The 225122-nt window shown below is 72.1% G+C and carries 213 protein-coding genes, 10 tRNA genes and 4 pseudogenes (1 of these 227 only partly in view); 75 read left to right on the forward strand and 152 right to left on the reverse strand.

What is annotated here, in order from left to right; genetic code table 11:
• The 12 genes from AB8735_RS08150 to rpsD all read right to left on the reverse strand — a co-directional run.
• Positions 1-654 carry the 5' portion of an AAA family ATPase gene (locus tag AB8735_RS08150; protein ID WP_372406364.1) on the reverse strand. The gene continues 66 nt to the left of window position 1, outside the view, so 654 of the gene's 720 nt are visible here — the first part of the coding sequence; its start codon is at positions 652-654; the stop codon falls past the left edge of the window.
• Positions 655-724: 70 nt separating this feature from the next.
• Entirely contained in the window at positions 725-1168 is a 444-nt protein-coding gene (aroQ, locus tag AB8735_RS08155; RefSeq protein WP_344029629.1) for a type II 3-dehydroquinate dehydratase, read from the reverse strand.
• Positions 1165-2256, reverse strand: coding sequence for a 3-dehydroquinate synthase (aroB, locus tag AB8735_RS08160; protein ID WP_344029626.1), 1092 nt, complete (start codon positions 2254-2256; stop codon positions 1165-1167). Before aroB ends, aroQ begins: the two co-directional genes overlap by 4 nt.
• A 7-nt stretch (positions 2257-2263) precedes the next feature.
• Positions 2264-2830: a shikimate kinase gene (locus tag AB8735_RS08165; RefSeq protein WP_372406366.1), complete on the reverse strand. Its 567-nt coding sequence runs from the start codon at positions 2828-2830 to the stop codon at positions 2264-2266.
• Positions 2827-4011 (reverse strand): chorismate synthase, encoded by a 1185-nt coding sequence (gene aroC / locus AB8735_RS08170; RefSeq protein WP_344029620.1) that lies wholly within the window; start codon positions 4009-4011, stop codon positions 2827-2829. Before aroC ends, AB8735_RS08165 begins: the two co-directional genes overlap by 4 nt.
• A 185-nt stretch (positions 4012-4196) precedes the next feature.
• Complete coding sequence (locus AB8735_RS08175) at positions 4197-5024, reverse strand: shikimate dehydrogenase (protein WP_372406368.1); 828 nt, start codon at positions 5022-5024, stop codon at positions 4197-4199.
• Positions 5021-6751, reverse strand: coding sequence for an endolytic transglycosylase MltG (gene mltG / locus AB8735_RS08180; protein WP_372406371.1), 1731 nt, complete (start codon positions 6749-6751; stop codon positions 5021-5023). Before mltG ends, AB8735_RS08175 begins: the two co-directional genes overlap by 4 nt.
• A gap of 124 nt (positions 6752-6875) precedes the next feature.
• Positions 6876-7340 carry a Holliday junction resolvase RuvX gene (ruvX, locus tag AB8735_RS08185; RefSeq protein WP_344029612.1) on the reverse strand — a complete coding sequence of 155 codons (465 nt, stop codon included), beginning with the start codon at positions 7338-7340 and terminating at the stop codon, positions 6876-6878.
• Between the two features lie 2 nt (positions 7341-7342).
• Complete coding sequence (gene alaS / locus AB8735_RS08190) at positions 7343-10012, reverse strand: alanine--tRNA ligase (RefSeq protein WP_344029609.1); 2670 nt, start codon at positions 10010-10012, stop codon at positions 7343-7345.
• On the reverse strand, positions 10012-10341 hold the full coding sequence (locus AB8735_RS08195) for a DUF6167 family protein (RefSeq protein WP_344029606.1): 330 nt from the start codon (positions 10339-10341) through the stop codon (positions 10012-10014). Before AB8735_RS08195 ends, alaS begins: the two co-directional genes overlap by 1 nt.
• Positions 10342-10348: 7 nt before the next feature.
• Entirely contained in the window at positions 10349-10795 is a 447-nt protein-coding gene (locus AB8735_RS08200; RefSeq protein ID WP_344029603.1) for a DUF948 domain-containing protein, read from the reverse strand.
• 204 nt (positions 10796-10999) lie between these two features.
• Positions 11000-11614: a 30S ribosomal protein S4 gene (rpsD, locus tag AB8735_RS08205; RefSeq protein ID WP_344029600.1), complete on the reverse strand. Its 615-nt coding sequence runs from the start codon at positions 11612-11614 to the stop codon at positions 11000-11002.
• A gap of 188 nt (positions 11615-11802) precedes the next feature.
• Here rpsD and AB8735_RS08210 point away from each other — a divergent pair, with 188 nt between their 5' ends.
• On the forward strand, positions 11803-12516 hold the full coding sequence (locus AB8735_RS08210; RefSeq protein ID WP_372406382.1) for a DUF2470 domain-containing protein: 714 nt from the start codon (positions 11803-11805) through the stop codon (positions 12514-12516).
• A gap of 100 nt (positions 12517-12616) precedes the next feature.
• Here the strand turns inward: AB8735_RS08210 and AB8735_RS08215 are convergent, their stop codons facing one another.
• The 4 genes from AB8735_RS08215 to AB8735_RS08230 form a co-directional block, all read right to left on the reverse strand.
• Complete coding sequence (locus AB8735_RS08215) at positions 12617-13966, reverse strand: replication-associated recombination protein A (RefSeq protein ID WP_344029594.1); 1350 nt, start codon at positions 13964-13966, stop codon at positions 12617-12619.
• Positions 13967-14033: 67 nt separating this feature from the next.
• Complete coding sequence (locus AB8735_RS08220) at positions 14034-14693, reverse strand: vitamin K epoxide reductase family protein (RefSeq protein WP_344029592.1); 660 nt, start codon at positions 14691-14693, stop codon at positions 14034-14036.
• Positions 14694-14753: 60 nt separating this feature from the next.
• A complete protein-coding gene (gene hisS / locus AB8735_RS08225; protein ID WP_344029589.1) occupies positions 14754-16016 on the reverse strand; it encodes a histidine--tRNA ligase in 1263 nt (420 codons plus the stop codon).
• An 11-nt stretch (positions 16017-16027) separates the two neighbouring features.
• Entirely contained in the window at positions 16028-16738 is a 711-nt protein-coding gene (locus tag AB8735_RS08230; protein WP_344029586.1) for an MBL fold metallo-hydrolase, read from the reverse strand.
• A 191-nt stretch (positions 16739-16929) separates the two neighbouring features.
• On the opposite strand from AB8735_RS08230, the gene AB8735_RS08235 reads away from it, so the two are divergent.
• Both AB8735_RS08235 and AB8735_RS08240 read left to right on the forward strand, forming a co-directional pair.
• Positions 16930-17793 carry a peptidylprolyl isomerase gene (locus AB8735_RS08235; protein WP_372406386.1) on the forward strand — a complete coding sequence of 288 codons (864 nt, stop codon included), beginning with the start codon at positions 16930-16932 and terminating at the stop codon, positions 17791-17793.
• Between the two features lie 254 nt (positions 17794-18047).
• Complete coding sequence (locus tag AB8735_RS08240; RefSeq protein ID WP_344029580.1) at positions 18048-19277, forward strand: DUF349 domain-containing protein; 1230 nt, start codon at positions 18048-18050, stop codon at positions 19275-19277.
• A gap of 59 nt (positions 19278-19336) precedes the next feature.
• On the opposite strand, the gene AB8735_RS08245 is transcribed toward AB8735_RS08240, so the two are convergent.
• From AB8735_RS08245 to AB8735_RS08300, 12 genes are all read right to left on the reverse strand, one after another.
• On the reverse strand, positions 19337-21832 hold the full coding sequence (locus AB8735_RS08245; protein WP_372406388.1) for a bifunctional (p)ppGpp synthetase/guanosine-3',5'-bis(diphosphate) 3'-pyrophosphohydrolase: 2496 nt from the start codon (positions 21830-21832) through the stop codon (positions 19337-19339).
• 157 nt (positions 21833-21989) lie between these two features.
• On the reverse strand, positions 21990-22556 hold the full coding sequence (locus AB8735_RS08250; protein WP_344029574.1) for an adenine phosphoribosyltransferase: 567 nt from the start codon (positions 22554-22556) through the stop codon (positions 21990-21992).
• Positions 22553-23644 (reverse strand): protein translocase subunit SecF, encoded by a 1092-nt coding sequence (gene secF, locus AB8735_RS08255; RefSeq protein ID WP_372406390.1) that lies wholly within the window; start codon positions 23642-23644, stop codon positions 22553-22555. Before secF ends, AB8735_RS08250 begins: the two co-directional genes overlap by 4 nt.
• Before the next feature lies 1 nt (position 23645).
• The gene (gene secD, locus AB8735_RS08260) at positions 23646-25382 is read right to left on the reverse strand and encodes a protein translocase subunit SecD (protein ID WP_372406392.1); all 1737 of its coding nucleotides are present in this window, start codon (positions 25380-25382) and stop codon (positions 23646-23648) included.
• Positions 25383-25531: 149 nt separating this feature from the next.
• Positions 25532-26017, reverse strand: coding sequence for a preprotein translocase subunit YajC (gene yajC, locus AB8735_RS08265; RefSeq protein WP_372406394.1), 486 nt, complete (start codon positions 26015-26017; stop codon positions 25532-25534).
• Between the two features lie 164 nt (positions 26018-26181).
• The gene (gene ruvB / locus AB8735_RS08270; RefSeq protein ID WP_344030071.1) at positions 26182-27249 is read right to left on the reverse strand and encodes a Holliday junction branch migration DNA helicase RuvB; all 1068 of its coding nucleotides are present in this window, start codon (positions 27247-27249) and stop codon (positions 26182-26184) included.
• A 77-nt stretch (positions 27250-27326) separates the two neighbouring features.
• Positions 27327-27953 carry a Holliday junction branch migration protein RuvA gene (gene ruvA, locus AB8735_RS08275; protein WP_344029562.1) on the reverse strand — a complete coding sequence of 209 codons (627 nt, stop codon included), beginning with the start codon at positions 27951-27953 and terminating at the stop codon, positions 27327-27329.
• The gene (ruvC, locus tag AB8735_RS08280) at positions 27950-28501 is read right to left on the reverse strand and encodes a crossover junction endodeoxyribonuclease RuvC (protein ID WP_372406396.1); all 552 of its coding nucleotides are present in this window, start codon (positions 28499-28501) and stop codon (positions 27950-27952) included. The genes ruvA and ruvC overlap by 4 nt, the downstream gene beginning before the upstream one ends.
• 129 nt (positions 28502-28630) lie before the next feature.
• Positions 28631-29383 (reverse strand): YebC/PmpR family DNA-binding transcriptional regulator, encoded by a 753-nt coding sequence (locus AB8735_RS08285; protein WP_344029557.1) that lies wholly within the window; start codon positions 29381-29383, stop codon positions 28631-28633.
• Positions 29384-29442: 59 nt separating this feature from the next.
• Positions 29443-30036 (reverse strand): pyridoxal 5'-phosphate synthase glutaminase subunit PdxT, encoded by a 594-nt coding sequence (gene pdxT / locus AB8735_RS08290; protein ID WP_372406399.1) that lies wholly within the window; start codon positions 30034-30036, stop codon positions 29443-29445.
• 103 nt (positions 30037-30139) lie between these two features.
• Entirely contained in the window at positions 30140-31051 is a 912-nt protein-coding gene (pdxS, locus tag AB8735_RS08295; protein WP_344030068.1) for a pyridoxal 5'-phosphate synthase lyase subunit PdxS, read from the reverse strand.
• A gap of 183 nt (positions 31052-31234) precedes the next feature.
• A complete protein-coding gene (locus AB8735_RS08300; RefSeq protein ID WP_344029551.1) occupies positions 31235-31789 on the reverse strand; it encodes a hypothetical protein in 555 nt (184 codons plus the stop codon).
• Between the two features lie 209 nt (positions 31790-31998).
• On the opposite strand from AB8735_RS08300, the gene AB8735_RS08305 reads away from it, so the two are divergent.
• Positions 31999-32721: a VC0807 family protein gene (locus AB8735_RS08305; RefSeq protein WP_372406401.1), complete on the forward strand. Its 723-nt coding sequence runs from the start codon at positions 31999-32001 to the stop codon at positions 32719-32721.
• Between the two features lie 95 nt (positions 32722-32816).
• On the opposite strand, the gene AB8735_RS08310 is transcribed toward AB8735_RS08305, so the two are convergent.
• Genes AB8735_RS08310 through pgsA form a run of 3 tightly spaced genes read right to left on the reverse strand, consistent with a single transcriptional unit; the run spans position 32817 to position 35697 of the window.
• Positions 32817-34019: a glycosyltransferase family 4 protein gene (locus tag AB8735_RS08310; RefSeq protein ID WP_372406403.1), complete on the reverse strand. Its 1203-nt coding sequence runs from the start codon at positions 34017-34019 to the stop codon at positions 32817-32819.
• The gene (locus tag AB8735_RS08315) at positions 34016-34978 is read right to left on the reverse strand and encodes a phosphatidylinositol mannoside acyltransferase (RefSeq protein WP_344029543.1); all 963 of its coding nucleotides are present in this window, start codon (positions 34976-34978) and stop codon (positions 34016-34018) included. The genes AB8735_RS08310 and AB8735_RS08315 overlap by 4 nt, the downstream gene beginning before the upstream one ends.
• Positions 34975-35697: a phosphatidylinositol phosphate synthase gene (gene pgsA, locus AB8735_RS08320; protein ID WP_344029541.1), complete on the reverse strand. Its 723-nt coding sequence runs from the start codon at positions 35695-35697 to the stop codon at positions 34975-34977. Before pgsA ends, AB8735_RS08315 begins: the two co-directional genes overlap by 4 nt.
• A gap of 255 nt (positions 35698-35952) precedes the next feature.
• Here pgsA and AB8735_RS08325 point away from each other — a divergent pair, with 255 nt between their 5' ends.
• Positions 35953-38160 (forward strand): elongation factor G-like protein EF-G2, encoded by a 2208-nt coding sequence (locus tag AB8735_RS08325; RefSeq protein WP_372406406.1) that lies wholly within the window; start codon positions 35953-35955, stop codon positions 38158-38160.
• 166 nt (positions 38161-38326) lie between these two features.
• On the forward strand, positions 38327-39976 hold the full coding sequence (locus AB8735_RS08330; RefSeq protein ID WP_344029536.1) for a hypothetical protein: 1650 nt from the start codon (positions 38327-38329) through the stop codon (positions 39974-39976).
• Positions 39977-39985: 9 nt separating this feature from the next.
• On the opposite strand, the gene AB8735_RS08335 is transcribed toward AB8735_RS08330, so the two are convergent.
• From AB8735_RS08335 to AB8735_RS08360, 6 genes are all read right to left on the reverse strand, one after another.
• Complete coding sequence (locus tag AB8735_RS08335) at positions 39986-41173, reverse strand: YncE family protein (protein ID WP_372406409.1); 1188 nt, start codon at positions 41171-41173, stop codon at positions 39986-39988.
• On the reverse strand, positions 41173-41943 hold the full coding sequence (locus tag AB8735_RS08340; protein WP_372406411.1) for a polysaccharide deacetylase family protein: 771 nt from the start codon (positions 41941-41943) through the stop codon (positions 41173-41175). Before AB8735_RS08340 ends, AB8735_RS08335 begins: the two co-directional genes overlap by 1 nt.
• An 86-nt stretch (positions 41944-42029) precedes the next feature.
• Positions 42030-42593, reverse strand: a complete 564-nt coding sequence (locus AB8735_RS08345; protein ID WP_372406413.1) for an HIT domain-containing protein — start codon at positions 42591-42593, stop codon at positions 42030-42032.
• Positions 42594-42732: 139 nt separating this feature from the next.
• A complete protein-coding gene (gene thrS, locus AB8735_RS08350) occupies positions 42733-44712 on the reverse strand; it encodes a threonine--tRNA ligase (RefSeq protein ID WP_372406415.1) in 1980 nt (659 codons plus the stop codon).
• Between the two features lie 83 nt (positions 44713-44795).
• Entirely contained in the window at positions 44796-45938 is a 1143-nt protein-coding gene (locus AB8735_RS08355; RefSeq protein WP_372406418.1) for a hypothetical protein, read from the reverse strand.
• Positions 45938-46516, reverse strand: a complete 579-nt coding sequence (locus AB8735_RS08360) for a DUF4365 domain-containing protein (RefSeq protein ID WP_372406420.1) — start codon at positions 46514-46516, stop codon at positions 45938-45940. The genes AB8735_RS08355 and AB8735_RS08360 overlap by 1 nt, the downstream gene beginning before the upstream one ends.
• Positions 46517-46683: 167 nt before the next feature.
• On the opposite strand from AB8735_RS08360, the gene AB8735_RS08365 reads away from it, so the two are divergent.
• A complete protein-coding gene (locus AB8735_RS08365) occupies positions 46684-47409 on the forward strand; it encodes a 3'-5' exonuclease (protein ID WP_344029514.1) in 726 nt (241 codons plus the stop codon).
• A 52-nt stretch (positions 47410-47461) separates the two neighbouring features.
• On the opposite strand, the gene AB8735_RS08370 is transcribed toward AB8735_RS08365, so the two are convergent.
• The 3 genes from AB8735_RS08370 to AB8735_RS08380 form a co-directional block, all read right to left on the reverse strand.
• Positions 47462-47533, reverse strand: a tRNA-Val gene (locus AB8735_RS08370).
• A 61-nt stretch (positions 47534-47594) separates the two neighbouring features.
• A complete protein-coding gene (locus tag AB8735_RS08375; RefSeq protein WP_372406423.1) occupies positions 47595-48056 on the reverse strand; it encodes an SRPBCC family protein in 462 nt (153 codons plus the stop codon).
• A gap of 62 nt (positions 48057-48118) precedes the next feature.
• Positions 48119-48193, reverse strand: a tRNA-Val gene (locus AB8735_RS08380).
• Between the two features lie 321 nt (positions 48194-48514).
• Between AB8735_RS08380 and AB8735_RS08385 the strand changes: the two genes are divergently transcribed.
• Both AB8735_RS08385 and AB8735_RS08390 read left to right on the forward strand, forming a co-directional pair.
• The gene (locus AB8735_RS08385; protein ID WP_004942301.1) at positions 48515-48928 is read left to right on the forward strand and encodes an SsgA family sporulation/cell division regulator; all 414 of its coding nucleotides are present in this window, start codon (positions 48515-48517) and stop codon (positions 48926-48928) included.
• Positions 48929-49156: 228 nt separating this feature from the next.
• Entirely contained in the window at positions 49157-49720 is a 564-nt protein-coding gene (locus AB8735_RS08390) for a CGNR zinc finger domain-containing protein (protein ID WP_372406425.1), read from the forward strand.
• A gap of 31 nt (positions 49721-49751) precedes the next feature.
• Here AB8735_RS08390 and AB8735_RS08395 read toward each other — a convergent pair whose 3' ends face one another.
• Both AB8735_RS08395 and AB8735_RS08400 read right to left on the reverse strand, forming a co-directional pair.
• Complete coding sequence (locus AB8735_RS08395; protein ID WP_199893931.1) at positions 49752-49907, reverse strand: hypothetical protein; 156 nt, start codon at positions 49905-49907, stop codon at positions 49752-49754.
• A gap of 59 nt (positions 49908-49966) precedes the next feature.
• On the reverse strand, positions 49967-50395 hold the full coding sequence (locus tag AB8735_RS08400; RefSeq protein ID WP_344029497.1) for a hypothetical protein: 429 nt from the start codon (positions 50393-50395) through the stop codon (positions 49967-49969).
• A gap of 177 nt (positions 50396-50572) precedes the next feature.
• Between AB8735_RS08400 and AB8735_RS08405 the strand changes: the two genes are divergently transcribed.
• Entirely contained in the window at positions 50573-51088 is a 516-nt protein-coding gene (locus tag AB8735_RS08405; RefSeq protein ID WP_344029494.1) for a DsbA family protein, read from the forward strand.
• A gap of 21 nt (positions 51089-51109) precedes the next feature.
• On the opposite strand, the gene AB8735_RS08410 is transcribed toward AB8735_RS08405, so the two are convergent.
• The 3 genes from AB8735_RS08410 to AB8735_RS08420 are packed head-to-tail and all read right to left on the reverse strand — an operon-like array spanning position 51110 to position 53852.
• Entirely contained in the window at positions 51110-51931 is an 822-nt protein-coding gene (locus AB8735_RS08410) for a GNAT family N-acetyltransferase (RefSeq protein WP_372406428.1), read from the reverse strand.
• A gap of 41 nt (positions 51932-51972) precedes the next feature.
• Positions 51973-52794, reverse strand: coding sequence for an aminotransferase class IV (locus AB8735_RS08415; RefSeq protein ID WP_372406429.1), 822 nt, complete (start codon positions 52792-52794; stop codon positions 51973-51975).
• Complete coding sequence (locus AB8735_RS08420) at positions 52791-53852, reverse strand: chorismate-binding protein (RefSeq protein ID WP_344029485.1); 1062 nt, start codon at positions 53850-53852, stop codon at positions 52791-52793. The genes AB8735_RS08415 and AB8735_RS08420 overlap by 4 nt, the downstream gene beginning before the upstream one ends.
• Positions 53853-54034: 182 nt before the next feature.
• Here AB8735_RS08420 and AB8735_RS08425 point away from each other — a divergent pair.
• From AB8735_RS08425 to AB8735_RS08450, 6 genes are all read left to right on the forward strand, one after another.
• Positions 54035-54107, forward strand: a tRNA-Gly gene (locus AB8735_RS08425).
• A gap of 34 nt (positions 54108-54141) precedes the next feature.
• Positions 54142-54215 (forward strand) — tRNA-Cys (locus AB8735_RS08430).
• A gap of 1 nt (position 54216) precedes the next feature.
• Positions 54217-54288 (forward strand) — tRNA-Val (locus tag AB8735_RS08435).
• Between the two features lie 25 nt (positions 54289-54313).
• A tRNA-Val gene (locus tag AB8735_RS08440) sits at positions 54314-54385 on the forward strand.
• Positions 54386-54405: 20 nt separating this feature from the next.
• Positions 54406-54477, forward strand: a tRNA-Val gene (locus tag AB8735_RS08445).
• A gap of 25 nt (positions 54478-54502) precedes the next feature.
• A tRNA-Val gene (locus AB8735_RS08450) sits at positions 54503-54574 on the forward strand.
• Positions 54575-54792: 218 nt separating this feature from the next.
• Here the strand turns inward: AB8735_RS08450 and AB8735_RS08455 are convergent.
• Entirely contained in the window at positions 54793-54996 is a 204-nt protein-coding gene (locus AB8735_RS08455) for a hypothetical protein (RefSeq protein ID WP_344029482.1), read from the reverse strand.
• 587 nt (positions 54997-55583) lie between these two features.
• On the opposite strand from AB8735_RS08455, the gene AB8735_RS08460 reads away from it, so the two are divergent.
• A complete protein-coding gene (locus AB8735_RS08460) occupies positions 55584-56804 on the forward strand; it encodes a serine/threonine-protein kinase (protein ID WP_372411796.1) in 1221 nt (406 codons plus the stop codon).
• On the opposite strand, the pseudogene AB8735_RS08465 reads toward AB8735_RS08460, so the two are convergent.
• The 8 genes and pseudogenes from AB8735_RS08465 to AB8735_RS08500 all read right to left on the reverse strand — a co-directional run bounded on the left by AB8735_RS08465 (position 56771) and on the right by AB8735_RS08500 (position 68184).
• Positions 56771-57591: pseudogene (locus tag AB8735_RS08465) on the reverse strand (TrmH family RNA methyltransferase). The gene AB8735_RS08460 and the pseudogene AB8735_RS08465 overlap by 34 nt on opposite strands.
• Before the next feature lie 34 nt (positions 57592-57625).
• Positions 57626-58852: a uroporphyrinogen-III C-methyltransferase gene (gene cobA, locus AB8735_RS08470; RefSeq protein WP_372406430.1), complete on the reverse strand. Its 1227-nt coding sequence runs from the start codon at positions 58850-58852 to the stop codon at positions 57626-57628.
• Positions 58853-59348: 496 nt separating this feature from the next.
• Positions 59349-62972 carry a nicotinate-nucleotide--dimethylbenzimidazole phosphoribosyltransferase gene (cobT, locus tag AB8735_RS08475; RefSeq protein WP_372406431.1) on the reverse strand — a complete coding sequence of 1208 codons (3624 nt, stop codon included), beginning with the start codon at positions 62970-62972 and terminating at the stop codon, positions 59349-59351.
• Between the two features lie 234 nt (positions 62973-63206).
• Positions 63207-64442 (reverse strand): precorrin-6y C5,15-methyltransferase (decarboxylating) subunit CbiE, encoded by a 1236-nt coding sequence (cbiE, locus tag AB8735_RS08480; protein WP_372406433.1) that lies wholly within the window; start codon positions 64440-64442, stop codon positions 63207-63209.
• A gap of 139 nt (positions 64443-64581) precedes the next feature.
• Positions 64582-65223, reverse strand: a complete 642-nt coding sequence (locus AB8735_RS08485; RefSeq protein ID WP_344029467.1) for a GNAT family N-acetyltransferase — start codon at positions 65221-65223, stop codon at positions 64582-64584.
• 176 nt (positions 65224-65399) lie between these two features.
• Complete coding sequence (locus AB8735_RS08490; protein ID WP_372406435.1) at positions 65400-66269, reverse strand: MetQ/NlpA family ABC transporter substrate-binding protein; 870 nt, start codon at positions 66267-66269, stop codon at positions 65400-65402.
• Positions 66270-66364: 95 nt separating this feature from the next.
• A complete protein-coding gene (locus AB8735_RS08495) occupies positions 66365-67132 on the reverse strand; it encodes a methionine ABC transporter permease (protein ID WP_344029462.1) in 768 nt (255 codons plus the stop codon).
• Complete coding sequence (locus tag AB8735_RS08500) at positions 67129-68184, reverse strand: methionine ABC transporter ATP-binding protein (protein ID WP_372406436.1); 1056 nt, start codon at positions 68182-68184, stop codon at positions 67129-67131. The genes AB8735_RS08495 and AB8735_RS08500 overlap by 4 nt, the downstream gene beginning before the upstream one ends.
• 471 nt (positions 68185-68655) lie before the next feature.
• Here AB8735_RS08500 and AB8735_RS08505 point away from each other — a divergent pair, with 471 nt between their 5' ends.
• Both AB8735_RS08505 and AB8735_RS08510 read left to right on the forward strand, forming a co-directional pair.
• Positions 68656-69015: a hypothetical protein gene (locus AB8735_RS08505; protein WP_372406438.1), complete on the forward strand. Its 360-nt coding sequence runs from the start codon at positions 68656-68658 to the stop codon at positions 69013-69015.
• 5 nt (positions 69016-69020) lie between these two features.
• Complete coding sequence (locus AB8735_RS08510) at positions 69021-69434, forward strand: hypothetical protein (protein WP_344029452.1); 414 nt, start codon at positions 69021-69023, stop codon at positions 69432-69434.
• Between the two features lie 215 nt (positions 69435-69649).
• Here the strand turns inward: AB8735_RS08510 and AB8735_RS08515 are convergent, their stop codons facing one another.
• The 3 genes from AB8735_RS08515 to AB8735_RS08525 form a co-directional block, all read right to left on the reverse strand.
• Positions 69650-70135, reverse strand: coding sequence for a GNAT family N-acetyltransferase (locus AB8735_RS08515; protein ID WP_372406440.1), 486 nt, complete (start codon positions 70133-70135; stop codon positions 69650-69652).
• A 59-nt stretch (positions 70136-70194) separates the two neighbouring features.
• Positions 70195-70731 carry a sigma-70 family RNA polymerase sigma factor gene (locus tag AB8735_RS08520; RefSeq protein WP_344029446.1) on the reverse strand — a complete coding sequence of 179 codons (537 nt, stop codon included), beginning with the start codon at positions 70729-70731 and terminating at the stop codon, positions 70195-70197.
• 89 nt (positions 70732-70820) lie between these two features.
• Positions 70821-72002 carry a glycerophosphodiester phosphodiesterase gene (locus AB8735_RS08525; RefSeq protein ID WP_372406442.1) on the reverse strand — a complete coding sequence of 394 codons (1182 nt, stop codon included), beginning with the start codon at positions 72000-72002 and terminating at the stop codon, positions 70821-70823.
• Between the two features lie 233 nt (positions 72003-72235).
• Between AB8735_RS08525 and AB8735_RS08530 the strand changes: the two genes are divergently transcribed.
• Positions 72236-72913, forward strand: coding sequence for a lysophospholipid acyltransferase family protein (locus tag AB8735_RS08530; RefSeq protein ID WP_344029439.1), 678 nt, complete (start codon positions 72236-72238; stop codon positions 72911-72913).
• A 29-nt stretch (positions 72914-72942) separates the two neighbouring features.
• On the opposite strand, the gene AB8735_RS08535 is transcribed toward AB8735_RS08530, so the two are convergent.
• The 5 genes from AB8735_RS08535 to AB8735_RS08555 all read right to left on the reverse strand — a co-directional run bounded on the left by AB8735_RS08535 (position 72943) and on the right by AB8735_RS08555 (position 78884).
• The gene (locus AB8735_RS08535) at positions 72943-73776 is read right to left on the reverse strand and encodes an alpha/beta fold hydrolase (protein WP_344029436.1); all 834 of its coding nucleotides are present in this window, start codon (positions 73774-73776) and stop codon (positions 72943-72945) included.
• 213 nt (positions 73777-73989) lie between these two features.
• A complete protein-coding gene (locus tag AB8735_RS08540) occupies positions 73990-75543 on the reverse strand; it encodes an MFS transporter (protein WP_372406443.1) in 1554 nt (517 codons plus the stop codon).
• The gene (locus AB8735_RS08545; protein WP_372406446.1) at positions 75540-76088 is read right to left on the reverse strand and encodes a TetR/AcrR family transcriptional regulator; all 549 of its coding nucleotides are present in this window, start codon (positions 76086-76088) and stop codon (positions 75540-75542) included. The genes AB8735_RS08540 and AB8735_RS08545 overlap by 4 nt, the downstream gene beginning before the upstream one ends.
• Before the next feature lie 95 nt (positions 76089-76183).
• Positions 76184-77617, reverse strand: coding sequence for an argininosuccinate lyase (gene argH / locus AB8735_RS08550; protein WP_372406448.1), 1434 nt, complete (start codon positions 77615-77617; stop codon positions 76184-76186).
• A 73-nt stretch (positions 77618-77690) separates the two neighbouring features.
• Positions 77691-78884 carry an argininosuccinate synthase gene (locus AB8735_RS08555; RefSeq protein WP_372406449.1) on the reverse strand — a complete coding sequence of 398 codons (1194 nt, stop codon included), beginning with the start codon at positions 78882-78884 and terminating at the stop codon, positions 77691-77693.
• A 192-nt stretch (positions 78885-79076) separates the two neighbouring features.
• Between AB8735_RS08555 and AB8735_RS08560 the strand changes: the two genes are divergently transcribed.
• Together AB8735_RS08560 and AB8735_RS08565 are read left to right on the forward strand one after the other, a co-directional pair.
• Positions 79077-80474 (forward strand): hypothetical protein, encoded by a 1398-nt coding sequence (locus AB8735_RS08560; RefSeq protein ID WP_372406451.1) that lies wholly within the window; start codon positions 79077-79079, stop codon positions 80472-80474.
• 139 nt (positions 80475-80613) lie between these two features.
• A tRNA-Pro gene (locus tag AB8735_RS08565) sits at positions 80614-80687 on the forward strand.
• 58 nt (positions 80688-80745) lie between these two features.
• Here AB8735_RS08565 and AB8735_RS08570 read toward each other — a convergent pair.
• Positions 80746-83340, reverse strand: a complete 2595-nt coding sequence (locus tag AB8735_RS08570) for a M4 family metallopeptidase (protein ID WP_372406453.1) — start codon at positions 83338-83340, stop codon at positions 80746-80748.
• 391 nt (positions 83341-83731) lie between these two features.
• Between AB8735_RS08570 and AB8735_RS08575 the strand changes: the two genes are divergently transcribed.
• Positions 83732-83926: a hypothetical protein gene (locus AB8735_RS08575; protein ID WP_372406454.1), complete on the forward strand. Its 195-nt coding sequence runs from the start codon at positions 83732-83734 to the stop codon at positions 83924-83926.
• Positions 83927-84047: 121 nt separating this feature from the next.
• Complete coding sequence (locus tag AB8735_RS08580; protein WP_344029415.1) at positions 84048-84836, forward strand: DUF5707 domain-containing protein; 789 nt, start codon at positions 84048-84050, stop codon at positions 84834-84836.
• Between the two features lie 259 nt (positions 84837-85095).
• Here the strand turns inward: AB8735_RS08580 and AB8735_RS08585 are convergent, their stop codons facing one another.
• On the reverse strand, positions 85096-85410 hold the full coding sequence (locus AB8735_RS08585; RefSeq protein WP_344029412.1) for a hypothetical protein: 315 nt from the start codon (positions 85408-85410) through the stop codon (positions 85096-85098).
• A 142-nt stretch (positions 85411-85552) separates the two neighbouring features.
• Here AB8735_RS08585 and AB8735_RS08590 point away from each other — a divergent pair, with 142 nt between their 5' ends.
• Entirely contained in the window at positions 85553-86374 is an 822-nt protein-coding gene (locus AB8735_RS08590) for a helix-turn-helix transcriptional regulator (RefSeq protein WP_344029408.1), read from the forward strand.
• On the forward strand, positions 86371-86556 hold the full coding sequence (locus AB8735_RS08595; RefSeq protein WP_344029405.1) for a DUF397 domain-containing protein: 186 nt from the start codon (positions 86371-86373) through the stop codon (positions 86554-86556). The genes AB8735_RS08590 and AB8735_RS08595 overlap by 4 nt, the downstream gene beginning before the upstream one ends.
• Positions 86557-86583: 27 nt before the next feature.
• Here the strand turns inward: AB8735_RS08595 and AB8735_RS08600 are convergent, their stop codons facing one another.
• From AB8735_RS08600 to AB8735_RS08615, 4 genes and pseudogenes are all read right to left on the reverse strand, one after another.
• Positions 86584-86802 carry a hypothetical protein gene (locus AB8735_RS08600; RefSeq protein ID WP_344029403.1) on the reverse strand — a complete coding sequence of 73 codons (219 nt, stop codon included), beginning with the start codon at positions 86800-86802 and terminating at the stop codon, positions 86584-86586.
• Position 86803: 1 nt separating this feature from the next.
• On the reverse strand, positions 86804-87064 hold the full coding sequence (locus AB8735_RS08605; RefSeq protein WP_344029400.1) for a hypothetical protein: 261 nt from the start codon (positions 87062-87064) through the stop codon (positions 86804-86806).
• Between the two features lie 146 nt (positions 87065-87210).
• Positions 87211-87405, reverse strand: a pseudogene (locus tag AB8735_RS08610) (arginine repressor); the annotation flags it as partial.
• A 121-nt stretch (positions 87406-87526) separates the two neighbouring features.
• Positions 87527-88924: a helix-turn-helix domain-containing protein gene (locus tag AB8735_RS08615; protein WP_372406455.1), complete on the reverse strand. Its 1398-nt coding sequence runs from the start codon at positions 88922-88924 to the stop codon at positions 87527-87529.
• 193 nt (positions 88925-89117) lie between these two features.
• Here AB8735_RS08615 and AB8735_RS08620 point away from each other — a divergent pair, with 193 nt between their 5' ends.
• On the forward strand, positions 89118-90221 hold the full coding sequence (locus tag AB8735_RS08620) for an NAD-dependent epimerase/dehydratase family protein (RefSeq protein ID WP_372406457.1): 1104 nt from the start codon (positions 89118-89120) through the stop codon (positions 90219-90221).
• Here the strand turns inward: AB8735_RS08620 and AB8735_RS08625 are convergent, their stop codons facing one another.
• Positions 90222-91097 carry a glycosyltransferase family 2 protein gene (locus AB8735_RS08625; RefSeq protein ID WP_372406459.1) on the reverse strand — a complete coding sequence of 292 codons (876 nt, stop codon included), beginning with the start codon at positions 91095-91097 and terminating at the stop codon, positions 90222-90224. It lies immediately after the preceding gene.
• Between the two features lie 85 nt (positions 91098-91182).
• Between AB8735_RS08625 and AB8735_RS08630 the strand changes: the two genes are divergently transcribed.
• Positions 91183-91962, forward strand: a complete 780-nt coding sequence (locus AB8735_RS08630) for a transferase (RefSeq protein WP_372406461.1) — start codon at positions 91183-91185, stop codon at positions 91960-91962.
• Here AB8735_RS08630 and AB8735_RS08635 read toward each other — a convergent pair.
• From AB8735_RS08635 to argC, 5 genes are read right to left on the reverse strand one after another with little or no spacing between them, the layout of a single operon-like run.
• A complete protein-coding gene (locus AB8735_RS08635) occupies positions 91892-92437 on the reverse strand; it encodes an arginine repressor (RefSeq protein WP_344030062.1) in 546 nt (181 codons plus the stop codon). The two genes, AB8735_RS08630 and AB8735_RS08635, sit on opposite strands and share 71 nt — an antisense overlap.
• Before the next feature lie 57 nt (positions 92438-92494).
• Positions 92495-93676: an acetylornithine transaminase gene (locus AB8735_RS08640; protein ID WP_372406463.1), complete on the reverse strand. Its 1182-nt coding sequence runs from the start codon at positions 93674-93676 to the stop codon at positions 92495-92497.
• The gene (gene argB, locus AB8735_RS08645) at positions 93673-94602 is read right to left on the reverse strand and encodes an acetylglutamate kinase (protein ID WP_372406464.1); all 930 of its coding nucleotides are present in this window, start codon (positions 94600-94602) and stop codon (positions 93673-93675) included. The genes AB8735_RS08640 and argB overlap by 4 nt, the downstream gene beginning before the upstream one ends.
• The gene (gene argJ / locus AB8735_RS08650; protein ID WP_372406466.1) at positions 94599-95750 is read right to left on the reverse strand and encodes a bifunctional glutamate N-acetyltransferase/amino-acid acetyltransferase ArgJ; all 1152 of its coding nucleotides are present in this window, start codon (positions 95748-95750) and stop codon (positions 94599-94601) included. The genes argB and argJ overlap by 4 nt, the downstream gene beginning before the upstream one ends.
• Positions 95747-96775 carry an N-acetyl-gamma-glutamyl-phosphate reductase gene (argC, locus tag AB8735_RS08655; protein ID WP_372406468.1) on the reverse strand — a complete coding sequence of 343 codons (1029 nt, stop codon included), beginning with the start codon at positions 96773-96775 and terminating at the stop codon, positions 95747-95749. Before argC ends, argJ begins: the two co-directional genes overlap by 4 nt.
• 220 nt (positions 96776-96995) lie before the next feature.
• Between argC and AB8735_RS08660 the strand changes: the two genes are divergently transcribed.
• On the forward strand, positions 96996-98384 hold the full coding sequence (locus AB8735_RS08660; RefSeq protein WP_372406469.1) for a DEAD/DEAH box helicase: 1389 nt from the start codon (positions 96996-96998) through the stop codon (positions 98382-98384).
• A gap of 24 nt (positions 98385-98408) precedes the next feature.
• Here the strand turns inward: AB8735_RS08660 and AB8735_RS08665 are convergent, their stop codons facing one another.
• Together AB8735_RS08665 and AB8735_RS08670 are read right to left on the reverse strand one after the other, a co-directional pair.
• Positions 98409-99443: a zinc-dependent alcohol dehydrogenase family protein gene (locus tag AB8735_RS08665; RefSeq protein WP_344027595.1), complete on the reverse strand. Its 1035-nt coding sequence runs from the start codon at positions 99441-99443 to the stop codon at positions 98409-98411.
• Entirely contained in the window at positions 99440-99844 is a 405-nt protein-coding gene (locus AB8735_RS08670; RefSeq protein WP_344027593.1) for a cupin domain-containing protein, read from the reverse strand. The genes AB8735_RS08665 and AB8735_RS08670 overlap by 4 nt, the downstream gene beginning before the upstream one ends.
• Positions 99845-99992: 148 nt before the next feature.
• Between AB8735_RS08670 and AB8735_RS08675 the strand changes: the two genes are divergently transcribed.
• The gene (locus AB8735_RS08675) at positions 99993-100394 is read left to right on the forward strand and encodes a hypothetical protein (RefSeq protein WP_344027591.1); all 402 of its coding nucleotides are present in this window, start codon (positions 99993-99995) and stop codon (positions 100392-100394) included.
• Here AB8735_RS08675 and AB8735_RS08680 read toward each other — a convergent pair.
• Entirely contained in the window at positions 100348-100962 is a 615-nt protein-coding gene (locus AB8735_RS08680) for a TetR/AcrR family transcriptional regulator (protein WP_344027589.1), read from the reverse strand. The two genes, AB8735_RS08675 and AB8735_RS08680, sit on opposite strands and share 47 nt — an antisense overlap.
• A gap of 83 nt (positions 100963-101045) precedes the next feature.
• On the opposite strand from AB8735_RS08680, the gene AB8735_RS08685 reads away from it, so the two are divergent.
• Complete coding sequence (locus tag AB8735_RS08685; RefSeq protein WP_372406471.1) at positions 101046-102269, forward strand: beta-ketoacyl synthase; 1224 nt, start codon at positions 101046-101048, stop codon at positions 102267-102269.
• 15 nt (positions 102270-102284) lie between these two features.
• On the opposite strand, the gene AB8735_RS08690 is transcribed toward AB8735_RS08685, so the two are convergent.
• The 3 genes from AB8735_RS08690 to AB8735_RS08700 all read right to left on the reverse strand — a co-directional run bounded on the left by AB8735_RS08690 (position 102285) and on the right by AB8735_RS08700 (position 104793).
• Complete coding sequence (locus AB8735_RS08690; protein ID WP_344027585.1) at positions 102285-102749, reverse strand: carboxymuconolactone decarboxylase family protein; 465 nt, start codon at positions 102747-102749, stop codon at positions 102285-102287.
• A 74-nt stretch (positions 102750-102823) separates the two neighbouring features.
• A complete protein-coding gene (locus tag AB8735_RS08695) occupies positions 102824-103537 on the reverse strand; it encodes a response regulator (protein WP_372411797.1) in 714 nt (237 codons plus the stop codon).
• Between the two features lie 98 nt (positions 103538-103635).
• On the reverse strand, positions 103636-104793 hold the full coding sequence (locus tag AB8735_RS08700; protein WP_344027581.1) for a histidine kinase: 1158 nt from the start codon (positions 104791-104793) through the stop codon (positions 103636-103638).
• Positions 104794-104950: 157 nt separating this feature from the next.
• Between AB8735_RS08700 and AB8735_RS08705 the strand changes: the two genes are divergently transcribed.
• From AB8735_RS08705 to AB8735_RS08715, 3 genes and pseudogenes are all read left to right on the forward strand, one after another.
• Entirely contained in the window at positions 104951-105151 is a 201-nt protein-coding gene (locus AB8735_RS08705) for a hypothetical protein (protein WP_344027579.1), read from the forward strand.
• Between the two features lie 33 nt (positions 105152-105184).
• A pseudogene (locus AB8735_RS08710) lies at positions 105185-105673 on the forward strand (N-acetyltransferase family protein); the annotation flags it as partial.
• Positions 105659-106150, forward strand: coding sequence for a GNAT family N-acetyltransferase (locus AB8735_RS08715; protein WP_372411798.1), 492 nt, complete (start codon positions 105659-105661; stop codon positions 106148-106150). The pseudogene AB8735_RS08710 and the gene AB8735_RS08715, both read left to right, overlap by 15 nt.
• 967 nt (positions 106151-107117) lie before the next feature.
• On the opposite strand, the gene AB8735_RS08720 is transcribed toward AB8735_RS08715, so the two are convergent.
• The 3 genes from AB8735_RS08720 to AB8735_RS08730 all read right to left on the reverse strand — a co-directional run bounded on the left by AB8735_RS08720 (position 107118) and on the right by AB8735_RS08730 (position 110694).
• Positions 107118-108428 carry an MFS transporter gene (locus AB8735_RS08720; RefSeq protein WP_372406472.1) on the reverse strand — a complete coding sequence of 437 codons (1311 nt, stop codon included), beginning with the start codon at positions 108426-108428 and terminating at the stop codon, positions 107118-107120.
• Between the two features lie 101 nt (positions 108429-108529).
• Positions 108530-109111, reverse strand: a complete 582-nt coding sequence (locus tag AB8735_RS08725) for a TetR family transcriptional regulator (RefSeq protein WP_372406473.1) — start codon at positions 109109-109111, stop codon at positions 108530-108532.
• A gap of 32 nt (positions 109112-109143) precedes the next feature.
• Complete coding sequence (locus tag AB8735_RS08730; RefSeq protein ID WP_372406474.1) at positions 109144-110694, reverse strand: FAD-dependent oxidoreductase; 1551 nt, start codon at positions 110692-110694, stop codon at positions 109144-109146.
• Between the two features lie 49 nt (positions 110695-110743).
• Between AB8735_RS08730 and AB8735_RS08735 the strand changes: the two genes are divergently transcribed.
• The gene (locus tag AB8735_RS08735; RefSeq protein ID WP_372406476.1) at positions 110744-111361 is read left to right on the forward strand and encodes a TetR/AcrR family transcriptional regulator; all 618 of its coding nucleotides are present in this window, start codon (positions 110744-110746) and stop codon (positions 111359-111361) included.
• 181 nt (positions 111362-111542) lie between these two features.
• On the opposite strand, the gene AB8735_RS08740 is transcribed toward AB8735_RS08735, so the two are convergent.
• Positions 111543-112991: a PLP-dependent aminotransferase family protein gene (locus AB8735_RS08740; protein ID WP_372406477.1), complete on the reverse strand. Its 1449-nt coding sequence runs from the start codon at positions 112989-112991 to the stop codon at positions 111543-111545.
• On the opposite strand from AB8735_RS08740, the gene AB8735_RS08745 reads away from it, so the two are divergent.
• A complete protein-coding gene (locus AB8735_RS08745) occupies positions 112990-113982 on the forward strand; it encodes a DMT family transporter (RefSeq protein WP_372406479.1) in 993 nt (330 codons plus the stop codon). The genes AB8735_RS08740 and AB8735_RS08745 overlap by 2 nt on opposite strands.
• Positions 113983-113996: 14 nt before the next feature.
• Positions 113997-114197, forward strand: a complete 201-nt coding sequence (locus AB8735_RS08750) for a DUF1918 domain-containing protein (RefSeq protein WP_344027567.1) — start codon at positions 113997-113999, stop codon at positions 114195-114197.
• A gap of 9 nt (positions 114198-114206) precedes the next feature.
• Here the strand turns inward: AB8735_RS08750 and AB8735_RS08755 are convergent, their stop codons facing one another.
• A complete protein-coding gene (locus AB8735_RS08755) occupies positions 114207-115436 on the reverse strand; it encodes a glycoside hydrolase family 10 protein (RefSeq protein WP_372406481.1) in 1230 nt (409 codons plus the stop codon).
• A gap of 148 nt (positions 115437-115584) precedes the next feature.
• Between AB8735_RS08755 and AB8735_RS08760 the strand changes: the two genes are divergently transcribed.
• Both AB8735_RS08760 and AB8735_RS08765 read left to right on the forward strand, forming a co-directional pair.
• Positions 115585-116442: a 3-hydroxybutyryl-CoA dehydrogenase gene (locus tag AB8735_RS08760; protein WP_344027565.1), complete on the forward strand. Its 858-nt coding sequence runs from the start codon at positions 115585-115587 to the stop codon at positions 116440-116442.
• A 233-nt stretch (positions 116443-116675) separates the two neighbouring features.
• A complete protein-coding gene (locus AB8735_RS08765) occupies positions 116676-116933 on the forward strand; it encodes a hypothetical protein (RefSeq protein WP_344027564.1) in 258 nt (85 codons plus the stop codon).
• A 36-nt stretch (positions 116934-116969) separates the two neighbouring features.
• Here AB8735_RS08765 and AB8735_RS08770 read toward each other — a convergent pair whose 3' ends face one another.
• From AB8735_RS08770 to infC, 10 genes are all read right to left on the reverse strand, one after another.
• On the reverse strand, positions 116970-117500 hold the full coding sequence (locus AB8735_RS08770; protein ID WP_344027563.1) for an NUDIX hydrolase: 531 nt from the start codon (positions 117498-117500) through the stop codon (positions 116970-116972).
• A 58-nt stretch (positions 117501-117558) separates the two neighbouring features.
• A complete protein-coding gene (locus tag AB8735_RS08775) occupies positions 117559-118896 on the reverse strand; it encodes a transcriptional regulator (protein ID WP_344027562.1) in 1338 nt (445 codons plus the stop codon).
• 191 nt (positions 118897-119087) lie between these two features.
• Positions 119088-120245 (reverse strand): PP2C family protein-serine/threonine phosphatase, encoded by a 1158-nt coding sequence (locus tag AB8735_RS08780; RefSeq protein ID WP_372406482.1) that lies wholly within the window; start codon positions 120243-120245, stop codon positions 119088-119090.
• A 201-nt stretch (positions 120246-120446) separates the two neighbouring features.
• Complete coding sequence (pheT, locus tag AB8735_RS08785; RefSeq protein ID WP_372406484.1) at positions 120447-122954, reverse strand: phenylalanine--tRNA ligase subunit beta; 2508 nt, start codon at positions 122952-122954, stop codon at positions 120447-120449.
• The gene (gene pheS / locus AB8735_RS08790; RefSeq protein ID WP_344027558.1) at positions 122954-124072 is read right to left on the reverse strand and encodes a phenylalanine--tRNA ligase subunit alpha; all 1119 of its coding nucleotides are present in this window, start codon (positions 124070-124072) and stop codon (positions 122954-122956) included. The genes pheT and pheS overlap by 1 nt, the downstream gene beginning before the upstream one ends.
• A gap of 146 nt (positions 124073-124218) precedes the next feature.
• Positions 124219-125319: an ATP-binding protein gene (locus tag AB8735_RS08795; RefSeq protein WP_372406486.1), complete on the reverse strand. Its 1101-nt coding sequence runs from the start codon at positions 125317-125319 to the stop codon at positions 124219-124221.
• 57 nt (positions 125320-125376) lie between these two features.
• Positions 125377-126231, reverse strand: a complete 855-nt coding sequence (locus AB8735_RS08800) for an RNA methyltransferase (RefSeq protein WP_344027554.1) — start codon at positions 126229-126231, stop codon at positions 125377-125379.
• A gap of 102 nt (positions 126232-126333) precedes the next feature.
• Positions 126334-126720: a 50S ribosomal protein L20 gene (rplT, locus tag AB8735_RS08805; RefSeq protein WP_004944290.1), complete on the reverse strand. Its 387-nt coding sequence runs from the start codon at positions 126718-126720 to the stop codon at positions 126334-126336.
• Positions 126721-126815: 95 nt separating this feature from the next.
• Positions 126816-127010: a 50S ribosomal protein L35 gene (gene rpmI, locus AB8735_RS08810; protein WP_016576627.1), complete on the reverse strand. Its 195-nt coding sequence runs from the start codon at positions 127008-127010 to the stop codon at positions 126816-126818.
• Between the two features lie 123 nt (positions 127011-127133).
• Positions 127134-127769, reverse strand: a complete 636-nt coding sequence (gene infC / locus AB8735_RS08815) for a translation initiation factor IF-3 (protein ID WP_199894294.1) — start codon at positions 127767-127769, stop codon at positions 127134-127136.
• A gap of 357 nt (positions 127770-128126) precedes the next feature.
• On the opposite strand from infC, the gene AB8735_RS08820 reads away from it, so the two are divergent.
• Entirely contained in the window at positions 128127-128510 is a 384-nt protein-coding gene (locus AB8735_RS08820) for a DUF1844 domain-containing protein (protein ID WP_344027548.1), read from the forward strand.
• Positions 128511-128513: 3 nt separating this feature from the next.
• On the opposite strand, the gene AB8735_RS08825 is transcribed toward AB8735_RS08820, so the two are convergent.
• The 4 genes from AB8735_RS08825 to AB8735_RS08840 all read right to left on the reverse strand — a co-directional run bounded on the left by AB8735_RS08825 (position 128514) and on the right by AB8735_RS08840 (position 132792).
• The gene (locus tag AB8735_RS08825; protein WP_372406491.1) at positions 128514-129329 is read right to left on the reverse strand and encodes an MIP family channel protein; all 816 of its coding nucleotides are present in this window, start codon (positions 129327-129329) and stop codon (positions 128514-128516) included.
• Positions 129330-129408: 79 nt separating this feature from the next.
• Positions 129409-130149 (reverse strand): SseB family protein, encoded by a 741-nt coding sequence (locus tag AB8735_RS08830; RefSeq protein WP_344027545.1) that lies wholly within the window; start codon positions 130147-130149, stop codon positions 129409-129411.
• A gap of 676 nt (positions 130150-130825) precedes the next feature.
• Entirely contained in the window at positions 130826-131983 is a 1158-nt protein-coding gene (gene mycP, locus AB8735_RS08835; RefSeq protein WP_372406493.1) for a type VII secretion-associated serine protease mycosin, read from the reverse strand.
• Positions 131980-132792, reverse strand: a complete 813-nt coding sequence (locus AB8735_RS08840) for a hypothetical protein (protein ID WP_372406495.1) — start codon at positions 132790-132792, stop codon at positions 131980-131982. The genes mycP and AB8735_RS08840 overlap by 4 nt, the downstream gene beginning before the upstream one ends.
• Positions 132793-132979: 187 nt before the next feature.
• On the opposite strand from AB8735_RS08840, the gene AB8735_RS08845 reads away from it, so the two are divergent.
• Positions 132980-134197: an alanine racemase gene (locus AB8735_RS08845; RefSeq protein ID WP_372406497.1), complete on the forward strand. Its 1218-nt coding sequence runs from the start codon at positions 132980-132982 to the stop codon at positions 134195-134197.
• Between the two features lie 7 nt (positions 134198-134204).
• Here AB8735_RS08845 and AB8735_RS08850 read toward each other — a convergent pair whose 3' ends face one another.
• The 3 genes from AB8735_RS08850 to AB8735_RS08860 form a co-directional block, all read right to left on the reverse strand.
• Complete coding sequence (locus AB8735_RS08850) at positions 134205-134639, reverse strand: chaplin (protein ID WP_372406498.1); 435 nt, start codon at positions 134637-134639, stop codon at positions 134205-134207.
• Positions 134640-134743: 104 nt separating this feature from the next.
• Entirely contained in the window at positions 134744-135049 is a 306-nt protein-coding gene (locus AB8735_RS08855) for an AzlD domain-containing protein (RefSeq protein ID WP_372406499.1), read from the reverse strand.
• A complete protein-coding gene (locus AB8735_RS08860; RefSeq protein ID WP_344027533.1) occupies positions 135046-135708 on the reverse strand; it encodes an AzlC family ABC transporter permease in 663 nt (220 codons plus the stop codon). The genes AB8735_RS08855 and AB8735_RS08860 overlap by 4 nt, the downstream gene beginning before the upstream one ends.
• 57 nt (positions 135709-135765) lie before the next feature.
• Here AB8735_RS08860 and AB8735_RS08865 point away from each other — a divergent pair, with 57 nt between their 5' ends.
• Positions 135766-136323 (forward strand): CGNR zinc finger domain-containing protein, encoded by a 558-nt coding sequence (locus AB8735_RS08865; protein WP_372406501.1) that lies wholly within the window; start codon positions 135766-135768, stop codon positions 136321-136323.
• On the opposite strand, the gene AB8735_RS08870 is transcribed toward AB8735_RS08865, so the two are convergent.
• The 5 genes from AB8735_RS08870 to AB8735_RS08890 form a co-directional block, all read right to left on the reverse strand.
• Positions 136296-137165 (reverse strand): ion transporter, encoded by an 870-nt coding sequence (locus AB8735_RS08870; RefSeq protein ID WP_344027529.1) that lies wholly within the window; start codon positions 137163-137165, stop codon positions 136296-136298. The genes AB8735_RS08865 and AB8735_RS08870 overlap by 28 nt on opposite strands.
• A 120-nt stretch (positions 137166-137285) precedes the next feature.
• Positions 137286-138566: a haloacid dehalogenase-like hydrolase gene (locus AB8735_RS08875; protein ID WP_372406503.1), complete on the reverse strand. Its 1281-nt coding sequence runs from the start codon at positions 138564-138566 to the stop codon at positions 137286-137288.
• 115 nt (positions 138567-138681) lie between these two features.
• The gene (locus AB8735_RS08880; RefSeq protein WP_372406504.1) at positions 138682-139482 is read right to left on the reverse strand and encodes a 3-oxoacyl-ACP reductase; all 801 of its coding nucleotides are present in this window, start codon (positions 139480-139482) and stop codon (positions 138682-138684) included.
• A gap of 401 nt (positions 139483-139883) precedes the next feature.
• On the reverse strand, positions 139884-141251 hold the full coding sequence (locus AB8735_RS08885) for an aldehyde dehydrogenase (protein WP_372406507.1): 1368 nt from the start codon (positions 141249-141251) through the stop codon (positions 139884-139886).
• Between the two features lie 11 nt (positions 141252-141262).
• Positions 141263-142660 (reverse strand): glutamine synthetase family protein, encoded by a 1398-nt coding sequence (locus AB8735_RS08890; protein ID WP_372406508.1) that lies wholly within the window; start codon positions 142658-142660, stop codon positions 141263-141265.
• An 86-nt stretch (positions 142661-142746) separates the two neighbouring features.
• On the opposite strand from AB8735_RS08890, the gene AB8735_RS08895 reads away from it, so the two are divergent.
• Positions 142747-143460: an FCD domain-containing protein gene (locus AB8735_RS08895; RefSeq protein WP_344027519.1), complete on the forward strand. Its 714-nt coding sequence runs from the start codon at positions 142747-142749 to the stop codon at positions 143458-143460.
• A gap of 107 nt (positions 143461-143567) precedes the next feature.
• The gene (locus tag AB8735_RS08900; protein ID WP_372406511.1) at positions 143568-144305 is read left to right on the forward strand and encodes a gamma-glutamyl-gamma-aminobutyrate hydrolase family protein; all 738 of its coding nucleotides are present in this window, start codon (positions 143568-143570) and stop codon (positions 144303-144305) included.
• A gap of 57 nt (positions 144306-144362) precedes the next feature.
• Here the strand turns inward: AB8735_RS08900 and AB8735_RS08905 are convergent, their stop codons facing one another.
• The 3 genes from AB8735_RS08905 to AB8735_RS08915 form a co-directional block, all read right to left on the reverse strand.
• A complete protein-coding gene (locus tag AB8735_RS08905; RefSeq protein WP_372406514.1) occupies positions 144363-145184 on the reverse strand; it encodes a GNAT family N-acetyltransferase in 822 nt (273 codons plus the stop codon).
• 100 nt (positions 145185-145284) lie between these two features.
• On the reverse strand, positions 145285-145797 hold the full coding sequence (locus AB8735_RS08910; protein ID WP_344027513.1) for an RICIN domain-containing protein: 513 nt from the start codon (positions 145795-145797) through the stop codon (positions 145285-145287).
• A 422-nt stretch (positions 145798-146219) separates the two neighbouring features.
• Positions 146220-147134, reverse strand: a complete 915-nt coding sequence (locus tag AB8735_RS08915) for a LysR family transcriptional regulator (protein WP_344027512.1) — start codon at positions 147132-147134, stop codon at positions 146220-146222.
• A 70-nt stretch (positions 147135-147204) separates the two neighbouring features.
• Between AB8735_RS08915 and AB8735_RS08920 the strand changes: the two genes are divergently transcribed.
• On the forward strand, positions 147205-148341 hold the full coding sequence (locus AB8735_RS08920; RefSeq protein WP_372406516.1) for a TDT family transporter: 1137 nt from the start codon (positions 147205-147207) through the stop codon (positions 148339-148341).
• Between the two features lie 72 nt (positions 148342-148413).
• Here AB8735_RS08920 and AB8735_RS08925 read toward each other — a convergent pair whose 3' ends face one another.
• From AB8735_RS08925 to AB8735_RS08935, 3 genes are read right to left on the reverse strand one after another with little or no spacing between them, the layout of a single operon-like run.
• Positions 148414-149154 carry a helical backbone metal receptor gene (locus AB8735_RS08925; RefSeq protein ID WP_372406517.1) on the reverse strand — a complete coding sequence of 247 codons (741 nt, stop codon included), beginning with the start codon at positions 149152-149154 and terminating at the stop codon, positions 148414-148416.
• A gap of 38 nt (positions 149155-149192) precedes the next feature.
• Positions 149193-150995, reverse strand: coding sequence for an ABC transporter permease/substrate binding protein (locus AB8735_RS08930; RefSeq protein ID WP_344027506.1), 1803 nt, complete (start codon positions 150993-150995; stop codon positions 149193-149195).
• Complete coding sequence (locus tag AB8735_RS08935) at positions 150988-152019, reverse strand: glycine betaine/L-proline ABC transporter ATP-binding protein (RefSeq protein WP_372406519.1); 1032 nt, start codon at positions 152017-152019, stop codon at positions 150988-150990. Before AB8735_RS08935 ends, AB8735_RS08930 begins: the two co-directional genes overlap by 8 nt.
• A 242-nt stretch (positions 152020-152261) precedes the next feature.
• On the opposite strand from AB8735_RS08935, the gene AB8735_RS08940 reads away from it, so the two are divergent.
• The 3 genes from AB8735_RS08940 (at position 152262) to AB8735_RS08950 (ending at position 155087) form a co-directional block, all read left to right on the forward strand.
• Complete coding sequence (locus tag AB8735_RS08940) at positions 152262-153173, forward strand: 5'-3' exonuclease H3TH domain-containing protein (RefSeq protein WP_372411799.1); 912 nt, start codon at positions 152262-152264, stop codon at positions 153171-153173.
• Positions 153174-153243: 70 nt separating this feature from the next.
• Positions 153244-154107: a siderophore-interacting protein gene (locus AB8735_RS08945; RefSeq protein ID WP_372406521.1), complete on the forward strand. Its 864-nt coding sequence runs from the start codon at positions 153244-153246 to the stop codon at positions 154105-154107.
• A gap of 14 nt (positions 154108-154121) precedes the next feature.
• On the forward strand, positions 154122-155087 hold the full coding sequence (locus tag AB8735_RS08950; RefSeq protein WP_372406523.1) for a hypothetical protein: 966 nt from the start codon (positions 154122-154124) through the stop codon (positions 155085-155087).
• 147 nt (positions 155088-155234) lie between these two features.
• On the opposite strand, the gene AB8735_RS08955 is transcribed toward AB8735_RS08950, so the two are convergent.
• From AB8735_RS08955 to AB8735_RS09010, 12 genes are all read right to left on the reverse strand, one after another.
• Positions 155235-158057, reverse strand: coding sequence for a DEAD/DEAH box helicase (locus tag AB8735_RS08955; RefSeq protein WP_344027498.1), 2823 nt, complete (start codon positions 158055-158057; stop codon positions 155235-155237).
• Positions 158058-158139: 82 nt separating this feature from the next.
• The gene (locus tag AB8735_RS08960; RefSeq protein ID WP_344027496.1) at positions 158140-159036 is read right to left on the reverse strand and encodes a diacylglycerol kinase; all 897 of its coding nucleotides are present in this window, start codon (positions 159034-159036) and stop codon (positions 158140-158142) included.
• A 45-nt stretch (positions 159037-159081) separates the two neighbouring features.
• Complete coding sequence (gene tatC, locus AB8735_RS08965; RefSeq protein WP_344027494.1) at positions 159082-160032, reverse strand: twin-arginine translocase subunit TatC; 951 nt, start codon at positions 160030-160032, stop codon at positions 159082-159084.
• Between the two features lie 49 nt (positions 160033-160081).
• Positions 160082-160369: a Sec-independent protein translocase subunit TatA gene (tatA, locus tag AB8735_RS08970; protein ID WP_344027603.1), complete on the reverse strand. Its 288-nt coding sequence runs from the start codon at positions 160367-160369 to the stop codon at positions 160082-160084.
• Between the two features lie 229 nt (positions 160370-160598).
• A complete protein-coding gene (locus AB8735_RS08975) occupies positions 160599-160817 on the reverse strand; it encodes a hypothetical protein (RefSeq protein WP_344027492.1) in 219 nt (72 codons plus the stop codon).
• A 30-nt stretch (positions 160818-160847) separates the two neighbouring features.
• Complete coding sequence (locus tag AB8735_RS08980) at positions 160848-161081, reverse strand: hypothetical protein (protein ID WP_372411800.1); 234 nt, start codon at positions 161079-161081, stop codon at positions 160848-160850.
• Positions 161082-161124: 43 nt separating this feature from the next.
• On the reverse strand, positions 161125-162087 hold the full coding sequence (locus AB8735_RS08985; RefSeq protein WP_372406526.1) for a helix-turn-helix transcriptional regulator: 963 nt from the start codon (positions 162085-162087) through the stop codon (positions 161125-161127).
• Positions 162088-162111: 24 nt separating this feature from the next.
• Positions 162112-163101, reverse strand: coding sequence for a WYL domain-containing protein (locus tag AB8735_RS08990; RefSeq protein WP_344027488.1), 990 nt, complete (start codon positions 163099-163101; stop codon positions 162112-162114).
• 121 nt (positions 163102-163222) lie between these two features.
• Positions 163223-163597 (reverse strand): FKBP-type peptidyl-prolyl cis-trans isomerase, encoded by a 375-nt coding sequence (locus AB8735_RS08995; protein WP_344027486.1) that lies wholly within the window; start codon positions 163595-163597, stop codon positions 163223-163225.
• Between the two features lie 58 nt (positions 163598-163655).
• Positions 163656-164696: an FKBP-type peptidyl-prolyl cis-trans isomerase gene (locus AB8735_RS09000; RefSeq protein ID WP_372406528.1), complete on the reverse strand. Its 1041-nt coding sequence runs from the start codon at positions 164694-164696 to the stop codon at positions 163656-163658.
• A gap of 130 nt (positions 164697-164826) precedes the next feature.
• Positions 164827-166188, reverse strand: coding sequence for a Pup--protein ligase (gene pafA, locus AB8735_RS09005; protein ID WP_344027482.1), 1362 nt, complete (start codon positions 166186-166188; stop codon positions 164827-164829).
• 9 nt (positions 166189-166197) lie between these two features.
• Positions 166198-167457 carry an MFS transporter gene (locus AB8735_RS09010; RefSeq protein WP_372406530.1) on the reverse strand — a complete coding sequence of 420 codons (1260 nt, stop codon included), beginning with the start codon at positions 167455-167457 and terminating at the stop codon, positions 166198-166200.
• Positions 167458-167652: 195 nt separating this feature from the next.
• Here AB8735_RS09010 and AB8735_RS09015 point away from each other — a divergent pair, with 195 nt between their 5' ends.
• A complete protein-coding gene (locus AB8735_RS09015) occupies positions 167653-168636 on the forward strand; it encodes a LacI family DNA-binding transcriptional regulator (RefSeq protein ID WP_372411801.1) in 984 nt (327 codons plus the stop codon).
• A gap of 204 nt (positions 168637-168840) precedes the next feature.
• Here the strand turns inward: AB8735_RS09015 and prcA are convergent, their stop codons facing one another.
• The 6 genes from prcA to arc form a co-directional block, all read right to left on the reverse strand.
• A complete protein-coding gene (gene prcA / locus AB8735_RS09020; RefSeq protein WP_372406531.1) occupies positions 168841-169584 on the reverse strand; it encodes a proteasome subunit alpha in 744 nt (247 codons plus the stop codon).
• A 38-nt stretch (positions 169585-169622) separates the two neighbouring features.
• The gene (prcB, locus tag AB8735_RS09025) at positions 169623-170468 is read right to left on the reverse strand and encodes a proteasome subunit beta (RefSeq protein ID WP_372406532.1); all 846 of its coding nucleotides are present in this window, start codon (positions 170466-170468) and stop codon (positions 169623-169625) included.
• Entirely contained in the window at positions 170420-170602 is a 183-nt protein-coding gene (locus AB8735_RS09030; protein ID WP_372406534.1) for an endonuclease domain-containing protein, read from the reverse strand. The genes prcB and AB8735_RS09030 overlap by 49 nt, the downstream gene beginning before the upstream one ends.
• Positions 170603-170773: 171 nt before the next feature.
• Positions 170774-170992: a ubiquitin-like protein Pup gene (locus AB8735_RS09035; protein WP_344025019.1), complete on the reverse strand. Its 219-nt coding sequence runs from the start codon at positions 170990-170992 to the stop codon at positions 170774-170776.
• Between the two features lie 142 nt (positions 170993-171134).
• Positions 171135-172646: a depupylase/deamidase Dop gene (gene dop, locus AB8735_RS09040; protein ID WP_344025017.1), complete on the reverse strand. Its 1512-nt coding sequence runs from the start codon at positions 172644-172646 to the stop codon at positions 171135-171137.
• 300 nt (positions 172647-172946) lie between these two features.
• Entirely contained in the window at positions 172947-174713 is a 1767-nt protein-coding gene (arc, locus tag AB8735_RS09045; RefSeq protein WP_344025015.1) for a proteasome ATPase, read from the reverse strand.
• Between the two features lie 242 nt (positions 174714-174955).
• Here arc and AB8735_RS09050 point away from each other — a divergent pair, with 242 nt between their 5' ends.
• Positions 174956-175291 carry a ferredoxin gene (locus AB8735_RS09050; RefSeq protein WP_344025013.1) on the forward strand — a complete coding sequence of 112 codons (336 nt, stop codon included), beginning with the start codon at positions 174956-174958 and terminating at the stop codon, positions 175289-175291.
• A gap of 4 nt (positions 175292-175295) precedes the next feature.
• Here AB8735_RS09050 and AB8735_RS09055 read toward each other — a convergent pair whose 3' ends face one another.
• From AB8735_RS09055 to AB8735_RS09065, 3 genes are all read right to left on the reverse strand, one after another.
• A complete protein-coding gene (locus AB8735_RS09055) occupies positions 175296-175835 on the reverse strand; it encodes a hypothetical protein (RefSeq protein WP_372406539.1) in 540 nt (179 codons plus the stop codon).
• A 181-nt stretch (positions 175836-176016) separates the two neighbouring features.
• Entirely contained in the window at positions 176017-176916 is a 900-nt protein-coding gene (locus AB8735_RS09060) for a tRNA (adenine-N1)-methyltransferase (protein ID WP_344025008.1), read from the reverse strand.
• 62 nt (positions 176917-176978) lie between these two features.
• Positions 176979-178211, reverse strand: coding sequence for a site-2 protease family protein (locus tag AB8735_RS09065; RefSeq protein ID WP_344025006.1), 1233 nt, complete (start codon positions 178209-178211; stop codon positions 176979-176981).
• 131 nt (positions 178212-178342) lie between these two features.
• On the opposite strand from AB8735_RS09065, the gene AB8735_RS09070 reads away from it, so the two are divergent.
• A complete protein-coding gene (locus tag AB8735_RS09070) occupies positions 178343-179299 on the forward strand; it encodes a RecB family exonuclease (protein WP_372406540.1) in 957 nt (318 codons plus the stop codon).
• A gap of 14 nt (positions 179300-179313) precedes the next feature.
• Positions 179314-179985: a response regulator gene (locus tag AB8735_RS09075; protein WP_372406541.1), complete on the forward strand. Its 672-nt coding sequence runs from the start codon at positions 179314-179316 to the stop codon at positions 179983-179985.
• Positions 179986-180046: 61 nt separating this feature from the next.
• On the opposite strand, the gene AB8735_RS09080 is transcribed toward AB8735_RS09075, so the two are convergent.
• The 4 genes from AB8735_RS09080 to metH all read right to left on the reverse strand — a co-directional run bounded on the left by AB8735_RS09080 (position 180047) and on the right by metH (position 188331).
• Positions 180047-181636 (reverse strand): ABC transporter substrate-binding protein, encoded by a 1590-nt coding sequence (locus AB8735_RS09080; protein ID WP_372406542.1) that lies wholly within the window; start codon positions 181634-181636, stop codon positions 180047-180049.
• 171 nt (positions 181637-181807) lie between these two features.
• The gene (locus AB8735_RS09085; protein ID WP_372406543.1) at positions 181808-183403 is read right to left on the reverse strand and encodes an ABC transporter substrate-binding protein; all 1596 of its coding nucleotides are present in this window, start codon (positions 183401-183403) and stop codon (positions 181808-181810) included.
• Between the two features lie 395 nt (positions 183404-183798).
• Entirely contained in the window at positions 183799-184494 is a 696-nt protein-coding gene (locus tag AB8735_RS09090; RefSeq protein WP_372406545.1) for an HAD family hydrolase, read from the reverse strand.
• 330 nt (positions 184495-184824) lie between these two features.
• Positions 184825-188331, reverse strand: coding sequence for a methionine synthase (metH, locus tag AB8735_RS09095; protein WP_372406547.1), 3507 nt, complete (start codon positions 188329-188331; stop codon positions 184825-184827).
• 297 nt (positions 188332-188628) lie between these two features.
• Between metH and AB8735_RS09100 the strand changes: the two genes are divergently transcribed.
• The 7 genes from AB8735_RS09100 (at position 188629) to AB8735_RS09130 (ending at position 197002) form a co-directional block, all read left to right on the forward strand.
• Positions 188629-189393: an IclR family transcriptional regulator gene (locus AB8735_RS09100; RefSeq protein ID WP_372406548.1), complete on the forward strand. Its 765-nt coding sequence runs from the start codon at positions 188629-188631 to the stop codon at positions 189391-189393.
• Between the two features lie 293 nt (positions 189394-189686).
• A complete protein-coding gene (locus AB8735_RS09105) occupies positions 189687-190463 on the forward strand; it encodes an MIP/aquaporin family protein (RefSeq protein WP_344024994.1) in 777 nt (258 codons plus the stop codon).
• Positions 190464-190510: 47 nt separating this feature from the next.
• Complete coding sequence (glpK, locus tag AB8735_RS09110; protein WP_372406550.1) at positions 190511-192037, forward strand: glycerol kinase GlpK; 1527 nt, start codon at positions 190511-190513, stop codon at positions 192035-192037.
• Between the two features lie 2 nt (positions 192038-192039).
• Positions 192040-193647, forward strand: coding sequence for a glycerol-3-phosphate dehydrogenase/oxidase (locus AB8735_RS09115; protein ID WP_344024990.1), 1608 nt, complete (start codon positions 192040-192042; stop codon positions 193645-193647).
• Positions 193648-193792: 145 nt separating this feature from the next.
• Entirely contained in the window at positions 193793-194851 is a 1059-nt protein-coding gene (locus tag AB8735_RS09120; protein WP_372406551.1) for a hypothetical protein, read from the forward strand.
• A 144-nt stretch (positions 194852-194995) separates the two neighbouring features.
• Complete coding sequence (locus AB8735_RS09125) at positions 194996-196063, forward strand: PAC2 family protein (RefSeq protein ID WP_344024986.1); 1068 nt, start codon at positions 194996-194998, stop codon at positions 196061-196063.
• A gap of 84 nt (positions 196064-196147) precedes the next feature.
• A complete protein-coding gene (locus AB8735_RS09130) occupies positions 196148-197002 on the forward strand; it encodes a hypothetical protein (RefSeq protein ID WP_372406553.1) in 855 nt (284 codons plus the stop codon).
• 81 nt (positions 197003-197083) lie between these two features.
• Here the strand turns inward: AB8735_RS09130 and AB8735_RS09135 are convergent, their stop codons facing one another.
• The gene (locus tag AB8735_RS09135) at positions 197084-197599 is read right to left on the reverse strand and encodes an SRPBCC family protein (RefSeq protein WP_372406554.1); all 516 of its coding nucleotides are present in this window, start codon (positions 197597-197599) and stop codon (positions 197084-197086) included.
• 37 nt (positions 197600-197636) lie between these two features.
• Positions 197637-199856, reverse strand: a pseudogene (locus AB8735_RS09140) (TIM-barrel domain-containing protein); the annotation flags it as partial.
• Positions 199857-199968: 112 nt separating this feature from the next.
• Here AB8735_RS09140 and AB8735_RS09145 point away from each other — a divergent pair.
• Together AB8735_RS09145 and AB8735_RS09150 are read left to right on the forward strand one after the other, a co-directional pair.
• Positions 199969-200988 carry an NADP-dependent oxidoreductase gene (locus tag AB8735_RS09145; protein WP_372406557.1) on the forward strand — a complete coding sequence of 340 codons (1020 nt, stop codon included), beginning with the start codon at positions 199969-199971 and terminating at the stop codon, positions 200986-200988.
• Between the two features lie 35 nt (positions 200989-201023).
• Positions 201024-201392, forward strand: coding sequence for a MerR family transcriptional regulator (locus AB8735_RS09150; protein ID WP_372406559.1), 369 nt, complete (start codon positions 201024-201026; stop codon positions 201390-201392).
• Here the strand turns inward: AB8735_RS09150 and AB8735_RS09155 are convergent.
• The 6 genes from AB8735_RS09155 to AB8735_RS09180 all read right to left on the reverse strand — a co-directional run bounded on the left by AB8735_RS09155 (position 201389) and on the right by AB8735_RS09180 (position 208836).
• The gene (locus tag AB8735_RS09155) at positions 201389-203974 is read right to left on the reverse strand and encodes a beta-glucosidase (RefSeq protein WP_372406560.1); all 2586 of its coding nucleotides are present in this window, start codon (positions 203972-203974) and stop codon (positions 201389-201391) included. The genes AB8735_RS09150 and AB8735_RS09155 overlap by 4 nt on opposite strands.
• A 166-nt stretch (positions 203975-204140) precedes the next feature.
• The gene (locus AB8735_RS09160) at positions 204141-205109 is read right to left on the reverse strand and encodes a superoxide dismutase (RefSeq protein ID WP_344024978.1); all 969 of its coding nucleotides are present in this window, start codon (positions 205107-205109) and stop codon (positions 204141-204143) included.
• Positions 205110-205338: 229 nt separating this feature from the next.
• Positions 205339-206568, reverse strand: a complete 1230-nt coding sequence (mshC, locus tag AB8735_RS09165; protein WP_372406562.1) for a cysteine--1-D-myo-inosityl 2-amino-2-deoxy-alpha-D-glucopyranoside ligase — start codon at positions 206566-206568, stop codon at positions 205339-205341.
• Between the two features lie 102 nt (positions 206569-206670).
• Positions 206671-207498 (reverse strand): SCO1664 family protein, encoded by an 828-nt coding sequence (locus AB8735_RS09170; protein ID WP_344024974.1) that lies wholly within the window; start codon positions 207496-207498, stop codon positions 206671-206673.
• On the reverse strand, positions 207462-208052 hold the full coding sequence (locus AB8735_RS09175; RefSeq protein ID WP_344024973.1) for a DUF3090 domain-containing protein: 591 nt from the start codon (positions 208050-208052) through the stop codon (positions 207462-207464). The genes AB8735_RS09170 and AB8735_RS09175 overlap by 37 nt, the downstream gene beginning before the upstream one ends.
• A gap of 94 nt (positions 208053-208146) precedes the next feature.
• Positions 208147-208836 carry a histidine phosphatase family protein gene (locus AB8735_RS09180; protein WP_372406564.1) on the reverse strand — a complete coding sequence of 230 codons (690 nt, stop codon included), beginning with the start codon at positions 208834-208836 and terminating at the stop codon, positions 208147-208149.
• A gap of 51 nt (positions 208837-208887) precedes the next feature.
• On the opposite strand from AB8735_RS09180, the gene AB8735_RS09185 reads away from it, so the two are divergent.
• Positions 208888-209871, forward strand: a complete 984-nt coding sequence (locus AB8735_RS09185) for a magnesium and cobalt transport protein CorA (protein ID WP_372406566.1) — start codon at positions 208888-208890, stop codon at positions 209869-209871.
• 16 nt (positions 209872-209887) lie between these two features.
• On the opposite strand, the gene AB8735_RS09190 is transcribed toward AB8735_RS09185, so the two are convergent.
• Together AB8735_RS09190 and AB8735_RS09195 are read right to left on the reverse strand one after the other, a co-directional pair.
• The gene (locus AB8735_RS09190; protein ID WP_372406568.1) at positions 209888-210673 is read right to left on the reverse strand and encodes a ferritin-like domain-containing protein; all 786 of its coding nucleotides are present in this window, start codon (positions 210671-210673) and stop codon (positions 209888-209890) included.
• Between the two features lie 245 nt (positions 210674-210918).
• Positions 210919-211968 (reverse strand): LLM class F420-dependent oxidoreductase, encoded by a 1050-nt coding sequence (locus tag AB8735_RS09195; protein ID WP_344024965.1) that lies wholly within the window; start codon positions 211966-211968, stop codon positions 210919-210921.
• Between the two features lie 121 nt (positions 211969-212089).
• Here AB8735_RS09195 and AB8735_RS09200 point away from each other — a divergent pair, with 121 nt between their 5' ends.
• Together AB8735_RS09200 and AB8735_RS09205 are read left to right on the forward strand one after the other, a co-directional pair.
• On the forward strand, positions 212090-213073 hold the full coding sequence (locus AB8735_RS09200) for an aldo/keto reductase (RefSeq protein WP_344024963.1): 984 nt from the start codon (positions 212090-212092) through the stop codon (positions 213071-213073).
• Entirely contained in the window at positions 213070-215346 is a 2277-nt protein-coding gene (locus tag AB8735_RS09205; RefSeq protein ID WP_372406571.1) for a helix-hairpin-helix domain-containing protein, read from the forward strand. Before AB8735_RS09200 ends, AB8735_RS09205 begins: the two co-directional genes overlap by 4 nt.
• A 12-nt stretch (positions 215347-215358) precedes the next feature.
• On the opposite strand, the gene AB8735_RS09210 is transcribed toward AB8735_RS09205, so the two are convergent.
• Positions 215359-216111 (reverse strand): hypothetical protein, encoded by a 753-nt coding sequence (locus AB8735_RS09210; protein WP_372406573.1) that lies wholly within the window; start codon positions 216109-216111, stop codon positions 215359-215361.
• Between the two features lie 47 nt (positions 216112-216158).
• Between AB8735_RS09210 and AB8735_RS09215 the strand changes: the two genes are divergently transcribed.
• The gene (locus AB8735_RS09215) at positions 216159-216347 is read left to right on the forward strand and encodes a DUF5703 family protein (RefSeq protein WP_344032000.1); all 189 of its coding nucleotides are present in this window, start codon (positions 216159-216161) and stop codon (positions 216345-216347) included.
• Between the two features lie 111 nt (positions 216348-216458).
• On the opposite strand, the gene AB8735_RS09220 is transcribed toward AB8735_RS09215, so the two are convergent.
• From AB8735_RS09220 to AB8735_RS09230, 3 genes are all read right to left on the reverse strand, one after another.
• Entirely contained in the window at positions 216459-217343 is an 885-nt protein-coding gene (locus tag AB8735_RS09220; RefSeq protein ID WP_372406574.1) for a chaplin, read from the reverse strand.
• 157 nt (positions 217344-217500) lie between these two features.
• On the reverse strand, positions 217501-217734 hold the full coding sequence (locus AB8735_RS09225; RefSeq protein ID WP_372406576.1) for a chaplin: 234 nt from the start codon (positions 217732-217734) through the stop codon (positions 217501-217503).
• A gap of 174 nt (positions 217735-217908) precedes the next feature.
• Positions 217909-219234, reverse strand: coding sequence for a M20/M25/M40 family metallo-hydrolase (locus AB8735_RS09230; protein ID WP_344032006.1), 1326 nt, complete (start codon positions 219232-219234; stop codon positions 217909-217911).
• 217 nt (positions 219235-219451) lie between these two features.
• Here AB8735_RS09230 and AB8735_RS09235 point away from each other — a divergent pair.
• From AB8735_RS09235 to AB8735_RS09280, 10 genes are all read left to right on the forward strand, one after another.
• Positions 219452-219539 (forward strand) — tRNA-Leu (locus AB8735_RS09235).
• 535 nt (positions 219540-220074) lie between these two features.
• The gene (locus AB8735_RS09240) at positions 220075-221268 is read left to right on the forward strand and encodes a helix-turn-helix domain-containing protein (protein WP_372406578.1); all 1194 of its coding nucleotides are present in this window, start codon (positions 220075-220077) and stop codon (positions 221266-221268) included.
• A gap of 111 nt (positions 221269-221379) precedes the next feature.
• Positions 221380-221769, forward strand: coding sequence for a hypothetical protein (locus AB8735_RS09245; RefSeq protein ID WP_372406579.1), 390 nt, complete (start codon positions 221380-221382; stop codon positions 221767-221769).
• The gene (locus AB8735_RS09250) at positions 221766-221951 is read left to right on the forward strand and encodes a hypothetical protein (RefSeq protein WP_372406580.1); all 186 of its coding nucleotides are present in this window, start codon (positions 221766-221768) and stop codon (positions 221949-221951) included. The genes AB8735_RS09245 and AB8735_RS09250 overlap by 4 nt, the downstream gene beginning before the upstream one ends.
• Positions 221948-222190, forward strand: coding sequence for a hypothetical protein (locus AB8735_RS09255; protein ID WP_372406582.1), 243 nt, complete (start codon positions 221948-221950; stop codon positions 222188-222190). The genes AB8735_RS09250 and AB8735_RS09255 overlap by 4 nt, the downstream gene beginning before the upstream one ends.
• A gap of 256 nt (positions 222191-222446) precedes the next feature.
• Complete coding sequence (locus tag AB8735_RS09260; RefSeq protein WP_372406584.1) at positions 222447-222584, forward strand: hypothetical protein; 138 nt, start codon at positions 222447-222449, stop codon at positions 222582-222584.
• Between the two features lie 48 nt (positions 222585-222632).
• Entirely contained in the window at positions 222633-222755 is a 123-nt protein-coding gene (locus AB8735_RS09265) for a hypothetical protein (RefSeq protein WP_372406585.1), read from the forward strand.
• Between the two features lie 15 nt (positions 222756-222770).
• On the forward strand, positions 222771-223019 hold the full coding sequence (locus AB8735_RS09270; RefSeq protein WP_372406586.1) for a hypothetical protein: 249 nt from the start codon (positions 222771-222773) through the stop codon (positions 223017-223019).
• 200 nt (positions 223020-223219) lie between these two features.
• Positions 223220-224137, forward strand: coding sequence for a radical SAM/SPASM domain-containing protein (locus AB8735_RS09275; RefSeq protein ID WP_372406587.1), 918 nt, complete (start codon positions 223220-223222; stop codon positions 224135-224137).
• Between the two features lie 21 nt (positions 224138-224158).
• Entirely contained in the window at positions 224159-224977 is an 819-nt protein-coding gene (locus AB8735_RS09280) for a protein kinase (protein ID WP_372406588.1), read from the forward strand.
• Positions 224978-225122 lie beyond the last annotated feature (145 nt).

Raw genomic sequence — 225122 nt, forward strand, 5'->3', positions numbered from 1 at the left:
CACGTCCTGCTGGGAGTTGTCGATGATGGGCAGCCCCGAGCCGTACCAGCCGGCCATCCGGCCGTGGATGCGGGCGACCTCCTCGTCGCCCAGGCGGCGGTTGCCGGTGCGCTCGGCGTTGCGCTCCAGGACCACCTGGAGACCCGGCAGCAGCACCACGGGCAGCAGGCCCGGGCCGATGTGCCGCTGCCAGCCGCCGAGGCCGACGGCGGGCAGATCGGGGAAGACCGCGTCGTCGATGATGCACGAGATGCCGTTGGCGACGAAGTTGCGCGCGGCGAAGCCGCAGGTGCGGCGGGCGAGGCGGTACTGGGCCTCGGAGTGGTCGTTCCAGCCCGACTGCGGGTCGGCGAAACCCGCGCGCACCCATTCGCGGACGTCGTCGAGGCTGATGTGGGCGGTCGGGGTGTGACGGCTGTCGGCCCAGTGACGGGCCACGGTGGTCTTTCCTGCACCGGCGGGGCCGATGAGAAGGACGGCGACGGGAGGCACGCCGATGACGGGGGCGCTGGGCGGAGGTGGCACGGCCGGCATCGGTGGGTGCTGCGGGTGCTGCATCCGGTGGTACTCCGTCTCGTGCGGGTGGGTGGCCGTCGGGGGCTTAGTTTGCCCCAGCCCCGCCCTTTCACCTCCCCCAGAGGGGGTGCCCCCCACCGGGGAGACCCGGACCCCGAAGAAACGATGAAAGGGCGGGACAGGGGCACAATCCCCCCAACGCCCAACCTCAGCCCGCCAGTTCCTCCGCCAGCGCCCGCAACGCCAACCGGTACGAACCGATGCCGAAACCCGCCACAGTCCCCGACGCAACCGGCGCGATGACCGACGTATGCCGGAACTCCTCCCGCGCATACGGGTTGGAGATATGCACCTCGATCAACGGAGCCGTCCGCTGCGCCGCCGCGTCCCGCATCCCGTACGAGTAGTGCGTGAACGCACCGGGGTTGATGACCACCGGAATCCGCCCGTCCGCCGCCTCGTGCAGCCAGCGGATGATCTCGCCCTCGTCGTTGGTCTCCCGGACCTCGACCGCGAAGCCGAGCCCGGCGCCCAGCTTCGTGCACTCCTCCACCAGCCCGGCGTAGGACGTGGCCCCGTAGACGTCGGGCTCGCGGGAGCCCAGCCGGCCGAGGTTGGGCCCGTTCAGGACGAGCACCTTCCGCGCGCTCACGCCGCGATCTCCGCATGCGCGGCCAGCAGCATCGCCGGGTCCGGAGCCTCCAGCACCACCGGCTTCGCCAGCCCGTCCAGCACGATGAAGCGCAGCCGGTCGCCCCGGGTCTTCTTGTCGATCCTCATCGTCTCCAGCAGCTTGGGCCACTGGTCGCCGCGGTAGGTCACCGGCAGGCCCACGGACTCCAGCACCGCACGGTGCCGGTCCGCCGTCGCGTCGTCCAACCGCCCCGCGATCCGGCCGAGTTCGGCGGCGAAGACCATGCCGACGGAGACCGCCGCACCGTGCCGCCAGTTGTAGCGCTCGTTCTTCTCGATGGCGTGGGCCAGCGTGTGGCCGTAGTTGAGGATCTCGCGCAGGCCCGACTCCTTGAGGTCCTGGGAGACGACCTCGGCCTTGACCCGGATCGCGCGCTCGATCAGCTCGGCCGTGTGCGGGCCGGCCGGGGTGCGGGCGGCCTCGGGGTCGGCCTCGATCAGGTCGAGGATCTCCGGGTCGGCGATGAAACCGGCCTTGATCACCTCGGCCAGGCCGCTGACGTAGTCGTGGACGGGCAGCGACTCCAGCGCGGCCAGGTCGCACAGCACCCCGGCCGGCGGGTGGAAGGCGCCGACGAGATTCTTGCCCTCGGCGGTGTTGATGCCGGTCTTGCCGCCGACCGCGGCGTCCACCATCGCCAGCACGGTGGTGGGCACGGCGATCCAGCGCACCCCGCGCAGCCAGGTGGCGGCCACGAAGCCGGCCAGGTCGGTGGTGGCCCCGCCGCCGACGCCGACGACGACGTCGGTGCGGGTGAAGCCGGACTGGCCGAGCGCCTTCCAGCAGTAGGCGGCGACCTCGGCGGTCTTGGCCTCCTCGGCGTTGGGCACCTGGATGGCGATGGCCTCGTAGCCCTCGGCCGCCAGGTCCGAGCGCAGCACCTCACCGGTCTCGGCGAGCGCCTCGGGGTGCAGCACGGCCACGCGCCGGGCGTCGCGGCCGATGAGGCCGGGCAGCTCGCCCAGCAGCCGGTGGCCGACCAGGACCTCGTACGGCGCGGTGCCCGCGCTGCCGGCGACCTGGATACGGGTGGGGGCGTCCGTCATGCGTTCCTCACTGCGTGGTGTCCGGAGTGTCCGGTACGGCGATGGTGCCGGTGGTGCGGGGCAGCCCCAGCGCCTCGAGCACGGCCTCGGCGACCTGGACGGGCGTCCGGTCCCCGGTGGCCACGACGGCGCGGGCGACCTCGTGGTAGAGCGGGCGGCGCGCCTCCATCAGCTCCCGCCACCGCTGGCGGGGGTTGACGGCGAGCAGCGGGCGCGGCCTGTCCAGGCCCACCCGGCGTACCGCGTCGGCCAGTTCGACGTCGAGGAAGACGACGGGCAGGCCCTTGAGCAGGGCCCGGGTGTCCGGGTCCATGATCGCCCCGCCGCCGAGGGCGAGCACTCCGGAGTGCTCGGCCACGGCGGTGCGGACGGCCTGTCGCTCCAGCGCGCGGAAGTGCGGCTCGCCCTCGTCGATGAAGATCTCCGGGATGGGCTTGCCGGCCGTCCGCTCGATGTCGGCGTCGGTGTCCCGGTAGCCGGTGCCCAGCCGTTCGGCGAGCAGGGCGCCGATGGTGGACTTGCCCGCGCCGGGCGGGCCGACCAGGACGGCGACGGGACCCTGGGGAACGGTCACTTGATCGCCAGGTTGTCGAGGTAGCCCCGCACGTTGCGGCGGGTCTCGGCGACGCTGTCGCCGCCGAACTTCTCCACGACGGCGTCGGCCAGGACGAGCGCCACCATGGCCTCGGCGACGATGCCGGCGGCCGGCACGGCGCACACGTCGGAGCGCTGGTGGTGCGCCTTGGCCGCCTCGCCGGTGGCGACGTCCACGGTGGCCAGCGCCCGGGGCACGGTGGCGATCGGCTTCATCGCGGCGCGCACGCGCAGCAGCTCACCGGTGGTCAGGCCGCCCTCGGTGCCGCCGGAGCGGCCCGTCGAGCGGCGGATGCCGTCCTCGGTGCCCACGATCTCGTCGTGCGCCTGCGAGCCCGGCACCCGGGCCAGCGCGAAGCCGTCGCCGAGCTCGACGCCCTTGATGGCCTGGATGCCCATGAGGGCCGCGGCCAGCCGCGCGTCCAGCCGGCGGTCCCAGTGCACGTGCGAGCCCAGGCCCACCGGGACGCCATGGGCGACGACCTCGACGACGCCGCCGAGGGTGTCACCGGTCTTCTGCGCCTGGTCGATCTCGGCGACCATCGCCTTGCTCGCGTCCGGGTCGAGGCAGCGCACCGGGTCCGCGTCCAGCCGCTCCACATCGGAGGGCTGGGGGACGAGGCCGTAGGGGGCCCTGGCCGAGGCCAGCTCCACCACGTGCGAGACGATCTCGATGCCGGCGGCCTCCTTGAGGAAGGAGCGGGCCACCGAGCCCAGGGCCACCCGCGCCGCGGTCTCGCGGGCGGAGGCGCGCTCCAGGATCGGCCGGGCCTCGTCGAAGCCGTACTTCTGCATGCCCGCCAGGTCGGCGTGGCCCGGACGGGGCCGGGTCAGCGGGGCGTTGCGGGCCATGCCGTCGAGCTCGGCCGGGTCCACCGGGTCGGCCGCCATGACCTTGTCCCACTTGGGCCACTCGGTGTTGCCCACCATGACCGCGACCGGGGAGCCCAGCGAGAGCCCGTGCCGGACGCCGCCGAGGAAGGTCACCTCGTCCTTCTCGAACTTCATCCGGGCGCCGCGGCCGTAGCCCAGCCGACGCCGGGCGAGCGCGTCCGCGACCATGTCGGTGGTGACCGGAACGCCTGCGGGCAGCCCCTCCAGCGTCGCCACCAGTGCCGGGCCATGCGACTCCCCGGCCGTCAGCCAGCGCAACCTGCTCAACGGAACTCCTCCTGCTCGCGCCTCGGTACGTGCGGCGGCACGACCGACCCGCGGTGCGGGCCGCCATCCCCGATCCTCCCATGTCCCGGGCGGATTCCCGGAGGCCGGTCCGGTTCTGGCCCTTTCCTGCCGATCTTCGGCGGGCGGGAATGCGACGGGACGGGACCGGTGGGAACCGCGGGACGTCAGCGGGCCGCCAGGGCCGCCTCTCCCGCCGCGCGCATCGCGGCCAGCGGCGCCCGGGCCGCCCCGGTCATCTGCTCGACCTGGAGCACCGCCTGGTGGACGAGCAGGTCGAGACCGCCGAGGACAGTGCCGCCGCGCCGGGCCCAGGCCGCGGCCAGCGGGGTCGGCCAGGGCTCGTAGAGCACGTCGAAGAGGGTGCCGGCGTGCTCGGGGACGGCATCGGCGAGGGCGTCCGTGGCCCCCGCGGGGGTAGTGGCGATCACCAGCGGCGCCTCGAACGCCTCGGCGGCGCGCGCCCAGTCGGCGACGCGCACGTCCACCCCGAGCCGCTCGCCCCACTGCCGCATCTCGGCGGCCCGCTCCGGGCTGCGGACGTAGGCGGTGACCTCGCCGGAGCAGATCCCGGCGAGGGCGGCCAGCGCCGAGGAGGCAGTGGCGCCGGCGCCCAGGACGGCGGCGGAGGGGATCTTCTCCACGCCGCGCTCGCGCAACGCCGCGACCAGGCCGGGGATGTCGGTGTTGTCGCCGACCCGGCGGCCGTCCTCGGTGAACACCACGGTGTTGACCGCCTCGACGGACCGCGCGGTGGCGCTGACCTCGTCCAGCAGCGGGATGATCGCGCGCTTGAGCGGCATCGTCAGCGAGAGCCCGGCCCACTCGGGGCCGAGCCCGGCCACGAAGCCGGGGAGCCCGGCCTCGTCGATCTCGAACCGTTCGTACGTCCACTCCCCCAGGCCCAGTTCGGCGTAGGCGGCCCGGTGCAGGACCGGGGAGAGCGAGTGGACGATGGGCGAGCCGAGTACGGCGGCACGCTGGCGTGTGATCATTGGCCGGCCTTCTTGTGCTCCTGGTTGTACCGCTCCCGGTTCTTGTTGTGCTCCGCGTTGGTCACCGCGAAGAGCGTCTCGTTCTCGTTGATCGAGACGAAGTAGTACCAGGGGCCGGAGGCGGGTTCGAGCGCCGATTTCAGGGCGTCCATGCCGGGGTTGCTGATTGGGCCCGGCGGCAGCCCCTTGATCTTGTAGGTGTTGTACGGGTCGTCGAACTTGCGCAGGTCGTTGACCGAGCCGGTGTCCAGGGTGCTCTGGCTCTTGGCGTAGTTGACCGTGGAGTCGAAGTCGAGGAGGCCGTAGGTCTCCTTGTTGTCCGGCTTCAGGCGGTTGTAGACGACCCGGGAGATCTTGTCGAAGTCGTGCTTGTACTTGCCCTCGACCTGGACGAGGCTGGCGACGGTGATCACCTGGAGCGGGGACTTCAGGCCCAGTTCCCTCGCCTTGCCCTCCAGGTCCTGCTCGCCGTAGTTCTTCACCGCGCGGGCGACCATCTGCCGCAGGATCTCCTCCGGCTTGGTGCCCTTGCCCGCGTTGTACTGCGACGGGAAGAGGAAGCCCTCCAGCGGATCCTTGACATCGGACGAGGCGGTGGCCCAGGCGGGCAGGCCCAGGTTCTTCGCCTGGCTGTGCGCGACCCCCTTGGTGGTGCCCGGGCTGAGCCCCAGCTTCTGGTCGATCGCGGTGTAGACGGCGGCGGCGCGGATGCCCTCGCGCAGCGTCAGCAGGTTCTTGGTGTCCGTCATCATCGTGACGGCGGAGGCGGCGGACATCTCCTTGTTCAGGGTGTACGTGCCCGGCTGGATGAGCTTGCCGTTGGCGGCCTCGGTGAAGGCGCGGGCGCTCTTGACGACGCCCTTCTTCTGGAGGGCGTCACCGATCTGGGTGAGGCCGCTGCCCTTGGCGACCTCGACCTGCACCTGGCCCGAGCCCTCGCCCTCGTAGTCGGGCGCGGGGCCGTAGTTGGTCTGCCAGTAGTCGTAGGCGAGGTAGCCCCCGCCGCCGACGACGCCGAGGAGCACGACGGCGACCACCAGACAGGCCGTTCCGCTGCGGCGCTTGGGCGCCTTCTTCCCCTTGCCGACGCGGCGGCCGCGACGGGGCTCGTCGTCCTCGTCGTCGCCCCCGCCGCCCGGCAGGAGGTCTATGGCCGGGGAGGACACCGGGGCGGCCTCCGTCTTGGAGAGGAGGGGCTGTGTGCCCGTGGAGGAGCCGTCCGCCCATTCCTCGTGCGGCTGTTCCCCGGCCGGGGCCGGCTGCTGCGGGAACTGCTGTCCCTGCGGGACGGGATGCTGGCCGGTGTCGTAGGTCTGCTGCCCCTGAACGTAGGGGTGCTGTCCCGTGTCGTACGGCTGCTGACCCTGCAGGTGCGGCTGCTGCCCCGTGTCGTAGGACTGCTGACCCTGGACGTGGGGGTGCTGGCCGGTGTCGTAGGGCTGCTGGCCCTGCGGGATGGGCTGCTGACCGGTGTCGTACGCCTGCGGATACCCGCCCCCGGCGCCGTAGTAGCCGCCCGGGGCGGCGTGGCCGCTTCCGTCCTGCGCCGCGTCCCAACCGTACTGCTGCTGTTCGGGGTGCTGCTGCTGCCCGTAGTAGGGCTGCTGCTGAGCGTGCTGAGAGGGGTGTTGCGGGGGGTACTGCCCGCCCTCGTATCCCTGGTCCCCGTAGTGGGGGTCGCCGGGATTCCACGGTTGGGAGCCGGAACCCCGGCCGTACTCAGTCATCTATCCCCTAGAGCCGCACAGCGGCAGCCGGGCGCCCCCGGAGGGGCGCGGGTCCGATCGTCTGGTCCGGAATGGATGGCGTTCGAACAGCTGCCATGTCGCGCGGAAGGTTACCGTATCGCGATTAGATGACCACTTCGACGGGTTCGCCCGGAGGGCGACCAGACACCCGTTCGGTCTCCAGCGCGTTCTGCAGGATGATCACGGCCGCCGCCTGGTCGACGACCGAACGGCCCTTCTTGGAGTTCACCCCGGAGGCGCGCAGCCCCTGGGCCGCGGTGACCGTGGTCATCCGCTCGTCCACCAGCCGGACCGGCACCGGGGCGACGCGCCGGGCCATCTCCTTGGCGAACGTGCGCACCTTGGCCGCCGCCGGCCCCTCTCCCCCCTTGAGGGAGCGGGGCAGGCCGACGACGACCTCGATGGGCTCGTACTCCGCGACGATCGCGGCCAGGCGCTTGTGCGCCTGCGGGATGTCCCGCCCCGGCACGGTCTCGACCGGGGTGGCGAGGATCCCGTCGGGGTCGCACGAGGCGACCCCGATCCGGGCGTCCCCGACGTCGACGGAGATGCGTCTGCCTCGTCGCACGCTCAGGCCGCTTCCCCGACGAGACGCTCCACGGCGGCCATGGCCTCGTCCACGGCCTCCGGGTTCTGGCCGCCGCCCTGGGCGACGTCCGGCTTGCCGCCGCCACCGCCGCCGAGCGTCTTGGCCGCGGTACGCACCAGGTCACCGGCCTTGAGGCCGCGGTCGCGCGCGGCGTCGTTGGTGGCGATCACGGTCAGCGGACGGCCGCCCGCAACGGTGAACAGGGCGACGACGGCCGGACGGCCGCCGTTGATCCGGCCACGCACGTCGAGCACCAGCTTGCGCAGGTCGTCGGCGCCCGTGCCGTCCGGCACCTTGCCGGTGACCAGGGCGACGCCGCGGACGTCCTTGGCGCCCTCGGCCAGCCCGGCGGCGGCCTGGAGCACCTTCTCGGCGCGGAAGCGCTCGATCTCCTTCTCGGCGTCCTTGAGCTTGGCGAGCATCCCGGAGATCTTCTCCGGCAGCTCCTCCGGACGGCCCTTGACCAGCTCGGTGAGCTGGGCGACGACCGTGTGCTCCTTGGCCAGGAAGTTGTACGCGTCGGCGCCGACGAGGGCCTCGACGCGGCGCACGCCGGAGCCGATCGAGGACTCGCCGAGGAGCTTGACCAGGCCCAGCTGGGCGGTGTTGGCGACGTGCGTACCGCCGCACAGCTCCTTGGAGAAGTCGCCGATGGTCACCACGCGGACCCGCTCGCCGTACTTCTCGCCGAACTCGGCGATGGCACCGGCCTTCTTGGCCTCGTCCAGGCTCATGATCTCGGCCTCGACCTCGAGCTCCCGGGAGAGGACCTCGTTGATCCGCTGCTCGACGTCGGTGAGGACGGCGCCGGGGACGGCGGCCGGGGAGCCGAAGTCGAAGCGGAAGCGGCCCGGGGCGTTCTCCGAACCGGCCTGGGCGGCGGTCGGGCCCAGGGCGTCGCGCAGCGCCTGGTGGGTGAGGTGGGTGGCGCTGTGGGCGCGGGCGATGGCGCGGCGGCGCTTGACGTCGATGACGGCGTAGGCGGAGGCGCCCACGGTCACCTCGCCGACCTGGACGACGCCCTTGTGCACATGCACGCCGGGGACCGGCTTCTGCACGTCGCGGACCTCGATCACGGCACCGGTGTCGAACTTGATCCGGCCCTGGTCGGCCTGCTGGCCGCCGCCCTCGGCGTAGAACGGGGTGCGGTCGAGGACGACCTCGACCTCGTCGCCCTCGGTCGCGGCGGGCGAGGGCACGCCGTCCACGAGCAGACCGACGACCGTGGACTCGCCCTCGGTGGTGGTGTAGCCGGTGAAGTCGGTGGCGCCGGAGGCGTCGGCGACCTCGCGGTAGGCGGACAGGTCGGCGTGGCCGGTCTTCTTGGCCTTGGCGTCGGCCTTGGCGCGGTCCCGCTGCTCCTTCATCAGGCGGCGGAAGCCGTCCTCGTCCACCGAGAGGCCCTGCTCGGCGGCCATCTCCAGGGTGAGGTCGATCGGGAAGCCCCAGGTGTCGTGGAGCAGGAACGCCTTCTCGCCGGCGAGGACCGTGCCGCCGGCGGCCTTGGTCTCGGTGACGGCGGTGTCGAGGATGTTGGTGCCGCCCTTGAGGGCCTTGAGGAAGGCGGCCTCCTCGGCGAGCGCGACGGTCTCGATGCGCTTGCGGTCGGAGACGAGCTCCGGGTACTGCTGGCCCATCGTGTTGATGATCACGTCGAGCAGGTCGGCGACGACCGGGCCGGTGGCGCCCAGCATCCGCATGTTGCGGATGGCACGGCGCATGATGCGGCGCAGGACGTAGCCGCGGCCCTCGTTGCCGGGGGTGACGCCGTCGCCGATGAGCATCACGGAGGTGCGCATGTGGTCGGCGACCACGCGCAGCGAGACGTCGGAGGCGTCGGCGGCGCCGTAGGCGACCCCGGTGAGCTCGGTGGCCTTGTCGATGACGACGCGCAGGGTGTCCGTCTCGTACATGTTGCGCACGCCCTGGAGGATCATGGCGAGGCGCTCGAGGCCGAGACCGGTGTCGATGTTCTTGGCGGGGAGGTCGCCGAGGATCGGGAAGTCCTCCTTGCCGTCACCGGCACCCCGCTCGTACTGCATGAAGACCAGGTTCCAGATCTCCACGTACCGCTCGTCGTTGACGGCCGGGCCGCCCTCGGGGCCGAACTCGGGGCCGCGGTCGTAGTTGATCTCGGAGCAGGGGCCGCAGGGGCCCGGGACGCCCATGGACCAGAAGTTGTCCTTCTTGCCCAGGCGCTGGATGCGCCCGGCGGGGACGCCGACCACATCGCGCCAGATCCGCTCGGCCTCGTCGTCGTCCTGGTAGACGGTGATCCAGAGCTTCTCCGGGTCCAGCCCGAAGCCGCCGTCGGCCACGGGGCTGGTCAGCAGCTCCCAGGAGAGCTTGATCGCGCCCTCCTTGAAGTAGTCACCGAAGGAGAAGTTGCCGCACATCTGGAAGAACGTGCCGTGCCGGGTGGTCTTGCCGACCTCCTCGATGTCCGGCGTGCGGACGCACTTCTGCACGCTGGTGGCACGGCTGAACGGCGGCTTGACCTCGCCGAGGAAGTACGGCTTGAAGGGCACCATGCCCGCGGGGACCAGGAGCAGCGTCGGGTCGTCCGCGATGAGCGACGCCGACGGCACGACGGTGTGTCCACGCTCTTCGAAGAAGCGCAACCAGCGGCGGCGGATTTCGGCGGACTCCATCAGTGGTCCTCTTTCCGGGTGAGCGAGTGGTGGGAGTTCTGTGGTTCGACGACCACGAGGTGCGGCCGCTGTCCGGGGAGCGCCCGGGGCTCGGGCTCCGGCGCGGCCGCCAGACCGAGCGCGTCCTTGAGCGCCGCCTCGCGGTGTGCCATGCCGTCGCGGATGTCGAGGGCGAAGAGCTTGACGCGACGGCCGGCGAGCACGGCACGATCGGCGGCCTGGAGCGCCAGGCTCTCGGGCGTGAGCTTGTCCAGGGTGCGGTTGACCTTGGTGGTGGCCCACACACCGGCGGCCACACCGGTGGTGAACCAAAAAGCACGGCGGAACATTTCTGGGTCAACCCTTCCCACGGGTACGGCGGCCGCCGCGCCGGGCGGACGGCAGTTTCTTGCCGACGGTCCTGCCGGTGAACACCCTCTGCTCGGTCTCCGCCGGGCCGCCCTTGCGGCCGATCGCCCGCCGCACCCCGTAGCCGAAGGCGGCGACCTTGACCAGCGGGCCGCCGAAGGCGGAGGAGACGGTCGAGGACAGCGCGGAGGCGTTGGCCGTGACCTCCTGGACGTCCGCGGCGATCGAGTCGACGCGGGCGAGCTGGGTGTGGGCGGAGCGGACGGTCGCGGAGGCGTCGGCGAGGAGCGGGACGGCCTGTTCGGTGACGTCGGCGACCAGCTTGGTGGCGGCCTTCAGCGTCTGGGCCAGACGGACCAGGACCAGGGCGATGAAGGACACCAGGATCGCCCAGAAGACGGCCACGAGGATCCCGGCCACCTCTCCACCGGACACTGCACCGCTCCCTGCTCGTCGTCGCTGGTCACACAGCTGGTCACATACGTAGAACGTCGGATACCGACCTTATCGCGCCGGGGGTGACCTCCCGTACTCGGTTTCGGCCCCGGCCGCACCGGAAAACAACGGCGGCCCGCCACCTCGCCCGCCAGAGGGCGGGGAGACGGCGGGCCGGCCGGAGAAGGAGGCGCTATGTCCGACTTAGCGGGCGTAGTACTCGACGACGAGCTGCTCGTCGCAGATCACCGGGATCTCCTTGCGGTTCGGCTCGCGGTCCAGGCGGAAGGCCAGCGCGGCCAGGTTGACCTGGAGGTAGCGCGGGGTCTCGCCGTCGGCGGCGAAGCCACCGGCGCGGGCCGTCTCGAAGAGGGTCTTGGAGCGGCTGCGCTCGCGGACCATCACGACGTCGTCGGGGCGGACGCGGAAGGACGGCTTGTCGACCTTGCCACCGTTGACCTCGATGTGGCCGTGGACGACCATCTGGCGGGCCTGGTAGATGGTGCGGGCGATGCCCGAACGCAGGACCAGGGCGTCGAGACGGCGCTCGAGCTCGACGACCAGCGCCTCGCCCGTCTTGCCCTCGGCCTTCTTGGCGCGGTCGTAGGCGCGCGCCATCTGGCGCTCGCTGATGTCGTACTGGGCGCGCAGACGCTGCTTCTCGAGCAGACGGACCTTGTAGTCCGAGTTCTGCTTGCGGCCACGGCCGTGCTCGCCCGGCGGGTAGGGGCGGGCCTCGAAGTACTTGACGGCCTTCGGCGTCAGCGCGATGCCGAGCGCACGAGACTTCTTGACCTTGGGACGCGACTGGTTAGGCACGTTCTCCAGACCTCCGAAATAGGTTAGGTTAGGCTCACCTTACTCAAGGAGATCGCATGTCTCGCCCGGGGAACACCAGTCACATCACGGACAACACGAAGAAGGCCGACGCTCTCGATGGCGCCGACGTGACGGAGGTCCGATCAGATCGTGGTCAGCCGCGTCCCAGCGGACTTGAATCCGCCCGGATGCCGTCAGCAGCCGAGCGCACACGAACTCTCGTACAGAGTACATGCTCCGCGGTGCTGCTCGTGCCCGGGCTGGAGAACACCCGCCCCGAGCAGATCTCCCCCGAGACCCGCAGCGTGGGCCGCGACGGCGACGTCCACCTCCTCTTCCCGGCCGACTCGCCGGCCGTACGGGCCGCGACGCACGCCCAGGACGGCGACCTCCCGGCGGTCCTGGAGCTCACCGACGTGGCCCCGGTCTCCGTCCCCAACCGCATCCGGGGACGCGCCTGGCTCTCCGGGTGGATCACCGTCGTCCCCGGCGTCGCCGAGCCCGGTCGCGTCATGGTCCGGCTGGAGCTGGGCGAGGTGTCCGTGGACGACCTCTGGGGCGCGGAGGGCGTCGACCCCGACGCCTTCGCGGCGGCCTCGCCGGACCCGCTCGTCGACTACGAGACGGAGCTGCTGCAGCATCTGCACTCCGGCCACGGGGACCAGGTGCACCGGCTGTGGCGGCTGCTGGGCGAACACCGCACGGCCGCCGGGCCGGACGACCGGGCCGTGCCGCTGGCCCTGGACCGCTTCGGCCTGCGGGTCCGCTTCACACGGAGCGGCGACGAGGGGTCCCGGACGGACCGCTCCTTCGACGCGCGCTTCGAATTCCCGGAGCCGGTGCGCGACGTGGCGGGCCTGCGGAGGGCGATGCACCGCCTCTTCGACGCGACGGAGGATTGACTCCCGCCCTGCCCTTTCGCCGGACGGGCTGATTCGTGCCCGAGCACGCGCTTCAGCCCGTCCGGCGCTTGAGGACGAACGCAGGGGGCGGGCCGACGGCTCACTCCCCCTTCAAACGCTGCCGCACCCGCTCCACCACATCCGCGTACCGCGCCTCCGCCCCGTACCGCGTCGGCTCGTAATACCGCTTCCCCTGCACCGCATCCGGCGCGTACTGCTGCGCGGCAACGCCCCCCGGCAGATCGTGCGGATACACATACCCCTGCGCATGCCCCAGCTTCTCCGCCCCCTTGTAATGCCCGTCCCGCAGGTGCGCCGGCACCGCTCCGGCCAGCCCCGCCCGCACATCGGCCAGCGCCGCGTCGATCGCCAGATACGCCGCGTTGGACTTGGGCGCGAGCGCCAGGGCGATGGCGACCTGGGAGAGGGTGATCCGCGCCTCGGGGAAGCCGATCATCGCGACCGCCTGTGCGCCCGCGACCGCGGTCTGGAGCGCCGTGGGATCCGCCAGCCCGATGTCCTCGCTCGCCGAGATCATCAGCCGCCGGGCGATGAACCTCGGGTCCTCGCCCGCCTCGATCATCCGGGCGAGATAGTGCAGCGTGGCATCCACGTCCGAGCCGCGGATCGATTTGATCAGCGCGCTGGCCACGTCGTAGTGCTGGTCCCCGTCGCGGTCGTACTTCACCGCCGCCCGGTCGACCGTCTCCTCCAGCGTCTGCAGGCCGATCTCCGCCTCGCCCTTGGCGATCGCCGCTCCGGCGCCCGCCTCCAGGGCGGTCAGCGCCCGCCGTGCGTCGCCGCCGGCGATCCGCAGCAGGTGCGCCTCCGCGTCCGCGGCGAGCGTGACGGCCCCGCCGAGGCCGCGCTCGTCCGTGAGCGCACGGCGCAGCAGCCCCCGCAGGTCGTCGTCGGTGAGCGCCTGGAGGGTGAGCAGGAGGGAGCGGGAGAGCAGGGGGGAGATCACCGAGAAGTAGGGGTTCTCCGTGGTCGCCGCGACGAGGGTGACCCAGCGGTTCTCGACGGCCGGGAGCAGGGAATCCTGCTGGGCCTTACTGAAGCGGTGGATCTCGTCGAGGAAGAGGACGGTCTCCTGGCCGTAGCCGCCGGAGGCGCGGCGGGCACCGTCGATGACGGCCCGCACCTCCTTGACCCCGGCCGTGATCGCGGAGAGCTCGACGAAGCGCTTCTTGGTGGCCTGGCTGACGACGTATGCCAGCGTCGTCTTGCCGATGCCGGGCGGGCCCCAGAGGATCACCGAGGAGGGCCCGGCCGGGCCGCCGCTGCCCTCCCCCACCAGCCTGCGCAGGGGCGAGCCCGGCTTGAGCAGGTGCTGCTGCCCCACGACCTCGTCGAGGGTACGGGGGCGCATGCGGACGGCCAGCGGACTGCTCGCCGGATCCTTCTCCTGGCGGTCCTCTGCGGCTGCGGTGAACAGGTCGGGCTCCACACCGAAACCCTAAGCCCTCCCACTGACAGCGCTTCGAACCGCCGATCGGATCAGGACCGGCCCGTGATCAGGACTGACCCGTCCAGAACGACCACCAGTTGGTGAGGATCAGCAGCCCGATGACGCCGATCCACAGCACCGGCAGCACCCAGTGGAACTCCAGCACCGCGCGCCGCGCACCGTCCGGCAGCGGGATGAAGCGGTGCCGGACGTTCTGCACCAGCACGTAGCAGAACATGACGATGGTCGCGACCCAGGCCAGGCAGCACCACAGGCAGAGCGAGCCGATGACGTAGAGCGACTGGTACTGGAGCCAGCTGCAGAACGCGACGCCGAAGAGCGTCCCGGCCTGCATGCCGAGCCAGTACCAGCGCGGGAGGCGGGCCCCGCCGAGCAGCGCCAGACCGATGGCGATGATCACGCCGTAACAGACCAGGCCCAGCCACGGGTTGGGGAACCCGAAGGCCTGTGCCTGCTTGCTCTCCATGATGTTGCCGCAGGAGACGATCGGGTTGAGGCTGCACCCGGGGGTGTAGGTCTTGCCGTCCGCCTTGGCCTCGAGGATCTTGTTCTTGTCGAGCGTGATGACCCAGGCGGCCAGCAGCCCCATCGCCCCGGTGACGACCAGCAGCAACGCGAACGCACGGCTTCCGCCCACCGTGCCCGGGGCGGGGCCGCCCCGCTCCGAGCCGTCGGTGTCGGAACGGTCAAGTGCCGAGGTCGTCATGTGGCGTAGTTCCCATCAGTCGGTCGCGGTGCCGCCCATTCTGCACCAGGGCGGGCGCAATCAGCCCTGCTTGGCCAGGAGTTCACTCACGACGGTGTCGAGCGCGACGGCGGTCTGCTCGCTGCTCTCCAGGTCCTTGAGCTGCACCACGCCCTCGGCCAGGTCCCGTTCGCCCGCGACCAGCGCGAAGCGGGCGCCCGAGCGGTTGGCCGACTTCATGGCGTTCTTCAGGCCCTTGCCGCCGAAGGCGAAGTCCGTGGCGACGCCGGCCCGGCGCAGCTCGGTGACCACGCCGAAGAGGACCCGGCGGGCCTCGTCGCCCAGCGGCACCGCGTACACCTGGGTGGGGGCGGGCAGTTCGAGCTCGATGCCCTCGGCCTTGAGCGCCAGCACCGTGCGGTCCACGCCGAGCGCCCAGCCGACGGACGGCAGCGCGGGGCCGCCGATCATCTCGGAGAGCCCGTCGTAGCGGCCGCCGCCGCCCACCGCGGACTGCGAGCCGAGGCCGTCGTGGACGAACTCGAAGGTGGTGCGCGTGTAGTAGTCGAGGCCGCGGACCAGCTTCTCGTCGTCCTCGAAGGCGACGCCCGCCGCGGTCAGCAGCTCGCGCACCCGCTCGTGGTACTCCTTGCACGCCTCGCAGAGGTGGTCGCGGAGCATCGGGGCGCCGACGAGCTGCTTCTGGACGGACTCGCGCTTGTCGTCGAGGACCCGCAGCGGGTTGATCTCGATGCGGCGGCGGGTGTCCTCGTCCAGATCGAGCCCGCGGAGGAACTCCTGGAGCGCGGCCCGGTAGGCGGGGCGGCACTCCTTGTCGCCGAGCGAGTTGAGCAGCAGCCGGAAGTTGCGCAGGCCCAGCGACTTGTACGCGTCGACGGCCAGGATGATCAGCTCGGCGTCCAGCGCCGGGTCCTCGGCACCGATGGCCTCGGCGCCGACCTGGGAGAAGTGGCGGTAACGGCCGGCCTGCGGGCGCTCGTAGCGGTAGTACGAGCCGGAGTACCAGAGCTTGACCGGCAGGTTGCCGGCCTTGTGCAGGTTGGCCTCCAGCGCGGCGCGCAGCACGGAGGCGGTGCCCTCGGGGCGCAGCGCGAGCTCGTCGCCGCCGCGCGTGGTGAGGGTGTACATCTCCTTGGTCACGATGTCGGTGGACTCGCCGACGCCGCGGGAGAACAGCTCGACCTGCTCGAAACCGGGGGTCTCGACATAGCCGTAACCGGCGCGCCGCAGCGGCGCGGAGATCGCCTCGCGCACGGCGAGGTAGGTCGCCGAGTCGGGGGGCAGGAGGTCGTAGGTGCCCTTGGGGGCCTTGAAGGTGCTCACGGAAGCTTTCGTCACATTCCTCGTCGCGGAGCCGGGGATCCGGCTCCCTGGCCGGCGGCCACCTCGCGGAGATACGGGTTGGCGGCGCGCTCTTGGCCGATGGTCGTCTGGGGGCCGTGGCCGGAGAGGACCACGGTCGAGTCGTCGAGCGGCAGGCACACGCGGGCCAGCGAATCGAGCATCTCGGCGTGGTCACCGCCCGGCAGGTCGGTGCGTCCGATGGAGCCGGCGAACAGCAGGTCGCCCGAGAAGAAGACCGAGGGGATCTCGGAGGTCTCGGGCATCCTGAAGGTCACCGACCCCTTGGTATGGCCGGGCGCGTGCGCGACGGAGAACTCCAGCCCCGCCAGATGGAGCGTGCTGCCATCGGAGAGCTCCTTGAGGTCGTCCGGCTCCCCCACCGTCAGCTCCCCCAGGAGCTGTGCCCCGATGGACCGGCCGAGCGCCTTCTCGGGGTCGCTCATCATGTAGCGGTCGGCGGGGTGGATCCAGGCGGGGACGTCATGGGCGCCGCACACCGGCACCACCGACGCGACGTGGTCGATGTGGCCATGGGTGAGGACGACGGCGACGGGCTTGAGCCGATGCTTCCTGAGCGTCTCCTCGACTCCCTGGGCGGCCTGGTGGCCCGGGTCGATGATCACGCACTCCTCACCGGCGGCGGGGGCGACCAGATAACAATTGGTCCCCCAGGCCCCGGCGGGGAACCCGGCAATCAGCACGTTCGTCCTTAAATGTCGGCCTGTATCGACGCGGCGGAGGCCCGGCGGGCGCGCCCGTTCCGTACCTCGGCCGGTTCAGAGCCTACCGGCGGCGGGTACGGAGCCGCGAACCCGTATACGGTACGGGCACACTCGCAACACGCAGCTCACCACGGACGAGCGACGGACGAGAAGCACGAGGAGACGACCCGGTGGTCAGTAACGAGCAGCGGCGGCGGCAGCTCGCCCGGGAGAAGTTCGAGCGGCAGCAGCAGCGCCGCGAGGAGATGCGCCGCAAGGCGCGGCGCCGCAACGCGGTGATCGCGGCGGGCCTCGCCGTGGTGATCGCCGCGGGGGCCACCGCCTACGCGAGCGGCGCCCTGGGCGGCGGGGACGACGGCAAGGAGACCTCGGCCGACGCGACGCCGAGCGATCTGCCCACTCCCACCAAGGGCCCGGACCCCTGCGCCAAGCCCGCCCCGGGCTCCCCCGCCACGAAGACGTGGAAGTCGGAGCCGGAGATGAGCGTCGACAAGTCGGCGTCCTACGCGATGAACCTCAAGACCACCTGCGGCACCATCGACATCACGATGGACGCGGCCAAGGCCCCGCACACGGTCAACTCCTTCAACTTCCTGGCGGCCCAGGGCTTCCTGGACCACACCAAGTGCCACCGGCTCACGGGCGCGGAGGCGGGGATCTCCGTCCTGCAGTGCGGCGACCCGAAGGGCACCGGCCAGGGCGGGCCCGGCTACACGCTGGCCGAGGAGAACCTCAAGGACCCGGCGCTGAAGGAGCCTTCGGACCCGGAGGCGAAGAAGGCGGGCATGAAGATCTACCCCGCCGGCATGGTCGCCATGGCGAAGACCCAGGCGCCCCACTCCACCGGCAGCCAGTTCTTCCTCGTCTACAAGGACAGCCCGTTGCCGCCGGACTACACCCCGCTCGGCACGATCGGCGCCGAGGGCATGAAGACCCTGAAGAAGATCGCGGACGCCGGTGTGCAGGGCGGCGGACCCGACGGTCCGCCCAACGCGACGACCGTCATCGACAAGGCGACGGTCGCCAAGTCCTGAGCCGGGCGCGGCGTTCCGCACCCTCGGCCGGAGGCGAAATTTCGGTCGCGGGATACGGACAGCCGGGCCACCGTTCGCCTATGTTGGCGTTGTGCAGGGTGCCTGGTCTCGGCGGCTGCGAGGCACCCGGACAGCACCGATCGGCAATCAATGGATCAAGCCGCCGGACCGGCGGGGCGCGGCCCTGCCGGGACAAACTGTGGACGATGCGCGAGGGCCGCGAACCGGCCCCGGCATCATGTGGAGGAGGCGCTGTGAGCAGCGACCCGTGGGGCCGCGTCGATGAGACGGGGACGGTGTACGTGCGTACCGCCGACGGCGAGAAGGTCGTCGGCTCGTGGCAGGCGGGGAGCCCCGAAGAGGCCCTTGCCTACTTCGAGCGCAAGTACGAGGGCCTGGTCGTGGAGATCGGCCTCCTCGAACGCCGTGTCAGGACCACGGACCTGTCGGCCAAGGACGCGATGACCGCCATCGAGCACCTGCGGACGCAGGTGGACGAGCACCACGCGGTCGGCGATCTGGCGGCGCTCGGAGAGCGGCTGGACAAGCTGGTCGCCACGGTCGACGCGCGCCGCGAGGAGCGCAAGGCGGCCAAGGCGAAGCAGTCCGAGGAGGCCCGCACGGCCAAGGAGGCGCTCGTCGCGGAGGCCGAGGAGCTGGCGGCCAGCGAGCAGTGGCGGTCGGCCGGCGAGCGGCTGCGGGCCCTGGTCGACACCTGGAAGGGCCTGCCCCGGCTGGACCGCAAGACGGACGACGAGCTGTGGCACCGCTTCTCGCACGCCCGCTCGGCGTTCTCCAAGCGGCGCAAGGCGCACTTCGCGTCGCTGGACGCGCAGCGCGAGGACGCCCGCAAGGTCAAGGAGAAGCTGGTCGCCGAGGCCGAGGCGCTGTCCGGGTCCACGGACTGGGGCGCGACCGCGGCGCGGTACCGGGACCTGATGACCGAGTGGAAGGCCGCGGGCCGTGCCCAGCGCGAGGCGGAGGACGAGCTGTGGGCCCGCTTCCGGGGCGCGCAGGACGTCTTCTTCCAGGCGCGCAGCGAGGTGTTCGCGGAGCGCGACGCCGAGCAGCAGGGCAACCTGACGCTGAAGGAGGAGCTGGTCGTCGAGGCGGAGAAGCTGCTTCCGGTCACTGACCTCAAGTCGGCCCGGGCGGCGTTCCGTTCGGTCAACGAGCGCTGGGAGGCCATCGGTCATGTGCCGCGGGACGCCCGGCCGAAGATCGAGGGGCGGATGCACGCGGTGGAGCGCGCCATCCAGGAGGCCGAGGAGGCCGAGTGGCGGCGGACGAACCCTGAGGCGCGGGCCCGTGCGGCCGGCCTGACCGGGCAGCTCCAGGACGCGGTGGACAAGCTCCAGGACCAGATCGCCAAGGCGCGGGCCGCGGGCAACGACTCCAAGGCCGACAAGCTCGCCAAGGAGCTGGAGGGCCGCAAGGCGCTGCTGGACCAGGCGCTGAAGGGCCTGGAGGAGTTCGGCGGCTGACCGTCCGTATGCGAGAAGGGCCCCCGGCGTGCTCGCCGGGGGCCCTTTCGTACGCCGTGCTACGGCCTGCGGGCCGAGGTCACACGGTAGACGTCGTAGACGCCCTCCACACCCCGGACGGCCTTGAGGACGTGGCCGAGGTGCTTGGGGTCGCCCATCTCGAAGGTGAACCGCGAGGTCGCGACCCGGTCGCGGGACGTCTGCACGGCCGCCGAGAGGATGTTGACGTGCTGGTCCGACAGGACCCGGGTGACGTCCGACAGGAGCCGCGAGCGGTCGAGCGCCTCCACCTGGATGGCGACGAGGAAGACCGACGACTGGGTGGGCGCCCACTCGACGTCGATGATCCGCTCCGGCTGCTGGGAGAGGGAGTCGACGTTGACACAGTCGGCCCGGTGGACCGAGATGCCGTTGCCGCGGGTGACGAAGCCGATGATGGGGTCGCCGGGAACGGGCGTACAGCAGCGGGCCAGTTTGACCCACACGTCGTCAACGCCCTTGACCACCACGCCCGGATCGGCACTGGACCGCCGCTTGGAGCGGCCGCGGATCGGCGCGGCCTCCTCGATGTCCTCGGTGGCCGCGTCCTCCCCGCCGAGCGCCTGGACGAGCTTCTGCACCACGCCCTGGGCCGCCACATGGCCCTCGCCGATGGCCGCGTAGAGGGAGGAGATGTCGGGGTAGCGCATCTCGTGCGCGAGGGTGACCAGCGAATCGCCGGTCAGGATGCGCTGGATGGGCAGGTTCTGCTTGCGCATCGCGCGGGCGATGGCGTCCTTGCCCTGCTCGATCGCCTCGTCCCGGCGCTCCTTGGAGAACCAGGCCCGGATCTTGTTGCGGGCGCGGGGGGACTTGACGAAGCCCAGCCAGTCGCGGGAGGGGCCGGCGCCGGGCGCCTTGGAGGTGAAGACCTCGACCAAGTCACCGTTGTCCAGGGTCGATTCGAGCGGCACCAGCCGTCCGTTGACCCGGGCGCCTATGGTGCGGTGGCCGACCTCGGTGTGCACGGCGTAGGCGAAGTCGACCGGGGTCGCCCCGGCCGGCAGCGCTATGACGTCGCCCTTCGGCGTGAAGACGAAGACCTCGTTGCGCGAGAGGTCGAAGCGCAGGGACTCCAGGAACTCGCCCGGGTCCTCCGTCTCCTTCTGCCAGTCGAGCAACTGCCGCAGCCAGGCCATGTCGTTGACGGTGTCCTGGTTCTTGCCGGCGTTCTTCGGCACATCCGTACGGATCTTGGAGGCGCCCGCGACGGCCTCCTGTTTGTACTTCCAGTGCGCGGCGATGCCGTACTCGGCGCGGCGGTGCATGTCGAAGGTGCGGATCTGCAGCTCGACGGGCTTGCCGCTGGGCCCTATGACCGTCGTGTGCAACGACTGGTACATGTTGAACTTGGGCATCGCGATGTAGTCCTTGAACCGGCCGGGGACCGGATTCCACCGCGCGTGCACCGTGCCGAGGGCCGCGTAGCAGTCGCGGACGGTGTCGACGAGGACGCGGATGCCCACCAGGTCGTAGATCTCCGCGAAGTCCCGGCCGCGGACGATCATCTTCTGGTAGACGCTGTAGTAGTGCTTCGGCCGGCCGGTGACGGTGGCCTTGATGCGGGCGGCGCGCAGATCGGCCTGGACCTCGTCGGTGACGATCGCCAGGTACTCGTCCCGCTTGGGGGCGCGCTCGGCCACCAGACGCACGATCTCGTCGTACATCTTGGGGTAGAGGATCGCGAACGCGAGGTCCTCCAGCTCCCACTTGATGGTGTTCATGCCCAGCCGGTGCGCCAGCGGGGCGTAGATCTCCAGCGTCTCGCGGGCCTTCTTCTCCTGCTTCTCCCGCTTGAGGTAGCGCATGGTGCGCATGTTGTGCAGGCGGTCGGCGAGCTTGATGACCAGGACGCGCGGGTCCTTGGCCATGGCGACGACCATCTTGCGGACCGTCTCCGCCTGGGCCGCCTCGCCGAACTTGACCTTGTCCAGCTTGGTGACGCCGTCGACGAGCAGGGCGACCTGGTCGCCGAAGTCGCGGCGGAGGGTGTCGAGCCCGTACTCGGTGTCCTCGACGGTGTCGTGCAGCAGTCCGGCCATCAGGGTGGCCGGGTCCATGCCGAGCTCGGCGAGGATGGTGGTGACGGCGAGCGGGTGGGTGATGTACGGGTCGCCGCTCTTGCGCTTCTGGCCGCGGTGCCAGCGCTCGGCGACCTGGTAGGCGCGCTCGATCTGGCGGAGCGTGCCCGCGTCGGCCTTCGGATCGTTTCCGCGGACGATGCGCAGCAGCGGCTCGAGGACCGGGTTGTACGGGCTCTGCCGCTGGACGCCGAGGCGGGCCAGGCGGGCCCTGACCCGGCTGGAGGAGGCGGAGCGCGCGGGGGCGCTCGGCGGGGGCGTGGGGCGGGGAGCCGCGGGCGCTTCCCGGACCGCGTCGCTCCCGGGGGTCGGCGCCTCGGGCGCCTTGGAGCCGGGCATGCCCGTGGCCGCCGCGGCCTCAGGTGTGTCGGGCTGTGCGGCTGGGGGTTCCCCCGGACGGAGTCTGGGGGAGAGCGGCTGGGCCTTGTCTGGCAAGAGCACTCCTCATGCGGGGTCCGGCCCCCCGATCAGGTCCGGACTGCCATGGTATCGATCCGGGCCGGGGAGGTGCCTCCCGCCCGGCGGCGTCAAGGACGCACGAAGCGGGCCCCGGGGTTCTCCCGGGGCCCGCTTCCTGTGGCTCGCTCTGGGGTCAGACGCGGATCAGGGCGTCCAGCGGGGCCCCGCCCAGGGCGTCCGCCAGGCGCGTCCGGCCGTCGAGGAAACCCAGCTCCATGAGGACCGCGACGCCCGCCACCTCGGCGCCGGCGCGGCGGATCAGCTGGAGGGACGCCTCGGCGGTGCCGCCGGTGGCCAGGACGTCGTCGATGACGAGGACCCGCTCGCCGCGGCCCAGGGCCTCGGCGTGGATCTCTATCTCGGCCGTGCCGTACTCCAGCTCGTACCCCTGGCGCAGCGTGGCGCCGGGCAGCTTGCCGGCCTTGCGGACGGGGACGAAGCCGATGCCGGCGCGGACGGCCACGGGGGCGGCGAGGATGAAGCCGCGCGCCTCCAGGCCGACGATCTTGTCCACGCGGTAGCGCTCGCACAGGGCGGCGAACGCGTCGGTGAGCGCGGTGAACGCCTCGGCGTCGGCGAGCAGCGGGGTGATGTCCTTGAACACCACGCCCGGCTTCGGGTAGTCCGGGACGTCGTGGATCCGGCTGAGCAGCAGCTCGCGCAGGGCCCCGTCGGCGCTCTCGGTGTACTGGACGGTCATCGGCGCTTCCCCTTGCGTCCCTCGGGCTGACGGCGCTGGCCCACGACGCCCGCCGGGGGCGCGTCCTGCGTCTCGTCCTCCGCGGTCTCCTGGTCGTCCTGCGCCGAGTCCGCCTTGGCGGACTGGGCGGCCCGCTTGGCCTTGATCCGCCGGGCCAGGGCCTTCATCTGCGGGTCGCGCTCCTTGAGGTCGGCGACCAGCGGAGTGGCGATGAAGATCGAGGAGTAGGCACCGGCCGCGAGGCCGACGAACAGGGCGAGCGAGATGTCGTTGAGCATGCCCGCGCCGAGGAAGCCGCCGCCGATGAACAGCAGGCCGGCGACCGGCAGCAGCGCGACGACCGTGGTGTTGATGGAGCGGACCAGGGTGCCGTTGAGGCTGCGGTTGGCGATCTCGCTGTAGGTGAAGCGGGTCTGCTTGGTGATGTCCTTCGCGCTCTCCTTCAGACCGTCGAAGACGACGACAGTGTCGTAGAGCGAGTAACCGAGGATCGTCAGCAGACCGATCACGGTGCCCGGGGTGACCTCGAAGCCCACCAGGGCGTAGATGCCCACGGTGATGGTGAGGTCGTGGATCAGCGCGACCAGGGCGGCGATCGCCATGCGCCACTCGAAGGCGATGGCGAGGTAGATCACCACGAGGAGCATGAAGATGGCGAGGCCGGTCCATGCCTTGTTGGCGATCTCGTCACCCCAGCTGGGGCCGACGATGTCGGTGTTGATCTTGTTGGTGGAGACGTCCAGCTTCTTGGCGAGGGCCTGCTGGGTGGTGCGGGACTGTTCCGGGGTCAGCTCGCTGACCTGGATGCGCAGCTTGCCGTCACCGGTCTTCTGGACCACTGCGGTGTGGCCCGAAGCCTGCTGCGCGGTCTCCTTCGCCGCATCGGCGGAGACCGACGTCTTCTCCGTGTTGAAGATCGCGCCGCCGGAGAACTCGATGCCCATGTTGAGGCCGCGCACCGCCAGGCCGACGATGGCCGTGATGGTGATGAGGATCGAGATGCCGTACCAGATCTTCCGTTTGGCGACGAAGTCGTAGCCGACCTCGCCTCGGTAGAGCCGGGCGCCGAGAGTGCCGAGTCGTGACATCTCAGGCCTCCTTCGGGTCGGCGCTGGCGGAGGGGCGGCGGCGGGAGGACCGAAGCGGCGGCTTGACGCCGAGCCGCTTGGGGTCCAGGCCGGACCAGGGGTGGCCGCTGGCGAAGAACTTGCGGCGGGCGAGGATCGTCATCAGCGGCTTGGTGAAGAGGAAGACCACGACGACGTCGAGCAGCGTGGTCAGGCCGAGGGTGAAGGCGAAGCCCTGGACCTTGCCGACGGTGACGATGAAGAGCACCGCGGCGGCCAGGAAGGAGACGAAGTCCGAGACGAGGATCGTACGGCGGGCACGCGGCCAGGCACGCTCCACGGCGGGACGCAGGGTGCGGCCGTCGCGGACCTCGTCACGGATGCGCTCGAAGTAGACGATGAACGAGTCGGCGGTGATGCCGATCGCGACGATGGCACCGCACACGGCCGGCAGGTTCAGCGCGAAGCCGATGGCCGGGCCCAGCAGGACCATGATCGTGTAGGTGAGGACCGCCGAGCACGCAAGGCTGGCGAGGGCGACGAGGGCGAGGCCCCGGTAGTAGGCCACCAGGTAGATGACCACGAGCGCCAGGCCGATGGCGCCGGCGATCAGACCGGCACGCAGCTGCTCACCACCGAGGGCGGCGGAGACGGTGGTCTCGGTGACGATGTCGAACGAGAGCGGCAGGGCGCCGTAGGACAGGATGTTGGCCAGGTCCTGGGCGCTGGACTGGGTGAAGTTGCCGCTGATCTCGGCGCTGCCGCCGGGGATCGCCGCGCTCAGCTGGGGCGCGGAGACCGACTCGCCGTCCATGACGATCGCGAAGCGGTTCTGCGGGGGCGCCTTCGCGGCCAGCTTGCCGGTGATGTCGGCGAACTTCTTGGCACCGCTGCCGTTGAACTTCAGCTGGACCTGCCAGCCGGTGGCGCGCTGGGTGTCCAGGGCGGCCTTGGCCTCGGTGACGTCCACGCCCTCGACGCCGACCGGGCCGAGGAGCATCTTCTCCTGGCCGTCCTTGTCGCAGACGACCACGTTGTCGGTGGCCTTGGCCCGGTCGGCGGCCTTCGCCGCGTCCGAGCGCGCCGCCGGGGTCGAGCAGTCCAGCGTCGCGAACTGCTTCTGCAGGTCGCCCGAGGAGCCGCCGGACGGAGTCGGGGTCGGGGTGGGCTTGGGTGCCTGCGGGGCCTTGAGGGCCTCGGTGACGGCACGGCCCTGGGTGTGCTTGCCGGACGGGGTGGCCGACGGGGTGGAGCCGGAGGACGCGCTGGGCGTGCCGGAGGGCTTGTCCTTCTTGTCCTTGTCCTTGCCGCCCGTCGAGGCGCTCGGCGTGGGCTCGGGGAGCTTGCCGCTGGGAGCCGCCATCAGCACCGGCCGGAAGGCGAGCTGGGCGGTGGTGCCGACCTGCTCCCGGGCCTGCTTCGCGTTCATCCCCTTGGGAATGTTCACGATGATGTGGTTCTTGCCCTGCGTCTGGACCTCGGACTCGGACACTCCGAGACCGTTGACACGACGCTCGATGATGCCGACAGCCGTGTTCATATTGGTCGTCGTGATCGCGTTGGGCTTGCCCGGCTGGTTCTTCGCCTGGAGCGTGAAGCTCGTACCGCCCGCGAGGTCGATGCCCAGTCGCGGTGTGGTGTGCCCGGAGGCGAACATCCCCCCGGTGAGCGCCACCATGGCGATCAGGATGAAGGCCAGGACTCTGCCCGGCCTGCCCTGGCCGCCCGGGGACCTGCGGCCCTTCTTCGGTGCTGCCACCTTGTCGTTTCTCCCTGTCCAACCGCCGGGCGTCAGGTGTTCGCCGGCGGCCACGAAGTTTGTGGGGACGTGCCCCCCCCGCCGGAGCCTAGACCGTCGGCGGACCGTGACGCACCGAGCGGTGGTGCGTCACGGTCCGCCGATTGGGGCTACTTCGCGTCGGAGCCGTCGTCCTTCTTGGCGTCCTTCGGCCCGTCCGCCGGCTTCTCGGCCTTGGCGTCCTTGGTCTCCGCGTCCTCGGGAGCGGTCTCCTTGCCGAGGTCGATCTTCTTCTCGCCGGCCGCGGCGGCCTCGCCGCCCTCGGTGAGCGAGGAGATGTCGTCCGGAACGGCCGGGGCCTCGTCGGAGCCCTCGATGCCGTGGATGATGCGGTTGTACTCCTCGTCCGGCAGAACGGCGCCGATGGAGTTCTTCGCATAGATCGCGTGGACGCCGGGGGCGACCTCGAGGAGGACCGAGTCCTCGCTGACCTCCTTGACGGTGGCGTACATGCCGCCGATCGTCCGCACACCGGTGCCCGGCTGCATCTGGTCGCGCATCTGGGCAGCCTGGCGCTGCTTGTTCTTGGCCGACCGGGTCATCAGGAACATGGCCCCGATGAGCACGATGAACGGCAGAAGAGTCACGAGATTCACGGGACGGGGTTTCCTTCACACGACCGCTTTGGGGGTGCGGCCTGGTCTACGGGGGTGGTATGCCGCCGGTAGGGACGGCATCGGCGGAGTCTAAGCGAGTCCGCGCCTATGGAACAACGCCCAGCATGGCACCCGGGTTCCTGACCCGACCAGTCCCCGCGCCGTCACTCCGTGAACAGGCCGCCCTGCCCTCCGCCTGCGCCCCCGGCGCGGCCCGCACCCCCGGTGACCTGCTGCGGCGGCACCATCCCCAGGTGATCCCAGGCCGCCGGGGTCGCGATCCGGCCCCGGGGCGTGCGGGCCAGCAGCCCCTCGCGCACCAGGAAGGGCTCGGCGACCTCCTCGACGGTCTCGCGCTCCTCGCCGACGGCCACGGCCAGCGTGGACAGCCCGACGGGGCCGCCGCCGAACAGCTTGAGCAGCGCGGTGAGCACGGCCCGGTCCAGCCGGTCGAGCCCGCGGCCGTCCACCTCGTAGACCTGGAGGGCCCGGGCGGCGATCTCGCGGGTGATCAGCCCGTCGGCCTTCACCTGGGCGTAGTCGCGGACGCGGCGCAGGAGGCGGTTGGCGATGCGGGGCGTGCCGCGGGAACGGCCGGCGATCTCGGCCGCGCCCTCCTCGTCTATGGCCACGTCGAGCAGGCCGGCGGAGCGGTGGATGACGCGCTGGAGCTCGGCGGGGGCGTAGAACTCCATGTGGCCGGTGAAGCCGAAGCGGTCGCGCAGCGGCGGCGGCAGCAGGCCGGCGCGGGTGGTGGCGCCGACCAGGGTGAAGGGCGGCAGCTCCAGGGGGATGGCGGTGGCGCCGGGGCCCTTGCCGACGACGACGTCGACCCGGAAGTCCTCCATCGCCATGTAGAGCATCTCCTCGGCGGGCCGGGACATGCGGTGGATCTCGTCGAGGAAGAGGACCTCGCCCTCGGTGAGGGAGGACAGGATCGCCGCCAGGTCGCCGGCGTGCTGGATGGCGGGACCGGAGGTGATGCGGATGGGGGCGCCCATCTCCGCGGCGATGATCATCGAGAGGGTGGTCTTACCGAGCCCGGGGGCGCCGGAGAGCAGGACGTGGTCGGCGGTGGCGCCCCGGGCACGGGCGGCGCGCAGCACCAGGTCGAGCTGCTCGCGGACGCGCTCCTGGCCGACGAACTCGCCCAGGTCCTTCGGCCGCAGGGCGGCTTCGACGGCGTGGTCGTCGCCGTCGGCGGTGCCGCTGACGACGCGGTCGGCGGCCATGGGTCCGGCGGCGGAATCCTCGTCCCAGTTCACGGGTGAGACCTCACGGTTGTTTCGGGAAGGGGACGGGCCGCCGGTCAGCGGGCCCGGTTCAGGGTCTGCAGGGCCGCCCGCAACAGCCGGCCCACCTGCGGGGTGCCGCCGTCGGCGACCACGGCCTCGGCCTGCGGCGCCACGGCCTCGACCGCGCCGTCCGCCTCGCGGGGCGCGTATCCCAGGCCGACGAGGGCGGCGTGCAGCTGCTCCTGCCAGCCGGAGGCGGCGGCCGGAGCGGCCGCCGGGGTCCTCGCGGCGGAGCCCGTGGGCGCGCCCAGCCGGTCCTTGAGCTCCAGCAGCAGCTTCTGGGCGCCCTTCTTGCCGATGCCCGGGACGGCGGTGAGCGCCTTCTCGTCACCGGTGGCGAAGGCGCGGCGCAGCGCGTCCGGCGCGTGGACGGCGAGCATCGCCTGGGCGAGGCGGGGGCCGACGCCGCTGGCGGTCTGGAGCAGCTCGAAGGTCTGCCGCTCGTCGTCGTCGGCGAAGCCGTAGAGGGTCAGCGAGTCCTCGCGGACGACGAGGGAGGTGGCGAGCCTGGCCGGCTCGCCGACCCTGAGCCGGGAGAGGGTGTCGGGGGTGCACTGGACGGCCATGCCGACGCCGCCGACCTCGACGACGGCGGTGTCGGGGGCGAGGGCCGCGACGGGACCGGAGACAAAGGCGATCATCGGGTGCCCTTCGGGAGGCGTACGGGGGCGGTGGCGCGGCGGTGGGCGGCGACGGCCTGCTGGAGGCGGCCGGTGGCCGGGGCGCGCCAGATGTGGCAGATGGCCAGGGCGAGCGCGTCGGCGGCGTCGGCCGGCTTCGGGGGCGCGTCCAGCCGCAGGATGCGGGTGACCATGGAGCCGACCTGGGCCTTGTCGGCCCGGCCGGAGCCGGTGACGGCGGCCTTGACCTCGCTGGGGGTGTGCAGGGCGACGGGCAGCCCGCGGCGGGCGGCGCACAGCATGGCGACGGCGCTGGCCTGGGCGGTGCCCATGACCGTACGGACGTTGTGCTGGCTGAACACCCGCTCCACGGCGACGTATTCGGGCCGGTGCTCGTCCAGCCACTGCTCGATGCCGCGCTCTATGAGGACCAGCCGCTCCGCGATCTCGGCCTCCGCCGGCGTCCGGACGACCCCGACCCCGGCCATCCGCAGCGGCCGCCCCGCCGTCCCCTCGACCACACCGACGCCGCACCGCGTCAGCCCCGGGTCCACGCCCAGCACGCGCATCGCGCCCCTCCCTTCGGTCAACTGTTCCGGCAGGCTATCGGCCGGCACTGACAACGCCCGGAACCGACAGCGCGACGGGCCGACGGGAAGCGTCCCGTCGGCCCGTCGCGATCGGCTCGATCCGCTTGATCAGGCGTCGACCTTGGCCATGACCTCGTCGGAGACGTCGAAGTTGGCGAAGACGTTCTGCACGTCGTCGCTGTCCTCCAGCGCGTCGATCAGCTTGAAGATCTTGCGGGCGCCCTCCTCGTCCAGCTCCACCTGCATGGTGGGGACGAAGTTGGCCTCGGCCGAGTCGTAGTCGATGCCGGCCTCCTGGAGGGCGGTGCGGACCGCGACCAGGTCGGTGGCCTCACTGAGGACCTCGAAGGACTCGCCGAGGTCGTTGACCTCTTCGGCACCGGCGTCCAGGACCGCGCCCAGCACGTCGTCCTCGGTCAGCTCGCCCTTGGGGACGATCACGACGCCCTTGCGGTTGAAGAGGTAGGACACCGAGCCCGGGTCGGCCATCGAGCCGCCGTTGCGGGTCATGGCCACGCGGACGTCACCGGCGGCGCGGTTGCGGTTGTCGGTGAGGCACTCGATGAGCACCGCGACACCGTTGGGGCCATAGCCCTCGTACATGATCGTCTCGTAGTCGGCGCCGCCGGCCTCGAGGCCGCCGCCGCGCTTGACCGCGGAGTCGATGTTCTTGTTCGGGACCGACTGCTTCTTCGCCTTCTGGATGGCGTCGTAGAGGGTCGGGTTGCCCTCGATGTCGACGCCGCCCATGCGGGCCGCGACCTCGATGTTCTTGATCAGCTTCGCGAAGAGCTTGCCGCGCTTGGCATCGATCACGGCCTTCTTGTGCTTCGTCGTAGCCCATTTAGAGTGGCCGGACATCCGCCTGTCTCCTTCGCGTAACCCATTCTTGGACGAACGACTGAGATCCTACCGGGATCTCACGAGCGCACCGCGCGCACCATCTCCACGAACAGACCGTGCACCCGGTGGTCCCCGGTCAGCTCCGGATGGAAGGACGTGGCCAGCACGTTGTCCTGGCGCACGGCGACGGTGTGGCCGTTGTGCACGGCCAGCACCTCGGCCCGGGCCCCGACGGACTCGACCCAGGGGGCCCGGATGAAGACGCCCTCCACGGGGCCGCCCCCGACCCCCGCCATCTCGACCGCCGCCTCGAAGGACTCGTTCTGCCGGCCGAAGGCGTTGCGGCGCACGATCATGTCGATGCCGCCCAGGGTCTCCTGGTCCTCCCGGCCGTCGAGGATCTTGTCGGCCAGCATGATCATGCCGGCACAGGTGCCGTAGACCGGCATCCCGGAGCGCACCCGCGCGCGCAGCGGCTCCAGCATCCCGAAGACCACGGCGAGCTTGGACATGGTGGTGGACTCGCCGCCGGGTATCACCAGGCCGTCGACCTCCGCGAGCTCCTCGGGCCGGCGGACGGGGCGGGCCACCGCGTCGGCGGCGGCGAGAGCCACGAGGTGCTCGCGGACGTCGCCCTGCAGGGCGAGGACACCGATGGTGGGGGTGGACACGGGGGTCACGGCCTCTCTGGTCGTACGGGGGCGTGCGAGGGGGGAACGGGCCGGTGGGCGGTCCGCGCCTGTGCCGCGGACCGCCCACCGGGGAACGGACGGATCACCAGCCGCGGTTGGCGTACCGCTCGGCCTCGGGGAGGGTGTCGCAGTTGATGCCGACCATGGCCTCGCCCAGGTTGCGGGAGGCATCCGCGATGATCTTGGGGTCGTCGTAGAAGGTGGTGGCCTTCACGATGGCCGCGGCCCGCTTGGCCGGGTCGCCCGACTTGAAGATGCCGGAGCCGACGAAGACGCCCTCGGCGCCGAGCTGGCGCATCAGCGCGGCGTCGGCCGGGGTAGCGACGCCGCCGGCGGAGAACAGCACCACCGGCAGCTTGCCGAGCTCGGCCACCTCCTTGACCAGCTCGTACGGGGCGCGGAGCTCCTTGGCCGCGGCGTAGAGCTCGTGGTTGTCGAAGCCGCGCAGCCTGGCGATCTCGTTCTTGATCTGGCGCAGGTGACGGACGGCCTCGACGACGTTGCCGGTGCCGGCCTCGCCCTTGGAGCGGATCATGGCCGCGCCCTCGGCGATGCGGCGCAGGGCCTCGCCGAGGTTGGTGGCACCGCAGACGAAGGGGGTGGTGAACGCCCACTTGTCGGAGTGGTTGACCTCGTCGGCCGGGGTGAGGACCTCGGACTCGTCGATGTAGTCGACGCCGAGGGACTGCAGGACCTGGGCCTCGACGAAGTGGCCGATGCGGGACTTGGCCATCACGGGGATGGAGACGGCGTCGATGATGCCCTCGATCATGTCCGGGTCGGACATGCGGGCCACGCCGCCGTCCTTGCGGATGTCGGCGGGCACCCGCTCCAGGGCCATCACCGCGACCGCGCCGGCGTCCTCGGCGATCTTGGCCTGCTCGGGGGTGACGACATCCATGATCACGCCGCCCTTGAGCTGCTCGGCCATGCCGCGCTTGACGCGCGCGGTGCCGGTCTCGGGGTTCGGGAGCGTGCTGGGGGTGGACACGATGCGACCTCACTATCCAGAGCGGTGATGCTGCGGCATCCAAGGCGGTGACGCCGCAGCGTCATCAAAGCCGCCCGGCCGGTGGGGGAAAAGGGCCAATTCGGGGCCGGTGGCCTGTCCGGTGGCCCGCCCGGCCGACTCCCCGCGATCCGCCCGCGACTCCCCCGCGATCCGCCCGGCCGACGCTCAGTGACCTGCCCGGTCGGCGAGTGCCGCCGGCTGCTCGTCGTCCATCTCGAAGGCCATGGGGAAAGGGGCGTGCCCGGCCAGCCGGAACCAGCGCACCACCCGGTGCCGGCGCACCGCGCGCGCCGCGCGCACCGCGTCGTTGTGGAACCGCCGCGCCATGGGCACCCGCCGCACCGCCTGGTCCAGTTCGCCCAGTGACTCCTCGCCGCCGGGCGCCTCCCGGACGGCCGCCGCCTGTGCGCTGTCCGCGAACACCGCGCGCAGCGCCTGGCTCAGCTCGCTCTCGGCGACCTCCCGCTGCTCCTCCTCGGCCTGCCGGGCGGCGTGCGCGGCCTGGTAGAGGACGATCGAGGCGGCCGGGTCGAGGACTCCGGCGGTGGCGAGCTCCTGGGCGACCGAGGCGCGGCGCAGCAGCTGGGCGTCGAGGGCGGCCCGCGCGGCGTCGATGCGGCTGTGCAGCCGGTCCAGCCGGCCGGCGGTCCAGCTGAGGTAGACGCCGACGAGGACCAGGGCGGCCACGATCCAGAAGGAGACCCACAGAGAACCTGTCACGCCGGGTCACAGTACCGGCCCGGACATCGCGCCTCCCGGCCCGTCCACCCGCGGGTGGAGGCCGGGTGGACGGCGGCCGGAAGATTCGACCCTGGCTCCGATCCGTCTCCACCCACCCCGTCCGTAGCGTCGTGGGTGGCAGGTCACGGGCCGTCCCCGAGGGGGGAAGGCGGCCGGTGGCCACCGGCGAGGCGAGGGGAAGTCCTACCGTGCAACCGACCGTGCAAGCCGATGCGTCGCGCGCCAGGCGCGCCACGCTGACCACCGTGCTCACCACGCTGTTCCCGACGCTGGGCATCGCCGTCGCACTGCCGCTGGCGCTGTACTACGTGCTGCGCTGGCAGGGCGTCGCCCAGTGGCAGGCACTGATGCTGAGCAGCATCCCGCCCGTCATACAGGCCCTCGTCGAGGCCGTCCGCCACCGGCGGGCCCGGTTCTTCGACCTCCTGGTGGTCGTCCTGCTCCTGGTGTCCGCCGTGACCTCACTGATCAGCGGGGACCCGAGGGTTCTGCTGCTCAAGGACGCGGCGCTCCCGGCGGTGCTGGGCCTGTGGATCGCGGGCACCCTGCTCGCGGCCCGGCCGTTCGCCTTCCAGTTCGGCCGGCAGTTGCGTACGGGGCCGGCGGAGGAGCTGGCCGAGCGGCGCTGGCGCCAGGACCCGGAGTTCCGGCGGGCGTTGCGCTCGCTGACCCTGTTGTGGGGAGCGGCGCAGCTGCTCGACGCGGCACTGAGCGTGGTGGAGGCCCTCGCCCTGCCGGTGGATGTGGTGCCGGTGATCGGCAGGTTCCAGTCGCTGGGAATCCTGGGGCTGGTGGTGATAGCCAGCGTCCGGCACAGCCGGCGCTTCCGGGAGCGTCACGGAGCCCCGTTGTTCGGCCTGACGGCGGCCGGGGAGCTGCCGGAGCAGGGGAAGGTGCCGGGCCCGGCGTGAGCGACGGGCCGACCGGCCGACGGGCACCTTCCGCGGGCACCGGTCCCGGTCCGAGGAGGGAAAGGCCGGGCGGGAAAGAAGGGCCGGGTGCGGGGTCAGTCCCGCGCCAGCCCCCACCGCGCCCACAGCCCCGTCCGCTCGTCCGTGGCGACGGACGCGGCCCCCGCGGTCACCGTCTCGTACACGGCCAGGATGTCCGACCCGACCGTGGTCCAGTCGAAGCGCCGCACATGGGAGCTGCCCCGTTCGCTCAGCTCGGCCCGCCGGGCCGGGTCGCCGAGCAGCCGCAGGGCCGCCGCGGCGAGCGCATCGGCGTCCTCGTTGGCGAACAGTTCACCGGCCGCGCCCCGGTCGAGGACCTGGGCGAAGGCATCCAGATCGCTGGCCAGGACGGGCGCCCCCGCCGACATGGCCTCGACCAGGATGATCCCGAAGGACTCGCCGCCGGTGTTGGGCGCCACATAGACGTCGACACTGCGCAGCAGACGGGCCTTGTCCTCGTCGCTGACCATGCCGAGGAATTCGACGGCGCCCCGTGCCTCGGGGGGCAGCGCGGCGACGGCCTCCTCCTCGTCGCCCCGGCCGGCCACCAGCAGCCGGGTCCCCGGGCGCTCGGCGAGGATCTTCGGCAGGGCACGCATCAGGACCGGCAGACCCTTGCGGGGCTCGTCGATCCGGCCGATGAAGCCGATGGTCGCCGGGCGTCCGGGGTCCGCGGGGGCACCGGGGCCAAGGCCATGGCCCGTCCACTCGGGCCGGGGTGTGGCCCGGGCGAAGAAGTCCACGTCGACGCCGTTGGGGATGACCACCGCGTCCCCGCCCAGGTGCTCGACCAGGGTCCGGCGGGCGTATTCGCTCACGGCGATCCGCGCGCTGATCTTCTCCAGGGCCGGCTGGAGGATCGGATAGGCCGCGATCATCGCCCGGGAGCGGGGATTGGAGGTGTGGAAGGTGGCGACGATGGGGCCCTGGGCGGCCCAGCAGGTGAGCAGGCCCAGCGACGGGGAGGTGGGTTCGTGGATGTGGATGACGTCGAAGTCGCCCTCGTGCAGCCAGCGGCGGACGCGCGCCGCCGACAGGAAGCCGAAGTTGAGCCGGGCCACCGAGCCGTTGTACGGCACGGGCACGGCCCGGCCCGCGGAGACGACGAACGGCGGGAGCGGCGTCTCGTCGTCCGCCGGGGCGAGCACCGACACCTCGTGCCCCAGCCGGATCAGGTGCTCGGCGAGGTCCCTGATGTGGAACTGGACGCCGCCCGGCACGTCCCAGGAGTACGGACAGACGATCCCGATCTTCACGGCGCCGTCCCCGTCCCGGCGCCCTGCCCGGCTTCCTCGCCCTGCCCCGCCCGTCCCACAGGACCCCGGCCCTGTGCCGGGAGGTCGGCGAGCCAGAGCCGCTGGAGCATGTGCCAGTCCTGGGGATGCTCGGCGATCCCCGAGGCGAAGGCGTCGGCCAGGGCCTGGGTCATCACCGCGGCCTTCTCCGGCCGGGTGCCCGTGTCCGGCACCTCCACCGGCGGGTGCACCCGCCCCTGCATCACCGACGAGTCGTCGTACCAGAGGGTCACCGGCAGCAGCAGGGCCCCGGTCTGCACCGCCAGCCGGGCCGGGCCACCGGGCATCTTGGCGGCCTCGCCGAAGAACTCCACCTCGATGCCGTGCGCCGACAGATCCCGGTCCGCCACCAGGCAGACCAGCCCGCCGGCCCGCAGCCGCCGCGAGAGCGTGCCGAACGCGGATCCCCCGGCGTGCGGCAGGACCTCCATGCCCAGCCCCTCGCGGTAGGCCACGAACCGGTCGTAGAGCGATTCCGGCTTCAGCCGCTCGGCGACCGTCGTGAACGGCACCCCCAGCCGGGAGGTGACCCAGGCACCCGCCATGTCGTAGTTGCCCATGTGGGGCAGCGCCAGCACCACCCCTCGGCCGCTGGCCAGCCCCTCCTCCAGATGGTGCAGGCCCTCGGGTTCGAAGCAGGTCCGCAGGCGCTCCCGGCTCCACGCCGGCAGCCGGAAGGACTCCATCCAGTAGCGCATGTACGAGCGCATGCCCAGCCGGGAGAGCCGGGCGAGCCGGGGCGGGGAGGCGTCCGGGACGACCCGGGCGAGGTTGGCCTCCAGACGCAGCACGCCCTTGCCCCGTCGCCGCCAGGCGATATCGGCGATCTCTCGCCCCAGCCGCGCCGCAGCCGGTTCGGGAAGCCGCTTGACCGCGCCCCACCCCAGCCCGTACAGCGCGTCGGTCAGCTCGTCCTTCACCGGCTGTCGCCCCCTCCCACCAGGGTTGCCGCGTCCGCCTCCGCCGCCTCACGGCGCACGGTGACCACACGCTGGATCAGAGTGATCAGGCTGCCGACCGCCACGATCCACAGGGCGATGGGCAGCAGCACCTGGATCCCGGGCACACCGAACGCATGCAGCCCGGAGAGACCGCAGGCCACCAGCGAGATCACCAGACGCTCGGCCCGCTCCACCAGACCATTGACCTTCACCGGGAGCCCGATGCTCTCGCCGCGCGCCTTGGTGTACGACACCACCTGCCCGCTGGCCAGGCAGAAGATCGCCACGGCGCAGAGCGCGATGTCGTGCCCCTCGTAGGAGGCGTACCACAGCGCCAGCCCGCCGAAGATCGCCGCATCGGCGACCCGGTCGAGCGTGGAGTCCAGGAACGCCCCCCAACGGCTGGACCGGCCCAGCTGCCGCGCCATGTTCCCGTCGACCAGGTCCGAGAAGACGAACAGCGTGATGGTGACGGTGCCCCAGAAGAACTCCCCCTGGGGATAGAAGACCAGCGCTCCCGCCATCACACCACCGGTGCCGATGAGGGTCACCGCGTCGGGGCTCACGCCCAGTCGGATGAGCAGGGCGGCGAACGGCGTGAGAACACGCGTGAAGAACGCACGCGCGTACTTGTTCAGCATGGCCTTCCCGGAGGGTCGTGTGCGGGCCGGGGGTCGATCAGCCACCGGCTGGCCCATCGTAGCCAGGCCGCGGGTGCCGCCCGCGCGCACACCGCACCCCCGCGCCCCCGGCACCGGCCGCACCCGCCCACCGGCCGCCCGCCGGGCACCGCCACCGGCGCCGCGCCACCCGGATGGACCTGCCCCGCGGGGGCGCCCGGCGGCCCTGCGCGCCGGGGCGGACGGTTGCGCCTGCGTGTGCGACGTATGGACGCAGCGTGACCGCGGTGGAAAGCTCGAAGGACCGCAGGTGTCAACCGGAAGGCGGGATACATGGGCGACAAGACGACCACCCATCCTGGAGCCGCCGGCAGAACAGTGGCGGCCGACCGGCCCGGCAGCATACGCAACGTGGTGCTGGTCGGCCACAGCGGCTCCGGCAAGACGACTCTCGTGGAGGCACTGGCCCTGGCCACCGGCGCGGTCACCCGCGCGGGGCGGGTCGAGGACGGCGGCGCGGTCTCCGACTACGACGAGATCGAGCACCGCCAGCAGCGTTCGGTCCAGCTCTCCGTGGTCCCCGTGGACTGGGCCGGCATCAAGATCAACCTGCTCGACACCCCGGGCTACGCCGACTTCGTCGGCGAGCTGCGGGCGGGACTGCGGGCGGCGGACGCCGCGCTCTTCGTCGTCTCCGCGGCGGAGGGCCCGGAGGGCGTCACCGGCGCCACCCGCACCCTGTGGGAGGAGTGCGCGGCCGTGGGCATGCCGCGCGCGATCGTGGTGACGCACCTGGAGGCGGCCCGGGCGGACTTCGGCACGATGACGGAGACCTGCCGCGCCGCCTTCGGCGGCGACTCCCCCGACAGCGTGCTGCCGCTCTACCTCCCCCTGCACGGCCCCGAGGGACCCGACGGGCACCGCCCCGTCACCGGCCTCATCGGCCTCCTCTCCCAGCGCCTCCTCGACTACTCCACCGGCGAGCGCGCCGAGACGGCGCCCGGCCCCGACCAGCAGCGGCTGATCGACCAGGCCCGCAACCGGCTCATCGAGGGGATCATCGCCGAGAGCGAGGACGAGACCCTGATGGACCGCTACCTCGCCGGGGAGGACATCGACGTCAAAACCCTCATCGAGGACCTCGAACGGGCCGTCGCCCGCGGCTCCTTCCACCCCGTGCTCGCCGCCGCCCCGGCCCCCGAGGGCTCCCGCCAGGGCCTGGGCACCGTCGAGCTGCTGGAGCTGATCACCGGCGGGTTCCCCACCCCTCCCGAACGCACCCCGCCCCCCGTCACCGCACTCGACGGCACCCCCCGCACCGCACTGGCCTGCGACCCGGCCGGTCCGCTCGCGGCCGAGGTCGTCAAGACCTCCTCCGACCCCTACGTCGGCCGGATCTCCCTCGTCCGCGTCTTCTCCGGCACCCTGCGCCCGGACGAGACCCTCCACGTCTCCGGCCACGGCCTGGCCGACCGCGGCCACGAGGACCACGAGGCGGACGAGCGGGTCGGCGCCCTCTCCTCCCCCTTCGGCAAGCACCAGCGCCAGGTCCCGCAGGCCGTCGCCGGCGACATCGTCTGCGTCGCCAAGCTCTCCCGCGCCGAGACCGGCGACACCCTCTCCTCCCCCGCCGACCCGCTGCGCATGGACCCCTGGTCCCTGCCCGACCCCCTGCTGCCGGTCGCCATCGCGGCCCACAGCAAGGCCGACGAGGACAAGCTCTCCCAGGGCCTCGCCCGGCTCGTCGCCGAGGACCCCACCATGCGCCTGGAGCACAGCCGGCACACCCACCAGGTCGTCCTCTGGTGCCTCGGCGAGGCGCACCGCGACGTGGCGCTGGAGCGGCTGCGCACCCGCTACGGCGTCCAGGTCGACGTCGTCCCGCACAAGGTCTCCCTGCGCGAGACCTTCGGCGGCCGGGCCGCCGGGCGCGGACGGCACGTCAAACAGTCCGGCGGACACGGCCAGTTCGCCATCTGCGAGATCGAGGTCGAGCCGCTCCCGGAGGGCTCCGGCATCGAGTTCGTCGACAAGGTGGTGGGCGGCGCCGTGCCACGGCAGTTCATCCCCTCCGTGGAGAAGGGCGTGCGCGCCCAGGCGGCCAAGGGCGTCACCGCCGGATACCCACTGGTCGACGTGCGGGTGACGCTCCTCGACGGCAAGGCGCACTCGGTGGACTCCTCGGACGCGGCCTTCCAGACCGCCGGAGCCCTCGCCCTGCGCGAGGCGGCCGCCGAGGTCCGCGTCCATCTCCTCGAACCGGTCGCCGAGGTCCGGGTGCTGGTGCCCGACGAGTACGTGGGCCCGGTGATGAGCGATCTGTCCGGGCGCCGCGGCCGGGTGGTGGGCACCGAGCAGTCCCCGGGCGGCCGCACCCTGGTCCGCGCCGAGGTGCCCGAGCTGGAGATCGGCCGGTACGCGGTGGACCTGCGCTCCCTGTCGCACGGCACCGGGCGGTTCAGCCGCTCGTACGCGCGGCACGAGCCCATGCCCCCGCAGCTCGCCGACCGCATCCGCGAACAGGCCGAGAACGGGGCATAGTTCACAAGCCGCCCGTCCCAACTCTCTTGGGACGGGCGGCTTTCGGATCTCCCGCCCCACGCGGCGGTCCGCACCGATACGCTGGACGGGCGGCCCCCGGCAACTGCCCCGGCAGACCACCGGAGTCGGGCCGCCGCAGCGGCAACACGCGGCCTGGGGGGCAGCAGTGACAGACGGGTTCGACTTCAGCCCGGGCGCCCAGATCCCCATCGCGGGCGGAGCCGGCCAGACCGCGGCGACCCAGGCCCTCGCCTCCGCCGCCTACCGCGACGGCCCCGTGGACGAGCTCCTCAAGGCCAACTCCGACTGGGCCACCTCCTCCGTCAAGGCCCCCCGCATCTCCCTCTTCGAGCCCAACCTCGGCGAGGCCTTCTCCCGCGCCGTCCAGCAGCGCATGCTCGGCGGCGGCCGCAAACCCCTCATCCAGGCCTTCGGCATGGAACCCCAGGTCATCGTCGAGCACTGCCTCGCCGCCAGCCGCATCCGCAAACAGCGCGACGCCCGGCTCACCGTCATCATGGCCGTCTTCGGCCTGCTCTTCCTCCCCGGCGTCCTGCTCTGGCTCGGCGTCTTCCAGCTCCGCCGCACCATCGCCGGCGCCCAGAACAAACGCGCAGGAGCCCTCGGCACCGCCCTCCTGCTCGCCCTCGGCGTGTTCGCCGTCATCTTCATGATCAAGCTGCCGTTCACCGGCCTCCTCGGCATCTACCTGCGCGCCATGCTCGTCGCCCCCGTCATCGGCTGGGCCTGGGCCAAGACCATCTGCGAGCGCACCGCCAAGGACCTCCGCAGCCGCTGGACCGGCCTCCTCGACGGCGGCGGCATCGGCGCCAAGATCCCCGAAGCCGTCCCCAAGAACCCCGGCGAGAGCGCCGCCGAACAGCTCCGGCGCAACCTGGAACGCCTCTCCGCCGAGCAGAAGAGCAACATCGTCTTCTACGCCGGCCCCAAGGGCATACTTGGCATGGGCACCCGCTGGGGCAGCTGGCAGCTCGCCGAGGACCTCGTCCCCGCCGACCCCGAGAAGGACATCGACCCCTTCCGCAGCTGGGACATCATGCGCGCCGTCCAGAACGAACTGCACCTGCTCGAGCGCACCCCCATCCACACCGGCGGCCTGCCCACCCCCTTCGTCGAGAACTGGGTCGTCTCCCCCATCGGCGAGGGCGCCGGAGCCGTCTCCCGCCCCGCCGGCAGCGAGGAGACCTTCCAGATAAGGGGCGCGGCGCTCCAGAAGATCTGCGACGAACAGCACTTCGGCAGCGGCAACCGCCACTACCTCGGCGTCCAATGGGTCCTGTGGGACGGCCAGTTGGTCATCACCCTCCTGGTCAACGTCACCGTCCTCCACAAGACCCTGCGCATCGAGGTCACCGGCCACGCGATGGGCCCCATCCACCCCGTCTTCAACGGCAAGCCGAAGAACCGCACCAAGACCTTCCGCAAGGGCCTCAAGTTCTGGGAGACCTGGGAACGCCAACTCCCCGTCGTCGAGGCCCGCGAGGTCGTCCGCCTCGCCGCCCGCGCCCCCCTGACCTACTACCCGCCCCTCCTGGAGTACTGGGGCGGCAAGCTCAACCTCCCCGAGCCCTTCGGCCTCCGTCACGCCTGGGCCGACAAGCCCTGGCGCCACCGCTTCATGGCCGACGACGCCCTACGGGCCGCCACCCCCGTCCTCCGCGCCGTCCACACCGCCGCCCTGCGCTTCCTCGCCGAGAAGAACGTCAACACCGAACGCTTCGCCGGCCGCGCCGGCAACCTCAGCGGAGCCGTCCAGGACCCCGCCCCCCGCCAGGCCGACGTCTACAACGCCTGAACCACCCGCCTAGCGGAAGATCCCCGTGTGGCCGAGCGAGTACCGCCCGGGCTGCGGATAGACCGCCAGCCCATGCGGCCCCGCCCCCACGGGGATCTTCGCGATCTGATGCCCGTCCGTCGTGTCGATCGCATACACCTCGCTGTTGTAACGCCCCGACAGCCACAGCACCTTGCCGTCCGCCGACACACCCCCCATGTCCGGACTGCCGCCCTCCGGCAGCTCCCACTTGTGCACCAGCTTCCGGCTCGCCAGATCCAGCACCGAAATCGACCCCTCGCCCCGGTTCGAGATGTACATCGACTTCGAATCCCGGCTCACATACAGCCCATGCGCCCCCTTGCCCGTCGGCATCAGCCACGGCTCGGTGAACTTGTCCCCGTTCAGCACCCACAGCCCGTCGGCCATCATGTCCGCGATGTACCAGGTCTTCCCGTCCGACGCGATCTTCACATCCTGGGGCATCGCCCCGTCGAACGGCAGCTTCTGCTGACCGATCACCCTCATCCGCGCCGTGTCCACCTTGAGCAACTCCCCCGAGAACTCACAGGAGACGATGAAGTACCGCCCGTCCGGCGAGAAGTCCGCGTGATTCACCCCCAGACAACTCACCGGCACCGTCTTCCTCCGCGCCATCGTGTGCGCGTCCCGGAAGACCAACTCCCGGTCCATCGACGCCATCACCACCGCGTACTTGCCGTCCGGCGTGAAGTAGAGGTTGTACGGATCGTGCACCGGCACCGTCCGCCCCGCCTTCCCCGTGGCCGGATCGATCGGCGTCAGCGTGTGCCCCCGGTCATTGTTCACCCACAGCGTCTTCAGATCCCACGACGGCACCACGTGCTGCGGCTGCGACCCCACCGGAATCGTCTCGACGACCTTGTACGTCCTCGGATCGATCACACTCACCGTGTCGGACTCCGTATTGGGCACATACACCCGCGACGGGAAGTCCTTCACCACCGGCGACAGCATGTTCGGCCGGTCCGCCGCATACACGTCGTTCGGATCCAGCAACGGCGGCATCCCCGGCAGCCCCTGCGGCACACCCCGGGCCGCCCCCTGCCGCTGCTTCTGCGCCTGCGGCCCGGCCGCCTCGTCACCACTGTCACCACCACAGCCGGACACCGCCAACAGCACACACCCGGCAGCCAGCAACGCGATACGGCGGAATCGTCTGTAAGGGAACCGAGTCATCAGGTCAGCAGCTCCGAAGTCGTCACCGCGCGCAGACCGCGGCGGTGCAGGCCGTCGAGGATCGCGGGCAGCGCGGCCACCGTGCCCGCGTGCCCGAAGTGCAGACTCACCACCGAACCCGGCCGCACCCCGTTGAGCACGGTGCTCCGCACCGCCGCCGCGCCCGGATCGGTGAAGTCGAGGGAGTCCACGTCGTACGACAGGACATGCGGGTACCCCGCCCTGCGCGCCAGCCGCACCACCCGCTCCGTGGCCAGCCGCGCCTTCGACGGACGGAACCAGCGCCCCGCCCCGCCGGTCAGCCTGCGCAGCCGGTCCGCGCACTGGACGATCTCCGCGTACGCGGCCTTCGCGTCCATCGCGCAGATGTCGAGGTGCCGCATGGTGTGGTTGCCCAGCTCGTGCCCGCCGTCGAGCACCCGGCGCGCCAGCTGAGGCTCCGCGTCCAGCCAGTCCCCCACCGCCAGCACGGTCACCCGGGCCCCTGCCCGCTCCACCTCCGCCAGACAGCCCGTCGCCGTCTCCGCGGCCCCGCGGCCGTGGAAGGTGAGCGCCACCGCCTTGCGGGCGCGCGGCCCGTGCTCGATCTGCACCGGCAGCCCGGCGGGCAGCGGGGGCAGGGCGGGGACGCGCCCGACGGGTGCGGGCCGGACCGACACCTTCGCCGTCGGCCGCCCCGAGGGCGACGCGGCCGGCCGCTCGTCGTCACAACCGACGAGCGGTGCCCCCGCCACTGTGGCAAGAGCACCGCTCGCGGCTGCACGCAGCACGGTTCGGCGGTGAAGAAAGGTCACCGCACCATTAGAGCCTTTTTGTCCGATTTAGGGGTGATTTCCCTGACTTTACGGTTCGCGTGTCACACGCTCTCGGGCCAGGCGTCGGCCAGCATCTTCCGGGTGTCGGCGAGGAGTTGGGGCAGGACCTTGGTGTGACCCACGACCGGCATGAAATTGGTGTCGCCACCCCAGCGGGGCACCACGTGCTGGTGCAGGTGGGCGGCGATACCCGCGCCCGCGGCATCCCCTTGGTTCATACCAATGTTGAACCCGTGCGCCCCGGAGGCCTTCCGCAGGGCGGTCATGGCCGCCTTGGTGAACCCGGCGAGCTCCAGCGTCTCCGCCTCGTCCAGCTGCGTGTAATCGGCGACGTGCCGGAACGGGACGACCATGAGGTGCCCGCCGTTGTAGGGGTACAGATTGAGCACCGCGTAGACACGCTCGCCCCGGGCGACAATCAGCCCGTCCTCGTCCGACTTCTCCGGAATCGAGCAGAACGGGCAGCCGTCGCCGGCACCGGGGCCGCTGGGCTTGTTCTCTCCCTGGATGTACGCCATCCGATGGGGCGTCCACAGCCGCTGGAAGGCGTCCGGGGACCCGACTCCGATCTGCTGCTCCGGCTCACTCGTCATGGTGAGCAGCATATTCCGTGGCGGGGATGCGGTGAGGGGCGGCCCTGTGGGACCGCCCCTCCGTCAACCCCGCTGATGCGGGGACCACGGCACCTTGGCCTTGTGGTGATTCCGCATCTTCGGATCACCCCCGCTCATGCGGGGACCAGAATCAAACCTGGACGCGGCGCTCTACCACGTCAACGAGCTCGGCGATGGCCTGGTCACGCGGAATCCCGTTCTTCTGCGAGCCGTCCCGGTAGCGGAACGACACCGTGCCCGCTTTCATGTCATCGTCACCAACGATGACCATGAAGGGCACCTTGGACTTCTGCGCGGTGCGGATCTTCTTCTGCATCCGGTCCGAGGACGAGTCCACCTCGACCCGCAGGCCCTTCTTCCGGGCCTCCGCCGCGAACTCCTCCAGGTACTCGACGTGCCCGTCACCGATCGGGATGCCGACCGCCTGCACCGGGGCAAGCCACGCCGGGAACGCACCCGCGTAGTGCTCCAGCAGTACGCCGAAGAACCGCTCGATCGAGCCGAAGAGCGCCCGGTGGATCATGACCGGCTGCTGGCGCGAGCCGTCCGCCGCCGTGTACTCCAGGCCGAACCGCCGGGGCTGGTTGAAGTCCACCTGCAACGTGCTCATCTGCCAGGAGCGGCCGATCGCGTCGCGCGCCTGCACCGAGATCTTCGGGCCGTAGAACGCGGCCCCGCCCGGGTCGGGCACCAGCGGCAGGCCCTGCTTCTCGGCCGCCAGGCGCAGCGCCTCGGTGGCCTCCTCCCACTCCTCGTCCGAGCCGATGAACTTGTCCGACTCGGGGTCGCGGGTCGAGAGCTCCAGCTCGAAGTCGGTCAGGCCGTAGTCGCGGAGCAGGTCGAGCACGAAGGTGAGGAGCGTGTCGAGCTCGTCCGGCATCTGCTCCTTGGTGCAGTAGATGTGCGAGTCGTCCTGGGTGAAGCCGCGGGAGCGGGTCAGGCCGTGGACGACGCCGGACTTCTCGTAACGGTAGACCGTGCCGAACTCAAACAACCTCAAAGGCAGTTCACGATACGACCGCCCGCGCGACTTGAAGATCAAGTTGTGCATCGGGCAGTTCATGGCCTTGAGGCGGTAGTTCTGCCCGTCGAACTCGATGGGCGGGAACATGCCCTCCGCGTAGTGCGGCAGGTGGCCCGACGTCTCGAAGAGGTGTTCCTTCGTGATGTGCGGGGTGTTCACGAACTCGTAGCCGGAGGCCTCGTGCACCTTGCGCGAGTAGTTCTCCATCTCCTTGCGGATGATGCCGCCCTTGGGGTGGAACACCGCGAGGCCGGGGCCCAGCTCGTCGGGGAAGGAGAACAGGTCCAGCTCGGCGCCGAGCTTGCGGTGGTCACGGCGCTCGGCCTCGGCGAGGAACTCCAGGTGCGCCTTGAGCTCGTCCTTGGTCGGCCAAGCGGTGCCGTAAATGCGCTGGAGCATCTTGTTCTGCTCGCTGCCGCGCCAGTACGCACCAGCGGGGCGCATGAGCTTGAACGCCGGGATGACCCGGGTCGTCGGCAGGTGCGGGCCGCGGCAGAGATCGCGCCAGCACAGCTCGCCGGTCTTGGCGTCGAGGTTGTCGTAGATGGTGAGCTCGCCGGCCCCCACCTCGACGCTCGCGCCCTCCTCCTGCGCCGCCGAGCCCTTGAGGCCGATCAGCTCCAGCTTGTACGGCTCGTCTGCGAGCTCCTCGCGGGCCGCCTCGTCGGTGATCACGCGGCGGGAGAACTTCTGGCCCCGCTTGATGATCTCCTGCATCTTCTTCTCGATGAGCTTGAGATCTTCGGGAGTGAACGGCTTCTCGACGTCGAAGTCGTAGTAGAAGCCGTCCTTGACCGGCGGGCCGATGCCCAGCTTGGCCTCGGGGAAGAGCTCCTGTACGGCCTGGGCCATGACGTGCGCGGTGGAGTGGCGCAGGATGTCGAGGCCGTCCTTGGAGGTGACCTCGACGGGCTCGACCTCGTCGCCCTCGGCGAGCTCGTACGCAAGGTCCTTCAGCTGGCCCGTGACACGGGCGGCGACGATGCTGCGCTCACCGGCGAAGAGGTCGGCGGCCGTAGTGCCCGTCGTCACCACGCGCTCTTCCCGCTCGGAATCGCGTTGGATGATCACACGGACGTCTGACACCGGACTCTCCTGACTCAGGGAACGCTGCAGCGGACGCTGCGCGTGTGAATCGTACCGAGCCGGGTGGCCTGGTCGCGAAACAGTTACCCGCCGGCCTCCCGGTCGCCGAAGATGTCGAGGGACTTGAGCAGCCGCTCCCGTTCGGCCTCGTCCACCCGTACGGGGAGGACGCCGCCGGCCCCGGTGAGCCTGCGGAAGCCGCCCCTGCTCTCCAGCCGCCCGCCGATCCGCACCGGCAGCCCCATCAGATGGGCGTGGCCGGCGACCCGGTAGTCGTCCTCGTCGACCTCGGCGCGCACCTCCGTCACGTCCGCCCCGTCGACCACTCTGAGCTGCACCGTTCCGGAGCCGCCGGGGGCGTCGCGCCACAGGTGGACGACGGTTCCGGTGAGCCGTACCGGAAGGGACGGCTCCTCACGCAGGTAGCGGGCGCCGGCCTCGCGCAGGACGGGGAGGTCGCCCGGGGAGAACTCCACGGGTTCCGGCCGTGCCCCGAATCCGGGCGGCGGGCCCGCGGCCGGGGCCCACTCCAGCCGGACGCGGATCCCCTCGGAGCCGCCGACGAGGGCGACGAGGGCCTCGGTGAGCTCGCGGCACACACCCGCCTCGACGGCGGCGGCGAACGCCTCGGGCCTGCCGGTGGCGCGCTCGTAGTCGGTGGCGTCCCGGGCCGCGTGCAGCGCCCTGAGCAGCGCGCCCACGGCCGGCCGTCCGTAGGGCTCGTCGGGGCCGACGGGGGCGAAGACGGTCAGGTCGCGGGCGCCGTGCTGGGGGCCGACGAGGAGGTGGTCGAGGGCGGCCTCGGCGGGACGGCGGTGCCGGGCGCCGTGGTAGCCGGCGGTGCCGCGGGTGGCGAGGGCGCCGGTGAGCAGCAGGGCGCGGGCGCCGGAGCGCAGTCGTTCCTGGGCGGCCCAGACGGCGGCGGGCGGGCCGGGTTCGGGGATGCGCCGGTGCCAGTGGATCTCGTCGCTGGGGGTGCGGAGGGCGATGAGGACATGGCAGGCGGAGGGGGCGGCACTGTGTTCGAGTGCGGCGAGGGCCTCGGCGAGGAGGTCGGCGCTGTCGGGGAAGGCGGCGGTCTCGGGTACGAGGAGGCTGGTGCCGGCGGTGTCGGGGGGTGTCCAGCGGCCGTAGCGGCCGCTCGCCCCGCCCTGCCGGCGCCAGCCGTGGCGGGCGAGCAGCACGCCGAGGACCGCGGGGTCGGGGGTGTCGGCCGGCGGTCGCATCAGGGTCTCCCTCCCGCCCCGACGCGGGTCATGATCTCGCAGAGGGCGTGGTCGTCGAAGACGTGCGAGGTGGGGATCCGCACGGTGGTTCTGCGCCGGCCGGTCACGGGGTGTCCGGCGAGGTTGGCCCAGTAGCAGCAGTGCCGTACCTCGAGCCGGTCGGGGCCGGCGCGCAGCCAGTCGGCCGGGGTCCGGGGCACGAGCATCACGACGAGGATCTTGTGCACCGCGGCGGGGGTGCGGGCGAGTTTGGCGAGGTGGTCGTTGTCGAGGGTGAAGGGGAAGGTCATCCCGGTGGGGCGGGGCCCGAGTTGGTAGGTGCATTTGAGCTGCACCTTGATGGTGACCTCGTCGTCGGTGGTGTGGCCGGGGGCGCTGTGGCTGATGTGCCAGTCGATGCCGTGGTCGGGGAAGGGCTGGGCCAGCGAGCAGCCGGCGGCTGCGGCGACGGCGTGGAGGTAGCCGATCTGGAGGGTTTCCATGCAGGCGGTGACGGCGAGGGCGCCGCGCCGTGGCGGGGGTCCTGCGGGCAGCTCCCCGGCCGGGGCGGCCGGTTCGGGCTGCGCGAGCGACGGCATGTCCGAAACACCTTCCGGGGGGCGCGTCGATTGGTCCCTACACCGGTGTTGTCTCCACCCGAACTCCTTCGCAAACAAGGGCGGTTCGGGCCGCTCGGGTAGGGGGTATCACTCGACGGAGGGAGGGGAATCACGCCATTTTCCGCGCAAGCGCGAGGAGTTGTGACATGCCGTGCTGGTTCGAGGGGCCGCTCGCGGCGTTCGACACGGAGACCACGGGGGTCGATGTCGAGCGCGACCGGATCGTATCCGCGGCCCTCGTGGTGCAGTCACAGGCGGGGGCCTCGCCGGTGGCCACCCGTTGGCTGGTCAATCCGGGGGTGCCGGTGCCCGAGGGCGCGACGGCGATACACGGCCTGACCGACGTTCACCTCCAGCGGTACGGGCGGTGGCCCGCGCCGGTGATGGAGGAGGTGGGGAGGGCGCTGGCGGAGCAGTCCGCGGCGGGCGTCCCGCTGGTGGTGATGAACGCGCCGTTCGACCTGACCCTGCTGGACCGGGAGTTGCGCCGGCACCGGGCGTCGTCGCTCTCGGCGTACCTGGGGACGTCATCGCTGTGCGTGCTGGATCCATGGGTGCTGGACAAGCATCTGGACCGGTACCGCAAGGGCCGGCGGACGCTCACGGACCTGTGCGCGCACTACGGGGTGGAGCTGACGGGGGCCCATGACGCGGCGGCGGACGCGGCGGCGTCGATGGAGGTGGTGCGGGCGATAGGCCAGCGGTTCGCGGTGCGGCTGGAGCGGTTGAGCGCGGCGGAGCTGCACGCGCGGCAGGCGGTGTGGCACGCGGCGCAGGCTCGTGGCCTCCAGGCGTGGTTCGCGCGCAACGGTTCGGAGGAGGTGTGCGATCCGGCATGGCCGGTGCGCACGGAGCTGCCGTCGGCGGCCTGAGGGGTCAACGCACAAGGCCGGTCCGTCTGTTGACGGACCGGCCTTGTCGATGTGGGCGATACTGGGATCGAACCAGTGACCCCTTCGGTGTGAACGAAGTGCTCTCCCGCTGAGCTAATCGCCCGGGATTCCCCGGGGTTTCCCCCGGCGACACACTGAACAATACAGGCCGCGGCGGTCCGCCATCAAATTCCGGCCGCAGGGCCCGCCAGCCGGCGCCGCAGACCCCGGCGGCCACGGCACAGGACCCAGTCGTGGGAGACGCGGAAGACGGGACGGCCGACGAGGGCCCACCGGCGCATCCGCGGATTGCGCAGCTCCACCTCCTGCTCGAAGCGGGCGCGGGCGCCGGGGCCGTGCGGCAGGACGGTCCAGCGGATCCAGCCGGCCAGGTCGCCGTCGACGGCGATCTCCAGGACGCGGGCGCCGGGATCGCGGCGGCGTTCCCGGGCGGCGAGGCGGAGCTCGTAGCGGAGGAAGGAACGGATGCCGAGGGTGCCGCTGTGCCGGTCGATGCGGGCGAAGGACAGCTGGGGCCACCAGGAGGGGTAGTCGTCCACGGCCTCGAGGGCCGCGTAGACGGCGTCGGGCGACGCGTCGAGGTCCCAGTGCTCGCGGAAGCGGTAGAGGTGGCGGCGGGAGGTCATACGGCCAGCGGACAGCAGAAAACCCTGGATCCGCAAGGTTTGCCTTGCGGATCCAGGGTCCGTGGTGGGCGATACTGGGATCGAACCAGTGACCTCTTCGGTGTGAACGAAGCGCTCTCCCGCTGAGCTAATCGCCCGGGCGCACCGCAAACATTACCGCATGTCAGAGGGTGCGCCGAACCGCGTTTCCGGCCGTCGGGCACGGAGAGCCGGGCGCGGGTCCCGGCGGGGCGCGCAGCGCGACCGCCCGTCACCCTCCGTGGTGACGGGCCGGGGGGCGGTCGAATTGACGGAACTCACCGGTACGGCCGTATTCACGCGGGAAGGAGTCGGCCGTACGAGGTATCCGAAGAGCCTCAAAACGGTCAGAGGGGTTTACAACGGCACCGTAGGTGGCATGTCGATTTCGCCGACGTGCGAATCCCCGAGCGCACACTGAGCGAAAGGCCCTGGCGCTTATGAACACCACGGTCAGCTGTGAGCTGCACCTGCGCCTCGTTGTGTCGAGCGAATCGTCACTGCCTGTACCCGCAGGTCTGCGGTACGACACTTCCGATCCTTATGCCGTACACGCCACCTTCCACACCGGAGCCGAAGAGACGGTCGAGTGGGTCTTCGCCCGGGATCTGCTCGCCGAGGGCCTGCACCGGCCCACCGGCACCGGCGACGTCCGTGTCTGGCCGTCCCGCAGCCACGGTCAGGGCGTCGTGTGCATCGCGCTCAGCTCCCCCGAGGGCGAGGCCCTCCTGGAAGCCCCGGCGCGAGCCCTGGAGTCGTTCCTCAAGCGGACCGACGCCGCCGTTCCGCCCGGCACCGAGCACCGGCACTTCGATCTGGATACCGAGCTCTCCCACATCCTGGCCGAGAGCTGAGGCCACGAGGTTCCGGCCCGGCGCGCCGCCCACTCGGGGAGGCGGCGCGCACCCCGTCCCGGCTCCACATTTCTCGCACATCTCGCACCGGGCGTTCCGGCAGCGCCGTCCTCGCGGATTCCACCGCGGTGACGGCGCTTTCGTACGTGCGGCACGCGGAGCCAGTAAGGTCGGGCCCGCAGTCGAACAATTGCCGCCCTACCGGCCGGGCCAGGGAGCGAACGAACCGTGCTGATCAACCACGACACCCGGTGCGCGCTCGACGCCGTCGTCGCCCTGCTCAACACCGCCGTGGACGCCCCCGCTCCGGCCGGGGACGCCCTGACGGACGTGGCGGCGCTCGGGGTGTTCGTCGAGCAGCACGCCATCAGCGGGGTCGGTGAGCTGGGCGAGGGCGATCTGGTGGCCGTGCGGGCGCTGCGGGAGCGCTTCGCCCGGGTCTTCGACGCGGGGGCCGTGGCGGAGGCGGCGGAGCTGCTCAACGCGCTGGTGGCGGAGGCGGGCACGACGCCGCGGCTGACGGATCACGACGGCTACGACTGGCATGTGCACTACTTCGCGCCGGGGGCCTCGCTGGCCGAGCACCTGGCGGCGGACGGGGGGATGGCGCTGGCTTTCCTGCTGGTGGCGGGCGAGCTGGAGCGGCTGCGGCGATGTGGTGCGCCGGACTGCGGGCGGGCGTTCGTCGATCTCTCCCGGAACCGGTCGCGGCGCTACTGCGACGGCCGCACGTGCGGGAACCGGCTGCACGTGGCCGCGTACCGGGCGCGCCGGCGCGGGGCCGGGGACTGAGCGGGCCGGACGGGCCGGGAGGCACCGCGGGTCACCACCGGTAGAGGTCGTGGACCGCGGTCCCGAGTATCAGGGTCGCCACGAAGGCGAGGAAGAGCATCAGGGGTGGCTGGGAGAGCGCGAAGAGACAGCCCCTCGGCTCGTCGGACAGGTCTGCGGTCAGGTCGGCCGGTTGTTCGTCGTTCATCTCCGGCAGATCATGGCGCAGCGCGCGGCCTCAACAGGCCGTCCGTGTGGAGGTGTTCGTCAGATCCCGTGCTTTTTGAGGATTGCCTCGATGTCGGAGAAGTCCTCCCCGCTATCCTTCCGCCCCTTCGGTGCGGCGGGCTTGGGGGTGCGGGCCGGGCCCAGGGAGGGGGCGGAGGCGGCGGGGGCGACGGCCTCGGGGCCGGTGGCGCTCCCGCGGTCCTTGCGGCCGGTGCCGCGGCGCTCGGCGGCGCGGACGACCAGGAAGAGCAGGGCGGAGAGCGCGAGGACGCCGAAGCCCGCCCAGACGGTGGGCTTGAAGACCAGGCCCACGACCCAGTCGATGATCCCGGTCATGACGAGCCCGATGGGGATCAGGGCGTAGGCGGCGATCCGTGCGGCGGCGAGGAAACGCTTGCGCCAGGCCGTCAGCAGGGCGATCCCCAGGCCGCCCGCGGACACCGCGGCACATACGGTCGAGGTCAGCATCCGGTCCTCCTGACGATGGGGTACTGCGTCCATCCTGCACCGGCCGTGTGCGCGGGTGCCACGGCCGGGCGGCGGATCCGGGAGAACTCCGGGTCGTCTCGGGGCGCCCCTCCTCCCCAGGTCAGAGATCCCCGGTCCGGGATCTCCTCCGCGGGGCGGGGCTGGGAGACTGGTCCCATGAGCGAGACCAACAGCCCTGCCACCCCGTCCGCGGTCCTCGACGTCTGGTGCGACCTGGCGTGCACCGACTGCCGCACCGCCCTGGAGGACCTGCGCGCGCTGCGCGCCCGTTACGGCGGCCGGATGGAGATCCGGCTGCGGCACTTCCCGCTGGCGAAGCACCCGCACGCCTACGCGGCGGCGCAGGCCGCCGAGGAGGCCGCGGTCCAGGGGCTGGGCTGGCCGTTCGCGGAGGCCGTGCTGGCCCGGGCCGAGGAGCTGGGGGCGCGCGGCGAGGACGTGCTGACCGCGGTGGCAAAGGAGCTGGGGGTGGACGCCGAGGAGGTGGACACCGCGCTGATCGACGGGCGGCACATGCTGATCGTGGACGCCGACCAGGCCGAGGGCAAGGCGATCGGGGTGACGGGCACGCCGACGTATGTGATCGGCGGGGAGCGGCTGGACGGCGGGGAGTCCCAGGAGGGGCTGCGGGAGCGGATCGAGGAGATCGCCGACCGGCTGCTGGCGGCCTGAGCCGGGCCCGGCGGACCGGGTCTAGAGCAGCGGTTTGGACAGGTTCAGGACGAAGGGCCGGTAGCCCAGCGAGGCGTAGAGCCGCCGGGCCGGGGTGTTGCCGGCGGCCACGGAGAGGTGGAGCCTGCTCAGCTTCATGGCGAGGGTCTCGCGCTCGGCGGTGAGCATCAGGGTGCGGCCGTGCCCGTTTCCGCGGTGGCCGGGGGCGACCCGTACGACGACGACGTAGCCGGACTCGCCGCGCTGTTCGAGCCAGAGGGTGCCGACGTCGGTGCCCTCGTGGGAGAGGACCCGCAGGACGGGGCCGGGGGTCGCGTGTCCCCGGGGGAAGGCCGTGGCGTGGGCCCGGGCGCTGCGGGCGGCGGCCTCGTCGGGGGTGAGCCCGCGGGCGGTCCAGGTCTCGGCGTACGCGGCCTCCTCGGCCGCCAGCCAGGCGGGGAAGGCGGCCTCCTCCAGCGGACGCACCGTGCTGCCCGCCGGCAGGGCGGGGGGCAGGGTCAGGCGCTTGGTCAGCACCCGGGCATGCTCGGTGTACCCGAGGGCCGTGGCCAGGCCGAGCGCGGTGCGGGCCTCGGCCGGGATCGCGGTCTCCACCCAGCGGCACCCCCAGCCGCGCAGCACCTCCTCGGCGGCGAGCGCGGCGACGGTGCCGCGCCCGCGGTGCCGGTCCCGCGGGTCGACCTCCAGCCGGTCTATGCGCCCGGCGGGGCCGTCGGCGTACGGGTCCGTGGTGAGGAGGACCCTGCCGACGGGCCGGCCGTTGACGCAGATGTCGTAGAGACGGGACCGGGCGCCGTCGTCGGTGCGCCGCTCCGGCGCGGTGGGCCGCAGGGTGGTGGTCACGGAGGTGTTCTACCCACCCTTTCCCCGGCATGTCCCGCGCTTTACGGGTCGTTGTCCGCGGCCGAGCGCTCGTCGAAGATCCGCATGGCCTTGGCGGTGACCGGGCCCGGGGCGCCCGGCAGGGTGCGGCCGTCGACGGAGCGGAGGGCCTGGACGTCGCGGAGGGTGGAGGTCAGGAAGACCTCCTCGGCCCGGTCGAGGGCGTCCAGGGGCAGCTCGGTCTCGTGGGCGCCGGTCCACTCGGCGACGAGGGCGCGGGTGATGCCGGCGAGGCAGCCGGAGGCGAGGGGCGGGGTGTGCAGCTCGCCGTCGAGGACGACGAAGACGTTGGAGCCGGTGCCCTCGCAGAGCGCGCCCGTCGTGTTGGCGAACAGGGCCTCGGTGGCGCCCTGTTCGCGGGCGCGGGCCAGGGCGACGACGTTCTCGGCGTACGAGGTGGTCTTGAGTCCGGCGAGGGCGCCGCGCTCGTTGCGGGTCCAGGGGACGGTGACGGCGGCCGTGGTGTCGGGCCGGCGCGAGGACTCGGCCAGGGCGACGACGAGGGTGGGGCGGCCGTCGCCGCGCGCGGAGCCGAGCGGGGCGATCCCTCCGGTGTAGGTGATCCGCAGCAGGGCGAGCGGTGCGGGCCCGGCAGCGAGGACGGCGGCGCAGGCGCGGCGGACCTCGTCGCGGTCCGGCTCGGGCAGTCCCAGGCCGCGGGCGGAGCCGGCGAGGCGGTCGAGGTGGCGGGTGAGGGCGAAGGGGCGGCCGTCCACCGCCTTGAGGGTCTCGAAGACGCCGTCGCCGACCGTGAGTCCGTGGTCGAACGCCGAGACGCGGGCGTCCGGGCCGGCGCGCAGGGATCCGTCGATCCAGATCGTCATCGTTGCCTCCCTGGGGACGAGCCGCTTTCCGACCGGGTTCCCGACGCTATCGCCAGGAGGCGGGCGGCCTTGAGTTCGGTCTCGGCCCACTCGTCCTCGGCGTCGGAGCCCCAGGTGATGCCGGCGCCGGTGCCGAACTTCAGGGCGGGGCCGCCGGGCTCGTCCCGGTCGATCCAGAACGTGCGGATGCCGACGGCGAGTTCGCCGGTGCCGCGGTCGGCGTCGACCCAGCCGATGCCGCCGCAGTAGGGCCCGCGCGGTGCCCGTTCCAGTTCGTCGATGATCCGCAGGGCGCTGCCCTTGGGGGCGCCGGTGACGGAGCCGGGCGGGAAGGTGGCGGCGAGCAGCTCGGGCCAGCCGGCGTCGGGGGCGAGTTCGCCGCGGACGGTGGAGACGAGGTGGACGAGGCCGGGGTGCTCCTCGGTGACGCAGAGGCCGGGGACGGTCACGGAGCCGGTGTCGCAGACGCGCCCCAGGTCGTTGCGGACCAGGTCCACGATCATCACGTTCTCGGCGTGGTCCTTCTCCGTGAGGTCGGCGGTGGTGCGGCCGGTGCCCTTGATGGGGCCGGACTCCACGGTGCGGCCGTTGCGGTGCAGGAAGAGCTCCGGGGAGGCGGTGGCCACCTCGATGCCATGGGCGGGCAGCCGGACGGTGCCGGCGTAGGGAGCCGGGTTGCCCTCGGCGAGGCGGGCGGTGAGGGCGTCGACGTCCGCGGCGTCCGGGTCGGGCAGCCGGGCGCTCAGCACGCGGCAGAGGTTGACCTGGTAGACCGTGCCGTCCGCGATGTGCTCGCGCACGCGGGCGACGCCCGCGAGGTAGGCGGCGCGGTCCAGGGAGGTCGTCCAGTCCTCGGGGGCGGGGCCGTGCCAGCGTGCGGGGGCCGGGGCGGGGGCGGGCCGTACGTCGCCGAAGCGGGCGCACCGGACGCCTCCCCCGAAGTCCGCGACCACCGCCCACCAGCCTCGGGAGTCCAGTGCCGCCGGGTCGCTCGTGACGTCGCGCAGATCAGTGGCGAGGAGGCCGCCGAAGCGGGCCATCGGGGGGAGGTGATGCACGTCAACGAGTCTATGGCGAGGTCGCCGCGGGGGCGCGGGGCCGAGTCGGAGCGGGGATCACGGCAGCACGCTGCGGAAACGGAATTTGAGCTGGCGCCGGAATCCGCTAGAGTTCAACACGTCGCCGGGACGCGGAAGCGAAACGGCGGGGCAGCTTCCGGATCAAGGTCCGGGGGATGCATGCGGACATAGCTCAGTTGGTAGAGCACCACCTTGCCAAGGTGGATGTCGCGAGTTCGAGTCTCGTTGTCCGCTCGAGTGGGGGATCTTCCCGAACCCCCGCACTCCTGGTGGAGTGGCCGAGAGGCGAGGCAACGGCCTGCAAAGCCGTCTACACGGGTTCAAATCCCGTCTCCACCTCCAAGGACGATTAGCTCAGCGGGAGAGCGCTTCCCTGACACGGAAGAGGTCACTGGTTCAATCCCAGTATCGTCCACTCGGGATCCACATGGATCTTGCCCGCGCGATTAGCTCAGCGGGAGAGCGCTTCCCTGACACGGAAGAGGTCACTGGTTCAATCCCAGTATCGCGCACGAGGTGTTCGCACCTTCCCGGACGATTAGCTCAGCGGGAGAGCGCTTCCCTGACACGGAAGAGGTCACTGGTTCAATCCCAGTATCGTCCACTCGGGATCCACATGGATCTTGCCCGCGCGATTAGCTCAGCGGGAGAGCGCTTCCCTGACACGGAAGAGGTCACTGGTTCAATCCCAGTATCGCGCACACAGTCGGCCGAGGGGCCGGGGCTTCGGCTCCGGCCCCTCGGCCGTTTTCCTGCCGCCTTCCTGCCGCTCTCCGACCGCCGTCGGGGCGCATACGTACGGCGGGCCGGGCACCTCCCCAGGTGCCCGGCCCGCCATGCCGTCCGCCGCACCCCCGTCCCCACGGGGCTGTTGACCGGCTCGTCCCCGACCCGGGCCGCTCTCCCGGGTCCGGGGCGCTCAGCGCCCCAGCATTCCGGCCACGGACGACGCTTGTGCGACGGCGGTGTCCCAACCGCCGAAGACGACGGCCAGCACGGCCGCCACGGGCAGCACCATGGCCAGGGCGACCAAAGGGTGCCGGGTACCGGAGGAGAGGTCGCCGAAGACGTCGGCGGTGGGGTGGCTCCGCTCCCGGACCGCCCGTCGTCCCGACTGCTCCATCGCCCTCTCCCTCCCGTCCCTGTCCGCCCGGCCGGTGCCGCGATGCCGACGGCGGCGGGCGTCCTGCCTCGGGGGACGAGTGATGCGCCCGCCGCTCGTCCTCCACGGTAGGCGGCGGGGCCGCTCGGGGGCGTCATGCCCGCGTACCCCTTGCACCGCCTTCCCGAGGAGGACGCCGGAGGGGGTGGGTACTCCCCTGGGTGGAGAAGGGCGCACCGGATCCCGGGGTCTTCCCCGAGGGGTCGCTCCGGGGTGACTTCGATCACTTCCGCCGCGCGACCGTGCGCCGTCCCCGTGCGCCCCCGGCGAGGTCCGCCGGACGCTGCGTCAGGTGTCCGGAGCCGGCGCCCGGGGTTCAAGATCGCCCCGGGAAGGCGGTCCGTCGCGCGGTCAATCCCCCTGTGGAACGGGCCTCTTGACGGTGCGGAGGAAACGGGGGCCTGGGCCGCCGCCCGGCCGGGACGGGCCGGCGCGGACCGTGTCCGGCGCCCGCAATCGTCCCGCCGACGCATGCGCGGCCTCGCAGCGCGGCCGCCCGTCTATCCGTAAGCTGTGGCTCGTCAGCAGGACCGGCAGCGGGGATGAAGATGACGATGATGCGGCTCCGGCGCGAGGACCCGCGTGTCGTCGGCTCGTTCCGGCTCCACCGCCGGCTGGGCGCGGGCGGCATGGGCGTGGTGTACCTGGGTTCGGACAAGCGCGGCCAGCGGGTGGCGCTGAAGGTGATCCGGCCGGATCTCGCCGAGGACGAGGAGTTCCGCTCGCGGTTCGCCCGCGAGGTGTCGGCGGCCCGGCGGATCCGCGGCGGCTGCACGGCCCGGCTGGTGGCCGCGGACCTGGACGCGGAGCGGCCGTGGTTCGCGACGCAGTATGTGCCGGGGCCCTCGCTGCACGACAAGGTGACCGAGGAGGGTCCCCTGTCGGCGGCTCAGACCGCCTCCATCGGGGCGGCGTTGGCCGAGGGGCTGCTGGCCGTGCACGACGCGGGGGTGGTCCACCGCGACCTGAAGCCCTCGAACATCCTGCTCTCCCCCAAGGGCCCCCGGATCATCGACTTCGGTATCGCCTGGGCGACCGGGGCGAGCACCCTGACGCACGTCGGGACGGCCGTCGGTTCCCCGGGGTTCCTCGCGCCGGAGCAGGTGCGGGGCGCGGCCGTGACGCCGGCCACGGACGTCTTCGCGCTGGGCGCGACCCTCTCCTACGCCTCGACCGCGGACTCCCCCTTCGGGCAGGGCAGTTCGGAGGTCATGCTCTACCGGGTGGTGCACGAGGAACCGCAGCTGACGGGCGTTCCGGATGCGCTGGCCCCGCTGATCCTGGCATGCCTGGCCAAGGACCCGGAGGAGCGGCCGAGCACGCTCCAGCTGTCGCTGCGGCTCAAGGAGATCGCGGCGCGTGAGGCCCATGGGGCGCCCGAGGCCCGCCGGGTGCCCTCGCGCCGGGAGCCGGAGCGGCCGTCGGCCCGCCGGCCCGCGGAGTACGCCCAGCAGTCCACCGAGCCCCGTCCGTCCGCCGGGGTCGCCCCGACGGCCCGTCAGCCCGCGCCCCCGCGCCCCGCGGGGCCCAGGCGCCGCCCGGGGCAGCAGAAGCCCGTGCGGCCGGGCGCGGGCGTACGGCGCCCGGACCCGCGGCTGCTGCGTCAGCGGCTGATCGTCTTCGTCGTGGTGACGCTGCTGGTCGCGCTGGGCATCGCGGCGGCGCAGGGCTGTGACGGGCCCAAGAAGTCCGCCGGGCTGGAGCGGCGGGCGTGCGCGACCGCCGCGGCGGACCCTCAGTCCTGCGGACGTCCCGACGCCACCGCGTAGAACGCGACGGCGGCCGCCGCGCCGACGTTGAGCGAGTCCACTCCGTGGGCCATGGGGATGCGCACCCATTCGTCCGCCGCCCGCAGGGCCTTGGCGGACAGTCCGGTGCCCTCCGCGCCGAGCATCAGGGCGACCCGTTCCATGCGGTGCGGCGCGGCCTCGTCCAGGGGGACGGCCTTCTCGTCCGGGGTCAGGGCCAGCACCCGGAAGCCCGCCGTCCGGAGCGTCTCCAGGTCCTGCGGCCAGCTCTCCAGGCGGGCGTAGGGGACGGAGAAGACGGCGCCCATGGACACCTTGACCGACCTCCGGTAGAGGGGGTCGGCGCAGTCCGGGGAGAGCAGGACGGCGTCCATGCCCAGGGCCGCGGCGCTGCGGAAGATGGCGCCGATGTTGGTGTGGTCGTTCACGGCCTCCATGACGGCGACGCGGCGCGCGGTGCGCAGCAGGTCGGCGGTGTCCGGCAGCGGGGAGCGGTGCATGGAGGCGAGGGCTCCGCGGTGCACGTGATAGCCCGTCACCCGCTCGGCGAGCTCGGGGGTGACGACGTAGACGGGCGCGCCGGAGGCGTCGATGACGTCGCGCATGACGTCCGCCCACTTGGGGGTGAGGAGCATCGAGCGCATCGCGTAGCCGGCCTGGAGGGCGCGGCGGACGACCTTCTCGCGCCCTCGGCGATGAACAGCCCCTCGGCGGGCTCGCGGCGGCGGCGCAGCTCGACGTCGGTCAGGCCGGTGTAGTCGGCCAGCCGCGGGTCGTCGGGGTCGTCGATGGCAATCGTTTCGGCCATGGGGTGAACTGCCTTGCTCGTGTGGGGTGTGGGGTCAGCGGCCGACGGCCACGACATCGCCTATGACGATGACGGCGGGCGGGCGTATGCCCTCTTCCTTTATCCGCTCCCCCACCGTGGCCAGCGTCGCGTCCACCCGGCGCTGGGCGGCGGTGGTGCCCTCCTGGATGACCGCGACGGGGGTTTCGGCGTCCCGCCCGTGGCGGACGAGGGTCTCGGCGATGGCGCCGATCTTCTCCACCGACATCAGCAGCACGAGGGTGCCGCGGAGCTTGGCGACGGCCGCCCAGTCGACCAGGGAGCGCGGGTCGTCGGGGGCGACGTGACCGCTGAGGACGGTGAACTCGTGGGCCACGCCGCGGTGGGTGACGGGGATTCCGGCCGCGCCCGGGACGCTGATGGAGCTGGAGATGCCGGGAACGACCGTGACGGGGATGCCGTGCTCGGCGAGCGCCTCGGCCTCCTCCTTGCCGCGGCCGAAGACGAACGGGTCGCCGCCCTTGAGGCGGACGACGGCCTTGCCGGCCTTGGCGTGCTCGATCAGCGCGGCGTTGATGGCCTCCTGGGCCATGAAGCGGCCGTACGGGATCTTCGCCGCGTCGATGACCTCGACGTGCGGCGGGAGTTCGTCGAGCAGGTCGCGCGGGCCGAGCCGGTCGGCGATGACGACGTCGGCCGCGGCGAGCAGCCGGCGGCCGCGGACCGTGATCAGGTCGGGGTCGCCGGGGCCGCCGCCGACGAGGGCGACACTGCCGGGGCGCACGGCGGGTTCGCGGTGGTGCGGGGCGGCGATCGTGCCGTCGCGCAGGCCCTCGACGACGGCGTCGCGCACGGCGGCGGAGCGGCGCGGGTCCTGGCCGGTGAGCACGGCGACGGTCACGCCCTCGCTGCGGCCGGTGGCCGGGGTCCACGCGGTGGCGGCCTCGGCGTCGTCGCTGCGGACCGCCCAGACGCGGCGGGCCTCGGCCTCGGCGGAGGCGGTGCGGTTGGCCTCGGGGTCGTCGGTGGAGATCAGGGCGTACCAGGCGCCGTCCAGGTCGCCCTCGCGGTAGCGGCGGCGCTCCCAGCGCAGTTCGCCGGCCTCGGCCATGGCCTCGACGGAGGGGGTGGCTGAGGGCGAGACGAGGAGGACGTCGGCGCCGGCCGCGATCAGCGACGGGAGGCGGCGCTGGGCGACCTGGCCGCCACCGAGGACGACGACGCGGCGGCCGGCGAGCCGCAATCCGACGGGGTAGGCGGCGAGGGCGGGTTGCTCGGCCATGGGGTGCGGCTCTCCTTGCTGGTCAGGGGGTTGGTCATACCCTACGCGGCGGGGGGTGCGGGTGGTTGGGGGGATTGTGCCCCTGACCCGCCCTTTCGCCGTTTCCGCAGGGGCTGCGCCCCTTCGCAACCCGCTTGCGCGCTGCCGCGCGCGGGGGCCCGCGCTCCGCGCGGTGGGGCCGGGCCCGCGCTCCGCGCGGGTGCGGGGCTTCGCCCCTGCGCCCCACCGGGGGCTGCGCCCCCTGGCCCCCGCTCGGGTTGCGCCTGCCGGGCCCCTGCTCGGTTGCGCCCGCTGAGCCCTGACCGGAGCTGCGCCCCTGGGCCCCGCTTGGGGGCTTCGCCCCTGGCCCCCGAAGCGCCCTTCGGGCTCCCCCAGAGGGGGCACCCCCAGTCCTCAAACGCCGGACGGGCTGAATTTCGCGCCCGGGCGCGGAAACCAGCCGCCCGGCGTTTGAGGACGAACGCGACCTGCGGCGTGCCGCAGACCCGCGGAGCGGCTACCCCTTCTCCGCCACGCCCGCGCTGTCGAACGTCGCCACCTCGTGCATCGCCCGTGCCGCGCTCTGCACCACCGGCAGGGCGAGCAGGGCGCCCGTGCCCTCGCCCAGGCGCAGGTCGAGGTCCACCAGCGGGCGGAGGCCCAGCTTGGTGAGGGCCGCGACGTGGCCGGGCTCGGCGCTGCGGTGGCCGGCGATGCAGGCCGCCAGGGCCTCGGGGGCGATGGCGCGGGCCACCAGGGCGGCGGCCCCGGCGCTCACGCCGTCGAGGATCACCGGGGTGCGCAGCGAGGCGCCGCCCAGGATCAGGCCGACCAGCGCGGCGTGTTCGAGACCGCCGACGGCGGCGAGCACGCCGATCGGGTCCTCGGGGTCGGGGCGGTGCAGCTCCAGCGCCCGGCGGACCACGTCCACCTTGCGGGCGTGCATCTCGTCGTTGATGCCGGTGCCGCGCCCGGTGACCTCGGCCGGGTCCGCGCCGGTGTAGACGGAGACGAGGGCGGCCGACACCGTGGTGTTGGCGATGCCCATCTCGCCCGTCAGCAGCGCCTTGTTGCCGGCGGTGATCAGGTCGCGGGCGGTCTCGATGCCCACCTCGACGGCGCGCAGCGCCTCCTCGCGGGTCATCGCCGGGCCGATGGTGAAGTCGGCCGTTCCCGGGCGGACCTTGCGCGGCAGCAGACCGGGACGGCTCGGCAGGTCGCCGGCCACACCCACGTCCACCACGCAGACCTCGGCGCCGACCTGGTTGGCGAAGGCGTTGCAGACCGCCCCGCCGCCCAGGAAGTTGGCGACCATCTGCGAGGTGACCTCCTGGGGCCACGCGGTGACGCCCTGGGCGTGCACGCCGTGGTCGCCCGCGAAGATCGCGACGGCGGCGGGCTCCGGGATCGGCGGCGGGCACTTGCGCGACAGGCCGCACAGCTGGGCGGAGATGATCTCCAGCATGCCGAGCGCGCCCGACGGCTTGGTCATCCGCTTCTGCCGCTCCCACGCCTCGCCGAGCGCCTTGGCGTCCAGCGGGCGGATGCCGCGCAGCGTCTCGGCGAGCAGGTCGTGCGGGTCCTCGCCGGGCAGCGCGCGGCGGCCGTACGTCTCCTCGTGCACCACCCAGGACAGCGGACGGCGCTTGGACCAGCCTGCCTGCATCAGCTCGGGCTCGTCCGGGAACTCGTCCACGTACCCGACGCACAGGTAGGCGACGACCTCCAGGTGCTCGGGGAGGCCGAGTTCGCGCACCATCTCGCGTTCGTCGAAGAAGCTGACCCAGCCGACGCCGAGGCCCTCGGCGCGGGCCGCGAGCCAGAGGTTCTCGACGGCGAGGGCCGACGAGTACGGGGCCATCTGCGGCTGGGTGTGCCGGCCCAGGGTGTGCCGGCCGCCACGAGTGGGGTCGGCGGTGACGACGATGTTGACGGGCGTGTCGAGGATGGCCTCGATCTTCATCTCCCTGAACTGCTTCGCCCGCGCCTTCGGCAGCGAGTCGGCGTACGCGACGCGCTGCCGCTCGGCCAGCTCGTGCATCGTCCGCCGGGTCTCGGCGGAGCGGATGACGACGAAGTCCCAGGGCTGGGAGTGCCCGACGCTCGGCGCCGTGTGCGCGGCCTCCAGGACGCGCAGCAGGACGTCGTGCGGGATGGGGTCGGGGCGGAAGCCGTTGCGGATGTCGCGGCGCTCGCGCATGACCCGGTGCACGGCCTCCCGCTCGGCGGCCGCGTAGCCGTCGGCGGGCGGGCCCAACGGGAGGGCGGGCTCGGCCTGTTCCACGGCGGCGGGCCCGTCCTGGTCGGCCTGATCGGCCTGATCGGCCTGGTCGGCCTCCGCGGCCGGGGGCTCGTCCTCGACGAGGGCGAGGAGCGGGGCCGCCTCGGCGGCGGGCCCCTCGGGCTCCTCGGGGGCCTCGGCGGTTGCCTGCGCCGGCTCCTCGGCGACGGGCTGCTGCGGGGCGGGCTCAGCGGCCTCGGCCGCTTCGGCCTGCGGCTCCGCCTCGGCGGGGGCGGCTGCCGGGGCCTGGGGCTCCGGCTCGACGACGGCGGGCACCGGGGCGGCGGGCACCTGCGGCGCGTCCGCCACGGGGGCCTGCTGCGGGGCGGGTTCGGCGGCGGGGGCCGGGGCCGGTTCGGCCACGGCGACGGGCTGCGGCTGAACGGGGGCCTCGGGTACGGCCGTCGGCGCCTCGGTGACCTGGGGCTGCGGCGGCGCGGGCTCGGAGACCTGGACCGCCTCCTGGACGGCCTCCGGTGCGGCGGCGGGCACCGCGGCGGTGACGGGGGCCTCGGCGGGCGCCGGAGCCTCGGCCGGGGCCGGAACCGGGGCCGCCTCGGCGGAAACCGGTGCGGCCGTCTCCGCCGGGGCCTCGGCGGGCGCAACGGCGGCGGCGACCGGGGCCGCGGGTTCCGCGGCCACGGACGGCTCGACGGGCGCGGACGGCTCGACGGGCGCGGACGGCTGCTCCTCCACCGCCGCGGGAGCGGCCGCAGGCGCGGGCTCCGGCTGTGCCACCGGTGCATGAGCCACCGGCTCGGCGGCGGCAACGGCCTCCGCGGCCACGGCGGCCTCGGCCACGACCACCTCGGCCACGACCGGGGCAGCGGGCTCGCCGACCATGGCGGCAGCCGGCTCGGCAGCAACCGGGACAGCCGGCTCGGCGACCACGGGAGCAGCGGGAGCAACAGGCTCGGGCGCAGCCGGAGTCATGGGCTCCGCGGCCACCGGGGCAGCGGGAGCAACCGGCTCCGGAGCGACGGCAGCCTGTTCGGCGGGCGCCGGTGCCGGGGTCTCCTCGGGCGCGGGCGTACGCGCCGGCGGCACCGTCTCCGGCTGCGGCCCGGCCTCCGGCTGGACGAGGTCCACGGGGGCGAGCTGCGCGGGCACGGACGGCACCGGCTCGGCGGCGGGGGCGACGTCCGACGGTGCGTCGGACGGGACCTCGGCCGGGCCTTCGGACGGGGCCGCCGCGACCGGCGGCGCGCCGGTGCTCTGCGGCGGGACGAAGGCCACGACGGGCTCGGCCACGGGCCCGTCCGCCGGTGCCGCGGGCGTCTCCGGCTGGGCGTCCCATATGCCCGGCTGCGCCACCGGCCCGTCGGGGCGCGGCACTTCCTCGGCGCGCGGCGCGTCGAGGTACTCGGGTCCGGGGGCGGCCGTCGGCGGCTGCGGGACCGGCGAGCCCACCGGCTGCTGGGGCGCGGCCGGGCCGCGGTCGGCCAGCGAGCGCACGAGGCCGTTGGAGGACGGGTCGGGCGGGCCCATGTGCAGGGGCCGGCGGGGCGCGGCGGGCGCCGCCGGCGGGGTGCGGACCTCCTCGAAGACGGCCGCGCCGGTGTCCCGGCCGCCCGTCTCGTGGGTGCCGCCCTGTGCGGAGGGCTGCTCCATCCAGGCGCCCTGGGCGCCCGGCATCAGCAGCAGGTCGTCCTCGTCGGTGCCGTCCCCGTCGGCGAGGAACGCGTAGGTGGAGGGTCCCGTCATCGGCGCCTGAGGTGCCTGAGGCGCCGGCGGGACGGTGGGGACTGTCGGGACTCCGGTGTCGGCAGGAGCCGCGGCGTCCGCGGTGAGCGGGTGCCCGGGTGTCGCGCCTGCGTTCTCCGGCTGTCCCTCTCCCGGGAACCGGCCGGTGTCGGTCATGCGTACCCCTCGCCCATCGGTAGTGCTCCTTCCAACCGCTCACGCCCATAGCAAGAACGAGCGTCCATGTCTCGCGGCACGTTGGCGTACCGTCCCGGTGCCACCCTGCCGTGCGCGCCGCCAAAAAGGTGGCGCGTCCGGGACATTGGTGCCTGTGGTGTTAGACACCGGGCCGCCGCACAACGATCCGCCAGCCTACCGCCCGCCCGGCCGGTCGGGATCACGGGTGCGGGATCAGAGGTGCGGACGACGGCCGCTCAACAGGAAGGTAACGGCCCGTTCGCGCTCCGCCCAGGCCTCGGTGTCGAGTTCCACGGCCTGGAGCAGGGTGCAGTCGACCGCGTATCCGCGCTCGGCGAGGACCCGGCCGACGGCCTCGGCCTCGTCGCGGGTCGCGGCGTGGGTGACGATCGCCTCGGGGCGGCGGTCGGCGCAGGCGGCGACGACGGGCGCGCCACCGCCGCCGACGCGGACGACATCGGGCTCGGGGAGGTCCTCCAGGACGACCGGGGCGGTGCCGTGGACGACCTGGAGCTGGACGCCGTAGTGACGGGCGACGGCGGTCGCGCGTCCGCAGGCGTCCGCGTCGCGGTCGACGGCGATGACGGCCGCGCCGAACCGCGCGGCCTCGACGGCGGCGGCGCCGTTGCCGGAGCCGATGTCCCAGACGAGGTCGCCGACGCGGGGCCCGAGCCGGGCGAGTTGGGCGGCGCGCAGCTCGGCGCCCTCGCCCTCGCCGGGGGCGCTCCCATAGGCGTCGGCGGGCAGCGCCCAGCCGCGCGGGCCGGGGAGCCGGCCGGGGTCGCGGCCGGCGATCCAGCCGCCCGTGGCGCGCCCGCCGGGTGCGCCGGCCGGGTCCTCCGTGCCCTGGCCGCCGATGACGATGACGACGTTGGGGTCGCGCCAGGCGTGGTCGGCGACCTTGTCGGAGGTGAGCACGGTGACCCGTTCGCGGGCGGTGCCGAGCTGTTCGCAGATGACGAAGGTGCGGTGCACGGGGCCGAGCAGCAGCGCCAGTTCGGCGGGGCCGGCGCCGGGCGAGGTGAGGACGCAGACCTTGGGGTGGGCGCGGCAGACGTTGACGGCGCGGCGCAGGTCGCGGCTGTGGGCGACGACGACCTGGGCGTCGTCCCAGGGCATGCCGGCGCGGGCGAAGGCGGTGGCGACGGAGGAGACGGCGGGCACCACCTCGACCTCCAGGCCGTGTTCGGGGGCGCGCAGGGTGCGGACGACGCCGAAGAAGCCGGGGTCCCCGTCGGCGAGGACGACGGCGGTGCCGCGGTGCCGGGCGATGCGCCGGGCGGCGAGGTCGACGCTGCCGAGGCGGACGCGCTCGGCGGCGGGCGGGATCTCGGGCAGCGCCAGGTGGTGCGCGGCTCCGGCGACGAGGGTGGCGGCGCCCACGGCGGAGCGGGCCGCGTCCGTCAGCGGTGAGCCGTCCCATCCGATCACCGTGACCCGGTCGGCCATCGTCGTCTGTCTCCTGGGCTCGTCTGGGTCTTCGGGGCCCGCCGGTCGGCGGGCATGGTGAGAGTACCCCGGCAGGTCCGGACCACCGTCCGGCCGCGGGGCGCACGGGCGCGCGCGGGGTCGTCCGCGCCGGCTGTCGTCAGCGCCAGCTGTGGAACGCGGCGGCGTATCCGGTGCTGCCGGTCTGCGGGGCGCGTACCTCGTCGAGGTCCTCGGGGAGCAGGCTCCAGACGATGAGGTCGCTGCGGATGTCCGTCCAGCCGCCGTCCTCCGTGCGGCTGCGGGCTATCCAGGCGTTGCGCAGGACGCCCTCGCTGATGCTGCCGATCTTCTGGGCGACCTGCTGGGAGGCGGTGTTGTCGGCGGCGGTGCGCAGTTCCAGGCGTTCGAACTTCTGGTCGCGGAACAGCCAGCGGGCGACGGCCAGGACGGATTCGCAGGCGTAGCCCTCGCCGCGGGCCCAGGGGGCGGTGACGTAGGCGACCTCGGTGGACAGGGTGCGCCAGTCGGTGTGGTGGAGGCGCACGGTGCCGACGAGGCGGTGGGTGAGGAACTCGGTGACCGCAAAGACGATTCCGCGTCCCGAGAGGCGTTCCGCGGGGGCGGTGCGCAGGGCCCAGTCGCGGGCGTCGGCGGTGGTGAAGGGGTGGGGGGCGGACGTCCACGCGGTGATGAGCTCGTCGTTCATCATCTCCGTGAGCGCGGGGACGTCCGTCGCGTCGAACGGGCGCAGCACCAGCCGGTCCGTACTGATGGAGATGTCCGGAAAGGTGGAAGTCATGCGCTGCTCCAACGCCGGGGGCGGGGTGGGCTCGGTGCCGTCCGGGCGACCGGGCCGGTCTCGGGGCACCCAGCATGCCGTATGACCTTATGGGTGCGCCGAGCGCGGCGGCCCCGCGCACGCAGCGTGGCGTGTGCGGGGCCTGCGGCCGCCGAGACGGCTGAGGTTACAAGGTGTCAGCTCTTGACGGCACCAAAGGCGGGGATGACGGCGCCGTTGCTGAACTTCTCCTCGATGAACTTCTTGACCTCGTCGGAGTTGAGCAGCTTGGCGAGCTTGACGATGCGCGGGTCCTGCTCGTTGCCCTTCTTCACGGCGAGGAAGTTGGCGTAGGGGTTGCCGTCGGCCTTCTCCAGGGCGAGGGAGTCCTTGGAGGGGTTGAGCTTGGCGCCGATGGCGAAGTTGCCGTTGATGATCGCGGCGTCCACGTCGCCGAGGCGGGGCGGGATCTGGGACGCCTCCAGCTCGGTGAACTTGACGCCCTTGGCGTCCTTGATGTCCTTGAGGGTGGCGGAGGAGCCGACGCCGTCCTTGAGCTCGATGATCTTGTGGTCGGCCAGCAGCTTGAGGGCGCGGCCCTCGTTGGTGGCGTCGTTGGGCACGGCGATGGTGGAGCCGTCACCGAGCTCGGAGAGGTTCTTGACCTTCTTCGAGTAGAGGCCGAGCGGCTCGATCTCGACGTTGACGACCGGGACGATGTCGGTCTTGTTCTTCTTGTTGAAGTCGTCGAGGTACGGCTTGTGCTGGAAGAAGTTGCCGTCGATCTCACCGCTCTGGACGGCGGTGTTGGGCACGTTGTAGTCGTTGTACTCCTTCACCTCCAGCTTCAGGCCGTTCTTCTCCGCGAGGTGGTCGCGGACGAAGTTGAGGATGTCGCCGTGCGGGGTGGGGCTGGCCGCGATGACGAGCTTGGCGGTGGGGTCGGCGTCCTTGCCCTTCTTGGTGGAGGACGCGGAGGTGTCGGAGGGGGCGCTGCAGGCGCTCAGGCCGAGGGTGAGCGCGGCGGCGGCCGCGAGGGCGGCGGAGAGCTTGACGGTGGTACGCACGAAGAGTGCCTTTCTTGTTCTCACGAGGTGTTGCCACCCGGCAAAGGGTCCGGGCTCGTGGTGTTTCCTCGGGGCCGGCGAAGGGCCCCGGCGGTTCAGGGGGTTTCGACGGCCGCCTTCGGCTCGTCGGCGCTCCGCTGCGCGGGCACGGCGGCCTGCTTCGCGGGGCGCAGGCGCCGCAGTCCGGCCGGTGCGGCCTGGCGGCCGGTGCGGCGGGCGAGGCGGCGTACGGTCAGGTCGCCGGCGAGCTGGACGATCGCGACGAGGACGACGAGCAGCACGATGGTGATGTTCATCAGCCCGTGCTCCTGGCGCTGGTAGCCGTAGTTGATGGCGACCTGGCCGAGCCCGCCGCCGCCGACGGCACCGGCCATCGCGGAGTAGCCGATGAGGGCGATGACGGTGGTGGTGAGGCCGGCGACCAGGGAGGCCAGGGCCTGCGGGAGCAGGACCTTGAAGATCACGGTCCAGGTGCCGCCGCCCATCGACTGCACGGCCTCGATCAGCCCGTGGTCGACCTCGCGCAGCGAGGTCTCCACCAGCCGGGCGAAGAACGGGATGGCGCCGATGGTCAGGGCCACCACGGCGGCGCTGGGGCCGATGGAGGTGCCGATCACCATCCGGCTGAAGGGGATCAGCCAGACGATCAGGATGATGAAGGGCACGGACCGGGCGATGTTGACGACGACGCCGACGACCTTGTTGACCACGACGTTCTGCAGCAGGGCGCCGCGGTCGGTGAGGTAGAGCAGGACGCCCAGCGGCAGGCCGCCGATGACGGTCCACACGGCCGACCACCACACCATGAAGAGGGTGTCGAGACAGGCGTCGCGCAGCAGTGGCTGCATCTCGTTCCAGGTCACTTGGCACCTTCCTTGAGGAGGGCGTCGGCGGTGGCCGCCTCGCCGGTGTGCACGGGCGCCACCTCGACCTGGAGGCCCTGCTCGCGCAGGAAGCCGATCGGGACGACGTTCTCCTCGAAGCGGCCGGGCAGCTCGATGCGCATCCGGCCGACCTGCTTGCCGCCGACGGTGTCCATGGCGGCGCCCAGGATCGAGATGTCGATGTTGTACGTGCGGGACAGCTGGGAGATGACCGGCTGGGTGGCCGCGTCGCCGTGGAAGGTGACGTCCACGACGGTGCGGTCGGGACCGGAGGGCTCGCCGCCCACGGGGAAGAGCTCGGCCGCCAGCTCGGAGCCGGGCTGCGCGAGGAGCTCGGCGACGGTGCCGTGCTCCACCACGCGGCCGCCCTTCATCAGCGCCGCGGAGTCGCAGATGGTCTTGACGACCTCCATCTGGTGCGTGATGAGGAGGACGGTCAGGCCGAGCTGCTGGTTGAGGTCGCGCAGCAGCTGGAGGATCGAGCGGGTGGTCTCCGGGTCGAGCGCGGACGTCGACTCGTCGGAGAGCAGCACCTTGGGGTCGCCGGCCAGGGCGCGGGCGATGCCGACGCGCTGCTTCTGGCCGCCGGAGAGCTGGCCCGGGTAGGCCTTGGCCTTGTCGGCGAGGCCGACGAGGTCGAGGAGCGCCAGGGCCTTGCGGGAGCGCTCCTTGCCGGAGAGGCCGAGGATCTCCAGCGGCAGCTCGACGTTGGACTGGACGGTCCGCGAGGACAGCAGGTTGAAGTGCTGGAAGATCATGCCGATGCTGCTGCGTGCCCGGCGGAGCTCGGCTCCGGCGCGTTGGCCCCGGCCGGCGAGCGCCGTGAGGTCCTGACCGGCGACGGTGACCGTGCCGGAGGTGGGACGCTCCAGGAGGTTGACGCAGCGGATGAGGGTCGATTTGCCGGCGCCGCTCTGTCCGACGACGCCGTACACCTCGCCTTCGCGCACGTGCAGATCGACGCCGTCGAGGGCGGTGACCTCGCGGCCGCGTGAGCGGTAGACCTTTGTCAGGCCCTTGGTGGTGATCACAGGGGATTCCGTCACTGTCGAGTGCGCGGCAGTGGGGTGCCGACGCACGGGAATTCATTGCGGAAACGCGGCATTGGGGATCCCCGGGGCGCCGATGGCGCGCGGCTCGGGGGTTCCGGTGTCGCGGAGGGAGGAGAGCGCGCCGTCCTTCGTCGGACGCGGGCTCTTCGGGTCTCGCTTCGGGGCGCGAGGCTCAGAACGGGGGCCCTCAGCGGTCACACATTCGACACATGCAACGAGCAGCACCGGGCGTCGTCATCGCCTCGGTCGCAAGAAAGCGGGTGCTCGTCGTGGTCATGCGGGCAAGTAAAACAGACACGTGAGCGAATGAGTAAAGGTTGTCCGAATGATGGACATGGATGGCTGAAATGTGGACGCCCGGGCCGGGGGCCGGACTGTCACAGGCGCGGTCTAAAGTCGTTCCATGCCTGTCTCGTCCGCACGTGCCGCACGTGCCGCCCGGGGGTCACGGTGATCGACGCCCTGACGCTCGTGGTCGGTCTGGCCGCCCTCGCGCTCGCCGCCTGGTGCGGCCACGCCTTCTACCGCGACCAGTCCACCAAGGACTGGCACTTCATCGGCATGGCCGTCGTCTCCGTGCTCGCCCTCGTGCAGCTGGTCATCGGTGTGGTGCAGCTGAGCCGCGGCGAGCAGCCCGCCAAGGGGACGGCCATCTTCGTCGCCTATCTGCTGGGCGCGGCGGCCTGCGTCCCGGGCGCCGGCTTCGTGTCGCTCACCGAGCGGACCCGCTGGGGTTCGGCCACGGTGGCGGCCGGCGCGGTGGTGCTCGGTGTGCTGCAGGTGCGGCTCTACGACATCTGGGGAGGGTGACGACTGTGACCGAGTCCGTCGAGAGCGGCGCGGGTCTGGGGAAGGGGCCCGGGCGGCTGCTGGTCTGGGTGTACGGGGTGTTCACGGTGGCCGCGGCGTCGCGGTCGATCGTGCAGATGGCGCTGCACTTCGGGCATGCGCCGTTGGCGTACTCGCTGTCGGCGGCGGCCGCCCTTGTGTACGCGTTCATCACGTACTCGCTCGTACGCGGGGGCGAAACGGCGCGGCGGGCGGCCTTGGTGTGCTGTGTGCTGGAGCTGCTCGGGGTACTGACCGTTGGCACGTGGACGCTGGTTTCGCCGTCGTCGTTCCCGGATGCGACGGTGTGGTCGGACTACGGCATGGGCTACCTGTTCATCCCCGTGATCCTGCCGGTGACGGCGATGGTGTGGTTGCGGAAGGCGGCTGCGGCCCGGTAGGGCCGCGTTGGGTTTTTGCCCCGGTCCCGCCCTTTCACCGTTTCTTCCGGGGAGACCCCGGACCCCAAGCGCCCTTCGGGCGCTGTCCTCAAGCGCCGGACGGGCTGAATTTCAGCCCGTCCGGCGCTTGAGGACACCCGCGCGGAGCGCGCAAGAAACGGTGAAATGGGGGTGCCCCCTCTGGGAGAGGGACCGGGGCACACTCCATACGGCGATCAGCCCGCGTACGCCGGGGCCTCCACCGCCTTCTCCAGCGTCACCAGGCCCTGCTCCGCGCCGGCCGTCGCGGCATACCCCCGCCCCCGGCACAACCGCAGCGCGACCTCGCTACGGCGGCCGACCGACACGCGGAAGTGCTGTGCGGAGTGCTCCGCGGCCAGGCGCTCCTCGACGGCGGCCAGCAGTCGGCCCCCAAGACCGTGCCGGCGCAGCCGCGGGTGCACGATGAGGGCGGCGAGCGTCGCGACCCCGGACGTGTCGACGGAGGCGCGGACCGAGCCGACGACCTCGTCCCCGAGCCGGGCCACCAGGACGCATCCGGCGGCCAGTTCGGCCCGGAGCGCGGCCAGGCTCTGGGTGAGCGGCGCGATGGAGTAGTCGCCGTAGAGCTCCGCCTCCCCTTGGTAGCAGAGGTACTGGAGCTTGAGGATCTGTTCGGCGTCGTCCTCGCCCGCCGTCGCGATGGTCACGCTCATGCCCATGTGCGCATGCCTCCCCTGGTCGCCTTCCGTGGCGCGTGTTGCCCAACGGCCCAACGGGCCTATCGCTCCTTTCCCCCGGGGTCAGGAACCGCAATCGCCGCCGTGAGCATTCTGCGCAGGCATCCCAGGCATCGGGAACGGATGGGCCCCAGAGATCCTTGTGAGATACCCAACTCCCCTGCGATTTCTCGGTAGGTCGGGTCGCCGGAGGAGAGCAGTGCCCGCATCAGGCCGGGGCAGCGGCCGGGCAGCCGGCGGACCGCGGCGCGCAGTTCGCGCCCCGACTCGGCGGCCAGGACGGCCCGTTCCACCCCGGACTCCGACGCCGCGGCCGGGCCGGCCGGTTCGTCGGCGGTCGGGTCGTAGGGCACCTCGCGCCGGGTGTGCCGGCGCGCGGCGCGGGCCTCGGCCCGTACCGCTGCGCGTAACCGCCGCCCCCGGTCCCGCTCCACCGGGGCGGCGCATCCCTCGCTCAGCAGCCGGACCCAGACGGCCTGTTCGAGGTCGGCCGCGTCCACGCCGGCCGCCGGGGCCTCCGCGGCGCATTCCGCGGCCAGCAGCGGGCGCAGCGAGGTGAGGAGGTCGTTCGGTGTCATGTCCGGCGGGACGTGGGCCCGTGATCCGCCGGTTGCCGACGCGGAGGGGCATCACCCTTCCGTGTCGGCAACCGTCGTGAGCTGACTCGTCAGCCCTTGCGTCCTGCCAGGAACGCGTCCCGCGCGAGCACCGCGGTGTCGCAGTTGTCGGAGAAGATGCCGTCGATGCCGGTGGCGAAGTACGTCTTGAAGGCGCCGAAGGCGTCGCCGTACGCGGCGGGGTCGGTGCCGCGCCGGAAGTCGGCGGGCAGGAAGTTGTTCTCGTTGCGCATGGTGTACGGGTGGAGGATCAGCCCGGCGGCGTGGGCGTCGCGCACCAGCGTGGTGGGCTTGGTGAGCCTGCCGTCCTTGTCCCGGGGGATGATCGTGTCGAGCCAGGGGCCGATGCCGTCGGCGAAGCCGGCGACCCACTTCAGGCCCTTGGGCGTGATCAGGTCGCGGGTCGTGCGCGGGTCCTTGGCCTCGACGAAGTCCCAGGGGCGGACGGGCAGGTCGTCCAGGAGAAGGATCTTGGGACCGTCGACGCCGAGGCGGCCCAGCCGCTGGAGGCTGCTCGGCTCGAAGGACTGGAGGAAGGTGTGGCCGTCGCGCCCGGCCCGCCCGTACCGGCGCAGCAGCTTGGCGAGCCGCTCCTCCAGGCCCAGGCCCAGCTTGCGGAAGTAGGTGGGGTGCTTGGTCTCGACGTGCAGCCAGATACGCCGGCCGCGCTTGCGGCCCTGCTGTTCGGCCCACTTGAGGACCTCTTCGAAGGTGGGCACGGACCAGCGGCCGTCGTACATGGTGTTGTGCTGGCGGAACTGCGGCAGACGCTCCTTGGCGCGCAGGGTCTTCAGCTCGGCGAGCGTGAAGTCCTCGGTGAACCAGCCGGTGTGGGCCTCGCCGTCCACGGTCTTGGTGGTCTTGCGGGAGGCGAACTCGGGGCGGGAGGAGACATCGGTGGTGCCGGTGATGTCGTTCTCGTGGCGGCAGACGAGGTGGCCGTCCTTGGTGGGGACGACGTCCTGCTCGATGACGTCCGCGCCGTTGTCCAGGGCGAACTGGTAGGAGCCGAGGGTGTGTTCGGGGCGGTAGCCGCTGGCGCCGCGGTGGCCGATGACGGTGGGGACCGGCAGGTCACGGAAGTGACCGCCGTGTCCGCGCCCGCGTGCGGCGGCCGGGGCCGCCGCGGCCGCCGCCGTGCCGGCGCCGCCGCCGAGGGCGACGGCTCCCGCGCCGAGAGCCGCCGCGGCCCCCAGTACCATCCGCCTGCCCGGCCGCTGCTCCTGCTGCATGTGATGTCGCTCCTCGTGATGCGGAGCCGGTAGTTCCGGCTCCTGTTCGGACGCGCAGATCGTAGGTGCGTCCGTCTTTCGTACAGAAGGCCTGTGCCGAAACGGAGTGAAAACTCACGTCAACACTGCGTATCGAGTCGGTTAACCCGGCGTGCGGCGCACTCGTACCCGCGAGTATCGTCCTCAAGCGCCACCCGGCCCGTCCGCCCGCACACACCGACCCGGAGGATCCGTTGTCCCGCATCCTGCTCAAGGCGTTCCTCGGACTGCTCATGCGCGTCCTGTACCGCCCCACGGTCGAGGGCATGGAGCGCATCCCCGGCAGCGGACCGGTCATCCTCGCCGGGAACCACGTCACGTTCATCGACTCGCTCTTCCTCGCGCTGGTGGTCAAGCGCCAGGTGTTCTTCATCGGCAAGGACGAGTACGTGACGGGCAAGGGCCTCAAGGGACGGCTGATGGCCTGGTTCTTCGGCGCCTCCGGGATGATCCCGGTGGACCGGGACGGCGGTCACGGCGGCGTCGCGGCCCTGATGACGGGCCGCCGGGTGCTGGACGAGGGCAAGATCTTCGCCATCTACCCCGAGGGCACCCGCTCCCCCGACGGCCGGCTGTACCGCGGCCGCACCGGCATCGCCCGGCTCGCGCTGATGACCGGCGCGCCGGTCGTCCCGTTCGCGATGGTCGGCACCGACAAGGTGCAGCCGAGCGGCAAGGGCCTGCCGCGCATCGCGCCGGTGACGGTGCGCTTCGGCGAGCAGCTGGACTTCTCCCGCTACGAGGGCATGGACCGCGACCGCTATGTGCTGCGCGCCGTCACCGACGAGGTGATGAGCCACGTGATGCGGCTGTCGGGCCAGGAGTACGTGGACGTCTACGCCACCAAGGCGCGGGCGTCGAAGGCCGCCTGACCCGACGGTTCGCGAGGGATCGCGAGGGATCACGCCCCGCCGAGGCACCGCGGCTGGAAGCCCGGGTCGGCGGGGCCCTTGTGCTCCAGGGCGTTCAGCACCCACTGGTGGACGACCGGGTCCTTGGTCGCCTGGTCGTGCATGAACGGGTCGAGCGGACACTTGTCCTGGAGCACGACGTTGGTCAGGTGCTCCTTCGGGCCGCTCAGCAGGGCGCTGGTGTAGGGGATGACGACCTCGTCGTGCCGGGTGGTGATGACGGTGTAGTCCGGCCCGGCCGGGGTCTCCTCGCCCTCGTTGAGCTTCTTCAGCAGGTCGGAGCCGACCCGCTGGTCGAGGCAGGACGGGCAGAAGGTGTAACCGGCCGGGATCGCCAGCGGGTTCTTGGTGCCGTGGTTGGAGGGGACGATGCCGATGAGGTCGTCCACCTTGTCGGCGCCGCCGAGGAACTTGACGTAGTAGCGGGGCATCATGCCGCCCTGGCTGTGGCCGACGATGTCGACCTTGGCCGCGCCGGTCGCGCCGCGCACCGCCTCCACGAAGTCGCGCAGCTCGGCCGCCGCCTGCGGGATGGGGTCGGTCTCCATGTGGCCGTAGTTGAAGGCGAAGACGCAGTAGCCCTTCTCCTTCAGCTTCGGGGAGAGCTTGGCCCAGTTCTCGGCCATCAGCTTGAAGGTGCCGTTGACCAGCACAACCGGCTGGGGGTGGGCCGAATCCGGCTTGCAGGACCAGTCGTTGGCACCCTTCGGCGGGATGTCGAGGATCGAGGCGGAGGCCGTCGGCGCGGCCGACATGCCCGTGAAGGTGAGGGCGGCGGTGGCCGCGGCGGCGAGCAGCAGCCTGACTCTGGCGCGCAGACGCATGAGGGGGTTCCTTCCGCACGAGGAATCTCAAGGATCTTGTCGAACCGCGTTCGGCAATACCGACCGGTAGCCGCGATATTTGCGCCCGCATAAGGATGCCGTCAAGAGAACTTGCTCTCGGCAAATGTCACAGGGGCCGGGGCTTGCCGCCCCGGCCCCTGTGGGGTTAGCTCATCTGAGCCCTGTGCCGCTCAGCGCTCGGTCAGTACTCGGTCAGTGCTCGACCGTGCCCTCTTCGAGCCGCTGCCCGCGCAGCAGGAACCACGCCGCCACCGCCGTGCTCAGCAGCACCGCCGCTCCCACGCCGGAGGCGATCCGCAGCCCGTCGACGAAGGCGTGCTGCGCCGAGGAGAGCAGTACCGAGCCCGTGTCCGCCGGCAGCGTCACCGCCGCCTTGACGGCGCCGCCCAGCGACTCGTGCGCCGCGGACGCCTGCTCCTCCGGGACGCCCGCGGGCACCGTGAAGCCGCGGTAGACGCCGGTGACGATCGAGCCGAGCAGGGCGATGCCCAGCGCGGCGCCCAGCTCGTACGCCGTCTCGGAGACCGCCGAGGCGGCGCCCGCCTGCTCCTTGGGCACGCTGGAGAGGATGACGTCGGCGGTGACGGTGAAGGAGAAGCCCGCGCCGACGCCGACGACCAGCAGCACCGCGCCCAGCAGCGGATAGGCGGTGCCGGTGGAGAGCCAGCAGAGCACCGCGAGCGCGGTGCCGATCGCCGCGAGGCCGCCGGACACCACGCCCCGCACCGACCAGCGGCGGGCGGCCTGCCCGGCGAGCAGACCCGCCGTGACCGCGCCGATGGCCGCCGGGAGTTCGGCCAGGCCCGCCTCCAACGGGTCGCGGTTCTGCACCAGTTGCAGGAACTGCGAGAGGAAGAAGACCAGCCCGGACAGGCCGAGGACGGTCAGCAGGTCGGCCAGCACCGCGCCGGAGAAGCCCCGGTTGCGGAAGAGGCGCATGTCCAACAGGGGTGCGGGCAGCCGCAGCTGGCGCCGGACGAACCAGGCCAGGGCCCCCACGCCGATCACCGCCGCGACGGCGACCTCCGGGCTCGCACCGGTCGTCGCCCCCTCCTTGATCGCATAGACGACGGCGATGATGCCGGCCATCGACAGCGCGACGCTCAGCAGGTCCCAGGGGCCGGGCGCCGGGTCGCGCGACTCGGGCAGCAGCTTGACGCCCACCAGCACCAGCACGGCCATCACCGGCAGATTGATCAGGAAGACCGAGCCCCACCAGAAGTTCTCCAGCAGGAACCCGCCGACCACCGGACCCACCGCCGCGCCGGCCGAGGCCATCGCGCCCCAGATGCCGATGGCGAGGCTGCGCTCGCGCGGATCGTGGAAGAGGTTGCGGATCAGCGCCAGCGTCGAGGGCATCAGCGTCGCGCCCGCCACGCCCAGCAGCGCCCGGGCCGCGATCATCATCTCCGGGCTGGAGGCGTAGGCGTTGAGCACCGAGACCGCGCCGAAGGCCACGGCACCGCTCAGCAGCAGCTTCTTCCGCCCGATGCGGTCGCCCAGGCTGCCCATGGAGACCAGCAGACCGGCGATGACGAAGGAGTAGACGTCACCGATCCACAGCAGCTGGGTGCCCGAGGGACGCAGGTCCTCGCTGAGGAACGGCGTCGCCAGGCCGAGGACGGTGGCGTCCACGGCCACCAGCAGTACGGCCAGGACCAGGACGGCGAGCGCGAGCCAGCGCCCCCGCCCCGGTGCGTCCGGCCCCTTGGCCCCGGGCTCCCGTGTGATCGTTTCGCTGCTCACCGCTCCATCCTCCGCCGCGCGCCGCCGAGCAGCAGCTCGGAGACCATCCGGGTGTGGTCCTTGGCGGCCACCCGGCCGTCCTGCACGGCCCAGGCCCCGGCACCGATCAGCCCGTAGAGCGCCTCGGTGAGCCAGGCGGGCGAGAGGTCGAGGCGGAAGACGCCCTCCTCCTGGCCGCGCCGGAAGAGTCCCTGGACGCGGACGTCGAGCCGGTTCCAGCCCTCGTTGATGCCGGCCTCGTAGAGCTGGTTCTCGGTGAAGAGGAAGGCGAGGAAACCGGCGACGGGCTCGGAGCGCGCGATCAGCCGGCGTACGGCCTCGTCGGCGTCGCCCTCCTCCGTGCGGGCCTCGTCGAGGGCCCGCTCGAACTCGGCGATGCCGTGGTCCTCCAGGGCGCGCACCAGGGTGTCGCGGCCGGAGAAGTGCCGGTGGAGGGTGGCCCGGCTGACCCCGGCGGCCTTGGCGATCTCGTCCATGGATGCCGTGGCCTTGCGGGTGAGCAGGGCCGCGGCGGCCCTCAGTACGTGTTCACGGTCGAGGCTCATGAGACGACGATAACCCGAATGAGACAGTGATGTCTCATTCGGGTTATCTGTGTCGCGTACGCGTCAGCCGCGTCGCGCGTCAGGACCGCTGTGCGTCAGGACCGCTGTGCGCCGGCCCACTCCCGCTGGACGGCCAGGTCCGCCTTGACCTCCGTGAGCTGCACCGCGACCGCCGAGGGGGCGGTGCCCCCGCGTCCGCTGCGGGAGGCGAGCGCCCCGGGCACGTCCAGGACGGTGCGGACCTCGGGGGTCAGGTGCGGGGAGATCGCGGCGAACTGCTCGTCGCTCAGCCCGTCGAGCTCGATGCCGTGCTTCTCGCACTCCTTGACGCACTCCCCCGCCACCTCGTGGGCGACGCGGAACGGCACGCCCCGCCGCACCAGCCACTCGGCGATGTCGGTGGCCAGCGAGAACCCGGCGGGGGCCAGCTCCTCCATCCGCTCGCGGTGGACGGTGAGGGTCGCCATCATCCCGGTGAAGGCCGGGAGCAGGACCTCCAGCTGGTCGCAGGAGTCGAAGACGGGCTCCTTGTCCTCCTGGAGGTCGCGGTTGTAGGCGAGCGGCAGGGCCTTGAGGGTGGCCATGAGGCCGGTGAGGTTGCCGATCAGCCGGCCGGACTTGCCGCGCGCCAGCTCGGCGATGTCGGGGTTCTTCTTCTGCGGCATGATCGACGAGCCGGTGGAGAAGGTGTCGTGGAGGGTGACGAAGGAGAACTCCTTCGTGTTCCAGATGATCACTTCCTCGGCGATCCTCGACAGGTCGACGCCGATCATCGCCGTGATGAAGGCGAACTCCGCGACGAAGTCCCGCGCGGCCGTGCCGTCGATGGAGTTGGCGGCCGAGCCACGCTCGAAGCCGAGGTCGGCGGCGACCGCCTCCGGGTCGAGGCCGAGGCTGCTGCCGGCCAGGGCGCCCGAACCGTACGGGGAGACCGCCGTCCGCCCGTCCCACTGCCGCAGCCGCTCCGCGTCCCGCGACAGCGCCTGGACGTGCGCCAGGACGTGGTGCGCGAAGAGCACCGGCTGGGCGTGCTGGAGGTGGGTGCGGCCGGGCATCGCCACGTCCGCGTGCGCCTCGGCGAGGCCGACGAGCGCCTCCTGGAGGTCGGTGATCAGCCCGCCGATGATCCGCGCGTGGTCGCGCAGGTACATCCGGAAGAGCGTGGCCACCTGGTCGTTGCGCGAGCGGCCGGCGCGCAGCTTGCCGCCGAGCTCGGGGCCGAGCCGCTCCAGCAGGCCGCGCTCCAGGGCGGTGTGCACGTCCTCGTCGGCGATCGTGCCGGTGAAGGTGCCGTCGGCGACGTCCTTCTCCAGCCGGTCGAGGCCGTCGAGCATCCGCTCCAGCTCGTCGGCGGTCAGCAGGCCCGCCTTGTGGAGCACGCGGGCGTGGGCGCGGGAACCGGCGATGTCGTAGGGGGCCAGGCGCCAGTCGAAGTGGACGGACGCGGACAGCTTGGCCAGTGCCTCGGCCGGGCCGTCGGCGAAGCGGCCGCCCCAGAGCCGGACGTCGTCGGTGGTGCCGTTGCTCACTTGCGTGCTCCTCGGGGGTGGTGGGGGAGGCGACCGACCGCCGTGGGCGGGCGCAGCGGCGGCCGGTCGCTCGTCAGGCCAGGTCGCGCTTGGCGGCGATCTTCGACGACAGGCCGAAGATGTCGATGAAGCCCTTCGCCGCCGACTGGTCGAACGAGTCACCCGTGTCATAGGTGGCGAGGTTGAAGTCGTAGAGCGAGCTGGCGGACTTCCGGCCGGTGACGACGGCCCGGCCGCCGTGCAGGGTCATCCGGATGTCGCCGTTGACGTGCTCGTTGGCCTCGGCGATGAAGCCGTCCAGGGCCCGCTTGAGCGGGGAGAACCACAGGCCGTCGTAGACCAGCTCGCTCCACCGCTGCTCCACCTGCCGCTTGTAGCGGGCCAGTTCGCGCTCGACGGTGACGTTCTCCAGCTCCTGGTGGGCGGTGATCAGCGCGATGGCGCCGGGCGCCTCGTAGATCTCCCGGGACTTGATGCCCACCAGCCGGTCCTCGACCATGTCGATCCGGCCGATGCCCTGGGCGCCGGCCCGCTCGTTGAGCTGCTGGATCGCCTGGAGGACGGTGACGGCCTGGCCGTCGATCGCGACCGGGACGCCCTTCTCGAAGGTGACGACCACCTCGTCGGGGTCCCGGGGGGTGGCCGGGTTGGCCGTGTAGTCGTAGACGTCCTCGATCGGGGCGTTCCAGATGTCCTCCAGGAAGCCGGTCTCGACGGCCCGGCCGAAGACGTTCTGGTCGATGGAGTACGGCGACTTCTTGGTCGTCGCGATCGGGAGGCCCTTGGCCTCGCAGAAGGCGATGGCCTTGTCCCGGGTCATCGCGTAGTCCCGGACGGGCGCGATGCACTTCAGGTCGGGCGCCAGCGAGGAGATCCCCGCCTCGAACCGCACCTGGTCGTTGCCCTTGCCGGTGCAGCCGTGGGCGACGGTGGTCGCGCCGTGCTTCTGCGCCGCGGCGACGAGGTGCTTGACGATCGTGGGCCGCGAGAGGGCGGAGACCAGCGGATACCGGTCCATGTACAGGGCGTTGGCCTTGATCGCCGGGAGGCAGTACTCCTCGGCGAACTCGTCCTTGGCGTCGGCGACCTCCGCCTCCACCGCACCGCAGGCGAGCGCGCGCTTGCGGATGACGTCCAGGTCCTCGCCGCCCTGGCCGACGTCCACGGCGACGGCGATGACCTCGGCGCCCGTCTCCTCGGCGATCCAGCCGATGGCGACGGAGGTGTCCAGGCCGCCCGAGTAGGCGAGTACGACGCGCTCGGTCACGGGATTCTCCTTACGTGCATTGCATGCGGTGATGGGTATAACTATGCAGTGCTCCGTATGTTTCGTCAATGACTCGGGAGAGTGAACCTCGCGGAACCCCGTGGGCGCCCCAAAACCGTTCGATTCCCGGACCGCCCCGGGCCTACGATCACCACACACGCGATCGAACCGACCGAAACGGGACGCACCTCCATGAGCCGCGAGCACGACCTGGCCCATACCGCCCTGCGAGCCGCACGATCGGGGTCCGGCCTTCCGCTCGACGTCGTCGATCCGCGCGATTGGGTCGCCCTCGACCACGGCGTGCGGGAGCACCTGATGTGGGAGGAGTTGCCCACGGCCTGGCTGCACGCGGGGGAACCGGCGCCCAACGACGCGGCCTTCGCGATCGCCCTCTGCCACCCCAGCGGCCACGTCCGCGAGACCGCGCTGCGGCACCCCGGGGCCGCCGCCCTCCTGCCGCTCGTCGTCCTGCGCTGCGCCGACTGGGCGGGACCCGTGCGCGAGCAGGCGCGGAAGGTGCTGGACGAGGCACTGCCGACGGCCTCGCCGGAGACCGTGGCGCTCGGCACGGCCGTGGCCCTGCGCGCGGCGGGGCGCAGGCACGGCGGGCACGCCCGCGCCCTGCTCGCGGAGACCGTCCGCGACCCCGCGCTGATCGACGCGCTGCTGGCGAGCCCGGACCGGGGCGCGCGCCGGTTCGGCCACCGGGCCGCCATCGAGCAGGACCACCTCTCCCCCACCCGTCTCGCCCGCATCGCCGCGACCGACCGGGACGCCGTCGTGCAGGACCTCTGCGCGGACGCGGCCCTCGCCCGGGTCCAGGACGCCGGGATCCTGCGGCCGCTGCTCGACTCCCGGAGCCCGAGGGTCCGGGCCGCCGGGGTGACCGCGCTCAAGCGGACCGGGGACACCGACGAGGCGGCCCGTTTCCTCGCCGACCGCTCCGGCCTCGTCCGCGCCTGCGCCCGCTGGGCGCTGCGGCAGCACGGCATCGACCCGCTGCCGCTGCACCGGGCCGCCTGCACCGCCCCCGTCGTCCTCCCCGGCGCCCCCGCCGGCCTGGGCGAGAGCGGGACGCGCGCGGACGCGGCGCTGCTGTGGCCGCTGCTGGACCACCCGCGCGCCGCCGTGCGCGCCCGGACCGTCGCCGCGCTGCGGACGCTGGGCACCGGCAAGCAGGAGCGCCTCGTCCCGCTGCTGGACGACCCGTCGGCCTCCGTCGTCCGCGAGGCCACCAGCGCGCTGGAGCCCGTGGCCGTCCGGCTCCTCCCCGAGGAGTGGCTGTACGAGCGGCTGGCGGACGACCGGCCCCGGCACGTGCGGGTCTCCGCCTTCCGCCTGCTGGTGGCCCACCGCCCGGAGGCCCGGCTCCGCTGCCTGCGCCGCCTCGTCGACGACCCCGACCCGAAGCTCCGCGTCCGGGCCCTGACCGCCCTCGCCGCCCACGGCCCCCTTCCGGAGGCGGCACCGGAGAACACCCCGGAGGCGGCCCGCGCCGAGCCGGTCGCCCTGCCGGAGCAGGCCGTGGAGCCTCCGGTCGCACCGCGCACGACGCTGCTGCGCCGGCTGTTCGGCACCTCCCGCTGACCCCGGACCGCCACCGGACCGGCCCCGCATGGACCCCGCATCAGCCCCGGATCGACCCCGGATTTGGATCACGGCCCGGAACAGGATATTTTCTTTCTGCACGCCCCACCGGGAAGAAAACCGGAGGGAACGGGCAAACCGGGACGTGGCGCAGCTTGGTAGCGCACTTGACTGGGGGTCAAGGGGTCGTGGGTTCAAATCCCGCCGTCCCGACGGTTGACGAAGGGCTCCTGCCGCAAGGCAGGGGCCCTTCGTCGTGAGCGCGGCGGGATCAGCCGCAACGGCCCGCCGGGCGGGCCCGGGTGACCAGGTCGTCGGATCCGGTGGTGGAGTCGACCCACACGACCTGCCGGCCGGTCGGCCCGGTCGCGGCGGGCGTGGACTGCTCGCCGCGGTTGCAGGACATCCGGCCGCGGTTCGCGCCGTCCGGCGAGAGCTGCCACAGCTTGGCCGGCGTCTCGTTGCGCACCCGTTCGTCCGGCGTGTGCGCGCTGAGGGTCACGGCGTCGTCGGAGGCGGTCAGGTCGACGCCCCGCAGCGCGTCCTTGCCCGTGTCCGGGCTGATGTCGACGACGCCGGTGCCGTCGAGGTCCGCCCGGCGCACCGCGGTCGTCCCGCTCTGCCAGTCGTTCCAGACCAGCCAGTAGACGTACCGGCCGGTGATGGCGGTGCGGCCGGTGCCCAGCGGCTTGCCGAGCTGTCCCATCACCGTCCGCCGACCGGTCGCGACGTCCAGCACCTCGGTCCGCGAGCCGCCGCGCTGGAAGCTGGTGAAGGCGATCCTGCCGTCTCGGAGCGACGGGTCGTTCGTGGAGTGGTACTGGCCGCCGCTGCCCGGCCGGATCTCGGTCGGGTCGGTCTCGCCCATCCGCAGGTACACCACGCGGGAGCCGCCGCGGTGCCGGTGGGCCTCGAAGGTCACGGTCTTCCCCTCGACGTGGAGCGAGGAGACGTGGGCCTGGTGGTACGAGTTGGAGTACAGCACCTTGATGGGTCCGCCGGCGAGCGGGCGTGCCAGGACCTCGGACTTGTAGCCCCGCCACGCCTCCCACACCACGGTCTTCCCGTCGGTGACGGCGTCGGTGTGGAAGCGGCCGTCGTTGGGGCTGATCAGCTTCTTCTCCCCGGTGCCGTCCAGCCGTCCGGCCCAGACCGAGTACGGCTCCGACCCGTCGTCATTGGACTTCGAGGTCACCCACCAGCCGCCGCCCGCCCCGGAGGAGGCGTCGCGCGTGTTGAGCGTGCCCAGCAGCAGGTCGGAGTCCACGCCCGTGGCCAGTTCCCAGCCGGGGACGATGCCGTGGGCGTTGAAGGCGCGTTCGACGGCGCGGAGTTGGGTGCCGGTCGCCTGGAGATCGCGGGCGGCGGCGAGGACGGCGTTGCGGGCCTCGGTGAAGCCGTCCAGCGGCGTCATGTACTCCGTGAGCGCCTTGTAGACGATCCGGTCGGCGAACCGGTGGTCCAGGTCCTTGCGGATGTCCCACAACGCGCCGGAGAAAATCGTGGAGTTGAGGTGGACGCCGCCGTTGTCGTTGAGGAACGGGACCCCGAGGAAGGACCCGGACGCCGTCCGGCCGTCGTTCATGTCACGGGCGGCGCATTCGCGCGGCCCCTTCGTCCGGCACAGCGTCTCGCCCAGCAGCCCGGAGTCGGGGCTGTCCATGGGCAGACCGAAGGTGTTGGTCTGGACGGCGTTGCCGAAGTAGTCGGCGACGGCCTCCCCCACGGCGCCGGGCTGGCCGGCGGGGACGAGCTCCGCCGAGCTCTGCACGACGCCGTGCGTCATCTCGTACCCGATGACGTCCAGCCCGGCGGAGAAGGGCAGGTGCTCCTTGTCCCCGCCGCCGTACACCATCTTGCCGCCGTCCCAGAAGACTCCGAGGAACGGCTCCCAGGTGCCCACGCCCACCAGGGAGTTGAGGGGCGCGCCCCGTCCGTTCCAGCCGTTCCGGCCGTGGACGTCCTTGTAGTAGTCGAGGACCTTGCCCGCGCCCCAGTGGGCGTCGATCGCGCCGAGGTCGGTCGGCTCCTTGCCGAAGGCGGGGGTCGGCGACCCGAACTCCCTGGCCTTGGACGGCCAGCCGCCGCCGAGCACCTCGACGAGGCTCACACCACGCGCGTCCCAGGTGGCGACGGTGCCTCCGGACGGCCGGGAGCGGTCGCGCAGGAGGTACTCCTTGCGCGTTCCGTCGTGCTCGACGCCGAGTTCGACGGTCTTCCCGTCGAGCCGGGTGCCGGACCCCTTGGTCCCGTCGTCGTCGGCAGCGGCGGTCCGAATGCGCGAAGTTCCGCTCCCGCCGGTGCCCTTGGGGGCGGTGAACGACTTGATGCCGCTGTACTGGAGGAGCGGATAGCCGGACTGCGCCTCGACGTAGACCTCGTACAGCGCGGGGGTCCCGTCGGCCGGATTGTCGCCCCGTACGGTGACGTGCCGGGTGAGCACACCGGCGCCCCGGGGCAGGACGACGAGCCCGTGATCGGTGCCGCTCAGCGTCTCCTTCTCCCGCTCCGGGCCGCGCAGGCGGAGCTGGTCCTCGACGGAGTCGACCGCCCGCGCGACGGCCGTCTCCGCGTCGATGCCGGGCTCGGTGCCGACCGTCAGCCCGGTGAAGTACCGCCCCGAGGTCCCGGTGACGACCCGTCCCCCGCCCTTCCCCCGCTCCATCCGCACCACGTACTGCCCGCCGAGGACGTCCACGCCGCGGTGCTTCTGCTGGAACCGCAGGACGCCTCCGCCGTCCGACACCACCCGCAGATCCCGGTCCGGCCGCGCGATCCGGTAACGGCCCGCCTTGTCCGCCAGGTACCGGACCGCCGCGTCGGCAGCGCTCCCCTTCCCGGTGACCCCCTCCCGAATCCCGCTCACCAGCGCGGGCGTCGCGGTCCGCTGTCCCGGTACGACCTCTCCCGGCCGCGAAGGCGGCGCGGCCGCCGACGCGTTGGCGGACGTACCCGAAACCATCGCCGGGACGACGAGCGCGGCGACGCCGATCAGCGCCGCCGCACTCGGAACCCTGCCGGATGTCCGCGATCTCCTGTGTCCAGTGCCGTGTCTGTGCACCTCTCCCCCTCTGCACGTGACCACAACTCGGCACTCATGCAAGCGGTGGCCTCGGCGGCGCGGCAACAGGAGGGAGGGAAGTGCAGGAGCGAGTTTCGGCCCGGCTCGGGAGCCGGCCCGGCCGTCACGGCCGGAACCTCTCTCGTCCCTCACGTCACCACCTCGGAATGATCAATTCCGTTCTTCTGGGAGCACCATGACCGATCGGAGTGGATCCATGCGCCGACGCCTGGCAGGCGGCCTGGTGGCCGGTCTCGCCCTCACCGGAGCCCTGGTCGCGAAGTCCTCGCCGTCCCAACTGTCGGTTCGTCATCGGGATGCCGCTCGACGATTCCACCAGTCAGCGCCGGAAGACGACGTGAGCCCCGCGCTCGTCCTGGCAGCCATGTGATCGTTGGGCAACCCTTCCCGCGACCTGATGGTCATGTCCGTGCCACCCGCGCACTGGGTGGGCATTGTCAGTCCTGCCTCGGGACGTTCCTGAGGCACTGGAACATGGAGGAAACGCCTTCATGCATCACCGCACCACCGTGGCAGGCTTCGCCGGAGCCCTCGCCCTGTCCGCGCTCACGATTCCGGCGGCCGCCCAGGCAGATGAGGGCTCGGGCGACATCAGGATCACGAAGGTGGTCGTCAACGGGGGGAAGGACATCGTCCTGGGGACCACGGACGTGAAGACGTTCACCATCGCGGTGACCGCCACGGACGACTCGGGCATCGAGGTCGGAAAGACCTTCCCGGTCATGTGGAACACGCCCCTCCCGAACGGCGACGCTTACGGAAGCGTGATGCCCGACGACATCGCGGGCAAGTGCGCGCGCCAGAGCTTCACCACGACCACCTGTACCTACACGCTGAAAATGAACCCGCGTATCCACCCCCAGGACAACACCACGGCCGGGACCTGGACCGTGAGCGCCTACGCCCTGGCCAACGACGGTGACTACATCACCAAGGATTCCGCAGCGAAGGCGAAGGTCCTGCGCAACTCCAGGCTGACGGTCAACGTCTCGCCGAAGCCGGTGAAGAAGAACAAGACGATCACCGTCACGGGAGCCCTGACCCGCGCCAGCTGGGAGACCTACAAGTACGGGGGGTACACCAAGCAGCCAGTGATGCTCCAGTTCAAGAAGAAGGGCACCAGCACCTACAAGACCCTCAAGGCCGTTACAACGGACAGCAAGGGCAGCCTGAGCACGACAACAAAGGCCACGGCTGACGGCTACTTCCGCTACTCCTTCGCAGGCACGTCCACCACCCCGGCGGTCGCCTCCGCAGCGGTCTACGTCAACGTGAAGTAACTCTCGCAGAGGGTCTTCCATCCTCCAGCAAGCGCAGAAGGCTCAGGCCGGAGATCCTTCGGTCTGAGCCTTCTTGAGCCCTGGCTGTTACCCGGCCAGCGGGCCGGTCGGCCGCTGCGTCCCTTCACGCTCTCCAGGCTGACCGGGCTTCACGATACGCTCACGCACCCGGGACATGCCCCAACTACCCTGACGTTCAGTCCTACTTGCCCTGACCTGGGCCGACATCCGGCACGACCGGAACACCTGCAGCTGCACATCATGTGTGCTCGTGACGCAGATGTACGCCCATGGCCTCGGTCAAGGCCACCGCCAGCCGCAGGTCTCCGCTCTGGAGCGCGGCAGAACGCTGCCAGCGGATCTCCTGACAGCGCTCACAGCGGAACGGCCAAGGAGTGGGGGTCGTGGGCTGTACGTCGCAGGGCAGCGCCTCCCAGGCTTCGGCTCCGGCGAGGGCGCGGAGGTGGAGCCGGCCGTTGTCCGTGGCGGTGACCTCGCCGATGCGGTCGCGTCGGGCGTCGTGGACCAACTCCCCTACGGCGGGGGTGCGGTGGGGCGGCGAGGGCATGGTCATGCGCTGTTCCTCTCGGTGGGGTCGATCGTTCCGGATCGCCTTCCAAGCATCTGTGCGCAGCGGTAGCGTGACCAGCAGTAACTGCTATAGAAGAGCCAGGCCGGTTGAAGGGTTCCCGGCTTCAGCGAAGGGGCGAACGAACGTGCCCGCACCAAAGCGGAACGAACCGACCAATCTGAACGAGTGGTTCGGGCGGAAGATTCGCGAGCTGCGCGAAGCGCTGGGGTGGACCCAGGCTCGACTGGGCGAGGAGGTGAACCTTTCCGGGGGCCGAATCGCCCAGTTCGAACGGGCGGAGGACGTACCTCCGAAGGACATCACCGAGCTGCTGGACAAAGCACTCGGTGCCGGGGGCCTGCTCATGGAGCTGCGCCCGCTCCTCACCCGAAGCTGGGAGGAGAAGTGGCCTGAAGATATTTGCGACATCGAGGAACAGGCAACGCGGATTCAGCAGTTCAACTACACCATCCCCGCGTTCTTCCAGACGCCGGAGTACGCGATGGCGCTGCTCGGCGCAGGCGTCCCCTTCGTCGGCGGCGACCTCGCCGAAAAGGTCAAGCTCCGCCTGAGCCGCCGGGATGTCGTCGACGGCCTGAGCCATCCATGGCTCCGGTGCGTAGTGGACGAGTCGGCCCTATACCGGGCTGTCTGCCCGCCGGACATCATGCGAGCCCAGCTTCTGCATCTGCTGAAGGAATGCGAGGAGCCGCGCGTCACAGTCCAGGTGCTGCCTTTCGCAAACAGCCGCATGGTCGTTCCAGGGATGGGACTGGCCACCATCTGGACACTCTCTGACGGACGCACCCTCGCGTACCAGGAAACGGTTGACAGCGGTTACTTCGTCACAAAGCCCAGCGTCGTCTCGCTCTACACCAGCCTCTTCGACCAGTTCCAGGCCGATGCTCTGCCCACCGATGCATCCTTGGCACTTATTCGCAGGGTACTTGAGGACAGATACTCATGATCTGGCGCAAGAGCTCTCACAGCACGACGTCCAACGATTGCGTAGAAGTCACTGCCCCCCTGCCCGGCCTGATACGCATACGCGACAGCAAGCGGTCCAGCGACCCGGGCCCGGTGGTGACCACCAACCCCGCCCCCTGGACCGCCTTCCTCACCGCCCTCCGCAGCGGCGCCCTCTACTGACCACCGGGCCCGGCCGGGATCCCCCCGTCACGCAAGCCCCTGCGCAGCCACATACCGGCCCACGCACTGCAGCAATTCACCCGCGCTGAGCGATTCGTTCGCCTCCGGAATGTCCACCTCGTGCACCTGCTGCCCCAGCTTGAGCTGGGGACCCGCGACGACGTCCCCTCCCCCTGCTTCGGAGAGGTGCCCGTGCACCACAGCGGCCACGGAGCCGTCCGCCGAAGTGATCACTGTGAGTTTCATGTCAGGACATCCCCCCGCCTTGCAGATTGTGGGATCCAGCCTCGTTTCCCACGTTCTGGATGCTGACGAAGTAGGTGACGAAGCCGTTGCCGTCCTTGCTCTTGCCGAAGTTGAACGCGACGTGCTGGGGACCGCTGCCCGACGGCTTGACGTCGGCGGTGGCGAGCTGCGTACCGTGGTCCTCGCCGTTGAATTGGAAGAACCAGTTGAACACCTGGCCCGGGCCCAGCGTGACGATCTGTCCCACGTTGTTGAAGGCCATGACGCACGCACCCCCTCCTGTGCGCTGAAGCTGAAACGACTGAAACGTTCGCGTTAGCGTCAATTCATCTTCAGCGCAGGCGACATCGACGGCTATCGCCCGAAGGAGTGACCGTCAGATGTCCGCAGTCGCAGCGCCGACGGGCCTCAACGTTCCTTCTGCGCCAGCCGTAGCAGATGGTCCGCCAGCGCCTGCCCGCCCACCGGGTCCCGGCTGATCAGCAGGACCGTATCGTCACCGGCGATCGTGCCGATGATCTCGTGCACGCCCGCCTGGTCGATCGCCGAGGCGAAGAACTGCGCAGCACCCGGTGCCGTGCGGAGCACTCCCCGATCGGCGGAGCGAGGACGAAGAGCCCTGGCGTTGGAGCCGGCTTGCTGGGCTTCGAGGAAGGGGCCGTCGTGGCCTCAAGGCTCCGTGGCTGACAGCGCCGATGATGCTTCACGAAGCAGCAACTTTCCTCTATACACGACCACTTGCTTCCACCCGGTGGACAAACGCCCGAACCCCAGGAAGCGCGCGATCGTGCCGCATCAGCCCAGCGGCCATGACGCGCACGGATCCTCGGCCGACTTCCTGCGGCGCGGCCTGCTCCGCGGCGAGGAGGGCGCGGTAGCAACGCTCCGGCTTGCCCCACTGGTCGAAGGCGCGGGCGACATCGATCCAGTACCGGGCCCGGCGTTCGGTGGTGGGCAGCGCGGCGGGGTCGATGCGACGTGCGTATGCGATCGCCTGGCCCGCGTCGCCGAGAAGGTGACTGATCGAGATGCGGTGGAGGAGAACCTGGCCGGGGCCGAACACGGCACCGCGCAACAGAGCGTCATGGCCGAGCTGTCCGGCCGTGGCCTCCGCCTCGGCGATCAACTCGCGGGCGGCATCCCGATCTCCCCGCTTGGCGGCGGTGTAGGCAGCCGTTGCGTACAGGTTCCCCAAGACGGACAGCCGTTCGCTCCTGGGGGTGTTGCGGTCGGCCGCAAGGCGCTGGGCAGCGGTGATGGCGACGTCCGTCGCACGAGCGAAGTGGCCCTGACGACGCCAGGCCGAGGAGACCATTCGATGGGCCTCCGCGACGGTGAGCCCGTCCGCACCGCCGAGGGCGGTGGTCAGCGCCCGGTCCGCAGTGATCGCGGCCAGACCGTCCTCACCGAGCTTGATGCACAGCCGGGTCGCCATGGTGTAGAGCTCGGCGACGGCGGTCGCCGCCTGCTCGGGATGGTCGTCCCGGAGCGCCTGCGCGAGCGCGATCCGGGACGGCAGGGCGCGCGCGAGGGCGTCGTAGCGGCAGGCCCCGAAGTCTCGGCGGGACGTGTCCACCGCTGCCGAGACCGTGACGGGATCGGGGTCCGGGCCTGGCACCGTACCGTGCTGCTGCCGGTGCAGCAGCAGATCCTCCAAGCCGGCCAGGCTCGGACGGGCCGGTTCCTGGGCATCGGCCGGGGACGCTCCGAGAACCGCATTGCTGGTGGCACCGGCCAGGATGGCCAGAAGTTCACGGCGTCGCACCGGGTCGTCCCCCTCCTCGCCGAACAGGGCCTGCGCGCCCACCCTAGTGGTGCTGAGGAGGCGCTGATCGGCGTACCGGCGGCCGGGGTCCTGCTCGTGTCGGAAGGAGAGACCCAGCAGGTGGGGCGGAATATCCAGGTAATCGGCAACCCGCCGCAGCAGCATGATGTCGCACATCGGTTGCTTGCCCCGCTCCATTCGGGAGAGCGAGGCGGCCGTGTAACCGACCGCCGCACCGAGTTCGGCAAGTGTGACACCGGCTGCGTGCCGGGCCAGCCGGACGATGGAGCCCACGTCGCGGCGGGCCGAGGCGTCGTGCAGGGCGGCCGGGCGCCGGATCGGATGAGTGCCGTCCACCTGTCACCTCCTGCCGTGCCGATTGTTCCGTCGAAACGCCTCACCATGCGAGGAGTTGCACATCGTTTACGGCTCGTGCAAACCATGTGCGCACAGATGGGAGGCACCTCCCGCCATAGGCGGGGGTCGGGTTTCCTTCATGGCAAGTGGTCTTGCCCGTCGTCCACTTCGGTCGGCTCATCGGGAGGAAACCATGAACGGCACTCTGCTGAAGGAACTCACCGGTCGGACCGTACTGGTCACCGGCGGAGCCGGCCTGGTCGGCAGCCGTATCGCCGCCCTCCTGCGGCGGCTCGGGGCGCGGCCGCTCTCGCTCTGCAGGCTGGACGCCTACCCTCGGCACGTCTACCGCGACCTGTTCGGCGTCGATGTCACGGCCGCGGATGTGGTCGTCGGAGACATCCAGAACCCGGACATCGTCCGGAAGGCGGTCGCGGAAAGCGACTACGTGATCCACGCCGCTGCCCTCGCGGACGTCGCGGCCTGCACGCATCGGCCCATGGCCGCCGTCCGGACCAACATCGTCGGCACTCAAATGCTTCTCGACGCAGTGGCCGCGTCCGAACGGATTCGTCGGTTCGTTTTCGTCTCCTCCGCGAGCGTCTACGGAAACGGTGACCCGGATGACTGGGCATGCCCGTGCGACGAACGCCGAACTGTGCGACAACTGCTGGAGTCCGTGTACGGCCGAGTACCGCCCCAATTTCATGAACACGCCACGCTGCGGCCGATGTCCGTGTACGCGAACACGAAGGCGTGGGGCGAGGCCCAGACCGCATTGGTCCTGGGCACCGTGAACACCTCGTACGCGGTCGTCCGTTACTTCTCGGTGTACGGCGAACCGCAAGTGGTCAAGGAGGGCAGCCACTCGTGGGTAGTGGCCTGGTTCGCCGCCCATGCGGCCCTCGGACTGCCACTGCGCCTGAACGGCGGGGGCGGACAGATCCGTGATCTCGTCCACGTCGAGGACATCGCGACGGCCACTGTGCAAGCACTCGTGGCGCCACGGGCCCACAACGAGACACTCAACATCGGAACAGGCACCCCCACCAGCATCCGCACAGTCGCGGAACTGATCGCGGAGCATTACCCGGCCACCCGGTTCGTGGAAATGCCGATGCCACCAGGTGATCCGCTCGGAGGCTTCGCGGCCACGCATCGCATGGAGACGGTGCTCGGCTGGCGACCGGCCATCACGGTCAAGGAGGGGGTGACCCGTTACACGAGGTGGCTGGAGCAGAATCCTGGCGCTCTACCGGCGTGGTTGCGGGCCAAAAGCACCACGAACACCGCCTGATCAGACGACCGGCGGGCGCCCCAGCCGGATCATCCTCCACACCGTGGCCCATCGCATCGGCCGGCGCGGAGGGCATGGTGTGCGCAGTCCTTCCATGAAACCGCCGAACCAGGCCCGGATGCCGGTAACCGAACGGGTGCGGGCCAGTGTCAGCAGAACCCAGGTACCCAAGTAGACAGGCACCAGAGGGGCAGGAAGGTGTCTCTTGGCGAGCCAGACCCGATTGCGCGCGACCATGCGGTGGAAGACCGCGTGTCTGGTCGGCGACGTCCGGGGGTGCCGCAGCACCAACTCCGGCTCATAGAGGACCTTCCAGCCCGCGTCCAGAGCCCGCCAGGCCAGGTCGGTCTCTTCATGCGCGTAGAAGAACGGCTCGGGCCAACCTCCGATCTCCCCCAACATCCGTACGGACAGCCCATGCCCGCCGCCCAGGAACGTGGTCACCAACCCACCCCGCATCGGGTCCGCGGCGCGCAGACGCGGAACGTGGCGCCGCTGGGTGTGTCCCCCCTCGTCAGCGATACGGAAGCCGACGATGCCCAATCGAGGATCCGCCTCGTACATCTCCACGAGCCGGGTGAACACATCCGAGCTGATCAGCAGCCCGTCGTCGTCCAGATCCACCACCACATCGACGTCCCCGAACGCCTGCAACCGGGCCAGGGCCGCGTTCCGCCCGCCGGAAACACCCAAGTTCTCCGGCAGTTCCAGTCCGGTCACCCAGTCGGGGAGCGACGGCAGCGGCGATCCGTTGCCGACCACCACGACCCGTGCCGCAGACGTGTCCTGTCCGGCGACCGACTCCAGCAGGCGGGCCAGTTCGGCGGGCCGCGTTCCCATCGTCAGGATGGCGACGCCAACACGTGAGTGACGCACGGATGAACTCCGTTCCTCGGGTGCGGTGCGGGTGATGCTAGCCGTCCCGAGGAGCAGCCACCGACCACACAACGGAAGGCATGCCATGCCCACCCTTCGCCTCGGCGACTTCCTGACCGCCCCTACCTGCGGGACGCTCGCCAACACCCCGTACGAGCACCTGGAAGAAGCGGAACTCACCGCATTCCTGCGGTCTTGGGAGAGCTGGCACCATCAGGCCCTCGCCCGGCTTCCCCAGCGGATCCATCCCACGGCCCGGATCCACCCGACCGCAATCATCGGTGACGACGTGATCGTCGGTCCGCATGTGCGCGTATGGGAATTCTCCACAGTCCGCGCGGGCTCGGTGCTCTGCGCCGGCGTCTCAGTCGGCTTCAACTGCGAGGTCACCCGTTCATTCCTCGGAGAGCGGGCGATCCTGGGCCACCGCATCGGGATCAGCCGCACCTTGGTCGGCGCCGACGCCCATCTGTCCGCGAATCTGACGGTCGCAGCCATCAGCATGTGGAGCCCACATATGAGCAGGCCGGAGCGGGAGATCGTGCTGCGTACCCCGAGCGGACTCTACCGATGCGGGACACCGCAGTTCGGCGCCGTGATCGGCGACCGGGTCCAGACGGGCAACAGCATCAGCCTCGGCCCCGGTCTCGCCGTCGGACGCGACTGCCGCATCGCCAGCGGCGTCACCCTTGCCGGACGCACCCTCCCCGACCACAGCATCGTCAGCGCCCCGCACACGGGCGACGTCCATGTACGACAACGCGCCCGCGCACAAAGGCAGATGCCCCCGCTGCTCAGCGTTCCTTCTGCGCCAGCCGCAGCAGATGGTCCGCCAGCGCCTGCCCGCCCACCGGATCCCGGCTGATCAGCAGGACCGTATCGTCACCGGCGATCGTGCCGATGATCTCGTGAACGCCCGCCTGGTCGATCGCCGAGGCGAAGAACTGCGCCGCACCCGGCGGGGTGCGCAGCACGACCAGGTTCGCGGATGCCTCCGCCGAGATCAGCAGTTCGCCGGCCAGGCGCGCCATGCGGGCCTCCGTCGCGGACTCGCCGAGCGGTGCGCGCGGGGTGCGGTCGCCGCCCTCCGACGGGACGGCGTAGATCAGTTCGCCGCCCGTGTTGCGGATCTTGACCGCGCCGAGTTCGTCGAGGTCCCGGGAGAGGGTGGCCTGGGTGACGGTCAGGCCGTCGTCCGCCAGCAGGCGGGCCAGCTGGCTCTGGGAGCGGACGGCCTGCCGGCCGAGGATGTCCACGATCCGGCGGTGGCGCGCGGTGCGGGTCTGCGGCACGGCCTGTCCGCTGTGAACGGGCTCGGTCTCCTGCGGCGCCTCGGTCATCGTCTCGTCAGTCTCCGGATCGTCGTTCTGCTGGGACGTCTTCGTCCCACGCACCCCTCAGGCGGCAGCGGCGGCGTCGAGGACGCCGGGCAGCGCCCGGAGGAACGCGTCCACCTCATCTTCCGTGATGATCAGCGGTGGAGCCAGCCGCACCACATCGGGTGCGACCGCGTTCACCAGGAGGCCGGCTTCCTGCGCTGCCCGCTGCACATCCGGTGCGAGGGGCTCGGAAAGGACAATACCCAGCAGCAGGCCCGCACCACGGATGTGGTCGACGAGGGGGTGGCCGAGCGCAGTGATTCCGTCACGGAGGAGCGTTCCCGTCCGGCGGACGCGGTCGAGGGCGTCGTCGGCGGCGAGAGTCTCGAGGACGGCGAGGGCGGCGGCGCAGGAGACGGGGTTGCCGCCGAAGGTGGAGCCGTGCTGACCGGGGGTCAGCAGGTCGGCGGCCTCGCCGAAGGCGAGGGTCGCACCGATGGGGAGGCCGCCGCCGAGGCCTTTGGCGAGGGTGAGGACGTCGGGCTCGACGCCCTGGGCGAGGTGCTCGAACCAGTGGCCGGTGCGGCCGATACCTGTCTGGATCTCGTCCAAGACGAGAAGCGTTCCCGTGGCGCGGGTGATGTCGCGGGCGGCGGCGAGGTAGCCGTCGGGCGGGACGACGACGCCGTTCTCGCCCTGGATGGGTTCGAGGACGACCAGGGCCGTGTCGGTCGTGACTGCTGCGCGCAGGGCGTCGGCGTCGCCGTACGGGACGTGGGTGACGTCGCCGGGGAGGGGGAGGAAGGGGGCTTGTTTGCCCGGCTGTCCGGTCAGGGCCAACGCGCCCATCGTGCGGCCGTGGAAGCCGCCCTGCGCGGCGACCATGTGCGTACGGCCGGTCAGGCGGCCGATCTTGAACGCGGCCTCGATCGCCTCGGCGCCGGAGTTGGAGAAGAAGACACGGCCGGGGCGACCGCCGGAGAGGGCGAGCAGGCGCTCGGCTAGAGCGACCGGCGGCTCGGCGGCGTACAGGTTCGAGACATGGCCGAGGGTCGCGATCTGGTCGGAGACGGCGCGGACGACGGCGGGGTGCGCGTGGCCGAGCGCGTTGACGGCGATGCCGCCGACGAAGTCGAGGTACGAGGCGCCGTCGGCGTCCCAGACCGTACTGCCCTCGCCGCGGACGAGGGGGATGCGCGGAGTGCCGTAGTTGTCCATCAGAGCGCCCTGCCAGCGCTTGGTGAGATCGGCGTTGTTCACCGGGACTCCCCCTCCGGGTCGGGGACGGGGTCGGGGACGACCATCGTCCCTATGCCTTCGTCCGTGAAGATCTCCAGCAGGATCGAGTGCTGGACGCGGCCGTCTATGACGCGGGCCGTGCCGACGCCGTTGCGGACGGCGTGCAGACAGCCCTCCATCTTGGGGACCATTCCGCTGGCCAGATCTGGCAGCAGGGCCTCCAACTCGCTCGCGGTGAGGCGGCTGATGACCTCGTCGCTCTCGGGCCAGTCCGCGTAGAGGCCCTCGACGTCGGTGAGGACCATCAGCGTCTCCGCGCCGAGGGCGGCGGCGAGCGCGGCGGCGGCGGTGTCGGCGTTGACGTTGTAGACGTGGCCGTCGTCGGAGCTGCGGGCGATGGACGAGACGACGGGGATGCGGCCGTCGTCGAGCAGCGCCTCGATCGCGCCGGTGTCGGTGGCGGTGATCTCGCCGACGCGGCCGATGTCCACCCGCTCGCCGTCGATGTGGGCGTAGCGCTTGCCGGCGCTCATGGTGTGGGCGTCCTCGCCGGTCATGCCGACGGCGAGGGGGCCGTGCCGGTTGAGCAGCCCGACCAGTTCGCGCTGTACCTGGCCCGCAAGCACCATGCGGACGACGTCCATCGCCTCGGGCGTGGTGACCCGCAGCCCGGCCTTGAACTCGGAGGGGATACCGAGCCGGTCGAGCTGGGCGCTGATCTGCGGGCCGCCGCCGTGGACCACGACCGGGCGCAGCCCGGCGTGCCGGAGGAAGACGACGTCCTGGGCGAAGGCGGCCTTGAGCTCGTCGTCGATCATCGCGTTGCCGCCGAACTTGATGACGACGGTCTTGCCGTGGTGCCGGGTGAGCCAGGGCAGCGCCTCGACGAGGGTCTGAGCCTTGGGGAGGGCGGTGTGTTTGCGGGCGGGGGTGCTGGGGGTGCTCATGAGGAGTAGGCGCTGTTCTCGTGGACGTAGTCGGCGGTGAGGTCGTTGGCCCAGATGACGGCGGACGCGTCGCCCTCGGCCAGGTCGGCGGTGATCCTTACCTCGCGGTAGCGCATGTCGACGAGGTCGCGGTCGTCGCCGACGGAGCCGTTGCGGCAGACCCAGACGTCGTTGATCGCGACGTTGAGCCGGTCCGGGTCGAAGGCGGCGGAGGTCGTGCCGATCGCGGACAGCACCCGGCCCCAGTTGGGGTCCTCGCCGTGGATGGCGCACTTGAGGAGGTTGTTGCGGGCGATGGAACGGCCGACCTCGACGGCGTCGTCCTCGCTCGCGGCATTGACCACCTCGATGCGGATGTCCTTGCTCGCACCCTCGGCGTCACCGATGAGCTGACGGGCCAGGTCGTCGCACACCGCCCGTACCGCCTCGGCGAATTCGGCCGAGTCCGGCACGACACCGGACGCGCCGGAGGCGAGGAGCAGGACGGTGTCGTTGGTGGACATGCAGCCGTCGGAGTCGACGCGGTCGAAGGTGGTGCGGGTCGCGCTCCGCAGTGCCTCGTCCAGCCCGGCCGTGTCCACGTCCGCGTCGGTGGTCAGGACGACGAGCATCGTCGCCAGCCCGGGCGCGAGCATGCCTGCACCCTTGGCCATGCCGCCGACCGTCCAGCCCTCGCCCTTGGCCACAGCCGTCTTGTGCACGGTGTCGGTGGTCTTGATGGCGATGGCGGCCTTCTCACCGCTGTGCGGGGAGAGTTCGGAGGCGGCCTTCTCGATGCCCGGCAGGAGGCGGTCCATCGGCAGGCGGACCCCGATGAGCCCGGTCGAGGCGACGGCGACCTCGCCCGCGCTCACGCCGAGCACCTCGCCGGCCTTCTCGGCGGTGGCATGGGTGTCCTGGAAGCCCTCGGGGCCGGTACAGGCGTTGGCACCGCCGGAGTTGAGGACGACGGCGGCCACCTGCCCGCCCCTGAGTACCTGTTGCGACCAGAGGACGGGGGCGGCCTTGACGCGGTTGGCGGTGAAGACACCCGCCGCTGCCAGGCGCGGTCCCTGGTTGACCACCAGGGCGAGGTCGGGGCTGCCGCTCTCCTTGATCCCGGCGGCGATCCCCGCCGCCGTGAACCCCTGTGCTGCCGTCACGCTCATGGCGCCACTCCCATGGTGGTAAGACCCAGGCCCTCGGGAAGACCGAGGGCGATGTTCATGCTCTGCACCGCGCCACCCGCGGTGCCCTTCGTCAGGTTGTCGATCGCACTCACGACCACGATCCGGCCCGCGGCCTCGTCCAGCACCGCCTGCACCTGCACCGCGTTCGACCCCACCACCGCACCCGTCGACGGCCACCGCCCCTCCGGCAGCAACCGCACGAACACCTCGTCGCCGTAGGCCCTCTCGAAGGCGTCCCGCACGGCTCCGGCCGTCACCCCGCCCCGCGCCTTCGCGCTGCACGTGGCGAGGATCCCGCGCGGCATGGGCGCGAGCACGGGCGTGAAGGAGACGCCCACCCGCTCCCCGGCGACGGCCGACAAGTTCTGCACGATCTCCGGGGTATGCCGATGTGCACCCCCGACACCGTACGGAGTCATCGACCCCATGACCTCGCTGCCGAGCAGATGGGGCTTGAGCCCCTTGCCCGCCCCCGAGGTCCCGGACGCCGCCACGACCACCGCCTCCGGCTCCGCCAGATCGGCCGCGTACACGGGCCACAGGGCCAGTGACACCGCCGTCGGATAGCACCCGGGAACGGCGATCCGCCGGGCCCCCTTCAACACCTCGCGCCCGCCGGGCAGTTCCGGCAGACCGTACGGCCACGTCCCCGCGTGCACGGACCCGTAGAAGCGCTCCCACTCCCCGGCGTCCGCCAGCCGGAAATCCGCCCCACAATCCACGACAAGGACGTCAGGACCGAGTTGCTCGGCTATCGCGGCGGACTCCCCGTGCGGCAGCGCGAGGAAGACGACATCGTGACCGGCGAGCGCCTCGGGCGTGGTGGGCCCGAGTATCCGGTCGGCGAGCGTCGGCAGGTGGGGCTGCAGCTCCCCCAGCGGCTTGCCGGCGCTGGAGTTCGCGGTCAGGGCCCCGATGGTGATCTCGGGGTGCCCGAGCAGCAGACGGAGGATCTCCCCGCCCGCGTACCCACTGGCTCCGGCTATTGCCGCTCGTATGGCCATCACGCCTCCTCGGTGATGGCATGACTATACGGAGTAGTGAAGTTTTATGCAATGCCCTCGTTTTATGCATCTCCTCGGTGAAGCGATCGGCACCACAGCACCGGGCCGGACTGTTACTCCGTGTTAGCCTCAAACGCTGTCCGGCCCGTTCCCCTCATTGCGTCGGCTGCCACTCCTGCCGGGCCTTCCTCGGTACGTTCCCCCTTGCGGAAGGCTCTCCATGAACCACCCGGACCCCACCCCGGACCCCACCCCGGCAACGGCCCCGGTCACCTCCTTCGCCGACCTGGAACTGCCGGCCGGGATACTGCGCACACTCGCCGACCTCGGCGTGCGCGAGCCCTTCCCCATCCAGGCGGCCACGCTGCCCAGCGCCCTCGCGGGACGCGACGTCCTGGGGCGTGGGCGCACCGGATCGGGCAAGACGCTCGCCTTCGGCCTGCCGCTGCTCGCCCGGACGGCCGGGCGGCGCGCGGAGCCGAAGCAGCCCCTCGCCCTGGTCCTGGTGCCCACCCGGGAGCTGGCCCAGCAGGTCACCGAGGCGCTCGCGCCGTACGCCGACGCGCTGCGGCTGCGGATGGCCACGGTCGTCGGCGGCATGTCGATCGGCCGGCAGACCGCCGCCCTGCGCGACGGGGCCGAGGTCGTCGTCGCCACCCCCGGCCGCCTGCACGACCTCGTCGAACGCGGGGCCTGCCGCCTGGGGCGGGTACGGATCACCGTCCTCGACGAGGCCGACCAGATGTGCGACATGGGCTTCCTGCCGCAGGTAACCGAGGCGCTCGACCAGGTGCGCCCCGACGGCCAGCGGATGCTGTTCTCGGCCACCCTGGACCGCGACGTCGACGACCTGGTCGGCCGCTACCTCCACGACCCCGTCGTCCACTCGGTGGACCCGTCCGCGGGCGCGGTCACGACGATGGAGCACCATGTGCTGGTCGTCCACGGCCCCGACCGGTACGCCGTCACCACGGAGATCGCCGCCCGCGACGGCCGCGTCCTGCTCTTCCTGGACACCAAGCACGCCGTCGACCAGCTCACCCGGCATCTGCGGGCCAGCGGGGTGCACGCCGCGGCCCTGCACAGCGGCAAGTCCCAGCCGCAGCGCACCCGGACCCTCGCGCAGTTCAAGGACGGTCGGATCACCGTTCTGGTGGCGACCAACGTCGCGGCCCGCGGTCTGCACGTCGACGACCTCGACCTCGCGGTCAACGTCGACCCGCCCACCGACCCCAAGGACTATCTGCACCGCGCGGGCCGCACCGCCCGGGCCGGTGAGTCCGGCAGCGTCGTCACGCTGGTGCTGTCGGGCCAGCGCCGCGAGCTGAGCCGGCTGATGGCCGAGGCCGGCATCGAGCCGACGGTCACCAAGGTGCGCTCGGGCGAGGCGGAGCTGAGCCGGATCACCGGGGCCAAGGCCCCGTCCGGCATCCCGCTCGACGGCGGGCCCGCCGCGCCCCGCCCCAAGAACACCAACACCCCTTTCCGCGGCCTGGGCACCAGCAAGGACGCCTCCCGCGGCACCGGCGGCAAGTCGTCCCGCAGGGCCACCGAGGCCCGCAAGCTCGCCGAGGCCCGCAAGGCGGCCCGGGTGCGCCGCGGCGGCTGAGGGGCGGCCCGCACCCGGCACCCCTCACGGCCTGACGAACACCTTCAGCGCCTCCCGCTCCGCCATTGCCCGGTAACCGTCCGGGACTTCGTCCAGGCCGACCGTGCGGTCGAAGACCCTGCCGGGTTCCACCGCACCGTCGAGGACGTCGGGGAGCAGCTCCTCGATGTAGGCGCGCGCGGGGGCCACGCCGCCGGTGAGGGTGACGTTGCGGAGGAACATGTCGCGTCCCACCGGGCCCTCCTCGTACTGGGGGACGCCGACGCGGCTCACCCTGCCGCCGTCGCGCACCGCGCCGAACGCCGTCTCCAGGGCCGGGCGCGTGCCGACGCACTCCAGCACCGTGTGGGTGCCCTCGCCGTCGGTCAACTCCCTTACGCGGGCGATGCCTTCCTCGCCGCGCTCGGGGATCACGTCCGTCGCACCGAAGTCGCGGCCGAGGTCGGTGCGGGAGGCGTGGCGGCCCATGAGGAGGATCCGTTTGGCGCCGAGCCGGCGGGCGGCCAGGACGGCGCAGAGGCCGACGGCGCCGTCCCCGACGACCGTCACCGTCGTGCCGGAGCCGACCCCGGCCGTGACGGCGCAGTGGTGGCCGGTGCAGAACACGTCGGCGAGGGTGAGGAGGGACGGGAGGAGGACGGAGTCCTCGGCGACGGGGAGTTTGACGAGGGTGCCGTCGGCCCAGGGGGCGCGTACGGCCTCGCCCTGGGCGCCGTCCACTCCGTCCGCGCCCCAGTAACCACCGCGCGGGCAGGAGGTGTGCAGGCCCTCGGTGCAGAACTGGCAGGTGTTGTCCGCGTAGGCGAACGGCGCGACGACGACGTCGCCGGGCTTCAGCCGGGACACGTCCGCGCCGGTCTCCTCGACCACGCCGAGGAATTCGTGCCCGATCCGCTCGCCCTCCCCGGTGGCGGGGCGGGATCCGTAGGGCCATAGGTCGCTGCCGCAGATGCAGGTGCGCAGGACGCGTACGACGGCGTCGGTGGGTTCCTGGACGCTCGGGTCGGGGACGTCCTCGACACGGATGTCGCCGGCCCCGTAGATCAGGGTGGCTTTCATGGGCTCGTCCGGTATTCGTCGTCGGTGACGTGGTCGCCCCATTCGGTCTCGGGGCCGTGGCCCTCCCCGGCGCCCTCCCACATCGCCAGGTGGGTCATGAAGTGCCCGGGGGCCGCGCCGTGCCAGTGCCATTCGCCCGGGGGCGTGTGGACGGTGTCCCCGGCGCGCATTTCGAGGACCTCGCCGCCGCGGGCCTGCACCCGCCCGACGCCCTCGGTGACGTGGAGCGTCTGCCCGACCGCGTGCCGGTGCCAGGCGGTCCTGGACCCGGGGGTGAAGCGGACCGCGTTGACGCGGATCCGCGACGGTCCGGTGCCCGCGGCGATGACGTCGAACCAGACCTCGCCGCTGAACCACCTGGCGGGCCCCTTGACGGTCGGTTCCTTCGGAAGCATCTCCATGCCGTCCTCCCGTCCGGGCAGAAGGGAAGCGCCCCGTCCTTTTCACCTTCGCACCACGGGTACGGGGCCGCCAGACGGGCCCCCGTCCACCTCCCTCTCCACCGGTCGCCCGACTGCGCGCGTCCCGTCGTTCGCCGACCCTGGACGTATGGGACGTATGGACAAGCACCACCACGAGCACTACGAGGTGACCGTCGCCAACCGGACCGGCCACCCCCTGGAACTGACCGCCCGGTCCGTCTCCGGCAGCTTCGACCGGGCGCCGGAGACCGGGCACGTGCTGGCGCCCGGGGAGACGGACACGTTCGACGTGGGGACGGACCGGCGGCCCGGGGAGACGGGCACGGCATCGCTCTCGTACCGGATGACCGACGCGCCGGTGGCGTTCAGCGCGGTGACCGGGCCGCCGGAGACGGCCCGGTCGCGCGGCACGATGCAGGGGGCGGGCGGCGAGGACTACGCGTGCACGGTCGACCGCGACGCCCGCCGCGGGCGGAGCTTCATCACCGTGGAGCGGATGCGGTCCCGGATTCCGCCGATGGGGATGTGACGGGTGCGCCGGAGGCGAGCAGCGCGGCGAAGCGGTCGACGGCGCGGTCCGCGCGCTCGCGGTCGCCGGTGACGGCGAGGTCGAGGAGCAGGCCCCGGACCAGGGCCATGACCATCGTCGGCGTGACGGTGTCGGCGGGCCCGTCGGCGAGGTCGCGAAAGGTGGCGCCGAGGGTACCGAACCACTCGGTGACCACGTCGCGCAGCTCCGGGTAGTTCTCCGGGTGGGCGACGGCGTCGGCGTGGACCTCGAAGAACAGCCGCACATACGGGGCGCGTTCGGGCGCGCTGATCCACGCCCAGATGCCGCGCAGCCGCTCCTGCGGGGTGGCCGTCCCCGGCAGCAGGTCCTCCGCGACCCGCGCCGCGCCGCGGCGGCGGGCCTCGGCGAGGACGGCGGCGACCAGCTCCTGCTTGCTGCCGAAGTCGTAGAGCAGCATGCGCGGGCTGGTGTCGAGCGCGGCCGCGAGCGGGCGCAGGCTCAGTCCGGCCAGGCCGTTGGCCAGGACGTAGTCGGCCGCGCGGGCGAGCGTGCGCTCGCGCCGGGCCGGGTCGGCGGGTCGCCCCATCCGGATCACCTCTCCATCGCCTCCGTCGTCGTACGGAGTTTATGGTACGACTGTTTCAACAACGACGAGGGAGGGAACCACCGGTGAACGCAGACACGAACGACGTGGTCGTCACGGGCCTGGGGGCCACGACACCGCTGGGCGGGGACACCGCGTCGACCTGGTCCGCGATGCTGGCCGGACGGTCGGGGATCGGCCGGATCGAGGAGGAGTGGGCGCGGTCCCTGCCGGTGCGGATCGCGGGCCGGCTGGCGGTCGAGCCGACGGACGTCCTGGACCGGGTGCAGGCCCGCCGCATGGACCGCTGCGAGCAGATCGCGCTGATCGCCGCGCGCGAGGCGTGGGCGGACGCGGGCCGGCCCGAGGTCGATCCGGAGCGGCTGGCCGTCGTCGTCGGCACGGGCACCGGGGGCGCCCTGACCCTGCTGGGACAGGACGACGTCCTGGAGGCGTCCGGGGTCCGCAAGGTCTCCCCGCACACCGTCCCGATGCTGATGGCGAACGGCCCGGCCGCCTGGGTCAGCATCGAACTCGGCGCCAAGGGCGGCGCCCACACGCCGGTCAGCGCCTGCGCCTCGGGGGCCGAGGCCATCGCGCAGGGCCTGGACCTGATCCGGCTGGGCCGGGCCGACGTGGTCGTGGCGGGCGGCACCGAGGCGTGCGTCTGCCCGCTGCCGATGGCCGGCTTCGCCCAGGCCCGCGCCCACTCGACGCGCAACGACGAACCCGCCCGCGCCTCCCGCCCGTTCGACCGCGACCGGGACGGGTTCGTCATCGGCGAGGGCGCGGCCGTGGTCGTGCTGGAGCGCGCCTCCTTCGCCGCCGCGCGGGCCGCCCGCGCGCACGCCGCGCTGGCCGGGGCCGCGGTCACCTCGGACGCGCACCACATCACCGCCGCCCATGCGGAGGGCCAAGTGCGGGCGATGCGCGGGGCGTTGGCCGCCGCCGGGCTGTCACCCCGGGACATCGACCACGTGCACGCGCACGCGACGTCGACGCCCCTGGGCGACCTGACCGAGGCCCGGTCGGTGGCCGAGGCCCTCGGCACCCACCCGGCGGTGACCGCCACCAAGTCGATGACCGGCCACCTCTTCGGCGCGGCGGGGGCGCTCGGGGCGATCGCCGCGATCCTGGCGTTGCGCGAAGGGGTCGTGCCGGCGACGGCGAACCTCGACTCCCCCGATCCCGAGGTGGCGCTCGACGTCGTGGCGGGCGGGCCGCGCAGGATGCCGCTGCGGGCGGCGGTGGCGAACGCGTTCGGCTTCGGCGGGCACAACGCGTCGCTGGTGTTCACCGCCGCGCAGTGAGCCCCGTAAGGGAGTTCACCAGCTCTGCGTGCCCGCGACCTGCCGGGTGCTGGCGTTGATCCGGTTGAAGAAGTTGCTCAGCGAGATCATCAGGACGAGGGAGGCGAGTTGCTTCTCGTCGAAGTGCTCCGCCACCGCGTCCCAGACCTCGTCCGGCACCGCGTCCGTCCGGTCCGCCAGCCGGGTCGTCGCCTCGGCGAGGGCCAGCGCCGCGCGCTCGGCGTCGTCGAAGTACGGCGCGTCCCACCAGGCCGAGACCGCGAAGAGGCGCTCGTCGGTGTCACCGCCGCGGCGCGCGGAGCGGACGCCCGTGCCGACGCAGAAGCTGCACCCGTTGATCTGGCTCACCCGCAGATGGACCAGCTCCAGCGTCTTCTGCGGGACTCCGCCCTGCTGGACGGCCTTGTAGAGCGCCATGATCGGGTCCAGGGCCTCGGGGAGGAGGCTCGCGGGGTTCTTGAGGCGGGGCTTGAGGTCCATGGCCGTTCTCCTTGCGTTCGTACGGTGCTTTCACCGGACTGACGGAGCACGGCGGCGATGTGTGACAGGAATCCTCAGATGTTTTCCGCGTCGTTGACCAGCAGCGCGATCTGCACCCGGTTGTTGAGCCCGAGCTTGGCGAGGACGCGGGAGACGTGTGTCTTCACCGTGGGCACGCTCATGTACAGCCCGGCCGCGATCTCCGCGTTGGACTCGCCGCGGCCGACCGCCCGGGCCACCTCGTGCTCCCGCTCGCCGAGCAGGGCGAGCCGCTCGCGGGCCCGGGCGGCGCGCTCGCGGCGGCCGTCGCCGCCGCCGTCCGACACCCGGTCGATGAGCTGCCGGGTCACGGCCGGGGAGAGCACGGGCTCACCGGCGGCGACCTTCCGGACGGCCTCGACGATCTGCGCCGGAGGCGTGTGCTTGAGCACGAATCCCGCGGCGCCCGCGCGCAGGGCGCGCAGCACGAGCTCGTCCGTGTGGAAGGTGGTCAGCACGATCACCTCCGGCGGACGGGGACGGGCGCGCAGCAGCTCGGTGGCGGCGAGCCCGTCCACGGCCGGCATCCGGATGTCCATGAGGACGACGTCGGGCGCGTGCGCGTCCACGAGGGCCGCCACCTCGCCGCCGTCGGACGCCTCCGCGACGATGTCGAGGCCGGGCGCGCCACCGAGCATCAGCCGGAGCCCGGCGCGCACCAAGGGGTCGTCGTCGACGAGGAGGACGCGGACGGGGGCGTGCTCGCCTATGCGCTCGGTCACCGGGGCCGCCTGGGAAGTCGGGCTGATCTGAAGGGTTTTCACCCTATACGGTGCTGTGCCAGGGCCACCCGGTGCTCTGCCGGGGCCACCGGTGCTGTGCCAGGGCTGCCGGTGCCATGCCGGGGCTACCGGGACCACGCCGGGGCGGGAACGTGCCGGGCAGGCGCCCACGGGAGGCGGGCGCGCAGGACGAAGTCGCCACCGGAGCGGCCGTGTTCGAGCCGGCCGTCGGCCAGCCGCACCCGTTCGGCCAGTCCGGCGAGCCCCTGCCCCGCGCCGGGGATGGCGGCGGCCGGGGCACCCTGGGGCAGGGCGTTGCGCACCTCGACGACGAGCCCCTCGGCGGGGCCGCCGCCGACGGTGACCGTGACCGCCGCGTCCGGCGCGTGCTTGCGGGCGTTGGTCAGGCCCTCCTGGACGATCCGGTAGACGGTGCGCCCGGTGGCCGCGGGCGCCTCCCCGTCGTCGTCCACCCGCAGGCCGAGGTCCACCCGCATCCCCGCGCCGCGCGACTCCTCGACGAGCCGGGGCAGGTCGCGCAGGGTCGGCTGGGGGCGCTCCGGGGCGTCCTCCCCGGTGGGCAGCCGCAGTACGCCGATGATCTCGCGGAGGTCCTCCAGGGCCTGGTGGGCGCTGGCCCGGATGACCTCGCCGGCCCTGCGGACGTCCTCCGGCGGGGCGTCCGGGCGGAATTCCAGGGCGCCCGCGTGCACGCTCAGCAGCGACAGCCGGTGGGCGAGCACGTCGTGCATCTCCCGCGCGATGTCCTCGCGCGCCTGCCGCCGCGCCTCGGTCCCCGCCCGCTCGGCGCGGTCGTGCAGCTCGGCGATGAGCCGGTGCCGGGAGCGGGTGTACAGGCCCCAGCCGAACGCGCAGGTGACCAGCGCGTAGTAGGTGATCCCGGAGGCGACGGCGGACTCGCTCAACTCCGGCTGCCGGAGCAGGAGGAGGGGGCCCGGGGCGGCGGCGAGGGCGGCGGTCCAGCGGGTGACGCGGGGCGGCCGGTGGGCGGCGACGGTGAAGATCGCGACCAGCGTCGGTCCCGTGACGAAGTGCGAGAAGCTGCCCGCGACCAGCAGTGCGGCGGCGAGCTGCACCGGCCACCGGCGCCGCAGGAACAGCGCGGCACAGGCGAGCCCGCCGGCGAGCTGGTCGGCGAACAGCGCCCCTTCGGACAGCTCCCGGCCGGCCAGCGCGTTGTCGGCGGTGAGCACCGAGAAGGCGCCGGCGAAGAGGAAGAAGCCGAGGTCGGCGGCGCGGTCGCGGGTGGTGGTGCGGGTCATGTCCGCAATGTACGTCGCGGGGGCGGACGCCAGGGGGTCCCGGGCGCGGGCCGATACCTTCGGACGACAGGCCGGGCCCCGTCCCGCGACTTCGGTCGGCGGACCGGCTGCCGTGGGCCGATGCCCGGGGAGGGCGCGGGTGCCTACCGTCGATCGCATGAAGAATGTGCTGGGGTTTGCGAGCTTCGTCCTGATCATCGGTGGGCTGGCCGGGCTGGTCCATGAATGGATCGGAGGATTCCGGCTCTTCGGATTCCTGCGATATGTGACGCCCGAGGGCTACGAGGTCTATGCGAACGTGGTGTTCGTGGTGCTGGGGGTCGCGGCGGGGGCGCTGGCGGAGGCGAAATCCCGGTGACGGGCGGGGTGTTCGCCCTGCATGATGCCCCGCATGACGATCCGAGAGGCAAACAGGGTGGACTGGCCCGCGATCTGGTCGTTCTTCCGCGAGATCGTCGCGGCCGGGGAGACCTTTCCGTACCCGCCGGACATCGGCCCGGACGAGGCGCGCGAGCTGTGGATGGCGCGGCCGCCGGGCCGAGTGACCGTGGCGGTGGACGAGGCGTCCGGAGCGGTCCTCGGCACGGCGAACATGGCCGCCAACCGGCCGGGAAACGGCTCCCACGTCGCGAGCGCCAGCTACATGGTCGATCCGGCGGTCGCGGGGCGGGGCGTGGGGCGGGCGCTGGTGGAGGACTCGCTGGGGTGGGCAAGGAACGCCGGGTTCCGGGGCATGCAGTTCAACGCGGTGGTGGAGAGCAACACGAGGGCGGTGGGCCTCTACCGGTCACTGGGCTTCGAGGTCGTGGGGACGGTCCCCGGGGCGTTCCGGCATCCCCGGCTGGGGTTCGTGGGGCTGCACGTGATGTACCGGGCGCTGGGGGGAGAACCGGAGGTCTCCGCGTCCGGCCCCACCCCCGGCCCGGCCCTGACCGTCGGCGACGCCGACCCCGCGCTGCTCGACCGGCTGACCGAGGAGCTGATCGCCCACAACTCGGCCGCCACGGGCGCGTCCGACCGTGGCGCGCTGACGGTCAAGGCCGTTGATCCGGGCGGGCAGTTGATCGGCGGGCTGACCGCACGGACCTGGGGAGGCCTGTGCACCGTGGACCTGCTCTGGGTACGGAAGGACAGCCGCAAGGACGGCTGGGGCGGCAGGATCCTGCGCGCCGCCGAGGCGGAGGCCCTGCGGCGGGGATGCGACCGGGCCGCCGTCTCCTCCTTCACCTTCCAGGCTCCCGGTTTCTACCGCCGTCACGGCTACGTCGAGACCGGCCGGTCCCCGGGGATCCCCGGAGGGCACACGGACGTGCACCTGTTCAAGTCGCTGACCGGCGGCCCGACGGCTCCGCACTGACCCATCGGACACCCCCAGGCCCCATTGACCGTCCCGCACCGCCTGCGGTTGGATCCCGTGGCCTACCTGGGGAGGACCGCATGCGAAGAACCGCAGGGGTCGCGCTCATCGCGGCCGTCATCACAGCGTTGACCACGCCCCGGGCCACCGCCCACCACCCGCCGGACATCACCCGCGTGAGCACGGCCGCCGACGGCACCCAGGCGGACCGGGCGTCGAACCGCGCGTCCATCACACCGGACGGCCGCTACGCGGCGTTCTCGTCCCACGCCACCAACCTCGTGCCCGGCGGCAGGCCGGGCCTCACCGAGACGTACGTCCGCGATCTGCGCACCGGCCGGGTGACGGCCGTCCCCGGCGGGCTGAACGCGCCCGTGCTCAGCGCGGACGGGCACTACGCGGCGTACATCTCCTGGGGCAGCCACACCATCAACGTGTTCCGCGCCGACCTGCGGACGGGGCGGCAGGAACGGGTGGACCCGGACGCGGGGTTCGACGGCGGCTCCAGCCCGTCCATCAGCGGCGACGGCCGGTACGTCGCCTATCTGGCCTCGCCCCGGCACCCGGAGGACCCGCGCTCGGTCAAGGTGCGGGACATGGTCACCGGGGCCGCCGAGACCGTCAGCGACAGCCGCCCCGGCAGCACCGCCCGGCACGTGGGCGACCCGTCCCTGAGCGCCGACGGCCGTTACGTCGCGTACGAGGACCAGGACCGCCACCGCGTGCTGGTGCGCGACCGCACCACCGGCACGCTCACCCCGTACGAGGACGGCTCCCCGTCGGAACTGGTGCAGTTGAGCGCCGACGGCCGCACGCTGGTGACGGCGTCCGGCGACGGCACCCGCGTACGCGACCTGCGCAGCGGGACGGCGCGGCGGCTGCCCGGCGTCCGGGGCGCGGCGGTCGCCCCGGACGGCCGGTATCTGCTGTACGCGGACGGCGCGTCCGTGCTCCGCGTGCGCGACCTTCACTCGGATACGGACCGCCCGGTGGCGGCGCAGGCGGCCACGGCCGGGCCGGGGTCGGTGACGGCGGGCGGGCGGGGCGTGGTGTTCACCTCCGAGGCGGCCGATGTGGTGCCGGGCGACACGAACGGCGTCGCGGACGTCTTCCTCGCGCGCCTGCGCTGAGCGCGGACGAGGTCGGGGACGAGGGTGAGGAGCCCCAGCGCGGCCAGCACGGCGCCGAGCCAGAGCGGGCCGCGCAGCCCGAAGCGGCCGACGGACAGACCGCCGACCGAGGAGCCGATCATCACGCCGAAGGTGATGAAGGAGGAGTGGACGGTGTTGACCAACGGCCGTGCGTTGGCGGTCCGTTGGACCCGGACGATCATCGCCGGGTTCATGGTGACGCCGGCCAGGCCGATGCCCAGCATGCACACCACGGCGGGGACGGCGAGATGGGCGAGCAGGGCGAAGCCGGTGAGGAAGGCCAGGTTGAGGGCGAGTCCGCAGAGCAGGACCGGCAGCGCGTACCGGTCGGCGAGGCGGGCGACGACGGTGTTGCCGACCACGGTGGCGGCGCCGTAGGCGATCAGCAGCGGCGCGACGGCGCCGGTACCGAAGCCGGTGACCTCGGTGAGGACGGGGTTGAGATAGCTGAACGCGGCGAAGGTGGCGCCGATGGTCAGGGCGCTGGTGGAGAGCACCAGCCACAGCCGCGAGTTGCGGAAGGCGGCCAGCTCCCGGCGGACGTCACCGCCGCCCTCGGACGGGCCGAGGCGGGGCACACCGGCGGCGGTGGCCAGGGCGGCGGCCCCGGTCAGCAGGGTGATCGCCCAGAACGCGGCGCGCCAGCCCAGGCGTTCGCCGACCAGGGTGGAGAGCGGCAGGCCGAGGAGCGTCCCGAGCATCAGGCCGTTCATGACCACCCCGATGGCGCGGCCGCGCACGGCCGGCGGGGTCAGCTGGGGCGCGAGGGAGAGCGCGATGCCGAAGAACGCCTGGGCGGCGACGCCGGTGATGACGCGGGCCGCCAGCATCACCCCGTAGCCGGAGGCGGTGGCGGCCAGCACGTTGCCGGCGAGGAAGACGGCGAACAGCGTGAAGAGCGCGCTTTTCTGACCCAGCCTCAGCAGGGCGACGGTGAGGAACGGGCCGCCGAGGGCCATGGCGGCGGCGTAGGCGGTGATGAGGTAGCCGATCTCGGGGACGGAGACGCCCAGCCCCTCGGCCATCTGCGGCATCAGCCCGGCGACCACGAACTCGCTGGTGACCATCGCGAAGATGCCCAGGGAGAGGACGTAGACGGGGCGGGGGACGGTTACTGCTCGGCTCATGACGGGATCACTCATTCCGAATATCTAACCGATCGTTCCAATATAAGGGCGAAAGAAAGCCCCCTGGAGCGATCCAGGGGGTACACCCGGGCGGGGCCGGGTCAGCGCAGCAGGCTCAGCGCCGACTCCACGGCATCCTCCAGGCGCCGGCGCGCGTCGGCGGTCTTGCCGATGACGCGCAGCCCCTGGAGGAAGGTGACGAGGAAGCGGGCCAGGGCGCGCGGGTCCGCGTCCTCGGCCAACTCGCCCTGGTTACGGGCCCGGACGAGCGCTCCCGTGAGCGCCGTCTCCAGCTCGGTCAGGGCGGTCTCGACGCGCCGCTCGGCCTGGGCGTCGCCGGGCAGCACCTCGACGGCGGCGTTGGTGACCAGGCAGCCCTTGCGGTGGGGGTCGTCCAGCGACTCGGCCGCGTACAGGAGCAGCAGGTCCCGCACGGCGGGCAGGGCGGGACCGGGCCGGCCCAGCACGCCCATGGCCACGTCGCTCTTGTCCTCGCAGTAGCGGTCGAGCGCCCGCAGGTACAGCGCGTGCTTGCTGCCGAAGGTGGCATAGATACTGCCCCGGTTGACGCCGAGGTGGTCCACCAGGTCCTGGAGGGACGTGGCTTCGTACCCCTTGCGCCAGAACAGCTCCAGCGCGGCACGGAGCGCCACGTCCGGATCGAATTCCTTGGTCCTGGCCATGTCGATGACGCTACCCGAACCAAACCGATCGTTCAAGAAAGAACGGGTTCCCCGAACCAGAGGCGGAGGGCGGCACCGAGCCCGGCCGCCGGGCCGGCGCCCGACGCCCAGGCGACGAAGCCGTCCGGGCGCACCAACAGCGCTCCGGTCTCCAGCCGTTCGGGGCAGCGGGCGGTGACGAGCTCCACCCGTCCCGCGTAGCCGTCGGCCGCCGCCCGCACCACCGGGTCGTCGTGGAGGTCGAGGAGCAGGGCACGGCCCCGGTGGAGATGGTCGCCGAGCCGGGTGCCGTCGGCGAGGGCCAGGTCGGGTGCGCTGCGGCCGGTCAGCGGGTGGTCGCCGGGCAGGTCGTAGCCCTGCCAGGAGCCGGAGATCTTCTTGACGAAGTAGGTCGTGCCCTCGACCGTCCCCATCAGGCCGGCCACGACGGCCCGCATCGCGCGGGCGTGCGGCCCCGGCCGCATGACGGCGATCTGCGCCCGCGTCCACTCCAGCACCCAGGCGCCGATGGGGTGCCGCTCGGCGGTGTAGGTGTCGAGCAGTCCCTCGGGGGCGTCGCCCCGGACGGTTGCGGCGAGCTTCCAGCCGAGGTTCATCGCGTCGCCGACACCGAGGTTGAGGCCCTGCCCGCCGAACGGCGAGTGGACGTGTGCCGCGTCGCCCGCGAGGAGGACGCGGCCCTTGCGGTAGGCCGTGGCCTGGCGGGCGTTGTCGGTGAAGCGGGTGGCGGAGTGCACGGCGGTGACGGTGACGTCCACTCCGGCGACGCGGCGCAGGCTGTCCTCCAACTCCGCCGCCGTGACCGGGGTTTCGCGGTCGGCGGGCGGTCCGTCGAACTCGACGGTGAGGATGCGGCCGGGCATCGGCCCGTGGACGTAGTGCCCGGTCTCCGTGGTCTGCCAGCCGACGCCGAGCGCCTCGGCGCCCTCCATAGAGACGAGCGCCTGCCTGCCGGTGATCTCCGGATCGGTGCCGGGGAAGTCGAAACCGGCCGTCTTGCGGACGGCGCTGCGGCCGCCGTCGCAGCCGACGAGCCAGCCGGTGCGGACGGTTCCGGCGTCGGTGTGGACGGTGACGCCCTCGTCGTCGGCCTCGAAGCCCTTGATCTCCGTACCGCGCCGGATCTCCGCGCCGAGCTCCGCCGCCCGCGCCTCCAGCAGCTCTTCGAGCCGCTGCTGCGGGACGAGTCCGACGGTCGCGGCCGGGCCGGGGTCGCCGAACTCCGGGTCGGAGACGTCGAGGAGGCTGCCGTCGAGCGGGAGCGCGGCGAAGTGCCCGGCGAAGCGCGGCGCGGGCTTCAGCTCCCCCGCGCCGGTCTCCCGCGCCCGGGCCACGAACGAGCTGAACCGGCCCATGGCCTCCTGCTGGATCTCCGCCAGGGCGGGCAGCAGTCCGCGCCGGTAGTACGCCTCCGCGCTGGGGGTGTTGATCGCCCCCGCCTTGATGGTGGTGTCCACGGCGGCGCGGCGCTCCAGGACCAGCACCCTCACGCCGGCGAGGGCGAGTTCGCAGGCGAGGGTGAGTCCGGTGGGGCCGGCTCCGGCGACGACGACGTCGGGACGGTCGGTGGTGAGGCTGTTCATGGCTTCACTGTAGTGACTAAAACTTTTTAGTCGATATAACCTTGGTCACATGACCGACGAACTCCCCCTCCGCGAACGCAAGAAGCTGCACACCCGGCAGCGCATCTCCGACGTCGCCACCCGGCTCTTCTTCGAGCGGGGCTTCGAGCAGGTGACGGTGGCCGAGGTGGCGAAGGCGGCCGAGGTGTCGGCGATGACGGTCTTCAACCACTTCCCGCGCAAGGAGGACCTCTTCCTGGACCGGATCCCGGAGGAGATCGCGCTGTGGACGGAGGCGGTACGGGAGCGGGACCCGGACGAGTCCCCGCTCGCCGCCCTGCACCGGCTGGCGCTGCGGCTCATCGACGGGAACCACCCCCTGTCGGCGGTCGGTTACGCGCCGTTCTGGCGGGTCGTGCTCGGCTCACCGGCCCTGCGGGCGCGGGCCCGGGAGGGGAGCGAGGAGCTGGAGACGGCGGTGGCGTCCGCGATCGCGGAGACGGACGCGGACGACGCGTCGCCGCGGATGACGGCGGCGCTGGCGGTGGCGGCGTGGCGGGGGGCGTGTGCGGCGTCGGTGGGGCGGGTGTTGGGGGGTGAACGGGTGGATGTGGTGATGCGGGAGCATCGGGAGCTGGTGGATCGGGCGTTCGGGGCGCTGGGGGGTGTGTTGCCGCTGGCGCGGTGAGTTTGCCCCTGGCCCGCCCTTTCACCGTTTCTTGCGCGCTCCGCGCGGGTGTCCTCAAACGCCGGACGGGCTGATTTTCAGCCCGTCCGGCGTTTGAGGACTTCACCCGAAGGGCGAATGGGGCCCGGGGTCTCCCCGGAAGAAACGGTGAAAGGGCGGGCCAGGGGCAAACTCCCCCGCGTCAGCCACCCCCCAACGCCACCCCCAACCTCCGCACCCCCTCCCCCAACTCCCCCACCCCGCCCACCCCCGCCATACACATCCGCACATACGGAGCTGGCGGCTCGGCCGCGTAGTACAGGCGGCCCGGTGCCACCGCCACCCCCGCCCGGAGCGCCGCCGCGACGAGGCCCGCCTCGTCCGTGCCCTCGGGCAGCCGTGCCCAGATATGGAAGCCGCCGGGCGGCACGAAGTCGACGGCGACGGAGGGGAGTTCGCGGCGCACGGCGGCGAGCAGCGCCTCCCGGCGGACACGCAACTCCCCCGCCACCGCCCGCCCGTGCCGCCCCCACGCCGGTGAGCCGACGAGTTCCAGCGCCGCCTCCTGCACCGGCCGGGGCACGAAGAAGCTGTCGACGATCTGGACGGCGCGCAGCCGGTCGAAGACGGGGCCGCGCGCGGCCAGCGCGCCCACCCGCAGGCTCGGCGAGGTGAACTTGGTCAGCGAGCAGAGGTGGACGACGACCCCGTCGGGGTCCTCGGACGCGAGCGACGGCGGCAGCGGCGGCGCGTCCTCGTGCGCGAGCCGCCGCGCGAAGTCGTCCTCGACGACGAACGCCCCCGCGGCCCGCGCCAGCCGCAGCACCTCGCGCCGCCGCGCAGCGGAGAGGACGGCCCCGGTCGGGTTCTGGAACAGCGGCTGGGTGAAGAACACCCGCGCCCCGGTGGCCCGGAAGGCCTCGGCGAGCAGATCCGTGCGGACCCCGTCGGCGTCGACGGGGACGGGCACCGGCCGCAGCCCGGAGGCCCGGGCGGCGGCGAGGACGCCGGGGTAGGTCGGCGACTCGACGAGCACCGGCGCCCCGGGCGGGGCGAGCGCGCGCAGGGCGGTGGTCAGGGCGCTCTGGCCGCCGGCGGTGATCAGCACATCGCCGGCGGCGACCGCCCCGCCCGGCCCGCCGATCTCGCGGGCGAACCAGGCGCGCAGCGCGCCGACGCCCTCCAGCGGCGGCCGCTCCCAGGCGCCGGGGCGGCGTCCGGCCCGGGCGAGCGCGGCGGCGAGGGCGCGTTCGGGCTGGAGGGCGGGGTGCAGATAGCCGCCGCAGAGGTCGATGACGCCGGGCGGGGTCGGGGTGAACGCGGCCAGCACCCGGCCGGCGTCCACGGAGCGGGGCACCGTCCGGTCGCCGGGTTCGGCGCTCAGCGCGACCTGCTGCCAGGAGGTGTCGCCACGTTCCGCCCGGGCGGCGGGCGCGGACGCCGGCTCCGCGCGGAAGGCGCCGGCCCCGGGCCGGGTGACGACGAGGCCCTCGGCGGTCAGGACGGCCAGGGCGCGGGAGACGGTGACGGGGCTGGCCCGGAAGCGGTCCACGAGGGACCGGCTCGACGGGAGCTTCTCACCGGGTGAGTAGCGGTCGAGCTCTCCGCGGAGGATCCCGGCGAGTTCGGCCACACTGCTACGCTCGTGCATGACAGCACAAGATAGCGCTACTCCACCGAGTGCGATAGCGGTGCGCAGCGGAAACAGCGGCAGCGGAAGCAGCGGCACCCTCCTCGCCCTCCTCGGCGTGGGCATGTTCTCGCTGACCTTCCCGGCGACCGTCTGGGCGCTGGACGGCCTCGGCCCATGGTCGGCGACGGCCTGCCGGGCCGTGCTCGGCACCCTGATCGCGGCCGGTTTCCTGACGGCCCGCCGGGCGCGGCTGCCGGACCGGCGCCACCTCGTACCGCTGGCCGTCGTCGCGGCCGGCGTCGTGGTGGGCTTCCCGCTGCTGACCACGCTCGCCCTGCGGTCCTCGACGACCTCGCACGCGGCGGCGGTGGTCGGCCTGCTGCCGGTGACCACGGCGGCGTACGCGGCCGTACGGGCCGGGACCCGGCACTCAAAGGCGTTCTGGGGCGCGGCGCTGACGGGCGCCGCGGTGGTCGTCGCCTTCGCGGTGCAGCAGAGCGGCGGCCGTCCCGGCACGGGCGATCTCTATCTGTTCGCCGCCCTGCTGATCTGCGCCGCGGGCTATGCGGAGGGCGGGATGCTGGCCCGGGAGCTGCCCGGGTGGCAGGTGATCGGCTGGGCGCTGGTGCTGAGCCTGCCCCTGACGCTGGCCGGTGCGGCGGTCGCGCTCGCCGTCGAGCCCGTCCACCTCACGGGCCGTGCGACGGCCGGCCTGCTCTGGCTGGGCGTCTCCCAGTTCGTGGGCCTGTGGGTGTGGTACCGGGCGATGGCTCTCACGGGGGTGGCCCGGGCCGGGCAGCTCCAGCTCGCCCAGCCGCTGCTGACCCTGGTGTGGTCGGTGACCCTGCTCGGGGAGCGGCTCGCCCCCGCTGCACCGCTGGCCGCCGTCGCCGTGCTGGTGTGCATCGCCGTGACACAGCGGGCGGGGTCGCCGACCCGGTCGGACCGTAGACCGCGCCCGGCCGGGTCGGCGAACCTAGACTTGGACGTATCCCGGTCATCCAGATGAGAGGGGCATCGCCGATGCATGCGAGCAAGGGCGACAAACTGGTCGTGCACGGCAGGATCGTCGGGCAGCAGGACCACACCGTGGAGATCGTCGAGGTGTTGGGCCGCGACGGGACCCCGCCGTACCGGGTCCGGGACGCGAAGGGCCACGAGACGATCATGTCCCCCGGCCCGGACTCGGTGGTCGACCACCGCAAGGCGACCGGTACCGCCTGACACCGACACTCAACGGGGCGGGCGCGCGCGGCGCGGGTAGTGGTCCTTCACCACGCGCGCCATCGCCCCGATCGGGTCGTCGGCCACCTGCCGGGCCGAGAAGTAGACATTGCCCCGCACCTCGGAGCGGCGCCGGGCGAGGGTGAGATGGCGGGAGAGCTCGGCCGGGTCCTGCCAGGGCGCGGGCTGTCCCGAGGCGCCCTGCCGGTAGAGGGCCTCGCCGATGTAGAGGTCGACCCCGGTGCCGTGCACCGTCTTCGCCCACCAGGGCACGAGCCGGGCGTAGTCGGCCGCGGAGTTGCCGATGTGCCAGTACACCTGGGGGACGATGTAGTCGATCCACTGCTCGCGGACCCACTTGCGGGTGTCCGCGTAGAGGTCGTCGTAGGTCTGCACCCCCGCCTTGGTGTCCGAACCCCGGGAATCGGTGGACTTGTTGCGCCAGACGGCGAACGGGCTGATGCCGAACCGCACATGCTTCTTGCGGCTCCTGATCCGCTCCCCCGTCTCGCGCACGAGCCGGTCGATGTTGTCCCGCCGCCAGGCGGCCCGGCTCGGGAAGCCCTTGCCGTGCTCGCGCCAGGCGGCGTCGTCGTCGAACTCCTTGCCCGCCGCGGGGTACGGGTAGAAGTAGTCGTCGAAGTGGACGCCGTCGAGCTCGTAGTGCCAGACCGCGTCGAGCATGGCGTCCTGGACGAAGCGGCGCACCTCCGGGAGCCCGGGGTTGTAGTAGAGCTTGCCTCCGTAGGGGACGGCCCAGCCCGGATGGACCCGGGCGGGATGGGAACGGACGAGGCGCCCGGGGTCGGTGTGGTTGGCGATGCGGTACGGGTTGAACCAGCCGTGCAGCTGGAGGTCCCGGTCGTGGGCCTCGCGGACGGCGAACCCCAGCGGGTCCCAGCCGGGGTCCCGGCCCTGATGGCCGGTCAGGAACTCCGACCACGGCTCGTACCGCGAGGGCCAGAACGCGTCGGCCGTGGGCCGGATCTGGAGGATGACGACGTTGAGCCGCCGGGAGAGGGCCGCGTCGTAGAGCGCGCGCAGCTCGCGCTTCTGCCGGTCCGGGGAGAGCCCCGGTTTCGACGGCCAGTCGAGGTTGGCCACGGTCGCGGCCCACATGCCACGGAACTCGGTGGTGTTGGCCGCGGCCACGGCCGAGGCCCGCGGCGCCCCGAGGGCGAGCCCGCCGGCCGCCAGGGTCGTGGCCGCTGTGAACCGTCTTCGCGTCATACGTCCCATTGCTGGTCACTCCTTGTCGGATGTGTCACACCCCGAGCGCCCAGCATGCCCTCCCCGGGGCCCCCTTTACGGCAGGACGCGGAGTAACGTCTGACCGAGGCAGGGCATCGGCGCCCGCCGGTCGGCAAGGATCAGAAGGGGCACGTCTGTGAGCGACATCGAACGCGTCGGGGTGGTCGGCTGCGGCCAGATGGGCGCGGGCATCGCGGAGGTCTGTGCCCGGTCCGGACTGGACGTCAAGGTCGCCGAGACCACCGGCGAGCGCCTGGAGCTGGGCCGCACCCGGCTCACCAACTCCCTGGCCAAGGCCGCCGAGCGCGGCAAGATCAGCGAGGAGGAGCGCGACGGGGCGCTCGCCCGGCTGAGCTTCACCACCGACCTCGGCGAGTTCGCCGACCGCGACCTGGTCATCGAGGCGGTCGTGGAGAACGAGCAGGTCAAGACCGAGATCTTCCAGGTCCTCGACCAGGTGGTGACCCGCAAGGACGCGATCCTGGCCTCCAACACCTCCTCCATCCCCCTGGTCAAGCTGGCCGTCGCCACCTCCCGGCCGGACCGGGTCATCGGCATCCACTTCTTCAACCCCGCGCCGGTGCAGAAGCTGGTCGAGCTCATCCCCGCGCTCACCACCTCGCAGGAGACCGTGGCGCGCGCCGAGGAGCTCGTCGGCAAGTCGCTGGGCAAGCACGCGATCCGCGCCCAGGACCGCTCCGGCTTCATCGTCAACGCCCTGCTCATCCCGTATCTGCTCTCCGCCATCCGGATGTTCGAGTCCGGCGCCGCCGGCCGCGAGGACATCGACAACGGCATGGAGATGGGCTGCGCCCACCCCATGGGCCCGCTCAAGCTCGCCGACCTCATCGGCCTGGACACCGTCGCGTCGGTGGCCGACAGCATGTACGCCGAGTACAAGGAGCCGCTGTACGCCGCTCCCCCGCTGCTCCAGCGGATGGTGGACGCGGGCCGGCTGGGCCGCAAGTCCGGGGCGGGCTTCTACACCTACTGAGCGCGTACGCCTGCTGAGCGCGTACACCTGCCGGGCCCGCCGGGAAGGTCCCCCCACCGGAGTGGGGGGACCTTCCCCGTTCCCGTCAACGACGGCTTCCCGTCCGCCCGTTCACACAGGGTGTGAGAAGCCTGCTCGTACTCACCCTCCGCACACGCTCCCCTTCCCCGCTTTCCCGCGGTTGACTCGTCGTGTCAGCCAGCACGGGGGAAGACCCGGAAGGAGCACGGACCGTGACCAGCCACCCCGAGCACGCCGCCAAGGCGGGTGAGCTCGCGGAACTCCGGCGCAGGGTCGATGTCGGCGTCGTCCGCATCGACGGGCACCTCGCCCTGCTCACCCAGCGCAACGATCAGACGGAGCGCGAGATCACCGAAGTCAACGAGCGCGTACGGGCGTTGGAGCACGACAAGTGGCCCCTTCCCTCGCTCGCCGCGCTCACCGGCCTGGCGGCCCTGGCGCTCGCCGTCTGGCAGGCCGCCGGCCGGTGAACGCGGTCCCCGAAGACACGGGAGAGGTCCCGTCCGTCAGCCGAGCCGGATGTGGTGCAGCAGGAGCAGGGCGGCCGCCATATTGGCGGCCGGCACCTCACCGCGGGCGATCAGGTCCGGAACGAGCTTGAGGGGCACCCATTCGCGGCGGTCCGACTCGAAGCCGTCCTCCGGGTCACCGATGTACTCCGCCTCGTCCGTCCAGTAGATGTGGTGCCGGGCGTCGGTGAGCCCGTTGGACGGCTCGACGGACATCAGGTGCTTGAGCGGGCCGGGCCGCCATCCGGTCTCCTCCTCCATCTCCCGGGCCGCGGCCCGGGCGGTGTCCTCGCCGTCCTCCACGACGCCGGCGGCCAGCTCCCAGCCCCAGTTGTCGGTGATGAACCGGTGCCGCCACAGCAGCAGGACCTCGTTGGCCGCGTTGACCACGGTGGCGGCCGCGACGGGGCGCAGCCGGATCAGGAAGTGGTCGAGATGCCGGCCGTCGGGGAGTTCGACGTCCGCGAGGTTGACCCGGAACCATCGGTTCTCATAGACGGTCAGTTCCTTGAGATTCTTCCAACGCACGTGTTGCCACCTTCCGCCGAGGTGGCCACCTACCCGGGCGTCGCCCTCACAAGGGTCCTCACAAGGGCACGCGCAGCGCCCCGTCGATCATTTCGGCGGCCTCGGCGGTGGCCGCGCACCCGCTTTCGATCAGGTGCTCGCGCACCGCCCGGAGCCGGTCGCGTAAGCGCTGCGATTCCATGCCCCTCGCCTGCTCGGTCATCTCCTGAGCGGTGGCCACCGCCTTGTCCGCGTCTCCCTGACGCAGCTCGATGTGCGTGAGCATGGCGAGCCGGTGGACACGGCCCCGGTCGTGGGCCGGGGTGTCGACGGCCCGGTCGGCGTGCTCACGGGCGGGTCCGAGGTCCCCCAGACTGAGCAGCGCCTCGGCCACCTGGACGTTGACCAGCCCCGGCTGGACGTAGCCGGTCTCGGCGGGCTCCTGGCCCCGGTGGATGCGCTCGGCGGCGGATTCCGCACGGCGGATGCAGGCCAGCGCCCCCGCGCCGTCCCCGAGCCGGGCGTACGCCTTGGCCTGCATCGCGAAGAGGTCGGCGGTGAGCGCCGGGGTCGGATGGGGCCCGCCGGAGCGCAGCGCCGACTCCGCGAAGGCGACGGCCTGCCGGTACTCCCCCAGGAACAGGGACTGGTTGACGAGCAGGGCGATCACATACGCGCCCAGGCCGCGGTCGCCGCTGGCCTTCGCCAGGCGCAGCGCCTGGTGGAAGTAGCGCTGGGCCAGGCCGTGCGCGTCGGAGTCGTAGGCGCAGATGCCGGCGACGGCCACCAACCCGCCGGTGGCGCGGTGGAGTTGGCGGCCGGTGGGGTCGGAGTAGCTGCCGCGCAGCAGCGGGGCGGCCTCCGCGTTGAGGAAGCCGACGACCCGGCCGCGGGTGGCGATGCCGCCGGCCTTCCGGTACATCTGCTCGTAATGGGTGCGGGCGGCGCGCAGCATGTCGATGTCGTCCATCGAGACCCTGGTGAGACCGCGCCGCGAGACGTCCGCGTCCTCCGGCGGATTCTCCCACTCCCAGACCGGGATGACGGCGTGGGTGCCGGTGACGGCCGGGGCGGTGACGACGTGCTCGCGCTGCTGCTCGTCGGAGCGCCACAGGGCGGTGGCCCGCTCGACGAAGCCGGACAGCGGGGTGCCGGTGACACGGGGGGTGCCCGGGGTGCCCAGCCCGATGTCGTCGAGCGTCAACGGCCGGTGCAGCCGCTCGCCGAGGACCTCGCAGAGGAGGTCGGGCACCTGGCCGCGCGGCCGCTGCCCCTTCAACCAGCGGGCCACGGCGGTGTGTTCGTAGCGCAACGCCAGACCCCGGGCACGGCCGGCCGCGTTGACATGGGCGGCCAGCCCGGCGTGGGATATCCCCGCCTCGTCCAGGACTGCGTCGAGCAGAGTGTTGGGCTCCATTGCCGCCCTCCGTGAGCGCTCGGTGGACTCAGCGTAACGGAAGCGGATTCGCACGGGGTGCGAACGTCTGCGACGGGGGGCGCACTTCAGCCCGTCCGGCGCTTGAGGACGAACGCGGCGCAGCCGCGTTGCCCCCGAGCGGGAGCGCTAAGAAACGGTGAAAGGGCGGGCCAGGGGCAGAACTCAACAGCTCAGCCACCGACCACCGGCACCGCCCCCGCAACCCCCGGAGGCAACGCCCCCACACACCGCGGCCGGTCATTCCGCAGCGCCAACAACGCACAGTCATCCGCGACGACACCCCTCGTATGCCGCAACAGCGCAGCCCGCACCCGCTCCACCAACACCGCCGGCCCGCCCACCCCCCTCCCCGCCTCCGCCAGCGCCCGGCTGAACGGGAAGAAGACGTCCGCCGTGTCCCGCGCGTCCTCGACGCCGTCCGTGTGCAGCACGAGGAACTCCCCCGGCAGCAACCGGGCCAGCACCCGGACCGGCGGCTCCGCGGGCAGCGGGAACAGGCCGAGCGGCGGCAGCGGTTCGTCGCAGGACAGGACGTCCGCGTGCGCACTCCCGTCGGCCGCGCGGACGACGCGATGCGGCCAGGGATGGCCGCAGTTGAGGGCGACGACCTCCGTGCCGGGGCGGATCTCCAGCAGCAGGACCGTCGCGAACTCCTCGTCGGACGACGGCTCTTCGGGCACCGGACGCCGGTGGAAGGCCCGCTCCAGGCGCCGCAGCACCCCGGGGAGTTCGGGCTCGTCGTAGGCGGCCTCGCGGAAGCTGCCGAGGAGCGCGGCGACGGTCGCCAGGGCGGGCAGGCCATGACCGCGGACGTCGCCCATGACGACGCGGACCCCGTGCCGGGTGGCCAGCGCCTCGTAGAGGTCGCCGCCGACGAGCGCGCCCTCGCTGGCGGAGAGGTGGCCGGCGGCCAGGGCCAGCCCGTCGAGCAACGAGGGCAGCGGACGCAGCAGGACGTGCTGGGTGGTGGCGGCGATCTCGCGGAAGCGCTCCACCTCGCGGGTGAGCCGGAGGCCGCGCCGGCTGGTGAGGTACGACGCGGCGATGACGACGAGGATGGCGCAGCAGGTGCCCAGGCGCACGTCCTGGTCGCCATGGCGCGACGGCCCCAGCGGGACGAGGGCGAACAGCGCGCAGCCGCCGCCGAGCAGAACGCACTGGCGGCGTCCGGTCCCGGCGCAGGCGATCGCCGGTGCGGCGGCCAGGAGTTGGACGAAGTGGGTGCCGAGCGGACTCAGCAACTCCCAGGTCACCACCGCGGCGACCCAGACGCCGGGCAGCACGAGGATCGCACCGTGCCGGTAGCGGGCCGCCCTGGTAGGGATCATGCCGTGGCTCCCCCTCGCGCAATGACCCTCGCGCAATGACGCGCTCGATTCTCGCGAGCGCGCCGCCCGCTGTAACGTTCCGCGCCCGCTTTTCCACCCCATTGAGTGACGGTCGGAGGTGGTGGGGGCCAAGGGGCCGGAGATACACGTGGGGCGCCCCGGAGATCCGGGGCGCCCCACGTCCGCGTACCGCGGCAGCGACTAGGCGCCGCGCAGCACCGCACCGGTGCGCTCGACGGCCGCGGCCACCGCGGCATCACGGGCGGCGGACGCCTCGTCGGCGGTCAGCGTCCGGTCGGCGGCGCGGAAGCGCAGCGCGTAGGCCAGCGACTTCTTTCCCCCGCCGAGCTGTTCGCCGGTGAAGACGTCGAACAGCCGCAGCGACTCGAGGAGTTCGCCGGCGCCGGAGCGCAGCGCGGCCTCGACGTCGCCGGCCGGCACCGACGCGTCGACGACGAGCGCGACGTCCTGGGTGGCCACCGGGAAGGTGGAGATGCGCGGGGCCTCCAGAGCACCGGCACCGGCCTTCTCCAGGCGGTCCAGCTCGATCTCCATGGCGCAGGTGCGCTCGGGCAGGCCGAACGCCTTGATGACGCGCGGGTGGAGCTCACCGGCGTTGCCCACAAGCACCTCCTCGCCGTCGACCACGGCGAGCAGCGCGGCACAGCGGCCCGGGTGGAAGGGCGCCTGCTGGTCCTGGCGGACGATCAGCTCGACGCCGGCCTCGCGGGCCACGGCACGGCCGGCCTCGACGGCGTCCGCCCAGGAGGCCGGACGGCCCTGGCCCCACCAGCCGGTGCGCTCGCGCGCCCCGGCCAGGACGACGGCGGCACGGCGCGGCTGGTGCGGCAGCGCCGCGTTCAGCCCGGCGATCTCCTCGTCGGTGGGCCGGCGGTCCACCGGGAGGCGGGTGGCCGGGAGCTCCTCGCCGGTGGGCCGGAAGACCAGGCCGGTCTCGAAGAGCGCCAGGTCGTGCTCGCCCCGGCTGTCGTTGCGGCGCAGCGCGGCGAACAGCCCCGGCAGCAGGGTGGTGCGCAGCGCGGGCTCGGCCTCGGAGAGGGGGTTGAGCAGGCGCACGGTCAGGCGGCGCGGGTCGTCGGCCTCCAGGCCGAGGTGGTCGAGGGCCCAGTCGCCGATGAACGGGTAGCTGGGGGCCTCGACATAGCCGGCACCGGCCAGCGCGCGGCCGACCCGGCGGTGCAGCCGCTGGCGGGCGGTCAGACCGCGGCCGGCGGGCGGCTTGGGCAGGGTGGAGGGCAGGTTCTCGTAGCCCTCCAGCCGGATGACCTCCTCGGCGAGGTCGTTGGGGTCGGTGAGGTCGGGGCGCCAGCTGGGCACGGTGACGATCAGCTCGTCCTGCCCGTAGACGTCGCAGCCGACCTCCTGGAGGCGGCGGACGACGGTCTCCCGGCCGTACTCCACACCGGCCACCTTGTCGGGGTGGTCGGCGCGCAGCGGGATGGAGCGCGGGGCGCCGGGCGCGGCGAACTCGGTGACGCCGGCCTCGGGGGTGCCCCCGGCGAGCAGCACCAGCAGGTCGACGGTGCGCTGCGCGGCGGCGGAGGCCGCCTGCGGGTCCACGCCGCGCTCGAAGCGCTTGGACGCCTCGGAGGACAGCTTGTGGCGGCGGGCGGTGCGGGCGATGGAGACGGCGTCGAAGTGCGCGGCCTCGATGACGACCTCGGTGCTGCCGCCCTCGGCGGCGTCCGCGATCTCGGTGGTCGCGCCGCCCATGACACCGGCGAGGCCGATGGGGCCGTTGTCGTCGGTGATGACCAGGTCCTCGGCGTCCAGGACGCGCTTGGTGCCGTCGAGGGTGGTCAGCTTCTCGCCGGCCTCGGCGCGGCGGACGCCGATGGTGCCGGCGACGCGGGAGCGGTCGTAGGCGTGCAGCGGCTGGCCCAGCTCGAGCATCACATAGTTGGTGACGTCGACGGTGAGGGAGACCGGGCGCATGCCGGCCTTCTGCAGCCGGCGCTGGAGCCAGATCGGGGAGCGCGCCTCGGGGTCGAGGCCGGTGACGGTGCGGGCGGTGAAGCGGTCGCAGCCGGCCGGGTCGGCGACGGAGACCGGGTAGCCGTACGAGTTGGGCGCGGGCACGTCCAGCAGGGCCGGGTCGCGCAGCGGGAGCCCGTAGGCGGTGGCGGTCTCGCGGGCGATGCCGCGCAGCGAGAGGCAGTAGCCGCGGTCGGGGGTGACGGCGATGTCGAGGACGTCGTCGCGCAGCTCCAGCAGCGCGATGGCGTCGCTGCCGACCTCGGCCTCCGGCGGCAGCACGATGATGCCGTGCGTGCCGTCGTCGCCCATGCCCAGCTCGTCGCCGGAGCAGATCATGCCGCGGGAGACCTTGCCGTAGGTCTTGCGCTCGGCGATGGCGAAGTCGCCGGGGAGGACGGCGCCGGGCAGGGCCACGACGACCTTGTCGCCGACGGCGAAGTTACGGGCGCCGCAGACGATCTCCTGCGGCTCGCCGGTGCCGTTGGCGGTGCCGACGTCGACGGTGCAGAAGCGGATCGGCTTGCGGAAGCCCTCCAGCTCCTCGATGGTGAGGACCTTGCCGACGGCCAGCGGGCCGGTGAGGTCGGCGCCGAGGTGCTCGACGCGCTCGACCTCCAGACCCGCGGAGACGAGCTTGGCCTGCACGTCGCGGCCGGTCTCACCCGCCGGCAGGTCGACGTATTCCCGCAGCCAGGAAAGCGGGGCGCGCATCAGATCTCCATCCCGAACGGCCGGGTGAAGCGCACGTCACCCTCGACCATGTCTCGCATGTCCTCGACGTTGTGGCGGAACATCAGCATCCGCTCGATGCCGAACCCGAAGGCGAATCCGCTGTACTTCTCCGGGTCGATGCCCGCGGCCACCAGCACCCGGGGGTTGACCATGCCGCAGCCGCCCAGCTCGATCCAGCCCTCGCTGGAGCAGGTGCGGCAGGGGCGCTCCGGGTTGCCGACGGACTCGCCGCGGCACACGTAGCACTGCATGTCCAGCTCGGCGGACGGCTCGGTGAACGGGAAGTAGTTCGGGCGCAGCCGGGTCGTGAGGCCCTCGCCGAACAGCGAGCGGACCATGTGCTCGATGGTGCCCTTGAGGTCCGCCATGGTCAGGCCCTCGTCGATGGCGAGGAGCTCGATCTGGTGGAAGACCGGGGTGTGGGTGGCGTCCAGCTCGTCCGTGCGGTAGACCCGGCCGGGGCACACCACGTAGACGGGCGGCTCGCGGTCGAGCATCGAGCGGACCTGCACCGGGGAGGTGTGGGTGCGCAGCACGACGCCGGACTCGTCCTTCTTGGGACCGGCCACGAAGAAGGTGTCCTGCATGGCGCGGGCCGGGTGGTCCGGCTCGAAGTTGAGGGCGTCGAAGTTGAACCACTCCGCCTCGACCTCGGGGCCCTCGGCGACCTCGTAGCCCATGGCCACGAAGACGTCCTCGACGCGCTCCATGAAGGTGGTCAGCGGGTGGCGGGCGCCGGCCGGCACGCGGTCGTACGGCAGCGTGACGTCCACCGCCTCCTCGACCAGCACGCGGGCGTCGCGCTCCGCCTCCAGCTCGGCCATGCGGGCGCCGAACGCCTTGTTCACGGCACCGCGGGCCATGCCCACGCGCTTGCCGGCGTCGGCCTTGGCCTGCGGCGGCAGGGCGCCGATCTCACGGTTGGCGAGGGCCAGCGGGGAACGGTCGCCGGTGTGGGCGGTCTTTGCCTCCCGAAGGGCATCCAGGTCGGCGGCCGCGGCGAAGGCGGCGAGCGCCTCGTCCCGCATGCGCTCGATCTCTTCCGGTTTCAGTGCCTCGACCTCGACAGGGTCGTACGACTTGTTGGGTGCCGACATCTCTTCCCGTGCTTCCGACTGGCTGGCATGGACCGGCGGCGGTGCTGCCACGCGGTTTTTTCGCCCGGACGACTTGGTGCCAAAAAGCCGCCAAAGGTCGAGTCTAAGGGGCGAGGGGGTCCTGATGGGCCCGAGGGGCCGGGGCCTCAGCTCTGCGAGAGGAAGGCCGGGGCACTCACGGGCAGGGTAAATCGGAACCGGGCGCCGCCGCGCTCGGCCCGTCCGACGGTGATCGTCCCGCCGTGGGCCTCGACGATGCCCTTGACGATGTACAGGCCCAGGCCGGTGCCACCGCGCTTGCTGCCCCGCCAGAAGCGGGTGAAGACGCGGGTCATCGCCCCCTCCGGGATGCCGGGACCCTCATCGCTCACGGTGACCGCCGTTCCTTGCGTACCGGCGCTCGTGATGGCCGGTGCCACCTCCATGGTGACCGTTCCGTCGCCGTGGCGCACCGCGTTTTCCAGGAGGTTGCCCAGCACCTGGTCGATCTTGTCCGGATCGGCCCACAGCGGCGGCAGCGGCTCCACCACCTTGATCACGAAACGGTCGGGCCGCTGCCCGCGCGCGGTCTGGGCGGCGACGTGCCGGCGCACCGCCCCGGTCATGTCGACCGGCTGACGGCGCACCTCCAGCCGGCCGGAGTCGATGCGGGAGATGTCCAGCAGCTCGGCGATGAGCCGGGTGACCCGGTCGGCGTCGGCGTCCACGGTCTCCAGCATCAGCCGCTTCTGATCGTCGGTGAACCGCTCCCACTTGGCCAGCAGGGTGGCCGTGAAGCCCTTGACGGAGGTCAGCGGCGAGCGCAGCTCGTGGGCGACGGTGGCGATCAGCTCGGCATGGCTGCGCTCGGTACGCCGGCGCGCCTCGGTGCCGCGCAGCTGGACGACGAGCCGCACCACCGGACCGCCGGGCCGCTCGCGCACATAGCGGGCGGAGACCAGCACCTCGCGGCCGCCGGGCAGCAGCAGATTGCGCTCCGGCTGGCCGGTGCGGGTGGAGAGCCCGCCGTAGGGATCGGTCAGCCGCCACCAGCGGCGCCCGTCCAGATCTTCCAGCGGCAGGGCGCTCTCCAGCGGGCGCCCGAGCGCCTCGCCGGCCGGCAGGGCGGTGATGCGGGCGGCCGCGGCGTTGAAGCAGACCACGCGGCCCGACGCGTCGGCGACGACGAGGCCGTCGGGCAGGTCGTCCGGGTGCAGCACCGCGCCCGCGCCGTCGACGGCGACGGCGGCCCCGGACCCGGAGTCCACGGCAGTTCTCCCACTCACACCCGACGCCCCCTCCCGAGCCCCAGGTGCGTCACCCTACTAGCTGGAGGTAACAGAGCGGCACCCTCCGGACGCGCGCTGCGCACGGGCCGAGGCGTACAGGCACACGGCGGCGGCCGTCGCGAGGTTGAGGCTCTCGGCCTTGCCGTGGATGGGGACGCGCACCACCTCGTCCGCCAGCGCGCGGGTCTCCTCCGGCAGCCCCCAGGCCTCGTTGCCGAAGACCCAGGCGGTGGGGCCGCCCATGGCGCCGCGGTCCAGCTCGGCGTCCAGGTCGCGCTCGCCCGCGCCGTCGGCCGCCAGGATCCGCACCCCGGCCTCCTGCAGGCCGCGCACGGCCTGCTCGACGGGGACGCCGACCGCGACCGGCAGATGGAACAGGGAACCCACCGAGGCCCGCACGGACTTGGGGTTGTAGAGGTCGACGGAGGCGTCGGTGAGCACGACCGCGTCCGCTCCGGCAGCGTCCGCGCAGCGCAGCACCGTGCCGGCGTTGCCGGGGTCGCGCACATGCGCGAGGACGGCGACCAGCCGCGGCCGGGCGGCGAGGATCTCCTCGAAGGGGCTGTCCAGGAAGCGGCAGACGCCGACCAGGCCCTGCGGGGTCACGGTCTGCGAGAGGTCGGCGACCACGGCGTCGGAGGCGAGGTGCACCGGGACCCGGGCCGCCAGCGCCGCACCGACGATCTCCGCGTGCCGCTCGGCGGCGTCCACGGTCGCGAAGAGCTCCAGCAGCGTGGGCTCACCGCCGCTGCGGTGCTCGATCGCCTCGCGCACGGCCTGCGGGCCCTCCGCGAGGAAGCGCCGCTCCTTGACCCGGAAGCTCCGCTTGGCCAGCCGGCGGGCGGCGACGACGCGGGGGGAACGGGGGGAGATCAGCTCGGGGGTGCCCATGTGGCGGTGGCTCGATTCGTTTCCTGGGACGGTCCGTACAGCAGCCGGACCCGCAGGCCGAGGGGCCTGCGGGTCCGGGCGGGAGCCTTACGGCTCAGTAGCTCAGGCGGCAGCCTTCGGCGCGTTGACGTCGGCCGGCAGCGCCTTCTGGGCGACCTCGACGAGCGCGGCGAACGCGTTCATGTCGTTGACCGCGAGCTCGGCCAGGATCTTGCGGTCCACCTCGATGTTGGCGGCCTTCAGACCCTGGATGAGGCGGTTGTAGGTCATGCCGTTCTGGCGGGCAGCGGCGTTGATGCGCTGGATCCACAGCTGACGGAAGTCGCCCTTGCGCTTCTTGCGGTCGTTGTAGTTGTAGACCAGCGAGTGGGTGACCTGCTCCTTGGCCTTGCGGTACAGACGCGACCGCTGGCCACGGTAACCGGAGGCCTGCTCCAGGATCGCCCGGCGCTTCTTGTGCGCGTTGACTGCGCGCTTGACGCGTGCCACTTGTTAACTCCTTGTAGCGGGGCCGTGGTTGATTCTCACACGACCCGGAAACGATTGGGTCCCGGTCGGGGAGTCGGGCGCTTGCGCGCCCCGACTCACTTGCCGAGAAGCTTCTTGATCTTCGCGGCGTCGCCCGGGGCCATCTCGGCGTTGCCGGTGAGGCGACGCGTCACACGGGACGACTTGTGCTCGAGCAGGTGGCGCTTGCCGGCGCGCTCGCGCAGGACCTTGCCGGAGCCGGTGACCTTGAAGCGCTTGCTGGCACCGCTGTGCGTCTTGTTCTTCGGCATGCGCCGTATCTCCTCGTCGGTGGCGCTCCCCGCCCGTGGTGCGGGCGCACTGGAGCGTCAGCTGTGTTCGTTTGGTGTCCGGGGCCGGAGCCCCGGGTGAACCGGGGCGCGAGCGCCCCGGGATCACGCCTCTGCGGGCTCCTCGGCGTCCGCGCCGGAAGTGCCCTGGCGCTCGGCCTTGCGCGCGGCCTGGGCCTCGCGGGCTTCGGCCATCGCCTCGGTCTTCTTCTTGTGCGGACCGAGGACCATGATCATGTTGCGGCCGTCCTGCTTGGGGTTCGACTCCACGAAACCCAGGTCCTGGACGTCTTCCGCGAGCCGCTGCAGCAGTCGGTAGCCCAGCTCGGGCCGGGACTGCTCGCGACCACGGAACATGATCGTGATCTTGACCTTGTCGCCCTGCTTGAGGAACCGGACGACGTGACCCTTCTTGGTGTCGTAGTCGTGCGGGTCGATCTTCGGCCGGAGCTTCATCTCCTTGATGACCGTGTGCGCCTGGTTCTTGCGCGCCTCACGGGCCTTCATGGCCGACTCGTACTTGAACTTCCCGTAGTCCATGAGCTTGCAGACCGGCGGGCGGGCGTTGGCCGCCACCTCGACCAGGTCGAGGTCGTACTCCTGCGCAAGCTCCAGGGCCTTGGCAAGCGGCACAATGCCGACCTGCTCGCCGCTGGGACCGACAAGTCGCACCTCGGGAACGCGAATCCGGTCGTTGATGCGGGGCTCGGCGCTGATGGATCCTCCTCGGTAGCACCACACGGCCGCCTGGCGGGCTGCCGCGTAACGTTTCGTAAAGACCAACCGCGCCGGCGTATTTTTCATGCACCGCATGAAAAATGCCCCGGACGGGACACAGGCGGGGCTCCAGACAACCGGAGCACCACCACGGTGAGCCGCGGGGCGCATCTCGGACGGCTCCATCGTCCGTACGGAACGATGGTGGCCGTCTGACCGGAGACCTGCCGGCCCGGAGCCGGCGAGGTGGGAGTGCGGAGCCTCCACTTGTGGGTCGGACACGTGAATGACCGACCGGTCGATCCCTCACTTTACCAGCCGGGGAGCAGGGGTGCGAACCCATGACAAACCGATTCTCCACCGGCACGTATCGTGTCGCCCATGAGTGACCCCAAGTCCCCCGATTCCCCTGCTCAGTCCACCGACCAGGCCCCCGACTTCGACACCATGACGCGCGACATCGCCGACGTCCCGGCGGTCGAGGTGATCACCACGGTGGCCGTGCACCTGATGAGCTCCGCCGCCGTCAACCTCGGCCTGGCCGAGGAAGGCGACCAGCACAAGGATCTGGACGAGGCGCGCAAGCTGATCACGGCCCTCGCCGGTCTGGTCACCGCGAGCGCCACCGAGATCAGCAACTTCCACGCGGGTCCGCTGCGCGACGGGCTCAAGTCGCTCCAGCTGGCCTTCCGCGAGGCGTCGGTCGTGCCGGACGAGCCGGGGCAGGGGCCGGGCGAGAAGTACACCGGCCCCGTCTTCGGCTGAGATCTACTGCTCCCCTGCCGGGGGCTGCGGCTCCCCCGGCGCCGGCGGCTGCTCCGCCGCCCGGTGGGCCCCCAGGGCGCGCTCGTCCGCGATCAGCACGGGCGCGCCGCGCGGCTGGACGACCTGGTGGGCGAAGGTCGCCAGCACGGCGCCGATCGCCGGCGCGACGAGGAACAGCCACCACTGGGACAGGGCCTTGCCGCCCGCGAAGACGGCCGGGCCCAGGCTCCGCGCCGGGTTCACCGAGGCGCCGGTCAGCGGGACGCCGACGAGGTGGATCAGCGCCAGGACGAAGCCGAGCGCCAGCGGTCCGAAGCCGACCACGGCGACCTTGTGCGTCACCGCGAGCCACACGAACACCAGCAGGAAGGTCAGGACGACCTCGGCGAGGAACGCGCCGCCGGTGTTGATGTGCACCGCGGAACGGTCGCCGTAGCCGTTGGTGCCGAAGGTGCCGTCGATGTTCAGCCCCGGCACCTGCTTGGCCAGCAGGAGCAGCAGCGCCGCGCCGACGATGGCGCCGACGAACTGCGCGATCCAGTACTCGATCGCCGTGCGCAGCGCGAGCCTGCCCTCCAGCAGCATCGCGAGGGTCACCGCGGGGTTGAGGTGGGACCCGGAGATCGGCCCCAGCGCGTAGGCGAGGGCCAGAAGGGTGAACCCGAAGGCCAGGGCGATGCCGAGGGCGCCGATGTAGTCCGCCGCGAGGACGGCGGACCCCACGGCGAAGAAGACCAGCAGCAGCGTGCCGATGAACTCGGCCGCCACCGTCCGCGTCTCCACGGGGTCAAGCTTCAGGGGGTCCAGCTTGGCGTCCATGGCGTCCTCCAGGGGATCTCGTGGACCTTCCTCGCATTGTCGGACGGTCCTCCCCGGGGCGCCTGTTCAGCGCGTGAACTCAGCGCGTGAACAGCGGCTCGCCGGGCACCTGCGCGCCGGGCTGCAGCAGGGCCAGGTCCAGCCCGCGCACCAGACGGGCCCGCAGCACCTCGTCCGCGGCGAGCGCGCCGGCGATCCGCTGCGCCACCTCGGCGGGGGCCGCGCCGTCGGCCAGCGCGAGCGCGAGCGTGCCGTCCGCGTCGTCCTGGCCGGGGACGAGGTGCGCCCGGACGACGCCCTCCTCGGCCTCCAGCACGCCGCGCAGCGCCTCGGCGACGGACGGGTCCGCGAGCGGGTCGGCGCTGGTGCGGCCCTCCGCGAGGGCGAGCAGGGCCGGGCCCGTCAGCGGATAGGTGACGGGACCCGCCAGGTCCAGCACGATCGTGTCCGCCTTCTCGTGGGCGGCGGCCTGGAGGGCCTGGTGCAGGGGGACGGCCACGGGCCGGGCGTCCGCGCGCCAGCGCGCGAGGGTCTCCAGCGAGGTGAAGGCGGGCAGCGCGCGGCGGCCGTCCGGGGCCTGCAGCGTCGGTACGGCCATGTCACTGGTCTTCTCGCGCTTGAGCCCGTCGGGGCCGGTCTCCACCTCGCCGAGCAGCGCGACGACGGGCACGAGCAGGCGGGCGCCGCCGAGCGCGGCCAGCACCCTCGCCTCGGCGTCCGGCTCCCCGGCCGACCAGGCGGCGAGCGCCTCGGCGAGTACGGGGTCGGCGGAGCCGTCGTCGTCGGAGAAACCGGGGTCCGGGATGTTCTTGAGGGCCACGGGGTGAGGGTATCGGGGGTGGTGGGGGGTGGGGGGTGGGGGGTGGGGGGGTCTGCCCCTGGCCCGCCCTTTCGCCGTTTCCCGCAGGGGCTGCGCCCCTGCGGGACCCCGCTGCGCGCTGCCGCGCGCGAAGGCCCGCGCTTCGCGCGGGTGGGCGGGGCTTCGCCCCTGCGCCCCACCGGGGGCTGCGCCCCCTGGCCCCCGCTCGGGTTGCGCCCGTCGGGCCCTGACCGGGGCTGCGCCCCTGGGCCCCTGCCCGGTTACGCCCGCTAGGCCCCGACCGGGGCTGCGCCCCTGGCCCCCGAAGCGCCCTCCGGGCGCTGTCCTCAAGCGCCGGACGGGCTGGTTTGTGCGCCCGGGCCGGATTTCCCACGTGAGGTTTTCAGGCGTGAGGATTTCAGGCGTGAGGATTTCAGGCGTGAGGATTTCAGGCGGGGGCGCGCACTCCAGCCCGTCCGGCGTTTGAGGACGAGCGGCGGAGCCGCGACAAACGGGGTCCGGGGCGGAGCCCCGAAAAAGGGGGCCAGGGGCGAAGCCCCGGAAGCAGGGGCGCAGGGGGCGCAGCCCCCGCCAGGGCGCAGGGGCGCAGCCCCGCCCACCGCGCGGCAGCGCGATGCCGGGCCGAGGGGGCGGAGCCCCCGGAAGAAACGGTGAAAGGGCGGGACCGGGGCAAACCTCACCCCACCCTCCGACCCGCCACCCACAACACCCCCGCCCCCACCAACAACACCCCACCCACCACACCCGCCCCCCACGCGATCACACCAGCCCCCCGCCCCCGGCCCGGCGCACCGGGCCGAGGCCGGGGCCCGTCCCCGAAGTAGCGGGGCGCGGCCACGGACCCCAGCGGCCCCGGGTCCGACGACGCCCGCCCGATCGCCGCCGCCGGATCCACCACGCCCGCCCCCAGTGCATCGTCCCGCCCGCCCGCCGGCCCGTTCCGTGCCGTCTCGACGAGCAGCCGTCGCACCCGCGACGGGCTCAGCCCGGGGTGCGCGGAGCGCAGCAGCGCCGCCGCCCCCGAGACGAAGGCGGCCGCGGCGCTCGTGCCCCAGCCCTCGTAGTAGCGCCGGTCGGGGTCGGCGATGACGACGTCGACGCCGGGCGCGGACACGGCCGCGTACCACCGCCGCGTGGAGAACGCGGCCCGCCCGCCGTAGCGGTCGACGGCGGTCACGGCGATGACGCCGGGGTACGCGGCGGGGTACGAGACACGGTCCCCGTGCTCGCCCCCGTTGCCGGCCGAGGCGACGACCACCGCACCGCGCGCCAGCGCGTAGCGCACGGCCGCGTCCTCCCCGGGATCCGGGTGCGCCGTCGCGCTGTCGTCGCCCAGCGACAGGTTGATGATGTCCGCGCCGTGGTCCGCGGCCCAGCGGATGCCCTCCGCGAGGGCGCTGCCGCGCGCGCCCCGGGCCCGGGAGCGGGCGGGGTCGCCCTCCTCCAGGATCACCCGCACCGGCAGGATCCTGGCCTCGGGCGCGACGCCGACGACCCCGTCGGCGTCGCCGGGCCCGTGTCCGCGCCCGGCGACGATCCCGGCCATGGCCGTGCCGTGTCGGGCCCAGGAGCGGTCCCCGCGCTCGGCCCCGAAGCCGACGAGGTCCTTGCCGGGCAGGACGCGGCCGCGCAGGTCGGGGTGGGTGGCGTCCACCCCGGTGTCGAGGACGGCGACGGTGACGCCCGCGCCCCGGGTGGTGCGCCACGCCTCCTGCGCGTGCACGGCGTCGAGCCCCCACTCCTGGGCGCGGATGACGTCGGCCGAGGCGGGCGGCGCGAGCCCGGCGGCGGTGAAGCCGAGGGCGAGCAGCAGCGCGGCCGGGACGCGCCTCATCGCCGCACCGCCGCGCGGAACGCGGACTCGATCCGCGCCGCCAACGCCCGCGCGTCGTGGCCGAGTCCGGCCTGGGCGACGTCCGACGCCGCGTCGGGCGCCACCGCCCGCGCGGCGGGCTGGAGCGGTGTGCCGGTGCGCCCGTCGGCGAAGCCGGTGACGGACCAGACGACGAGCGGGAGGTCGTCGCGCACCGCGAGCCACCAGCTCGCGCGCTGTGCGTCGCCGAAGCGGTCGGCGACGGTGCCGGGCGGGGCGTACGGGCGCGGCAGCATGTCGGTGCGCGTGTCGAGCCGCCCGGCGGCGACGCGGGAGCGCAGGGCGCGCATCCCCGCCCGGTCCGTCCCGGTGATCAGCAGGCCGACCGTGGTGACGGTGGTGGACGTGGCGTCCGCGTAGGTGGCGCGCAACAGCCGCCGGCAGCCGGCCGGCCGCAGGGCCGCGGCCAGCGCGGGGTCGAGGCCCGGCGCGCAGTCGCCGTCGGGGGCGACGCCCAGGCGCGTCCAGTCGCGGCTGGCGCCGCCCGGTCCGGCGTCGGGGGCGTGCACGGTGCGCGGGAACAGCTCGTCCACCGGTACGTCCGACCAGAGCGTGCCGCCGCGCTCGTAGGCGGCCTCCGCGGCCGTCCGCGACGGCGGGGCGGTGAGCCTGCCGCCCACCGCGGCACCGGCGACGAGCCCGAGGCCGAGGACGGCGCAGACGGCGGCGGCCGCCGCCGAACGCCGCGCCGGTGGGGCAGGGGGCGGGGACGGGGGATACGCGGGAGGCGGAGGCACGACCGTACGCACCCGTTCCGCTTCGGTGGTCAAACCTGCGCTCCCCCGCCCGGCCCGCTGCCCCGCCGGCCTCCGACTGCCTTGCGGGGCAGGCCGGTTCCGTCACGTCCGGGCACCCCCGTAGTGCCGCGCCCACTCTACGGGGGACCGCGCTCCGGGGGCCATTCGCGGCCGGTCGGACCTCTACCCCGCGGTAATCGCCTCTGGCAGGCTGCGCCCCATGACGCCCGCCTTCGCACATGCCACCGGTCCCTTCGCCGACCGGGCCCGCTACGACCGGGCCACCGCGCACCTGGACGCCCCGCTGGCCGTGGTCGACCTGCGGGCCTTCGACGCCAACGCGGCGGACCTGGTGCGGCGGGCGGGGGGCAAGCCGGTCCGGGTGGCCACCAAGTCGGTGCGTTCCCGCGCCCTGTTGGAGCGGGTGCTGGGGCACGGGGGCTTCGCGGGGGTGATGACGCACACGCTCGCCGAGTCGCTGTGGCTGGCCCGTTCGGGCTTCGACGACGTGCTACTGGCCTATCCGTCCGCCGACCGGGCCGGATTCGCCGAGCTCTCCTCGGACGCCCGGCTGGCGCGGGCGGTGACGGTGACGGTCGACGACCCGGTCCAGCTGTCCCTCATCGACCGTGCCCGCACCGGGCGACAACAGATCCGGATATGTCTGGAGTTGGACACCTCACTGAGACTTCTCGGCGGCCGGGTGCGCGTGGGGGCGCTCCGCTCCCCCGTCCACGACCCGGCCCGCCTCGCCGCACTGGCCCGGTCCGTCGTCCGCCGCCCGGGCTTCCGGCTGGTGGGACTGATGGCGTACGAGGCCCATGTGGCGGGCGTGGCCGACGCGGTGGCGGGGCGGCCGCTGTACTCCCGGGCCGTCCGCATCCTGCAGGGCGCGGCCCGGCGCGAACTGGCCACGCGCAGGGCGGAGGCGGTACGGGCCGTACGGGAAGTCGCGGAGCTGGAGTTCGTCAACGGCGGCGGTACGGGCAGTGTGCAGCACACCGCGGCGGAGGCGGCCGTCACGGAAGTGGCCGCCGGGTCGGGGCTGTTCGCGCCGCGCCTCTTCGACCACTACACATCCTTCCGGCCCCACCCCGCCGCCCTGTTCGCGCTGCCGGTCGTCCGCCGCCCCGGCGTGGGCGTGGTGACCGTCCTCGGCGGCGGCTACCCGGCGTCCGGCGCGGCCGGCCCCGACCGGCTGCCGGTCCCGTACCTCCCGGAGGGCCTCCGGCTGACGCGCCGGGAGGGAGCGGGCGAGGTGCAGACGCCGCTGCTGGGCCACGCGGCGGACGACCTGCTGGTCGGCGACAAGGTGTGGTTCCGGCACGCGAAGGCGGGCGAACTGTCCGAGCGCTTCGCGGCGTTGCATCTGATCGAGGGCGAGGAGGTGGTGGGCACCGCCCCGACGTACCGGGGCGAGGGCCGCACCTTCCTCTGACCTCCGGTCAGTGGACCTTGCAGACGTTCCCCATGCTCGGGTTGAGCGCCGCGAGGGCGTCGACGCTGTCCCCGCACACATTGACCGGGATGCGGACCGGCGTCTCGACGACGTTCCCCGACAGAACACCGGGCGAGTGCTCGGCCCACGCCCGCTCGCGCTCGCGCTCGTACCCGCCGCGCCCGTGCTCGTGCTCGTATCCGCCACGGCCGTGCTCGTGCTCGTATCCGCCACGGCCGTGCTCGTATCCGCCGCGTCCGTGCTCATGGCCGTAGTCACGGCCGTAGTCGTGGCTGTGCTCATAGCCGGACTCGTGGTGGCGCTCGTGGCAGTGCTCATGACCGCGGTCGTGCGGCCCGTCGGTGGCGGAGGCGACGCCTCCGGTGAGGAGGGCGACCGCGGCAGCGGCGATCAGGGGGAAGGCTGTGCGGGAGCGGGGCATGGGGTTCCTCCGAGGTGCGTGAGTTCAGCCGGAGATTTCCCCATTCATCAGATGAACTGACACCTTTTCACCCGTACGGGTCCTTGGCAGTGGACATAAAGGAATCACCCCGCGAGCCGCAGCACCGCCGTCACCACCACCGCCCCCACCATCGCCACCATCAGCGGCGCCCGCAGCAGCCGCAGGACGACCACGGCCAGCAGCCCGGCGACGACCGTGAGGTCGAGGGAGCCCCAGCCGGGCCCGGCGACGTCCACGACCACAAAGCCCGCCAGCAGCGCGGGGGCGACGAGGGCGATCACCGACCGTGCGCGGTCGGGAAGTTCGCGGTCACCCAGGACCGCGGGGCCGACGGCCTTGAAGGCGAAACTGATCAGCGCTATCGCGCCGATGGCGAACCAGAGGGTCATCGCGCGGGCCTCCGCAGGGATATGAGCGCGGCCGCCGCCGCGCCGATGAGCGCGGGCCCGGTCGGCAGGAAGAGGACCAGCGCTCCCGCGAGGGCCGCACCGAGCAGCGCCGGCAGCCGGTTGGCGCGCTCCCCGCGCACCTCGTCGAGGAGCAGGGCCGTGAACAACGCGGGGGTGAGGACGTCCAGCCCGAGCCGGTGCAGCAGCTCCGCGTCCGGGGCGAGGACGACGCCCAGCGCGGTGCCCGCGACCCACGCGGGCCACTGGATCACCGTCGCACCGAACAACAGCCACCGGTCGAAGCGCCCGCCACCGAGGTGCGCCGCGGCCCACGACGCGTCGACGACCGCCTGCCCCTCCAGCGCCCGGCGCAGCCTTCCACCGCGCAGGTCCCCGGCGACGGCGATCCCCATCGGCAGGAAGCGGCTGTTGATGAGCGCGGCGGCGGTGACGGCGGCGGCCACGCCTCCTCCGGCGCCCAGCGTCGCGAGCAGGGCGAACTGCGCCGAGCCGGAGAAGACGACCAAGGAACAGAGCACGGGCGCCAGTTGCCCCCAGCCCTGCCCCCGGGCGACCGCCCCGAAGGTGACGGCGAGCAGGAACGCGGCCGCGGCCAGCCCGGAGCCGACCTTGAGGCCGGCGCGGAAACTGCTGTTCATGATCGGAGGCTAACAGCCATGACGCTATTTGGGCATGAGAATATTTAGGATGGCCCGGTGACCGCGACAACCACCCCCGAAGCAGATGTACCCCTCATCGCCGGACATCCCGTGCTCGACTTCGCCAACACCGTGGCCTGGCGCACGGATCCGAAGCGCAGTACGGAGCGAGTGACCGGCCCGGTCGCCTGGCGGCGGTGGGCCGCGGCGGCCGGACTGCCCGCCGCCCCGGGCACCTTCGCCGGCCTCCCCGCGCTGCGCGCCACCCTGTGGCCGATCCTGGACGCGCTCGTGGACGACGAGCCGCCGCCGGAGGATGCCTGGCACGCCCTCATGGAGGCGATCCGCCGCGCCCGCGAACACGCCACGCCCCGGCCCGTGTTCCCCCTGACCCGGCGACCCTCGGGGCCCGTCGACGCCCTGGCCCTGCACGCGGAGGAGCTGCTCTCCGACCCCGCCCTGCTCCCCCGCGTCCGCCGCTGCGAAGGCCCCGGCTGCGGCTGGTTCTTCCTGGACCGCAGCCGCGGCGGCACCCGCCGCTGGTGCAGCTCGGGCGACTGCGGCAACCGGGCCCGCGCCCGCCGCCACTACGCGCGCACGCGGGGCCGTTCCTGACGGCCGCCGGCCGTCTCCCGCTCCAGCTCGGCCAGCCCTTCCTCCAGGTCGTCGAGGGCCGCGCGAGCGGTGGCTATGCGGTCGCGCAACCGCTCGGCGTCGGTGTCCGCGGCCGGGCGTTCCCGGCGGGCCTCCGCGCGGTGGGCCTCCTCCAGGGACTGGATGACCACCCCGATGAGGAGGTTGACGAGGACGAAGGAGGCGAGGAGGACGTACGAGGCGAAGTAGACGATGCTCCAGCGGGAGATCTCCAGCCCGCCGCGCACCGCGTCGCCCAGCCCGTCCAGCGTCATCAGCAGGAAGAGCGTCAGCGCCGCCCGGCCGATGGAGCCGTAGTGCTGCGGATCGTCGTCGGCGAAGAAGACCCAGCCGACCATCGCGTAGACGTACAGCAGCAACGTGCCGACCAGCAGGAAACTGACCGTCCCGGGCAGGCTCTTGCCGACGGCGACGATGATGACGCGCAGTTGCGGCAGGAAACGCGCGGCCCGGAGCACCCTGGCGAGGCGCAACAGCCGCAGGGCCGTGGCGTTCTGCTGCGCGAAGGGCAGTCCGGCGAGGAGGAGGACGCCGAGGTCGAAGACGTTCCAGGGGTCGCGGAAGTAGGCGCGCGGGCGGTCGGCGTGGGAAAGGGCCCGTAAGACGGTCTCGGCGGCGAAGGCGGCGAGGAAGACGTCCTCGACGACGGTGAGTTGGGCGTCGTAGCGGGCCTTGAAGCCCGCGTATGTCTCCAGGCCCAGGACGGCGGCGTTGGCGAGGATGAGGACGAAGGCGAGGGTGGAGAACCAGGCGGCGTCGGTGATGCGACGGCAGCGCCGGGCCAGTGGGCCGACCTTGTTCACTTTTCCCGTTCCTCGCCTTCGTGCGCCACGCCCCCGTTCCGAGAAGTTGATCTTAGGGGGCGCGCGGAGCCCCGCCGTCCTCGCGGGCGGCGGGGCTCCGGTCCAGCGGGAACGCGCGGCTCAGGCGGCGCTGTCCAGCTGGTCCGGGATGACCGAACCGTCGTGGCGGCGGACCGGGACGACCGTGCCGTCGGGGCGGGTGTACGCGGCGGTGGAGCAGGTGTACTTGCCCGACTTGCGCGGCATCGGGTCCATGAACATCGGGTTGGCGACCCAGCGGCCGTCCTCGTTGTCGTAGGCGCGGCACATCAGCTCGGCCTTGTTGCGGTTGATCGCCAGGTGGGCGCCGGTGGCGTCGTCGACGAAGGTGACGTCCGTGTCGGCGTCGCCCGCGCCGAGCGCGATGCGGTGGGCGAAGTCCTGCTTCTGCCAGGCCTTGGCGCCCTTGATCTTGAAGATGTTCTCGTTGATCATGCAGCGCTTGCCGTCCATGTACGGCAGGGCCTCGCCCATGCCGTCCTTGACGTCGCCGCAGCCCTTGATGCCCGGGGTCAGCTTGCCCTTCTTGACGATGCTGCGGATGCCGATGGTGTGGGCCTTGTCGAGGCCGACGCCGCCGGACCAGGCCTCGGCGATGGGCTCGGAGGAGGCGGAGACGATGTAGACGTCGAAACCGGCCGCCTTGAGGGTGCGGATCAGGTCCTTCTGCTGGTCGTAGTAGCGGACGTAGCCGGCGATGGTGTGGGTGCCGACGGTCTGCTTGCTGCCGACGGGCGCGGCGAGCTGCTCGGTGCGGGCGCGGTCGGCGATCTTCCCGAGCTCGGCCGGGGTGTGGCCGGAGAACAGCTGGGGGATCCAGGCGTACGCCGGGACCGTGCGGCGGTGGTTCCAGTCGCCCGCGAAGGCGGCGTCACCGGCCATCGTCCTCGACTTCTCGCGGATCTCGAAGATCTCGTCGGCGCAGCGGACGTTCTTGGAGGTGCGGAGCGGCTTGCCCACGGGGACGGACGTGCCGCACGCCTTCGTCAGCGCGCGGTCCGCGGCCGGGGTCAGCCACTTGCTGGTGTCCTTCCAGCTCTTGGGCCGCAGGATCCGGTCGTGCTTGAGGGCCCAGGCCAGGGTGGCGTCCGTGATGTCGTTCTTGACGACGGTGTTGTCCCAGTCGAAGGCGGCGACCGGGCGGGGTCCGCCGGTCCGGCCGGAGCAGGTGCCGCGCTCGTCGATCATCCGCTGGAGCTTGGCGCGGTTGGTGCCGAACCACGGGATGTTCTTGTCCAGCTGCGGGCAGTGGGCACGGGCCGCGGCCGACGGGGCGGCGGGGGCCGCGGTGGCGGAGGGGACCGAGGCGGCGAGGGCTGCGGTGATCACGAAGCCGACGGCGGTGGCGTACTTCTTTCGCATGCGTTCTCTTAGTGCTCTTCGTAGGGACGAATCCGATCGCGGGACCGACGCTTTTGACGGGCGACGGTCCCGGCATCTGATCACGGACCTTACAGAGCCCTTACTGGCAGAACCTTTACTGGGGGGTCACATAGGCCCCCGAGATGCCCCCGTCCACGAGGAACTCCGCCGCGTTCACGAACGACGCGTCGTCGCTGGCGAGGAAGGCGACGGCGGCGGCGATCTCCTCGGCCTCGGCGAACCGTCCGCCGGGCACATGGACGAGCCGGCGCGCCGCCCGCTCCGGGTCCTTGGCGAACAGCTCCTTGAGCAGCGGGGTGTTCACCGGGCCCGGGCAGAGGGCGTTGACGCGGATCCCGTCGCGGGCGAACTGCACGCCCAGTTCGCGGGAGAGGGCGAGGACCCCGCCCTTGGACGCGGTGTAGCTGATCTGCGAGGTCGCCGAGCCGAGGACGGCGACGAAGGAGGCGGTGTTGATGATCGAGCCCTTGCCCTGACGGCGCATGTACGGCAGGGCGGCCTTGCAGCAGAGGTAGACGGAGGTGAGGTTGACGTCCTGGACGCGGCGCCAGGCGTCGAGGCCGGTGGTGAGGATGGAGTCGTCCTCAGGGGGTGAGATGCCGGCGTTGTTGAACGCGATGTCGACGGAGCCGTAGGTGTCGTGGGCTGCCCGGAAGAGGGCTTCCACCTGGTCCTGGTCCGTGACGTCGGTGCGGACGAAGAGCCCGCCGACGTCGTCGGCCGCCGCCTGGCCCGCCTTCTCGTCGATGTCGGCGCAGACGACGTTGGCGCCCTCGGCGGCGAGACGGCGGGCGGTGGCGAGGCCGATGCCGCCGGCGGCGCCGGTGATGACGGCTGTGCGGTTGGGGAGGCGGTGGCTGTAGGGGGTGGGGGTGGGGGTGGGGTTGTCGGTCAAGGGGGTTCCTTTCTGCGGGGGTTGTTGGGGGCTGGGGTGGGGGTGTTTGCCCCTGGCCCGCCCTTTCACCGTTTCTTCCGGGGCTGCGCCCCGGGGCCGACACCACGCTCCGCGCGGGTGGCGGGGTTTCGCCCCTGCACCCCACCGGGGGCTTCGCCCCCTGGACCCCTGAAGCGCCCTTCGGGCGCTGTCCTCAAGCGCCGGACGGGCTGAATATCAGCCCGTCCGGCGCTTGAGGACGAGCGGCGAAGCCGCGACAAACGGGGGCCAGGGACGGAGCCCCGGAAGCAGGGGTGCAGGGGGCGCAGCCCCCGCCCACCGCGGCGAAGCCGCGGTACCGGGTCCGGGGCCCCGCCCCGGGGAAACGGCGAAAGGGCGGGCCAGGGGCAAACACCCCCACCTCAGACCCCACCCCCCTCCACCGCCACAAAAACATTCTTCACCTCCGTGAACGCCGCCACCGCCCCCGGCCCCAACTCCCTCCCCAACCCCGACTGCTTGAAGCCGCCGAACGGCGTCCCGTACCGCACGCTGCTGTGCGAGTTCACCGACAGATTCCCCGCCTCGACCGCCCGCGAGACCCGCAGCGCCCGGGACACGTCCCGCGTCCAGACCGACCCGGACAGCCCGTACTCCGTCGCGTTGGCGATCCGCACCGCCTCCGCCTCGTCCTCGAAGGGGATGACGACGGCGACAGGGCCGAAGACCTCCTCCTGTGCCACCCGGTCCCCGGGGGAGCCCTCCAGCACCGTGGCGGGGTACCAGAAGCCCTTCCCGGAAGGAGCCGTTCCACGGATCGCGGCGGGCGCGGACTCCGGTACGTACGAGCGGACCCGCTCCCGCTGCGCCGCGGAGATCAGCGGGCCCATCCCCGTCGCGGGGTCCGAGGGATCCCCCACCGCCACCCCCAGCACGGCCGGTTCCAGGAGTTCCATGAAGCGGTCGTACACGGACCGTTCCACCAGGATGCGGCTGCGCGCGCAGCAGTCCTGGCCGGCGTTGTCGAGGAAGGAGGACGGCGCGGCCGCGGCGGCCCGTTCGACGTCCGCATCCGCGAAGACGATGTTCGCGCTCTTGCCGCCGAGTTCGAGCGTCACCCGCTTCACCCGGTCCGCGCACGTCGCCATGATGCTCTTGCCCACCGCGGTGGAGCCGGTGAAGACGACCTTGGCGACGCCCGGATGCCGGACGAGCGCGTCGCCCGCCACCGGGCCGGTGCCGGGCAGCACATGGAGCACACCCTCCGGAAGCCCGGCTTCCAGGGCCAGTTCGGCCAGCCGGAGAGCGGTCAGCGGCGTCGTCTCCGCCGGTTTGACGACGACCGCGTTGCCCGCCGCGAGCGCCGGCGCGAACCCCCACGCCGCGATGGGCATCGGGAAGTTCCACGGGACGACGACGGCGACGACGCCGAGCGGTTCGTGGAAGGTGACGTCCAGCCCGCCGGCGACGGGGATCTGCTGTCCGAGCAGCCGCTCCGCTCCCCCGGCCGAATAGTCCAGCAGGTCACGGACGTTGCCCGCCTCCCAGCGGGCGCTGCCGAGGGGGTGGCCGGCCTCGCGCACCTCCAGGAGGGCGAGCTCCTCCAGGTGCTCGTCCACGACGGCGGCGAAGCGGCGCAGCAGCCGGGCGCGGTCGCCGGGCGCGAGCCCGGCCCAGGAGCGCTGTGCGGCCGCGGCCCGCCGGACGGCGGCGTCGACGTCCTCCGCCGTCGCGGCGGGGACGGTGGCGACGACCTCCTCGGTCGCCGGGTTGAGGATCTCCAGGTCCACCACTCACGTCCTCACATGCGCTCGAAGGAGCGGAACCGCTCCCAGTCCGTCACGGCCGTGTCGTACGCCTCCTGCTCGACCCGCGCCATGTGCCGGTAGTGGTCGACGACTTCGTCCCCGAACGCGGCCCGGGCGAGCGCGCTGTTCTCCCACAGCTCGGCGGCCTCCCGCAGTGTGCCGGGCACGTGCGGCGCGTCGCCGGAGTAGGCGTTGCCGGTGACCGGGTCGGGGAGTTCCAGCTCGTGTTCCACTCCGTGCAGCCCCGCGGCGATCATTCCGGCGACGGCGAGGTAGGGGTTGACGTCCCCGCCGGGCAGCCGGTTCTCGAAGCGATGTCCCGGGCCGCGGCCGACGACGCGCAGCGCGCAGGTGCGGTTGTCCGGCCCCCAGGCGACGGCGGTGGGGGCGAACGACCCGGCGCGGAAGCGTTTGTAGGAGTTGATGTTCGGGGCGTAGAGGAGGGTGAACTCCCGCAGGGCGGCCAGCTGTCCGGCGAGGAAGTGCCGCATGACGGGCGACATCCCGTACGGATCGGCGTCGTCGGCGGACGTGTCGCCGGCGAAGGTGTCGTCGGCGAACACCGGCCGCCCCGCCTCGTCCCGCAACGAGAGGTGGATATGACAGGAGTTGCCCTCGCGCTCGTCGAACTTGGCCATGAAGGTGAGCGCCACGCCTTCCTGCGCGGCGATCTCCTTGGCCCCGGTCTTGTAGACGGAGTGCTGGTCGCAGGTGGTGAGCGCCTCGTCGTAGCGGAAGGCGATCTCGTGCTGGCCGAGGTTGGCCTCGCCCTTGGCGGACTCGACGACGAGGCCCGCGGCGGCCATCTCGTTGCGGATGCGGCGCAGCAGCGGCTCGACGCGGCCGGTGCCGAGGACGGAGTAGTCCACGTTGTACTGGTTGGCGGGCGTGAGGCCGCGGTAACCGCCGTTCCACGCCTGCTCGTAGGTGTCCTTGAAGAGCATGAACTCCAGCTCGGTGCCGGCCAGCGCCGTCCACCCGCGCTCGCCGAGCCGGTCGAGCTGGCGGCGCAGGATCTGCCGCGGCGAGGCGAGGACGGGCGAGCCGTCGTGCCAGGCGAGGTCGGCGGTGAGCAGGGCGGTGCCGGGGTTCCAGGGCGTGCGGCGCAGGGTGGACGTGTCGCCGCGCAGGGCGAAGTCGCCGTAGCCGCGCTCCCAGGAGGCCATGGCGTAGCCGCCGACGGTGCGCAGGTCGACGTCCACGGCGAGCAGGTAGTTGCAGCCCTCGGCGCCGTGTTCCAGGACGTGGTCGAGGAAGAACCGGGCGGCGAACCGCTTGCCCTGGAGCCGTCCCTGCATGTCGGTGAAGGCGAGGACGACGGTGTCGATCTCCCCGGCGTCGACGAGGCGGCGCAACTCGGCGACGGTGAGCGGGGGCGTGCGGTCTGCCACGGAATTCCTCCCTGACGGTACGGGTCCTGGTGGTGCGACCGGAGATTTAAGGTATGCCGGTAGACCATTGATTGGGAAGGGGGCCGATGGACGCGCCGACGAGGGGGAGTGCGGCCGACCGGCTGTCACCGGTCCTGCGACCGGTCCACGCGGGCAACGGCTTCGAGGCGGCCCTGGAGCAGATACTCCAGGTCATACGCCTGGGCCTGGTGGCGGAGGGCGAACGGCTGCCCGCCGAGCGCGAGTTGGCGGAGCGGCTGCGGATCAGCCGCATGACGCTGCGGGACGTGCTGAAGGTGCTGCACGAACAGGGCCTCGTGGAGAGCCGGCGCGGCCGCTACGGCGGGACGTTCGTGAGCCCGCGCACGGCCGCGCCGGACGTGACCGGCATCGACATCGAGGACACGCTGCGCTTCCGCGAGGTGCTGGAGCTGGGCGCGGCGGAGCTGTGCGCGTCCCGCGACCTGACGGAGGATCAGACCGCCCGGCTGTGCGACGCCCTGACCGCGACCCGCGACGCCGCCCCGGACGACTACCGCCGCCGGGACACGCTCTTCCACCTGACGCTGGCCGAGTTGTCGGGCTCGCCCTCGCTGGCCGCGCACTACGCGGCCGTACGGGCGTCCGTCAACGGCCTGCTGGACTGCATGCCGCTGCTGGTGCGCAACCTGGAGCACTCGCAGCGGCAGCACGCGGCGCTGGTGACGGCGGTCCTGGCGGGGGACGCGGCCGGGGCGCGCGAGGTGATGCGCGAGCACTGCGCGGGGACTGCGGCGCTGGTGCGGGGCTTCCTGGGGTGAGCAAGGGGCGCATGGCGCGCGGGGGTTGCGCCGCGGCCCGCCGGGCAGCAATGGTACGAGGGGCGACCATTGAGCCGTCGTCCGAACCCGGAGAGGACACCAGGACTGTGCCCATCCAGCCGCTGATCGGGGTCACCACCTACTCCACCCGCGCCCGCTGGGGAGCCGCCTGGGACCGGCACTGTTCCCTGCTGCCGACCGCCTACGCGCGCTACGTCCAGCGCGCCGGCGGGCTGATGCTCCTGCTGCCGCCCGACAACCCGGCCCTGGCCGGGGCGGTGGCGGACCGGCTGGACGGCCTGGTGCTGGCGGGCGGGGAGGACGTGGACCCGGCGCTCTACGGCGAACAGCCCCATCCGCGGACGGCCGCGCCCGTGCCCGAGCGGGACCGCTGGGAGCTGGCCCTGCTGGCGGCGGCGCTGGAGCGCGGCGTCCCGCTGCTCGGCATCTGCCGGGGCATGCAGCTGATGAACGTCCACGCGGGCGGGACGCTCAACCAGCACCTCCCGGAGACGGTGGGCCACAAGGGCCACAACCCGCGCGTCGGCACGTTCCCCGACCACCTCGTCGAGCCGGTCGCGGGCACGGTCACCGCCCATCTGATGCCGGCGCCGTGCGAGGTGGCGACCCATCACCACCAGGGCGTGGGCAAGGTGGGCGCGGGCCTGATCGCCTCCGCGCACGCCGAGGACGGGACGGTCGAGGCGCTCGAATACCCGTGGGGCCAGGGCTGTTTCGCGGTGGGTGTGCAGTGGCACCCCGAGATGCGCGACGATCTGCGGCTGGTCCGCGGCCTGGTGGAGATGGCGGGACGGCGCCGCACCGCTCCCTCGGCGGGTCCATGACGCGCCGTTCCCCGGCGGCCCCGTGGCGGGCCGCTCCTCCGGCAGGCACGTACCGGGCTACTCCCCCGGAAGACGGGTGAGCTGCACCTGCCGCTCGGTGTCCTCGAAGCCGAGCTTCCGGTAGATCCGGATCGCGTGGTACCCCGGGTCGGCGACGATCACCAGGGTGCGGGCGGCCGCATCCTCCAGGGCCCACCGCCCGGCCCGGTGGACCACGTGCGAGGCCAGGCCCCGGCCCCTGAAGCCGGGGTGCGTCTCGACGTTCTGGTAGCGCGCCGCCCCTCCCCCGTTCCCGAGGACCCCGGCCCCGAAGACTCCGTGCCCGAAGACCCCGGCCCCGGCCCGCATCCGCCCGTCGACGAACGCCCCGAACCACGCGCCGTGCCCCGCCTCGCACAGCCGCCGGGTCTCGGCGACCCGCCGCTCGACGAACAGCCGGTGCTCCTCGGGCGGTTCGGGCCCGTCCAGCGCCCGGCGCAGCCCGACCGCCTGCGCCCAGTCCTCGTCCCCGGCCAGCGGCCGGACCTCCGTACCGGCGGGGAGGGGCCTGGCCGGCGGTACGAGGCGGTCCGCCGTGAGGACGGTGCTCACCTCCGCGGTCGCCCCGAGCCGGGCGAGCTCGGCGGCGTCGCCCGTGTCCCCGTCCGTCCCGTCCACGCCGAGGGCGAGGTACGCGGCGCCGGGGAACTCCGCGTCGAACACGGCCTCCCACCGGTCCCCCGAGCGCGGGGGCCGGCCGAGGAGCACGAAGTTCCCCCAGCGGAAAGCGGGGTTGGCCGGGGTCCGGACGACCAGGTGGTCCGGGCGGTCCTCGAGGACGGAACCGGCCATCGCCCGCAGCATCAGGTCGGTGCGGAAGCCGAGGGAGATCACCTTCATGCGGGCGACTGTAGCGGCGGGCACGCGGGCGGGCCCGGTGCGGCGTTCCGCACCGGGCCCTTTCTTCGCACGAGGAGGCCTGAACGAGGAGGCCGTTCGTTCAGTCCTTGGCGTAGAGCGTCCAGAGCTGGCTCGTCTTGGCCGGCTGGTAGTGCGCGAGTGTCACGGCGCGGTCCAGGCCGTTCGCCTGCATGACCTGGTTGGTGTACTTGATGTTCTTGATCACCGTCGGCTGGTTGACCGTGTCCACCTGCCACCGCTGCGACAGCTTGCCGGAGTCGCAGTACCTCTGGACGATCACCTGGCCGAGGCCCTCGGCTTCGAGGCACAGCCCGTACCGCGTGCCACTGATCGTGTAGGTGCCGGGAGTCGCACCGACGCGCGTGAACTGGAAGATCTGGAAGTGCTCCCGAGCGTCGCGGGTGAGGACCTGGGCGCCTCTCTCCCGGCCGTAGAACTCGTCGAGGTTGGTGTCGTCCCGGTACGACTGGGCCGACGCCTTGAAGTCCTCGTTCTGGACCGCGGCGGCCGCGGGACCCGCGGTGGCCGCGAACGCGCCCGCGGCCAGGCCCGCGGCGGCGATGCTCATCGCGATCCTCTTCGTTGCCGGCATGTTCCGTCCTTTCGCTCGGAGTTCTTCGACTCGCGCCGGGAAATCTAGGCGCTCGCGTCACCGGCGAACCAGAAGGAATCGGGTCACTCGGCGGTTTGAAAGTCCCGAATTCAACCCTTTTGCATTCCCGCGATCAATAGGCCCCCGGCAAGTGCGCGAAGCGGCCAGTCCGGGCGTGGCGGCAATTCCCCTTCGCGGGGCGGCAGTTGCGGCGGGCCGCGCCGCAGGCGGGCGGGGTGGGCGCGGAACGCGCCATGTCCGTATCCGCGTACAGGACGCGCCGTCTTCCGGACAGAGCGAGGGGGCAGGGGCCGGGGACATCCCGGCCTGTTACCGGTGAGGATCTCGTGGCGTGAACCCTCGGAACGGCGCGCGGGTCCGCGGTCGTGGGGGCCCGTACCCGGGCGGGGGGGTGTTGCCCCCTACCCGGGCGCCCCCACCCGCGTCAGCCCCAGCAACTCCCACGCCGGCCCGCCCGGCCGCTGCCCCCGCGGCCACACCGCCCGCAGATCCCGGCGCAGCGACACCCCCGCCACCGGGATCTCCACCAGCCTCCGCCCCGCCAGTTCCTCCCCCACCGCCAGCTCGCTCAGCACCGCCGGCCCCGCCCCGCTCACCACCGCCGCCTTGACGGCCGTCGTGGAGGCGAGTTCCAGCAGGGGCCGGGCGGGTTCGGACAGGGCCGCGTCCAGGACCTGGCGCGTGCCCGAGCCCCGTTCACGCAACACCAGTGGCGTGGCCGCCAGTTCGTCCACCCCGACGGGCCTGTGCCGCCGGACCCACGGGTGGGCCGGGGCCACGACGAGCACCAGCCGGTCGTGCCCGATGACGGCCGCGTCGAGCCCGGCCGGGACCTCCAGCCCCTCCACGAAGCCGAGGTCCGCCTCCCCCGCCAGGACCCGTTCCGCGACCGCCGCCGAGTTGCCCGCGAACAACGACACGGCGGTGTCCGGCCGCCCGCCGCGCAGCGCGATCAGCCAGCCGGGCAGCAGATACTCCGCGATGGTCATGCTCGCGGCCACCCGCAGCCGCGAGTCGCGCCGCCCGCGCAGCGCCTGCACGCCCGCGTCGAACGCCTCGGCGGCCTCGACGATCCGCCGCGCCCAGTCGGTGACGAGGACCCCGGCGGGGGTCAGCCGGGAGCCGCGCGGGGAGCGCTCGACGAGGGCGACGCCCAGCATCCGCTCCATCCCGCGCAGGCGGCCGCTCGCGGCGGGCTGGGTGATGCCCAGCTCACGGGCGGCACGCCCCAGGCTGCCCAGCCGGGCGACGGCGAGCAGCAGGTCCAGCGACCCGAGGTCGGGGACCCGGCCGGCGATGGGAAGGGGCTCGCTCATCAGTCCAGCTTATGCCCTCATAGCCATATCGTCCCTGGTGAGAGGCGTCCCGAGGGGCGAAGGTGAACACATGAGCACCCTCACTCCGCCCCGCGCGCACCACGCCACGAGCAGCCCTCGTGCCGGCGTGCGCCACCTCGGACCCAACTGGTACGCCACCGTCATGGGCACGTCGATCGTCGCGAGCGCGGGCGCCGCGCTGCCGTCGCCGCCGCCCGCCGTGGCCCTCCGGGCCGTGTGGGCGCTCTCGGCGGCGGCCCTGGCCGTCCTCCTCACAGCCCGCGCCGTGCACTGGGCCCGCCACCGCGACCAGGCGCGCCGCCACCTCGCCGACCCGGCCATGGCGCCGTTCTACGGCTGTCTGGCGATGGCCCTGCTGGCGGTCGGCGGTGCGACGCTCTCGGTCGGGGCGAGCGTGATCGGCGAGGGCCCGGCCGTCGCCGTGGACGCCGTGCTGTGGACGGCCGGCACGGTCACCGGGCTGATCGCCGCGGCCGGCATCCCGTATCTGATGGTGACCCGGCACCGCATAGAACTGGGCACCGCGTCCCCGGTCTGGCTGCTGCCCATCGTCGCGCCGATGGTGTCGGCCGCGCTGGGCCCGGCGCTCGCCGGGCACCTGCCCGCCGGGCAGGGCCGGGAGGCCATGCTTCTGGGCTGCTACGCGATGTTCGGACTGAGCCTGCTGATGACCATGGTGCTGCTGCCGCTGGTGTTCTCCCGGCTGGTGCACCACGGCCCGCTGCCGCTCGCCCTGACCCCCACCCTGTTCCTCGTCCTCGGCCCGCTCGGCCAGTCGACGACGGCCGTCAACAACCTGGCCGACGCGGTCAAGAGCGCGCTCCCGGCCCCGTACCCGGCGGGGATGGCCGCGTTCGCGGTCCTCTACGGCGTGCCGGTGATCGGCTTCGCGCTGCTGTGGCTGGTGTTCGCCACCGCGATGGTGGTGCGCGCCGTGCGCCGGGGCATGGGCTTCGCGATGACGTGGTGGGCGTTCACCTTCCCCCTGGGCACCTGTGTGACCGGCACCGCCGCCCTCGCCCGCCACACCGGGCTGCACGCCTTCACCTGGCTCGCGGTGGCCCTGTACGTGCTGCTGATCGCCGCCTGGGCCGCCGCCGGGGTCCGCACCCTGGCCGGCCTGTTCAGCGGGGCACTGCTCGCAGCGCCCCGCCCGGCACCCGCGGCGGCGGCCCGTACCGCGTGAGACGACGCCCGCGGAGCAGCGGCGACGGGCCCGAGGCGAACACCTCGGGCCCGTCGCCGCGTTCGCACCCGCTCAACGGAACGCCGCCCGCACCCCCTCACCCAACACCCCCGGCGCCCCCACCAACGACGGCCCGTACCACGTGAGATGACGCCCACTGACCAACGCAGCAGGCAACGAGGGAAACGCCTCCGGCCCGTCGTCGCGCGCGAAGCGGTACGGCTCGTCGGGCAGGACGACCAGGTCGGCGCCGCAGGAAGTCAACTCGTCGAGGGGCACGCGGGGATAGCGCTCCGCGTGACCCTCGTACGCGTGCCGCACGCCCAGCCGGGCCAGGAGGTCGCCCGCGAAGGTGTCGCGGCCCAGCACCATCCAGGGCCTGCGCCACACCGGCACCACGGCCCGTACCTCCGGCCGCAGCGCCGGAACGTCCCGCCACGCGTCCCGCGCGTCCGCCAGCCAGCCCGGCGAGGGCAGCCCGCAGCCCTCCGTCAGTGCCCGCGCCAGCTCCGCGAACCCCTGCTCCAGCGTGCGGACTTCGGTCACCAGGACGTCGAGTCCCGCCGCGCGCAGGGCGTCCAGGTCCGGGGCGCGGTTCTCCTCCTCGTTGGCGAGGACGACGTCGGGGGCGAGGGCGGCGATGCGCCGGACGTCGGGGTTCTTGGTGCCGCCGATCCGGACGACGTCCAGCCCGGGCGGGTGCTCGCACCAGTCGGTGGCCCCCACCAGCAGTTCCGGCGCGGTGGCGGCCACCGCCTCGGTCAGCGAGGGGACGAGGGAGACGACGCGGCGTACGGTACGGCGGCTGGTCACCGCCCCACCGTACGCCGCGTCGTGCGGACCGGAACCGGTCAGGAGGTGACCGGGGCCAGCTTGTCGATCAGGCCCGGGCGCGCGTCCAGCCAGCGGCCCGCGGACTCCTTCTCATGGCCCTTGCCGCCCTTCTGGATCTCGGCCTCCAGCGAGGAGAGGTCCTTCTCGGACATCTTGAAGCCCTTCACCCACTCCGCGATGCGCGGGAAGTCCTTGGCGAAGTCCTTCTTGCCGATGGAGTGCAGCTCCTCGCCCTTGCCCCAGGCGCCCTTGGGATCCTTGAGCTTCTTGAGGTCGTAGGTGCCGTAGGCCCAGTGCGGCGACCAGAGGGTCGTGACGATGGGCTCCTTCTTCTTCAGCGCCCGGTCCAGCTCGGCGAGCATCGTGGACGTGGAGGACGAGACGACCTTGTACTCGCCGTCGAGCCCGTAGTCCTTGAGCACGTTGCCGTTGAGCTTGCCCATCATGCCGGCGCTGGCCTCGATGCCGACGATCTTGCCGCCGAACTCACCGGACTTGCCCTTGAGGTCCTCCAGCGAGTTGACGTCCTTCATATAGGACGGGACGGTCAGCTCCAGCGAGGTGGGGCCGTACCAGGAGCCCAGGTCGCTGAGCTGCTTCCCGTACCGGTCCCAGTACTGCTTGTGCGTCGTGGGCAGCCAGGAGTCGAACTGCACGTCCATCTGGCCCTGGGCCAGGGCCGTGTAGAGCGGGCCCGGGTCGAGCTGCTTGACCTCGGGCTTGTAGCCGCGGGCCTCCAGGACGTTCTGCCACAGGTAGGTCGAGGCGACGGCCTCGTCCCACGGGAAGTAGCCGATCTTGACCGTCTTGCCCTGTCCGACGTCCTTGCCGGCCGCGACGCTCTCCCGGTCGCCACCGCGCACCAGGTGCATGCCGCCGGCGACGAGCGCGAGGACGACGACGCCCACCATGGCGACGGCGGTGCCGGGCCGGTAGCGCAGGAAGGCCGGGGTGCGCGCGGCGGCCGCCGCCTTGACGGCGCCGCGGCGGCCCAGCGGGGAGACCCGGACGCCCAGCGCGCCGGTCATCCGGTCCAGATACATGGCGAGGACGACCACGGCGAGGCCGCTCTCCACACCGGCGCCGATGTCGACCTGGGTGACGGCCGAGTACACGGCCTCGCCCAGGCCGCCCGCACCGGCCATGCCCGCGATGACGACCATGGAGAGCGCGAGCATGATGACCTGGTTGACGCCCGCCATGATGGTGGGCAGCGCCAGCGGGAGCTGGACGCGCAGCAGGGTGTCGCGCGGGGTGGTGCCGAACGCCCGCGCGGCCTCGACGAGTTCGCCGTCCACCTGCCGGATGCCCAGCTCGGTCATCCGCACGCCGGGCGGCATGGAGAAGACGACGGTGGCGATCAGGCCCGGCATGGGACCGATCGAGAAGAACATCACGCCCGGGATCAGATAGACGAACGCGGGCATCGTCTGCATGACGTCCAGCACCGGGCGCAGCGTCTTGCTGACCCGCTGGTCGCGGGCGGCCCAGATGCCCAGCGGCACGGCCAGGACGAGGGTGATCACGCTCGCGACGAGGATCAGGGAGAGCGTGGAGGTCGCCTGGTCCCAGAGCCGGAACGAGTCGATCAGGGCGAGGCCGGCGAAGGCGAGGACCGCGGCGACCAGACCGCGCAGCCACCACGCGACGACGGCGAGGATGCCCGCCATGAGGAGGGCGTCGGGGGCGGAGAGGACGGCGTGGACGCCGTCGTACATCCCGGTGAGGACGGTGCTGATGGCGTCGAAGAGCCAGGAGAGGTGGGACTGGAGCCAGTCCACGGCGCTCTTGGCCCACGAGCCGAGGTTGATCCTAGGCACCGGCGGTCACCCCAGCCGGCTGCTCGCCGAGCGCGGACAGCAGCCGTTCCCGGGTGACCACCCCCGCGACGGAGCCGTCGTCGCCGGTGACGGCGACGGGGGCGCCCTGCGCGAGCGGGCCGAAGAGGTCGGCGAGCGGGGTGTCCGCGCCGACCGTGGCGGCGGCCGCGTCCCCGACGGAGCCCTTCTCCATGACGGCACCGGCGGTGAGCACCCGCGAGCGGTCCACGTCCTGGATGAAGGAGGCGACGTAGTCGTTGGCGGGCCGGACGAGGATGTCCTCGGCGGTGCCGTTCTGGACGATGCGGCCGTCGCGCATGACGGCGATGCGGTCGCCCAGGCGCATGGCCTCGTTGAGGTCGTGGGTGATGAACACGATGGTCTTCTTCAGCCGCTTCTGCAGGTCCAGCAGCTGGTCCTGCATATCGCGGCGGATCAGGGGGTCGAGGGCGCTGAAGGACTCGTCCATCAGCAGCAGGTCGGCGTCGGTGGCCAGCGCACGGGCCAGACCCACGCGCTGCTGCATGCCGCCGGACAGCTCGTCGGGCCAGGAGCGCTCCCAGCCGCCGAGGCCGGCCAGCTCCAGGGCCTCGGCCGCGCGCTGCTCGCGCTCGGGGCGCGGCACCCCGCGCACCTCCAGGCCGTAGGCGGCGTTCTCCAGGACGCTGCGGTGGGGGAAGAGCGCGAAGTGCTGGAAGACCATGCTGATGTTCCGGGAGCGCACGTCGCGCAGCTCGCGCGGGGTGAGCGCGGTCAGGTCGCGGCCGTCGTAGCGGACGCTGCCCGAGGTGGGGTCGAGCAGTCCGTTGAGCATCCGCAGGAGCGTGGACTTGCCGGAGCCGGACAGACCCATCACCACGAAGATCTCGCCGGCCTGCACCTCGAACGAGGCGTCGATGACGGCGGCCGTGGTGCCGTCCGCCCGCAGCTCGTCGCGGCTCGCGCCGCCTTCGAGCCGCTTGACGGCGGCTTCGGGTCGTCTGCCGAACACCTTGTACAGATGCTCGGCCTTCAGCCTGGACACATACACCTCACGGGTCGAACCTGGTGACGCCCGCCTCCCCCCGGCGGGCGGCCGTGGAGCGGTACGGGCATCCGGCCCGTGTCCCCGGGCACCGTGCACATCACGGGCGGGTCCGCTCCGGGACCGCGCCTGCCCGGGTTTATTCGGGGCAAACGGAACAGTGGCTCACATCACACTCGTGCGAGGCGGTGTCGGTGGTGTACGGCATGATCGGTGCCGTGACTGCCGTGACGCGACGCCTGATGCTCCTCGACACCGCCTCCCTCTACTTCCGCGCCTACTTCGGCGTGCCCGAGTCCGTCCGGGCGCCCGACGGCACACCCGTGAACGCGGTGCGCGGCCTGCTCGACTTCATCGCCCGCCTGGTCCAGGACCACCGCCCGGACGAGCTGGTGGCCTGCATGGACGCCGACTGGCGCCCCCAGTGGCGGGTGGACCTGATCCCCTCGTACAAGGCGCACCGGGTCGCCGAGGAGGTGCCCGGCGGAGCCGACGAGGAAGAGGTTCCGGACACGCTCTCGCCGCAGGTGCCGGTGATCGAGCAGGTGCTGGACGCGATCGGCATCGCCCGCGTGGGCGCCGCGGGGTACGAGGCGGACGACGTGATCGGCACGCTCGCCGGCCGGGCGGCGGGCCCGGTGGACATCGTCACCGGCGACCGCGACCTCTACCAGCTGGTGGACGACGACCGCGGGGTGCGCGTGCTCTATCCGATGAAGGGCGTCGGCACGCTCCAGCTCGTGGACGGGGCGGCGCTGCGCGAGAAGTACGGCGTGGACGGGCCCGGCTACGCGGACCTGGCGCTGCTGCGCGGCGACCCCAGCGACGGCCTGCCCGGCGTGCCCGGCATCGGCGAGAAGACGGCGGCGAAGCTGCTGGACTCCTTCGGCGACCTGGCGGGGATCCTGGCCGCGGTGGACGATCCGGCGGCGAAGCTGACCCCGACGCAGCGCCGGCGGCTGGACGAGGCGCGGCCGTATCTGGCGGTGGCGCCGAAGGTGGTCCGGGTGGCCTCCGACGTGCCGCTGCCCCCGTTCGACGCGGCGCTGCCGGCCGGGCCGCGCGACGCGCGGGCGCTGGAGGTGCTCGCCGAGCGGTGGGGCTTGGGTGGATCTTTGCAGCGGCTGCTCTCCTCCCCCCCCACTAGGTGTTAGGTTAGGCAGTCCTAAGTTATAGCGCTCCGTGGGCCTGTGCCCGCAGGCCCGTGCCCTCAGGGGAGACCTCATGGCTGACCGTCCGGTCCCGAAGAAGCGTCCGCTGCACCGGGCGCACGTGGTGCGCACCGAGTGGCTGAGCCCGCACATGGTGCGGGTCGTGCTGGGCGGCGAGGGACTGGACGCGTTCGGCGCGGGCGCGCACACGGACCACTACGTCAAGCTGCTCTTCCCGCTGGAGGGCGTCGCCTACCCCGAGCCCTTCGACATCGACGCCGTCCGCGCGGAGTTCCCGCGCGACCAGTGGCCCCGGACGCGCACCTACACCGTGCGCTCCTTCGACCGCACGGCCCGCGAGCTGGCGATCGACTTCGTCGTGCACGGCGACGAGGGCCTGGCCGGGCCGTGGGCGGCCGCCGCCGAGCCCGGCACCGAGCTGCTCTTCCAGGGCCCCGGCGGCGCCTACTCCCCCGACCCGGCCGCGGACTGGCATCTGCTGGCGGGCGACGAGAGCGCCCTGCCCGCGATCGGCGCCGCGCTGGAGCGGCTCTCCGACGAGGCCCCGGACGCCGTGGTGCACGCCTTCGTCGAGATCGCCGACCCGGGCGAGGAGCAGAAGCTGGACCTCGCGCCCGGCATCGAGATCACCTGGCTGCACCGGGGCACCGCGCCGGTGGGCCGGAAGCTGGTGGAGGCCGTGCGCACGCTCGGCTTCCCCGACGGCGACGTGCACGCGTTCGTCCACGGCGAGGCCGGCTTCGTCAAGGAGCTGCGCCGCCATCTGCGCCTGGAGCGGGAGATCCCGCGCGAGCGGCTGTCGATCTCCGGCTACTGGCGCCGGGGGCACGACGAGGACGGCTGGCAGGCGTCGAAGCGCGAGTGGAACCAGCGGATCGAGGCGGAGCAGGAGGGTGCTTCGCCCGTCGCCGGCTGACGTATCGTCGCCGCATGTCCTCTCCCGCACGGATATCCCTCGCCGGACTGGCCACCGCGGCGCTGGTGCTGACCTCCGCCGCCACCGCCGCGGCCGACTTCGACGACACCATCGTCAACGAGCCGTCGCCGGCCCGTCCCGGCGGCGCCGTAGATCTCACGGTCTCGATCCGTGACGAGGTCGCGGACGGCATCGGCCGCGTGACCGTCGAGTCACCCGCCCTGACCGGGAAGACCGAGGTCCTGAAGCGGCACTTCGGCCACAACAAGGCGGACCAGGCGGTCATCCACACCGAGGGCCGGGTGCGGTGCGGGGCCCGCCCCGGGACGTACCCGCTGACGGTCCGGCTCGACGGCGCGAAGAAGCCGGCCGCGGAGACCCGGCTGACCGTGACCGGCAGCGCGGCGGCCGGCTGCACCGACGACGCTCCACCGACCTCGGTCCCCGGCCTGGACCTGTCACTGAACACCGGCGGGCGCGAGCCCCAGCGCGGCAGCGAAGCCGTCTTCACCATCGCGGCCGACCGGGCCACGCTCGACGCCTACGACACGCTCACCCTCCGGTCGCCCGCCTTCGCCACCCCCGCCAAGCGGGCCACGAAGCGCTTCAAGGAGGGCAAGGGGAACGGGGGTTGGACGGAGCTCGCCGGAATGGTGCGCTGCGACATCCCGCCCGGCACCTACGCGGTGGACCTCACCCCGGACGACGACACCGACTCCCCGCTGGTCTCGGCGAAGCTGACCGTGCCGGAGGCGATGGACCCCGGCAACCGCGACTTCTGCGCGGGCCCGCGCTCCTACAAGGGGGCCATCGACCGGACGAGCGAGACGGCACCCGACGAGGACGAAGGCGGGGGCGGGGGCGGCGGTTTCGGCACGGCCGCCGTGGTCGGGATCTCCTCGGCGGCGGCGCTGGTGGCGGCGTCGGTGACGTACTGGCTGGTGGGCAGACGCCGCAAGCGGGATGCCGACTCCTGGTGAAGTACCAAGCGCCGGACGGGCTGTTCAGCCCGTCCGGCGCTTGAGGACTTCGCCCGAAGGGCGAATGGGGTCCGGGGTCTCCCCGGAAGAAACGGTGAAAGGGCGGGACCGGGGCAAAAACTCCCGGGCGCAAGCCCGCCCCCACCCTCACCCCACCGACGAGTACGCCACAACCCCCCGCAGCAACCCCTCGACCGCCTTGCGAGCATTACGCGCCACCGGACTGCCATGCGGCGCCGCCGCAGCAATCTGCCCCAGCACGTCGATCAGCTGCTTGCACCACCGGACGAAGTCCCCCGCCGGCATCTCGATCTCCCGCAGCACCTCGTCCAGACCATGCCCGGACGCCCAGCGATAAGCGGCCCACGCGAAGCCGAGGTCCGGCTCGCGCTGACCGACGCCCTCCGCCGCCTTGATGCGGTGGTCCTCCTCCAGGGCGTCCAGCCGGCCCCAGATGCGGACCATCTCCGCGAGCGCGGCCTTCGCCTCCCCGGAGGGCAGCTTGGGCGCCACGGCCTCGTCGGCCGCCCGGGCCTCGTAGACCAGGGCCGAGGCGCAGGCCGCCAGCTCGGCCGGGCCCAGCCCGTCCCAGACGCCCTCGCGCAGGCACTCGGAGGCCAGCAGGTCCAGCTCGCCGTAGAGCCGGGCCAGGCGCTTGCCGTGCTCGGTGACCTCCTCGCCCCGCAGGTAGTCGAGGTCGGTCAGCAGGGCGCAGATGCGGTCGAAGGTGCGGGCGATGGTGTTCGTCCGGCCCTCGATGCGCCGCTCCAGCTGGCGGGTGTCCCGCAGCAGCCGGTGGTAGCGCTCGGACCAGCGGGCGTGGTCCTCGCGCTCGTCGCAGCCGTGGCAGGGGTGCGCCCGGATCTCCGTGCGGAGGCGGGCGATCGCGGTGTCGTCCGCGGCCGCCGAGCGGGCCTTGCGGTGCCGCTCGGGCACGATGTGCCCGGCCTTGGTGCGCAGCGCGGAGGCCAGGTCCCGACGGGACTGCGGCGAGCGCGGGTTGAAGGTGCGCGGGATGCGCATCCGCTCCAGCGGCTCCACCGGCACCGGGAAGTCGATCGCGGCCAGCCGCTTGACCTGCCGCTCGGCGGTGAGCACCAGCGGGCGCGGCCCGTCGTACGGGTCGAGGCCGCGGTGCCGGTCGCTGCGCCCGGGCAGCCCCGGGTCCAGCACCAGCGCGAGCCCGGCGAACTTGCCGGTCGGCACGTGGATGACGTCGCCCGGCTTGAGCTTCTCCAGCGCCGCCGCGGCGGCCGCCCGGCGCTGGGAGGCGCCCTGCTTGGCCAGCTCGTTCTCGCGCTCCTTGAGCTCGCGGCGCAGCGCCGCGTACTCCTCGAAGTCGCCGAGGTGGCAGGTGATGGCCTCGCGGTAGCCCTCCAGGCCCTCCTCGTTGCGCTGCACCTGGCGGGAGATGCCGACGACCGAGCGGTCGGCCTGGAACTGGGCGAACGAGGTCTCCAGCAGCTCCCGCGAGCGGTGCCGGCCGAACTGCGAGACGAGGTTGACCGCCATGTTGTACGACGGCTTGAAGCTCGATCTCAGCGGATACGTCCGGGTGCCGGCCAGGCCGGCGAGGGCGCCCGGGTCCATGGCGCGCTGCCACAGGACGACCGCGTGCCCCTCGACGTCGATGCCGCGGCGGCCGGCCCGGCCGGTGAGCTGGGTGTACTCGCCGGGGGTGATGTCGGCGTGCTGCTCGCCGTTCCACTTGACGAGCTTCTCCAACACCACCGAGCGGGCGGGCATGTTGATGCCCAGGGCCAGGGTCTCGGTGGCGAACACCGCCTTGACCAGGCCCTTGACGAAGAGCTCCTCGACGACCTCCTTGAAGGTCGGCAGCATGCCCGCGTGGTGCGCGGCGATGCCCCGCTCCAGCCCCTCCAGCCACTCGAAGTAGCCCAGGACGTGCAGGTCTTCGTCGGGAATGGCGGCGGTGCGCTCCTCGACGATCTCGCGGACCCGGCGGCGGGCCTCGTCGTCGTTGAGCCGCAGCCCGGCGTAGAGGCACTGCTGGACGGCGGATTCGCAGCCGGCCCGGCTGAAGATGAAGGTGATGGCGGGCAACAGGCCCTCGGCGTCGAGCCGTTCGATCACCTCGACCCGGCTGGGGGTCCAGATGCGGCTGCGCTGACGGCGCTCGCGCTCGCGGTCGGCCTCGCGCAGCATCTTGCCGCGCCGCCGGTCGCGGCCCAGGGGGCGGCTGTTCTCCATCCGGGCCAGGCGGACGAGGTCGGGGTTGACCTCGCGGCGGCCGGTGACGGGGGTGCCGTCGGGGCCGGTCTTCTCCTCGAAGAGGTTGTACATCCGCCGCCCGGCGAGCACGTGCTGCCACAGCGGGACGGGCCGGTGCTCGGAGACGATCACCTCGGTGTCGCCGCGGACGGTGTCCAGCCAGTCGCCGAACTCCTCGGCGTTGGAGACCGTGGCCGACAGGGAGACCAGGGTCACGGACTCGGGGAGGTGGATGATCACCTCTTCCCAGACGGCGCCGCGGAAGCGGTCGGAGAGGTAGTGCACCTCGTCCATGACCACGTGGCCCAGGCCGTTGAGGGCCTGCGAGCCGGCGTAGAGCATGTTGCGCAGGACCTCGGTGGTCATCACGAGCACCGGGGCGTCGGCGTTGATGCTGTTGTCGCCGGTCAGCAGGCCGACCTTGCCCTCGCCGTAGCGCTTGACGAGGTCGTTGAACTTCTGGTTCGACAGCGCCTTGATCGGGGTGGTGTAGAAGCATTTGCGGCCCTGGGTGAGGGCCAGGTGGACGGCGAACTCGCCGACGATGGTCTTGCCCGAGCCGGTGGGCGCCGCGACCAGCACGCCCTTTCCGGCTTCCAGGGCCTTGCAGGCGTCGATCTGGAAGGCATCCAGCTCGAAGTCGTACATCTCGCGGAAGGGGGCCAGCGCGGTGGCCTGCTCCGCGGCGCGCCGCTTCGCCAGGGCGTAGCGCTCAGCAGGGGACATGTCCTCGGTCATCTTGTCTACGAGCCTACCGGTGACGTCTGACAGGCACCTGATCTTTAACGGACCCTCTTGCGGGACCCCCCTGGGGCGTGTCCTAGGAGGCCCCCAGCACCCGTACCGCCCCGGGCACGGTCTCCGCGGTGACCGGCAGCGGCCCGAGCGGCTCCCCGTCCGCGTAGCCGGTCACCCCGGGTGCCTCCAGCGTCACCCGGGCCGCGCTGAGGACGGTGACGGCGGGGTGGGTGAGGTGCGTCCCGCGGTAGACCCGGGGGAAGACCCGCAGCAGCGTCGTCCGGCTGCACGGGCCGACGACCGTGACGCCGAAGAGCCCGTCGTCCGCCCGCGCCCCGGCGCACATGCGCATCCCGCCGCCGTACGCGTCGGTGTTGCCGACGGCGATCAGGGTGGCCTCCACCTCGCGCACCGGTCCGTCGTCGAGCCGCAGCCGGTAGGGGACCGTCCGCAGGGCGGCCAGTTCGGCGAGCAGGGCGAGGTCGTAGCGGAACCGCCCGGCGGGGAGGCGCATCCGGTTGCCGCGGTCGTTGACCCGGGAGTCGAGCCCGGAGGCGAGGACGGTGCCGAACCAGGTGCCGCCGCCGGTGCGGCCGAGGTCGAGGGGCCGTCCGCCGTCCTCCTTGAGGGAGCGGGCGATCAGCCGCGCGGCCGCCTCCGGGTCGCGGACGGGCAGGCCGACCGCGCGGGCGAAGTCGTTGCCGGTGCCGACGGCCACGACGCCGAGCGGCACGTCCGTCCCCGCGACCGCCTGCAGCGCCAGCGAGACGAGCCCGTCCCCGCCGACCGCGACCAGCGCCCCCGTACCGCCGGCCACCGCTTCACGGGCCCGGCGCAGCGCGTCGGGGGCGTCCGTGCCCAGCACGGTGCGGACGGAGTACCCGGCGTCGCGCAGCACCCGGGCGGCGGGGCCGGCGGCCCGGGTGCCCCGGCCGCGGCCCGCCGTGGGATTGACGAAGAGCGTGAGGTCGCTGGTCACGCGCGGACCCTACCCGGTCGCGGACGGACCGGGCAGGGCTCGGGGTCAGGTGACGTCGTCGTAGCCGGAGCGGCGGACGGGCGTCCCGTTGTGGCCCTCGTGGGTGGGCACCGGCTCCACGTCGGCGACCGGCTCGGGGGTCAGGTCCAGCGGGGAGGCCTCGTCGTCGTCGAGCAGCCGGTCGGGGTTGCTCAGCTTCCGGCGCTTGTCGTTGAGCAGCGCGATGCCGACGGCGATGAAGTAGAGGGCGACGATCGGCCCGGCCAGCGCGAACATCGAGTACGGGTCCACGGTCGGCGTGGCCACGGCCGCGAAGATCGTGACGCCCATGATCATGCCGCGCCACCAGCCCAGCATCCGGCGGCCGGTGAGGATGCCGCTGAAGTTGAGCAGCATGAGCAGCAGGGGCAGCTCGAAGGAGATGCCGAACACGATGACCAGCCGCATGATCAGGTCGAGCAGGTCGTCCAGCGGCAGAAGGTTGTTGACGCCCTGCGGGGTGAAACCGATCAGGGCCTTGGCAGCCGCGGGCAGGACCGTGTAGGCGAACCAGGCACCGCCCGCGAAGAGCGGGACACCGGCCGCGACGAAGCTCAGCGCGTACTTCTTCTCTTTCCGGTGCAGACCGGGCGCGAGGAAGGCCCACAGCTGGTAGAGCCAGACCGGGCAGGACAGCACCAGGCCGGAGACCAGCGAGACCTTCATCACCAGGGCGAAGGGTCCGGTGAGGCCCGACATGGTGAGGGTGGCGCACGGGACCGTGGTGTCGGACTTCTTCTTGAGGAGTTCCGAGAGGGAGAAGTCGCAGCCGACGGCGTCCTGGATCGGGCGCTGGAAAACCTCGATGATCTCGCGGTAATAGACGGCCGAGACGATCGAGATGATCACAATCGCGATGACCGACTTCGCCAGCCGGTTGCGCAACTCGCGGAGATGCTCCGCGAGCGGCATCCGCCCCTCGGGGTCCTTCACCTTCTTGCGGGCAGACTTGGGCAACCCACGTCCCTATCTCGTGCGGTGCGGCTAACCGCGACTATCCGGAGTGTCAGCGCTGCGTCGTGCGGTCGGCCGGCTCCTGGACCGGCCGGGAGGACACGTCGCCGGGAGCGGCCTTGATCGTACGGGGCGCCTCGGCCTGCGCGGGGGTGGACGCGTCGGCCGGGGCCGCGGCCTTGTCCCCGCCCTCCGACTTCATCGCCTTGGCCTCGCTCTTGAGGATGCGGGCGGACTTGCCGAGGGCACGCGCCATGTCGGGAAGCTTCTTGGCGCCGAACAGCAGCACGACAACGACGAGAATGAGGATGATCTCGGGGGCCCCGAGCCGTCCGAACAACATAAGCGTTTACCTTCTCACCGAAGCGGTATTGGGGTGTGGAACCGGCGACCGGCGGACAGGTGTCCGCCCGTGGCACCGGGAGCGATCGTAACGCGGAGGGGTGAACGCCCGGCAATCCCCACGCGTCGTTCCCGCTGTTCCGGCATGCGGCCCTCCGCTTCGTCGGCAGGGCCACCCGCACCAGCGTACCGGCAGCGCTCCCGGCACAGCAGGGGCCTGTCGGCCGTCACCTGTCGCCGTGCGCACCCTGCCCGACCCGCGCGGCCCGGGCCGCGAGCGGGACCGCGGCGCGTTCGAGATCCTCGCTCGCCCGGGTGATCCTGTGCGAACTCTCCTCGACCTGCCGCGCCAGCCGCCGCACTTCCGCCAGGACACGGGCGGCGAGGACGCCGAGGACGGCGATGCCGCAGAAGGCGAGGGCGACGGCGAGCATGGGGTAGAGCATGGGGCCAAACCTACCGGGACGTGCACATGCTCAGGCAGTCGAGTGCAGCCGCAGGGTGCGCACCCCGCCGCCGGTGAGCAGCTCGACGATCCGCTCCCCCGCCGGTTTGCGGACGGCCGCGCCGCAGTCGGGGCAGGTGAACGAGTAGAACGTGGTGCGCCGGCTCGCCCCGATCGCCAGTCGCAGGGCCCCCGCGGTCAGCTCGAAGCAGCCCCGGCAGTCGGGGCAGGCGGCCTTGAAGACCGCCGCGTCCATGGCGTCCATCGTGTCCGTCACGCGCCCGCTCACCGTCCTCACCCGGCCCGCCTCACTCGCCGTACGCCGCGAGGGCCTCGCGCGCCGCCTCCCGCGCGCTCGCGGCCAGCTCCGGCGGCGCGACGATCCGGCCGTCCCGGCCGAGCCGCAGGGCCAGCCGGCGCAGGGAGGCCGGGTCGGGGGTGCGCAGCGTGATCCGCAGGCCGCCGTCGGGCAGCTCCTCGGCGCTGTCGTGCGGGTAGTACTCGGCGACCCAGCGGCCGCCCGGCCCCACCTCGACGACGACCTCCGGGTCCTCGGCGGCGGGCTGCACCAGTCCTGCCGACAGGTCGCGCGGCTCGACGGGCGGCGGGTCGGCCGGCTCGTCGAGCAGCCGGATCTCGGCCACCCGGTCGAGGCGGAAGGTGCGCCGGGCCTCCGAGAGCCGGCACCAGGCCTCCATATAGGTGTGGCCGACCGCGAACAGCCGGATGGGGTCGACCTCGCGCTCGGTCAGCTCGTCGCGGGCCGGCGAGTAGTAGCGCACCCACAGCCGGCGGCGCTCGGCGATGGCCCGGTCGACGTCGGCGAAGACCCCGCCCTCGGACTCGAAGGTCACCGAGAGCCGGGAGCTGGCGCCCGCCGCCTCGCCGGCGGCGGCCTCGATCTTGGCGGTGGCGCGCACCAGGGCGTTCCGGTCGCCCTCGCGCAGGCCCGGCAGCGTGGCCACCGCCCGGGCGGCCACCAGCAGCGCGGTGGCCTCGTCGGCGGCCAGCCGCAGCGGCTCGCCCGTGCTGCTGCCGGACGCGTCCGGGTTGTGCCACCAGATGCGGTCGCCGTCGGTGTCGATGTCCAGCAGGTCGCCGCCGCGGAAGCTGGTGCCGCACATCGGCAGCACGTCGAGATCGCCGATCAGCTCGTCCTCGGTGATGCCGAAGGCGCGCGCCACGTCGGCGACGCGGGCGCCGGGGCGCTCGCGCAGATAGGTCACCAGCGACAGCATGCGCCGCGTCTGGTCGATGGCGTTTCCGGCCATGAGAAGTCGTTCCCGTTCCCTTCCTCAGCCCTTGGCCACGGCACGCAGCCGGTCGAGTACGCCGTCCCGCAGCTCGGCGGGTTCCAGGACGACCACGTCCGGGCCGAATTCGACGAGCCAGGCGTCCAGCCCGTGCCCGTAGGGGATCTCCAGCTCGTCCCAGCCGTCGCCGAGGTCGCGCAGCGCGGTGGCGCGGGAGCGCAGCGGATAGCCGTGCCCGGCGCGGACCTTGATCCGGGCGGTCCCGGTGGCCGTCTCGCCCGCCCATGCCTCGACGGTCTCGCGGACGGTGACGTGGTCGGGGACCGGCGCGGTGAAGGGCAGGGCGCGGGAGCGCACCCGGCCGGTGATCCGGGAGAGCCGGAAGACGCGCTCGGCGCCGCGGTCGCGGTCCCAGCCGGCGAGGTACCAGTGGCCGCGGCAGCACTCCAGCGTCCACGGCTCGACGTGCCGCTGCTCGGGCCGGGCGGCGTTGGCCTTGCGGTAGTCGAAGACGACCGGGCGCCGGTCGCGGGCCGCGAGCATCAACGGCTCGAACGCGGCCTCGTGGACGGGGATGCGGGTCTCCAGGGCGCCGTGGCCCTCGTGCGCGTCCTCCGCCTCGGGCATGCCGGCCGCGCGCAGCTTCTGCAGGGCGCCGCTGGCGGCGGCCGCGAGCCGGGCCTGCTGCCAGACCTTGGCCGCCAGGCCCAGGGCCGCGGCCTCCTCGGCGTCGAGGGTGATCGGGGGGAGGCGGTTGCTGTCGCGGCGGGCCAGATAGCCGGTCTCGCCGTCCACGCCCTCGACGGTCTCGATGATCAGACCGAGCTCGCGGAGGTCCTCCTTGTCGCGCTCGAACATGCGGTTGAAGGCGTCGTCACTGCCGCCGGACGCCTCCACGTCCTGCGGGCCGGCGCCGAAGGCTTCGATATAGGCCTCGATGGACGCCCGCAACTCCCGCTTGCTGAGCGGACGCCGCGTCCCCAGCAGGCACAGCGCCAGGTTCATCAGCCGCTCGGCCTTGGCAATCGCCATCGACGCCCTCTCGCCCTCTTCTCATGTTCTTTCAACCGATGACCGTACCGCTCACGCGTCACACGGCAAAAGCCGAGGGCCCGCGCACGGAGCGCGGGCCCTCGGAAGGTGCGGCCTGGACTCAGACGCCCATCAGGTCGCAGACGAAGATCAGCGTCTCGCCCGGGGCGATCACGCCGCCGCCGGCGCCGCGCTCGCCGTACGCGAGGTGGGCGGGGATGGTCAGCCGGCGGCGGCCGCCGACCTTCATGCCCTGGATGCCCTTGTCCCAGCCCTCGATGACCTGGCCGGCACCGAGCTTGAAGTCCAGCGGACGGCCGCGGTTCCAGCTCGCGTCGAACTCCTCACCGGTGGAGTAGGCGACGCCCACGTAGTGGACCTTGACGAAGTCGCCGGCCTTGGCCACCGCGCCGTCGCCCTCCCAGAGGTCGACGATCTCCAGGTCGGTCGGGGCCGGACCCTCGGGGAAGTCGATCTCGGGCTTCTCGATGCTCACGTAAGTACTCCTACGAACGGATTCTGCGGACAACCGTGCAAGTTTCGCAGATCTGCGATCAGACCTTGCCCACGATGTCCACGACGAAGACCAGCGTGGCCCCCTTGGGGATGTTGCTGCCCGGCGGCGGGGTGTCGCCGTAGGCCAGGTCCGGCGGGATGACCAGCAGGACGCGGTCCCCGACGTGCTTGCCCACCAGGCCCTTGTCCCAGCCGGCGATCACCGAGGAGGTGCCGATCTGGAAGCCCGTGGCACCGGGCGCGTCCTTGTGGTCCCAGGACGCGTCGAACTTCTTGCCGCCGTCCCAGAACACCCCCGTGTACTGGCCGACCAGCCCGTCACCGGCCTTGAGCTCCGGGCCGTCCCCCTTGATCAGCACCTGCTCCTTGAGCTCCTTCGGCGGCTTCTCCCCCTTGGGGACGGTGATCTCCGCGGCCTTCCCCGGCTCCACCTTGACCTCCGGCATGCCTGCCTCGGGCTTGGCCTGCTCGCCCTTGGCCTCGCCCTTGGGGTCGATCTTCGCCGCGTTCACCACGTCGATGACCCAGATCAGGCCGTCGTCGGGGTTGAGCCCGTTCTGCGGGAGCTGCGCGCCGTACATCGACTTGACCGTGCCCTCGGCCCACACCCGGCTGCCGGCCTTGTGGCCCACCAGCTTGTCGAACACCGACGCCGGGACCGAACCCGCACCGCCCACCTGCTGCACCATCGAGCGGCGCGGCCCCTTGGCGGAGCCGCCCTGGGACTCGGCCCACGACCCCTGGGGCGTCATGCCCTCCTTGGTCGTCTGCACCGCGTAGTCGAAGCGGACGAAGTCGCCCTTCGCCACCGCCGTGCCCTTGCCCTCGGTCACCGTGTTGACCTTGATCTCGTCCGGCGCCTTGGCGTCCTTCGACACCGAGATCTTCGGCGGCTGCCCGAAGGCCCCCTCCACCGAGATCTTCCCGGAACCCGAACTGCTGCCGGAACCGCCGTCGTCGGACCCGCACGCGGCGGCGCCCAGCAGCAGAACGGGCACGGCCAGCGCCGTCGCCAGCCGGCGCGTGCTCTTCGAATGGATACGGGAGTGCGGGGTTCGTCCCGCGGTGAATCGCAGCATCGGTCCAACTCGGGCTAGGGGGTGGCTGAACAGTGCCCGCCACTCTACGGCCTGCGTCCGCCCGATCAACTCCGCTCCGACACGGCGGTGCGCCGGGAACGACGGCCCGGCGCACCGCATCCGCGAAAGCTCACATTCCGGCGATCAGTTTTTCCACCCGGTCGTCCACCGACCGGAACGGGTCCTTGCACAACACCGTGCGCTGCGCCTGGTCGTTGAGCTTGAGATGCACCCAGTCGACGGTGAAGTCCCGGCGCTGTTCCTGTGCGCGCCGGATGAAATCGCCGCGCAGCCGCGCCCTGGTGGTCTGCGGGGGAACGGACTTGCCCTCGAAGATCTTCAGGTCGTTGCACACCCGTGCGGCCTGGCCGCGCCGCTCCAGCAGGTAGTACAGCCCTCGGCGACGGTGGATGTCGTGGTACGCCAGGTCTATCTGGGCCACCCTCGGGTGGGACATGCTGATGTTGTTCTTCGCCCGGTAGCGCTCGATGAGCTGGTGCTTCATCACCCAGTCGATCTCGGTGGAGATCCGGTCCAGGTCCTCGTCCCGGATCGCCTCCAGGGCCCGGCCCCACAGCTCCAGGACCCGCTCGACGGTGCCGGTGCGGATGCCCCGGCGCTCACAGAAGTCCACGGCCTTCTCGTAGTACTCCTGCTGCACCTCCAGGGCCGAGGCCTCGCGCCCGCTGGCGAGGCGCACCTTGCGCCGGCCCGTGGTGTCGTGGCTGACCTCGCGGATGGCCCGGATGGGGTTCTCCAGGGTCAGGTCGCGCATCACGGTGCCGGCCTCGATCATGCGCAGCACGAGGTCGGTGGCGCCGACCTTGAGCAGCATCGTGGTCTCCGACATGTTGGAGTCGCCGACGATCACGTGCAGCCGGCGGTAGCGCTCGGCGTCGGCGTGCGGCTCGTCCCGGGTGTTGATGATCGGGCGCGAGCGGGTGGTGGCGGAGCTGACGCCCTCCCAGATGTGCTCGGCGCGCTGGCTGACGCAGTACACGGCGCCGCGCGGCGTCTGGAGGACCTTGCCCGCCCCGCAGATCAGCTGCCGGGTGACCAGGAACGGGATGAGGATGTCCGCGAGACGGGAGAACTCCCCGTGTCTGGCCACGAGATAGTTCTCGTGGCAGCCGTAGGAGTTCCCCGCCGAATCGGTGTTGTTCTTGAAGAGATAGACGTCGCCCGCGATCCCCTCCTCGTGCAGGCGGCGTTCGGCATCGACGAGCAGGCCCTCGAGAATGCGCTCGCCCGCCTTGTCGTGGGTGACCAGCTCGGTCACGTTGTCGCATTCCGGTGTTGCGTACTCCGGGTGCGATCCCACATCAAGATAGAGACGGGCGCCGTTGCGCAGGAAGACATTGCTGCTGCGGCCCCAGGAAACGACACGACGGAAGAGGTACCGCGCCACTTCGTCAGGGGACAGCCGGCGCTGTCCCCTGAAGGTGCACGTGACGCCGTACTCGTTCTCCAGCCCGAAAATGCGGCGGTCCATGCCTGAACATTACGCCTGATGCCCTGCGCTGAAACCGGGTTCGACGGCGGCGTTCCGATCATTTTCCGACCGTGCGACAACAGCCGACGGGGTGTCCGGGGCGGACAGCGCGCGCCGGGCGGCGAGCAGGACGAGCACGGCCGCGACGCCGCCTCCCGCGGCGACCGCGAAGCCGGCCCGGGCGCCGCCGGCCTGGACGGCCGGGCCGACGATGCCGACGCCTATGGACGCACCGACGCCGAAGGAGGTGATCAGCCAGGAGAACGCCTCGGTGGCGGTGCCGCGCAGGGCGTGCCGGTCCACGACGACGAAGGCACAGGCGAGCGCGGGCGCAAGGAAGACGCCGGCCACCCCGGCGAGGACGGTCATCGCGATGACGCCGGGCATGGTGATCAGCGGCAGATAACCGAGCGCCAGGAGGGCGATGATCGCCCGCAGCCGGGTCTCGGGGCTGCCGGCCCACTGCCGGGCACCGTAGACGACACCGCCGACGAGGGCTCCGGCGCTGAGGGCGGAGAGCAGATAGCTGGAGATCATCTCGTTGCCGTGGGCATCGGCGTAGGCCACGGCGGCCACGTTGATGGCCCCCAGGGCCGAGCCGACGAAGAAGAAGGCGCCGAGGACGACCAGCAGCCCGCGCGAGCGCAGCGCGCCCAGCCAGTGGGCCTCGCGCGGCTCGCTGCGCCACTGCCGGGAGGGCGCCGAGGTGACGACGGCCAGCGCGCCGAGGACGCCGAGGACGTTGATGACCAGCAGCGCGGCGGACGCGGACCACTCGTGGACGAGCAGCATCACGATCAGCGGACCGGCCGCGTACATCACTTCCTGGGCGACGGCGTCGAGGGCGTACGCGGCGTGGATGCGGCTCTCGTCCTTGAGGACGGACGGCCACAGCGCCCGGAGGCCGCCCTCCAGCGGCGGGGTGAAGAAGCCGGCGACGATCATCGCGGCGTAGGCGACGGGCAGCGGCTCCAGGCCGACGACGGCGAAGAGCGCCATGCCCAGCGCGGAGAGGAGCGCGGCGGGCAGCATCACCTTCGGCTGGCCGCGCAGGTCGACGGCCCGGCCGAGCAGCGGCTGGCCGACGGCGTTGGCCACGCCGTAGGTGGCCGACAGGGCGCTCGCGAGGGTGTAGCTGCCGCCCTCGGCACGGGCGAACAGCACGATCGCGAGCGCGGCGGTGGCGGTGGGCAGCCGGCCCACCAGGGTGCCTGTCAGCAGTCGCGCCGCGTACCGCGTCCTCAGCATGTCGCCGTAGCCGGCTGCCATCGTGTCCCTCTCAGTGGTGTGGTTTTACGTATAACCTCGGCCGTTATACGTACCATGCCGGTAACTCACGGGTCCAGCCGCGAGCAAGCCACGGAAGGGGGCGTCACAGCAGTGACGGAGCGCGAGAAGGCCGGCGGACGCTGGCCCACGGTGCGGGGGGCACACGCCACGCCCGCCCGGGCGACCAGCCGGGACGTGGCCCGGGCCGCCGGAGTCTCCCAAGCCACAGTATCCCTGGTCATGGGGGACAAATGGCGCGGACGGGTCTCCGAGCAGCGCGCGGAGGCGGTGCGGGCCGCGGCCCGCGAGCTGGGTTACCGGCCCAATCTCGCCGCACGGGACCTGCGCCTCGGCCGCACCCGGACCGCCCTGCTCGTGGTGCCCGCCCTCACGAACGAGTTCTTCGCCCGGGTCTACGCCGGTGCCGCACGCGCCGCGGGCGAACAGGGCGTCGGCGTCCTGCTCTACCCCTCCCCCGAAGGCGTCGGCCCCGCCCGCGACCCCTTCGCGTCCGCGCGCTCGGCGATCGACGGCGTCATCGCGTCCTCCATGGCGGTCGACGCCCTGGCGGACCTGCGGGCCGGGGGCCTGCCACTGGTCATGCTCGACAGCGACCCCGCGGGCGCGGACGCCTCGGCGACGGTCAACCCGGCCATCGCGGACGGCATGCGCCGGATCGTCGGGCACCTGCTGGACCTGGGCCACCGCCGCTTCGCCCACCTGGCGGCCGACGTCGACTCCTGGACCTTCCGGGTACGGGCCCGGGCCCTGGAATCCGCCCTGCGCGACGTCCCCGACGCGGTGCTGGTACGGACCGAACCGGCGGCCCTGAACGTGGACGCGGGGCGGGCGGCGGCGGAGCGGGTGCTCACGGCACCGGGCCCGCGGCCGACGGCCCTGGTCTGCGACGACGACATGCTCGCGGCGGGGGCCTGCAAGGCGGCGCGACGGAGCGGGCTGAGGGTCCCGGCCGATCTCTCGGTGACGGGCTTCACGGATCTGTCGCTGGCGACGGCGGTCGATCCGGAACTGACGACCGTACGGCTGCCCGCGGAGGCGGTGGGCGAGGCGGGGATGCGGGCGTTGATGGCGGTGCTGGACGGAGTGCCGGACGGGGCCGGGGAGTTGCCGGTGGAGGTGGTGGTGCGGGGGTCGAGCGGGGTTGCGGTGACCGGCTGATTCCGCCCCTGGCCCGCCCTTTCACCGTTTCTTTGCGCTCCGCGCGGGTTGTCCTCAAACGCCGGACGGGCTGATTTTCAGCCCGTCCGGCGCTTGAGGACTTCGCCCGAAGGGCGAATGGGGTCCGGGGTCTCCCCGGAAGAAACGGTGAAATGGGGGTGCCCCCTCTGGGGGAGGGACCGGGGCACAAACCCCAAAGGCGCCCTACGAGGCGTCGTCCCCTTCCCCGGAGTCCGGGGAGGGAGCGGCGCCCTCCTCCAACAAGCTCGACAACTGCCGCCCCAGCAACCGCTTGAACTTCCGCTGCTGCGGCCGCGTCCGGTCCAGCACCGCGACCTCCAACTGCTCGGCCGTCAGCGTCCGTTCCGCACCGTTCGTATCGCGCGCCAGCGACTCCACCGCGAGCTTGAGCGCCTCGGACAGCGTCATCCCGTCCCGGTGCCGCTGCCCGAGGTAGTTGCTGATCTGGTCCGCGTTGCCGCCGACCGCCACCGAGCCGTGCTCGTCGACGATCGAACCGTCGTGCGGCAGCCGGTAGATCTGGTCGTCCTCGGGGCCCGCGCCGACCTCGGCGACGATCAGCTCGACCTCGTACGGCTTCTCCGCCGCGCTGGAGAAGATCGAACCGAGCGTCTGCGCATAGACGTTGGCGAGACCGCGCGCGGTGACGTCCCCGCGGTCGTAGGTGTAACCGCGCAGATCGGCGTAGCGCACACCGCCGATGCGCAGGTTCTCGAACTCGTTGTACTTGCCGACCGCCGCGAACGCGATGCGGTCGTAGATCTCACTGACCTTGTGCAGCGCGCGGGACGGGTTCTCGGCAACGAAGACCACGCCATCGTTGTACTGGAGGACCACGACGCTGCGACCGCGCGCGATGCCCTTGCGGGCGTACTCGGCCCGGTCGGCCATGGCCTGCTGGGGAGAGACGTAGAACGGCGTCGACACCGGCTACCCATCCCTTTCTGTTCGTAGGAGACGCATGACTAGAGGAGGGCGGCGCGGGGGCCGTCCGGCTCCTCCAGCCGACGCTCGTGGATCGCCCTGACGGTTCCGAGGAGCCGCTCCTCCGAGAGCTTGCGGAAGCCCTCGTCGGAGACGACGGTCACGATCGGGTAGATCCTGCGGGCCAGGTCCGGGCCACCGGTCGCCGAGTCGTCGTCCGCCGCGTCGTAGAGCGCCTGGACGACGAGCGTGGTGGCCTCGTCCTCCGAGAGGCCGTCCCGGAACAGCTTCTTGAGCGAGCCCCGCGCGAACATCGACCCGGACCCCGTGGCCGCGTACCCCTGCTCCTCGGAACGCCCGCCGGTGACGTCGTAGGAGAAGATCCGGCCCTTCTGCCGGTCCACGTCCCAGCCGGCGAAGAGGGGCACCACGGCCAGGCCCTGCATGGCCATGCCGAGGTTGCTCCGGATCATGGTGGAGAGCCGGTTGGCCTTGCCCTCCAGGGAGAGCTGGGCGCCCTCGACCTTCTCGAAGTGCTCCAGCTCCAGCTGGAAGAGCTTCACCATCTCCACGGCGAGACCGGCCGTGCCGGCGATGCCGACGGCCGAGTACTCGTCCGCCGGGAAGACCTTCTCGATGTCGCGCTGGGCGATGACATTGCCCATGGTGGCCCGCCGGTCGCCGGCCAGCACCACCCCGTCGCGGTAGGTGACCGCGACGATGGTCGTGCCGTGCGGGATCTCGACGGCCCCCTTGACCGGCGGCAGCGGCCGGTTGCCCGGCAGCAGCTCCGGCGCGTGGCTGCCGAGGAAGTCCGTGAACGAGGACGAGCCCGGCGTCAGGAAGGCAGCTGGTAGACGCCCGGTGCTACGAGGGTTGGCTTCCACGAGTTTCCTTCCAGATATGCGATGGCCCGCCGGATGGCATCGGCATCGTCTCTCAACAGTCCCAATCCGGTGTTGCAGTTGAAGCGCAGGACACCACGGACCCTATCTGTCTCGTGGCGATGATCCCTATGCATGGCCGGGGCCGCGGGACGGATACGGCGGACGCCCCCTGGCGCCCGGTCCGTCCGCCCGGTGGCGGAGCGTGCACGCGGCGTGGCACCGCCGCACGGCGTGCAGCGCTTCGCCCTTTCCCGCTCCGCCACTCATCCCCCCATGTCACCTTCGGTTCAAAGGTAAAAGGCGGCCTACTGCCCACCCTTCTGGACAAACGAGCGCACGAAGTCCTCGGCGTTCTCCTCGAGCACGTCATCGATTTCGTCCAGCACCGAGTCCACGTCGTCCGACAGCTTCTCGTGCCGCTCCTTGAGGTCCTCGGAAGCCTGCGCGTCCTGCGCCTGCTCCTCGGCCTCCTCCGTCGAGCGCGTGGCCTTCTGCTGCCCGCCGCCGGTGTCCTTGGTCGCCATACCCCTCACCCCGCTCGGTTCGACGTACAAGATCGGACGTATCTGTTCTGACCCTACAAGCAGGGTCCGACATCGGCCCTGCACTTTCTGGAACGTCCGGGAACCACCTCGATGATTCCCGGGCCGGGCCCTCCCGGACCCCTCAGCCCCCGGACAGCACCCGTACCAGGTCCTCCGCCGTGCGACAGCGGTCCAGCAGTTCCTTGACGTGGTTGCGTGTGCCCCGCAGGGGCTCCAGGGTGGGGACCCGCTGGAGCGAGTCCCGGCCCGGAAGATCGAAGATCACCGAGTCCCAGGAGGCCGCGGCCACGTCGTCCGCGTACTGCTCCAGGCAGCGGCCCCGGAAGTACGCCCGGGTGTCCTCCGGCGGGGCCGTGCGCGCCCGCTCGACCTCGGTCTCGTCCAGCAGCCGCTTCATCCGGCCCCGGGCGACCAGCCGGTTGTACAGCCCCTTGTCCGCCCGGACGTCCGCGTACTGCAGGTCGACCAGGTGCAGCCGGGCCGCGTCCCAGTCCAGGCCGTCCCGCCGCCGGTAGCCCTCCAGGAGCTCGCGCTTGGCCACCCAGTCCAGCTCGCCCGCCAGGCTCATCGGGTCGCTCTCCAGCCGGCCCAGGACGTCCTCCCAGCGCGCGAGGACGTCCTTGGTCTGCTCGTCCGCGTCGGCCCCGAAACGGTCCTCCACATGCTTGCGGGCCAGCTCGAAGTACTCCATCTGGAGCTGCACCGCGGTCAGCGTGCGACCGCTGCGCAGCGTGATCAGCCGGCGCAGCGTGGGGTCGTGGCTGATCTGGTGGAGGGTGCGGACGGGCTGGTCGACGGCGAGGTCGCCGGAGATGAAGCCGTCCTCGATCATGGCGAGGACGAGCGAGGTGGTGCCGAGCTTGAGGTAGGTGGAGATCTCGGAGAGGTTGGCGTCGCCGATGATCACATGGAGGCGGCGGTACTTCTCGGCGTCGGCGTGGGGTTCGTCGCGGGTGTTGATGATGGGGCGCTTGAGGGTGGTCTCCAGTCCGACCTCGACCTCGAAGTAGTCGGCGCGCTGGCTGATCTGGAAGCCGTGCTCACGGCCGTCCTGACCGATGCCCACGCGGCCGGCGCCGGTGACCACCTGGCGGGAGACGAAGAAGGGGGTCAGGTGGCGGACGATGTCCGAGAAGGGGGTCTCCCGCTTCATGAGGTAGTTCTCGTGGGTGCCGTAGGAGGCGCCCTTGTTGTCGGTGTTGTTCTTGTAGAGGTGGATCGGCTGGGCTCCGGGCAGCTGGGCGGCGCGCTCGGCGGCCTCGGCCATGATCCGTTCCCCGGCCTTGTCCCAGAGGACGGCGTCGCGGGGGTTGGTGATCTCGGGGGAGCTGTATTCGGGGTGGGCGTGGTCCACGTACAGCCGGGCGCCGTTGGTGAGGATCACATTGGCGAGGCCGATGTCCTCGTCCGTGAGCTGGCTGGCGTCCGCCGCCTCGCGGGCGAGGTCGAAGCCCCGGGCGTCCCGCAGCGGGTTCTCCTCCTCGAAGTCCCAGCGGGCACGGCGTGCCCGGTGCATCGCGGCCGCGTAGGCGTTGACGATCTGGGACGAGGTGAGCATGGCATTGGCGTTCGGGTGACCGGGGACGGAGATCCCGTACTCCGTCTCGATGCCCATTACTCGCCGTACGGTCATGCGGCCCTCCTTGCCCGGTGGCGCCCCCGGGCGGGGTCGCCACTCAAGTACCGCTGCGCATCCGGTCCGTGTGCATCCCCCACGCGCGTCGCGGTGGTACCGACGAGCCTAGAACGGCTTTGCGGCCCTGGGGAGATCATTACAGTCATTGCTCCGGTTCGTGCGGCAACATCGGCACGGTCGTGCCGTGCGCGGATATCTGGCGCAAAACGCGTCCGGCCGCGGACGGGCGGTTTCCGGCCGGTTCCGCCGGGGGGCGGGAACCGGAAGGAGACCGTCATCCGCAGCCGGACGGAGGTGCTAGAGGTACTGACCGGTATTGGCCACCGTGTCGATGGAGCGGCCGGTGTCCGCGCCCTGCTTGCCGGTGACGAGGGTGCGGATGAAGACGATCCGCTCGCCCTTCTTGCCGGAGATGCGGGCCCAGTCGTCGGGGTTGGTGGTGTTGGGCAGGTCCTCGTTCTCCTTGAACTCGTCGACGCAGGCGGCGAGCAGGTGGGAGACGCGCAGGCCCTTCTGGTTGTGGTCCAGGAAGGCCTTGATGGCCATCTTCTTGGCCCGGTCCACGATGTTCTGGATCATCGCCCCGGAGTTGAAGTCCTTGAAGTACAGGACCTCCTTGTCGCCGTTGGCGTAGGTGACCTCCAGGAAGCGGTTCTCCTCGGACTCCGCGTACATCTGCTCCACGACCGACTGGATCATGCCGTCGACGGTCGCCCTGGCCGAGCCGCTGTGCTCGGTGAGGTCGTCCGCGTGCAGCGGCAGGGTCTCGGTCAGGTACTTGGAGAAGATGTCCTTGGCGGCCTCGGCGTCCGGGCGCTCGATCTTGATCTTCACATCGAGCCGGCCGGGGCGCAGGATCGCGGGGTCGATCATGTCCTCGCGGTTGGAGGCGCCGATGACGATCACGTTCTCCAGGCCCTCGACGCCGTCGATCTCCGAGAGGAGCTGGGGGACGATGGTGTTCTCCACGTCGGAGCTGACGCCGGAGCCGCGGGTGCGGAACAGGGAGTCCATCTCGTCGAAGAACACGATCACCGGGGTGCCTTCGCCGGCCTTCTCCCGTGCCCGCTGGAAGATCAGCCGGATGTGCCGCTCGGTCTCGCCGACGTACTTGTTGAGCAGCTCGGGGCCCTTGATGTTGAGGAAGAAGCTCTTCCCCGCGGGCTTGCCGGTGACCTCGGCGACCTTCTTGGCAAGGGAGTTGGCGACGGCCTTGGCGATGAGCGTCTTGCCGCAGCCGGGCGGTCCGTAGAGCAGGACGCCCTTGGGCGGCCGGAGTTCGTGCTCCTTGAAGAGGTCGGGGTAGAGGTACGGGAGCTCGACCGCGTCGCGGATCAGCTCGATCTGGTTGCCCAGTCCGCCGATCTTCGTGTAGTCGATGTCCGGGACCTCTTCGAGGACGAGCTCCTCGACCTCGCTCTTCGGGATGACCTCGTAGACGTAGCCGGAGCGGGATTCGAGCAACAGGGCGTCGCCGGGGCGGATGGTGATGTCCAGCAGCGGCTCCGCGAGCCTCACCACACGCTCCTCGTCGGTGTGCCCGATGACCAGGGCCCGTTCGCCGTCCTCGAGGATCTCCTTGAGGGTGACGATGTCCCCGGCCCGCTCGAACGCCATGGCTTCGACCACATTGAGCGCCTCGTTGAGCATGACCTCCTGGCCGGGCCTGAGCTCGTCGGCGTCGACGCTGGGGCTGACGTTGACCCGGAGTTTGCGTCCCCCGGTGAAGACGTCCACCGTTCCGTCGTCGTTCGCCTGGAGAAAGACCCCGAAGCCGGCCGGCGGCTGGGCGAGCCGGTCGACCTCCTCCTTGAGGGCCACGATCTGGTCGCGGGCCTCGCGCAGGGTGTTGGCGAGCCGCTCGTTCTGTGCGGACACCCCTGCCAGGTTGGTCTGGAGCTCGACGATCCGCTCTTCGAGAATCCTCGTGTGCCGCGGAGAGTCGGCGAGCTTGCGCCGCAGGACGGCGATCTCCTGCTCGAGGTAGGCAACCTGGCCGGCGGGGTCGTCACCGCCCCGTCCCGGCCGGATGCCGCGGTTGATGTCGTCGTCGTGGGCTGCCACGGTCCTCACCTCCTCCAAGGGGAGCTGGACGCTTCCAGACCCTACCTGGGCCGGTGCAGGTTGAAACCCCTAGATCACAAACCCGGTCGGAGTGTGTCCGATCTTCACCCTTGCGCACGTCCTCACGACAGGGGAATACCCACCCATCAACATCGGAAAGCGGGCGGAGGTATTGTCGAACTCGGTCAACACCCGTCCGTGCTGGCTCCAATTGATTCACGTAGGCAGGAAACGTCAACGCAATGACCGTCCAGAACGAAGACCGTGCGACCGTCGCCGAGGACCCGGCGGCCGGGGGCCCGGAGGAGGCCCTCGAGGTCTGGATCGACCAGGACCTGTGCACGGGGGACGGCATCTGCGCGCAGTACGCCCCCGAGGTGTTCGAGCTCGACATCGACGGACTGGCCTATGTGAAGAGCCCCGACGACGAACTCCTGCAGGAACCCGGGGCGACCACGCGCGTTCCGCTGCCGCTGCTGGCCGACGTGCGCGACTCCGCCAAGGACTGCCCCGGCGACTGCATCCATGTGCGCCGCGTCTCGGACCGGGTCGAGGTCTACGGACCCGACGCCGCGTGACGGATCAGGCACGCCCCGCGACGGGCAGTGCCGTCAGGACGAACTTCCCGTCGCGCCACCGCCATTGGACGTCCCGTCGCCGGTCGGGGCAGCAGCGGGGCACGTCCGCCGAGGAGTAGCCGAGCAGTGTGGCCGAAACCACGTCGTCCCGGACCGCGAATCCGGTGACGTTCATCCGCTGCGCGGGATCGACCAGGGTCGCCGTCACCCTTGGCGCGGCGCCCTGTTCGGCGGTCAGGACGTAGACGCCATTGGGTGCGGTACCGGCGCCGGAGCGGCAGCGCACGACGGCGACGGTCGCAGCGGCGCCGTCGAGGTCGGCGGCGGCCCGCCGCACCACCTCCACGCCCACCGTGCCGCAGTCGAACGGGTAGGAAACGGCGGCCGGATCGGGTGCCGGGGCGGTCGGGGCGGACGCGGTGGCGGTGTCGTCGCCGGGGCCGACGAGGGCGGCCCCGAGGAGTACGGCGGCCACCGCGAGGGCCGTCAGCAGCCAGTGGACGGGACGCGAGTGGGTGTGCGGGAGTCCTGCCGGGGGCTGCACGCGCGCTGGCTCCTGTGAAGTGCCGGAATTGCGGGGGACGGTGCGCATCGTCGCACATGCGCGCATGCCGCGGAACGGCGACTCCCCGTCCGGCGCGGAGTTCCAACACGAGGGCGCCGCCACCGAGTTCGTCACCCGGTGGCGGCGCCCCGCGTCAATGCGTCGTCAACGCGTCGACGTGTCAGCGTTCGGCGGAGGCTCCGCCGGGGCCGGTGTAGTCCTCGCCGTAGGCGCCCTTGGCCGGGCGGCGGCGGCGCATCGGCGGCTCGACGCCGTCCGCCAGGCGGCGGGCGGTGAGCAGGAAGCCGGTGTGGCCGATCATGCGGTGGTCGGGGCGGACGGCCAGGCCCTCCACGTGCCAGGTGCGGACCATCGTCTCCCAGGCGGACGGCTCGGCGAAGCAGCCGATCTCCCGGATGGACTCGACGGTGCGCGCGAGCTGGGTGGTGGTCGCCACGTAGCAGCAGAGGATGCCGCCGGGGACGAGCGCCTTGCGCACGGCCTCCAGGCACTCCCAGGGGGCGAGCATGTCCAGGATGACCCGGTCGACATCGGTGTCGGACAGGTTGTCCTGGAGGTCGCCGACGGTGAGCTGCCAGGCGGGGTGCGGGCCGCCGAAGTAGCGCTCCACGTTCTGCGTGGCGATCTCGGCGAAGTCGGCGCGGCGCTCGTAGGAGTGCAGCATGCCCTGGTCGCCGATGGCGCGCAGCAGGAAGCTGCTCAGCGAGCCGGAGCCGACACCGGCCTCCACGACGCGGGCGCCGGGGAAGATGTCGGCCATGGCCAGGATCTGCCCCGCGTCCTTGGGGTAGACCACGGCGGCTCCGCGCGGCATGGACAGGACGTAGTCGGGGAGCAGGGGGCGCAGCGCGAGGTAGGCGACGTTTCCCGTGGTACGGACAACACTGCCCTCGGGAGCACCGATCAGCTCGTCGTGCGGGAAGGCACCCTTGTGGGTGTGGAACTGCTTCCCGGCTTCGAGCGTGAAGGTGTAGTGGCGTCCCTTGGGGTCGGTGAGCTGGACCTGGTCCCCGACCTGGAAGGGCCCGCGACGGCGGGCGGCACCGGTCGGTTCGGACATGTGACCAGCGTACCGGGCCCGCGGCGGCCCGGGCACCACGGGCCCCGGGCCCGGCCCCGGACTCAGGACGGGGTGCGAGCCATGGCGGCGACGAAGGCGCGCTCGACGTCCGTGGTGGACAGCACGCCGTAGACCTCGCCGGTCTCCTCGACGACGAGGTACTCGGTGGCGGGGGTCTGGCGCAGGGTCTCCAGGAGTTCCTCCCCGGAGAGCTCGGCGGAGATCCGCATGCCGTCCTGGAGGTCCTGGGCGAGGGTGCCGACGGTGACCCAGGGACGGCGGTGGGCGGGGATGCCGACGATCGCGGACTCGCGGACCAGGGCGGTGGGGGCGCCTGCTCCGTCGACGACGACGAGGGCGCGGGCGCCCTGTTCGTTGGCGCGGCGCAGGGCCTCGGAGAGCGGGGTGGCGGCCCCGACGGGCACGGCGCGGCGGGTGAGGGTGCGGGCGCGCAGCCCGGGGAGCCGTTCGCGGAGCCGGGCCATGCGCAGGCTGTTGCCGGCGCCGGTCCAGATGATCGCGGCGAGGATGGCCGCGAGCAGGGCGTCGGTGAGGGAGTCCACGCTGCCGAAGCTGTCGGAGCGGTCGGCCTGGGTGAGGAGCGGCAGGCCGATCAGGACGCTGACGGCGAGCGCGCGGCCGACCCAGGCGGCGGCGACGGTGCCGGTCATGGCCCGGCCGCTGATCTTCCAGACGACGGCGCGGAGCATCCGGCCGCCGTCCAGGGGCAGGCCGGGCAGCAGGTTGAACGCGGCGACCAGGAGGTTGGAGACCATGAGCCCGGCGAGGAGCACGCCGGGGACGGTGGCCGGTTCGACGGCCTGGAGGCCGAGCCAGAAGACACCGGCGAGGACGAGGGAGAGCAGCGGGCCGACGAAGGCGAGGACGAACTCCCGGCCGGGGGTCTCGCTCTCCTTCTCGATCTCGGAGACCCCGCCGAAGAACTGGAGCTGGATGCGGCGCACCGGGAGCTTGAAGCGGAGCGCGGCGACGGTGTGCGCCAGTTCGTGGACGAGGACCGAGGCGTAGAAGGCGACGGCGAAGAAGAGGGAGACCAGATAGCGGGCGCGTCCGAGCTCGGGCAGGACGCGGTCGAGCTGGCCGCCGAACACCCAGGTGATGAGGGCCGCGACGAGGAACCAGCTGGGGGCCACGTAGACGGGGACGCCGAAGGGGCGGCCCATGAGGATGCCCCCGCCGCTCTCGCGCGGCCGCTGCGGCCCGCTGCCCCGCTGCCCGGCCTGGTGGCCGTCGCCCCCGGTGCCGGACCCGCCCTGCCGCCCGGTGTTGTCCACGGTGTCCCCTCGTCGGATGCCGCTCGCGCACCTCCCGGTGCGCGTGCCCTGCCACGATCATGCAGTGCGAGGGCTTCTGCCGTCGATGGTATGCCGCTCATTGTCGGTGGGGGGCCGTAGGGTTCTGTGCCATGGAATCCGCTCCCGACGCCCCCGATGCCCCCGACGAAGCGGCGCAGTCCGCCGGGGCACCGGCCGTCGCCCCGCCGTCCCCGCCGGTCCCGGCGCAGCCCGGTGCTGCCCGGCCGGCCTCGCTGTCGCCCTCGCGCGCGGCCGATTTCATGCGCTGCCCGCTGCTGTACCGGTTCCGGGTGATCGACCGGCTGCCGGAGAAGCCGAGCCCGGCGGCCACCCGGGGCACGGTGGTGCACGCCGTGCTGGAGCGGCTCTTCGACGTCCCGGCGGCCGAGCGGACGGCGCCCCGGGCGCGCGGGCTGGTCCCCGGCGAGTGGGAGAAGCTGCTGGCGGCCCGCCCGGAGCTCGCGGAGCTGTTCGCCGACGGGGACGGCGGGCGGGACGAGGAGCGGCTCGCGGTCTGGCTGGCGGAGGCGGAGCGGCTCGTCGAGCGCTGGTTCTCGCTGGAGGATCCGACGCGGCTGGAGCCGGCCGAGCGCGAGCTCTTCGTGGAGACGACGCTGGATTCGGGGCTGGTGCTGCGGGGCATCGTCGACCGGGTCGACGTCGCGCCCTCGGGCGAGGTGCGGATCGTCGACTACAAGACGGGCAAGGCCCCGGCCCCGCGGTACCGCGACGAGGCCCTGTTCCAGATGACGTTCTACGCACTGGTGATCTGGCGGCTGCGCGGGGTGGTGCCCCGCCGGCTCCAGCTGGTCTACCTGGGCAGCGGCGACGTGCTGACGTACGACCCGGTGGAGGAGGAGCTGCGGGCGGTGGAGCGGAAGCTGCGCGCCCTGTGGGAGGCCATCGAGCTGGCGACGGAGACGGGCGACTGGCGCCCGCGGCCGACGAAGCTGTGCGGCTGGTGCGACCATCAGGCGCGGTGCCCGGAGTTCGGCGGCACTCCCCCGCCGTATCCGCTGCCCGTCCCCGCCCCGAGAGCAGGTCAGGGCAGAATGGACGCGGTCTAGCGAAGGAGTTTTCCGTGGCGATCCGTGTCCTGCTGGTCGACGACCAGCCCCTGTTGCGTACGGGCTTCCGCATGATCCTGGAGGCCGAGCAGGACATCGCGGTCGTCGGGGAGGCCGGCGACGGCCTCCAGTCGCTCGACCAGGTGCGGGCGCTCCAGCCCGACGTGGTGCTGATGGACATCCGTATGCCCCGCATGGACGGGGTGGAGGCGACCCGGCAGATCACCGGCCCGGAGCGGAACGGCCCGGCGAAGGTGCTGGTGCTCACCACCTTCGACCTGGACGAGTACGTGGTGGAGGCGCTGCGGGCCGGGGCGAGCGGCTTCCTGCTGAAGGACGCCCCGGCCCATGAGCTGGTGCAGGCGATCCGGGTGGTGGCCGGGGGCGAGGCGATGCTGGCGCCGAGCATCACCCGGCGGCTGCTCGACAAGTACGCGACCCATCTGCCGTCGGGCGAGGAGCCGCTGCCGGACGCCCTGACCACGCTGACGGACCGCGAGGTCGAGGTGCTCAAGCTGGTGGCCCGCGGTCTGTCCAACGCGGAGATCGCGGCGGATCTGTTCGTGAGCGAGACGACGGTCAAGACGCATGTGGGCCATGTGCTGACCAAGCTGGGGCTGCGCGACCGGGTGCAGGCGGCGGTCTACGCCTACGAGAGCGGTCTGGTGCGCCCCGGCGCGCAGTGACCCGGGCATGACGGAAGGGCCCGCCGGTTCGTACCGGCGGGCCCTTCGCATGGGGTGCGGGTCAGCTCTTCTTGCCCTTGCTGATCTCCCAGAAGCGGAAGACGGTCGAGGCGTCCAGGGTCCACTGGAGGCCGGATATCCGCTCGTTGGCGACGGCGTACTGCTTGCCCTGCCACAGCGGGAGGACCGGTACGTCCTGGGCGACGGTCTGCTGGAGCCGGGAGAAGTCGCCGTCGGTGGCGGCGCGGCTGCTCTCCGCGGCGGTGGCCGGGAGGATGCCCGAGATCTCCTTGGACTCGTAGTGGTTGGCCAGTCCGTTGTCCTCGCCGAAGAAGGGCGCGGTGAAGTTGTCCGGGTCCGGGTAGTCGGGGACCCAGCCCTTGACGTAGACGGGGTACTGGCCGGCCTCGATGCCCTTCTGGTACTCGCCGAAGGGGACGCTCTTCACGTCGGCCTCGAACAGCCCGCTGGCGTTGAGCTGTTTGGCGATGGCCTTCAACTCCGGGACGGTGCCGGGTCCGTAGCGGATCGGCGTGCCCCACAGGGTGAGCTTGACCTTGCCCTTGATCCCGGCGTCCTTGAGCACGCCGGCGGCCTTGTCCGGCTGCGGGCGGTCGCCGTAGACGTCGAAGAACGGGGTCCGGTGGGCGGTGATCCCGCTGGGGACGACGGAGTAGAGCGGTTCGGCGGTGCGCTTGTAGACGTCGCGGACGAGGGCGCTGCGGTCCACGAGGTAGGCGACGGCCTTGCGCACGGCGGTCTTGCCGGCCACCGGGTCCTTGGTGTTGAAGACCAGGTGCTGGACCTCGGCGCTGCTGCCCTGGATGACCTTGAGGGTGCTGCGGGAGCCGCCGGCCTCCAGGGAGGCGATGTCGTCCATGGCCAGGCCACGGTAGGCGAGGTCCACGTCGCCCTTCTTCAGGGCGTCCTTGAGCTCGTCCTGCTTGCCGTGGAAGAGCTTGAGGGTCATGCCGCTGTTCTGGGCGACCGCGGAGCCCTTGTAGGAGCCGTTGACCTTGAAGACGGCCCGGTCCTTGTCGTACGAGTCCAGGGTGTAGCGGCCGGAGCCGACGGCCTTGCCGTCGGTGCGGAGGCGGTCGGCCGGGTATTCCGTGTGGTCCACGATCGAGCCGGCACCCGAGGCGATCTTCAGCGGGAAGGGCGCGTCGGGCCGCTTGAGGCGGAAGGTCACGGTCTTCTTGTCCGGCGTCCTGATCTCCTTGATCGTGGAGAGCATGGACGCGGCCGGACCGTCCTTGTCGTTGATCTTGATGGTGCGGCGGAACGAGTAGGCGACGTCCTCGGAGGTGAGGGCGTGGCCGTTGCTGAAGGTCAGCCCGTCGTTGAGGACGCACTCGTAGACGGTGCTGTTCCGGTCCTTGAAGCCGCACTTCTTCGCGGCCTCGGGCTGCGGGGAGTTACTGCCCTTGGGGAAGCTCAGCAGCGACTGGAAGACGTTGTTGAAGAGCAGCCAGGAGCCCGGGTCGTAACCCGAGGCCGGGTCGGTGGACACGACCTCGTCGGACATCCCCATGACCACCGACTCACCGGTGCCCGCCGCCGTGCCGTCGTCCGAGCCGCATCCGCTGAGCAGCGCGGCGGCGAGCCCCGCGCCGAGCGGGGCGGCAAGCCACTGGTCCCGTTTCCTCACGTACACGTTCCTCACAGTTCAAGTCGTCCGGGCGGACGGGCGTCCGCTCGCTGGGGAGTTCTCTGTGGTGCTGGTGGTGCAGGTGGAGCGTTGGTATTGCTGAGTGTTGCCTGGTGTTGCTGAGTGTTGCCTGGGGGGTCCGACGGGCCGTGGACTGCCGCCGGGGACGGGTCACTTGCCGCGGACGAGCTCCCACGGCTGGAGCTCGGAGGCGTCGTTGAGCACCCACTCCGCGCCGGTGATGTTGTCCCGGGCCGCCACGTACTGCTTGCCCTGCCACAGCGGCAGCACCGGCACCTCGTCGGCGACGATGTCCTGCGCCTGCTGGAAGAGCTTGGCCGCCGAGTCGCGCTGCGAGGTCTGACGGCTGCGCGGGATCAGGTCGTTGAGCTTCGCGTTCTGGTAGCGGGACCGGAGGAAGTTGTCCTTGCCGAAGAACGGGGCGATGAAGTTGTCCGGGTCCGGGAAGTCGGGGAACCAGCCCATGCCGTAGACCGCGTACTGGCCCTTGGCCGCGTTGGGGCGGAACTCCGCCCACTTCACGTCCTGGAGCTTCACCTCGAAGAGGCCGCTGCCGTTCAGCTGCTTCTGCAGGGCCTTGAACGCCCGTCCCGTCGCCTCGCCGTAGTGGTCGGAGGAGTAGGAGAGGGTGAAGCGCACCGGGGTGCTGATGCCGGCGCCCTTGAGCAGGGTGCGGGCCTTCTCGACGCTGGGGTCGCCGTACTGGTTGGAGAAGGAGTTCAGGTGGCCCGGGATGCCGCTGGGGACCAGCGAGTAGAGCGCGTCGCTGGTGCGGTCGTAGCCCTCGCGGGCCAGCACCTGGCGGTCGACCAGCTGGGCCATGGCCTGGCGGACGGCCTTGGGCTTGACGGCCGGGTCGTCCACGTTGAACGCCAGGTAGCCGATCTCGTGGCCCGGCGACTCCAGCAGCTTGACCTTCTGGCCGGTGGCGCTGCGCAGCCCGGCGATCTGGTCCGGCGACAGGGTCCGGTTCATCACGTCGATGTCACCGGCCTTGAGCGCGTTCTCCATCGACTTGGCGTCGTCGTAGAAGCGCATCTCGACCTTGTCGTTCTGCACCGTCACCGAACCCTTGTAGTCCGGGTTCTTGGTGAGGACGGCCTTGACGACGCGGTCGTCCTGCTCCTCGGTCTCCATGGTGTACGGGCCGGAGCCGACCACCTTGAAGCCGTCGGACGTCAGCTTGTCCTTGGGGTAGGACTTGCTGTCGACGATGGCCGCGGCCGGGGTGGCGAGCTTCTGCGGGAAGGTCGCGTCGGGCGTCTTGAGCTGGAAGACGATCTCGCGGTTGTTGGGCGTCTCGACCCGGTCGATGTTGCTCAGCAGCGAGACCGGACCGTTCTCGAAGTCGATGGCCCGGGCGCGTTCGATGGAGAACTTGACGTCCTTGACGGTCATCGCGTTCCCGTTGGAGAACGTGAGCTCCTTGCGCAGGGTGCACCGGTACTGCTCGTTGCGCCGGTCGGTCCAGACGCACTTCTCGGCGGCGTCGGCGACGGGCTCGGAGCCGGAGCGGGGCAGCCGGAGCAGCGTCTGGAAGGTGCTGTGCAGCACGTTCCACACGCCGACGTCGTAGGCCGCGGCCGGGTCGAACGGCGCGGGGGCGTCCGTCGTCCGCTCGAACCGGTCGGTGGTCCCGACGACGATGGCGCCCTTGCCCTTGGTTCCGTCGCCGCCGCCACAGGCGACGAGCACGGGGGCCAGCAGGCCCACCACGGTCGGCAGCACCAACGTCTTGCGGTTCATTGTGCGGTGATCTCCCTGTGGTGCGAACGGCGCGCGCCGGGACCCGTACGGAAGCACTCTGCACGGCCCCACGGAAGCGGCCGTGAAGTACTCGCGAAGAGATTAGTGCGCGCCACCACCATGACCGGAACGCGGCCTACCTGATGCGATATCACGCCGCGATAACGACGGGGCATGGGCCGATATCGCGACGCCGGAACGATTCGTGCACGGCCTACCGAATGCGGACACAAGGGTGCGTCATCCAGGGCGCGGAGCGCTCCGGCGCCAACCCGCCCGGTGACGAACATCACTTGGCGAATGACCTTGCGGCGCTTGGCAATTACCGCGGGATTGGTCACGGAAAACAGTCGGACCGGCGCTCAGAGTTTGTTGAGGATTCCAGGGGGCCGGGCTCAATGAGTGATCAAGTTCCGCAGGAATCCGAGATCGACTTCTTCGAGGGAGCGGACGACGGTCCGTCCGGCACCCGGCGGGATCGCCCCCACGGACGGCACGGCCACCACCCGGCAGCCGGCCGCCTCCGCGGCGGTCACCCCGGTGATCGTGTCCTCGACGACGGCGCAGCGGCCCGGCTCCACGCCGAGCCGGGCGGCGGCCGCGAGGTACGGGTCGGGGTGCGGCTTGGTGCGCTCGACCTCGTCGCCGGCGACGGTCAGCGTGAAGTGCTCCGGGCCCAGGGTGTGCAGCACCCGGTCGATGATCTCCCGGTGCGAGGCGGAGACCAGGGCGGTCGGCACGGCGTGCGCGGCCAGCTCGGTGAGCAGCCGCCGGGCCCCCGGCATCAGCGGGACGCCCTGGCCGATCATCTCGGAGAACCGGGTGTTGAGCAGGGCGGTGAGCTCGGCCAGGGCGATCCTGGCGCCGGTGGCCTGGATGAGGAAGGCCGCGCTGCGGTGCATGGGGCCGCCGACGACGATCTCCCGGTACTCCTCCAGGAGCCGGTGGCCGAGCTCCGCGAAGACCGCGACCTCCACCTCCCACCAGAAGCCCTCGGTGTCGACGAGCGTGCCGTCCATGTCGAGCAGCACGGCCTGCAGGGCACCGCCTGTGGCCTGCGGGATCGTGAGCGCGGGGATGCCGCTGGTCATCCGCACACCTCCTGAGGGGACAAGAAGGCCGGCCCGCGATGCGGACCGGCCTTCATCGGGCAACAATTCTACGGCGCGGAGCTCCGGAGCGCGCCTCCATTTTCTGCCCCCGCCCCGCCCTTTCGCCTCCCCCAGAGGGGGTGCCCCCATTCCGGGGCTGCGCCCCGGGCCCGCAACCGCGCTCCGCGCGGTTGTCCTCAAGCGCCGGACGGGCTGATTTCAGCCCGTCCGGCGCTTGAGGACGAACGCGGCGCAGCCGCGTTGCCCCGCGCGACAGCGCGCGAGAAACGGTGAAAGGGCGGGACCGGGGCAACAAACCCCCCAACGCCCCTACCGCGCGTTGAAGTACTTCGCCTCCGGGTGGTGGATCACGATCGCGTCCGTCGACTGCTCCGGGTGGAGCTGGAACTCCTCGGAGAGGTGGACCCCGATGCGCTCCGGCTGGAGCAGCTCGGCGATCTTCGCCCGGTCCTCCAGGTTCGGGCACGCCCCGTAGCCGAGGGAGAAGCGCGCCCCCCGGTACTTCAGGTCGAACATGTCCTCCACCCGGTCCGGGTCCTCGCCCGCGAAGCCGAGCTCGGAGCGCACCCGTGCGTGCCAGTACTCGGCCAGGGCCTCCGCCAACTGGACGGACAGGCCGTGCAGTTCCAGGTAGTCCCGGTAGGCGTCCGCCGCGAACAGCTTCGCCGTCGCCTCGCCGATCCGCGAACCGATCGTGACGACCTGGAGCCCGACCACGTCCCGCTCCCCGGACTCCTCCGGGCGGAAGAAGTCCGCCAGGCACAGCCGCCGCCCCCGCCGCTGGCGCGGGAAGGTGAAGCGCGTGCGCTCGCTGCCGTCCTCGTGCAGCAGGATCAGGTCGTCGCCCTTGGAGTGGCAGGGGAAGTAGCCGTAGACGACGGCGGCTTCCAACAGGTTGTCCGTGTGGAGCTTCTCCAGCAGGCCGCGCAGCCGCGGCCGGCCCTCACCCTCCACCAGCTCCTCGTACGTCGGCCCGCCGTCCCGCGCCTGCTTCAGGCCCCACTGGCCCTTGAACAGCGCCCCCTCGTCCAGCCAGGACGCGTAGTCCTTGAGCCCGATCCCCTTGATCACCCGCGTGCCCCAGAACGGCGGTTCGGGGACGGGGTTGTCGACGGACACGTCCGAGCGGACGGAGCCCTCCGGCTCCCGCTCCTCCACCGCCAGGGGGGTGGCGGCCCTGGCCACGCGGCGCTGCTTGAGCTCCGGAAGCGTCGCGCCGGGGACGCCGCGCTTGACGGCGATCAGCGCGTCCATCAGCTTCAGACCCTCGAACGCGTCCCGCGCGTACCGGACTTCGCCCTCGTAGATCTCGTGGAGGTCCTGCTCGACGTAGGCCCGGGTGAGGGCGGCCCCGCCGAGGATCACCGGGTAGGTGGCCGCCAGCTTGCGCTGGTTGAGCTCCTCCAGGTTCTCCTTCATGATCACCGTGGACTTCACCAGCAGCCCGGACATCCCGATCACGTCCGCCCGGTGCTCCTCGGCGGCTTCCAGGATCGCCGAGACGGGCTGCTTGATGCCCAGATTGACCACGGTGTAGCCGTTGTTGGAGAGGATGATGTCGACGAGGTTCTTGCCGATGTCATGGACGTCGCCGCGGACGGTGGCGAGGACGATGGTGCCCTTGCCCTCCGCGTCGCTCTTCTCCATGTGCGGCTCCAGGTAGGCCACCGCGCCCTTCATCACCTCGGCGGACTGCAGCACGAACGGCAGCTGCATCTGCCCGGAGCCGAAGAGCTCGCCGACGACCTTCATGCCCTCCAGCAGCGTGTCGTTGACGATCTCCAGGGCGGGGCGCTCGGCCAGGGCCGCGTCGAGGTCGGCCTCCAGGCCGTTCTTCTCGCCGTCGATGATCCGCCGCCGCAGCCGCTCCTCCAGCGGGAGCGCCAGCAGTTCCTCGGCCTTGCCCGCCTTCAGGGACTTCGCCGTGGCACCCTCGAACAGCTCCAGCAGCCGCTGCAGCGGGTCGTAGCCCTCGCGCCGCCGGTCGTAAATCAGGTCCAGGGCGACCTGGACCTGCTCCTCCTCCAGCCGTGCGATCGGCAGGATCTTCGACGCGTGCACGATCGCCGAGTCAAGCCCCGCCTTGACGCACTCGTCGAGGAAGACGGAGTTGAGGACGATGCGGGCGGCCGGGTTGAGGCCGAAGGAGATGTTCGAGAGGCCCAGCGTGGTCTGGACGTCCGGGTGGCGGCGCTTGAGCTCGCGGATCGCCTCGATCGTGTGGATCCCGTCCTTGCGGGACTCCTCCTGACCCGTGCAGATCGTGAACGTCAGCGTGTCGATGAGGATGTCGCACTCGCGTATTCCCCACTTCTCCGTCAGGTCCGCGATCAGCCGCTGGGCGATCTCCACCTTCTTCTCGGTGGTGCGGGCCTGGCCCTCCTCGTCGATGGTCAGCGCCATCAGCGCCGCACCGTGCTCCCGGGCCAGCGCCGCGACCTTCGCGAAGCGCGACTCGGGGCCGTCGCCGTCCTCGAAGTTCACCGAGTTGATGACCGCACGGCCGCCCAGCTTCTCCAACCCGGCGCGGAGCACCGGGACTTCGGTGGAGTCGAGGACCACGGGGAGCGTGGACGCGGTCGCGAAGCGCCCGGCCAGCTCCTCCATGTCGGCCACACCGTCCCGCCCGACGTAGTCGACACACAGGTCCAGCATGTGCGCGCCCTCGCGGATCTGGTCCCGGGCCATCTCCACGCAGTCGTCCCAGCGGCCCTCCAGCATGGCCTCGCGGAACTTCTTCGACCCGTTGGCGTTCGTCCGCTCGCCGATCGCCAGGTACGAGGTGTCCTGACGGAACGGCACCGACTGGTAGAGCGACGCGGCGCCCGGCTCGGGGCGCGGCTCCCGCACCACCGGCTCCAGCCCGCGCACCCGCTCGACCACCTGCCGCAGGTGCTCCGGCGTCGTACCGCAGCAGCCGCCGACCAGCGACAGCCCGTACTCCCGGACGAACGTCTCCTGGGCGTCGGCCAGTTCGGCCGGGGACAGGGGGTAGTGGGCGCCGTCCTTGCCCAGGACCGGCAGGCCCGCGTTGGGCATGCAGGAGAGGCCGATGCGGGCGTGCCGGGAGAGATAGCGCAGGTGCTCGCTCATCTCGGAGGGGCCGGTGGCGCAGTTGAGGCCGATCATGTCGATGCCGAGCGGCTCCAGCGCGGTCAGGGCGGCGCCGATCTCCGAGCCGAGCAGCATGGTGCCGGTGGTCTCCACGGTCACCGAGACGATCAGCGGCAGGTCCTGTCCGGTCGCCTCCAGGGCGCGGCGGGCGCCGAGGACGGACGCCTTGGTCTGGAGCAGGTCCTGGGTGGTCTCCACGAGCAGCGCGTCGGCGCCGCCGGAGATGAGGCCCTCGGCGTTGGCCTGGTAGGCGTCGCGCAGCAGGGCGTAGGGGGCGTGGCCCAGGGTGGGCAGCTTGGTGCCCGGGCCGATGGAGCCCAGGACCCAGCGGTCGCGGCCGTCGCCCTCGGTGAAGGAGTCGGCGGTCTCGCGGGCCACGCGGGCGCCGGCCTCGGAGAGTTCGAAGACGCGGTCGGCGATGTCGTACTCGCCGAGCGCGGCGTGGTTGGCGCCGAAGGTGTTCGTCTCCACGCAGTCCACGCCCACGGAGAAGTACGCCTCGTGGACGGAGCGGACGATGTCGGGCCGGGTGACGTTCAGGACCTCGTTGCAGCCCTCCAGCTGCTGGAAGTCCTCCAGGCTCGGGTCCTGAGCCTGGAGCATGGTGCCCATGGCCCCATCGGCGACGACGACCCGGGAGGCGAGAGCCTCCCGAAGCCGGTCGGAGCGGGAAGAACTGACGGTCGATGGCTTCGAGGCCATGGAAGCTCCCGTGGTTGCGACGGCTGTCGGCTTTGCGGCCTCCTGGAGAGGGCGCACGCGGCAAGCGTAGCCGCAGTACCCGTTCGGCGCAGGGGCCGTCCCACGCCCCGGACAGCGCGACGGGGCGGAGCGCGTCCGGTGCGGGAGGGCCCCGGTGCCCGCTCCGGAGCAGATTCCGCGATCATGATCACTCCACGTCGGCTACCCCCGGGTCGGCATGGGCCGATAGTGTTCAGCAATGCCGAACGGCATGGCGGGATCGGCATGGTTGAAGAACGGCACGGCGGAGGTTGCCCGATGGCACGGACCATCCAGTCGCTCGAGCGCGCGGCGGCGATGCTGCGCCTGCTCGCCGGCGGGGAGCGGCGGCTGGGACTGTCCGACGTGGCCTCCGCGCTGGGGCTCGCCAAGGGCACCGCGCACGGCATCCTGCGCACCCTCCAGCAGGAGGGCTTCGTCGAGCAGGACCCGGCCTCCGGCCGCTATCAGCTGGGCGCCGAGCTGCTGCGGCTGGGCACCACCTATCTGGACGTGCACGAGCTGCGGGCCCGCGCCCTGGTCTGGGCGGACGACCTGGCCCGCGCCAGCGGCGAGAGCGTCTACCTGGGCGTGCTCCACCAGCAGGGCGTCCTGATCATCCACCATGTCTTCCGGCCGGACGACAGCCGGCAGGTGCTGGAGGTCGGCGCGATGCAGCCGCTGCACAGCAGCGCCCTCGGCAAGGTGCTCTGCGCCTACGACCCGGTCGCGCACAGCCAGCTGGCCGAGACCGCCCCCGAGGCGTTCACCGACCGCACGGTGACCGATCTGGCCGAGCTGGAGGGCGTCCTGGACCTGACCCGCGCCCGGGGCTGGGCGGCGGACGTCGAGGAGACCTGGGCGGGCATCGCATCCGTGGCCGCCCCCATCCACGACCGCCGGCGGATGCCGGTCGGCGCGGTCGGGATCACCGGCGCCGTGGAGCGCGTCTGCGCGGACGGCGAGCTGCGGGCCCAGCTGGTGTCGGCCGTACGGGACTGCGCCCGCGCCGTCTCGCGGGACCTGGGCGCCGGGCGGTTCTGACGGCCCCCGGGAGGGGCGCGCACGGAGGGCGTCCGAGACCACCTCGTTACCGACCGGTATCCGAACGTAGATTCCCGGTCATATCACCAGGAGTTTCCGGTCACACAGGCCTTGACGTGGTCTTAACCGTGCAGAAAACTGCCGTGCATCGGTCGGCATTGTCGAACACCTACCGACAATATTCGCTATGGTGTGCAGTGCCACGGGACCGATCACCGCCCTCACGGAGGGCGCGGACCACCGGATGGACCCGGGGTTCGCCTTCCCCTGGACGAAGGACAAAGGAGTCGCGGGTGTCCAGCTCCGACATCTTCATCAGCGAGACCATCGGTACCGCTGTTCTGATTCTGCTCGGTGGCGGCGTCTGTGCCGCCGTCACGCTGAAGCGCTCGAAGGCGCTCAACGCGGGCTGGGTCGCCATCACGTTCGGTTGGGGTTTCGCCGTACTGACGGGCGCGTACATCGCCGCCCCGTCCGGCGCCCACCTCAACCCGGCCGTCACCCTCGGTCTCGCCATCGACGGCGCCACCAAGTGGAGCGACGTGCCGGTCTACATCGGCTCCCAGATGCTCGGGGCCATGATCGGTGCCACGCTGGTGTGGCTCAGCTACTACGGGCAGTTCCAGGCGCACCTGACCGACCCCGAACTGGTCGCGAAGCTGGACGAGGAGGGCCTGGTCGACCGGTCCGCCGCCCCCAAGGCCGGTCCCGTGCTCGGTGTCTTCTCCACCGGCCCCGAGGTCCGCAACGTCGTGCAGAACCTGGTCACCGAGATCATCGCCACCACGGTGCTGGTCCTGGCCATCCTGAACCTCGGCCTGACCAAGGGCCTCGCCGTCAGCGGCACCGGCACGCTGATCGTCGCGCTCGTCGTCGTCGGCCTCGGCCTCTCGCTCGGCGGCCCGACCGGTTACGCGATCAACCCCGCGCGCGACCTCGGTCCGCGTATCGTGCACGCGCTGCTGCCCTTGCCCAACAAGGGTGGTTCGGACTGGAGTTACGCCTGGATCCCGGTGGTCGGCCCGCTCGTCGGCGCCGCCCTGGCCGCAGGTATCCACCAGGCCTTCTGACGCACGTACGACAGCCGAGACCTTCAGACCTCAGGAGCACACACCACATGACCAGCACCCACGGCCACGGCCCGTTCATCGCGGCGATCGACCAGGGCACCACCTCCAGCCGCTGCATCGTCTTCGACCGCGACGGCCGCATCGTCTCCGTCGACCAGAAGGAGCACGAGCAGATCTTCCCGAAGCCGGGCTGGGTCGAGCACGACGCCAAGGAGATCTGGGCCAACGTCCAGCAGGTCGTCGCCGGCGCCGTCGAGAAGGCCGGGATCACCGCCGCCGACGTCAAGGCCATCGGCATCACCAACCAGCGCGAGACCACGCTGCTCTGGGACAAGAACACCGGTGAGCCCGTCCACAACGCCATCGTCTGGCAGGACACCCGCACCGACGCCCTCTGCAAGGAGCTCGGCCGCAACGTCGGCCAGGACCGCTTCCGCCGCGAGACCGGCCTCCCGCTGGCCTCCTACTTCTCCGGCCCCAAGGTCCGCTGGCTGCTGGACAACGTCGAGGGCCTGCGCGAGCGCGCCGAGCGCGGCGACATCCTCTTCGGCACCATGGACTCCTGGGTCATCTGGAACCTCACCGGCGGTGTCGACGGCGGTGTCCACGTCACGGACGTCACCAACGCCTCCCGCACGATGCTGATGAACCTCCGCTCCCTGGAGTGGGACGAGCGCATCCTCGCCTCCATGGAGATCCCGGCCGCCGTGCTGCCGGAGATCCGCTCCTCCGCCGAGGTCTACGGCACCGCCAAGGACGGCGCCCTGGCCGGCGTTCCCGTCGCCTCCGCGCTCGGCGACCAGCAGGCCGCCCTCTTCGGCCAGACCTGCTTCGAGCAGGGCGAGGCCAAGTCCACCTACGGCACCGGAACGTTCATGCTGATGAACACCGGCGACGAGCCCGTCCAGTCGTACAACGGCCTGCTCACCACGGTCGGTTACCGCATCGGCGACCAGAAGCCGGTCTACGCCCTCGAGGGCTCCATCGCCGTCACCGGCTCCCTCGTGCAGTGGATGCGCGACCAGATGGGCCTCATCAAGAGCGCGGCCGAGATCGAGACGCTCGCCAGCTCCGTCGAGGACAACGGCGGCGCCTACTTCGTGCCGGCCTTCTCCGGCCTGTTCGCCCCCTACTGGCGCTCCGACGCGCGCGGCGTGATCGCGGGCCTGACCCGCTACGTCACCAAGGCGCACATCGCCCGCGCCGTGCTCGAGGCCACCGCCTGGCAGACCCGCGAGATCACCGACGCCATGACCAAGGACTCCGGCGTCGACCTGGCCGCGCTGAAGGTCGACGGCGGCATGACCTCCAACAACTTGCTGATGCAGACGCTCTCGGACTTCCTCGACGCCCCCGTGGTGCGCCCGATGGTCGCCGAGACCACCTGCCTCGGCGCCGCCTACGCCGCCGGTCTTGCCGTCGGCTTCTGGCCGGACACCGACGCCCTGCGCGCCAACTGGCGCCGGGCCGCCGAGTGGACCCCCCGCATGGACGCGGACACGCGTGACCGCGAGTACAAGAACTGGCTCAAGGCCGTCGAGCGGACCATGGGCTGGATCGAGGACGAGGAGTAATCATGACAACCCCGCAGAGCGTTCCGACCCTGGGAACGCACCCGGCCGCCGGCGTCAACCCGGGCCGCGCCGAGGCCCGGGAGAGACTGTCCAACGCGACGTACGACCTCCTGGTCATCGGCGGCGGCATCCTGGGCACCTCGGTCGCCTGGCACGCCGCGCAGTCGGGGCTGCGGGTCGCCATGGTGGACGCCGGCGACTTCGCCGGCGCCACCTCCTCCGCCTCCTCCAAGCTCGTCCACGGCGGTCTGCGCTACCTGCAGACCGGCGCGGTCAAGCTGGTCGCGGAGAACCACCACGAGCGCCGGGTGCTGGCCAAGGACGTGGCCCCGCACCTGGTCAACCCGCTGACCTTCTACCTGCCCGTCTACAAGGGCGGCCCGGTCGGCGCGGCCAAGCTCGGCGCCGGTGTGTTCGCCTACTCCGCGCTGTCCGCCTTCGGCGACGGCGTCGGCAAGGTGATCTCCCCGGCCAAGGCCAAGGCCGACAACCCCGGTCTGCGCACGGACAACCTCAAGGCCGTGGCGGTCTACTACGACCACCAGATGAACGACTCCCGTGTGGCGATCATGACCGTCCGCGCGGCCGTCGAGTCCGGCGCGGTCGTCCTCAACCACGCCGAGGTCCAGGGCCTCCGCTTCACCCACGGCAAGGTCTCCGGCGCCGAGGTCAAGGACCGTGTCGACGGCACCGAGTTCGGCATCGACGCCCGCGTCGTCCTCAACGCCACCGGCCCGTGGGTGGACCACCTGCGCACGATGGAGGACAAGGGCGCGGCCCCCTCCATCCGCCTCTCCAAGGGCGCGCACATCGTGATGAAGCGCAAGTCGCCGTGGAAGGCCGCCATGGCCACCCCGATCGACAAGTACCGCATCACCTTCGCCCTGCCCTGGGAGGACCAGCTCCTCCTCGGCACCACCGACACCCAGTACGAGGGCGACCCGGCGGACGTCCGCGCCACCGAGGACGACATCCAGCAGATCCTGGACGAGGCCGCGTTCTCCATCCAGGACGCGGACCTCGACCGCGACCTGATGACGTACGCCTTCGCCGGTCTGCGCGTGCTGCCGGGCGGCCCCGGCGACGTGGCCCAGGCCAAGCGCGAGACCGTCGTCACCGAGGGCAAGGGCGGCATGCTCTCCGTCGCCGGCGGCAAGTGGACGACCTACCGCCACATCGGCCGTACGGTCATGGCCAAGCTCGCCAAGGTGCCCGGCAGCCCGCTGACCGAGGAGATGGAGCCCGTCTCCAGCCTGGTCCGCCGCACCCCGCTGCCCGGTGTCGCCAACCCCAACGCGGTCGCCCACCGCCTGCTCGTCGACCGCGAGCCCGGCAGCCGCATGGACCCGCTGACGGCCCGTCACCTCGCCACCCACTACGGCTCGCTGTCCTTCGACATCGCGCGCATGGTCAACGAGAACCCGGAGCTCGGCGAGCGCATCCACCCCGACGGCCCGGAGATCTGGGCCCAGGTCGCCTACGCCCGTGACCACGAGTGGGCGGAGACGGTGGACGACGTGCTGCGCCGCCGCACCACCCTGACGATCCGCGGTCTGGACGACGAGGACGTCCGCACCCGGGTCAAGGACATGCTGGACCGCAAGAGCTGATCCGCGGCACGGCACCGCTCACGAGGGCGGGGAGGGACGTCAGGTCCCTCCCCGCCCTCCGTGCTGGACGCGCTGTGCCGGACGCGCTGTGCCGGACGCAACCTGTCACGGCCCTTCCCCGTCAAGGGAAGAAGAGGGGGAGGAAATGAAACGGCCGCAGTTCTTGAAACGTGCAGCCCTGAAACGCGTCCGGCTGCCGCGCAGGCGGACGGTCAGGCGCGTCCTGATCGCCGTCACGCTGATCGTCGTGGTACCCGTGGTGGCCGCCGCCGGGGCGCTGCGCGCCTCCTACGCGGGCGTCCCCGCGGACGACGCCGTGACGCGCGGCCGCGACGCGGTCTGGCTGGGGCACGCCTGGGTGGACGGCCGGCGCACCGACAAGGACCTCGCCGGGCTCAAGCGGCGGCTCGACGGCACCGGCGTCCGCGACCTGTACGTCCACGCCGGCCCGCTGGAGCAGGACGGCACCCTGCCCGCCTCCGCCTACCGCAGCGCCCGCCGGCTGCTGGACGCCGTGCACCGCGAGCTGCCCGGGGTGCGGGTGCAGGCGTGGCTGGGCAATGTCGTCGCCCCCGACAAGCCGGGCGGGCTGCGTCTGGACCGGGTCCGCACCCGGGACGCGGTGGTGGCCAGTTCCGTCCAGGTGATGAAGGCCGGTTTCGAGGGCGTGCACCTGGACGTCGAGCCCGTCCGCGACGGGAACCGCGACTTCCTGACCCTCCTCGGCGCGCTCCGCCCGGCCGTCCGCTCCGCCGGCGGCGTGCTCTCCGTCGCGGCGCAGCAGATAGACCCGCTGCCCTCGATGCACTCCGCCTCCCGTGCGTTCGGCAGCCCCAAGTGGTGGTCGCAGGCGTACTTCGCCAAGGTCGCCCGGCGCACCGACCAGATAGCGGTGATGTCCTACGACACCGCCCTGCCGTGGGAGAGCCTCTACGGCGGCTACGTCGCCCAGCAGACCCGGCTCGCCCTGGAGGCGACCCCCTCGGGCACGGACCTGCTCATGGGCCTGCCGTTCTTCCACACCGAGGACATGGGCCACCACGGTTTCGCCGAGACCGCGGAGGCGGCGCTGCGCGGGGCGCGGCTCGGGCTGACCCGGGAGGACCGGCACCGCGAGCGGTTCGGCCTCGCCCTGTACGTCGACTTCGCGGCCACCGACGACGACTGGCGCGCGTACCGGAAGGGTTGGGGTATCCGGAGGTGATGCGGGGTGAGAAGCATCCCTTCCGGGGACTGCGACCGCACGTCGTGGAAGTCGTAGGCTTGGGGCGATGCAAGACAACTGCACGGAACGGCAACCGGCGGTGGTACGGACCCCCCGTCCGCCCCGGTCGGAAGGAGGCGCTGGGTGATCGAGCTTGAGGGAGTTCCCGAGCTGATCGACCCGGTCATGATCTGTGCCTTCGAGGGCTGGAACGACGCCGGTGACGCCGCGTCCAGTGCGGTCGCGCACCTGGACCGGGAGTGGAAGGGCGAGGTGTTCGCCGCGCTGGACGCGGAGGACTACTACGACTTCCAGGTCAACCGGCCGACGGTCTGGCTCGACGGCGGGGTTCGCAAGATCACCTGGCCGACGACGAGGCTGTCCGTGGTGCGCACCGGCGGGGCCGGCGGCGCCGACGGCAAGAGCGGCACGCGTGATCTGGTGCTCGTCCGGGGCATCGAACCCAGCATGCGCTGGCGGTCGTTCTGCAACGAGATCCTGGGCTTCGCGCACGAGCTGGGCGTGGAGATGGTGGTGATCCTGGGCTCGCTGCTCGGCGACACCCCGCACACCCGGCCCGTCCCGGTCAGCGGCGTCACCTCCGACCCGGACCTGGCCCGCACCATGGACCTGGAGGAGTCCCGCTACGAGGGTCCGACCGGCATCGTCGGCATCCTCCAGGAGGCGTGCACGCACGCGGGCGTGCCGACGGTGAGCCTGTGGGCGGCCGTTCCGCACTATGTCTCGCAGCCGCCCAACCCCAAGGCGACGCTGGCCCTCCTCAACCGCCTGGAGGACCTGATCGACCTGCGCATCCCGCAGGGCGAGCTGCCCGAGGACGCCCGGGCGTGGCAGCTGGGCGTGGACCAGCTGGCGGCGGAGGACAGCGAGGTCGCCGAGTACGTGCAGTCGCTGGAGCAGGCGCGGGACACGGCGGACCTGCCGGAGGCGTCCGGCGAGGCCATCGCCCGCGAGTTCGAGCGCTATCTGCGCCGCCGCGACGGGCAGTCCAAGGAGGGCCCGGCCGCCCCGGGCACTCCGCCCGCGGACGGCCGGCCGGGCGGCCTGGCGGCCGAGCCGGGCGTCGCGGACGCGTCGTACCTGCGGGACACGACGAGCGGGCGGACGCGGCCGCCGCGGCCGAAGAAGCCGCGGGAGGACGGGGACGAGGGCCCGCAGTCGCCGCCTCCGCCGCCGGATCCGGAGAAGTGAGCGCACGGGCGCCGCACCCCTGACCGGGGGCGGCGCCCTTCGCCGTACGGGACGCACGTATCCTGTTCGGCGAATATGCGAACAATGACCACACTGAAGAAGAATGCCCTGGTTACTGCCCTGGGCACCGCCGTCCTCCTCTCCCTCACCGCCTGCGGCGCCGACGAGAAGAAGGACACCCGCGACCCGCAGACCGTCCTGACGGCGGCGGCGAAGAAGACCGCGGACCAGAACTCCTACCGCACGAAGCGGAAGCGCACGGACAAGGACGGGACGGAGCGCGGCGAGTACGCGTTCACCCGCCGCCCCGACATGGACGAGCGCAGGACCTGGCGGCCGGACTCCAAGGGCAAGGAGTACTTCGAGCACGCCATCAGCGACAACCGGAACCTCTACACCAAGCGTTCCGACGACGAGACGATGTCGAAGTACGGCGGCGGCCGTACCTGGTACAGCATCGAGCTGAACGAGGGCAGGACCCCGCCCAAGCCCGAGGACGTCCAGAAGCGCGCCGAGGGCGATCTCCCCGTCCTGCTGGGCGTGCTGCGCGCGACGAAGGACGTCCGCCGCGTCGGCACCGAGGAGGTCGGGGACAAGAAGGCGGCCCACTTCCAGGGCACTGTCGTCCTCGACGACCTGGCCAAGTACAAGGGCAGGGCCATGCGTGACTGGCTCCGCGAGTCGTACGTCAAGGACCAGCGCAAGGCGGGTCTCGACCGCGTCGAGATCGACGTGTGGATCGGCAAGGACGACCTGCCGCTCAAGGCCCGTGAGCACGGCAAGGGTTCGAAGGGCGAGACCCTGCTGACCGAGGAGTACCGGGACTTCGGCGTCGACCCGAAGCTGCGCGTCCCGGCGGCGAAGGACGTGCTCACGAGCGAACAGTTGCAGCGCGAGGTCTTCGAGAAGTCGATGAAGGACTTCGACAAGAAGAGCTGAGCGGCGCCCCGTTCACAGGACCTCGACGACCGGCGGGGGAAACGCCCGTGCTCGCACGGGAGTTCCCCCCTCGGAACCTGCTCAGGCCGCCGCTTCCTCCGCGAGCTTCTTCACGCCCTGGAGCGTGGCGCCGATGCCCGCGCCGAGTTCGCCGAGGCGCGCCGCCAGGATCTCCTGCGCCTTCTCCGGGGCGCCGTCCATCATGGCGCCCAGCTTGGTGCGCTCCGGCCAGACCCGTGCCGCGAAGGAGAGCCGGGTGCCGCCGTCCTCAGGGTGGAGTTCGAAGGTCCAGATCGCGAGGGCGGTGGCGGGGTCGTCGGCGTCGTCCTTCGTGACCGCCCAGCCGAAGCGCCGTTCCGGCTCCAGCGCCACCACATGCGAGACGGACCGCCACTCGCCGGCCACCGGGTGCCGGTTGAACCCCTCGAAGCGGGCGCCCAGTTCCGGTCCGGTGGCGCCGTCGAGCCAGGCGGTGCGCTGGAGTTCGGGGCTCAGCCGGGCGGGCAGCCCGATGTCGCTCACCAGCTTCCAGACCTCGGACGGTACGGCCTCGATGCGCACCTCGTCGTGCACGGTCGGGGTGGTGGCGTCGCTCATGCGTCTCTCCTCGTCAACCGGGCCGTCAGCCCGTCCTCAGCATGAGCGTAAACGGACGACCGGTCGTGCGGGCCGGAGTTGTGACGTGAACGACTCCGCCCCGGTCCGACGGGTCGTAGCGCCAGCTCCCGCGGGGCAGCGGGCGGCCGTCGAGGGTGACGGCGGCCGGCGCGGTGCGCGAGTGGACGGTGAACTCGTACGGGCGGGCGGTCTGCTTGCCCTTGAACCGGCCGACGGACGCGCCGACATCGATCCGCACCCCGCCGCCGTCCAGCACCTGGCTCCGCACCTCCTGGCGGGCGTACGCGCCCTCGCGGTGGGCGCGCGTGACGCCGTCGTCCTCGTAGAGGGTGAAGGAGGAGCGGGTCCTCGCCGGGTGGACGTCCCAGGCGAGCGGAGAGTCCGCCGTGCGGTCGCGGTACGAGCGGATGCCGCGCCACATCGGGATGTTCGCGCCCTCCTTCACGAAGAGGGGCAGGGTGTCCAGGGGCGCGCGGTAACCGTCGACGGTGGTCGGGCCCCGGTACGTACGGCCCGTCCAGTAGTCCGTCCAGGTGCCGCGCGGCAGATAGATGCCGTCGCGGGTCTCCTTGTCCTCGTACACCGGGGCGACGAGGAAGTATTCACCACTCAGGAACTCGTACTTGGCCGCGTCCGTCGCCGCCTTCGGGTCGTCCGGGTACTCCAGTGCCAGCGGACGGACCGGGCCGACGCCCGTGCGGGCCGCCTCGGCCGCGTAGGTGTACATGTACGGCAGCAGCGACTCCTTGAGCTTCAGGTACTTGCGGTTGACGGAGGTGTACGGCTCGCCGTACCGCCAGGGCTGCTTGTCGCTCGTCGCCCAGCCGTCCATCGTCATCACGGCCGGGAGGAACGCCTTCCACTGGAGGTCGCGGACGTACGTCTTCGGGCTGCCGCCGAAGATGCCGTCGATGTCGCCGGTGGTGTAGGCGAGTCCGGACATCGTGGCGCCCGCGTAGGTCGGGATCTGCCAGCGGATGTAGTCCCAGGAGCCCTTCTGGTCGCCGGACCACTGGACGCCGCAGCGCTGTGCGCCGGACCAGCTCTCGGGGGCCCAGGTGAAGCCGCGGGCGTCGCTGTTGTCCTCGATGCCCTTGTACGCCGCCTTGCAGCCGTCGAGGGCGAACTTGTAGCCGTCGCCGACCCAGGCGACGTCCAGTTTGGCCACGCGCTGGCCGGACTTCACCTGATCGGCGAGCTTGCCGAGGCCGTCCTCGGTCCACAGGCCCATGTGCATCCCGCGGCCGTCCAGGCCCTTGGTGACCTCGGGGAGGTTCTCGTAGCCGCAGCCGTAGCCGTCGTTGACGAGCATCCAGCCGAGGGGGAGATCGTGGCCGGTGTAGCCGTCGGCGACCTTGAGGGCGTCGAGGGTGCGGCGTTCGCCGCGGTTCTTGTTGTGCAGGTAGCAGTCGGAGTCGCCGGGCTCCAGGCCGTAGAGGGGCGGGAGGAAGGGGCGGCCGGTGAGCTTCGTGTAGCCGCCGATGACCTGCTTGGGGGTGCGGCCCGCGAAGTAGTAGGCGTCGAAGCGGCGTTCCTGGGCGGAGGCCGTGACCGGGTCGTCGAAGGCGTAGGTGTTGGGCGCGTAGGTGTTGCGGTAGACGCCGTAGCCGGCCGAGGAGAGGTAGAACGGGACGGAGTTGGGGTGGCCTCCGTCGTTCCAGTTGTAGTCGACGCCGACTTCCGTCTTCCTGCCGCGGTGGGAGGTGTTGCCGCGGCCGTTCTGCATGCCCGCGCCGTAGAACTGCTCGGCCGCGCCGCGCGACAGGGTCTGCGTGGTGCGGTCCCCGGTCCAGGTGAGGCCCTTGGTCTCGGACCAGAGGCGGGTCCCGTCGGCGCGGTGGAGCGCGAAGCGGAGGGGGCTCTTGTAGGCGCGCAACGTCAGCCCGGAGGTGCTCAGTTCGTAGTGGTCGCCGCGGTCGCGCCAGCGGGTGGGCGGGGGCGGGCCCTGGGGCAGGACGATGTCCTGGCCGGTGGGGTCGGCGAAGGTGCCGTCGGGGGCGAGTTCGAGGTGGAGGGTTTCGGGGGCGGGGAAGCGGATGCGGGCGGTGGCCGCGCCTGCTTCGATGCGGAACTCGGTGGGCGTGGCGGTGAAGGCGGTCACGTCGCCCACGGTGTGTTCCTCGGGGGCGGGGGCGTCGGCGTGCGCCGCCGTGCCGGGCGGGGCGCCGGTCAGGGTCGCCGCGAGGGCGACGACGGTGGTGACGATCGCTGTTCTCCATCGGGTGCGATTGTCCATGGGGGCATGCCTATCGCATCTGTCGTGTGCACGACCATGGGGCGTCGACGTCGGCTCGACCTTCACCATCGGCTTGACCTTCACCCCCACGTCAATCCCTAGCGTCCTCCCCATGAACGCGATCACACCCCGCACCGGGTTCGAAGTCCGTCTCGCCACCCGCCCCGACGGCCGCCTCCCGCTTCCCTCCGACTTCGCCCTCGTCGAGGCCCCCGTGCCCGCCCCGGCGCCCGGCGAAGTCCTCGTCCGCAACCTCTACATGTCCCTCGACCCCGGCATGCTGATGCTGATCGCCGGCGAATCCGGGCTGCCGATGCCCCGGTACGAGCTCGGGGAGGCCATGTACGGGGACGCCGTCGGGGAGGTGGCCGTCTCCACGGATCCGGTGCTCGCCGCAGGGGACCTGGTCGTCCACCGGCTCGGCTGGCGGGAGTTCGCCGTCGGCCGGGGCGGGGACTTCCGCCGCGTGGAGCGGGACGCCCTGCCCTCCCCCGCCGCGCACCTGGGCGTCGGGCTCGTCGCCTACGCGGGACTCGTGGACGTCGCCGGACTCCGGCCGGGCGAGACCGTATTCGTGTCCAGCGCGGCGGGAGCCACCGGGAGCATGGCCGGGCAGATCGCCCGGCTGCTGGGCGCGGGGCGGGTGATCGGCAGCGCGGGCACGCCGGAGAAGGTCGCGTACCTCACCGAACGGCTGGACTTCGACGCGGCGTTCGACCACCACGACGGCCCGGTCCTCGACCGGCTCCGGGAGGCCGCCCCGGACGGCGTCGACGTCTGCTTCGACAACGTCGGCGGCGAGCAGCTCCGCGCCGCGATCGAGGTGATGAACGTCCACGGCCGGATCGCCGTCTGCGGCGCCCTCAACCGGCAGAGCACGGCGCGCCCCGACGAGGGCCCCGGCGACCTGCTCACCGTCCTCGCCAAGCGCCTGACGATCCGTGGCTTCACGGTCTGGGACCACTTGGAGCGCACCGGGGAGTTCGGCACGCTGTTCCGGCGCTGGCTGGACGAGGGGGCGATCGTCCATGACCTCAATGTGATCGACGGGCTGGCCGCGGCCCCGCAGGCGCTGCTGGACCTGGTCGGCGGCGCATACCGGGGCAAGACCGTGGTCCGGCTCACATCTTGACCCTGACGTACGCGTCAACCCCTACCGTTCACCGCATGTTGATCGGGGAACTGGCGGAGCGGACGGGGACCACGACCCGTGCCCTGCGCTACTACGAGGAGCAGGGTCTGCTGGTGCCCGAGCGGACGGGCACGGGCTACCGCACGTACGAACAGGGCGCGGTGGCCCGCGTCCGCAACATCCGCGACCTGCTCGCCTCCGGGTTCACCGTGGAGGACGTGAAGGCCTTCGTCCGTTACCTCGACGAGGACTTCCCCGAGGTGTTCACCTACTCCCCGTTGTGCACCGACGGTTACGTGGTCGGCGCACAACGGGTGGCCGAGCTGGAGGAGCGCATCGCGGGCCTGACCCGGCTGCGGGACCAGCTGGTGCACCGGATGCCCTGGCTCGCGCCGGACGCCTAGCCCGCGCTGCCCGTCAGCCGTACGTCCCGCGACGACGCGCCCACATACACCGGCCGCGCCCCCTGCGTCCGGACCCAACTCCCGTGCGCCGCGTCCCAGTACGACAGCTGCCGTTCGCCGATCCGCACCGTGACGCCGCGCGACTCCCTCGGCTTCAGCTCGACGCGCTCGAAGCCCACGAGGGCGCGGAGCGGCAGTTCCACCGGGGACGTCACGGGCGGGCCCAGGTAGACCTGGGGGACGTCCGCGCCCGCGCGGTCGCCGGTGTTGGTGACGGTGAAGGTCACCGCGTAACCGGAGCCGTCCGCGCGGATCTTGAGGGCGTCGTAGGCGAACTTCGTGTACGACAGGCCGTGGCCGAAGGGGAACAGGGGTTCCGTACCCGCCTTGTCGAAGCCGCGGTAGCCGGTGAAGACGCCCTCGCTGTAGGTCACGACCTTGTCGACGCCCTGGTAGCGCTCGGGGTGGGCCGGGTCGTGGACGGGGTGGTCGGTGAGCTGCTTCGGGTGGGTGACGACGAGCCTCCCGCCGGGGTTGGTGCGGCCGAGGAGCAGGTCGGCGGTGGACCGGCCGCCCTCCTGGCCGACGTACCCGGCGTGCAGGATCGTGCCCACGGCGCTCCGCCACGGCATGGCCACGGGGCCGCCGGTGTTGAGGACCACGACCGTCCGGGGGTTGGCGGCGGCCACGGCGGCGATCAGGTCGTCCTGGTGGTTGGGCAGGGACAGCGAGGTGAAGTCGTCGGCGCTGCCGATCGATCCGCCGGAGCCGTTCCAGGCGAAGACGACGGGGGTGTGCGAGGAGCGCGCCAGTGCGGCGGCCTCGCGGACGTGCGCGGCCCGCTGCTCGGGGGTGACCCAGGCGAGGCGGACCTGCACCGGCCCCCGGCCGGCGACGTCCGCCGCCCATCCCTCGGCCGTGACCTTGAGCCGGTAGTCGCGGCCCGCGGTCAGCCGGACCGTCGTACGGCCGTTGTCGAGGCCGTCCGTGGTGGGCAGGACGGTGGCCCACTTGCGGACGAAGTTGTCGCGCGGGGCGGCCGCGGTGGTCAGCTCCGTGCCGTCGAGCGAGAGCGTCAGCGAGGCCCCCCAGCCCTGGACGGCCAGCAGGTACTCGCCGGTGCCCGGCGCGCGCAGGACGCCGGTCCAGGTGTGGCTGGAGCCGGTGGGGAGCGCCTTGTCGCCGGTGAAGTCGAGGGTCGCGTCGGCCGGACCGGCCGCCCGGCTCAGGCCGCCGGGGAGCGCGGAGGCGGGCACGGCGGTGCCGGTGAGGTCGTTGCCGACCGCGTAGCGGACCGAAGCCCCGTTCCCCGCCGTGCGCTTGAGCGCGTCCAGCGGACCGATCAGCCGGTCCTCGAAGCCGTACGCGCGCTCGCCGCCCGCCGAGACCAGGACCTGGGCGGCGCTCGGGCCGATGAGGGCGAGGCCGGCGAGGGCGTCCTTGCCGAGCGGCAGGGAGCCGGAGTTGGCGAGCAGGACGGCGCCCTGGGCGGCCACCTCGCGGGCCACCTTCGCGCCCGCCTCGACGTCGACCGAGGAAGGGGCGGGGACGCGGGAGCCGTCCAGCAGCCCGAGCGCGTCGTAGCGCCCGAGGATGCGGCCGACGGCGGTGTCGAGCGCGGCCTGCGGGACGGAGCCGTCGGCGAGCGCGGCCTTCAGCCTGTCGCCGAAGTACGAGCCGTCGGGCATCTCCAGGTCCAGGCCCGCCCCGACGGAGACGGCGTGGGTGGCGCCCCAGTCGGAGGTGACGAAGCCCTCGAAGCCGAGTTCGCCGCGGAGGACGCCGGTGAGGGTGGCTCTGCTGTCGCTGTTCCAGGGGCCGTTGAGGTGGTTGTAGGCGGCCATGACGGAGGCGACATCCGCGCGGACGACGGCCTCCCAGGCGGGCAGGTAGATCTCGTGCAGGGTGCGGTCGTCGACGCGGAAGTCATAGGCGCCCTCGCCGGTGGTCCAGTCGCCGGTCTGGCCCAGGACCTGGTTGTTGGCGAGGAAGTGCTTGGCCTGGGCGAGCATGCCCTGCGCCTGGATCCCCCGGACCTGGGCGGCGCCGATGACCCCGTTGAGGTAGGGGTCCTCGCCCGCCTGGTCCTTGTCGCGGCTGAACAGCGGGGTGCGGGAGAGCTCGATCTGCGGGGCGAGCATGAGGTCCATGCCGAGGGCGCGCCCCTCGCGGCCCATCACCGCGCCGTACTCGCGGGCCAGCGCCGGGTTGAAGGAGGCCGCGAGGGTGGAGACGGGCGGCAGACCGGTCGCCGGCTTCGCCAGGTTGACGCCCGCGGGGCCGTCGGTGAGCCGCAGTTCGGGGATGCCCAGGCGCGGGACGCCGGGGACGTACCCGGCGGCGCCCGTGCGCTTCGGGTCGGCCGCCCCATGGACCAGGGCGATCTTCTCGTCGAGGGTGAGCCTGCCGAGCAGGGTGCGTGCCCGCTCGGGGAGATCCGCCGCGGGGGCGGCCTGCGCGGCCGGCCCGTTGGCGGTGAACAGGGCGAGGGCGGCGGCCGTGCCGCCTAAAAGGCCGCCTAAAAGCCCGAGCGCCTGACGGCGGTTGGGGCCGGTGGGGACGTCTTCCGGGGACGCGGGCATGACGGCATGACCTCCGATACGCGACCGGGCATACAACCCGGACGGAAAAGGACAGTACGGCCGTATGCGACGAGTCTTGATCGTCCGGTCCGCCGGGGTCAAGGAAATCGGACCAGATGTGATCAACTACCGTACGGTTACCACCGCTTCATGCCGTATGCCCCCGTCAGCGCACCCTGCGCACCGCCACCACGTCGTACTCCCGGGGCGGAGGCTCCTCCGTGAAGCGGGAGTTGGGCAGGTAGAGCCGGTCCCCGTACGCCGCCACGGTGGTGGGGATGCGGAAGCGCGGGTCGGTGATGCGGGTGACCCACACGCCCCGCAGGCCGGCGGCGTCCAGGTGGAAGACGTCGACGGCGTTCTGCACCTGCTGGACGACGTAGAGCGTGCGGCCGGCGAGCAGGGCCCCGTCCCCGTCGGGGAGCCGGTGGCCGCCGAGGTCCACGCGGCGCGCGTCGCCGGTGCGCGGGTCGACCCGCAGCAGGCTGCCGCCGTCCTGGAAGACGTTGACGACGAGCAGGGCCCGGCCGTCGGGGGTCACCGAGATGCCGTTGGAGGTGAAGCCGCCGTCGGGCGCCTCCCGCCACTCCCCCGCCAGCCGGAGCGCCACCACCTCGCGGGCGGGCGGCAGTTCGCCGCGCGGGCCCAGCGGGACGCCGTACACGTACGGCTTGGTGGAGTCGGTGAACCAGGCCGCTCCGGGGGTCAGGACGACGTCGTTGATCAACGTCCCGGGTCCGCCCACCTCGTAGGAGGCCAGCAGGGCCCCGTCGCGGGTGTCCACCACGCGCAGCTGCCGGGCGAAGGCACCCGCGACGAAGGCCCGGCCGTGCCGGTCGGTCTTGATGCCGAGCGAGGGGCCGTCCATGCGGGTGGGCAGCAGGGTGCCGCGGCCGGTGGGCAGATGGGCGCGGTAGAGCGAGGAGCCGGCGCGGGAGCCGAACCAGGCCCAGGGGCCGGGCCCGATCGCGATGCCCTCGGGCCGGAAGTCGTCGGGGAGCGGGAAGCGGGTCGGCCAGGAGGCCGGTGCGGCGGCGGCCCGGGCGGCGGGGAGGAGGACCCCGGCGGCCGCCGTCGCACCCGCGCCGAGCAGTCTTCGGCGGGCGAACGGGCGGCGGGCGGCGGTGCGGTGCATGGCGTGTCCCTCCGACGGACGGTGAGCGGATCTCGCGACCGGCGCCCACCGAAGCACAGGGTCCGCCCGCGACACACGGGATCCGCTCCGGCCTTCACGGATGGACACATCCGGAAGTTGATACTCCGTCAACTCCACTGCAACGCGTACCGCTTGGCGGGCGGAAAGGGAGACGAAAAAGAGGTGCCCGCCGCTGTGACAGCGGCGGGCACCCCGGGGTCGGACGGCGTCAGAGCGCCACGCCGAGCAGTGCGTCCACGGTGCGCGACACCAGGCCGGGCGCGCCCTCGTCCGTACCGCCGCCGGCGGCCTGGGCGGCGGCCCAGCGGTCCACCGCGGCCAGCGCGGCGGGGGCGTCGAGGTCGTCGGCGAGGGCCTCGCGGACCTCCGCCAGCAGGGCGTCGGCGGACGGGCCGTCGGGGCGGGAGACCGCCGCGCGCCAGCGGCCGAGGCGCTCCACGGCCTCGGCGAGGACGGCGTCGGTCCACTCCCAGTCGGCCCGGTAGTGGTGGGACAGCAGGGCCAGGCGGATGGCCGCCGGGTCCACGCCCTCGCGGCGCAGGGCCGAGACGAAGACCAGGTTGCCCTTGGACTTGGACATCTTCTCGCCGTGCAGCGCGACCATGCCCGCGTGCACATAGGACTTGGCGAAGGGGTGCTCGCCGGTGAGCGCCTGGGCGTGCGAGGCGCCCATCTCGTGGTGCGGGAAGATCAGGTCGGAGCCGCCGCCCTGGACGTCGAAGCCCATGCCGAAGTGCTCCAGGGCGATGGCGACGCACTCGATGTGCCAGCCGGGGCGGCCGGGGCCGAGCGAGGCGCCGTCCCAGCTGGGCTCGCCCGGGCGGGCGGCCATCCACAGCATCGGGTCGACCGGGTTCTTCTTGCCCGGGCGGTCCGGGTCGCCGCCGCGCTCGGCGGAGAGCAGGCGCATGGCCTCGGCGTCCAGGCCGGAGACCTCGCCGAAGTGGGCGTCGGAGGCCACCGAGAAGTAGATGTCGCCTTCGAGCTCGTAGGCGGCGCCGGCGTCGCGCAGCCGCTCCACGAGCGGGACGATCTTGGGTATCGACTCCACGGCGCCCACGTAGTGGCGCGGCGGCAGGAGCCGCAGTGCGGTCATGTCCTCGCGGAAGAGGGCCGTCTCGCGCTGGGCGAGGGCCTCCCAGTCGTCACCGTTGGCGGCGGCCCGCTCCAGCAGCGGGTCGTCGATGTCGGTGACGTTCTGGACGTAGTGAACCTGCCGCTTGGTGTCGAGCCACACGCGCTGCACCAGGTCGAACGCGTTGTAGGTCGCCGCGTGCCCCATGTGGGTCGCGTCGTAGGGCGTGATGCCGCAGACGTAGAGGCGGGCGACGGGGCCGGGGACGAGGGTCACCCGTCCGCCGGTCGCGGTGTCGTGGATCCGGAGGTCGCGGCCACTGCCGGGCAGGGCGGGAACCTCAGAAGCGGGCCAGGCATGCATGTCCTGAGCGTAACCGGACGCACGTTCCGGATACGAACCGGACCGACGGAATCCCGGAAGCGGAGGCCGCCGCTCCGGAGATCGGAGAGAGCCCGGAGGGGCTCAGACCGGTGGCCAGGGGATCGCCGGCCACTGACCGCTGGGCTCCCTGTGCCGCCCGGTGCGCAGGAGGTCCGCCACCCGGGCCCGCAGGGCGCCGATCTCGGCCGGGGTGATGAGCTCCGCCAGCCGGTCGGCCAGTGGGCTTCCTTCGGCCAGATCGGCCGAAAGTCGCCGTAGGGCCTCCAGGGCCTCCCCGGTCAGCGGCTCGCCCGCCCAGCCCCACAGCAGGGTGCGCAGCTTGTCGTCCGCGTTGAAGGTCACACCATGGTCGATGCCGTAGAGCCGGCCGTCGGCCGAGGGCAGCAGGTGACCGCCCTTGCGGTCACCGTTGTTGATCACCGCGTCGAGGACGGCCAGCCGGCGCAGCCGCTCGTCGTCGGCGTGCACCAACAGCGCGGTGCGGTCCTCCCCCACGTCCGCGTACCCGACGGCCTTCCAGCCGGGGCCGGGCTCCTCGCCCTCGACCAGGGCCAGCAGCCGCTCCTGGGCGGCGCTGTCGGGCACCTCCACCCACAGCTGGCACATGCCCCGCCCGTACGGGCCGTCGCGCAGCACCGTGGGCGGGACCAGGCCCCAGCCCATGGCCTCGGAGAGCTCGTAGGCGGCCACCTCGCGCTGCGCCAGCGTGCCGTCCGGGAAGTCCCACAGCGGGCGTTCCCCGGCCTCGGGCTTGTAGACGCAGGCGGCGCTCACGCCCTCGTACGCGACCGTGCAGTAGAGCACGGCGTTGGACGCCTCACGGATCCGGCCGCGGACCGTCAGCTCGCCCTTGGCCAGGAGCTCCTGCGGGCTCACGCCCCGCGGCGGTATCCGTTCTGGCGCGGACATACATGTCCCTCCGGGTCGAGCGGCAGGCTGCACAGCGGGCAGGGCGGGCGGCCGGCGTTGACGATCTCCAGGGCGCGCTTGGCGAAGGAGCGGGCCATGGTGCCGGTGATGCGCACCCGCAGCATGGGCGGGCCGTTGGTCTCGTCCTGGAGGAGCCGCTCCTCCGCCGCCGCGAGGTCCTCGTCGGTGTCGGCCTCCAGCTCGACGAGGGCCTGGGCCTCGACGACCATGCGCTGCCCCTCGCCGTCCCAGGCCAGGGCCATGGTGCCGACCCGGAACTCCTCCTCGACGGGGGTCTCCAGGGGCGCGGTGTCGGCGAGTTCGGTGGGGGCGACGGCCGGGACCGGGGCGTTGCCGCCGGTGCGCCGCACGACCTCGTCCAGCAGCTCGTCGATGCGCTCCGCCAGCGCCTCGACCTGGGCCTTCTCCAGCGCGACGCTGGTGGTGCGGCCGGCCGCGGTCGCCTGGAGGAAGAAGGTGCGGCGGCCCGGCAGCCCGACCGTCCCGGCGACGAACCGGTCCGGCGGATCGTAGAGAAAGACCTGACGGGACAACGTCCTGCTCCATTGGTCGGGGTCGGTCAGCGGTCCGGTGCGGGCCGGGAGCACGGGGTGCGCGCCCGCGCCACCACCCTACTGCGCACGGCGATCACGGTGCCCCCGCACCGCCCCCGACCGCGGAGTCCCCCGCGCCCGGGGCGTCCTCGTGCGGGGCCAGGCCGGCGAGCTCGCCGGTGTCGCCCAGGCGCAACAGGTAGGGCCGCAGCCGGGTGTAGCGGATCGCGGTGACCGAGCAGGGGTCGGCGTGGATCCGCTGGAAGTGGTCGAGATGCAGGCCGAGGGCGTCGGCGACGACGGACTTGATGATGTCCCCGTGGGAGCACATCAGATAGACGGCTTCGGGGCCGTGCTCCCGCTCGATCCGCCCGTTCCACTCGCGGACGGCGTCGACGGCGCGGGCCTGCATGGCACGGATCGACTCGCCGCCGGGGAAGGCGGCGGCGGAGGGGTGCTGCTGGACGACGGCCATCAGCGGGTCCTCGCCCAGCTCGGCGAGCTTGCGGCCGGACCAGTCGCCGTAGTGACACTCGCCGATCCGCTCGTCGGTGTGCAGCGGCAGCTCCGGCCGGGCGGCGGCCAGCGGGGCCAGGGTCTCGCGGCAGCGCTGGAGGGGGCTGGTGACGGCGGCGGCCAGCGGCACGTCCCGCAGCCGCCCGGGCAGGGCCGCCGCCTGGGCGGTGCCGCGCGCGTCGAGGGCGACGCCGGGGGTCCATCCCGCGAGCACGCCGCCGGTGTTGGCGGTGGACCGGCCGTGCCGGACCAGGATCAGGGTGGGCATGGGCGCCAGCCTACGACGGGCCGCCGGCGGCCGGGGGTGGAGAATGCCCGCGTGATCGTGGACTTCGCCCTCTACCGGGACGGCCGCCGCTCCGCGGCACCGGCCGACTTCTCCGACGCGCTGGACCTGGCGCGGGCGGAGGGGAACGCGTTCCTCTGGGTCGGCCTGCACGAGCCGACGGAGGCCGAGCTCTCGCTGGTGACCAGCGAGTTCGCGCTGCACCCGCTGGCCGTCGAGGACGCGGTCAAGGCGCACCAGCGGCCCAAACTGGAGGTCTACACGGGCTCGTTGTTCGTCGTCCTCAAGCCCGTGGTGTACGACGACGCGGCGGACACCGTGACCACCGGCGAACTGATGCTGTTCCTCGGCGACTCCTTCGTGGTGACCGTCCGGCACGGCGAGGGCAGCCCGCTCGCGGGGGTCCGGGCGCGGCTGGAGGAGGACCCGGAACTGCTGCGGCGGGGGCCGACGGCGGTGCTGTACGCGGTGGGCGACGCGGTGGCGGACCAGTACACGGAGGTCGCGGCGCGGCTCCAGGACGATCTGGACGAGCTGGAGACCGAGGTGTTCGCGCCGTTGGGGGCCGACAACCGGAACATCGCCATGCGGATCTACGGCTTCAAGCGCCAGGTCGTCGAGTTCCGGCGGGCCACGGTGCCGCTGGCCGACCCGGTGGCCCGACTGGCCGGGGCGCCGCTGCCATTCGTCGACGACTCCGCGCGGCCGTTCTTCCGCGACGTGGGCGACCACCTGGCGCGGGCGAACGAGGCCGTGGAGGCGCTGGACCGGCTGCTCACGGACATCCTCTCGGCCCATCTGGCACAGATGGGCGTCCAGCAGAACGACGACATGCGCAAGATCTCGGCGTGGGCGGCGATGGCGGCCGTCCCCACGATGATCGCCGGGATCTACGGGATGAACTTCGCGCACATGCCCGAACTGCGCCAGCCCTGGGGGTATCCGGCGGCGCTCCTGCTGATGGGCGGGGTGGTCATCGGGCTGCACCGGTGGTTCAAGCGCCGTGGGTGGCTGTGAGGTTGAGCGGTGCCGTTCAGGCGCACTCGGCCGAAGGGCCGCCGCCGCCCAGCGCGTTGCGCCGCTCCGGCATGCGCAGGCGGGCCATCCGCCGCCAGCCGCCGAGCCGTTCGGCGGTGTGCAGCGCGTGGATCCCGGCGGTGAGCGCCGCGGACTTGGCCCCGGGCCAGCCCAGGATGCGGCCCATGCGGACCGTCACGGCGAGGCCGACGTCCCGGTGGACCCCGGTCTCGGCGAGGGCGCTCTCGCGCAGCACGGCGCGGATCACGGGGCCGTGCCCGGCCGCGGCCAGCCGCAGCAGTTCCTCGTGGCAGTAGGCGAGGTGGTCGGTCTCGTCGCGGCAGATCATCCGGATCGCCCGGCCGACCTCGGGGTGGTCGCCGAAGTGACGGTCGAGCAGCCGCATCTGCTCGGCGGCGCGCTGCTCGGTGACGCGGCTGTGGGCGAGGTAGGTGATGATGTCCCGCTCGGTCAGCGGCTCGTCGCGGCGCAGCCTGTCGTGCGGCAGGCCGATGCCCCGGCGTTCGAGGAGCATGGTGTAGTCGGCCTCCGGGGGCACCTCGACGGGTTCCAGCCCGCGCTTGCGCAGCAGGGCCAGGAAGATCCGGCCGTGCTTGTCCTCGTCCGCGCCGTGCCGGGCGATCTTGGGGGCGAGGGCGCGGAACCGCTCGGGGACCAGGGCGGCGATGCGGCCGTTCTCCCAGCCGCCCTGCGCCTCGCCGCCGGCGGCGATGGAGCAGAACAGCCGGTACGACGCGTCGTCGTCGAGGATCTCCTGGAACAGACTTCTGGCCGTGAGCATGGCCCTCACCTCCGGATGGGCCTCAGTCAAGTGCCGCGGCGAGGGGGGCGCCAGCCGGGACCGCCCGTGCGCTCCGCCGAACGGCGGACGGCGCGCGGGCGGCGGCTTCCACCGGGCGGTCCGCCGGGCGCCGCGCCCGGCGCGTAACCCCGGCGGCGTACGGGCCGTTGTGCTCGGTGTCGGCCGTGGCGGGGAAGACACCCCCGAGCCCCCACCACGGCCGCCGGACCCCCTCCATCGGCGGGTCAGGCGAGCCCGGCCCGCTCCACCGCCTCGACACCGGCCCGCAGGCCCGCGATCCGCTCCTCCAGCGTGAAGCCCGCGGGGGTCAGCGACAGGGTGGTGACCCCGGCCTCCGCGTAGGCCCGCATCCGGTCGGCGATGCGCTCGACGGGGCCGAGCAGCGAGGTCTGGTCGATCAGCTTCCGGGGGACCGCGGCCGCGGCGCCGGCCTTGTCCCCGGCGAGGTACTTCTCCTGGATCTCGGCCGCTTCCTTCTCGTAACCCATGCGCTGCGCAAGCTTGTTGTAGAAGTTCTGCTTGGCGCTGCCCATGCCACCGACGTACAGGGCGGTGTACGGGCGGAAGATATCGGCCAGGGCGTCGACGTCGTCGCCCAGGGCCAGCGGGACGGTCGGGACGAGGTCGAAGCCGTCCATGTCCTTGCCCGCCTTGGCGCGGCCGGCCCGGATCGAGCCGAGCGTGGTCTCCTCGGCGTGCTCGGGGGCGAAGAAGATGACGAGGGCGCCGTCGGCGATCTCGCCGGTCTGCTCCAGGTTCTTCGGGCCGATGGCCGCGATGTACAGCGGGATGTGCTCGCGGACCGGGTGGACGGTCAGCTTGATGGGCTTGCCGGGGCCGCCGGGCAGCGGCAGCGTCCAGTGCTCGCCCTCGTGGGTCAGGCGCTCGCGGGACATGGCCTTGCGGACGATCTCCACGTACTCGCGGGTGCGGGCCAGCGGCTTGTCGAACTTGACGCCGTACCAGCCCTCGGAGACCTGCGGGCCCGAGACGCCGAGGCCGAGGCGGAAGCGGCCGCCGGAGAGCGAGTCGAGGGTGGCGGCGGTCATCGCGGTCATCGCGGGGGTGCGGGCGGGGATCTGGAAGATGGCCGAGCCGACGTCGATCCGCTCGGTCTGCGCGGCGACCCAGGACAGGACGGTGGCCGCGTCCGAGCCGTACGCCTCGGCGGCCCAGCAGACCGCGTAGCCGAGCCGGTCGGCCTCGCGGGCGACCGCGAGGTTGTCCTCGTCCATCCCGGCGCCCCAGTAGCCGAGGTTGATTCCGAGTCGCATCCCGCTCTCCCTACCGATGAGTAACGTCGTCGTCGCGGGGGACTCTAGCGCGCCGACCTGCACCACGTCACCGGTCCGCCGCCCCTCGCCCGGCCGCCGGGGGCCAGTAGTCTCACCCGTCATGGAGCTAAGGCATGCGGGCCGCACGGGCCTGCGGGTGTCCCGGATCGGGCTCGGCACCCTCACCTGGGCCCGGGACACCGACGAGCAGGAGGCCGCCGAGCAGCTCAAGGTCTTCCACGAGGCCGGCGGGACGCTCGTCGACACCGCCGACGTGTACGCGGACGGCGGCTCCGAGTACCTGCTCGGCCGGCTCCTCGGCACCGTCGTCCCGCGCCGCGACCTGGTGATCTCCACCAAGGCGGGCAGCGTCCTGGACCCCGCCCACCGCGCCGACGGCTCGCGCGGCCACCTGCTCGCCGCGCTCGACGCCTCCCTGGCCCGGCTCGGCACCGACCACGTCGACCTCTGGCAGGTCCACGCCTTCGACCACGCCACACCGCTGGAGGAGACGCTCCAGGCGGTCGACCTGGCCGTCGCCAGCGGCCGGGTCCGCTACGCCGGCGTCTGCTCGTTCTCCGGCTGGCAGCTCGCGAAGGCCGCCACCTGGCAGCTGGCCGCGCCGGGGGCGCGGGTGCGGCTGGCCACGACGCAGATGGAGTACTCGCTGCTTCAGCGCGGCATCGAGCGCGAGGTGCTGCCCGCCGCGCTCGACCTGGGCGTCGGCCTCCTGCCCTCCTCGCCGCTGGGCCGGGGCGTGCTCACCGGCAAGTACCGCCGCGGCACCCCGCCGGGCTCCCGCGCCGCCTCGGAGCGGCTCTCGGCGTTCGTCGCGCCGTATCTGACGGAGCCCGCGCGCCGCGTCGTGGACGCCGTCGCCACGGCGGCCGACGGCCTCGCCGCGACGCCCCTGACGGTCGCCCTCGCCTGGGTCCGCGACCGCCCCGGCGTGACGGCCCCGATCGTCGGCGCCCGCACCGCGGACCAGCTCAGGGCGGCGTTGTCAGTGGAGAGCCTTAGTCTTCCGGACGAGATCTGCCGGGCGCTCGACGATGTGTCGGCCCCGGTGCACCACTATCCCGATCAGGACTGGAGCGAGCTGTGAACACGGACCGCCTCGAGGGCGAGGCCGCACCCGCGTCGACGGAGGACGGCGTGGTGGCGGAAGCGGGGGCGGCCGTGGAGGCCGCGGATACGGTGGACGCGGCTGCGGATACGGCGGACGTTCCGGCGCCGCAGGTCCCCGCCGCCGGGGACGGAGCACCGACGGCGGGGCGGCCGGACGGGCATCCCGCCGAGAGGGACGAGTCCGCCGCCCCGGCGGCGTCCGCGTCCCCGACGGGCAGAGCCGACGGAGTGGGCGCGGTCAACGCCCCGGGCCCCGCCGGCACTTCGGCGGACGCCGGGGCCGCCGCGCCGGAGGCGCCCGTCGAGCGCCCGGCGGGCGGCGCCGCGGAGGGCGCGCACAGCGACACCGCGCCCCCCGCGAGCGGCAAGCGCTCCCCCGTCGCCGAGGCGCTCGCCGCCGCCGTGCGGGCCGTCGAGAGCGGGGAGCGCTCCGCGGACTCGTTCTTCACCGAGCCGAAGCGGCCCCGGCCCGCGCCGCGGAAGCCCGTGGTGCGGGAGAGCCGGCCGCAGCCGATGGCGGAGCGGGCGGTGGAGCCCGTGGTGGACGAGGACGTCCTGGCCGGGGTGCGGCAGGTGCTGGCCGCCGGCGGGGCGCCGGAGCCGCTCGCGGCGGCGGCCGTCGCCGCGCTCGGCGAGCAGGCCGCGGCGGAGCTGCGCGAGGACCCCTGGCTGCTGCTGGGCGTCAAGGACGTGCGCCCGGAGCAGGCCGACGGGTTCGCCCGGGCGCTGCTGGGCTCCGCGTGCGGGCCCGGGGACGAGCGGCGGGCCCGCGCCCTGGTCGCCTGGCTGCTGGAGCGGGCCGCCCTGGCCGGGCACACCGTGCTGGAGTCCACGGCGCTGGGCGAGGAGCTCGCCCGGCGCTCCGTGCCCGCCCCGGAGGAGGCCGTGCAGGCCGCTGTCGCGGAGGGCGCGGTGCTGGCGTTCCAGGAGCCCCTCCGCGAGCCGGCCGAGGACGACGAGGAGGTGCCCGTCCGGCTGCTGCTCGGCCTCGACCGGTACGCGATGGCCGAGGAGAGCCTCGCCGACGGTCTGGGCCGCCTGCTCGGCACCCTCCCCGCGCAGGAGCAGCAGGAGGATCTCGACTGGGAGTCGGCCGCCGCCGCGGCCCCCTCCCCGTCGGCCGCCGAGCTGATCCGCGCGGTGGCCGTCTCCGGCCTGGTCGCGCACAGCGGCGGCGAGGCCGCCCGGGCCGAGCCCGCCGCGGTCGTCGCGGCGGCCCGCGCCCTGGGCCTGCGGGCGGCCGCCGCCGCGTTCACCGAGGACGGCCGCCGGCGCCTGGCGGCGGCGGGCGACGAGGGGGCGGTCGCCGTGGCCGGTCTGCTCTCCGGCCAGGAGGGCCCGGAGCGGGACGCCGAGGGGACGCTCGCGCTCGACGTCCTCGTCGTCCTGGACGCGCCCCGGCTCGACGTCGAGGCCGCCGCGATGCTGGTCGAGATGCTGGCGGACGGCACCCGACTGGTGCTGAGCGGCGACCCGGGAGTGCTCGGACCGGCGGGCCCCGGACGGGTGTTCGCGGACGTCCTGGCGGCCCGCCCCTGCCCGGTGGTCGTCTCCCGGACCCCGGACCCGGGCCCGATCGGCGAGCTGGTCTCCGGCATCGGGATCGGGGAGCTGACCCAGCCCGACGCCCCGGGCAAGGAGGTCGTGATCACGCCGGTGCGGGACGCGGGCGAGGCGGTGCACCGCACGGTGCAGCTCGTCGCCGACTCGGTGCCGCGCGCCTTCGGCGTGCCCCCGGAGGGCATCCAGGTGATCACCCCGGGCCACGGCGGCGCCGCGGGCACCCGCGCCCTCAACGCCGCGCTCAAGCAGCGGCTCAACCCCGGCCCGGGCCGCTTCGGCGGCTTCGACCCCGGGGACCGGATCGTCCACGTCCCCGCGCCGGGCCGGATCGTCCCCGGCACGGTCGTCTCGGCCGACGCCGAGGGGCTGCGCCTGGACTGCTCGGGCACCCCCGTCACCGTCCCGCCGTCCCGCACCGCCGACGAGGTGCGCCACGGCTGGGCCGTGACGGCCCATCAGGCGGCCGGGACGCGCTGGCCGGCCGCCGTCGTGGTGCTGCCGGGCGACGCGGCCGGGGCCCTCGACCGGCCCTGGGTCCATACCGCGTTCGGCCGCGGCGAGCGCCATCTGTCCGTGGTGCACGGCGCGGGCCAGGCCCTCGCCCGGGCCGTGGCCGAGCTCCCGGGGAAGGAGCGGAGCACCCGGCTGGCGTCCCTGCTCAAGGCACAGGCGCAGCCCGCCGGGTGAGCCCCGCGGGGGTCAACGCGCCGGTGCGCCGCCGGTGTCCGCGGCGGCGCCCCCGGCCCCGGCCTCCCCGTCGTCGACGTCCAGGTCCACGTCGTCCACATCGTCGCCGTCGTCCATGTCGTCGAGCCCGTCGAGCTCCTCGTCGAAGACGGCGCTGACGTCGAACCGGCACACCACCCGCTGCGGATCGGCCTGGTCGAACGGGGCGGACAGCCACTCCCCCGGCTCGGCGAGGTCGTCGGCCGCGGCCACCCACAGCGTGGAGTCGCCCTCCTCCAGGCCGAACTCCTTGTGCCGGGAGGCGATTTCATCCGGTTCGTACTCGCCGAAGAGCACCCCCAGCGCCGCGTGCACACTGCCCGCGGCACCTCCGGGCCCGGGCCGGTTCGAACCCAGCGACGGATCGGGGGCGTCGGGGTCGAGGTCGGCCACGCGCTGGGCCTGGGAGAGCAGCCGCTGCGGCTCGACGACCGCGTAGTCCCGGCGGATCAGCACGCTCAGCGCACTGGGTTCTTCGGGCCCCGCATAGGCGGGCAGGCTGTCGTCCCCGGGGATCTCGAACGGAGTGACCTCGTCGTAGGCGTCGTACAGCAGCTCGTCGTACGCCTCGGCTGCCGCGGCCAGTTCGTTGAACGCGGCGTAGACGGCCGGGTCGTCCTCTCCCGATCGGCGTTCGACGGCGTCGAGGTGGCGGTCCAGAGCGGCTTTGACCGCCTCGGCGGCGGCCCGTACCTCGGCAGCGGTTGGCTGCGCAGCATCAGACATAGTGCAGACGCTATCCGTACCGGGCCTGTTCCCGCACAATAGATGCGATGCCGGAATACGAATTCTGTGATGTGTATGTGCCGCGCGGGGTGTCCCGGGGTGCGGCGACCCGCCTCCTGACCGACCACGCCGAGTACGGGCACTGGGAGTTGGACCGACTCCGCCTCAACCCCGACGGCAGCCGAAGAGTGCGGCTGCGGCGCCGGATCATCCGTCAGCTGAAGGCCACCTGGTGACCGCACGGGCCGGATAACGGCACCGACCGGCCGGCGGAAAACACGGGGAAGCGGGCCCCGGCGCCTGGGGCCCGCTCCGCTTGCCGCTGTACTACCCGTGCTGCCCGGGGATCAGCCCTGCTGCCCGGCGCGCGCCCGGCGGTAGAGCATGGTGCCGCCGGCCAGCAGGGCCGCGCTCGCCGCGCCGGCCATGCCCAGCTGACCCGCGCCGGTGTGCGCGAGCTCGGTGGCCTTCTCCTCGAACGGGGTCGAGGCCGGGGCCGCGACCGGGTGCTCGGCGGGCCGGTGCCAGCCCTTCACCACCGGGGTGGCCGGGGTGACGGCGTGGTGACCGGGCTGGGCGGGCTTGTGCACCGAGTGCTCGGCGGGCGGGCTGTCGTGCCCGACCGGCGGGTGCTCGGCCGGCTTGGGCCCGGGGTGCCCGGTCGGCGGGTTGTGGTGCGCGGGCTCGTGGTGAGCCGGCGTACCGGGGTGGCCCGGCGTGCAGTGGTCGTCGTGCCCCTGCGGGTGGTGCTGCGGGCGGTGCTCACCGCCGTTGACACAGGTGTTGCCGGTGGCCGGGTTGCCCAGGCCGACGACGTCCACCGAGTTGCCGCAGGCGTTGACCGGCACGTGCACCGGCGCCTGGATGACGTTGCCCGAGACGACGCCGGGCGAGTTCGCCGCCGCGCCGTCGGCCTGGGCGCCGCCTTCGTGACGCCCCTGCCCGTGCTCACCGTGACCGGTGTGCCCGCCGTGCGCGTGGTGGCCGTGGCCGCCGTTCGCGCAGGTGTTGCCGGTCGCGGGGTTGAGCAGCCCCACGACGTTCACGGTGTTGCCGCAGACGTTGACCGGCACGTGCACCGGCGCCTGGACGGTGTTGCCGGACGCGACGCCCGGGGAGTGCGCGGCGGCACCCTGGGCGCCCGAGTCCGCGAACGCGTAGCCACCCGCGGCTGCGAGCACGCTGCTCGCCGCCGCCGCGGAAAGCAGGCCCTTTTTTGCGACCTGTCGCATTGCTTTGCCCCTCTGCTGCTTCTTGCCATACGGAACGCGTGCGGGCGCCGAGCCCGCACGCGGAGTCCGGGTCGAAAGCCCGGCGGCCCCGGGGCGCGTGGTGCGCACTCCCGGAGCCGCCCGGTTTGTCCATACCCTCACCCGGCGAGGGGCAACATCACTTGTTGATGCAGGTGTTGCCGATCGCGGGGTTGAGCAGGCCGACGACGTTGATCGTGTTGCCACACACGTCGACCGGCACCTTGACCGGAACCTGGATGACATTGCCCGAAACGACGCCGGGGCTGTTCACAGCAGCTCCCTGAGCGCCCCCGCTGGCGGCGGCCAGCCCCGCGCCCGCGAGCACGAGACCACCGGTGGCAGCCGCAGTGGCGACGACCTTCTTGAGCATTGGAGTTCCTCCTTGTTGGAATGCGGTCCCAGCCGCGGACCGCACACCCTGTAACGAGAGGAAGGTAATAGGGCTACGTAACCGTGGGACTGTTCACTCTTTCCGGCTAAGGAACGCCAACTCCCGCCAATCTGACACCTATTCAGGTCTTCGACGGTCCTCGATGATCGTCGATCAGCACTCGTCCAGGAACCGGTCGAGCACCCGCGCCCCGAAGGTCAGACCGTCGACCGGCACCCGCTCGTCCACCCCGTGGAACATGCCCGCGAAGTCGAGCTCGGGGGGCAGCTTGAGCGGGGCGAAGCCGAAGCAGCGGATGCCGAGGTCGGCGAAGGACTTGGCGTCGGTGCCGCCGGAGAGCATGTACGGCACGGCCCGCGCGATGGGGTCCTCGGCCCGCAGCGCGGTCTGCATGGCCGTGACGAGGTCCCCGTCGAAGCCGGTCTCCACGGCCTTGTCCGCGTGCACGTCCTCGCGCTTGACCCGGGGGCCCAGGATGCGGTCGAGGTCGGCGAGGAACTCCTCCTCGTACCCCGGCAGGAAGCGGCCGTCGACGTGCGCGGTGGCCTGCCCCGGGATGACGTTGACCTTGTAGCCGGCGCCGAGCATGGTCGGGGCGGCGCTGTTGCGCAGCGTGGTGCCGATCATCTTGGCGATGCCGCCGAGCTTGGCGAGGGTCGCCTCCATGTCCTCGGGGTCCAGCGGGGTGCCCAGCGCGTCGGACAGCTCGTCGAGGAACGAGCGTACGGTCTTGGTGACCCGCACCGGGAACTCGTGCCGCCCCAACCGGGCGACCGCCTCGCACAGTTCGGTGATCGCGTTGTCCGTGTTGGTCATCGAGCCGTGGCCGGCCGTGCCCTCCACGGTGAGCCGCATCCAGTGCATGCCCTTCTCGGCGGTCTCGATCAGATAGAGCCGCAGGTCCTCGTTGACCGTGAACGAGAAGCCGCCGACCTCGCCGATCGCCTCGGTGACGCCCTCGAACAGCCCGGGGTGCTTGTCCACCAGGTGGCGGGCGCCCCAGGTGCCGCCGGCCTCCTCGTCCGCGAGGAAGGCGAGGACGACGTCCCGCGGCGGCTTCCGCCCCGTCCGCATCCGGTCGCGGACGACCGCGAGGGTCATCGCGTCCATGTCCTTCATGTCGACGGCCCCGCGCCCCCATACGCACCCGTCGACGACCTCGCCCGCGAAGGGGTGGTGGGTCCAGTCGGCCGCGTCGGCCGGTACGACGTCGGTGTGCCCATGGATGAGCAGCCCGGGCCGCGAGCGGTCCTCGCCCTCGATCCGGGCGACGACCGAGGCCCTCCCCGGATGGGACTCGAAGATCTGCGGTTCGATCCCCACCTCGGCCAGCTTCTCGGCCACGTACTCGGCGGCGGCGCGCTCACCGGGCCCGGAGTGGTCGCCGTAGTTGCTGGTGTCGATGCGGATCAGGTCCCGGCAGAGATCCACGACCTCGTTCTCGGCGCCCGACGTGCCCGATGTGTGTTCCGCGCTCACACTGCCTCCTCTGGCTTCCTCGCGGGCCCGGGACGGGCCCACCGCCATCCTGCTACCCGTCGCACCCACCACCAAGGCCGCAATCCCGCCGTCACACTCCTGAAAGAACCGCTGGTCGGGCCGGGGCCGGGTGGACCGGTGGGGTGATCGAGCACCCTCGAAAGCCTGGTATTGTTTTCCATGTCGCCGCGGGAAACACCGCAGAGGCAAACACCTGGTCCGGGTGGCGGAATGGCAGACGCGCTAGCTTGAGGTGCTAGTGCCCTTTATCGGGCGTGGGGGTTCAAGTCCCCCCTCGGACACCAGCAGAGACCCCAGTTCATCTGGGGTTTTTCTGTTTCCTGGGCAGTGGCGTGACCAACCACGTGACCAACGGCCCAGCGATCATGCCCTTGGACCAGGGCGGACAGGCCGATCCGGCCCGCCCCGGAGGCGGCGAGCTTCCGCGCTCCGTCCTTCCGTGAGTGCCCGTACCTGCCCCTCGGCCCGGCCGGCCCCGGCTGTACGCGAGTCCGAAGGAGCTGCTGGAAGCCCGGGAAGAGCAGCTCGGCGAGGGCGGATTTCAGTGGGGGCAGCCACCGATGCGTCGCCCCCGAGTGCCCTGTCGTCCCGGGCCTGATCGAGCGGCCCGAGGTCGAGGAGTGGATGGCCTCGGTCGGGTACGGGTCGGACGACGACCCGGACCTCTTGGTCTACCTGGTGGTGGAGGGCGACGAAGGCTCGGTGCCCGCGGGGTTCGAGAAGCTCGTCTTCGAGGTCTAGCACAGGTCGTCAACCCACCGAAGAGCGCGGTTAATTCACCCCTCGGCGAGCTATGGCTAAGGCGCGTACGCTCGTGCTATGACGAGCGCTGGCGAACGAATCAGGATGGCGAGGAAGCTACGAGGGCTGACGCAAACGGAGCTGGCCGAGGCGTCAGGCGTGTCTGTGTCCGTGCTGCGTCGGCTGGAGAGGGGGGAACAAGAAGGCGCCCGGATGGAGACCTGGCGAAAATTTGCGACGGCACTGCGTATGCCGACCATGGATCTGGTTGGTAGCCGAAGCGAGGAAGATGAGGAGCCGACGGAGCCTTGGGAGGGCATCAAGAAGACGCTCAACACGCCCTCTGCGCTCTTGGACGCTCCCGATGATCCACCGACCGTAGAGGGCGTGTCCGAGGCGTTGGACGCCCTGACACCGTTGGTCGTGGATGACAGGTACCAGGACCTTGCGGCTGTCCTTCCTGCGCTGCTCCGAGACGCTGATGTCCTCGGTTCAGAGGGTCGAGAACTCCGGGTGCGGCTGCTCCAACGTGTCGGTTGGCTGCTGATCCACAACCGTCAGTTCAAGGCGGCGGAGGATGCGCTCACGCGGTCGTTGGACGAGGTCTCCGACAGGCTTCAGGCCGCGGTGACCATCGACTACATGTGCTGGTTGCTCCTGCGTCAGGGGCAGCTCGCGAAGGCCCGCGAGTTGGCCACTCAATGGGCCGATGACGCCGAACCAGTGCGTATGACCCGGGCTACGCCGGCTGAACTCGCCCTATGGGGGATCATGCTGGTACGGCTCTCCGGCGCCGCCGTCCGGGATAACCGTCTCGGGGAAGCCGAGGACGCCATGAGGTACGCCCGTGCTGCGGCTGAGGCGCTGGGACATGAGTGGAGGTTCCCGCCGCAGCTCAGCAACTCAACCTTCGGCCCCCTCACCGTCATGATGAAGACCGCGGAGAATGCGGGGCTCGCCGGGCAACACGCTGCCGTACTGCGACTCGGCGGGCAGATCGCCAAGCGCAGGAAAGTGCAAAGCTCCCGGTTCAAGGTCAAGCTGACGTCGAGCGACTGGAACAGGCATCGACTGGACGTCGCCAATGCGTATGCGCAATCCAACGAGTACGGCTCGTGCATGGAAGAGCTGTGCAACATCAGCCAACGTGCACCCGAGTGGTTGCCGAACCAGCAGTACGCACGCGACATCCTCGAACGGGTGATCGCAGAACGGCGCACGTTGACACTAGAGATGCGCGATCTAGCCTCTGCGGTCCGTCTGCCCCTGTAAACGATCACTCCGAGCACTTCGGATCTCTGGATACCCGAAGTGCTCGCGACAAGGCGTTCGCCCCCTCCTAGCGTGTCTCGGCACAGCCAATAGGAGGGGAAGGCGAGACAGTTGACCGATCTCGCGCGTCGTCGCAACATCGCGAACGCGTCCAGTGGGTACCCGGAGCAGACGCTCGTTGTCGCCTACGCGCTCATCCACGACGACGGCAAGCCGCACGTGGTGTTGAGCCGCCTTCGCGACCACGCCGAGGCCGAAGGCTGGGGCGTGTACGCCGAGTTCTTCGACTTCGGCGACATGACGAGCAGCCGGGCCAGCCGGCACTCCTGGCCGAAGGCCGAGCGCCTGCTCCAGGATCGGGATGTGACCGGTCTCGTGGCCCGGTGCGAGGACGAGATCGCGTTCTACCCGAAGGGCAAGGAGAGCCTCCAGAAGTGGCTTCACTCCCTGCCGGCGTTCGCGAAGTTCATCGGTGAGCCGCCGTCCGGGGTCGTGCGATGACCTTCCGGACCGGTTCGTGGGTGAAGGTCAAGGCGACCAAGAAGATCGGCAAGGTGGTCGAGCACAAGAACGGTCAGTTCCGCATCTCCGACGGGACCGACGTATGGGTGTGCGGCTCCGACGAGTTGACGTGGGCCTCCAAGGCGGAGATGCAGGCCGCCGGCCAATGGAGGACCAAGTGACGGTCTCCGAAAGCGACATCGGGCAGTGGGTCCGGACCAGCACCGGCCACGAGGGGATCCTCCAGGCCGTGATGCGCGATTGGGAGGACCCGTACGCCCCGTCCTGGGAGCGACGACGCTACGAGGACATGGCCTTCATCCGTCCCGAGCGGGGCGGCGTTGAGCGGATGGCGCCGGTGGAGACGGTGTCGGTCGTCCGTAAGGTCCCGTCGTCCGATAGCCGCGGGAGGCGACGATGAGGCCGGCCGGGCGGGTTTTACGCCGCTGGCCGCCCTGGCCTCGGCCCCGGCTCGTGCTGCGGACCCCGCTGGCGAGGGCGAAGAAGACCGTCGCCTCGTGGGAGGGGCGGCACCTCTTCCAGGGTGATTGCCTCGATTGCCAACTCAACATCAGTCTTCACTTCATGGCATCGGTCGAGGGGCATCACGATCTCGTGGAGATGGTGCACCGGGTCCAGGCCGAGCACTGCCTTGCTGAGCACCCGCGGGAGGAGGAATGAGCGAGGACGACCGCATGGACGGCCTCCTGGAGCGCGCGCTCCTCAAGCCGGATCCTGCGCCGCCCCTGCCAGAGCCAGCATGTGATCAAGGCGTGCAGGAAGGCATGTGGGGGAAGATCGATCGCCCCAACTGATCGTTCAGTGGTACCAGGTTCGCGTTTGCGGTCCTCGTGGGATTCGTCGTGGTGATCGCGGTGCTGCTCATCGTCCTGGGCTGGGCTGTGGTCGAAGCCACCAGTCCCCCCGACACCTCGCACTCGACCGTGCAGCCTGCGGTGCACGACACGGTCACGGTGCATCGGTAGCGTGGAGGAGACGACGTGAGGCTCGTACCGTTTCCCCGGCTTGTTGCCCGGTGCGGGAAGTGCCGGGATCTGGCCGAAGAGACAGTTGTCGCCGCCTTCCACCGCCTCACGCTTCGGGTCGAGTACCTGCGGGTGAAACTGGCCGATCACCTGGTGCACGGGCACGGGCTCACCCCGATCCCGGTACGGGCGGCCGATATCTCCGTGCCCGAGCCACCGAACGTGTTGATCACGCTGGACGGTGAGGTCTACCCGACCGGCTAGGACCGCCCGCTCCTAGACCCCTGCCTCCCGTACTTCCAGGGTTGTGCCCTGTTACGAGAGCGGGAGGCAGGGAAACGCCCGTCCGGCTGCACGGCAAGCCTGAAGGGCCCCAAGCTCCGCGTCACCGGGTGACGTTGGTCCTCGGTGACGCGGGTCAGTAAGTGCACCTGACCCACTTCAACGAGTGAAAGGGCACGGGCATGACGACCGCATCACCCGCCGAGCGGACCACCACTCAGTTCCTGTGGATGGACCTCACGCGGAAGTGCCAGCTCAACTGTACGCACTGCTACAACGCGTCGGGGCCTGAGGGCGACCACGGCACGATGACCCGGGAAGACTGGCTCACGCTCTTGGAGCAGGCCGCCGAGGCGGGCATCGAGCACGTCACCTTCATCGGCGGAGAGCCGACCATGCACCCGCACGCGATCGAGTTCGCGGACCGTGCCCTGGCGCTCAAGATGAGCGTTGAGGTCTACAGCAACTTGGTTCACGTGACGGACGAGTGGTGGACGCTGCTCCAGCGCGAGGGGATGTCCCTGGCCACGTCGTATTACTCGAACAAGGCTGCGGAGCACAACGAAGTTACCCGCCGTCCGAGTCACCCCCGGACCCGCGCCAACATCATCAAGGCAATCGAACTCGGCGTTGCGATCCGAGCCGGCATCGTCGGAGACGACGAGCAGATCATCGCGGCGACGAAGGCCGACCTGGAGGCGATCGGCGTCAAGCAGATCGGGGTCGATCGCATCCGAGAGTTCGGGCGGGCGCGCGGCGGCCAGGAGCCGGACACCGCCAACCTGTGCGGCGGTTGTGGTGAGGGCAGGGCCTCGATCGGCCCGACCGGGACAGTCTCCCCGTGCGTCTTCTCCACCTGGATGGGTGTCGGCAACGTCCACGAGGACTCGCTGAGCTCTATCCTGGACGGCCCTACTCTGGCTGAGGCCCTTGAGATCCTTCGGGCCGACTGGGGGAAGAAGGACAAGGACAACGACGGCCAAGGGCAGAAGCCATGTGGCCCTGACTGCGTCCCGAAGAACCCGTGTGACCCGAGGTGCAGCCCGAACGGATCGTGCCAGCCGGGGGCACCGGGCACCGAATGCCCGCCCAGGAACTGACGTAACCGAGGAGACCCGGCCATGGATGACCTGCCCGATGGCCACTTCAGGCACCTGATCTTCCCGTACACCGGCAAGGTCACCCATGTCCGGGTTCCGAAGCGGGGGTTCGGGTCCGACTTCGCCGCAGTCATCGACAGCGAGAAGGGGCGGTTCTTCGTCAAATCGATGTTCAACCATCCTGGGGGGAGGAAAGACTCCATCCTCCGGGAACAGGCGATCAACCCCTACGTACAGCCCCTCTCGCCCGCCCTGCTGTGGACCGTTGACGAAGACGACGCCGGATGGATCATCCTCGGTTTCGAGGCCATCGAGGAGCGCGGCCTCAACTTCGAGCCGGGCTCCCCGGATCTCCCCCTCGCCGTTGACCTCCTCAACCGGGCCGCGAACCTGGGGCTGCCCGACGTCGCACGGGACTGGACGGAAGAGCGATGGGACGCCTACGTGAGCAGCGCAGACGAGTTGGCGCTCCTCCGTGGTGACGCCCTGCTGCACACCGACATCAACCCGTCCAACCTGACAGCAGGGGTAGGAGGAGTGGGCTCGTGGATCATCGACTGGTCATGGCCGACCCGCGGGCCCGGCTTCATCGACCCGGCCTGTCTCGTCGTTCAGTTGATCTCCGCCGGCCACAGCCCCGAGTCCGCTGAGTCCTGGGCCGCCAAGTGCACCGCATGGGCGAACGCAGACCCGAAGGCGATCGACGTATTCGCCGTCGCCACTACGCGCATGAACCGTGCTATCGCCGAGCGGTATCCCGATGAGGCATGGCGCGGGGCCATGGCGGAAGCGGCTCAGGCATGGGTGGACCACCGGGGCATCGCTCAGGCAGAGCTGTAAGCCACCGGCCCCTCATGCCTGGAGCCCCGGCTACGGCCGGGGCTCCACCGCTGCCGGGGCTTCACGCTTCGCTGGGACCCCTCCGCCCGAAGCGGAGGTTTCTCACTGCCAGGGTGGCCATGAGGGAAAGCCCGATCACGGTGAG

The sequence above is a fragment of the Streptomyces luteireticuli genome (genome assembly GCF_041519305.1).
Classification (GTDB): Bacteria; Actinomycetota; Actinomycetes; order Streptomycetales; family Streptomycetaceae; genus Streptomyces; species Streptomyces luteireticuli.

Coding starts and splice junctions, on each gene's coding strand:
- AB8735_RS08175 (WP_372406368.1), bottom strand. CDS start 5,024: ATGATCACACGCCAGCGTGCCGCCGTACTCGGCTCGCCCATCGTCCAC.
- AB8735_RS09145 (WP_372406557.1), top strand. CDS start 199,969: ATGAACGCGATCACACCCCGCACCGGGTTCGAAGTCCGTCTCGCCACC.
- pgsA (WP_344029541.1), bottom strand. CDS start 35,697: ATGGGCCAGCCGGTGGCTGATCGACCCCCGGCCCGCACACGACCCTCC.
- argC (WP_372406468.1), bottom strand. CDS start 96,775: ATGGCCATACGAGCGGCAATAGCCGGAGCCAGTGGGTACGCGGGCGGG.
- AB8735_RS08635 (WP_344030062.1), bottom strand. CDS start 92,437: ATGACCGAGGCGCCGCAGGAGACCGAGCCCGTTCACAGCGGACAGGCC.
- metH (WP_372406547.1), bottom strand. CDS start 188,331: ATGGCCTCGAAGCCATCGACCGTCAGTTCTTCCCGCTCCGACCGGCTT.
- AB8735_RS09115 (WP_344024990.1), top strand. CDS start 192,040: ATGACAACCCCGCAGAGCGTTCCGACCCTGGGAACGCACCCGGCCGCC.
- AB8735_RS09260 (WP_372406584.1), top strand. CDS start 222,447: ATGAGCGAGGACGACCGCATGGACGGCCTCCTGGAGCGCGCGCTCCTC.
- cobT (WP_372406431.1), bottom strand. CDS start 62,972: ATGACCGACACCGGCCGGTTCCCGGGAGAGGGACAGCCGGAGAACGCA.
- AB8735_RS09160 (WP_344024978.1), bottom strand. CDS start 205,109: ATGCACCGCACCGCCGCCCGCCGCCCGTTCGCCCGCCGAAGACTGCTC.
- AB8735_RS08220 (WP_344029592.1), bottom strand. CDS start 14,693: ATGACGACCTCGGCACTTGACCGTTCCGACACCGACGGCTCGGAGCGG.
- AB8735_RS08385 (WP_004942301.1), top strand. CDS start 48,515: ATGAACACCACGGTCAGCTGTGAGCTGCACCTGCGCCTCGTTGTGTCG.
- AB8735_RS08825 (WP_372406491.1), bottom strand. CDS start 129,329: ATGGACGCCAAGCTGGACCCCCTGAAGCTTGACCCCGTGGAGACGCGG.
- AB8735_RS08690 (WP_344027585.1), bottom strand. CDS start 102,749: ATGGACCTCAAGCCCCGCCTCAAGAACCCCGCGAGCCTCCTCCCCGAG.
- AB8735_RS08560 (WP_372406451.1), top strand. CDS start 79,077: ATGAGCCGCGAGCACGACCTGGCCCATACCGCCCTGCGAGCCGCACGA.
- AB8735_RS08955 (WP_344027498.1), bottom strand. CDS start 158,057: ATGACCGAGGACATGTCCCCTGCTGAGCGCTACGCCCTGGCGAAGCGG.
- AB8735_RS09010 (WP_372406530.1), bottom strand. CDS start 167,457: ATGGCAGCCGGCTACGGCGACATGCTGAGGACGCGGTACGCGGCGCGA.
- AB8735_RS08700 (WP_344027581.1), bottom strand. CDS start 104,793: ATGACCCGCACCACCACCCGCGACCGCGCCGCCGACCTCGGCTTCTTC.
- mshC (WP_372406562.1), bottom strand. CDS start 206,568: ATGCATGCCTGGCCCGCTTCTGAGGTTCCCGCCCTGCCCGGCAGTGGC.
- AB8735_RS08895 (WP_344027519.1), top strand. CDS start 142,747: ATGGACGCGCCGACGAGGGGGAGTGCGGCCGACCGGCTGTCACCGGTC.
- AB8735_RS09100 (WP_372406548.1), top strand. CDS start 188,629: ATGGCACGGACCATCCAGTCGCTCGAGCGCGCGGCGGCGATGCTGCGC.
- AB8735_RS08520 (WP_344029446.1), bottom strand. CDS start 70,731: ATGACACCGAACGACCTCCTCACCTCGCTGCGCCCGCTGCTGGCCGCG.
- AB8735_RS08910 (WP_344027513.1), bottom strand. CDS start 145,797: ATGCCGGCAACGAAGAGGATCGCGATGAGCATCGCCGCCGCGGGCCTG.
- AB8735_RS08665 (WP_344027595.1), bottom strand. CDS start 99,443: ATGAAAGCCACCCTGATCTACGGGGCCGGCGACATCCGTGTCGAGGAC.
- AB8735_RS08950 (WP_372406523.1), top strand. CDS start 154,122: ATGTCCTCTCCCGCACGGATATCCCTCGCCGGACTGGCCACCGCGGCG.
- AB8735_RS09225 (WP_372406576.1), bottom strand. CDS start 217,734: ATGCTCAAGAAGGTCGTCGCCACTGCGGCTGCCACCGGTGGTCTCGTG.
- AB8735_RS08210 (WP_372406382.1), top strand. CDS start 11,803: ATGCCGTCAGCAGCCGAGCGCACACGAACTCTCGTACAGAGTACATGC.
- AB8735_RS08375 (WP_372406423.1), bottom strand. CDS start 48,056: ATGACCTCCCGCCGCCACCTCTACCGCTTCCGCGAGCACTGGGACCTC.
- ruvB (WP_344030071.1), bottom strand. CDS start 27,249: ATGGCCGCCGACCGCGTCGTCAGCGGCACCGCCGACGGCGACGACCAC.
- AB8735_RS08365 (WP_344029514.1), top strand. CDS start 46,684: ATGCCGTGCTGGTTCGAGGGGCCGCTCGCGGCGTTCGACACGGAGACC.
- AB8735_RS08985 (WP_372406526.1), bottom strand. CDS start 162,087: ATGGCCGGAAACGCCATCGACCAGACGCGGCGCATGCTGTCGCTGGTG.
- AB8735_RS09280 (WP_372406588.1), top strand. CDS start 224,159: ATGGATGACCTGCCCGATGGCCACTTCAGGCACCTGATCTTCCCGTAC.
- AB8735_RS08750 (WP_344027567.1), top strand. CDS start 113,997: ATGCATGCGAGCAAGGGCGACAAACTGGTCGTGCACGGCAGGATCGTC.
- AB8735_RS08195 (WP_344029606.1), bottom strand. CDS start 10,341: ATGTTCCGCCGTGCTTTTTGGTTCACCACCGGTGTGGCCGCCGGTGTG.
- AB8735_RS08360 (WP_372406420.1), bottom strand. CDS start 46,516: ATGCCGTCGCTCGCGCAGCCCGAACCGGCCGCCCCGGCCGGGGAGCTG.
- AB8735_RS08345 (WP_372406413.1), bottom strand. CDS start 42,593: ATGCTGCTCACCATGACGAGTGAGCCGGAGCAGCAGATCGGAGTCGGG.
- AB8735_RS08325 (WP_372406406.1), top strand. CDS start 35,953: ATGGGCGACAAGACGACCACCCATCCTGGAGCCGCCGGCAGAACAGTG.
- AB8735_RS08720 (WP_372406472.1), bottom strand. CDS start 108,428: ATGAGCCGAGCAGTAACCGTCCCCCGCCCCGTCTACGTCCTCTCCCTG.
- AB8735_RS09180 (WP_372406564.1), bottom strand. CDS start 208,836: ATGCCCACCCTGATCCTGGTCCGGCACGGCCGGTCCACCGCCAACACC.
- AB8735_RS08675 (WP_344027591.1), top strand. CDS start 99,993: ATGGGACGTATGGACAAGCACCACCACGAGCACTACGAGGTGACCGTC.
- AB8735_RS08585 (WP_344029412.1), bottom strand. CDS start 85,410: ATGACCATGCCCTCGCCGCCCCACCGCACCCCCGCCGTAGGGGAGTTG.
- AB8735_RS08355 (WP_372406418.1), bottom strand. CDS start 45,938: ATGCGACCGCCGGCCGACACCCCCGACCCCGCGGTCCTCGGCGTGCTG.
- AB8735_RS08855 (WP_372406499.1), bottom strand. CDS start 135,049: ATGACCCTCTGGTTCGCCATCGGCGCGATAGCGCTGATCAGTTTCGCC.
- AB8735_RS08915 (WP_344027512.1), bottom strand. CDS start 147,134: ATGAGCGAGCCCCTTCCCATCGCCGGCCGGGTCCCCGACCTCGGGTCG.
- rpmI (WP_016576627.1), bottom strand. CDS start 127,010: ATGCCGAAGAACAAGACGCACAGCGGTGCCAGCAAGCGCTTCAAGGTC.
- dop (WP_344025017.1), bottom strand. CDS start 172,646: ATGACCGTACGGCGAGTAATGGGCATCGAGACGGAGTACGGGATCTCC.
- argJ (WP_372406466.1), bottom strand. CDS start 95,750: ATGAGCGTGACGGCAGCACAGGGGTTCACGGCGGCGGGGATCGCCGCC.
- AB8735_RS08600 (WP_344029403.1), bottom strand. CDS start 86,802: ATGAAACTCACAGTGATCACTTCGGCGGACGGCTCCGTGGCCGCTGTG.
- ruvC (WP_372406396.1), bottom strand. CDS start 28,501: ATGCGCGTGCTGGGCGTGGACCCGGGGCTGACGCGGTGCGGCGTCGGT.
- AB8735_RS08800 (WP_344027554.1), bottom strand. CDS start 126,231: ATGGGCACCCCCGAGCTGATCTCCCCCCGTTCCCCCCGCGTCGTCGCC.
- AB8735_RS08515 (WP_372406440.1), bottom strand. CDS start 70,135: ATGGGCATGAGCGTGACCATCGCGACGGCGGGCGAGGACGACGCCGAA.
- AB8735_RS08980 (WP_372411800.1), bottom strand. CDS start 161,081: ATGGACGCCATGGACGCGGCGGTCTTCAAGGCCGCCTGCCCCGACTGC.
- AB8735_RS09190 (WP_372406568.1), bottom strand. CDS start 210,673: ATGCTCACGGCCAGAAGTCTGTTCCAGGAGATCCTCGACGACGACGCG.
- ruvA (WP_344029562.1), bottom strand. CDS start 27,953: ATGATCGCCTTTGTCTCCGGTCCCGTCGCGGCCCTCGCCCCCGACACC.
- AB8735_RS09085 (WP_372406543.1), bottom strand. CDS start 183,403: ATGAACCGCAAGACGTTGGTGCTGCCGACCGTGGTGGGCCTGCTGGCC.
- AB8735_RS09195 (WP_344024965.1), bottom strand. CDS start 211,968: ATGCGACTCGGAATCAACCTCGGCTACTGGGGCGCCGGGATGGACGAG.
- AB8735_RS08415 (WP_372406429.1), bottom strand. CDS start 52,794: ATGACGATCTGGATCGACGGATCCCTGCGCGCCGGCCCGGACGCCCGC.
- AB8735_RS08755 (WP_372406481.1), bottom strand. CDS start 115,436: ATGGGACGTATGACGCGAAGACGGTTCACAGCGGCCACGACCCTGGCG.
- AB8735_RS08395 (WP_199893931.1), bottom strand. CDS start 49,907: ATGAACGACGAACAACCGGCCGACCTGACCGCAGACCTGTCCGACGAG.
- AB8735_RS08780 (WP_372406482.1), bottom strand. CDS start 120,245: ATGATCCCTACCAGGGCGGCCCGCTACCGGCACGGTGCGATCCTCGTG.
- pafA (WP_344027482.1), bottom strand. CDS start 166,188: ATGGACCGCCGCATTTTCGGGCTGGAGAACGAGTACGGCGTCACGTGC.
- AB8735_RS09000 (WP_372406528.1), bottom strand. CDS start 164,696: ATGCTGCGATTCACCGCGGGACGAACCCCGCACTCCCGTATCCATTCG.
- AB8735_RS08735 (WP_372406476.1), top strand. CDS start 110,744: ATGACCGACGAACTCCCCCTCCGCGAACGCAAGAAGCTGCACACCCGG.
- cbiE (WP_372406433.1), bottom strand. CDS start 64,442: ATGGCCGACCGGGTCACGGTGATCGGATGGGACGGCTCACCGCTGACG.
- AB8735_RS08850 (WP_372406498.1), bottom strand. CDS start 134,639: ATGCCCCGCTCCCGCACAGCCTTCCCCCTGATCGCCGCTGCCGCGGTC.
- AB8735_RS09130 (WP_372406553.1), top strand. CDS start 196,148: ATGACCACACTGAAGAAGAATGCCCTGGTTACTGCCCTGGGCACCGCC.
- mltG (WP_372406371.1), bottom strand. CDS start 6,751: ATGACTGAGTACGGCCGGGGTTCCGGCTCCCAACCGTGGAATCCCGGC.
- AB8735_RS08630 (WP_372406461.1), top strand. CDS start 91,183: ATGCCCACCCTTCGCCTCGGCGACTTCCTGACCGCCCCTACCTGCGGG.
- AB8735_RS08605 (WP_344029400.1), bottom strand. CDS start 87,064: ATGGCCTTCAACAACGTGGGACAGATCGTCACGCTGGGCCCGGGCCAG.
- AB8735_RS09240 (WP_372406578.1), top strand. CDS start 220,075: ATGACGAGCGCTGGCGAACGAATCAGGATGGCGAGGAAGCTACGAGGG.
- AB8735_RS09050 (WP_344025013.1), top strand. CDS start 174,956: ATGACCGTCCAGAACGAAGACCGTGCGACCGTCGCCGAGGACCCGGCG.
- AB8735_RS08620 (WP_372406457.1), top strand. CDS start 89,118: ATGAACGGCACTCTGCTGAAGGAACTCACCGGTCGGACCGTACTGGTC.
- AB8735_RS08975 (WP_344027492.1), bottom strand. CDS start 160,817: ATGCTCTACCCCATGCTCGCCGTCGCCCTCGCCTTCTGCGGCATCGCC.
- AB8735_RS09155 (WP_372406560.1), bottom strand. CDS start 203,974: ATGCCCGCGTCCCCGGAAGACGTCCCCACCGGCCCCAACCGCCGTCAG.
- AB8735_RS08680 (WP_344027589.1), bottom strand. CDS start 100,962: ATGGGGCGACCCGCCGACCCGGCCCGGCGCGAGCGCACGCTCGCCCGC.
- AB8735_RS08575 (WP_372406454.1), top strand. CDS start 83,732: ATGACCGATCGGAGTGGATCCATGCGCCGACGCCTGGCAGGCGGCCTG.
- glpK (WP_372406550.1), top strand. CDS start 190,511: ATGACCAGCACCCACGGCCACGGCCCGTTCATCGCGGCGATCGACCAG.
- AB8735_RS08940 (WP_372411799.1), top strand. CDS start 152,262: ATGCTCCTCGACACCGCCTCCCTCTACTTCCGCGCCTACTTCGGCGTG.
- AB8735_RS08285 (WP_344029557.1), bottom strand. CDS start 29,383: ATGTCCGGCCACTCTAAATGGGCTACGACGAAGCACAAGAAGGCCGTG.
- AB8735_RS08670 (WP_344027593.1), bottom strand. CDS start 99,844: ATGGAGATGCTTCCGAAGGAACCGACCGTCAAGGGGCCCGCCAGGTGG.
- AB8735_RS08860 (WP_344027533.1), bottom strand. CDS start 135,708: ATGAACAGCAGTTTCCGCGCCGGCCTCAAGGTCGGCTCCGGGCTGGCC.
- AB8735_RS08990 (WP_344027488.1), bottom strand. CDS start 163,101: ATGGCGATTGCCAAGGCCGAGCGGCTGATGAACCTGGCGCTGTGCCTG.
- AB8735_RS08545 (WP_372406446.1), bottom strand. CDS start 76,088: ATGAGCCTCGACCGTGAACACGTACTGAGGGCCGCCGCGGCCCTGCTC.
- AB8735_RS09200 (WP_344024963.1), top strand. CDS start 212,090: ATGGAGCTAAGGCATGCGGGCCGCACGGGCCTGCGGGTGTCCCGGATC.
- AB8735_RS08460 (WP_372411796.1), top strand. CDS start 55,584: ATGACGATGATGCGGCTCCGGCGCGAGGACCCGCGTGTCGTCGGCTCG.
- AB8735_RS09250 (WP_372406580.1), top strand. CDS start 221,766: ATGACCTTCCGGACCGGTTCGTGGGTGAAGGTCAAGGCGACCAAGAAG.
- AB8735_RS08905 (WP_372406514.1), bottom strand. CDS start 145,184: ATGAAGGTGATCTCCCTCGGCTTCCGCACCGACCTGATGCTGCGGGCG.
- cobA (WP_372406430.1), bottom strand. CDS start 58,852: ATGGCCGAGCAACCCGCCCTCGCCGCCTACCCCGTCGGATTGCGGCTC.
- AB8735_RS08725 (WP_372406473.1), bottom strand. CDS start 109,111: ATGGCCAGGACCAAGGAATTCGATCCGGACGTGGCGCTCCGTGCCGCG.
- AB8735_RS09220 (WP_372406574.1), bottom strand. CDS start 217,343: ATGCGACAGGTCGCAAAAAAGGGCCTGCTTTCCGCGGCGGCGGCGAGC.
- secF (WP_372406390.1), bottom strand. CDS start 23,644: ATGTCACGACTCGGCACTCTCGGCGCCCGGCTCTACCGAGGCGAGGTC.
- AB8735_RS08660 (WP_372406469.1), top strand. CDS start 96,996: ATGAACCACCCGGACCCCACCCCGGACCCCACCCCGGCAACGGCCCCG.
- AB8735_RS09150 (WP_372406559.1), top strand. CDS start 201,024: ATGTTGATCGGGGAACTGGCGGAGCGGACGGGGACCACGACCCGTGCC.
- AB8735_RS08945 (WP_372406521.1), top strand. CDS start 153,244: ATGGCTGACCGTCCGGTCCCGAAGAAGCGTCCGCTGCACCGGGCGCAC.
- pheT (WP_372406484.1), bottom strand. CDS start 122,954: ATGCGCGCCCCGCTTTCCTGGCTGCGGGAATACGTCGACCTGCCGGCG.
- AB8735_RS08845 (WP_372406497.1), top strand. CDS start 132,980: ATGACGCCCGCCTTCGCACATGCCACCGGTCCCTTCGCCGACCGGGCC.
- AB8735_RS08595 (WP_344029405.1), top strand. CDS start 86,371: ATGATCTGGCGCAAGAGCTCTCACAGCACGACGTCCAACGATTGCGTA.
- AB8735_RS08715 (WP_372411798.1), top strand. CDS start 105,659: ATGTACCGGGCGCTGGGGGGAGAACCGGAGGTCTCCGCGTCCGGCCCC.
- AB8735_RS08730 (WP_372406474.1), bottom strand. CDS start 110,694: ATGAACAGCCTCACCACCGACCGTCCCGACGTCGTCGTCGCCGGAGCC.
- AB8735_RS09090 (WP_372406545.1), bottom strand. CDS start 184,494: ATGACCAGCGGCATCCCCGCGCTCACGATCCCGCAGGCCACAGGCGGT.
- AB8735_RS08745 (WP_372406479.1), top strand. CDS start 112,990: ATGACAGCACAAGATAGCGCTACTCCACCGAGTGCGATAGCGGTGCGC.
- AB8735_RS08705 (WP_344027579.1), top strand. CDS start 104,951: ATGAAGAATGTGCTGGGGTTTGCGAGCTTCGTCCTGATCATCGGTGGG.
- AB8735_RS09170 (WP_344024974.1), bottom strand. CDS start 207,498: ATGTCCGCGCCAGAACGGATACCGCCGCGGGGCGTGAGCCCGCAGGAG.
- AB8735_RS08820 (WP_344027548.1), top strand. CDS start 128,127: ATGAGTGACCCCAAGTCCCCCGATTCCCCTGCTCAGTCCACCGACCAG.
- AB8735_RS09060 (WP_344025008.1), bottom strand. CDS start 176,916: ATGTCCGAACCGACCGGTGCCGCCCGCCGTCGCGGGCCCTTCCAGGTC.
- argB (WP_372406464.1), bottom strand. CDS start 94,602: ATGAGCACCCCCAGCACCCCCGCCCGCAAACACACCGCCCTCCCCAAG.
- AB8735_RS08400 (WP_344029497.1), bottom strand. CDS start 50,395: ATGCTGACCTCGACCGTATGTGCCGCGGTGTCCGCGGGCGGCCTGGGG.
- aroB (WP_344029626.1), bottom strand. CDS start 2,256: ATGACGGACGCCCCCACCCGTATCCAGGTCGCCGGCAGCGCGGGCACC.
- AB8735_RS09215 (WP_344032000.1), top strand. CDS start 216,159: ATGCCGGAATACGAATTCTGTGATGTGTATGTGCCGCGCGGGGTGTCC.
- AB8735_RS08775 (WP_344027562.1), bottom strand. CDS start 118,896: ATGGAGCCCAACACTCTGCTCGACGCAGTCCTGGACGAGGCGGGGATA.
- AB8735_RS08485 (WP_344029467.1), bottom strand. CDS start 65,223: ATGACTTCCACCTTTCCGGACATCTCCATCAGTACGGACCGGCTGGTG.
- AB8735_RS08535 (WP_344029436.1), bottom strand. CDS start 73,776: ATGCGTCTGCGCGCCAGAGTCAGGCTGCTGCTCGCCGCCGCGGCCACC.
- AB8735_RS09275 (WP_372406587.1), top strand. CDS start 223,220: ATGACGACCGCATCACCCGCCGAGCGGACCACCACTCAGTTCCTGTGG.
- AB8735_RS09070 (WP_372406540.1), top strand. CDS start 178,343: ATGGAATCCGCTCCCGACGCCCCCGATGCCCCCGACGAAGCGGCGCAG.
- AB8735_RS08920 (WP_372406516.1), top strand. CDS start 147,205: ATGAGCACCCTCACTCCGCCCCGCGCGCACCACGCCACGAGCAGCCCT.
- AB8735_RS09210 (WP_372406573.1), bottom strand. CDS start 216,111: ATGTCTGATGCTGCGCAGCCAACCGCTGCCGAGGTACGGGCCGCCGCC.
- AB8735_RS09120 (WP_372406551.1), top strand. CDS start 193,793: ATGAAACGGCCGCAGTTCTTGAAACGTGCAGCCCTGAAACGCGTCCGG.
- AB8735_RS09135 (WP_372406554.1), bottom strand. CDS start 197,599: ATGAGCGACGCCACCACCCCGACCGTGCACGACGAGGTGCGCATCGAG.
- AB8735_RS08335 (WP_372406409.1), bottom strand. CDS start 41,173: ATGACTCGGTTCCCTTACAGACGATTCCGCCGTATCGCGTTGCTGGCT.
- AB8735_RS08405 (WP_344029494.1), top strand. CDS start 50,573: ATGAGCGAGACCAACAGCCCTGCCACCCCGTCCGCGGTCCTCGACGTC.
- AB8735_RS09035 (WP_344025019.1), bottom strand. CDS start 170,992: ATGGCGACCAAGGACACCGGCGGCGGGCAGCAGAAGGCCACGCGCTCG.
- AB8735_RS09030 (WP_372406534.1), bottom strand. CDS start 170,602: ATGCATAGGGATCATCGCCACGAGACAGATAGGGTCCGTGGTGTCCTG.
- AB8735_RS08740 (WP_372406477.1), bottom strand. CDS start 112,991: ATGCACGAGCGTAGCAGTGTGGCCGAACTCGCCGGGATCCTCCGCGGA.
- alaS (WP_344029609.1), bottom strand. CDS start 10,012: ATGGAGTCCGCCGAAATCCGCCGCCGCTGGTTGCGCTTCTTCGAAGAG.
- AB8735_RS08875 (WP_372406503.1), bottom strand. CDS start 138,566: ATGCGAAAGAAGTACGCCACCGCCGTCGGCTTCGTGATCACCGCAGCC.
- AB8735_RS08580 (WP_344029415.1), top strand. CDS start 84,048: ATGCATCACCGCACCACCGTGGCAGGCTTCGCCGGAGCCCTCGCCCTG.
- pheS (WP_344027558.1), bottom strand. CDS start 124,072: ATGTCGGCACCCAACAAGTCGTACGACCCTGTCGAGGTCGAGGCACTG.
- mycP (WP_372406493.1), bottom strand. CDS start 131,983: ATGAGGCGCGTCCCGGCCGCGCTGCTGCTCGCCCTCGGCTTCACCGCC.
- AB8735_RS08250 (WP_344029574.1), bottom strand. CDS start 22,556: ATGACCGTCCAGTACACCGAGAGCGCCGACGGGGCCCTGCGCGAGCTG.
- AB8735_RS08525 (WP_372406442.1), bottom strand. CDS start 72,002: ATGCAGCAGGAGCAGCGGCCGGGCAGGCGGATGGTACTGGGGGCCGCG.
- AB8735_RS08455 (WP_344029482.1), bottom strand. CDS start 54,996: ATGGAGCAGTCGGGACGACGGGCGGTCCGGGAGCGGAGCCACCCCACC.